The sequence below is a fragment of the Pseudolabrys taiwanensis genome (assembly GCF_003367395.1).
Lineage (GTDB): Bacteria > Pseudomonadota > Alphaproteobacteria > Rhizobiales > Xanthobacteraceae > Pseudolabrys > Pseudolabrys taiwanensis.
Genome location: NZ_CP031417.1, coordinates 3,225,481 through 3,455,479, shown reverse-complemented (window position 1 = coordinate 3,455,479; position 229,999 = coordinate 3,225,481). Strand labels below are relative to the sequence as shown.

Annotated in this window: 200 protein-coding genes and 2 pseudogenes (2 of these 202 running past the window's edge); 102 read left to right on the top strand and 100 right to left on the bottom strand. The window is 64.4% G+C overall.

Annotation, left to right across the window (positions count from 1 at the left end):
• From DW352_RS16445 to DW352_RS16390, 13 genes and pseudogenes are all read left to right on the top strand, one after another.
• Nucleotides 1-205: the end of a benzoate-CoA ligase family protein gene (locus DW352_RS16445; protein WP_115692354.1), read on the top strand. It extends 1,445 nt beyond the left edge of the window; only the last 205 of its 1,650 coding nucleotides appear in the window; its start codon lies off the left edge, out of view; its stop codon occupies nt 203-205.
• Between the two features lie 6 nt (nt 206-211).
• The gene (locus tag DW352_RS16440; protein ID WP_115692353.1) at nt 212-619 is read left to right on the top strand and encodes a RidA family protein; all 408 of its coding nucleotides are present in this window, start codon (nt 212-214) and stop codon (nt 617-619) included.
• A gap of 298 nt (nt 620-917) precedes the next feature.
• Entirely contained in the window at nt 918-1,469 is a 552-nt protein-coding gene (locus DW352_RS16435; protein WP_115692352.1) for a chemotaxis protein CheW, read from the top strand.
• A gap of 88 nt (nt 1,470-1,557) precedes the next feature.
• The gene (locus tag DW352_RS16430) at nt 1,558-3,372 is read left to right on the top strand and encodes a methyl-accepting chemotaxis protein (protein WP_162827006.1); all 1,815 of its coding nucleotides are present in this window, start codon (nt 1,558-1,560) and stop codon (nt 3,370-3,372) included.
• Nucleotides 3,373-3,681: 309 nt separating this feature from the next.
• A complete protein-coding gene (locus DW352_RS16425; protein ID WP_115692350.1) occupies nt 3,682-4,242 on the top strand; it encodes a chemotaxis protein CheW in 561 nt (186 codons plus the stop codon).
• Nucleotides 4,243-4,297: 55 nt separating this feature from the next.
• Nucleotides 4,298-5,182, top strand: a complete 885-nt coding sequence (locus DW352_RS16420) for a CheR family methyltransferase (protein WP_115692349.1) — start codon at nt 4,298-4,300, stop codon at nt 5,180-5,182.
• Nucleotides 5,179-5,826: a chemoreceptor glutamine deamidase CheD gene (locus DW352_RS16415; protein WP_245434147.1), complete on the top strand. Its 648-nt coding sequence runs from the start codon at nt 5,179-5,181 to the stop codon at nt 5,824-5,826. Before DW352_RS16420 ends, DW352_RS16415 begins: the two co-directional genes overlap by 4 nt.
• On the top strand, nt 5,823-6,899 hold the full coding sequence (locus tag DW352_RS16410; protein WP_115692348.1) for a protein-glutamate methylesterase/protein-glutamine glutaminase: 1,077 nt from the start codon (nt 5,823-5,825) through the stop codon (nt 6,897-6,899). Before DW352_RS16415 ends, DW352_RS16410 begins: the two co-directional genes overlap by 4 nt.
• 20 nt (nt 6,900-6,919) lie before the next feature.
• A pseudogene (locus tag DW352_RS27585) lies at nt 6,920-7,111 on the top strand (STAS domain-containing protein); the annotation flags it as partial.
• A 189-nt stretch (nt 7,112-7,300) separates the two neighbouring features.
• Entirely contained in the window at nt 7,301-7,666 is a 366-nt protein-coding gene (locus tag DW352_RS16405; RefSeq protein WP_115694447.1) for a response regulator, read from the top strand.
• A gap of 29 nt (nt 7,667-7,695) precedes the next feature.
• Nucleotides 7,696-9,861 (top strand): chemotaxis protein CheA, encoded by a 2,166-nt coding sequence (locus DW352_RS16400; protein WP_115692347.1) that lies wholly within the window; start codon nt 7,696-7,698, stop codon nt 9,859-9,861.
• A 46-nt stretch (nt 9,862-9,907) separates the two neighbouring features.
• Nucleotides 9,908-10,297, top strand: coding sequence for a response regulator (locus DW352_RS16395; protein ID WP_115692346.1), 390 nt, complete (start codon nt 9,908-9,910; stop codon nt 10,295-10,297).
• Nucleotides 10,294-10,734: a hypothetical protein gene (locus DW352_RS16390; RefSeq protein ID WP_115692345.1), complete on the top strand. Its 441-nt coding sequence runs from the start codon at nt 10,294-10,296 to the stop codon at nt 10,732-10,734. The genes DW352_RS16395 and DW352_RS16390 overlap by 4 nt, the downstream gene beginning before the upstream one ends.
• A gap of 15 nt (nt 10,735-10,749) precedes the next feature.
• Here the strand turns inward: DW352_RS16390 and DW352_RS16385 are convergent, their stop codons facing one another.
• Together DW352_RS16385 and DW352_RS16380 are read right to left on the bottom strand one after the other, a co-directional pair.
• Nucleotides 10,750-11,247, bottom strand: coding sequence for a hypothetical protein (locus DW352_RS16385; RefSeq protein WP_115692344.1), 498 nt, complete (start codon nt 11,245-11,247; stop codon nt 10,750-10,752).
• Nucleotides 11,248-11,262: 15 nt separating this feature from the next.
• Nucleotides 11,263-11,850 carry a response regulator gene (locus DW352_RS16380; protein WP_115692343.1) on the bottom strand — a complete coding sequence of 196 codons (588 nt, stop codon included), beginning with the start codon at nt 11,848-11,850 and terminating at the stop codon, nt 11,263-11,265.
• Between the two features lie 868 nt (nt 11,851-12,718).
• Here DW352_RS16380 and DW352_RS16375 point away from each other — a divergent pair.
• The 3 genes from DW352_RS16375 to DW352_RS16365 all read left to right on the top strand — a co-directional run bounded on the left by DW352_RS16375 (nt 12,719) and on the right by DW352_RS16365 (nt 15,050).
• Nucleotides 12,719-13,483, top strand: a complete 765-nt coding sequence (locus DW352_RS16375; protein WP_115692342.1) for a Crp/Fnr family transcriptional regulator — start codon at nt 12,719-12,721, stop codon at nt 13,481-13,483.
• Nucleotides 13,484-13,915: 432 nt separating this feature from the next.
• The gene (locus DW352_RS16370; protein WP_162827005.1) at nt 13,916-14,254 is read left to right on the top strand and encodes an SDR family oxidoreductase; all 339 of its coding nucleotides are present in this window, start codon (nt 13,916-13,918) and stop codon (nt 14,252-14,254) included.
• 1 nt (nt 14,255) lies between these two features.
• Nucleotides 14,256-15,050, top strand: coding sequence for an IclR family transcriptional regulator (locus DW352_RS16365; RefSeq protein WP_162827004.1), 795 nt, complete (start codon nt 14,256-14,258; stop codon nt 15,048-15,050).
• Nucleotides 15,051-15,143: 93 nt separating this feature from the next.
• On the opposite strand, the gene DW352_RS16360 is transcribed toward DW352_RS16365, so the two are convergent.
• The 3 genes from DW352_RS16360 to DW352_RS16350 form a co-directional block, all read right to left on the bottom strand.
• Nucleotides 15,144-16,661 carry a S10 family peptidase gene (locus tag DW352_RS16360; RefSeq protein WP_115692339.1) on the bottom strand — a complete coding sequence of 506 codons (1,518 nt, stop codon included), beginning with the start codon at nt 16,659-16,661 and terminating at the stop codon, nt 15,144-15,146.
• 76 nt (nt 16,662-16,737) lie between these two features.
• Nucleotides 16,738-17,016: a translation initiation factor IF-1 gene (gene infA / locus DW352_RS16355; RefSeq protein WP_115692338.1), complete on the bottom strand. Its 279-nt coding sequence runs from the start codon at nt 17,014-17,016 to the stop codon at nt 16,738-16,740.
• 58 nt (nt 17,017-17,074) lie between these two features.
• On the bottom strand, nt 17,075-18,514 hold the full coding sequence (locus DW352_RS16350) for a DEAD/DEAH box helicase (protein ID WP_115692337.1): 1,440 nt from the start codon (nt 18,512-18,514) through the stop codon (nt 17,075-17,077).
• Nucleotides 18,515-18,930: 416 nt separating this feature from the next.
• On the opposite strand from DW352_RS16350, the gene DW352_RS16345 reads away from it, so the two are divergent.
• From DW352_RS16345 to DW352_RS16335, 3 genes are all read left to right on the top strand, one after another.
• A complete protein-coding gene (locus DW352_RS16345) occupies nt 18,931-20,124 on the top strand; it encodes a CaiB/BaiF CoA transferase family protein (RefSeq protein ID WP_115692336.1) in 1,194 nt (397 codons plus the stop codon).
• A gap of 143 nt (nt 20,125-20,267) precedes the next feature.
• A complete protein-coding gene (locus DW352_RS16340; RefSeq protein ID WP_115692335.1) occupies nt 20,268-21,059 on the top strand; it encodes an enoyl-CoA hydratase in 792 nt (263 codons plus the stop codon).
• 73 nt (nt 21,060-21,132) lie between these two features.
• A complete protein-coding gene (locus DW352_RS16335) occupies nt 21,133-22,560 on the top strand; it encodes an NAD-dependent succinate-semialdehyde dehydrogenase (RefSeq protein ID WP_115692334.1) in 1,428 nt (475 codons plus the stop codon).
• A gap of 346 nt (nt 22,561-22,906) precedes the next feature.
• Here the strand turns inward: DW352_RS16335 and DW352_RS16330 are convergent, their stop codons facing one another.
• On the bottom strand, nt 22,907-25,252 hold the full coding sequence (locus DW352_RS16330; protein ID WP_115692333.1) for a xanthine dehydrogenase family protein molybdopterin-binding subunit: 2,346 nt from the start codon (nt 25,250-25,252) through the stop codon (nt 22,907-22,909).
• A gap of 180 nt (nt 25,253-25,432) precedes the next feature.
• Here DW352_RS16330 and DW352_RS16325 point away from each other — a divergent pair, with 180 nt between their 5' ends.
• Both DW352_RS16325 and DW352_RS16320 read left to right on the top strand, forming a co-directional pair.
• On the top strand, nt 25,433-25,618 hold the full coding sequence (locus DW352_RS16325) for a hypothetical protein (RefSeq protein WP_115692332.1): 186 nt from the start codon (nt 25,433-25,435) through the stop codon (nt 25,616-25,618).
• Nucleotides 25,618-26,688, top strand: a complete 1,071-nt coding sequence (locus DW352_RS16320; RefSeq protein WP_115692331.1) for an Ldh family oxidoreductase — start codon at nt 25,618-25,620, stop codon at nt 26,686-26,688. Before DW352_RS16325 ends, DW352_RS16320 begins: the two co-directional genes overlap by 1 nt.
• A gap of 155 nt (nt 26,689-26,843) precedes the next feature.
• On the opposite strand, the gene DW352_RS16315 is transcribed toward DW352_RS16320, so the two are convergent.
• The 5 genes from DW352_RS16315 to DW352_RS16295 all read right to left on the bottom strand — a co-directional run bounded on the left by DW352_RS16315 (nt 26,844) and on the right by DW352_RS16295 (nt 32,137).
• The gene (locus DW352_RS16315) at nt 26,844-27,833 is read right to left on the bottom strand and encodes a Bug family tripartite tricarboxylate transporter substrate binding protein (RefSeq protein WP_115692330.1); all 990 of its coding nucleotides are present in this window, start codon (nt 27,831-27,833) and stop codon (nt 26,844-26,846) included.
• A gap of 101 nt (nt 27,834-27,934) precedes the next feature.
• On the bottom strand, nt 27,935-29,050 hold the full coding sequence (locus DW352_RS16310; protein ID WP_115692329.1) for a Gfo/Idh/MocA family protein: 1,116 nt from the start codon (nt 29,048-29,050) through the stop codon (nt 27,935-27,937).
• A 219-nt stretch (nt 29,051-29,269) separates the two neighbouring features.
• Entirely contained in the window at nt 29,270-30,361 is a 1,092-nt protein-coding gene (locus DW352_RS16305; RefSeq protein WP_115692328.1) for a Gfo/Idh/MocA family protein, read from the bottom strand.
• 79 nt (nt 30,362-30,440) lie between these two features.
• Nucleotides 30,441-31,193 (bottom strand): CoA-transferase, encoded by a 753-nt coding sequence (locus DW352_RS16300; protein WP_245434145.1) that lies wholly within the window; start codon nt 31,191-31,193, stop codon nt 30,441-30,443.
• A gap of 131 nt (nt 31,194-31,324) precedes the next feature.
• Nucleotides 31,325-32,137, bottom strand: a complete 813-nt coding sequence (locus tag DW352_RS16295) for a CoA transferase subunit A (RefSeq protein ID WP_115692327.1) — start codon at nt 32,135-32,137, stop codon at nt 31,325-31,327.
• 108 nt (nt 32,138-32,245) lie between these two features.
• Here DW352_RS16295 and DW352_RS16290 point away from each other — a divergent pair, with 108 nt between their 5' ends.
• On the top strand, nt 32,246-33,148 hold the full coding sequence (locus tag DW352_RS16290; RefSeq protein WP_115692326.1) for a methylenetetrahydrofolate reductase: 903 nt from the start codon (nt 32,246-32,248) through the stop codon (nt 33,146-33,148).
• 115 nt (nt 33,149-33,263) lie between these two features.
• Here the strand turns inward: DW352_RS16290 and DW352_RS16285 are convergent, their stop codons facing one another.
• The 8 genes from DW352_RS16285 to DW352_RS16250 form a co-directional block, all read right to left on the bottom strand.
• Nucleotides 33,264-35,552: a xanthine dehydrogenase family protein molybdopterin-binding subunit gene (locus tag DW352_RS16285; RefSeq protein WP_115692325.1), complete on the bottom strand. Its 2,289-nt coding sequence runs from the start codon at nt 35,550-35,552 to the stop codon at nt 33,264-33,266.
• An 11-nt stretch (nt 35,553-35,563) separates the two neighbouring features.
• Nucleotides 35,564-36,028 (bottom strand): (2Fe-2S)-binding protein, encoded by a 465-nt coding sequence (locus DW352_RS16280; RefSeq protein ID WP_115692324.1) that lies wholly within the window; start codon nt 36,026-36,028, stop codon nt 35,564-35,566.
• A 113-nt stretch (nt 36,029-36,141) separates the two neighbouring features.
• Nucleotides 36,142-37,149: a CobW family GTP-binding protein gene (locus DW352_RS16275; RefSeq protein WP_115692323.1), complete on the bottom strand. Its 1,008-nt coding sequence runs from the start codon at nt 37,147-37,149 to the stop codon at nt 36,142-36,144.
• Between the two features lie 126 nt (nt 37,150-37,275).
• Nucleotides 37,276-38,514, bottom strand: a complete 1,239-nt coding sequence (locus tag DW352_RS16270; protein WP_115692322.1) for an LVIVD repeat-containing protein — start codon at nt 38,512-38,514, stop codon at nt 37,276-37,278.
• Nucleotides 38,515-38,740: 226 nt separating this feature from the next.
• Nucleotides 38,741-39,730 (bottom strand): ABC transporter substrate-binding protein, encoded by a 990-nt coding sequence (locus DW352_RS16265; RefSeq protein WP_115692321.1) that lies wholly within the window; start codon nt 39,728-39,730, stop codon nt 38,741-38,743.
• 27 nt (nt 39,731-39,757) lie between these two features.
• Nucleotides 39,758-40,516: an ABC transporter ATP-binding protein gene (locus tag DW352_RS16260; protein ID WP_115692320.1), complete on the bottom strand. Its 759-nt coding sequence runs from the start codon at nt 40,514-40,516 to the stop codon at nt 39,758-39,760.
• A gap of 102 nt (nt 40,517-40,618) precedes the next feature.
• On the bottom strand, nt 40,619-41,410 hold the full coding sequence (locus DW352_RS16255) for an ABC transporter permease (protein ID WP_115692319.1): 792 nt from the start codon (nt 41,408-41,410) through the stop codon (nt 40,619-40,621).
• On the bottom strand, nt 41,407-42,243 hold the full coding sequence (locus tag DW352_RS16250; protein WP_115692318.1) for an ABC transporter permease: 837 nt from the start codon (nt 42,241-42,243) through the stop codon (nt 41,407-41,409). Before DW352_RS16250 ends, DW352_RS16255 begins: the two co-directional genes overlap by 4 nt.
• Before the next feature lie 258 nt (nt 42,244-42,501).
• On the opposite strand from DW352_RS16250, the gene DW352_RS16245 reads away from it, so the two are divergent.
• Nucleotides 42,502-43,464 (top strand): NAD(P)-dependent oxidoreductase, encoded by a 963-nt coding sequence (locus tag DW352_RS16245; protein WP_115692317.1) that lies wholly within the window; start codon nt 42,502-42,504, stop codon nt 43,462-43,464.
• 181 nt (nt 43,465-43,645) lie between these two features.
• Here DW352_RS16245 and modC read toward each other — a convergent pair whose 3' ends face one another.
• The 3 genes from modC to modA form a co-directional block, all read right to left on the bottom strand.
• Nucleotides 43,646-44,305: a molybdenum ABC transporter ATP-binding protein gene (gene modC, locus DW352_RS16240; protein WP_115692316.1), complete on the bottom strand. Its 660-nt coding sequence runs from the start codon at nt 44,303-44,305 to the stop codon at nt 43,646-43,648.
• 153 nt (nt 44,306-44,458) lie between these two features.
• Nucleotides 44,459-45,154 (bottom strand): molybdate ABC transporter permease subunit, encoded by a 696-nt coding sequence (gene modB / locus DW352_RS16235; protein ID WP_115692315.1) that lies wholly within the window; start codon nt 45,152-45,154, stop codon nt 44,459-44,461.
• A gap of 155 nt (nt 45,155-45,309) precedes the next feature.
• Nucleotides 45,310-46,095: a molybdate ABC transporter substrate-binding protein gene (modA, locus tag DW352_RS16230; protein WP_115692314.1), complete on the bottom strand. Its 786-nt coding sequence runs from the start codon at nt 46,093-46,095 to the stop codon at nt 45,310-45,312.
• Nucleotides 46,096-46,349: 254 nt separating this feature from the next.
• On the opposite strand from modA, the gene DW352_RS16225 reads away from it, so the two are divergent.
• Nucleotides 46,350-47,975, top strand: a complete 1,626-nt coding sequence (locus DW352_RS16225; RefSeq protein WP_115692313.1) for a GMC family oxidoreductase — start codon at nt 46,350-46,352, stop codon at nt 47,973-47,975.
• Between the two features lie 181 nt (nt 47,976-48,156).
• Here DW352_RS16225 and DW352_RS16220 read toward each other — a convergent pair whose 3' ends face one another.
• Nucleotides 48,157-50,547: a transketolase gene (locus DW352_RS16220; RefSeq protein ID WP_115692312.1), complete on the bottom strand. Its 2,391-nt coding sequence runs from the start codon at nt 50,545-50,547 to the stop codon at nt 48,157-48,159.
• A gap of 234 nt (nt 50,548-50,781) precedes the next feature.
• Between DW352_RS16220 and DW352_RS16215 the strand changes: the two genes are divergently transcribed.
• Nucleotides 50,782-51,246, top strand: coding sequence for an Lrp/AsnC family transcriptional regulator (locus DW352_RS16215; RefSeq protein ID WP_210210005.1), 465 nt, complete (start codon nt 50,782-50,784; stop codon nt 51,244-51,246).
• A 140-nt stretch (nt 51,247-51,386) separates the two neighbouring features.
• On the opposite strand, the gene DW352_RS16210 is transcribed toward DW352_RS16215, so the two are convergent.
• Nucleotides 51,387-52,202 (bottom strand): fumarylacetoacetate hydrolase family protein, encoded by an 816-nt coding sequence (locus DW352_RS16210; protein WP_245434143.1) that lies wholly within the window; start codon nt 52,200-52,202, stop codon nt 51,387-51,389.
• A 35-nt stretch (nt 52,203-52,237) separates the two neighbouring features.
• Entirely contained in the window at nt 52,238-53,314 is a 1,077-nt protein-coding gene (gene mepA, locus DW352_RS16205) for a penicillin-insensitive murein endopeptidase (protein WP_210209846.1), read from the bottom strand.
• Between the two features lie 378 nt (nt 53,315-53,692).
• Here mepA and DW352_RS16200 point away from each other — a divergent pair, with 378 nt between their 5' ends.
• Together DW352_RS16200 and DW352_RS16195 are read left to right on the top strand one after the other, a co-directional pair.
• The gene (locus tag DW352_RS16200) at nt 53,693-54,436 is read left to right on the top strand and encodes a L,D-transpeptidase (RefSeq protein WP_245434141.1); all 744 of its coding nucleotides are present in this window, start codon (nt 53,693-53,695) and stop codon (nt 54,434-54,436) included.
• 93 nt (nt 54,437-54,529) lie between these two features.
• Nucleotides 54,530-55,090 (top strand): L,D-transpeptidase, encoded by a 561-nt coding sequence (locus DW352_RS16195; RefSeq protein ID WP_115692309.1) that lies wholly within the window; start codon nt 54,530-54,532, stop codon nt 55,088-55,090.
• Nucleotides 55,091-55,260: 170 nt separating this feature from the next.
• Here the strand turns inward: DW352_RS16195 and DW352_RS16190 are convergent, their stop codons facing one another.
• The 3 genes from DW352_RS16190 to DW352_RS16180 all read right to left on the bottom strand — a co-directional run bounded on the left by DW352_RS16190 (nt 55,261) and on the right by DW352_RS16180 (nt 58,310).
• On the bottom strand, nt 55,261-56,265 hold the full coding sequence (locus DW352_RS16190) for a Bug family tripartite tricarboxylate transporter substrate binding protein (protein WP_162827003.1): 1,005 nt from the start codon (nt 56,263-56,265) through the stop codon (nt 55,261-55,263).
• Between the two features lie 38 nt (nt 56,266-56,303).
• Nucleotides 56,304-57,593: an MmgE/PrpD family protein gene (locus tag DW352_RS16185; protein ID WP_162827002.1), complete on the bottom strand. Its 1,290-nt coding sequence runs from the start codon at nt 57,591-57,593 to the stop codon at nt 56,304-56,306.
• 234 nt (nt 57,594-57,827) lie between these two features.
• Nucleotides 57,828-58,310, bottom strand: coding sequence for a GNAT family N-acetyltransferase (locus DW352_RS16180; protein ID WP_245434139.1), 483 nt, complete (start codon nt 58,308-58,310; stop codon nt 57,828-57,830).
• 288 nt (nt 58,311-58,598) lie between these two features.
• Here DW352_RS16180 and trpS point away from each other — a divergent pair, with 288 nt between their 5' ends.
• Together trpS and DW352_RS16170 are read left to right on the top strand one after the other, a co-directional pair.
• Nucleotides 58,599-59,621 carry a tryptophan--tRNA ligase gene (gene trpS, locus DW352_RS16175; RefSeq protein WP_115692306.1) on the top strand — a complete coding sequence of 341 codons (1,023 nt, stop codon included), beginning with the start codon at nt 58,599-58,601 and terminating at the stop codon, nt 59,619-59,621.
• A 271-nt stretch (nt 59,622-59,892) separates the two neighbouring features.
• The gene (locus DW352_RS16170; RefSeq protein WP_115692305.1) at nt 59,893-60,546 is read left to right on the top strand and encodes a hypothetical protein; all 654 of its coding nucleotides are present in this window, start codon (nt 59,893-59,895) and stop codon (nt 60,544-60,546) included.
• A gap of 60 nt (nt 60,547-60,606) precedes the next feature.
• Here DW352_RS16170 and DW352_RS16165 read toward each other — a convergent pair whose 3' ends face one another.
• Genes DW352_RS16165 through lepA form a run of 3 tightly spaced genes read right to left on the bottom strand, consistent with a single transcriptional unit; the run spans nt 60,607 to nt 63,074 of the window.
• Entirely contained in the window at nt 60,607-60,936 is a 330-nt protein-coding gene (locus DW352_RS16165) for a type II toxin-antitoxin system PemK/MazF family toxin (RefSeq protein WP_115692304.1), read from the bottom strand.
• Nucleotides 60,933-61,211: an antitoxin MazE family protein gene (locus tag DW352_RS16160; RefSeq protein ID WP_115692303.1), complete on the bottom strand. Its 279-nt coding sequence runs from the start codon at nt 61,209-61,211 to the stop codon at nt 60,933-60,935. Before DW352_RS16160 ends, DW352_RS16165 begins: the two co-directional genes overlap by 4 nt.
• A gap of 51 nt (nt 61,212-61,262) precedes the next feature.
• Entirely contained in the window at nt 61,263-63,074 is a 1,812-nt protein-coding gene (gene lepA, locus DW352_RS16155) for a translation elongation factor 4 (protein WP_115692302.1), read from the bottom strand.
• Between the two features lie 224 nt (nt 63,075-63,298).
• Here lepA and DW352_RS16150 point away from each other — a divergent pair, with 224 nt between their 5' ends.
• The gene (locus tag DW352_RS16150) at nt 63,299-64,834 is read left to right on the top strand and encodes a glycosyltransferase family 39 protein (RefSeq protein ID WP_115692301.1); all 1,536 of its coding nucleotides are present in this window, start codon (nt 63,299-63,301) and stop codon (nt 64,832-64,834) included.
• Here DW352_RS16150 and DW352_RS16145 read toward each other — a convergent pair.
• Entirely contained in the window at nt 64,828-65,037 is a 210-nt protein-coding gene (locus DW352_RS16145) for a hypothetical protein (protein ID WP_115692300.1), read from the bottom strand. The genes DW352_RS16150 and DW352_RS16145 overlap by 7 nt on opposite strands.
• Nucleotides 65,038-65,160: 123 nt before the next feature.
• On the opposite strand from DW352_RS16145, the gene DW352_RS16140 reads away from it, so the two are divergent.
• Nucleotides 65,161-66,885, top strand: a complete 1,725-nt coding sequence (locus DW352_RS16140; protein ID WP_115692299.1) for a bifunctional metallophosphatase/5'-nucleotidase — start codon at nt 65,161-65,163, stop codon at nt 66,883-66,885.
• Nucleotides 66,886-67,164: 279 nt separating this feature from the next.
• Here DW352_RS16140 and ahcY read toward each other — a convergent pair whose 3' ends face one another.
• Nucleotides 67,165-68,577, bottom strand: coding sequence for an adenosylhomocysteinase (ahcY, locus tag DW352_RS16135; protein WP_115692298.1), 1,413 nt, complete (start codon nt 68,575-68,577; stop codon nt 67,165-67,167).
• A gap of 315 nt (nt 68,578-68,892) precedes the next feature.
• On the opposite strand from ahcY, the gene DW352_RS16130 reads away from it, so the two are divergent.
• Nucleotides 68,893-69,372, top strand: coding sequence for a glutathione peroxidase (locus DW352_RS16130; RefSeq protein WP_115692297.1), 480 nt, complete (start codon nt 68,893-68,895; stop codon nt 69,370-69,372).
• A gap of 40 nt (nt 69,373-69,412) precedes the next feature.
• Here the strand turns inward: DW352_RS16130 and DW352_RS16125 are convergent, their stop codons facing one another.
• The 7 genes from DW352_RS16125 to DW352_RS16095 all read right to left on the bottom strand — a co-directional run bounded on the left by DW352_RS16125 (nt 69,413) and on the right by DW352_RS16095 (nt 75,767).
• Nucleotides 69,413-69,976, bottom strand: coding sequence for a c-type cytochrome (locus tag DW352_RS16125; RefSeq protein WP_115692296.1), 564 nt, complete (start codon nt 69,974-69,976; stop codon nt 69,413-69,415).
• Nucleotides 69,963-71,237 carry a sulfite dehydrogenase gene (soxC, locus tag DW352_RS16120; RefSeq protein ID WP_115694442.1) on the bottom strand — a complete coding sequence of 425 codons (1,275 nt, stop codon included), beginning with the start codon at nt 71,235-71,237 and terminating at the stop codon, nt 69,963-69,965. Before soxC ends, DW352_RS16125 begins: the two co-directional genes overlap by 14 nt.
• A gap of 301 nt (nt 71,238-71,538) precedes the next feature.
• Complete coding sequence (locus tag DW352_RS16115; protein ID WP_115692295.1) at nt 71,539-71,841, bottom strand: HPr family phosphocarrier protein; 303 nt, start codon at nt 71,839-71,841, stop codon at nt 71,539-71,541.
• On the bottom strand, nt 71,838-72,239 hold the full coding sequence (locus tag DW352_RS16110; protein ID WP_115692294.1) for a PTS sugar transporter subunit IIA: 402 nt from the start codon (nt 72,237-72,239) through the stop codon (nt 71,838-71,840). The genes DW352_RS16115 and DW352_RS16110 overlap by 4 nt, the downstream gene beginning before the upstream one ends.
• Nucleotides 72,240-72,480: 241 nt before the next feature.
• A complete protein-coding gene (locus tag DW352_RS16105; protein ID WP_115692293.1) occupies nt 72,481-72,936 on the bottom strand; it encodes an HPr kinase/phosphorylase in 456 nt (151 codons plus the stop codon).
• Between the two features lie 155 nt (nt 72,937-73,091).
• Nucleotides 73,092-74,792 carry a sensor histidine kinase gene (locus DW352_RS16100; RefSeq protein WP_115694441.1) on the bottom strand — a complete coding sequence of 567 codons (1,701 nt, stop codon included), beginning with the start codon at nt 74,790-74,792 and terminating at the stop codon, nt 73,092-73,094.
• Between the two features lie 273 nt (nt 74,793-75,065).
• Nucleotides 75,066-75,767 carry a response regulator transcription factor gene (locus DW352_RS16095; protein WP_115692292.1) on the bottom strand — a complete coding sequence of 234 codons (702 nt, stop codon included), beginning with the start codon at nt 75,765-75,767 and terminating at the stop codon, nt 75,066-75,068.
• Between the two features lie 248 nt (nt 75,768-76,015).
• Here DW352_RS16095 and DW352_RS16090 point away from each other — a divergent pair, with 248 nt between their 5' ends.
• Nucleotides 76,016-76,780: a HugZ family pyridoxamine 5'-phosphate oxidase gene (locus tag DW352_RS16090; protein WP_115694440.1), complete on the top strand. Its 765-nt coding sequence runs from the start codon at nt 76,016-76,018 to the stop codon at nt 76,778-76,780.
• A 15-nt stretch (nt 76,781-76,795) separates the two neighbouring features.
• Here the strand turns inward: DW352_RS16090 and DW352_RS16085 are convergent, their stop codons facing one another.
• Nucleotides 76,796-77,692 (bottom strand): LysR family transcriptional regulator, encoded by an 897-nt coding sequence (locus DW352_RS16085; RefSeq protein WP_115692291.1) that lies wholly within the window; start codon nt 77,690-77,692, stop codon nt 76,796-76,798.
• Nucleotides 77,693-77,786: 94 nt separating this feature from the next.
• Between DW352_RS16085 and DW352_RS16080 the strand changes: the two genes are divergently transcribed.
• The 4 genes from DW352_RS16080 to DW352_RS16065 all read left to right on the top strand — a co-directional run bounded on the left by DW352_RS16080 (nt 77,787) and on the right by DW352_RS16065 (nt 82,966).
• Nucleotides 77,787-78,881 carry a 4-oxalomesaconate tautomerase gene (locus DW352_RS16080; protein WP_115692290.1) on the top strand — a complete coding sequence of 365 codons (1,095 nt, stop codon included), beginning with the start codon at nt 77,787-77,789 and terminating at the stop codon, nt 78,879-78,881.
• A 31-nt stretch (nt 78,882-78,912) separates the two neighbouring features.
• Entirely contained in the window at nt 78,913-79,890 is a 978-nt protein-coding gene (locus tag DW352_RS16075; protein ID WP_115692289.1) for a Bug family tripartite tricarboxylate transporter substrate binding protein, read from the top strand.
• Nucleotides 79,891-79,956: 66 nt separating this feature from the next.
• The gene (locus DW352_RS16070; protein ID WP_115692288.1) at nt 79,957-80,979 is read left to right on the top strand and encodes an alpha/beta hydrolase; all 1,023 of its coding nucleotides are present in this window, start codon (nt 79,957-79,959) and stop codon (nt 80,977-80,979) included.
• A 364-nt stretch (nt 80,980-81,343) separates the two neighbouring features.
• Nucleotides 81,344-82,966, top strand: a complete 1,623-nt coding sequence (locus DW352_RS16065; RefSeq protein ID WP_115692287.1) for a phosphoenolpyruvate carboxykinase — start codon at nt 81,344-81,346, stop codon at nt 82,964-82,966.
• Nucleotides 82,967-83,069: 103 nt separating this feature from the next.
• Here DW352_RS16065 and DW352_RS16060 read toward each other — a convergent pair whose 3' ends face one another.
• Entirely contained in the window at nt 83,070-84,428 is a 1,359-nt protein-coding gene (locus DW352_RS16060; RefSeq protein WP_162827001.1) for a Spy/CpxP family protein refolding chaperone, read from the bottom strand.
• A gap of 414 nt (nt 84,429-84,842) precedes the next feature.
• Between DW352_RS16060 and DW352_RS16055 the strand changes: the two genes are divergently transcribed.
• The gene (locus tag DW352_RS16055) at nt 84,843-85,841 is read left to right on the top strand and encodes an aldo/keto reductase (RefSeq protein WP_115692285.1); all 999 of its coding nucleotides are present in this window, start codon (nt 84,843-84,845) and stop codon (nt 85,839-85,841) included.
• A gap of 85 nt (nt 85,842-85,926) precedes the next feature.
• Here DW352_RS16055 and DW352_RS16050 read toward each other — a convergent pair whose 3' ends face one another.
• The gene (locus DW352_RS16050; protein WP_245434135.1) at nt 85,927-87,117 is read right to left on the bottom strand and encodes a lytic murein transglycosylase; all 1,191 of its coding nucleotides are present in this window, start codon (nt 87,115-87,117) and stop codon (nt 85,927-85,929) included.
• A gap of 237 nt (nt 87,118-87,354) precedes the next feature.
• Here DW352_RS16050 and DW352_RS16045 point away from each other — a divergent pair, with 237 nt between their 5' ends.
• On the top strand, nt 87,355-87,843 hold the full coding sequence (locus DW352_RS16045; RefSeq protein ID WP_245434133.1) for a hypothetical protein: 489 nt from the start codon (nt 87,355-87,357) through the stop codon (nt 87,841-87,843).
• 4 nt (nt 87,844-87,847) lie between these two features.
• Here DW352_RS16045 and DW352_RS16040 read toward each other — a convergent pair whose 3' ends face one another.
• Nucleotides 87,848-88,597 (bottom strand): DUF2865 domain-containing protein, encoded by a 750-nt coding sequence (locus DW352_RS16040; protein WP_115692283.1) that lies wholly within the window; start codon nt 88,595-88,597, stop codon nt 87,848-87,850.
• 178 nt (nt 88,598-88,775) lie between these two features.
• Entirely contained in the window at nt 88,776-90,194 is a 1,419-nt protein-coding gene (locus tag DW352_RS16035) for a sodium:proton antiporter (RefSeq protein WP_115692282.1), read from the bottom strand.
• Nucleotides 90,195-90,411: 217 nt separating this feature from the next.
• Here DW352_RS16035 and nhaA point away from each other — a divergent pair, with 217 nt between their 5' ends.
• The 4 genes from nhaA to DW352_RS16015 all read left to right on the top strand — a co-directional run bounded on the left by nhaA (nt 90,412) and on the right by DW352_RS16015 (nt 95,719).
• The gene (gene nhaA, locus DW352_RS16030; protein ID WP_115692281.1) at nt 90,412-91,605 is read left to right on the top strand and encodes a Na+/H+ antiporter NhaA; all 1,194 of its coding nucleotides are present in this window, start codon (nt 90,412-90,414) and stop codon (nt 91,603-91,605) included.
• A 69-nt stretch (nt 91,606-91,674) separates the two neighbouring features.
• Entirely contained in the window at nt 91,675-92,163 is a 489-nt protein-coding gene (locus tag DW352_RS16025) for a RidA family protein (protein WP_115692280.1), read from the top strand.
• 125 nt (nt 92,164-92,288) lie between these two features.
• Nucleotides 92,289-93,713, top strand: a complete 1,425-nt coding sequence (locus DW352_RS16020) for a patatin-like phospholipase family protein (protein WP_115692279.1) — start codon at nt 92,289-92,291, stop codon at nt 93,711-93,713.
• 200 nt (nt 93,714-93,913) lie between these two features.
• Nucleotides 93,914-95,719, top strand: a complete 1,806-nt coding sequence (locus tag DW352_RS16015; protein WP_115692278.1) for a cobaltochelatase CobT-related protein — start codon at nt 93,914-93,916, stop codon at nt 95,717-95,719.
• A 91-nt stretch (nt 95,720-95,810) separates the two neighbouring features.
• On the opposite strand, the pseudogene DW352_RS16010 reads toward DW352_RS16015, so the two are convergent.
• Nucleotides 95,811-96,011, bottom strand: a pseudogene (locus DW352_RS16010) (DNA polymerase); the annotation flags it as partial.
• 153 nt (nt 96,012-96,164) lie between these two features.
• On the opposite strand from DW352_RS16010, the gene DW352_RS16005 reads away from it, so the two are divergent.
• Entirely contained in the window at nt 96,165-96,644 is a 480-nt protein-coding gene (locus tag DW352_RS16005) for a hypothetical protein (protein ID WP_162826999.1), read from the top strand.
• A gap of 68 nt (nt 96,645-96,712) precedes the next feature.
• On the opposite strand, the gene polA is transcribed toward DW352_RS16005, so the two are convergent.
• Together polA and DW352_RS15995 are read right to left on the bottom strand one after the other, a co-directional pair.
• A complete protein-coding gene (gene polA, locus DW352_RS16000; RefSeq protein WP_115692275.1) occupies nt 96,713-99,733 on the bottom strand; it encodes a DNA polymerase I in 3,021 nt (1,006 codons plus the stop codon).
• 57 nt (nt 99,734-99,790) lie between these two features.
• Complete coding sequence (locus DW352_RS15995) at nt 99,791-100,846, bottom strand: acyltransferase family protein (protein ID WP_115692274.1); 1,056 nt, start codon at nt 100,844-100,846, stop codon at nt 99,791-99,793.
• Between the two features lie 157 nt (nt 100,847-101,003).
• Between DW352_RS15995 and DW352_RS15990 the strand changes: the two genes are divergently transcribed.
• From DW352_RS15990 to DW352_RS15975, 4 genes are all read left to right on the top strand, one after another.
• Complete coding sequence (locus DW352_RS15990; protein WP_115692273.1) at nt 101,004-102,317, top strand: UDP-glucose dehydrogenase family protein; 1,314 nt, start codon at nt 101,004-101,006, stop codon at nt 102,315-102,317.
• 133 nt (nt 102,318-102,450) lie between these two features.
• The gene (gene hrpB / locus DW352_RS15985; RefSeq protein ID WP_115692272.1) at nt 102,451-104,916 is read left to right on the top strand and encodes an ATP-dependent helicase HrpB; all 2,466 of its coding nucleotides are present in this window, start codon (nt 102,451-102,453) and stop codon (nt 104,914-104,916) included.
• A gap of 181 nt (nt 104,917-105,097) precedes the next feature.
• Entirely contained in the window at nt 105,098-105,616 is a 519-nt protein-coding gene (locus DW352_RS15980; protein WP_115692271.1) for a TIGR02281 family clan AA aspartic protease, read from the top strand.
• 105 nt (nt 105,617-105,721) lie between these two features.
• Nucleotides 105,722-107,221: a phosphomannomutase/phosphoglucomutase gene (locus tag DW352_RS15975; RefSeq protein ID WP_115692270.1), complete on the top strand. Its 1,500-nt coding sequence runs from the start codon at nt 105,722-105,724 to the stop codon at nt 107,219-107,221.
• A 159-nt stretch (nt 107,222-107,380) separates the two neighbouring features.
• On the opposite strand, the gene DW352_RS15970 is transcribed toward DW352_RS15975, so the two are convergent.
• The 3 genes from DW352_RS15970 to DW352_RS15960 form a co-directional block, all read right to left on the bottom strand.
• Complete coding sequence (locus tag DW352_RS15970) at nt 107,381-107,839, bottom strand: CopD family protein (RefSeq protein ID WP_115692269.1); 459 nt, start codon at nt 107,837-107,839, stop codon at nt 107,381-107,383.
• Between the two features lie 90 nt (nt 107,840-107,929).
• Nucleotides 107,930-108,781: a prephenate dehydratase gene (locus DW352_RS15965; protein ID WP_115692268.1), complete on the bottom strand. Its 852-nt coding sequence runs from the start codon at nt 108,779-108,781 to the stop codon at nt 107,930-107,932.
• Nucleotides 108,782-108,840: 59 nt separating this feature from the next.
• Nucleotides 108,841-109,575, bottom strand: coding sequence for a 3-deoxy-manno-octulosonate cytidylyltransferase (locus tag DW352_RS15960; RefSeq protein ID WP_115692267.1), 735 nt, complete (start codon nt 109,573-109,575; stop codon nt 108,841-108,843).
• A 154-nt stretch (nt 109,576-109,729) separates the two neighbouring features.
• Between DW352_RS15960 and DW352_RS15955 the strand changes: the two genes are divergently transcribed.
• From DW352_RS15955 to DW352_RS15920, 8 genes are all read left to right on the top strand, one after another.
• Nucleotides 109,730-110,302 carry a c-type cytochrome gene (locus DW352_RS15955; RefSeq protein ID WP_115692266.1) on the top strand — a complete coding sequence of 191 codons (573 nt, stop codon included), beginning with the start codon at nt 109,730-109,732 and terminating at the stop codon, nt 110,300-110,302.
• A gap of 206 nt (nt 110,303-110,508) precedes the next feature.
• The gene (locus DW352_RS15950) at nt 110,509-112,398 is read left to right on the top strand and encodes an extracellular solute-binding protein (RefSeq protein WP_115692265.1); all 1,890 of its coding nucleotides are present in this window, start codon (nt 110,509-110,511) and stop codon (nt 112,396-112,398) included.
• Between the two features lie 205 nt (nt 112,399-112,603).
• Complete coding sequence (locus tag DW352_RS15945; RefSeq protein WP_245434132.1) at nt 112,604-114,418, top strand: extracellular solute-binding protein; 1,815 nt, start codon at nt 112,604-112,606, stop codon at nt 114,416-114,418.
• Between the two features lie 4 nt (nt 114,419-114,422).
• Nucleotides 114,423-115,535: a microcin C ABC transporter permease YejB gene (locus DW352_RS15940; protein ID WP_115692263.1), complete on the top strand. Its 1,113-nt coding sequence runs from the start codon at nt 114,423-114,425 to the stop codon at nt 115,533-115,535.
• Between the two features lie 66 nt (nt 115,536-115,601).
• Nucleotides 115,602-116,732: an ABC transporter permease gene (locus DW352_RS15935; protein WP_245434481.1), complete on the top strand. Its 1,131-nt coding sequence runs from the start codon at nt 115,602-115,604 to the stop codon at nt 116,730-116,732.
• On the top strand, nt 116,729-118,357 hold the full coding sequence (locus DW352_RS15930) for an ABC transporter ATP-binding protein (RefSeq protein ID WP_115692261.1): 1,629 nt from the start codon (nt 116,729-116,731) through the stop codon (nt 118,355-118,357). Before DW352_RS15935 ends, DW352_RS15930 begins: the two co-directional genes overlap by 4 nt.
• Nucleotides 118,358-118,364: 7 nt before the next feature.
• Complete coding sequence (locus tag DW352_RS15925; RefSeq protein WP_115692260.1) at nt 118,365-118,985, top strand: NUDIX domain-containing protein; 621 nt, start codon at nt 118,365-118,367, stop codon at nt 118,983-118,985.
• Nucleotides 118,986-119,065: 80 nt separating this feature from the next.
• The gene (locus DW352_RS15920) at nt 119,066-119,752 is read left to right on the top strand and encodes a DsbA family protein (RefSeq protein ID WP_115692259.1); all 687 of its coding nucleotides are present in this window, start codon (nt 119,066-119,068) and stop codon (nt 119,750-119,752) included.
• A gap of 132 nt (nt 119,753-119,884) precedes the next feature.
• Here DW352_RS15920 and DW352_RS15915 read toward each other — a convergent pair whose 3' ends face one another.
• From DW352_RS15915 to DW352_RS15905, 3 genes are all read right to left on the bottom strand, one after another.
• Nucleotides 119,885-120,715, bottom strand: a complete 831-nt coding sequence (locus tag DW352_RS15915; RefSeq protein ID WP_115692258.1) for a 3-oxoadipate:acetyl-CoA acetyltransferase — start codon at nt 120,713-120,715, stop codon at nt 119,885-119,887.
• 27 nt (nt 120,716-120,742) lie between these two features.
• Nucleotides 120,743-121,579, bottom strand: coding sequence for a C40 family peptidase (locus DW352_RS15910; RefSeq protein ID WP_115692257.1), 837 nt, complete (start codon nt 121,577-121,579; stop codon nt 120,743-120,745).
• A 104-nt stretch (nt 121,580-121,683) separates the two neighbouring features.
• Nucleotides 121,684-123,060 carry a leucyl aminopeptidase family protein gene (locus DW352_RS15905; protein WP_115692256.1) on the bottom strand — a complete coding sequence of 459 codons (1,377 nt, stop codon included), beginning with the start codon at nt 123,058-123,060 and terminating at the stop codon, nt 121,684-121,686.
• 138 nt (nt 123,061-123,198) lie between these two features.
• On the opposite strand from DW352_RS15905, the gene DW352_RS15900 reads away from it, so the two are divergent.
• Entirely contained in the window at nt 123,199-124,047 is an 849-nt protein-coding gene (locus DW352_RS15900; protein WP_115692255.1) for a tetratricopeptide repeat protein, read from the top strand.
• Nucleotides 124,048-124,053: 6 nt separating this feature from the next.
• Here the strand turns inward: DW352_RS15900 and DW352_RS15895 are convergent, their stop codons facing one another.
• A complete protein-coding gene (locus DW352_RS15895; RefSeq protein ID WP_115692254.1) occupies nt 124,054-125,403 on the bottom strand; it encodes a mechanosensitive ion channel family protein in 1,350 nt (449 codons plus the stop codon).
• Here DW352_RS15895 and DW352_RS26855 point away from each other — a divergent pair.
• Nucleotides 125,300-126,463, top strand: coding sequence for an AraC family transcriptional regulator (locus DW352_RS26855; protein WP_342634875.1), 1,164 nt, complete (start codon nt 125,300-125,302; stop codon nt 126,461-126,463). The genes DW352_RS15895 and DW352_RS26855 overlap by 104 nt on opposite strands.
• 123 nt (nt 126,464-126,586) lie before the next feature.
• Complete coding sequence (locus DW352_RS15880) at nt 126,587-127,807, top strand: acyl-CoA dehydrogenase family protein (protein ID WP_115692252.1); 1,221 nt, start codon at nt 126,587-126,589, stop codon at nt 127,805-127,807.
• Between the two features lie 116 nt (nt 127,808-127,923).
• Here the strand turns inward: DW352_RS15880 and DW352_RS15875 are convergent, their stop codons facing one another.
• Nucleotides 127,924-128,811: a DMT family transporter gene (locus DW352_RS15875; protein ID WP_115692251.1), complete on the bottom strand. Its 888-nt coding sequence runs from the start codon at nt 128,809-128,811 to the stop codon at nt 127,924-127,926.
• Nucleotides 128,812-128,986: 175 nt separating this feature from the next.
• Here DW352_RS15875 and kce point away from each other — a divergent pair, with 175 nt between their 5' ends.
• The 3 genes from kce to DW352_RS15860 all read left to right on the top strand — a co-directional run bounded on the left by kce (nt 128,987) and on the right by DW352_RS15860 (nt 133,570).
• Nucleotides 128,987-129,922, top strand: coding sequence for a 3,5-dioxohexanoate:acetyl-CoA acetone transferase (gene kce, locus DW352_RS15870; protein WP_115692250.1), 936 nt, complete (start codon nt 128,987-128,989; stop codon nt 129,920-129,922).
• An 82-nt stretch (nt 129,923-130,004) separates the two neighbouring features.
• The gene (ybaL, locus tag DW352_RS15865; protein WP_115692249.1) at nt 130,005-131,738 is read left to right on the top strand and encodes a YbaL family putative K(+) efflux transporter; all 1,734 of its coding nucleotides are present in this window, start codon (nt 130,005-130,007) and stop codon (nt 131,736-131,738) included.
• 53 nt (nt 131,739-131,791) lie between these two features.
• Nucleotides 131,792-133,570, top strand: a complete 1,779-nt coding sequence (locus DW352_RS15860; protein WP_115692248.1) for a potassium/proton antiporter — start codon at nt 131,792-131,794, stop codon at nt 133,568-133,570.
• Here DW352_RS15860 and DW352_RS15855 read toward each other — a convergent pair.
• The 3 genes from DW352_RS15855 to DW352_RS15845 form a co-directional block, all read right to left on the bottom strand.
• Nucleotides 133,567-134,109 carry a DUF6580 family putative transport protein gene (locus DW352_RS15855; RefSeq protein WP_115692247.1) on the bottom strand — a complete coding sequence of 181 codons (543 nt, stop codon included), beginning with the start codon at nt 134,107-134,109 and terminating at the stop codon, nt 133,567-133,569. The two genes, DW352_RS15860 and DW352_RS15855, sit on opposite strands and share 4 nt — an antisense overlap.
• 73 nt (nt 134,110-134,182) lie before the next feature.
• Entirely contained in the window at nt 134,183-134,989 is an 807-nt protein-coding gene (locus tag DW352_RS15850; protein WP_115692246.1) for an ABC transporter substrate-binding protein, read from the bottom strand.
• Nucleotides 134,990-135,031: 42 nt separating this feature from the next.
• Complete coding sequence (locus DW352_RS15845) at nt 135,032-135,370, bottom strand: COG4315 family predicted lipoprotein (protein ID WP_245434479.1); 339 nt, start codon at nt 135,368-135,370, stop codon at nt 135,032-135,034.
• Nucleotides 135,371-135,754: 384 nt separating this feature from the next.
• Here DW352_RS15845 and DW352_RS15840 point away from each other — a divergent pair, with 384 nt between their 5' ends.
• Together DW352_RS15840 and DW352_RS15835 are read left to right on the top strand one after the other, a co-directional pair.
• A complete protein-coding gene (locus tag DW352_RS15840; protein WP_115692245.1) occupies nt 135,755-136,519 on the top strand; it encodes a glutathione S-transferase family protein in 765 nt (254 codons plus the stop codon).
• 235 nt (nt 136,520-136,754) lie between these two features.
• Complete coding sequence (locus DW352_RS15835) at nt 136,755-138,422, top strand: methyl-accepting chemotaxis protein (protein ID WP_162826996.1); 1,668 nt, start codon at nt 136,755-136,757, stop codon at nt 138,420-138,422.
• 92 nt (nt 138,423-138,514) lie between these two features.
• Here the strand turns inward: DW352_RS15835 and DW352_RS15830 are convergent, their stop codons facing one another.
• From DW352_RS15830 to DW352_RS15820, 3 genes are all read right to left on the bottom strand, one after another.
• Complete coding sequence (locus DW352_RS15830; protein WP_115692243.1) at nt 138,515-138,982, bottom strand: DUF983 domain-containing protein; 468 nt, start codon at nt 138,980-138,982, stop codon at nt 138,515-138,517.
• A 185-nt stretch (nt 138,983-139,167) separates the two neighbouring features.
• Nucleotides 139,168-140,469 (bottom strand): M24 family metallopeptidase, encoded by a 1,302-nt coding sequence (locus DW352_RS15825; RefSeq protein WP_115692242.1) that lies wholly within the window; start codon nt 140,467-140,469, stop codon nt 139,168-139,170.
• A gap of 108 nt (nt 140,470-140,577) precedes the next feature.
• Nucleotides 140,578-141,018 carry a MarR family winged helix-turn-helix transcriptional regulator gene (locus DW352_RS15820; RefSeq protein ID WP_245434131.1) on the bottom strand — a complete coding sequence of 147 codons (441 nt, stop codon included), beginning with the start codon at nt 141,016-141,018 and terminating at the stop codon, nt 140,578-140,580.
• 101 nt (nt 141,019-141,119) lie between these two features.
• Between DW352_RS15820 and DW352_RS15815 the strand changes: the two genes are divergently transcribed.
• From DW352_RS15815 to DW352_RS15800, 4 genes are all read left to right on the top strand, one after another.
• Nucleotides 141,120-142,493: an MATE family efflux transporter gene (locus DW352_RS15815; RefSeq protein ID WP_115692240.1), complete on the top strand. Its 1,374-nt coding sequence runs from the start codon at nt 141,120-141,122 to the stop codon at nt 142,491-142,493.
• A gap of 11 nt (nt 142,494-142,504) precedes the next feature.
• The gene (locus DW352_RS15810) at nt 142,505-142,963 is read left to right on the top strand and encodes a MaoC family dehydratase (protein ID WP_115694437.1); all 459 of its coding nucleotides are present in this window, start codon (nt 142,505-142,507) and stop codon (nt 142,961-142,963) included.
• Between the two features lie 116 nt (nt 142,964-143,079).
• Nucleotides 143,080-143,823: a sulfite exporter TauE/SafE family protein gene (locus DW352_RS15805; protein WP_245434130.1), complete on the top strand. Its 744-nt coding sequence runs from the start codon at nt 143,080-143,082 to the stop codon at nt 143,821-143,823.
• 53 nt (nt 143,824-143,876) lie between these two features.
• Complete coding sequence (locus DW352_RS15800) at nt 143,877-144,728, top strand: cyclase family protein (RefSeq protein ID WP_162826995.1); 852 nt, start codon at nt 143,877-143,879, stop codon at nt 144,726-144,728.
• 84 nt (nt 144,729-144,812) lie between these two features.
• Here the strand turns inward: DW352_RS15800 and DW352_RS15795 are convergent, their stop codons facing one another.
• The 4 genes from DW352_RS15795 to DW352_RS15780 form a co-directional block, all read right to left on the bottom strand.
• Nucleotides 144,813-145,607 carry an ABC transporter ATP-binding protein gene (locus DW352_RS15795; RefSeq protein WP_245434129.1) on the bottom strand — a complete coding sequence of 265 codons (795 nt, stop codon included), beginning with the start codon at nt 145,605-145,607 and terminating at the stop codon, nt 144,813-144,815.
• Nucleotides 145,604-146,377, bottom strand: coding sequence for an ABC transporter permease (locus DW352_RS15790; RefSeq protein WP_115692237.1), 774 nt, complete (start codon nt 146,375-146,377; stop codon nt 145,604-145,606). Before DW352_RS15790 ends, DW352_RS15795 begins: the two co-directional genes overlap by 4 nt.
• Nucleotides 146,378-146,394: 17 nt before the next feature.
• A complete protein-coding gene (locus tag DW352_RS15785; RefSeq protein WP_115692236.1) occupies nt 146,395-147,381 on the bottom strand; it encodes an ABC transporter substrate-binding protein in 987 nt (328 codons plus the stop codon).
• 275 nt (nt 147,382-147,656) lie between these two features.
• Nucleotides 147,657-148,643: an ABC transporter substrate-binding protein gene (locus DW352_RS15780; protein WP_162826994.1), complete on the bottom strand. Its 987-nt coding sequence runs from the start codon at nt 148,641-148,643 to the stop codon at nt 147,657-147,659.
• Between the two features lie 220 nt (nt 148,644-148,863).
• Here DW352_RS15780 and DW352_RS15775 point away from each other — a divergent pair, with 220 nt between their 5' ends.
• The 7 genes from DW352_RS15775 to DW352_RS15745 all read left to right on the top strand — a co-directional run bounded on the left by DW352_RS15775 (nt 148,864) and on the right by DW352_RS15745 (nt 156,156).
• Complete coding sequence (locus DW352_RS15775; protein WP_115692234.1) at nt 148,864-149,733, top strand: alpha/beta fold hydrolase; 870 nt, start codon at nt 148,864-148,866, stop codon at nt 149,731-149,733.
• A 24-nt stretch (nt 149,734-149,757) separates the two neighbouring features.
• Nucleotides 149,758-150,576, top strand: a complete 819-nt coding sequence (locus tag DW352_RS15770; protein ID WP_115692233.1) for an SDR family NAD(P)-dependent oxidoreductase — start codon at nt 149,758-149,760, stop codon at nt 150,574-150,576.
• A gap of 275 nt (nt 150,577-150,851) precedes the next feature.
• Nucleotides 150,852-152,060, top strand: coding sequence for an ABC transporter substrate-binding protein (locus DW352_RS15765; protein ID WP_115692232.1), 1,209 nt, complete (start codon nt 150,852-150,854; stop codon nt 152,058-152,060).
• A gap of 144 nt (nt 152,061-152,204) precedes the next feature.
• Nucleotides 152,205-154,088 carry an ABC transporter permease gene (locus DW352_RS15760; protein ID WP_115692231.1) on the top strand — a complete coding sequence of 628 codons (1,884 nt, stop codon included), beginning with the start codon at nt 152,205-152,207 and terminating at the stop codon, nt 154,086-154,088.
• On the top strand, nt 154,085-154,849 hold the full coding sequence (locus DW352_RS15755) for an ABC transporter ATP-binding protein (protein WP_115692230.1): 765 nt from the start codon (nt 154,085-154,087) through the stop codon (nt 154,847-154,849). The genes DW352_RS15760 and DW352_RS15755 overlap by 4 nt, the downstream gene beginning before the upstream one ends.
• 5 nt (nt 154,850-154,854) lie before the next feature.
• Nucleotides 154,855-155,568, top strand: coding sequence for an ABC transporter ATP-binding protein (locus tag DW352_RS15750; RefSeq protein ID WP_210210003.1), 714 nt, complete (start codon nt 154,855-154,857; stop codon nt 155,566-155,568).
• 123 nt (nt 155,569-155,691) lie between these two features.
• Nucleotides 155,692-156,156 carry a MarR family winged helix-turn-helix transcriptional regulator gene (locus DW352_RS15745; protein WP_115692228.1) on the top strand — a complete coding sequence of 155 codons (465 nt, stop codon included), beginning with the start codon at nt 155,692-155,694 and terminating at the stop codon, nt 156,154-156,156.
• A 39-nt stretch (nt 156,157-156,195) separates the two neighbouring features.
• Here the strand turns inward: DW352_RS15745 and DW352_RS15740 are convergent, their stop codons facing one another.
• The 9 genes from DW352_RS15740 to DW352_RS15700 all read right to left on the bottom strand — a co-directional run bounded on the left by DW352_RS15740 (nt 156,196) and on the right by DW352_RS15700 (nt 166,780).
• The gene (locus tag DW352_RS15740; protein ID WP_115692227.1) at nt 156,196-158,457 is read right to left on the bottom strand and encodes a xanthine dehydrogenase family protein molybdopterin-binding subunit; all 2,262 of its coding nucleotides are present in this window, start codon (nt 158,455-158,457) and stop codon (nt 156,196-156,198) included.
• 131 nt (nt 158,458-158,588) lie between these two features.
• Nucleotides 158,589-159,065, bottom strand: coding sequence for a (2Fe-2S)-binding protein (locus DW352_RS15735; protein ID WP_115692226.1), 477 nt, complete (start codon nt 159,063-159,065; stop codon nt 158,589-158,591).
• 142 nt (nt 159,066-159,207) lie between these two features.
• A complete protein-coding gene (locus DW352_RS15730) occupies nt 159,208-161,550 on the bottom strand; it encodes a xanthine dehydrogenase family protein molybdopterin-binding subunit (protein ID WP_115692225.1) in 2,343 nt (780 codons plus the stop codon).
• Entirely contained in the window at nt 161,547-162,404 is an 858-nt protein-coding gene (locus tag DW352_RS15725) for an FAD binding domain-containing protein (RefSeq protein WP_115692224.1), read from the bottom strand. The genes DW352_RS15730 and DW352_RS15725 overlap by 4 nt, the downstream gene beginning before the upstream one ends.
• Nucleotides 162,405-162,609: 205 nt before the next feature.
• On the bottom strand, nt 162,610-163,443 hold the full coding sequence (gene nadC / locus DW352_RS15720; RefSeq protein WP_115692223.1) for a carboxylating nicotinate-nucleotide diphosphorylase: 834 nt from the start codon (nt 163,441-163,443) through the stop codon (nt 162,610-162,612).
• Nucleotides 163,444-163,466: 23 nt separating this feature from the next.
• Nucleotides 163,467-164,195: an ABC transporter permease gene (locus DW352_RS15715; protein WP_115692222.1), complete on the bottom strand. Its 729-nt coding sequence runs from the start codon at nt 164,193-164,195 to the stop codon at nt 163,467-163,469.
• Nucleotides 164,196-164,200: 5 nt separating this feature from the next.
• Nucleotides 164,201-164,950 (bottom strand): ABC transporter permease, encoded by a 750-nt coding sequence (locus DW352_RS15710; protein WP_115692221.1) that lies wholly within the window; start codon nt 164,948-164,950, stop codon nt 164,201-164,203.
• Complete coding sequence (locus tag DW352_RS15705) at nt 164,947-165,747, bottom strand: ABC transporter ATP-binding protein (protein WP_245434128.1); 801 nt, start codon at nt 165,745-165,747, stop codon at nt 164,947-164,949. Before DW352_RS15705 ends, DW352_RS15710 begins: the two co-directional genes overlap by 4 nt.
• Nucleotides 165,748-165,790: 43 nt before the next feature.
• Nucleotides 165,791-166,780, bottom strand: a complete 990-nt coding sequence (locus DW352_RS15700) for an ABC transporter substrate-binding protein (RefSeq protein ID WP_210209844.1) — start codon at nt 166,778-166,780, stop codon at nt 165,791-165,793.
• Nucleotides 166,781-167,281: 501 nt separating this feature from the next.
• On the opposite strand from DW352_RS15700, the gene DW352_RS15695 reads away from it, so the two are divergent.
• The 4 genes from DW352_RS15695 (at nt 167,282) to DW352_RS26850 (ending at nt 171,069) form a co-directional block, all read left to right on the top strand.
• On the top strand, nt 167,282-168,517 hold the full coding sequence (locus tag DW352_RS15695; protein ID WP_115692218.1) for a flavin monoamine oxidase family protein: 1,236 nt from the start codon (nt 167,282-167,284) through the stop codon (nt 168,515-168,517).
• A gap of 101 nt (nt 168,518-168,618) precedes the next feature.
• Nucleotides 168,619-169,566 carry a PIG-L family deacetylase gene (locus DW352_RS15690; RefSeq protein WP_162826993.1) on the top strand — a complete coding sequence of 316 codons (948 nt, stop codon included), beginning with the start codon at nt 168,619-168,621 and terminating at the stop codon, nt 169,564-169,566.
• 145 nt (nt 169,567-169,711) lie between these two features.
• Complete coding sequence (locus DW352_RS15685; protein ID WP_115692216.1) at nt 169,712-170,863, top strand: acyltransferase family protein; 1,152 nt, start codon at nt 169,712-169,714, stop codon at nt 170,861-170,863.
• A gap of 32 nt (nt 170,864-170,895) precedes the next feature.
• The gene (locus DW352_RS26850; protein WP_162826992.1) at nt 170,896-171,069 is read left to right on the top strand and encodes a hypothetical protein; all 174 of its coding nucleotides are present in this window, start codon (nt 170,896-170,898) and stop codon (nt 171,067-171,069) included.
• A gap of 15 nt (nt 171,070-171,084) precedes the next feature.
• On the opposite strand, the gene DW352_RS15680 is transcribed toward DW352_RS26850, so the two are convergent.
• The 5 genes from DW352_RS15680 to DW352_RS15660 all read right to left on the bottom strand — a co-directional run bounded on the left by DW352_RS15680 (nt 171,085) and on the right by DW352_RS15660 (nt 176,260).
• Nucleotides 171,085-171,903, bottom strand: coding sequence for an aspartate dehydrogenase (locus DW352_RS15680; protein WP_115692215.1), 819 nt, complete (start codon nt 171,901-171,903; stop codon nt 171,085-171,087).
• Nucleotides 171,900-172,700: a 2-(1,2-epoxy-1,2-dihydrophenyl)acetyl-CoA isomerase PaaG gene (paaG, locus tag DW352_RS15675; RefSeq protein ID WP_115692214.1), complete on the bottom strand. Its 801-nt coding sequence runs from the start codon at nt 172,698-172,700 to the stop codon at nt 171,900-171,902. Before paaG ends, DW352_RS15680 begins: the two co-directional genes overlap by 4 nt.
• A 30-nt stretch (nt 172,701-172,730) precedes the next feature.
• Nucleotides 172,731-173,570, bottom strand: a complete 840-nt coding sequence (locus DW352_RS15670) for an NAD(P)-dependent oxidoreductase (protein WP_115692213.1) — start codon at nt 173,568-173,570, stop codon at nt 172,731-172,733.
• Nucleotides 173,571-173,717: 147 nt separating this feature from the next.
• A complete protein-coding gene (locus DW352_RS15665) occupies nt 173,718-174,497 on the bottom strand; it encodes an SDR family NAD(P)-dependent oxidoreductase (protein ID WP_115692212.1) in 780 nt (259 codons plus the stop codon).
• Nucleotides 174,498-174,628: 131 nt separating this feature from the next.
• The gene (locus DW352_RS15660) at nt 174,629-176,260 is read right to left on the bottom strand and encodes a phytoene desaturase family protein (protein WP_115692211.1); all 1,632 of its coding nucleotides are present in this window, start codon (nt 176,258-176,260) and stop codon (nt 174,629-174,631) included.
• Between the two features lie 250 nt (nt 176,261-176,510).
• Here DW352_RS15660 and DW352_RS15655 point away from each other — a divergent pair, with 250 nt between their 5' ends.
• The 8 genes from DW352_RS15655 (at nt 176,511) to DW352_RS15620 (ending at nt 184,581) form a co-directional block, all read left to right on the top strand.
• Complete coding sequence (locus DW352_RS15655) at nt 176,511-177,680, top strand: ABC transporter substrate-binding protein (protein WP_115692210.1); 1,170 nt, start codon at nt 176,511-176,513, stop codon at nt 177,678-177,680.
• A gap of 221 nt (nt 177,681-177,901) precedes the next feature.
• Entirely contained in the window at nt 177,902-178,624 is a 723-nt protein-coding gene (locus DW352_RS15650; RefSeq protein WP_115692209.1) for a TetR/AcrR family transcriptional regulator, read from the top strand.
• A gap of 29 nt (nt 178,625-178,653) precedes the next feature.
• Nucleotides 178,654-179,826, top strand: coding sequence for a cobalamin-independent methionine synthase II family protein (locus tag DW352_RS15645; protein WP_115694435.1), 1,173 nt, complete (start codon nt 178,654-178,656; stop codon nt 179,824-179,826).
• A gap of 83 nt (nt 179,827-179,909) precedes the next feature.
• Nucleotides 179,910-181,079, top strand: coding sequence for an ABC transporter substrate-binding protein (locus DW352_RS15640; RefSeq protein WP_115692208.1), 1,170 nt, complete (start codon nt 179,910-179,912; stop codon nt 181,077-181,079).
• Between the two features lie 119 nt (nt 181,080-181,198).
• Entirely contained in the window at nt 181,199-182,119 is a 921-nt protein-coding gene (locus DW352_RS15635; RefSeq protein ID WP_115692207.1) for a branched-chain amino acid ABC transporter permease, read from the top strand.
• A complete protein-coding gene (locus tag DW352_RS15630; protein ID WP_425374613.1) occupies nt 182,116-183,120 on the top strand; it encodes a branched-chain amino acid ABC transporter permease in 1,005 nt (334 codons plus the stop codon). Before DW352_RS15635 ends, DW352_RS15630 begins: the two co-directional genes overlap by 4 nt.
• On the top strand, nt 183,117-183,881 hold the full coding sequence (locus tag DW352_RS15625; RefSeq protein ID WP_115692205.1) for an ABC transporter ATP-binding protein: 765 nt from the start codon (nt 183,117-183,119) through the stop codon (nt 183,879-183,881). Before DW352_RS15630 ends, DW352_RS15625 begins: the two co-directional genes overlap by 4 nt.
• A complete protein-coding gene (locus DW352_RS15620) occupies nt 183,874-184,581 on the top strand; it encodes an ABC transporter ATP-binding protein (RefSeq protein WP_115692204.1) in 708 nt (235 codons plus the stop codon). Before DW352_RS15625 ends, DW352_RS15620 begins: the two co-directional genes overlap by 8 nt.
• A gap of 32 nt (nt 184,582-184,613) precedes the next feature.
• Here DW352_RS15620 and DW352_RS15615 read toward each other — a convergent pair whose 3' ends face one another.
• Nucleotides 184,614-185,525: a LysR family transcriptional regulator gene (locus tag DW352_RS15615; RefSeq protein WP_115692203.1), complete on the bottom strand. Its 912-nt coding sequence runs from the start codon at nt 185,523-185,525 to the stop codon at nt 184,614-184,616.
• A gap of 126 nt (nt 185,526-185,651) precedes the next feature.
• On the opposite strand from DW352_RS15615, the gene DW352_RS15610 reads away from it, so the two are divergent.
• The 4 genes from DW352_RS15610 to DW352_RS15595 all read left to right on the top strand — a co-directional run bounded on the left by DW352_RS15610 (nt 185,652) and on the right by DW352_RS15595 (nt 189,291).
• Nucleotides 185,652-186,449, top strand: coding sequence for a type 1 glutamine amidotransferase domain-containing protein (locus DW352_RS15610; RefSeq protein WP_115692202.1), 798 nt, complete (start codon nt 185,652-185,654; stop codon nt 186,447-186,449).
• 71 nt (nt 186,450-186,520) lie between these two features.
• Entirely contained in the window at nt 186,521-186,817 is a 297-nt protein-coding gene (locus DW352_RS15605; RefSeq protein WP_115692201.1) for a putative quinol monooxygenase, read from the top strand.
• Nucleotides 186,818-186,829: 12 nt separating this feature from the next.
• Nucleotides 186,830-187,843 carry an aldo/keto reductase gene (locus DW352_RS15600; RefSeq protein ID WP_115692200.1) on the top strand — a complete coding sequence of 338 codons (1,014 nt, stop codon included), beginning with the start codon at nt 186,830-186,832 and terminating at the stop codon, nt 187,841-187,843.
• Between the two features lie 167 nt (nt 187,844-188,010).
• Entirely contained in the window at nt 188,011-189,291 is a 1,281-nt protein-coding gene (locus DW352_RS15595; protein ID WP_115694434.1) for an MFS transporter, read from the top strand.
• A 14-nt stretch (nt 189,292-189,305) separates the two neighbouring features.
• Here DW352_RS15595 and DW352_RS15590 read toward each other — a convergent pair whose 3' ends face one another.
• The 8 genes from DW352_RS15590 to DW352_RS15555 form a co-directional block, all read right to left on the bottom strand.
• On the bottom strand, nt 189,306-192,434 hold the full coding sequence (locus DW352_RS15590) for an efflux RND transporter permease subunit (protein WP_115692199.1): 3,129 nt from the start codon (nt 192,432-192,434) through the stop codon (nt 189,306-189,308).
• Between the two features lie 53 nt (nt 192,435-192,487).
• The gene (locus tag DW352_RS15585; protein ID WP_115692198.1) at nt 192,488-195,676 is read right to left on the bottom strand and encodes an efflux RND transporter permease subunit; all 3,189 of its coding nucleotides are present in this window, start codon (nt 195,674-195,676) and stop codon (nt 192,488-192,490) included.
• On the bottom strand, nt 195,673-196,989 hold the full coding sequence (locus tag DW352_RS15580) for an efflux RND transporter periplasmic adaptor subunit (RefSeq protein ID WP_115692197.1): 1,317 nt from the start codon (nt 196,987-196,989) through the stop codon (nt 195,673-195,675). The genes DW352_RS15585 and DW352_RS15580 overlap by 4 nt, the downstream gene beginning before the upstream one ends.
• On the bottom strand, nt 196,979-198,415 hold the full coding sequence (locus tag DW352_RS15575; RefSeq protein WP_342634872.1) for an efflux transporter outer membrane subunit: 1,437 nt from the start codon (nt 198,413-198,415) through the stop codon (nt 196,979-196,981). The genes DW352_RS15580 and DW352_RS15575 overlap by 11 nt, the downstream gene beginning before the upstream one ends.
• A 114-nt stretch (nt 198,416-198,529) precedes the next feature.
• The gene (locus tag DW352_RS15570; RefSeq protein WP_115692195.1) at nt 198,530-199,009 is read right to left on the bottom strand and encodes a periplasmic heavy metal sensor; all 480 of its coding nucleotides are present in this window, start codon (nt 199,007-199,009) and stop codon (nt 198,530-198,532) included.
• A complete protein-coding gene (locus DW352_RS15565; RefSeq protein ID WP_115692194.1) occupies nt 199,006-199,467 on the bottom strand; it encodes a hypothetical protein in 462 nt (153 codons plus the stop codon). The genes DW352_RS15570 and DW352_RS15565 overlap by 4 nt, the downstream gene beginning before the upstream one ends.
• Before the next feature lie 14 nt (nt 199,468-199,481).
• Nucleotides 199,482-200,003 (bottom strand): sigma-70 family RNA polymerase sigma factor, encoded by a 522-nt coding sequence (locus tag DW352_RS15560; RefSeq protein WP_245434127.1) that lies wholly within the window; start codon nt 200,001-200,003, stop codon nt 199,482-199,484.
• Between the two features lie 171 nt (nt 200,004-200,174).
• Nucleotides 200,175-201,335 carry a ketopantoate reductase family protein gene (locus DW352_RS15555; RefSeq protein ID WP_115692192.1) on the bottom strand — a complete coding sequence of 387 codons (1,161 nt, stop codon included), beginning with the start codon at nt 201,333-201,335 and terminating at the stop codon, nt 200,175-200,177.
• A 223-nt stretch (nt 201,336-201,558) separates the two neighbouring features.
• Here DW352_RS15555 and DW352_RS15550 point away from each other — a divergent pair, with 223 nt between their 5' ends.
• The 5 genes from DW352_RS15550 (at nt 201,559) to DW352_RS15530 (ending at nt 207,832) form a co-directional block, all read left to right on the top strand.
• Entirely contained in the window at nt 201,559-202,542 is a 984-nt protein-coding gene (locus DW352_RS15550; RefSeq protein ID WP_245434126.1) for an HlyD family secretion protein, read from the top strand.
• On the top strand, nt 202,539-204,137 hold the full coding sequence (locus DW352_RS15545; protein ID WP_115692190.1) for a DHA2 family efflux MFS transporter permease subunit: 1,599 nt from the start codon (nt 202,539-202,541) through the stop codon (nt 204,135-204,137). Before DW352_RS15550 ends, DW352_RS15545 begins: the two co-directional genes overlap by 4 nt.
• Before the next feature lie 105 nt (nt 204,138-204,242).
• On the top strand, nt 204,243-205,325 hold the full coding sequence (locus DW352_RS15540) for a L,D-transpeptidase (RefSeq protein ID WP_115692189.1): 1,083 nt from the start codon (nt 204,243-204,245) through the stop codon (nt 205,323-205,325).
• A 135-nt stretch (nt 205,326-205,460) separates the two neighbouring features.
• Nucleotides 205,461-206,255 carry an IclR family transcriptional regulator gene (locus DW352_RS15535; RefSeq protein WP_210209843.1) on the top strand — a complete coding sequence of 265 codons (795 nt, stop codon included), beginning with the start codon at nt 205,461-205,463 and terminating at the stop codon, nt 206,253-206,255.
• On the top strand, nt 206,252-207,832 hold the full coding sequence (locus tag DW352_RS15530) for a bifunctional 3-(3-hydroxy-phenyl)propionate/3-hydroxycinnamic acid hydroxylase (RefSeq protein ID WP_115692187.1): 1,581 nt from the start codon (nt 206,252-206,254) through the stop codon (nt 207,830-207,832). The genes DW352_RS15535 and DW352_RS15530 overlap by 4 nt, the downstream gene beginning before the upstream one ends.
• Nucleotides 207,833-208,051: 219 nt before the next feature.
• On the opposite strand, the gene DW352_RS15525 is transcribed toward DW352_RS15530, so the two are convergent.
• Both DW352_RS15525 and DW352_RS15520 read right to left on the bottom strand, forming a co-directional pair.
• Nucleotides 208,052-209,164, bottom strand: coding sequence for an LLM class flavin-dependent oxidoreductase (locus DW352_RS15525; protein WP_115692186.1), 1,113 nt, complete (start codon nt 209,162-209,164; stop codon nt 208,052-208,054).
• 172 nt (nt 209,165-209,336) lie between these two features.
• Nucleotides 209,337-210,788: a PAS-domain containing protein gene (locus tag DW352_RS15520; RefSeq protein WP_115692185.1), complete on the bottom strand. Its 1,452-nt coding sequence runs from the start codon at nt 210,786-210,788 to the stop codon at nt 209,337-209,339.
• Nucleotides 210,789-210,897: 109 nt separating this feature from the next.
• Between DW352_RS15520 and DW352_RS15515 the strand changes: the two genes are divergently transcribed.
• The 4 genes from DW352_RS15515 to DW352_RS15500 all read left to right on the top strand — a co-directional run bounded on the left by DW352_RS15515 (nt 210,898) and on the right by DW352_RS15500 (nt 216,359).
• A complete protein-coding gene (locus DW352_RS15515; protein WP_115692184.1) occupies nt 210,898-211,422 on the top strand; it encodes a GlcG/HbpS family heme-binding protein in 525 nt (174 codons plus the stop codon).
• 21 nt (nt 211,423-211,443) lie between these two features.
• Complete coding sequence (locus tag DW352_RS15510; RefSeq protein WP_115692183.1) at nt 211,444-213,780, top strand: xanthine dehydrogenase family protein molybdopterin-binding subunit; 2,337 nt, start codon at nt 211,444-211,446, stop codon at nt 213,778-213,780.
• A gap of 287 nt (nt 213,781-214,067) precedes the next feature.
• A complete protein-coding gene (locus DW352_RS15505; protein WP_115692182.1) occupies nt 214,068-214,592 on the top strand; it encodes a CAP domain-containing protein in 525 nt (174 codons plus the stop codon).
• A gap of 150 nt (nt 214,593-214,742) precedes the next feature.
• On the top strand, nt 214,743-216,359 hold the full coding sequence (locus DW352_RS15500) for an acyl-CoA synthetase (RefSeq protein ID WP_115692181.1): 1,617 nt from the start codon (nt 214,743-214,745) through the stop codon (nt 216,357-216,359).
• A 25-nt stretch (nt 216,360-216,384) separates the two neighbouring features.
• Here the strand turns inward: DW352_RS15500 and DW352_RS15495 are convergent, their stop codons facing one another.
• The 9 genes from DW352_RS15495 to DW352_RS15455 form a co-directional block, all read right to left on the bottom strand.
• On the bottom strand, nt 216,385-217,818 hold the full coding sequence (locus tag DW352_RS15495) for a lipopolysaccharide biosynthesis protein (protein WP_115692180.1): 1,434 nt from the start codon (nt 217,816-217,818) through the stop codon (nt 216,385-216,387).
• Nucleotides 217,819-217,909: 91 nt separating this feature from the next.
• Entirely contained in the window at nt 217,910-218,782 is an 873-nt protein-coding gene (locus DW352_RS15490) for a dihydrodipicolinate synthase family protein (protein WP_115692179.1), read from the bottom strand.
• Nucleotides 218,783-218,949: 167 nt separating this feature from the next.
• Nucleotides 218,950-220,005: an ABC transporter ATP-binding protein gene (locus DW352_RS15485; RefSeq protein WP_115694433.1), complete on the bottom strand. Its 1,056-nt coding sequence runs from the start codon at nt 220,003-220,005 to the stop codon at nt 218,950-218,952.
• On the bottom strand, nt 219,998-221,668 hold the full coding sequence (locus tag DW352_RS15480; RefSeq protein ID WP_210209842.1) for an ABC transporter permease: 1,671 nt from the start codon (nt 221,666-221,668) through the stop codon (nt 219,998-220,000). Before DW352_RS15480 ends, DW352_RS15485 begins: the two co-directional genes overlap by 8 nt.
• 210 nt (nt 221,669-221,878) lie before the next feature.
• Complete coding sequence (locus DW352_RS15475; protein ID WP_115692177.1) at nt 221,879-222,973, bottom strand: ABC transporter substrate-binding protein; 1,095 nt, start codon at nt 222,971-222,973, stop codon at nt 221,879-221,881.
• Between the two features lie 125 nt (nt 222,974-223,098).
• Nucleotides 223,099-223,647, bottom strand: a complete 549-nt coding sequence (locus DW352_RS15470) for a DUF924 family protein (protein WP_115692176.1) — start codon at nt 223,645-223,647, stop codon at nt 223,099-223,101.
• Complete coding sequence (locus tag DW352_RS15465) at nt 223,644-225,329, bottom strand: long-chain-fatty-acid--CoA ligase (protein ID WP_115692175.1); 1,686 nt, start codon at nt 225,327-225,329, stop codon at nt 223,644-223,646. Before DW352_RS15465 ends, DW352_RS15470 begins: the two co-directional genes overlap by 4 nt.
• Before the next feature lie 92 nt (nt 225,330-225,421).
• On the bottom strand, nt 225,422-226,588 hold the full coding sequence (locus DW352_RS15460) for a CobW family GTP-binding protein (protein WP_115692174.1): 1,167 nt from the start codon (nt 226,586-226,588) through the stop codon (nt 225,422-225,424).
• Nucleotides 226,585-227,877 carry a D-alanyl-D-alanine carboxypeptidase family protein gene (locus DW352_RS15455; RefSeq protein ID WP_425374612.1) on the bottom strand — a complete coding sequence of 431 codons (1,293 nt, stop codon included), beginning with the start codon at nt 227,875-227,877 and terminating at the stop codon, nt 226,585-226,587. The genes DW352_RS15460 and DW352_RS15455 overlap by 4 nt, the downstream gene beginning before the upstream one ends.
• A 189-nt stretch (nt 227,878-228,066) precedes the next feature.
• Between DW352_RS15455 and DW352_RS15450 the strand changes: the two genes are divergently transcribed.
• Nucleotides 228,067-229,233 carry an acetyl-CoA acetyltransferase gene (locus tag DW352_RS15450; protein ID WP_115692172.1) on the top strand — a complete coding sequence of 389 codons (1,167 nt, stop codon included), beginning with the start codon at nt 228,067-228,069 and terminating at the stop codon, nt 229,231-229,233.
• A 190-nt stretch (nt 229,234-229,423) separates the two neighbouring features.
• Nucleotides 229,424-229,999, top strand: partial view of a LysR substrate-binding domain-containing protein gene (locus tag DW352_RS15445; protein WP_115692171.1) — the 5' portion only. The gene runs 339 nt beyond the window's last position; the window shows 576 of its 915 coding nt (coding positions 1-576); its start codon is at nt 229,424-229,426; its stop codon lies off the right edge, out of view.

The window sequence follows — 229,999 nt, the reverse complement described above, 5'->3', positions numbered from 1 at the left end:
GGATGGCGAGCGCGGCCAGATCGTCGAGGCCTTCATCGTGCTCAAGGCGGGTGTGGTCGGCGACGAACTCTGCCGCAAGACGTTGCAGGACCACGTCAAGGCGACGATCGCACCGTACAAATATCCCCGTGCCGTGAACTTCGTGGAGGCTTTGCCGAAGACGGAAAGCGGCAAGATCCAGCGTTTCCGCTTGCGACATCAATAGGTAATCATGACCGAATCGAAGCTCGAGTTTCTCAATCCGAAGTCCTGGGCCGCGCCGAAGGGCTATTCCAACGGCGTTGCCGCCAAAGGCCGGCAGATCTACGTCGCCGGCCAGATCGGCTGGACCAAGGAAGCCAAGCTCGTCGGCGACGACTTCGTCGCGCAGATCGAGCAGGCCTTGTCCAACATCGTCGCGGTGCTGGCCGAGGCGGGCGCGAAGCCCGAGCATCTCGTGCGGGTCAATTGGTACATCACCGACAAGGCTGCCTATGTGAGCCGGCAGGCGGAGATCGGCGCGGCCTATCGTCGCGTCATCGGCCGGCATTTCCCGGCCATGACGCTGCTGGTGGTGGCCGGCCTTCTCGAGGAAGGCGCCAAGGTCGAGATCGAAGCGACCGCTGTCATTCCAGACTGAGCGTCCTCGTTCGGCGGAAGGCCGGCACTCCTTTTAGCCCTATTAGCTTTTTGGCTTTCGGCGGCCTCGCGCGACCCTCGCGCGGGGCCGGGTCGTCTTGCGCGTCCGATGCGTGGCGCCAGACGATGATTTTCTCTTAATGCGTTTTATACAATTACCTTGTTTCTCTCCGAAAACATTAAATCACAATCAGAAATGTCGCGGTATTTAACCAAACAGAAATTGCATTGTGCTCTTGTGCAATTGCTACGCACGCAAGTCGTGCCCAAGAACGAAAAAGCACAGGTGAGTACTGCCAATGAACGACGTGGCCATTGCTCCTCCGCAGCCCAGCGCCGCTCAGAATGATTGGGCCACAGATGGTGCGCGGACGACGGCTTTCCCGACGCAGTTGATCAGCTTCGCCATCGGGGACGACCAGTACGGCGTCGACATCATGGCGGTGCGCGAGATCAAGGGCTGGACCGACATTACGCCCTTGCCCGGTCAGGCCGAATACGTGCGTGGGGTGCTCAACCTGCGCGGCGTGATCGTGCCGATCGTCGATCTGCGCTGCCGCTTCGGCCAGGGCCTGACCAAGGCGACGCCGCTGCACATCGTCATCATCGTGCAGATCGCCAGCAAGCCGATCGGCCTGCTCGCCGACCGCGTGCTCGACATTGTCTCGCTCGACGACAGCCAGATCAAACCGGTTCCGCGGGCCGCGCAGACGCAGCGCGCCAATTTCCTCTCCGGCCTCGTGACGAACGAGACCGGCATGATTGCCCTTATCGATCTTCCGAACCTGCTTTCGATCAAGCTCGGCGATGGTGCCGAGACCGCCGGACAGCCCCAGGCGACCGCGGCGTGATCTGCTACGCCGCGAGCGCCCGGTCAGGCCTTCCGGCCCGCCGCCAACGCTGACGTCTTGAACCGCACTGACATCAGGAATGACGACGATGATTCGCCTCTCGAACATTCGCATCGGCACCAAGCTCATGGTCATGTCCGGCCTCGGCATATTGCTGGTGGTCGGCATGATCCTCAGCCTCGCCTTCGGCAATGTGTCCGTGCGTTCGGCCCAGTCGCAGGCCTCCATTTACCAGGACATCGAGTTGCAGCTGGTCAACGCAAAGTCGTCCCTGCGCGGCTTGCAGGTGGCCGGCCGTGACGTCCGCCTCGCGATGACCTCGGCGGAGCTCGAGCGCTCCACCAAGGCGCTGGACGAGCGGCGCAAAGAGGTCGAGGACTATCTCGGACCGCTGATGACCAAGCTGCCGGCCGGTGAAAGCCGGGAGCGGGTCGAGAAGGTCAAGGCCATTGCCGACCAGTACATGGCGGCGAGCCAGGAGATCGTGAAGGCGCGCAAGGAACTGGTGACGATCGAGGAACGTCAGCTCGACGCCATTTCGCGCACCGCCGAACTCAATCAGCTGATCACGCGCATCGGCCGCGAACGGCTCGTGCCGATGGCCGTCGAGATGGACGATCTGATCACCGCCTCGGTGAAGTCGGCCGACGCGCTTGCCGGACAAGAGGTCGCCACGGCGGCTCAGGCCATGACCTCGGCTGAGACGCTCAATTACGCCATGGGTGCCATCGCGGTCCTGGTGCTGATCGGCGCGGCCATCTTCGGCTCGATCTCGATCGCGCGGCCGCTGATCGCCCTGGTGTCGCCCATCAACGAACTCGCCGCCGGCAACTTCAACGTCAGGGTCGACGGCGTCGGCCGCAAGGACGAGGTCGGCCAGATCGCCACGGCGGTGAACGCCATGGCCGTGCGCGTGCGCGACACCATTGCCGAGATCAAGATGTCGGCCATGGAGGTCAACAGCGCCTCGGGCGAGATCTCGCACAGCACCACCGATCTGTCGCAGCGCACGGAAGAGCAGGCCGCCTCGCTCGAGGAAACCACGGCCGCGATGGAGGAAATCTCCGCCACCGTGCGCAAGAGCGCCGAGAACGCCGAAGAGGCGAATCGCTCGGCGAGCGAAGCGCGCAACGTCGCCGACCGCGGCGGCAAGGTCGTGGCCAAGGCCGTCGATGCCATGGCCAAGATCGAAGAGTCCTCGCGCCGCATCTCCGAGATCATCGGCGTCATCGACGAAATCGCGCGCCAGACCAACCTGCTTGCGCTCAACGCGGCCGTCGAAGCCGCTCGCGCCGGCGAGGCCGGCCGTGGCTTCGCCGTCGTCGCCTCCGAGGTGCGCAGCCTTGCCCAGCGGTCGTCGCAGGCGGCCAAGGACATCAAGGAGCTCATCACCAACTCGAACGGCCAAGTCCAGGAAGGCGTCGACCTGGTCAACCATGCCGGCACGGCGCTCAGCGAGATCTTGGCTTCGGTCAAGACCGTGGCCGACCTCGTCGCCGACATCGCCGTCGCCAGCAACGAGCAGGCCTCGGGTCTCGACCAGATCAACAAGGCGCTGATGCAGATGGACGAGGCGACGCAGCAGAACGCAGCTCTCGTCGAGGAAAACGCCGCCACCGCCAAGGCGCTGGAAACGCAAGCGCAGTCGATGGACGAGCGCGTCGCGTTCTTCAAGATCGACAGCGCCGCCGTCGCCGCTCCCAAACGGGCCAAGGCGTCCGTCGAGATGTCCATGCCGGTGGTGACCAAGCCGGAAGCGCCGAAGGCTGCGCCGGCGCGCAAGCCGGCGGCTGCCGCTCCGGCAAAGCGCGCGGCATCGGCCGGCCGCGGCGGCCCCGTAGGCCGCATGCAGACGGCGCTGGCGACGGCGCTCGATGCCGAGCCGGAGTGGAAAGACTTCTGATCCAGCCGCGCAGCGGCTCTGATTTGACGGCCGTACTCGCCATGCCGGGCGGGTGCGGCCGTCGCTTTTTTACGGCGCCTTGAAGTAGTTCGACGGCGTCGCCGACGCCAACAGGCGGACAACGTCAGGCAGCTTGTTATCGCAGTTTATCGACAACCGCTTTTTTCGAAAAAGAACATGACATTCAACCCTTTCGGTAGGGGGCATTAACCAATCCGCAAGCGCGCCCCATCAATCTGCGCAGTTGGAAGTTCCTGTCGGCCACCCGCGTTTTTCTTCGAAATCCGCAAGAGCGAGTCAGCAGCTATCATGAGCGAGTCACCGGTCGCTTCGTCCTCCGCCGCGAGCCAGGCGGGCGCGAATGAATGGGCCGCCGCCGACGCAGCGCGCGTGGCGGCGCTTCCGACGCAACTCATCAGCTTCGCCATCGGCGACGACCAGTACGGCGTCGACATCATGGCGGTGCGCGAAATCAAGGGCTGGACCGATATCACGCCGCTGCCGCGGCAATCGGAATACGTGCGCGGCGTGCTCAACCTGCGCGGCGTCATCGTGCCGATCGTCGATCTGCGCTGCCGCTTCGGTCAGGGCCTGACCAAGGCGACGCCGCTGCACATCGTCATCATCGTGCAAATCGCCAGCAAGCCGATCGGCCTACTCGCCGACCGCGTGCTCGACATCGTCTCGTTGGACGAGACCCAGATCAAGCCGGTGCCGCGCGTCGCCCAGTCCTCGCGCGTCAGCTTCCTCTCGGGTCTCGTGACGACGGAAGCGGGCATGATCGCGCTGATCGACCTGCCTAATCTTCTCGCGATGCAGTTGGGCGACGAACCGGAAGCTTCGACCGGCTTCAGGGCCGCGGCGGCCTGACGATATCGGAGGCTGGCGAAGCTCTCGGCGCAGACGATTAAGTGGAAGACGCTTGATGTCGAAAAACACTCACGGGGCGACCTCAGCGCTCATTCAGAATGCGCCGGCGGCCGCCTCTCTTCGCGAATTCTCGTTCTCGGACGAGGATTTCAAGGGGCTGGCCAAGCTCGCTTACGAGCATGCGGGCATCTCGTTGTCCGATGCCAAGCGCAATCTGGTCTACAGCCGGCTGTCGCGCCGGCTCCGCGTCCTCCAGCTCCAGACTTTCCGCGAATACCGCGAACTGGTGGCGAACGACGCGCGCGAGATCGAGAACTTCATCAATTCTATCTCGACCAACCACACGAAGCTCTTCCGCGAAGACCACCACTTCGATCATCTGCGTTCGCATGTGGCCGCGCCCTACGCACAGGCCGGCGCCCGTGCTGGTTCGATGCGCATTTGGTCCGCGGGCTGCTCGAGCGGCGAGGAGCCCTACACCATCGCCGTCGTACTCAAGCGGGAGCTGCGCAGCTTCCATAACCGCGACGTCAAGATCCTGGCGACCGACATCGACACCGAGATTCTGACCAAGGCCGCACGCGGCGAGTTCGCGCCCAATGCGACGACCGACGTGCCCCACGGCTATCAATCGTTCTTCAAGAACATCGTCGTCGACGGGCAGGAGAAGGTCACGGTCGAAGACGACGTCCGCTCGCTCATCACTTTCCGCCGCCTCAATCTCATGGAGCGGTGGCCGTTTCGCGGGCTGTTCGACGCCATCTTCTGCCGTAACGTCATGATCTATTTTGACGGGCCGACGAAGGCCAATCTGATCGAGCGCTTTGCCAATCAGATCAAGCCGGGTGGCTGGCTCTATATCGGCCACTCCGAATCGCTCACCGGCAACCATCCGCAGCTGAAACCCGTCGGCCGCACCATCTATCGGAAAGTCGGGTGAGCGCGGTCATGCAGCAGCGGGCGAGCGTCCAGAGCGATCCTTGCGTGCAAGCCGTCAGCGGACGGCGGATCTTCGACGCGCAGGCGCAGGCCTGGATGGTCAAGGTCTTCCCCGGCGAATACTACGTGACCAAGAAGCCGGACGAGCTGCTCGTCACCGTGCTCGGCTCCTGCGTGGCGGCCTGCATCCGCGATCCCATCGCCCACATCGGCGGCATGAACCATTTCATGCTGCCACATCACAATTCGGGCAACTGGGGACAGGACTCCCGTTCGGCGCGCTTCGGCAATTTCGCCATGGAGAAGCTCATCAACGAGCTGATCAAGGCGGGGGCCGACCGCAACCGCATGGAAGTCAAGGTCTTCGGCGGCGGCAACGTCACGGACACGAGCAACGCCATCGGCTCAGAGAATGCGGAGTTCGTGCTGCGCTATCTCGAGGCCGAGGGCTTCCGCTGCGCGGCGCAGGACCTTGGCGGCTCGCTGCCGCGGCGCATCCATTACTACCCGTCGACCGGCCGCGTCGTGCGCAAGTTGCTCGGCACCAGCGACACCTTCACCGTCAATCGCGAGGAGCGCGATTACGGCAAGCGACTCCTGTCCCAGAAGACTACGGGCGATATCCAGCTCTTTGGTGAAACATGAACAAAGCAAGTGCGCCGGTCCGGGTTCTGATCGTCGACGACTCCGCGGTTATGCGGCAGTTGCTGACAACATTGCTTTCGTCCGATCCGGAGATCGAAGTCGTGGGCAGCGCGCCGGACCCGATCGTGGCGCGCGATCGCATCAAGGCGCTCAATCCCGATGTCGTCACGCTCGACGTCGAGATGCCGCGCATGGACGGCCTGTCCTTCCTGCGCAAGATCATGACGCTGCGTCCGACGCCGGTCGTGATGGTGTCGACGCTCACGCAAGCCGGCGCCGAAGCGACGCTGGAAGCGCTGGAAATCGGCGCCGTCGACTTCATCGCCAAGCCGTCCGGCGACATCAACGAGGTTTTCGCCGGCGAGCTCCAGACGAAGGTGAAGAGCGCGGCCCGCACCAAGGTCGGCATGCGCCACGCCGGCGCGCCCAAGACTCAGTCGCCGCGTCCAGCGCGCGCGCGGGGATCGAATGACAAGATCGTTGTCATCGGCGCCTCCACGGGCGGTGTCGAAGCGCTCAAGGTCGTGCTGATGGGGCTGCCGTCCGATTGCCCGCCCGTCCTGATCACTCAGCATATGCCGCCGCGGTTTACGGCGGCCTTCGCCGAGCGGCTCAACCGCGAATGCCCGATGGCCGTGTCCGAAGCGGTGCATGACGAGGTGATCGAGCCCGGCCACGTCTACATCGCGCCCGGCTCGCATCACCTGCAGCTCGGCCGCCGCAATGGTCGCAACGTTTGCGTGCTCTCCGACGGCCCGCCGGTATCGGGGCATCGTCCCTCCGTCGACGTGCTGTTCCGTTCGGCGGCGCAAGCCGCAACGGCGATTGCGGTCGGCGTCATTCTGACCGGCATGGGCAAAGACGGCGCCGAAGGCATGCTCGAACTGCGCAAGGCCGGCGTGCATACGCTTGGCCAGGACGAACAGTCGTCGCTGATCTACGGCATGCCGCGCGCCGCCTTCGAGCGTGGCGCCGTCATGAAGCAGTTCTCGTTGGTGCGCATGTCGGACGCGATTTTGGACGTGTGCGAGGGGAGCGGCACGACGCGCTCGCATTCGATGGGCGCGGCATAGGACATACGGACGGCAGGAACATGGGTCCCCAGGACGATATCGCCTTTTACAAGCTTCCCTCGGTGCTCGATCTCGGCGCTGCCGAGGCGTTTCTCGGCACCGTTCGTCAGACGCTCAAGGCGGCGCCGAAGCTCCGCCTCGATGCCGCCGATGTCGATGCCGTGACGTTGCCTTGCGCTCAGATCATCATGGCGGCGGTCGCCAGCGCCGAGGTCAAGATCCAGCGCCCGTCACCGGCATTTCTCGACGCCTTCGCTGACCTGGGGTTGGACATAACCGCGCATTGCACCGCGGATGTCATCGAAGTCGAGACGACGCCCGAAGCGATTGCCGACGAGATCAGCATCGCCCCCGAAACGGACCAGGCCGAGCCTGAACCCCAGCCCGTGGAGCCCGCAGCCATGGCCAAGCGCATCCTGACGATCGACGATTCGAAGACCATCCGCGACATGCTCCGTTTGACGCTGTTGGACGCCGGCTTCGAGGTGCATCAGGCCGTGGACGGTCAGGAAGGCGCCGGCATCCTCGACAAGGAAACATTCGACGTCGTCATCACCGACATCAACATGCCGAAGATGGACGGCTACGGCGTCATCCGCCACATGCGCAGTTTGCCGGTGCATGACAGGACGCCGATCCTCGTTCTGACGACGGAAAGCGAAGGCTCGAAGCGCAACATCGCGCGCGACGCCGGTGCGACCGGGTGGCTGGTGAAGCCTTTCGATCCGGAACAACTGGTTGCGACCATTCACAAAGTATCCCCTTGAGGCTCGCGGTTGAGCGAAGGACTTAAGTTATGACCACTCTGGACCAGCTGAAGAACACGTTCTTCGACGAATGCAGCGAAGCGCTGCAGCAGATCGAAGGCGGTCTGACCGATATTCGTCAGGGCAACGGCTCTGACGATACGATCAACGCGGTTTTCCGCTCGGTCCATTCGGTGAAGGGGGGGGCCGGGATTTTCGGCTTCGACAGCCTCGTCGGCTTTGCGCACGTGTTCGAGACGGTGCTCGACGCCATGCGCGACGGCACCTTGGCGCCGTCGCCCGACATCGTCGACGTCCTGTTGCCGGCCAACGACGTCCTGACCGACCTCATCTCGATGTCCCGTGCGGGCGAGGCGATCCCCGCCGATTACGGCCACGAATCACGCGCCGCGCTCGAGCGCCTGCTCGGCAAGACCGAGGGCGACGATCACGACGGCGGCGACCCGGCCCCGGCCGACTTCGAGGGCCTCGATTTCATGCCGGTGATGGCGGACCAGATGGACGACGTGGCCGGCGGTCCGGCCGACGGCAAGCAGACCTATCGTATCGCTTTCCAGCCGCAGCCCGAGATGCTGCGCCGTGGCAGCGAGCCGCTGAGCATCATCCGCGAGTTGCAGAAGCTCGGCACGCTGACGCTGACGGCCGAGACGGGCAAGATCCCGCCGCTGAACGAGATCGAACACGACCGGCCCTACGTGACTTGGACCGGCACGTTGGTCACCGAAGCCTCGCGCGAGCAGATCGAGGAGATCTTCGAGTTTGTCGCCGAATGCGAAGTCGAGATTGCGCTAGACCAGCCGGTCGCGCCCGAGCCGGCGCCGATGCCGGTTGCATTCACTGCTCCGCCGGCTGCCGAGCCCCCGGTCGCGAGCCTGCCCGTTCATCAGGCGCCGAGCGTTGCGCCCGTGGCACCGACACCCTCGATAGAGCCGGCGGAAGCGACTGCGCGGCCCGCGGCACAGAAGGCCGCGGCCACAACGATGCGCGTCGAGGTCGAGAAGATCGATCGCGTCGTCAATATGGTCGGCGAACTCGTGATTGCGCAGGCAATGCTTGGCCAGATCGTGCACAATCTGCCGGAGGACACCAGCAGCCGCCTGACGCAGATCCTCGACGAAGTCATCCACCACACGCGCGAGCTCAAAGACAGCGTCATGTCGATGCGCGCGCAGGCCATCGGCGCGGTTTTCCAGCGCATGCCGCGCCTGGTGCGCGAGCTTGCCACCAAGACGGGCAAGAAGGTCCAGCTCGAGATGCACGGTGAGAACACCGAGGTCGATCGCTCGATCATCGAGCGCCTCGGCGATCCGCTCACCCACATCATCCGCAACTCCATCGACCACGGCATCGAATCGCCGGCTGCCCGCGCCGCTGCCGGCAAGAACGAGGAAGGCACGATCTGCCTGAGCGCCGAGCATCGCGGCGGCCGCATCGTGGTCGAGGTTCGCGACGACGGCGGCGGCATCGATCCCGACCGCGTGCTCAAGAAGGCGCGCGAAAAGGGGCTGGTCAGCCCGGACGCGGTGCTCACCGAGGACGAGATCAACAATCTCATCTTCATGCCCGGCTTCTCGACCGCCGAGACGATCTCGGACATCTCGGGTCGCGGCGTGGGCATGGACGTCGTTCGCCGCAACATTCAGGACGTCGGCGGCCGCATCACCATCAAATCCGAGCGCGGTCGCGGCATGACCCTGCAGTTGGCGCTGCCGCTCACCCTCGCCGTCATGGACGGCATGGTGATCAAGGTCAGCCACGAGACCTACGTGCTGCCGATGTCGGCGATCGTCGAGTGTCTGCGGCCGTCGCGCAGTGACATCCACAATCTGGTCGGCGGGCGCGGCCTGCTGCAGCTTCGCGGCAACCTCGTGCCGGTCGTGCATCTCAGCGATCTGCTGGACATGGGCGTGGACAACAGCGAGTCCGACGAGCGCGTCGTGATCATCGCCGACGCCGGCGACGGCACCCGTCTCGGCATCATCGTCGACGAACTGCTGGGTCATCAGCAGGTGGTGGTCAAGAGCATGGAAGAGAGCTACGGCGCCGTTCCGGGTGTCGCGGGTGCGACCATTCTCGGCAACGGCCGCGTCGCGCTCATTCTCGATGTCGAGAAACTGTCGGAACTCGCCGTCACCCAATCGTATTCATTCACCGGCGGCCGTTCGCGCGCCAGCGAACCGGCGCTTGTAAGTTGAGCGTCTTCTGCCGCTTCGGCGGCAGGCTTCATGAGGAGTAGTTTCAATGCCGATCGCAGCCGCACTTAAGGTCCTCGTCGTCGACGACCAGAACAGCGTGCGACAAATGACGCGCATCACCCTCGAGCAGATCGGGGTGCGCCACATCCACGAGGCGGAAAATGGCGTGCAGGCCATGGATACCGCGTCGACCCAGCCGCTGGACCTGATCATCTCCGACTACAATATGCCGGAAATGGACGGGATGGAGCTTCTGCGCTCGGTACGTGGCCACCCCGCCGCGCGCCGCATTCCCTTCATCCTCGTCACCGGCCGCGGCGATCGCGAACTGGTGGTGAAGGCGGCGCAGGCCGGCGCGAACAACTATGTCGTCAAGCCGTTCACAGCCGACATCCTGAAGACCAAGATCGAGCAGGTGGTGGGGCGTCTCTCGTGAACGCAGTACCGGCAAGCAGCGACGCCGAGTCCATCGGCGTCGCGCCGGAGAATGGCGGACCGTCCGAGGACCTCAAGACCTTCCTCGCGGCGATCGCTGTCGTTCTTCGCGAGACAGTGGCTGGCTTTGAGGAAACCGTTGCGCGTGTCACCGACATCACGATTCACCGGCAGCCGCAGGCCGACCGCGAGCTGGTAGTCGCGCTTCAGGATTTCGACCGGCTGCAGCAGGAGTTCGCCACTTTGAGTGAAGTGCTGAGCAAGTTGTCGGCGATTACGGGCGCCGCGCCGACGGCGCATGACACCGTGCACGATACCGACCACGAGGTTCTCGCGGTGATCTCGGTCGCCGATCTCAAGGATCGCCTGGCGCGCCATTTGCGCAGCCTGATGCTGGACCTGTCGGCCTCGAAGGTGTCGGAAGAAACCGTCTTTTGAGAACCGGCCGCCGCTTCAGTTCGGTGTCGTGCTGACGACCTCGACCACCCGCCGCAAGCCCTTGGTGAGCTCCGGCACGTCGGCCGGCTTCATGCCGTGATATCGCCGCTGCCGCGCGAGGAACATCGCATCGAGATGGCAGGTGATGGATTCCATATTGCATTCCGCGCCGGCCTCGATCGCGTCCAGTACCTCGCAGAATGAGCTGGCGATAAACGTCAGCAGTTCCGAGCCCATGGTGGTGCCGGCGTCGCGGATCTGGCGGCTGTGCAGATTCGCCGCCTCGATCCAATCCGGCTGAGCGCTGCCCGCCTGCACCGTCTTGATCAGGGTGGAGAGGGATTCGAGCTCGGTGCCGACCCAATCGTCGAACGTGGGCTTGATCTCTTCGATCTTTGCCGTGGCGTTCTCGATCGCCTTCTCGCGCGAAATCCCGCCCGGCTGCCGGGCGAGCTTTTGAAAGCGCGTCTCGACCGTGAAAACGCGCGGTTCGCTTTCGTTACCGTCCGTCATCAGGATCTTTCGCTATCAGTCTTTTCCGAACCGCGCGGCACTGAAGAGATTGTCGATGTCGTCCTGCGCGAGCGACGGCCCTTCTTCCTTGGCCACGTCGACGATGTGGTCGCCCTTGCGGCGGCCAACGCCGCCCGGATAGCCCTCGATCTTGAAGCGGCGGTCCGGACCGAAATAGGTGGGGGCGTCGACGAATTGCCGCGGCGTCAAGGCAATCCACGCCAGGCGATCGTACAGACTCGCCGGCGACATCGGCTTGGCGATCACCATGTTGGCGCCGGCGTCGCGCGCCTGCCGGATGGTGGTCTCGCGTGTGTCGTTGCTCATCACCAGGATGGGGATCATGCGGTTTTCGTTGTCCACCTTGCGGCGGATGGCTTTGGTCAACGAAAGCCCGCCATGAGGGGGCAGACGCGCGTCGCACAGGAGGATGTCGATCTTCTGTGCGCTCAGCGTCTGAACGACGCCCATCGAATTGCGAACTTCCAGCACCTTGTTGGTGCCGAAACCGCGTAGAATGCTGTGCGCGATCATCGACAGATAAGGACTTGGATCTGCGATGAGGACCACCAGGTCGCGGAGATTGATGGTGGGGCGGCTCATACTTGTCCCTGGTCAGGCCTCGGTAGCACGTACTGGAGCACTGGGCCTTGGCGCCGGGGCCTCAAAAGCCGGACTCAACAGAAACGAACCGCTTCGAACCCCACGCCCGACACAACGCCGACGATTCCCAGCTCTCTTATGACATGTGAAAACCGGGCGGCGGGCCGGACGCAACGCCAAAGAACTCGGCATTACAGCCTATCGCAACGAACAGCTTCATATGATTCGCCGGCGAATGCCTAGGGGGAAAGTATTCGGGCGGCTTAGGTCCGGGTCTTGTTCGTGGGCCTCATCTCAGCCGGCCGAAGCGCGATCGCTTAGCCGGCGCACGGCGGCCAAGCGGCCACAACCATCGATTGCCTTCCGTTGCCCGCGGTGCGCGGATAGCCGGTACCATAATCGACGTTTCTTGGCGCAGCGCTGCGCGAATCAAATCGAGGGGCGCGTGGGAACTTGAGTCAAAATATCAGACATATGAAAGACTCAAGATATTTCGCAAGCGATGGTTGTGGGCATCAAAGCGCGTGCAAACGCCACTGGCACAGCGCTTTTGCGCATTCCTTTGTCGGCGGAAAGCCGCGTTGGAGGAAGCCGACGCTCGCTTTGCGGTTCATGGAACAATTGTTCGGCGAGTGACATACTCGCTACGAATCGCAGGCCACACTAAAGCCACGTCTTTTAATGTTGCGCGCGTGATTCCCGGACGACGAATTACCAAATACCGGTTGTAAAAATATAGCAATTGCCTATGAGAGGGGGCCCGGCGCGTCCGATGCCGATGGTGGGTAGGCAAGCTACCTCATAGTGCGGTCCGAGTTTGTAGCGTCATCTGTGTACGGGAAGGCTACAAGGTCGAAAGCCGACATTCATGAATGCTCAGATTGGAATCGAAGATTTCGAGAAGAAGGCGAGTCCCGCCCAGCTTTCCTGTTCGGCCTGTCCCGCTTTCGATCTCAATATCTGCCAAGCTGTCGCCGAGGCAGCGTGGGCTTTCTCCCGTCCGAAGCCCTATGAAATCGCTCAGAGCGATCTGACCGTTCCGGCGCGGCGAATCATCTGCCGCGAACAGGATCTGCATGACGCGGTCCCGATCATCTGCACGGGATGGGCCGCTTCGGCCATCATGCTCTCGGACGGCAGCCGTCAGATCCTGTCCTTCCTTCTTCCGGGCGACATCGTTTCGACCGCGCTCTTGTTCGAGCCGCGACCGCACTGCTTCGTGGAGGCAGTGACCGAGGTGCGCTATCGCTCATTCAAGCGCTCGGAGCTCAAGGAAATCCTGTTCAAGCACGCCGATCTCATGGAGAAGCTCTCCAAGGCTTGGATCGAGGAGAAGTCGCGCGCCGACCAGCTCATCGTCGATCTCGGGCGGCGTACCGCCGACGAACGCATCGCGCGGCTGATCCTCAATCTGGTCGATCGCCTGGTGAAGCGGAACATGGTGCATGGCGATCCGCTGGAGTTGGAGTTTCCGCTGCGTCAGCACCACATTGCCGACGCGACCGGCCTGACCCCCGTGCACGTCAGCAAGGTGCTGTCGGAATTCCGCCGCAACGGTCTCATCAAGATCAGCGAGCGCTCCCTGACCATTCTCGATCCGGTCGGCTTCCGTCGCGTCGCCAACAAGCGCTGAGCTGCGAGCCGCGACGCTCGCGCAAAAAACTTACAATCGTGAAGGCCTGACCGGCGGCTTCAGGCGGCATCCGCTTATTCCCGCGAAAGCGGGGATCCAGCGCGCGCCTGAGATGCTTGTGCCCGCGCCCCCTGGGTCCCCGCGCTCGCGGGGACGAATGGCGTGTGGTTCGATTCCGCTAAACGGAACAGACTCTAGATCACCTTCTTGCGCCTTAGCGCGTCGATCTCCCCTGCTGCATAGCCGAGTTCGCTCAGCACCTCGTCGTTGTGCTCGCCATATTCCGGCGCCGGCGTTGCGCAGCGCGGCTGCGGACCTGAAGGTATTTGGCTTCATCGACCTGACCCGTATTATTTTCCAGCGTATGTCCGCCCGCAGTCATGGTAACATCGTCAATGTAAATGGCATGGCCGGCGAACGGCCGGACTGGAAGTGCATCGCCGGCTGCACGGCAATGCCGCGCTCAACTCGTTCACGCTGGCGCTTCGCGGCGAGAGCGTGCGGTATGGCGTGCGGGTGACTTGTGTCAATCCGGGGTCGATCATGTCGGATCGCTTCAAGGAAGGTATCCTTCGGCGGGCGCGGCAGACGTTCAACGACGAAGCGCGCGGGCCTGAGCTGTTGCAGGATTTGCCGATCACGCGCGCGGGCACGCCACAAGAGGTCGCCGATGCCGTGGCGCCCCTCGCGTTGGCGGCGTGCGCGACCTATGTCAGCGGTGCGGCACTGCGCGTTGATGCGGGCCTGCGCCATCGCGGTCAGGCGTCATGACATGCTGATGAAGACCAAAGGCGAACGGGGTGCGAGCGCCGTCATCGGGCGGCGCAGCAAGGAGGTCGTCAAATCGGCCGGACGTTCGATCGAAGTGCTCGAGCTGTTCCGCGACGTGAAGCGGCCGCTACGGCTCACCGACATCGCCGATGCGCTGTCGCTGCCGCAGTCCAGCGCGTCGATGTTGCTCCGCTCGCTGATTCGCATGGGCTACCTGATCCGGCAGGATCGGACCTACGCTCCGTCGATGCGCATCACACTGTTGGGCAACTGGCTGAACGATGCGATGTTCAAGTCTGGAAACCTGATGAACCTGATCGACGAGATCAACCGCATCACCGGGGATACGGTCATCCTCGCGACCCGCAACGGGCTCTACGTCGAAGTCCTCGCCGTCGTGCAAGGTGCTCTCGATACGGTTCATCATACCCGACCCGGGGAAGCGCGTCCGCTCACCCGCGCGTTGATGGGCCATATGATTCTGAGCACGCTGGACCGGCCGGAACTGGAGTCGCTTGTGACGCGCATCAATGCGGAGCAGAAGCGTCCGGAACGCCGCGTTACCTTCAAGTCGCTTGTCCCCATCCTCGACCGTATCCGCCGAGATGGTTACGGCTATTCGGCGGACACGATTCCGAATGCTGCGAACCTCGCGGTATTGCTGCCGGTCGGCCCGTTCGGCGACCAGATGGTGGTCGGCAATGCCGGCATGACGTCGCGTATCGCCTCGCGCCGTGACGACATTCTGGCTGCTTTCCATAGCGTGATCGGAAAATATGTGCGCGACGCGCATTGATCACGCGCGGAGCGTCGAAAGAGGGGCCGGCTCGAGATAAGCCGCAAATGTGAGCTTGTCCTTCGCGAGGACGCCCGTCGCGACCTCGGGCGCTTATTCGCCGCGATAGAATGCCGCCGCGTCGGTGCTGAAGGCCTGCCGCGACCGCGGGTCGAGATACAGCATGTGACCGCCGCGATAGAGCTTGAGCTGGGCGCGTCCGGGCGGACTGTCCGGCGGCAGATGATCGAGCACGTAGCGCGACATGGGATAGGGCGTGACCATGTCGCTGTAGCCGTGCGCAATCAGCAGGCGGAACGACGGCGAGAACGACAGCAGCACCCGGATGTCCGAGTCGGCGCTCGCCTGGCCGCGGCCGCCTTGCCAATCCCAGTGACGCGTCACGTCATTGGCGAGCAGCGCGTAGGTCATCTCCGTCTTGAAACCGAGTTCGTTGCGGGCGTAAGCCGCGAAGGCTCCGCCATAGGCGCGCGACACGCCGTCTAGCACCGGATCGGGGGTGCGCGGATTGTTTTGTTCGGGGAAGGGATCGTCGACGGCGAATGTCGCGTCGTAGCGGCTGACGATCTTGCCCGCGCGCAAGCGCCTGAGGTAGGCGTCGGTAATGAAGCCGCGCGCCTCGGTGACGGTGTCGAGCGGCAACCCGCTCACTTCCGCGACGCGCGCGTAGAATGCTTTCGCCGCATCGCCTTGGGGCGGCCGGCCGGCGAGCGTCGTCAGATAGTCCGTCATCGCGAACTTCTCGGCGGCGGCCAGCGTCTGTGCATTCAGCGTATTCTTGCGCTCGAGTTCGGCGGCCGCGAGCGACGGCAGCGTCAGCGCCGCCCGCAAGGCCGAGTTGTCGTCGCCGAAGGTCATCCAACCTTCGAGGAAGGGCGACAGCATGACGATGCCGTTGATTGGGATGCCTTGCTCGCGCACCAGCGCGCGCGCGGTCTTGGCGGCGCGGAAGCCGCCATAGCTTTCGCCCAGCAGGTATTTGGGCGAGCCGGAACGATCGTTCTTGCCGACATACAGCGCGATGACCTTGGCCATCGCGTTGGCGTCGCTGTCGATGCTCCAGAAATTCTTGGCGTCGTCCTGCTTGGCGGCACGGCTCCAGCCGGTGCCGACCGGATCGATCAGCACCAGGTCGGTGAAGGCGAGCCAGGTATTGGGGTTGTCGACCAGCTTGGCCTGCGCGGCATCGCGCGCGTCCGGTCCAAGATCGAGGACGCGCGGGCCGACCAGCCCGAGATGCAAAAAGGCCGAGGCCGCGCCGGGTCCGCCATTGAAGACGAAGGTCACCGGACGGCCCGGCGCCGCGTCCTTGGCGACGTAGGCCGTGTAGAAGATGGCGGCGCTTTGCTCGCCCGACTGATCGTAGAGGGCGAGCGTGCCGGCGGTCGCCGTATAGGCGAGCTTGCCTTTCGGCAGGTCGATGCTGTGCTCGGTAACGCTGTCGCCGGGCAGAAGGCGCAATACGCCTTTGCCTGGCGCCTGCTGTTGCTGCTGCTCCGCGCGCGGCCGTTCGCCGCCACGGCCGTTCGGGCGCTCTTGCGCCTGAACCGACAGCGAAACGCTGGCGAGAAGGATCGCCAGCGTGAAACGTAAAGCCGTTTGAAGCTTCATGGCAGGCGGCACTCCGATTGAGGAAATGCGTGCCCCGAACGCGTAGCCCCGGCCAGCCCGACCGGACAGTTAAGCCTTAGCGACGGCCGCCGCGGAAGTTCGGCCGGCGCTGCTGCGGAGCAGACGTCGGCGCCTCGCCCTTGTGGCGGAAGCTGATGCGTCCGCGCGCAAGATCGTACGGCGACATTTCAACGATCACGCGATCGCCCACGCCGGTGCGGATGCGGAATTTCCGCATCTTGCCCGCCGTGTAAGCCAGCACCTCGTGTTCGTTGTCCAGCTTCACACGGAAATTGCCGTCGGGCAGCACTTCCGTCACCGTACCGTCGAACTCCAGCAGCTCTTCCTTCGCCATCCAGTTCTCTCCAGTCGCCTCAACTTGCTTTGCGCTTGATTGTTGCCGGTATCAAGCGCTAGCGCGGCCCGCGATGGTGGCCGGCGTTCCGGCGCGACGCCTGCGGGCGCTGCATGAATGTAACATTTTCAATGCCGCTTGGCTCCCCTTGCGCGACGACCGCCGCTTCGGGGCGCCGTCCCTGGGGACGGCCGCCATGCTGGCCATTGTGCTGGGGACGGCCGTGCTGGCCATTCCCGTTCTTCGGGCCCTGACCGCCACCATGACCGCGATGCTCGTTGCCGCCGCGGCGGTGCGGCCGGCCGTTCTGCCGGTTGCCGGGATGATGATGCGGCGCGGCACCCTGCGCGGCCTCAGCCTGCGGCTTGCCGGTGCGCCGGTCGGTCGCCGGAATCTGCATGCGGATCAAACGTTCGATGTCGCGCAGATAGCCGCGCTCCTCGTGATCGCAGAACGAGATGGCGACACCCTCGGCGCCGGCGCGCGCGGTGCGGCCGATGCGGTGGACGTAGCTCTCCGGAATGTTCGGCAGATCGAAGTTGACGACATGGCTGACGCCGTCGACGTCGATGCCGCGGGCGGCGATGTCGGTGGCGATCAGCGTGCGCAACTCACCGGAGCGGAACGCCGCGAGCACGCGCTCGCGCTGGTTCTGCGACTTGTTGCCGTGGATCGCTTCCGCGGCGTGGCCGGCCTTCTGCAGCGTGCGCACGACCTTGTCGGCGCCGTGCTTGGTGCGGGTGAAGACCAGCACGCGGTCGATCTTCTCGGTGCTCAGCACTTCCGCCAGCAGCGCGGCCTTGGCCGGCTTGTCGACATGGATGATACGCTGGGCGATGCGCTCGGCGGTGGTCGACTGCGGCGTCACCGACACCTTGGCCGGGTCGCGCAGCATCGAGCCGGCGAGCTGCACGATCTGCTGCGGCATGGTGGCCGAGAAGAACAAGGTCTTCCGTTCTTTCGGCAGCATCGCGACGATGCGCTTGATGTCGTGAATGAAGCCCATGTCGAGCATGCGGTCGGCTTCGTCCAGCACCAGCACTTCGATCTTGTCGAGCGTCAGCGCGCGGCTGTTGACGAGATCGAGAAGGCGGCCGGGCGTTGCCACCAGCACTTCGACGCCGCGCGCGACGGCGCGGATCTGGCGGTTGATCGGCACGCCGCCGATCGCCAGCTCGACCGCGAGCGGACGGATATGACGGCCGTAGGCGCGGAAGCTGTCGGCGATCTGGCCGGAGAGTTCGCGCGTCGGCGAGAGGACCAGCACGCGGCAGGCCTTCTGCGCCGGACGCACGCGGTTGTTGACGAGGTGGTTCAGGATCGGCAGCGCGAAGGACGCGGTCTTGCCGGTGCCGGTCTGGGCAATGCCGATCACGTCGCGGCCTTCAAGGGCGAGCGGGATGGTCTGGGCCTGGATCGGGGTGGGGGTAACGTACTTCTCTTCGGCGAGGGCACGAAGAATCGGCTCAGCGAGGCCGAAGTCGTTGAATGAAGTCAAAACAGCTCTTTTCTGTACGGCGAAGCGGCCGTCCCACGGGCGTGGGCGGCGGAATCGCGGGGTCTTAAGACATCCCGCGTGACCAGGGTTGTCGTGAGGTCAAGGAAAACGGAGGAAGCGGGGCGAAAATCGGTGATGAAATTCGTGCACGCAGCCCGCGAAACCCGAATCCGGGTCTTTCATCCGCACGGTTGATATGACAGGCGCGCGTGGTCTTTTCAAGGCATCGGGCCCCCAAAAGCCGCGAAATGATAAACAAAGTGGTTCCGGATCGGTGCAACGGCGAGCGCCGGCGCACGGTATGCGCGAGGCCGAAATGACGGTACGGCAATAGACAAGCCGGGGCGGATCGGGGATTGTTCGACCCTCCCCAATCCCCGCGATAAGCGCCAGTCATATCGTCGGAGTCGTCGAAAATGTCGTTTCCCAGGGCTTCTCAGGCCCTTTCTCGCTTCACCGTCCTCGATCTCACCCGCGTCAGATCCGGCCCGACCTGCGTCCGCCAACTGGCGGATTGGGGTGCCAACGTCATCAAGATCGAAACGCCGCCGCACCTGGAAAAAGGCGAAGGGCCCGGCGGGCCGCGCGATAATGCCGACTTCCAGAACCTGCACCGCAACAAGCGCAGCATCAATCTCGACCTGAAATCGCCGCAGGGCCTCGCCGCCTTCAAGCGGCTGGTCGAGAAGGCCGACGTGGTGGTTGAAAACTACCGCCCGGATGTGAAGGACCGTCTCGGCATCGATTACGAGAGCCTGAAGAAGATCAACAAAGGCATCGTCCTCGGCAGCATCTCGGGCTTCGGTCAGGACGGCCCTTATCGCGACCGGCCGGGCTTCGACCAGATCGCGCAAGGCATGGGCGGGCTGATGTCGATCACCGGCCTACCCGGTCAGGGGCCGGTGCGCGTCGGTATACCGGTCGCCGATCTCTGCGCCGGTTTGTTCTGTGCGATCGGCATTCTGACCGCGCTCTTGGAGCGGGACGTGTCGGGCGAGGGGCAATGGGTGCAGACCTCGCTGCTACAAGCGCAGATCTTCATGCTCGACTTCCAGGCCGCGCGCTGGCTGCAAATGGGCGAGGTGGCCCAGCAGGCGGGCAACAATCACCCGACCAGCATTCCGACCGGCGTGTTCAAGACCAAGGACGGCCATATCAACATCGCCTCCACCGGGCAGGTGATGTGGGAGCGGCTTTGCAACGCCATCGGCGCGTCCGAACTGATCAACGATCCCTTGTACAGCAGCAGCGCATTGCGCTCGAAGAATCGCGACGCCTGCAATGCCGCGATCGAGGCAAAGACGGCGGCTAAGACCAGCGCGGAATGGATCGACATCTTCAACAAGGTCGGCGTGCCCTGCGGCCCGATCTATTCCATCGATCAGATGTTCGCCGACGAGCAGGTGAAGCACCTCGGCATCGCGCAACCGGCCAAGCGTCCGGACGGGAGCGAACAGGTCTTTGTCGGTCAACCCTTCGCGCTGTCGCGCACGCCGAGCCACATCGTTGCGACGCCGCCCGCCCAGGGGCAGCACACCGACGAGGTGCTCAAGGAGTTCGGGTTTGCGGACGCCGAGATCGCCGCCCTGCATCAAGCGAAGGTGGTGTGATTCGTCATTCCGGGGCACGCGCGTGAGCGCGTGAACCCGGAATCCAGACAAAAGCCCTGACGGTCGTTCTGGATTCCGGGTTCGCGCGTTCAGCGCGCCCCGGAATGACGCATCTAGTGAATGTTCAGAGAAGGATTTGAATAATGGCCCTGACCGACAAGATGCTGTCCCGCAAAGAGGGACACGTCGGCTATCTCACCTTCAACAATCCCGAGCGGCACAACGCCGTGTCGCTGGAGATGTGGGAGGCGGCGGAGAGCTATCTCGCCGAATTCAAGGACGACAAGAACATCCGCGTGGTCGTCGTCACCGGCGCCGGTGGCAAGGCCTTCGTTTCGGGCGCCGACATCTCCAAGTTCGAGAGCGAGCGCGCCTCCAAGGAAGCGTCCGATCGTTATAACGAGGCCGTCGATCGCGCTTACGCTGCGCTTTACGATTTCCCGAAGCCGACGATCGCCATGATCCGCGGTTATTGCATCGGCGGCGGCGTCGGCCTCGCGCTGTGCTGCGACATGCGCATCGCGACCGAGGGGTCGAAGTTCGCCGTGCCGGCCGCCAAGCTCTCGATCGGCTATCGCTTCGCGCCGCTCAAAAAGCTGGTCGATCTCGTCGGGCCGTCTTACGCCAAGGAGATCTTTTTCACCGCGCGGCAATTCACCGCCGCCGAGGCGCAGCAGATGGGTCTCGTCAATCGCGTTCTGTCCGATAGCGAGCTTGAGGCCTATGTGAAGAACTATGCCGACACGATCGCTGAGAACGCGCCGCTCACGGTCGATTCCGTGAAGTTCATGGTCGCGCAAGCTTTCGTCGATGAAGACAAACGCGATCTCGCCAAATGCGAGGCGATGGTGCAGGCCTGTTTCGCCTCCAACGATTTCATCGAGGGCCGCCGGGCTTTCATGGAGAAGCGAAAGCCGGTCTTCACGGGCACTTAGCCCCGTGACGACAACTGACAAAAAGTGCTAATCCAGCCGCCATAATATTGGGACGGAAATCGCGAGGTTGAGCATGTACACCGATCTGCAGCTTTTCATTGATGGAAAATGGCTGGGCGGCGAAGGCCGCAAGGGCGAGGACGTGGTGAACCCCGCGACCGGCAAAGTGCTCGCGCATTTGCCGCATGCTTCGGCAGCCGATCTCGATGCGGCGCTGGCCGCGGCGGAGAAAGGTTTCAAGCTCTGGAAGGCGACCACCGCGTATGACCGCTCAAAGATCATGCGCAAGGCCGCGGACCTCCTGCGCGAGCGTGCCGATCACGTCTCCAAGGTGTTGGTGCAGGAGCAGGGCAAGGTCTATCCGGAGGCGCGCGGTGAGGTGCTCACCTCCGCCGACATCATCGACTGGTGTGCCGAGGAAGGGCGTCGCTCGTATGGCCGTCTCGTGCCGGGCCGTCAGAACGGTGTGCGTCAGCTTGTCACGCAGGAGCCGGTTGGTGTCGTCGCGGCTTTCACGCCTTGGAACTTCCCGACGCTGACGCCGGTGCGCAAGATCGCGGGTGCGCTCGGTGCCGGCTGCTCGATCATCATCAAGGCTTCGGAAGAAACGCCCGGCGCTTGCGTCGAACTGGTGAAGTGCTTCGCCGACGCCGGGTTGCCGGCGGGTGTGCTCAACTTGGTGTTCGGTGTGCCGTCGACCGTGTCGGAGCATCTGATCACCGCCGATGCCGTCAAGAAGATCTCGTTCACCGGCTCGATTCCCGTGGGCAAATTGCTCGCCGGTCTCGCCGCCAAGGGCATGAAGAAAGCGACGATGGAGCTCGGCGGTCATTCTCCCGTCGTCGTCTTCGCCGACGCCGATCCGGAGAAGGCGGCCGACACCATCGCGGCGTTCAAGTATCGCAACGCCGGGCAGGTCTGCATCTCGCCGACGCGCTTCTACGTGCAGGAGCAGAACTACAACAAGTTCGTCGCCCGCTTCACCGAATATGCCAAGGGCATCAAGCTCGGTGACGGTCTCGAGAAGGGCATCACCATGGGGCCGCTCGCCAATGCGCGCCGGCTCGATGCCATGGAATCCTTCGTCAACGACTCCAAGGATCGCGGCGGCAAGATCCTGGCCGGCGGTTCGCGTCACGGCAACCAGGGTTTCTTTTTCCAGCCGACGGTGATCACCGACGTGCCGGACGATTCCAAGATCATGACGCAGGAGCCGTTCGGCCCGCTGGCGCCGATCGTGCCGTTCAAGACGTTCGACGAAGTCGTCGAGCGCGCGAACTCGCTCGAATACGGTCTCGCCGCATATGCCTTCACCTCGTCGGGTGCGACCGCAACCGCAATCGGCGATGCCATTCAGTCCGGCATGGTCGGCATCAACAGCGTGGCGATCTCGACGCCGGAAACGCCGTTCGGCGGCATCAAGGAGTCGGGCTACGGCTCCGAGGGCGGTATCGAAGGCCTGCAGGCGTATATGAATACGAAGTTCATCTCGCAGGCGTGAGGCTGTTTCCGGTCATTCCCGCGCAAGCGGGAATCCAGTACCCGATGCGTTACGACGTGCGGATGCGCCTGCGATGACTGGATGCCCCGCTTTTGCGGGCATGACAGCGGAGATCCCGAACACAGAAGGCTGGGCATTGCCTGGCCATTTGCTCGCGTTGCAGACTTCGTTGCTGTCATTGCCGGGCTTGACCCGGCAATCCATGACGCGGTTCCGCAAAGAGGACCGTACTTAAGTCCCCATTCGCGGAGAGTCATCATGGATGCCCGGGTCGAGCCCGGGCATGACGCCGAGCGTGTGGTCCACCCGCGCGCGCCTCAGGATGACGGCACGGATGTCGTGACCGCTACTTTGCCTGCGCCGCCTTCTGGCACGCTTCCCAGATCTTCGACGGCGTTGCCGGCATTTCCATGTAATTGGCCGCGCCGTTCGGGATCGCGTCGGCGACCGCGTTCATCACCGCCGCGATCGCCGCGGTGGTGCCGGCTTCGCCCGAGCCTTTGACGCCCAGCGGGTTGGTCGTCGCCGGCACCGCATAGATCGCGTCGCGAAACTCGATCGGCATGATCTCGGCGTGCGGCATGCCGTAATCCATGAAGGAGCCGGTGATGAGCTGCCCGCTGTCGGCGTCGTAGACAGCGTTCTCGATCAGCGCCTGGCCAAGCCCCTGCGCCAGCGAGCCCTGCACCTGGCCTTCGACGACAATTTCGTCGAGCACGTTGCCGGGGTCGTCCACCGCCGTATAGGTGACGATGTCCATGTGCCCGGTGTCGGGGTCGATCTCCACCTCGGCGATGTGGCAGCCATTGGGGTAAGTGAGCGGCGTTTCCGCCTTGTCCTTGGTGTCGAGCGTCGCCGGGATGTCGCCCTTGCCGCCGATCTCCTTGGCGCGGCGCGCCACATCGAACAGCGAGATCTTGCGGTCGGTGCCAACCACAGTGAACATGCCGTCGCCGAATTGAATGTCGCTTTCAGACGCTTCCAGCAGAGCGGAGGCGACTTTCTTGCCTTTGGCGATCACCACATCGGCGACATGCACGATGGCATTGCCGGCGCACATGGCCGAGCGCGAGCCGACCGAGGCGAAGCCGGTCAGGCCGAGCGCGGTATCGCCGTGCTTGTGCCGAATGTGCTTGGGATCGATGCCGAGCTTGCCGGCGAGCAGGCGGCCGAACACGGTGGCGTGGCTCTGGCCGGTCGATTGCACATTGCAGCCAAGAACGATGGTGTCGCCGTCGGTGAACGTCGCCGAAGCTTCTTCCAGCGGCAGCGAGCCAGCGTGCTCGAGCATGCATGAAATGCCGATGCCGCGATACTTCTTACGCTTCGCGCTCTCACGCTTGCGCTTGGCGAAATTGGCATAGTCGGCGACGGTCAGTGCCTTCTCGAACAGGCCGGGAAAATCGCCGCTGTCGTAGACGGTGCCGACCGCCGTCTTGTACGGCATCTTGGACTTGGGAATGAAGTTCTTCTTGCGCAGCTTGATCTTGTCGATGCCGGTGATGCGCGCGGCTTCCTCGACCACCTTCTCGAGCGCGTAGTTGGCCTCCGGCCGCCCCGCGCCGCGATAAGGCCCGATCGGCAGCGTGTTGGAGAAGTAGCAGGCCGCCGAAGCGTCGATCTTCGGGATCAGATACATGGCGGGGAGGCAGCAGGCGAAGTTATTGGTGTTGAGGCGGACGCCGGCGTTGCTCACATAGGCGCCCTGGTTGCACAGATGACGCATGCGCAGCGCGAGGAATTTTCCGGATTCGTCGAGAGCAAGTTCGGCTTCGGTGATGGTGTCGCGGGCCTGCGTGTCGGTGACGAAGGATTCCGAGCGCGTCGCCTGCCAGTGCACGGGGCGGCCGAGCTGTCGCGCCGCCACCAAGAGCGCCGGGTATTCCGGATACACCGGTGTCTTCATGCCGAAGGCGCCGCCGACGTCCTCGGTGATCACCCGCATTTTGTCGTTCGGCACGCCCATGGCCGGCGCGACCTGGGCGCGCAGTGCATCGGCGCTCTGAGAGCAGGCGTGGAGTGTGTAGCTGTCGGTCGCCTTGTCGTAGACGCCGGTCGCACCGCGCGTCTCCATCGCGGCCACCACCATGCGCTGATTCGTCACGCGCACTTTGGCGACGTGCGGTGCCTTGGCGATGATGTCCGCGACTTCGTTCTGCTGCCCGGCTTCGCCCAGCGTGCCGGGCCAGTCGACCACCAGATTGCCAGGAACGTCGGCGTGGATCTGCGTCTCGCCCTTCATCGCGGTGGCAAGATCGACCACCGCGGGCAGTTCCTCGTATTCGACCACGACGAGATCGACCGCGTCCTGTGCCGCCGCCGCCGTCTCCGCCACCACCAGCGCCACCGGCTCGCCGACATGCAGCACCTTGTCGCCGGCGAGCGAGGGCCGGAACGGCAGCGCCATCGTGGCGCCGCCACGGCCCGGCACCGGCGGGTGGCGCGATACGCTCGCGACCCCGGCGGCCTTCATGTCGGCGGCGGTGAGCACGGCCAAAACCTTCTTGGCCTTGCGCGCGGCCTCGGTGTCGACCTTGAGAATGCGTGCATGCGCATGCGGCGAGCGCACAAACGCGCCATAAACCTGATTGGGCAGCCTGGGGTCGTCCGTAAAGCGGCCCGCCCCGCGCACGAGCGCGTCGTCCTCCACGCGTGGTTCATTCTTACTGCGGCGGGAGGTGGTCGCTGTCATGGAGATTCCGATAGGTTGGGGTCGTTAGGGTGCGGGAGACTAGCGCACGGGCCCGGGCCGGGGAAACCGGCTTTCGGCGCGGCCGGCCGCGGCACGGTGGAGCGTCTTGCGCCGTCTTCGGCGCTGAGGCACTCAAGGCCGCACGCGATCGCGCGCTCATAGCCGATTTCAGGGGATGAAATGCGTATCATTGAGGCTCAAACGCATGTGCCGGCGCCGTCCTGCATGGTCGCTGGCGGCGAGTTCGACCGCCATCTCGAGTCCAATTTTTTTCTCGCGCGTGGGCGCGGTTTGACGGTCGCGCGGGCCGGCAAAACCATGATCCTCAATACCAGCGCGGAAGCGCTGTTGCAGGGGAGGGCGTGATGAACGCGCCCATGGCCGTCTCGCGCATTCCCGTTGCCGCCGTTACGGGGCTGATCGCCGATGCGATGATCAAGGCGGGGTTGCCGGCAGCGGACGCCGCGAAGGTCGCCGAACTGATGCTCGAAGCCGATCTCATCGGCGCCGATGCACATGGTGTGTTCCGCCTGTCGCAGTATGTCGAGCGGTTGAAGATCGGCGCGATCAATCCGCGTCCGGACATCAAAGTGGAGCGCACGGCGCCCGCGACCGCGCTGATCGACGGCGACAACGGTATGGGCCACGTCGTGATCGCGCGCGCCGCCGAGACGGCGGTCGAACTCGCGCGCGAATGCGGCGTCGCCTGGGTCGGCTGCCGCATGTCGAACCACGCCGGTGCCGCGGGCGTCTATGCCGCGCTGCCGCTCAAGGCCGATATGATCGGACTCTATTCGGCGGTGGCGAGTGCCAACCATATGCCGCTGGCCGGCGGCGCCGAGCCGCTGCTCGGTACCAATCCCTTGGCCATCGCCGTTCCGGCCGGTGACGAGCCGCCGGTGGTGCTCGATATCGCGACCTCGATCGTTTCCTACGGCACCATCAAGAACCATCGCCTGCAGAACAAGCCGCTGGCGCATGACTGGATGGTCGATCCCGCAACCGGAGCGGCGGTGACCGATCCGCACCAGAGCGCGCATGCGCTGTTGCTGCCGATGGGCGGCTACAAGGGTGCCGGACTCGCGCTGATGCTGGGCTTGCTCGGCGGCACGCTCAACGGCGCCTTATTCGGCCGTGATGTCGTCGACTTCAACAATCGGCCGGACGCCGTCACCAATACCGGGCAGTTCGTGGTGGCGCTCGATCCGGCGCGGTTCCAGAAGCTCGATGTGTTCAAGGCGGAGGTCGACCGTCACGTCCGGTCGTTACGCGCGTCGCAATCGTTGCCCGGCCACAGCGTGCGTCTGCCGGGCGACGAGCGCGCCAGGCGCCGTGCCGACCGGCTGCAGAACGGCCTCGCATTGCCGCCGGAACTGCTGAAGCAGCTCGACACGATGGCGGGCGAGCTCGGCGTCAAGCGGTTGGCTGAGCGCTAGTGTTTTCTGTCGTCCCCGCGCAGGCGGGGACCCCATAAGCCGTGACTTCTCGATAGGCTGCGGCGTATGGGTCCCGGGCCTCGCTTTGCTCGCCCGGGACGACAAAGGTTTACGCCACTGCCTTCACATCCGCGCGGCTGAGCGACGCGCATCGGCTACTGCGGTTTGACGCCGAGCTCGGTGACGACCTTGCTCCACTTCGTCGATTCGGCCGCGAGGTAGTTCTTGAAGTCGTCGGGCGACCGGCTCGGGGTCGGTAGCATGCCTGCCGTTTCCATGTGAGCGCGCACCGCCGGATCGGCAAGCGCCTGCGCGACGGCGGCATACAGCTTCGCAACGATCATCTGCGGCGTGCCGGCGACGGTGAACAGACCTTGCCACGAGGAACTGACGCTGTTCGGGTATCCGAGTTCGACTACCGTCGGCACGTCAGGCAATGTGCTCAGGCGCTCCCGCGTCGTCACCGCCAGGCCTTTCAACTTGCCAGACTTCACATGGGGCAGGGCCGACGAATAGGTCACGCACATCACGTCGACATGGCCGCCCATGAGATCGTTGACGGCGGGCCCGGCGCCGCCCTTGTACGGCACCTGCATCATCTTCAAGCCGGCGGCGTGCTCGAACTGCTGCATCTCCAATGTATTCAGCGTGCTGATGCCGGCGGCGGCATAGTTCACCTTGCCCGGCCGCGTCTTCACATAGGCCGCCATGTCCTTCAACGATGCGGCCGGAAAATCCGGCCGCGCGATGAAGATGCCCGGCGTTTCCGACACGAGCGAGATCGGAGCGAAGTCTTTGTCGGGTTTGATCTTCAGGTCGGCATAGAAGTGCGGATTGATGGCCATGGTGCCGACATTGCCGAAAAACAACGTGTAGCCGTCAGGTTCCGCGCGGGCCGCGAGTTCCATGCCGATATTGCCGGCCGCGCCGGATCGGTTGTCGATGACAAGCGGTTGGCCGAGCGCTTGCTCGAGCCCGGGCTGAAGCAGGCGGAGTGCGAGATCGGACGCGCCGCCTGGCGCGAAGGGCACGATGATATGAATCGGGCGGCTTGGATAAGCGTCTTGGGCGCGCGCGTCGCGGGCTATTGCGATCAGAGACAGGAAAGCCAACGAAAGGCGCAGGCATGCGGCCATGGTCTGCATGGCATTTTCCTCCCGGCACCGACATGGTTCTTATCTATTGGCGCCAAGCGTCATGGCGCCGCGTCCGTCGCGGCAAGCGCGGGCCGTGTCGCGTACCGCAGCTATGCAACCTCCTTCATATCCTCCTCGCTGAGCGGCAATTGCAGCGGCTTCCTGCGCTTGGCCGAGAGATCGAGCGCCTTGGTCAGCATCAGATTGCGGTGCGCTTCTTCCACCGTCGCCGCGGCCGTCGGCAGGCCGAGCGCGATGCGGTTGAGCCAACTCACGGTTTCCTCGGCCATCGGCCCGCGCAACTCGCCGAGTGCCATGTCGCCCGGCGGATAGCTGCCCATGAAGTCCACGAGACGCGTTGAGTCGGGGTTGTAGCCTTCCGACTGCGGTTTCGACACGGCGAGCACGATATCGCGGTGCGTGTCGTCGATGGTGAGCACGCCTGTCGTGCCGGAAATGCCGACCTCGAGCGAATAGACCGCCGCCGGCCATGTCACCGGCATCGCCCACGACATGCTGAGATGATAGACGGTCCCGTCGTCGAAGGTGATCATGCCGGCCGTCGCGTCGATGCCCTTGTAGAGCGGGCCCATCACCTTGTCGATCGAGCGGGCATAGACCTCGACCGGCGTCTTGCCTTCCAGGCACCACATGCAGATGTCGAGCGCATGCGTGCCGGAGATGACCATCGGCGAAATCGTGCTCGGATCGTCGGTGCGTTTGTAGTTGTCGATCGCCACCAGCCGGTTCATGAAGGCGCGCGAGGTGACGAGGGTCACATCGCCAAGCGCGCCAGTGCGGCATTTTTCCTTGGCTGCGAGCCAGCGGCGACGGAAGCGTTGTGTGTAGCCGACCACGGCGTCGAGCTTGGCCTCTTTGATGAGCTTGAGCACGCGCGCGGATTCGTCGAGACGCGTGGCCAACGGCTTTTCGATCAGCATCGGAATGCCGCGTTCGATGCAGGCCATGATCGGATCGACGTGCAGATGCTCATCGGTCGCGATGATGGCGCAGTTGACCTCCGGGCGTTTGATCAGCTCGACATGACTTTGCGTGACGAAATCCGCGTCGATCTTTGGTCCGACGTCGCCGGCGCGATTGGGGTTCTTCTCGGCGAGGCCAATCCATTCGACGGCCGGATGCCGTGCCGCCACCTCGCCGCGGAATAGGCCGACGCGGCCGCCGCCGATGATCGCAAGGCCGAGGCGCTTGGCGTTTCTTTTCATCCGCAGTGCCTATCCATTGCAGCGATAGTCGTTGCGCCCTCTCCCCTTGCGGGAGAGGGCGTCCGCAGCAGCGCAATCGCAAAGGATGGGTGAGGGGTTCTACTTTCGGATGAGCGCCGACCCCTCACCCAGCCAAATTTGCGGAACCACCATCGCTGCCCTCTCCCGCAAGGGGAGAGGGCACGTGCGGCGAGCGCTGCGCGCGCGGATGCGGGAGAGCTACACATTCAAACCTGCTCGAATCTTCTGTTTGAAATCGGCGATGGCCGAGATCGTCTCGTTGCTGAGCGGCAAATTGACCGGCTCGCCGCGGTCGGCGGAGAGATCGGCGGCGCTGTAGGTCTCCATCACGCAGCGCGCGCTCTCGGGCGTCACCATCACCGGGCGGTTCTTGATGCAGGATTCCAGGAAGTAGATTGTCTCCGGACCGATGCCGCCGGCGAAGACATGGTCGACCATTTCGCCCGGCATCGTCGACATCGGGAATTCCTGGCCGCGCCGCGCGGTGTTGAGCCAGTTGTCGCGCTGCGTGTCGTCGAGGAACAGCGAGCCGTCGGTGCCGGTGATCTCGATCCAGGTCGAGCAGTAGTTCGGATAGCTCGGCGGCAGGTTCCAGCCGCCGCCGATCATCACCACCACGCCGTTGTCCATGGTGACGGTGGTGAACATGACGTCGTGCGAGCCGTTCACCGGTTGCATGTAGCCATAGGCGCCTTGCGAGTAGACGCGCACGGGCTTGGCCGGTTCGAGAAGCCAGTAGACGAAGTCGAGATCGTGGGTCGACTCCATCACCACCGGGGAAAGCCGGACGCGGCCGGCGATCTTCTTGCCGAGCTCGCGCGAGAGATGGCGGCTGACCAGCACCGAGACGACATTGCCAAGCGTGCCGTCGACGATCTTCTTCTTGGCGTAGGCGATCTTGGTGTTGAACCGCTGCGAATAGCCGATGGTGAATTTGAGGTTGTTCGTCTTGGACAGGTGGATGAGCTCGTCCGCTTCCCACAGCTCCAGGGCGATCGGCTTCTCTAGCATCACGTGCTTGCCGCCTTTGAGGCAGTCGCGCGCGATCGGATAGTGGTTCGCCTCCGGCGTGGTCGAGACGTACACGACAGAGATGTTCGGATTGTTGATGATGTCGTTATAGTCGAGCGTGGTGCTGGCCGGATTGTACAGCGCCTTCACCTCGGCGAGCCGGTCGGGCTTGATGTCGCAAAGGTGCAGTTTGTCGCACAGCGCGGTGCGCGAGAGCGTTTCCGCGCGCAGGCCGCCGATCCAGCCGACGCCGATCACCGCCGCTTCCACTGTCTTCACCGGTCGTTTCTCCCAACGTTGTCTTGTCGTTGGGTGGGAGAGTAACGGTTCTATCGCAGCGGTCAAAAGCGAAGCGTTTTCACTTCGCGAAAGCGTCTGCCGCGACGCCGAACACCTGCCGCGCGAAGTGCGGATAGACGCCGGCCAATTCGCGCGCGACGTCGCCGCGCATGAGCGCAAGCGTTTCAGCGGAAGGCGCGGCCGTCGTCGGCACGTCTTTCGGCCTGTCGAAATCGAAACCGGTGTGCTCGATCACTTCCTCGACGGTGTGACCGGGATGCACGCTGTCGAGCGTGAACCGCCCGTCCTTGAACGAGAACAGGCAGCGGTTGGTGACGAGCGCGATCGGTCCGCCCGTGCGGAAGACATTGGGGTCGCTCGCCCCGGGGGCGCTGATGAAGTCGACCTGCGGCACCAAAGTGCGGCGGGAATGTTCGGTGCGGAAGAGGATGACTTTCGGCACCACGAAATAAAGGTATGCCGAGCCGAACGAGCCGGGAAAGCGCACCTTGGGATGGTCGTGCGGGCCGATCTCGACCAGGTTGATGTTGCCGTGGCCGTCGATCTGTCCGCCGGAGAGAAAGAACACGTCGATGCGGCCCTGGCCGGCGCAATCGAACAATTCGCGGCCGCCATCGGTCCAGAACGTGTGCTTGGCGCTGCCGAGCAGGGAGACATAGGGCCGGCCCACGCCTTGTAACCTGCCGCGGGCGCGCGCGAGCAACGCGGCGGTCGCCGGAATGGGCGAGGCATTGCCGACGGCGACATGGCGCACGTCGCCGATCAGCCGCGTGATGACATCGGCGAGCAGTTCTTCGTCGCGGATGTTCACTTTCGCCTGCTCCTCGGTGTTGTTGTCATCTGTCGTCCCCGCGCAGGCGGGGACCCATACGCCGTGTCGTCTCGATAGGCTGCGGCGTATGGGTCCCGGGCCTCGCGAACGCTCGCCGGGACGACAGAAAGCTAAGCCGCGCGCTTCTCATGCACATACCTGTCGAGATAGTCCGTGAAGCCTTCCGCCGTCGCCGCCATTTTGGCGTAGAGCGCGAGGTGCTCCGCGTCCGCCGCGTAATGGTCGGGCAGCGGCAAAGGCCAGGCGCCGCGCTCGGCGACGGCGACCGTCTCCACGTAAAAGCCCGGCAGCGTGCCGGCCGCCGTCAGCGGGTCGGCGAGCAGATCGTTGTCGACGATCTTCTCGACCGTCGCGATCGTCCGCGTTGCCGCGTGCGCCATGGTGACGAGTTCGCGCTGGCGGCCGATCCACACATTGCCGAAACGGTCGGCCATCGGCGCATGCAGCAGCGCGACGTCGGGCTTCAGCGCCGGCAACAGCACGATGGGATCGTCGTTGCCGAACGGACTGTCGATTACCTTCCAGTCGTCGCGATACTTCAGCACGTCGGATCCGATCAGTCCGCGCAGGGGCATGAAGGGCACGCCTTTCTCCGCCGCCTGCAAGGCGGCGTGCAGCGCCGGGCAGGTGGCATCCTTCATGACGATCGTGCCGCCGGTGATCGCGGCGTTGAAGCGCGGCGCGGGACCGAGCTCGCCGAGGCTGACCGCGCTCGTCTCCAACGTCGCCACGCAGCCGGCGCCGATCAGAATGTCGGCCTGCAGGCTCGACGTGGGCAGCGCGATGAGATGCAGGTTCTTCACGCCGCGCCGGATGAGCGCGCGTGTCGCCGCCATGGGCACGCCCGCGACTTCGCGCGGCACCACCAGCATGCAGCCGTCGGCGATGGGCGCGAGCGCTTCCTCGAGCGTTGTCTCGATCATAACGGGCCTCGTGCTCTTCGGCGCTTTGGGCCGCCGCCCACTGTGGCGACGCGCATTTTTCTCATTCTTGCGCTTGCCAGGTAAAGACAATTCTGCGACGTGCAGAGCATGACACGTTTGCAGGACAAGCTCGCCAAAGGCCGTTTTGTTCTCACGGCCGAAGTCACGCCGCCGGTTTCATTCGATCGCGGCGAACTCGTCGCTAAGGCGTCGCCGCTCAAAGGTCTCGCCGACGCGGTGAACGTCACCGACGGCGCGGGCGCAAGGCCGCATCTCGGCGCGCTCACCGCCGCCGCGACGCTGTTGGAGCAAGGCATCGAGCCGATCCTGCAACTCACCTGCCGCGACCGTAACCGCATCGCGTTGCAAAGCGATCTCATCAGCGCGGCCGCCTGGGGCATCGAGAACCTCTTGATGCTGCGCGGTGACGATCCGAGCGCGGGCGATCAGCCGGACGCCAAAGCGGTGTTCGATCTCGACACGCGCCAGCTCACCGAACTGGCCCGTCGCCTGCGTGATACAAGCGAGTTGCCGACCGGCCGCAAGGTCACGGGCAAGGCATCGTTCTTTCTCGGCGCGGCCGACAGTCCGATCGATCCACCGCCCGGCTGGGAGCCCAAGGGGCTCATCGCCAAGCAGACGGCCGGCGCGCAGTTCGTGCAGACGCAGTTCTGCATGGATGCCGGCATCGTGCGCCGCTACATGGCCCGGCTCGCCGAGCACGGCCTTGCCGGCAAGCTGTCGTTCCTCATCGGCGTATGTCCGTTGCGTTCGGCGAAGTCGGCGCGCTGGATGAAGGAGAAGCTATTCGGCACCATCATCCCCGACGCCTATGTGGAGCGCATGGAGGCGGCGAGCGATCCGGTCGCCGAGGGCAAGCGCATCTGCGTCGAAGTGATTTCCGAACTCGCTGCGATCCCCGACGTCGCCGGCTGCCATATCATGGCGCCGAACAACGATGCCGCGGTGGCCGATGTCATCGTCGAGGCACGGACGCTGATCAAGCGGTGACCACCGCCGTCATGCCCGCGCCCGCGGGCATCCCGGCGAGAGCCTTTCTCCGCCTCGCATCGTTTCCGTCATAGCGGGCCACGACGCTGCGCGCCGGCCCGGCGATGACAACGGCCTACGAACTCAACGCCTCCTTCACCCGTTCCGGCGAGAACGGTACGCGCCGGATTCGCACGCCGGTCGCGTCGAAGATGGCGTTGCCGATGGCGGCAGCCACCGGCCGGATCGACGGCTCGCCGGCGCCGGAGGGCGCGATCTCCGGGTGATTGATCAGCACCACATTCACCTCGGCCGGGGTCTCGGTGATGTCGAGGATCGGATAACTGATCCAATCGATGCTGGTGACGGTGTTGCGGTCGAAGGTGACTTCCTCCCACAACGTGCGGCTGACGCCTTGCACGATGTTGCCCTCGACGCATTTCACCAGCCCATCCGGGTTGATGATCTGTCCGCAGTCGTGCGCGACCGTGAATTTCCGCGCCCAGATCTTGCCGCTGCTGCGGTCGACATCGACCTCGGCGATCACCGCGACGCGGGTGCCGCTGCGCTGCGCGTAGGCTATGCCGCGTCCCGATAGTTTGCTGCCGCTTTGGTCGCGGCGGGGCGACGACCGCGTCTGCCAGTTCGCCTTCTCCGCCGCGGCCTTGATGACCGCGATATCGCGTGGGTCGGTGGCATGGCGGAGGCGGAACGCGACCGGGTCGACATTCACTGCTGCCGCGACTTCGTCGATGAAGCTTTCGCTGGCGAAATGGATCTGCGGCCCAACGGGATCGCGCAGATGCGAGGTGCGCAACGGCGAGGCGCGGTCGAGCAACGGCGGAATGGTCTCCCAGGAGAGTCGCTTGTTGTCGATCGCGTAGGATTCGGCCGGCGTACCGAAGCCGTCGCCGGATTTCAGGGCCACGCCTAGCGTTTGGCCTGCCAAGGTGTCGTAAGGCTTGCTGCCATTGGTATCGACGTCGACGCGCGAGAAAGCCTTGCTCACGAATTCATAGCCGATCAGCTTGCCCGAGGCGTCGAGTGCGGCGCGCGCCTTGTGGATTGAGGCGGGCCCTTTCGGGTCCCAGCCGGTGCCCTGGTCGCGCATATATTGCACGCGCACGGGGCGGCCGACCGCCTTGGCCAACACGGCGGCGTCCATCGCCGCATCGTCTGCGTCGTTACGGCCGTAGGAGCCCGGGCCGGGGGTCCAGATGACGCGGACGCTCTCGGCCGGCACGTTCAAGGTCGCGGCCAGGCCCTGTTGCACGAAGTGCGACTTCTGCGTTCCGCTCCAGCAGGTGATTTGGCCGTCCTTGATCTCCACCAGCGCGCAGGCCGGCCCCATGCTCGCGTGCGATTGGAACGGCCATTCATACTCGGCCTCGATCACCTTCGCGGCGTTCTTGAAGGCCTCGTCGACATTGCCGTTCTGCTGCTCCACTGCGCGCTTGCGCACCGGTGCGTTACGGATGTGCTCGAACAGCTTCGCTTGGTCGGGGAAGGGCGCCTGCGTTTGCGACCACGCCACCTTCAATTGCTGTGCCGCTTTGATGGCGTCCCATTCCTTGTCGGCGACGACGCCGAGGAAGCCCTTGTCCCAGACGACCTTGGCGCCCGGGATGTCCTTGATGCTGCTCTCGTCGACCTTCACCGGCGTCGCGCCCGCCACCGCCGGGCGGATCATGCGCCCATGCATCATGCCAGGCACTTTGATGTCGGTGACGAAGTCCTGTTGGGCGAAGACCTTCGGCGCCACGTCCTCGCGTTTGATCGGTTGGCCGACGACGGTGTGCTCGCTCGGTTTTTTCGGCTGCGCTTTACCGGGCGCGTAGAGCGGGTTGCCGTACTGTTTGTTCCAAGCGAGCTGAACGTTGAAATAACGGCCGCCGACCAATTCGGCATAGGTGACGCGCTTTGCGGTGTCGCCTTTGGCGCTCACCACGCCGTCTTTGACCAGAAGCTGGTCGGCGGGCATCGCCAGATGGCGCGCCGCCATGTCGACGAGGACGCGCCGCGCTTCCGCGGCGGCCACGCGCATCTGCTTGCCGCCGAACTGCACGCCGGTCGAGCCCGAAGCGCCGCCCTGGTTCACGGAGTTGGCCGTATCGCCCATGATCACTTTGACGGCCTTGAACGGCGCATCGAGTTCTTCCGCGACGATCTGGCCGATGGCGACATGCAGGCCGTGGCCCATGTCCATCTTGCCGAAATAGGCGGAGATCGTGCCGTCCGCATTCACCGCAAGGTAAGAGGACAACTGGTCCGGCGTCAGCGGCGGTTTGGCGCCTTGCGCATGCGCCTGTCCGATCTCGAGAACCCGATCGAGCGTCATCGGCGCGCCGATGGATACGACCAGGGCGCCGCCGCCGAGCAGCGCGGCACGGCGGGTAAAAGAAATCTTGCTCTCGTGTTTCGTCATGGCGACCTCCCTCAGCCCATCATCTCGGCGGCACGCTTCACCGCCTTCAGGATGCTGATGTGGGTGCCGCAGCGGCACTTGAGGCCGGTGAGCGCTTCCTTGATCTCGGCTTCGGTCGGCTTCTTCTTGTCGCGCAGAAATGCGGCGGCGGTCATGAGCCAGCCATTGATGCAGTAGCCGCACTGAGGAACCTGCTCCTCCACGTAAGCGGCCTGAATCGGGTGCGGTTTCTCGGGTGTGCCGAGACCGGCGAGCGTGGTGATCTTGGCGTTGCCGACCGCCGATAACGGCGTGATGCAGGAGCGCGTCGGTTGGCCATCGAGCCACACGGTGCATGCACCGCATTGCGCCAAGCCGCAGCCGAAGTGCGGGTTGTTCAAACCAAGATCGTCGCGCAGCGCGTAAAGCAACGGCATGTCGGGATCGGCTTCGATCGCGTGCGTCGTGCCGTTCACCGTCAGATCCATCTTTGGCATTGTCGATCTCCCGATAGCCGTTGTCCGCCGGCCTTGTGAGTCGCAGGCTAGACCCGCGTCGACGTTCTGGAAATCGGGGTCGCTAAAATGTGATCGTGCGGAGCGATGTCGGCTTAAAGAAGCGACCGCACCGCAGCGAACAGGTCCCGTACCTGCTTCTCACCAAGCCCGCGCGTGATGAATACGACGCGGCTCGACCGGTTGCCGTCGGGCCACGCATCGAGTTCCACCGGCGGAGGCGCGAGATGCTGCACGAACTGCACCACCACGGGTCCCTTGCAGCCTTCGACGTTGAGGAACCCCTTCACGCGCAAGAGATCCGGTCCGCGTAGCGCGATGAGCGTATCCATGGTCTTGGCGAAGGCGGGCCACGGTAAGGACGCTTCTTCGGTCAGGACGAAGCTGCCGATGCCGTCGCTATGCTCGGCTTCCGCCACGAAGGCGTTGCGCTGAAGGGCGGCCGGTTCGGTGAAGCAGCGCGGATCGAGCGCGCCGTTGGCGGACCTGACGATATCGGCGTTCGGATTGAGCGTATTGAGATGCGCAATAAGCGCCTCGGGGGCGCCGGCAATGTCGGTCTTGGTGATGGCCAGCCGGTCGGCGAGGATCGTCTGCTTGCGGGCTTCGGCCGACCAGCCCAGCGTGTCGGGACCGGTCGCGGCGTCGACCACCGTCAGCACCACATCGACATGAAACATGTCGCCGAGCGCGCGGTCGGTGGCGAAGGTCTGCAGGATGGGCGAGGGATCGGCGAGGCCCGAGGTTTCGATGACGATGCGCTTGAAGTCGGGAATCTCGCCGCGCTCGCGCTCGATCACCAGGCGTCGCAGCGCTTCCTGAAGGTCGCTGCGCGCGATACAGCACAGGCACCCGTTGCCGAGCAGCACGGTCTCGTCGGCGCTTTCGCGGATCAGCGCATCGTCGATGCCGACGGCGCCGAACTCGTTCACCACCACGGCGGTGCCTTGCCCTTCCGGCGTCGCCAGGAAGCGGTTGATCAGCGTTGTCTTGCCGGCGCCGAGGAAGCCGGTGACGATCGTGACCGGCACTTTGGCGCCGCGTTCGCGCTTGAGACGCCGGCCGAAGGGGCCGGCAGAGGGGGAAGGGAAGGGGGAGTTCATCTCATACCGTCATCGCCCGCGAAAGCGGGCGATCCAGTAAACACTGAGCGGGCCATTGCGCCAAGAGCAGCATCTTCCGCTCATTCCCGTTTTCGCGGGAATGAGCGGGTTCGATGACGCTTCGTGCTAGAACTCCATCTCCAGCACATAAAGCCCGCCGCTGAAGCGGTCGACCGTGTAGACGATGCCGCGCTCGTCGACGAACACATCGTTGAGCTGGATCGCCCCGACCGACGAACCTTTCGGTGCCGGCGGCACGAACGCGGCGATCTCCTTGGGCTGGTACGGATTGGCGATGTCGTAGGCGCGCAGGCCGCCGTTGAAGAAGGTGCCGATCACGATCTGGTCGTTCTGCCACGATTGCGGCAGCGGCACGTTCTCGTGGATGTTGTGCGCGCCGAAGCGGCCGCCGCGATCCTTGTAGGCATCGACCGGCGGCAGCGGACAGGTGGCGATCGATACGGGATGCGTCTCGTCGCGCATGTCCAGCACCCAGATCAGCTTCGGCCAGTCTTTGGCGCCGTCTTCGGTCGACTCGTCCGTCACCAGCATCAGGTTGCGGTCGAACAGCGGCACCGCGGTGTGCATGAAGCCGGTGTAAGGCGGCGAGTTGGTCCAGTGCGAGATGACCTTCGGACTGGCCTTGTCCTTGATGTCCATCACGAACATGCCGCCGTCGATGTAGCAGAGGTAGAGCCGGTCGGGCCGCTGCGGATAGCAATTGGTGTTGTGCGCGCGATAGCCCTTGTCGAGCGGATGGCGCGGCGGCGGCGGCACGTTGTCGGTCGCCGAGGTGCCGGGCATCCACCAGCGGCCGACTTCGACCGGCTTCGACGGATTGCGTACGTCGATGCAGCGGTAGAACTGGTCGTCGTTTGGGTGGCTCGGTTTGAAGTCCGGCGCGCCGGACGCCATGTGCACGTACTCGCCGTCGCAGAACCAGAGCTGGTGCACGCCGCGTGACGTCGGCCCGGAGCAGTCGAAGAAGCCGACCGATCGCGGGTTTTCCGGTACCGAGATGTCGAAAATCTCCATGCCGGCGGGCTGCAGGCCGACTTTCTGGGTTTGATACGCGACCACCATGATGTCGCCGACGGTCTCCAGCGAATTGGAGCGCATGTGTTTTTGCGGCAGGTCGGTCTGCACCACGACCTTGGGATTGCGCGGATCGGAGACGTCGACGCCGGTGAAGTTCTTCGGCGCGCTCTCATGCGCCAGCCAAAGGATGCGCCGGCCGTCCTTGGCCAGTTGCAGCGACACGCCTTCGCCCATGCCGCCGAAGCCGCCGAGATCGTTTTGGGCGAGCAGCTTGAAATTCCAGGCGACCGGCTCTCCGCTTTTGTTCAGCGGGTTCGTGGCGGGCATTGGCGTCTCCGTTTTCCTATTTCCGTCCTCCGCGGAGCGGAGGGACGCATTTCGTATTGCGAAAGCGGTTGAAGGTCGGCGGGTGTTATCGTGCGTCAGGCCCGGCTTGACGCCGGGCATCCGCGCGTTCGGTGAGAATAGCGCGGATCGCTATTAAGCAAGACGTTCATGGCCGGGACAAGCCCGGCCATGACGAGTCAGTCGTTCAGCGCATAGCGGCTTTCTCTTACGCCATCGCCTTCTTCAGGAAGTCCATACGGAAGGCCTTGTCCCAATCCGGGATGGCCTTGATCTTCTTGGTATCGAGCAGGATCTGCGCGTGGTGGGTCATGTACGGCTTGAGGTCGTCGGGCCAGCCGGGCTGCACCTCAACGCGGGCCAGCGCCTTGGCGAAGGTGTCTTTCGACAACTGATAGCCCTTGGACGTGTAGAACTCGTAGATCGCGTCAGCCACCTTCTTAGGTTCGTTCTTGAAATCCTTGGCGACGTCGAGCCAGGCTTTCAGGTAGGCGACCGCCGTATCCGGGCTCTTGGCGATGAAGTCGGGCGTCGCCGCCATGAAGACCGGCATCTTGTCGAACTCGTAGAACTCGGAAATCGACACGCCGGTGCCATCGGCTTCCGCGATCGCATTGTAGGGCTCGACATTGACCATGGCGTCCACGGTCTTGGCGGCCATCGCCGCCACCATGTCGTTCACGTTCATACGGACTTCCTGAAAGTCGCCCTTCTTCAGGCCGGCTTTTGGCGCGATCTGGTCGACGAAGATATTGGCGACGGAGGAGCCGGTCTGGTTGGCGACCTTGAGGCCCTTGAGTTGCTCGACTTTGGTGATGCCGAGATCCTTGCGCGCGATCACGCGCGCCGTCTTGCCGACATACTCGATCATGGCAATGGCGATCAGGCCGCCTTTATCGTGACCGAGGGCGAACGACGGGCCGGCATAGGTGCCGAGGTCCACCTGGCGGGCGACCATCTGTTGCATGGTGAGGTTGCCGGACGGCACGCCGAATTCCTCGAACTTGATGCCGTGCTTCTCCAGGTAGCCCGACCGCATGAGATAATAGGTCGGCATGCCCCACATGTTCGTCTGATAGCCTTGGCGTATCGTATCCGCCGCGAAAGCGGGCCGCAGGCCGACGCCGGCCGCTAAGACACCGGCGCCGCCCGCCGCGATAACATGCCGGCGGGTGATCCCTCGGTTCAGGGTACGCATTCGTCGTCCTCCCGGTTGTTTATTGTATTAGTGCGCGACTTCCTGCCCGAGCTGTCGGAGCAGGTCCTTCTGGCACTCGAGAAATTCCACGCTCAGCGGATCGCGCGGCCGCGGCAGGTCGATCTTGATCTCGGTCTTCACCGTGCCGGGATGCGGCGTCATCACGATCACGCGGTCGGCGAGATAGACCGCTTCCGCGACGTTGTGCGTGACGTAGATCACGGTCTTGCGCGTCTCGCGCCAGACGTCGGCGAGCAGCCGCTGCATGTCGTCGCGGGTCAGCGCATCGAGCGCGGCGAAGGGCTCGTCCATCAATAAGACGGCGGGGTTGTAAGCGAGCGCGCGGGCGATAGCGACCCGTTGCTGCATGCCGCCGGAGAGATGGTGCGGGAACGAGCCGGTGAATTTCTCGAGCTTCACCAGCCGCAACTGCTCGCGCGCGATCTTCTCGCGCTCCTCCTTCGGCACGCCGCGCATCTCGAGGCCGAAGGCGACATTGCCGAGCGCGGTGCGCCATGGGAAGAGCTGCGCGAAATCCTGGAAAACGACGCCGCGGTCCGTGCCATGGCCCGACACCGGTTTGCCGCCGATGCGAATCTCGCCGGCCGCCGGCGCGAGGAACCCGGCGACGATGTTGAGCAAGGTCGACTTGCCGCAGCCCGACGGGCCGACGATGCAGATGAACTCGGAGGCGTCGATCTGGACGTTGACGTCCTTGATGCCCGGCACTTTGCCGCCGGGGGTGTTGTACATCAGGCTTACGTCGCGAATGTCGATAGGCATCATGTTTCTTGTTCCCGACCTTGTCCCATCATCTTGAGGTGCAAGCCTGCGGCGGCAGCCTCAGGGTGACGGAGGAGAGCTGAATGTGCTGCCGGACATTGCGTCCTATCCCTTCGCTGCGCGCATCATGCCCCAACGCAGCACCGTCGCCTTCTCGATGCTGCCGAACACGAGGCGTTCGAATACGTAGCCGATCGCGCCGATCACGATCAGCGAGGCCAGCATGACATCGGCGTTGAGGAACTCCTTGGCGTCGAAGATGACCCAGCCGAGACCCCAATCGGAGGCGGCGATCATCTCGGCGCCGACCACCGCGATCCAGGCGCGCAAGAAAGACTGCCGCATGCCGGTGATGATGAAGGGCGAAGCGCCGGGGATGATGACCTTCCAGAACAGCCGGCCTTCGTCCGCACCCATGCTGCCGGCGGCGCGCAGCCACAACGGATTGACCGCGCGCACGCCCGACCAGGTGTTGAACAACAGCGGGAAGGTGGCCGCATAGAAGACGATCAGCACGGTGGTGAGATCGCCGATGCCGAACCACAGCATGAACAGCGGCACCAGCGCGAAGGACGGAATCGGCATCAGCGCGGAAACGAGCGGCAGGCAGAAGTTCTCGACCGGCTTGAACCTGGCCATCAGGATGCCGAGCGGGATGCTGACGATGACGGCGAGGACAAAGCCCGCGAGCACGCGGCCGAGCGTGAAGGCGGCATGCTCGATCAGCGAACCGTCGGCAATGCCGGCGAACAACGTCTTGGCGATGGCGGGTAATGTCGGCATCAGCGCCGCGGCGAAGTAGCCGCTGCGGGCCGCGGCTTCGTAGAGGGCCGCCACCACGATCAGCGTCAGCGCTGAACGGATATAGGAGCGGGTGGTCGTGGTTGTCTCGCTCATGACGCTGTCACCATGCCCCACCGCACGACGGTGTAGTCCTCGATCTTCTGGAACACGAGCTTCTCGAGCGCGATGCCGATCAGCGCGATGACGGCGATGCCGGCAAGCATGACGTCGGTGTTGAGGAACTCGCGCGCGCCGAAGATCAGCCAGCCCAGCCCCCAGGGTACGGCCGCGAGCATTTCAACCGCGACCAGGATGCGCCATGCTTGGGCGAGGCCGAGCCGCAAGCCGGTAAGGATGTAAGGCAGCGCCCCAGGCAGGATCACATGCGTGAACAGCCGCCGATCGTCCGCGCCCAAGGCCACCGCCGAGCGCAGCCAGATTTCCTTTACCGCTTTGACACCGGTCCAGCTGTTGAAGATTACCGGAAATGCCGACACGAAGCCGACCAAGAGCACGGCCGACACATTGCCGAGGCCGAACCACAACAGGAACAGTGGCGCGTAAGCGAGCCCCGGTATCGGCGCGCAGATGCTCACCAGTGGCAGCATAATGTCTTCGGCGCGCCGCGAACGGCCCATCAGGATGCCGATGACCGTGCCCGCGATGGCGGCGAGCGCAAAGCCCGACAGCAGGCGGATGACCGTCTCGATGGCGTGGTGCGGCAGAATGCCTGACACGGTGAGCCGCACAAACGAGGCGGCGACTTCTTCCAAAGTGGGAAAGAGACGGGGCGGGAACACGCCGAGGCGCGCAACGATCTCCCACAGCAGTCCCACCACGAGGAAAGGAAACATATTCCGCAAGATCGCGCGCAGGTGATCGGCGGCGCGCCGCGTCGACCGGCTATCCGTGCCGGTAACGGCGATGGTGTTGACGGCATCCTGCATCGGTGCCTGCGTCCTCCCACCCTATGTTGTCGGCCTCTTGTCCGGCTTATGCTGCCGTTTATCGACGCGTATCTGTTCGGGCCATTTGCCGGTCTTGTGACCGGACTTGCGACAAGGATAGACCTTTGACCGCGAACCACAAGCGAAGATGGTTCTGCACCTGCGAAGGCGGACCACACTGGCAGAATTCGTACAGAACGGCTAAAGCGCTGCGCCGGCGACACGTCGTGCCAAGTTCAATTTGGGGAGAGTTTCGGGATGTCGAATAACAAGCAAAAGATCGGTTGGATCGGCGTCGGCCGCATGGGTTACCAGATGGCGGAGCGCCTCGCGAAGGCGGGCTACGACATCTCGATCTGGAACCGCACCAAGGCGAAGGCCGAACCGCTCACCAAGCTTGGCGCCAAGGTGGTCGACAAGCCGGTCGATCTCGCCGGTGTCGATATGCTGTTCGCCATCGTGTCGGAAGGGAAAGACCTCGAAGAGGTTTACTTCGGCCCGAACGGCATCGTGACCAACGCCAAGGGCGCGCTGCCGAAGACCTTCGTCGACTGTTCGTCGATCTCGGTCGACGACTCGGCGCGCATCCGCGAGCGTCTGAAGGAGCGCAGCATCGAGTTCGTCTGCGCGCCGGTGTCGGGCAACGGTCTCGTCATCAAGGCCGGCAAGCTGTCGTCGGTGGTGTCTGGCCCGGAAGCGGCGGCGAAGGCCGCGATGCCGGTGATCGAAGTGTTCGCGCCGCGCGGCGTGTCTTATGTCGGCGATGGCGAGCTCGCGCGCATCTGCAAGATCGCGCACAACGTCATGCTCGGCGTCGTCATCGAAAACCTGATCGAGATCACGTTGCTCGCCAACAAGATGGGCGTGCCGCGCCATGCGTTCCTCGCCTTCATGAACAACGGCGTCATGGGCTCGATGTTCACGGCGTACAAGACGCCGGCGCTGGTCAATCTCGACTGGACCACGACCTTCACGCCGGAGCTGCTGCGCAAGGACCTCGATCTCGGCCTTGAGCTCGGCCGCGAATGGGACGTGCCGATGCCGGTGACGGCGGCAACGCGCGAAGTCATCCAGCAACATATCGGCAAGGCACTGTCGCAGCCGAACGCCAAAGAGATCCTGGCCGAGGACTTCGCCAAGATGGCGGAGACCATGGCGGAACTCGCCGGCATGAAGCTCGACTCGGAAAACAAGAACGTGAAGACGGGGCTGGAGGTCTGAGCCTCCAGCATCGAGTTGAATGAATCGCCGCAAGCAAGGCGGGACTCCCTCTCCCCACTGGGGAGAGGGTTGGGGTGAGGGGGCTCCTGACTCTCGGACTTTGTAACCCCTCACCCGGCGCACTGCGTGCGCCGACCTCTCCCTATGGGAGAGGTGAAGAGAGCAAGTTGCGAGCTGAACGCTACACCAACTCCACGCCGCCTTCGGCCACGACCTTGCCTGCGTCCAGGCGCACCACGCGTGTTGCGATACGCTTCACCTCCGCCGGATCGTGGCTGACATAGATCATCGGCACACGCGCGTCGTCGCGCAGGCGTTCGAGATAGGGCAGGATCTCCTGCTTGCGCGTGGCGTCGAGCGAAGCCAACGGCTCGTCGAGCAGCAACAGGCGCGGTCGCATCAGCAGCGCGCGGCCGAAGGCGACGCGCTGGCGCTCGCCGCCGGACAGTTTGCCCGGTCGTCGCGCCAGCAAAGGGCCGATGTCGAGCAGCTCCACAACGTGTGCGAATGCCGTGGGATCGGCCTTCAGTCCGCGCATCCAGCGGCCGTAGTCGAGATTGTGCTTCACGGTGAAGTGCGGGAACAGCCGGCTTTCCTGAAACACGATGCCGATGCCGCGCCGCCAGGCCGGAACGTCGATCCGCGCCGTGCCGTCGAACAGCACCGTGTCGTCGAGCGCGATGCGGCCGCGGTCCGGCGCGATCAGGCCGGCGATCATGTTGATGACGCTGGTCTTGCCGGTGCCGGACGGACCGAACAGGGCGGTGACGCCGCCCTCGCTGGTGAAGGAGACGCTCAGCGCCAGTTGGCCGAGCTGCTTTTCGACTTTGACTGTCAGCATTTGACAGCATTCCAATTAGAGCGGTGCACCTCATGCCCGCTCATTCCCGCGCAAGCGGGAATCCAGCCGGCCCTATCGAGCTTGCACCGTCGCGCTGGGCTCCCACCTTCGCGGGGACGAGCGGAAGAGGGGCCGGACCTGCTTACGAGCATGTCACTCTCCCCGCAGCCGGATGGCCGCGCGCCGCGCGAACCATTCCGACACCATGAGAGCGGCGAGCGAGATGATGACGGCGATGACGACCAGCTTGAGCGCAGCGGCATCGCCGCCCGGCACTTGCGTCAACGTGTAGATCGCCGCCGAGATGGTCTGTGTTTCGCCGGGAATATTCGACACGAAGGTGATGGTCGCGCCGAACTCACCCAAGGCCCTGGCGAAAGCCAGCACCATGCCGGCGATGATGCCGGGCAGCGTGAGCGGCAGCGTGACGCTGAAGAAGACGAGCAAGGGCCGCGCGCCCAAAGTGGCGGCGGCCTGTTCGAGTTTGCCGTCGACGGCTTCGATCGACAGGCGGATGGCGCGCACCAGAAGCGGAAAAGCCATCACGCCGCAGGCCAGCACCGCGCCGGTCCAGCGAAACGAGAACACGATGCCGAAGTGATCGGCGAGAAAGGCACCGACCGGCGCGCGGCGTCCGAGCGTGATCAGCAGCAGATAGCCGGTGACGACCGGCGGCAGCACCAACGGCAGATGCACGATCGCATCGAGCAGCGACTTGCCCCAGAAGTCTGTGCGCGCGAGCAGGAAAGCGACGGCGATGCCAAACGGCAGCGACACGATCGTCGCCACCACCGCGATGCGCAAGGATAGCGCGACCGCGATCCATTCTTCGGGAGAGAGGTTAAACATAGACTATCTCCGTCATCCTGAGGTGCGAGGCGCGGAGCGCGCCGAGCCTCGCAGGATGGACGGCCCCGGCCGCCGCCCTTCGAGGGCCGCGCTAGGCGCGGCCACCTCAGGATGAGGGGTCGAGTGCAATGCTCGCGGCGCGAAAACCACCTTCGTCACGACACCGGCTTGATCAAGAAGCTGAAGCCGTACTTCTCGAAGATCGCTTTCGCCGCGCTGCTGCGCAGGAAGTTGAGATAAGCCGCCGCTTCCGGCTTCGCCGTTGTCGTCAGGCCGACGGGATAGACGATCGGCGGATAGGATTCTTGCGGAAACGCGCCGACGATCTTCACCTTCGGTTCGACCTTGGCGTCGGTCTCGTAGACGATGCCGAGCACCGCCTCGCCGCGGGCAACGAAGGCGAGAGCGGCGCGCACGCTTTCCGCCATGGCAAATTTGGGCGCGGCGGCCTGCCAGGCGCCGAGCTTCTCCAGCGCGGCCTTGGCATACTTGCCGACCGGCACCGCCTGCACGTCGCCGGTGGTGATGCGGCCGTCGCCGGCGAGCTTGGCGAGGTCGAAGCCCTGGCCGATCGTGACGTTGGTGAGCTTGGAGTCCGTGGGCGCGATCAGCACCAGGCGATTGCCGAGCAGATTGACGCGCGTGTCCTCCTTGATGACCTTCTTCTGCACGCCGTAATCCATCCAGTCGAGATCGGCCGAGGCGAAGACGTCCGCCGGCGCGCCCTGCTCGAGCTGCTTGGCGAGCGCGGAGCTGGCCGCGTAGCTCGAGACCACCTTCACGCCGGTTGCCTTGGTGTAAGCGGCATTGATGTCGTCGACGGCGTTTTTCATCGACGCGGCGGCGAAGATGGTGATGGTCTTGTCCTGCGCGGCGCTCGGGTGCGGCGCGGCGGCAAGGGCGAGCAGAAGGCTGAAAAAGGCTAGAAGCCGAGTGGCCATGGCGGTTCTCCTCGGGCGCGTCGATGGCGCCCTGATTTCCGGTCAGAGAGGGAAGACATTGTCGGAACCGCCGTTCCGGCCGCACGCTGCACGCCCAGTGCGGCGCGGGTCTGGGAACTATGTAGCAAGCGGAGGTATCTCTGTCACCTGCGCAGGGGTTGCTTGCTTTACCCTCCCCCTCCAGGGGGGAGTGTAGGCGGCGAGTGTTGGCTGACTCTGCTAGAAAGTCGCAGGGAAGAAACGAGACCGAGACAATGACCGGCACCACAGCGATCGAAGGCGAATTCGACTACATCATCGTGGGCGCGGGCTCCGCCGGCTGCGTGCTGGCGAACCGCCTCTCGGCCGATCCGACGAAGCGCGTGCTCATTCTCGAGGCGGGCGGGCGCGACAACTGGGTCTGGTTTCACATTCCCGTGGGCTATCTCTTCGCCATCGGCAATCCGCGCGCCGACTGGCTGTTCAAGACCGAGCCGGAGCCCGGCCTCAACGGCCGCGCGCTCAATTATCCGCGCGGCAAGGTGATCGGCGGCTGCTCGGCCATCAACGGCATGATCTACATGCTCGGCCAATCGGCGGATTACGACAACTGGCGCCAGCTCGGCCTGCCGGGCTGGTCGTGGGACGACGTGCGGCCCTTCTTCCGCAAGCATGTCGATCACTTCCTGAAGAGCGAGCACCACGCGGCGGGCGGTGAATGGCGGGTCGAAGCGCAGCGCCTGTCGTGGCAGATCCTGGAAGCGTTCCGGGAGGCGGCCGTGCAATACGGCATTCCATCGGTCGCCGACTTCAACACCGGCGACAACGAAGGCATCTGCTATTTCCACGTCAACCAGAAGCGGGGCCGCCGCTGGTCCGCCGCGCGCGGCTTTCTCAAGCCGGTGCTGAACCGGCCCAATTTGCGGCTGGAGACCGGCTGCCTGGCCGAAGGCCTGGACTTCAGCGGCAAGCGCGTCACCGGCGTGCGGTGGCGGCAGAACGGTGAAACGCGCAGCGCCAAATGCCGCGGCGAAGTGATCCTGGCCGCGGGCGCGATCGGCTCGCCGCAACTGCTGATGCTGTCGGGCGTTGGCCCCGCCGCGCATCTTTCCGAGCACGGGATCGAAGTGCGGCTCGACAAGCCGGGCGTCGGCGCCAATCTGCAGGATCATCTGCAACTGCGCACGATCTATAAAGTGTCGGGCGTGAAGACGCTGAACGCGATGTATGGCTCGCTGTTCGGCCGCGCGCAGATGGGCCTCGATTACATGCTGCGCCGGCGCGGGCCGCTCACCATGGCGCCGTCGCAGTTGGGCGTCTTCACGAAGTCCGATCCGACGCAGGATCGCGCCAACATTCAGTACCACGTGCAGCCTTTGTCGCTCGAGAAGTTCGGCGAGCCGCTGCATGCGTTTCCGGCCTTCACGGCGAGCGTGGCCAACCTGCGGCCGACCAGCCGCGGCACGATCACGCTCAAGTCGCGCGATCCTGCGGCGGCACCGTCGATCCGGCCGAATTATCTGTCGACGCCGGAAGACCGCCGCGTCGCCGCCGACTCGATCCGCGTGACGCGCGCGATCGTGTCGCAGCCGGCGCTGCGGCCTTACGCGCCGCTCGAATACCTGCCGGGCGCGCAGGCACGCGACGACGACGAGGCGGCGTTGGAAAAGGCCGCCGGCGATATCGGCACGACGATTTTCCATCCCGTCGGCACCGCGCGCATGGGCCGCGACGACGATGCCCGCGCCGTGGTCGACGCGCGGCTGCGCGTGATCGGGCTCGAGGGCCTGCGCGTCATCGACGCCTCGGTGATGCCGTCGATCACCTCGGGCAACACCAATTCGCCGACCATGATGATCGCCGAAAAGGGCGCCGTGATGATTCTTGAAGACCGGCGCTGACCACGCGGACAACCTTTGTTCCGTCACCCTGAGGTGCGCGGCCGAAGGCCGAGCCTCGAAGGGGGACGGCCGAGGTCTCACCTCAAATACACTTGGGGACGCGTCTTGCCCGCCATCCTTCGAGGCTCGCTGCGCTCGCACCTCAGGATGACGGCTCGAGGTTGGGTCGCAAGGCGAGGCTCTACAGCACTTTCAAATGCCTGATCGGCCGGCCCGGTGCGATGCCCTGCGCGGCGGCGACGATGGCGTTGGCGTCGATGCCGTAGTGCCTATAGAGATCGGCCAGCGCGCCGGTCTGGCCGAAGTGTTCGACGCCCAAGGCGCGCGTGCGATGGCCGTTCACCGCGCCCAGCCAGGCGAGCGTTGCCGGATGGCCGTCGAGCACCGTGACGATGCCGCAATGTGTCGGCACGTCTTCCAGCAGGCGCTCGATGTGCGAGCGCGCATGCACGAGGCCGCGCTCGCGGGCGCGCTGCGCGGCGGTCCAGCCGGCGTTGAGGCGGTCGGCCGACGTGATCGCCAAGAGGCCGACATCGCGGCGGTCTTCCGCCATCAGTCCCACGGCTTCGATGGCTTCCGGCGCGATGGCGCCGGTGTAAGCGACGACCACCTGCGCGTTCGGGCCGGGCTTCCTCAGCCAATAGGCGCCGTCGACGATGTCCTGTTCCAAATCGGGCGTCATCGCGCGCTGGATCTGCTCCACCGGCCGTGTCGACAGCCGCAAGTAAACCGAGCCGCCGGTCTCGTCGCGAAGCCAGTTCCGTTCCGACATTTCCCCGCCGCTCTTCTGCATGTAGTCGAACGCCCAGCGCATGACGACGGCAAGCTCGTCGACAAAAGCCGGCTCGAACATCGCCAGCCCGTCCTGCGCCATGCCGATCATCGGCTCGGCGATCGACTGATGCGCGCCGCCTTCGCCGGCGAGCGTGATACCGGAGGGCGTCGCGACCACCATGAAGCGGGCATCCTGGTAGCAGGCGTAATTCAACTGATCGAGGCCGCGGGCGATGAACGGATCGTACAGCGTGCCGACCGGCAGGAGCCGCACGCCGTTGATCGTGTGCGAGAGGCCGAGCGCGGAGAGCGTGATGAAGAGATTGGCTTCGGCGATGCCGAGCTCGATATGCTGCCCTTGCGGCGAGAACTCCCAATTGAACGTCGAGGGGATGCGCTCGTTGCGGAAGGTGTCCGGCGTCGCTTCGTGGGCGAACAGGCCGCGCCGGTTCACCCATGGGCCGAGATTGGTCGACACGGTGACGTCGGGCGAGGTGGTGACGATGCGCTTGGCAAAGTCGCCGTCGCCGCGGCCGACTTCGTTCAGGATGTTGCCGAAGCCGGCTTGCGTCGACATCGTCGGCTGAATGGTAATGCCGAGCTTGTCCGGCACGGCGATGCTTGGCGCTTCGAGCCGGCGGTTGCCGCCCTGCGCGAAAGGCACCCGATCGAGGAACGCCTGCAGCTTGTCGCCCGCAACCGGCAGCCCTTCGAACTTGTCCCATTCGTGGCCTTCGCGCACGTTCTGTGCCGTGCGATAGGCGTCCATCTGCGCCGGCGTCATGAGGCCGGCGTGGTTGTCCTTGTGCCCGGCCATCGGCAGGCCGAAGCCCTTCACCGTGTAGCAGATGAAGCAGGTCGGCTTGTCGCTCTTGGCGTTGTTGAACGCGTCCAGCAGCGCCGGCAGATCGTGGCCGCCGAGATTGTTCATCAGCGCCGCGAGCTCGGCATCCGAACGCTTCTCGATCAGCCGTGAGACGTCGCCCTGATCGCCGATCTCGTCATTGAGCCGCTTGCGCCAGGCCGCGCCGCCCGCGAACACCAGCGCCGAGTAGAGCGGGTTGGGGCAGTTGTCGATCCAGGCCTTGAGCTTGTCGCCGCCCGGCTCCTTGAAGGCCGCCTGCTGCAGCGAGCCGTATTTGACGATGACGACGTTCCAGCCGAAGTTCTTGAACAGCTGTTCGTAGCGCTCCCACAGGCCTTCGCGCACGACGGCGTCCAGACTCTGGCGGTTGTAGTCGATGATCCACCAGCAATTGCGCAAGCCGTGCTTCCAGCCTTCGAGCAGGGCTTCGAAGATGTTGCCTTCGTCGAGCTCGGCATCGCCGACCAGCGCGACCATGCGGCCCTCGGGACGGTCCGTGCCCCAGCCGTGTGCCCGCACATAGTCCTGCACCAGCGACGAAAACAGCGTCTGCGCGACGCCGAGGCCGACCGACCCGGTCGAGAAATCGACGTCGTCGGCATCCTTGGTGCGCGAGGGGTAGCTCTGCGCGCCCTTGTAGCCGCGGAAGTTCTCCAGACGCTCGCGCGTCTGCTTACCGAGCAGATATTGAATGGCATGGAATATCGGCGAGGCATGCGGCTTCACCGCGATGCGATCCTGCGGCTTGAGCACGTCGAAATAGAGCGCTGTCATGATTGTCGCCAGCGACGCCGACGAGGCCTGATGCCCGCCGACCTTCAGGCCGTCGGTGTTCTCGCGCAGGTGGTTGGCATTGTGGATCATCCAGCTCGCGAGCCAGAGCACCTTGCGCTCGATCGCGGAGAGGAGTTGCAGGTTGTCGCGTGTCGTCATGGCGTAGGCCTTGCTTCTGCGTCGTCCCCGCGAAGGCGGGACCCATACGCCGTGCACTATCGAGAGACTGAGGCGTATGGGTCCCGGGCCTCGCTTCGCTCGCCCGGGACGACAACTTCTCGTCGGATTCTGCGCCCGAGGCGATAGTGATGCTTGCCAATTCGCGCTATATTAGGCGGCCATATTGGCCTATTCTGCCAATTCGATGCCAAGAAAGAGCCGATTATGCCAGAAATGGTCAAGCTCGATGCCGTCGATCTGAAGATCCTGCGCCACCTGCAGGACGACGGCCGCATGAGCCTTGCAGACTTGGCGCAGAAGGTCGGGCTGTCGCCGTCGCCGTGCCTGCGCCGCGTGCGCATCCTGGAGAAGGCCGGCGTGATCGCGCGTTATGTCGCGGTGCTCGACCAGCGCGCGGTCGGACTGCCGGTCAGCGTGTTCATCTCGATCAAGCTGGAAAAGCAGCGCGAGGAATTGCTCGATCGCTTTGCCAAGACCATCGCGCGCTGGCCGGAAGTGCTCGAGTGCTATCTGATGACCGGGCCGCGCGATTATCTCTTGCGCGTCGTGGTGCCGGATCTGCCGGCTTACGAACGCTTCCTCAAGCAGAAGCTGACGCGGCTCGAAGGCATCGCCTCGATCGAATCCAGCTTCGCGCTGGAGCAGGTGAAATATACCAACGTGCTGCCGGTGGCGTAACTTCTTATCCCTCCCCCGCTTGCGGGGGAGGGTGGCGAGCGGAGCGAGCCGGGTGGGGACCTGGGAAGAATGAAAATTGACCCCATCCCCGATCGCGCTCGATCGGCCCTCCCCTTTCAGGGGAGGGATGGACGCCTGTCTTATCCCACCTTCACCTGGATCGATCCCAGATGCGTGATCGACGCGTCGATGGTGTCGCCCGGCTTGATCGGGCCGACGCCTTCCGGCGTGCCGGTGAACAGCACGTCACCCGGATAGAGCGTGTAGAACGACGTCGCGAACTCGATCAGCTCGGCGACGCCGATGATGAGATCGCGCGTGTTGGCGATCTGACGCGGTTCGCCATTGACCGTGAGCTTGAGGTCGAGGTTGGTCGGATCGCTCAGTTCGTCGGCCGTGACCAGATACGGTCCGAGCACCGAGTAGCCGTCGATCGACTTGCGCAGCGAGCGTTCTTCAGGACCGCGCACGGTGATGTCGAGGCCGATGCAATAGCCGGCGACATATTTGAGCGCGTCTTCGCGCTTCACGCGGTTGGCCTTGGCGCCGATGATGGCGACGAGCTCGATCTCGTGGTCGGTGCGGCGGTCCGGATGGCGGATCGGGATCACGTCGCTCGCGCCGGCGAGCGAGCTGTTCGCCTTCAGGAACAGGCCGACGCGCTGGATCTCCGCCACCTGGTTCTGATGGTGGATCTGGGGGTCGGTCCGCGCTTCATCCAGATGCTTCTTGTAGTTCACCGGTGCGGCGACGAGCTTGCCCGGATTGGCGACCGGGCTGAGCAGCTTCACGTCGCTCAGCGCAAAGCTCTTGGCGCCCTTCGCGGCGGCCGAAGCGGCCTTCTGGACTTCCGGAAGATGGGTGATCAGGAGATCGGTGGTCGGAAGCGGATAGCGCGCGGCCGGCAACACATCGAGCGCCGCCGTCACATCCTTGATTTCATTTCCTTCAACCAAGCCCAGGCGATTATCGTTGAATCGGCAGAGTTTCATTATCTTTCTGTCGTCTTGCTGGCGTCACGCGCGGGTGCGCTGACTACGGTTTTGCAAGCCGGCGGAAGGTCCGACAGCATCAGCGGACGCGGTGGCGGGCCCGGCGGCTTGGGCTTCGGATGCAATACCTTATCCGAGAACCAATAGTCGAGAGCCGAGGCGCTGCATCCATCGTCGCCGGGTACTGGCGGTTGTTTGCGACAGTTCGGCGAGTCGGCGGGACATTTCATCCGCACATGAATGTGGTCGTGGTGGCCGTACCACGGACGCACTTTATCGAGCCAGGATGAGTGCTTGCCATTGTCGACGCGGCACAGCTCTTTCTTGATGGCCGCATTGACGAGTACGCGCTCGACCCCCGGCTGTTCGGCGGCCGTGCGGATGAAGGCGATATGCTGCGGCGTCCAGGTCTTTGGATTGATGTGCTTCCAATCGTCGGAGACGAGATTGATCGCCGACGTCTTTTCACGCTCATCGTTCGACAGCGTGTGGGCAGGCATGGGCATGAACCAGATATCGACGTCGAGTCCGATCTGATGGCTCAGATGACCGAAGGGCAATGGCCCACCGCGCGGCTGCGCCATGTCGCCGACGAGGATGCCTTTCCAGCCTGTCGCTTTGGCCGCGAGTGGCGCGAAGCGTTCGAGGAAGTGCACGAGTTCGGGATGCCCCCAATTGCGGTTGCGCGAGAGGCGCATCACTTGCCAGGTCGGTCCGTTCACCGGCAGTTCGACGCCGCCTGAGAGACAGCCACGCGGGTAATAACCGATCGCCAGCGCCTTGCCGAGCGACGGCAGCTTCACGCGCGAGAACAGCGTCTTCGCCGGCGTAGCATCGAGGCCGTCGCTGACCGTCGGCCGGGCCGTTGGCAGCGGCGCGGATGCCGCGGGCGCCGGGGTGTCGGCCGGTGGCGTGGGCGTGGCGGTTGTGACCGGCTCGGCGGGTGGCGCGGTCGCGGCGGGTGCCGGTGTGATTGGCGCGGGAGCGGACGCGGTGTCCGGCGCAGGGGCCGGCGGCGCAGCCGGTAAGGCCGGTGCGGGCGGCGTCACTGCCGGTGCCGGCGTTTGCTGTTGCATTTGGGCAGGCGTCTCGGCGCTGCTGTTCTTGCTCGTGCTCGGCTCGGGTATCGGTTGAGCCGAGGAGTCGGGCGTGGGCGCTTGCGCAACCGTTATCCGTTGCCCAAGCGCGAGAGTGCCAGCGACAAATACCGCCGACACAACCAGGAAAGCTGTGATGCGCGTCAGCATGGTGCTGACGGTCTACCGCGTCCCTGTCGCGCTGTCAGTTTAATTGCGAACGATGGTTTAGAGCGGGAGCATATAACCACCGTTCCGCGATGGTTCGAAAAACGCAAGTATTTCAATAGTTTTTATGGTTAACAAATGCTTTACAAGTTCCATCCGGCGGGTGAAACTCCTTAACCTGTCAGGGTCGCTGCATTTGGGGCTGGTGCCATGCGTAACCTCGCTATGACGGCCATGTTCGGTGTGCTGATGATGACGCTGCCCGCGCGCGCGGAGCTTGTCGTCAGCATCAGCAAATCGCAGCAGCGCATCTCGGTGGCGGTGGACGGCGAAGAGGCCTACCGCTGGCCGGTGTCCACGGGACGCAAAGGCTACTCGACGCCATCCGGCACGTATCGGCCGACCCGGCTCGAGCGGCAGTGGTATTCGCGCAAATACGATTGGGCGCCGATGCCGTGGTCTGTGTTCTTCCACCGCGGCTATGCCATGCACGGCACGACCGAGACGCGGAACATCGGCCGCCCGGCCTCGCATGGCTGCGTGCGCTTGCGGCCGGACAATGCGTCGGTCTTGTTTTCCATGGTGCAACGGTACGGCGCGAAGCAGACCAAAGTCGTCGTGCTGGACGGCCCATTGCCGCGCGCGCCGGGCGGTCAGCCGATGGCGGAAGGACCCGCCGCGACGAAGCCTGCAACAGTCGCCACGAAGGATGTGAGCGATGAAAAGCCCGCCGGCGGCAGCGAGCATCTGAGCGCCAAGACGAGCAACAAGGCTTATGCCGCGCAGGCGCGCGCCACCGATGGGGATGAGCAACCGGTCGTGCGGCGTGCCGCCCGCACTCAGGTCGCCACGGTCGAGCGGTTGAGCGTCTCGGTCGGCAGCGAAGGGCATGTGATGCGCGAGCGCGACGCCTGGCTGCGTGCGCTCGACCGCAAGTACGGCATTACGCGTTAACCTCAACGCCATGCCTCTCGCGTTGAGCGGTTTGATTTAGGTTAAAGAAGGAGCGACATGACGGTGCCAGGTTGCGCCGTCGGAGAGTGTGCGATGTCGCGTATCCTGAGTGCTTTGGCCGCCTGTGCCTTTATGGTGTGCGCGATCGCGCGTGCCGATGCGGGCGTCGTCGTCACCGTCAATAAATCCACGCAGCGCCTCACCGTCGAAATCGACGGCGTCACCCGATATCAGTGGCCTGTGTCGACCGCCCGCTGGGGCTATCGCACGCCCAACGGCACCTACCGGCCGGAGCGGCTCGAGCGCAAATGGTACTCGCGCAAATATGACTGGTCGCCGATGCCGTACTCGATCTTCTTCAATGGCGGCTACGCCATCCACGGCAGCTACGAAATCTCCCGGCTCGGGCGGCCTGCCTCGCACGGCTGCATCCGTCTGCATCCGAACAATGCCGCCATCCTGTTCGCGCTCGTGCAGGAGCATCGCCGCGATACGGTGATCGTCGTCACGGGCGATCGGCCGGCGCCGGCGCCCGAGGTCAGCCGGCCGGTGCGGCGGACGCACGGCCGGGATTTCCAGCAGTTGTTCGATCCGGACGGTGACGACGGCTACTACTACGCACCGCCGCCGCGCTGGCGCGGCGGGCCGTATTGAGTGCCCTGTCGCCAGTTTGAGATTGGATTGCGTCGAGCCAGTCTCCGCTCATTCCCGCGAAAGCGGGACTCCAGCAGGCCCTACCAAATTTGCGCTACCGCGCTGGGTCCCCACTTTCGCGGGGACGGGCGGAGTGTCGCGCGATTCAGTCGACCAGGCGCGTGCTTGCTCTAATCCAAGCTGACGCCCGTCACCTTCACGGCGTCGCTCCAGAGCTTGCGCTCCTTGGCGAGAAACTCGTCCGAGGTCTCCGGCGGCACCACCATGATCTCGATCGACTGCTTCTCCAGCGCCTTGGCATAGTCTTCGCTGGTGATGACGGTGTTGAAGTCCTTGCGCAGCTTGGCGAGGATCGGCGCCGGTGTCTTGCTGCGCGCCACCACGCCGAACCATGTCGGCGCATCGAGCGTGGGGAAGCCGCTTTCGACCAAGGTCGGCAATTCCGGGCTGAAACGGCTGCGCTTGCCGGTGGTCACCGCAAGGGCACGCAATTGGCCTGACCGCACCAGCGGCATGGCGGCCGACGCGGCGGTGAAGGTCATGCCGATGCGCCCGGCCAGCAGATCGGTCGTGAGCGGCGCCGCGCCCTGATAGGGCACATGCAAGAGTTCGATGCCGGCCTGATGTGCCATGATCGCGGTGGTCAGATGCGTGAGCGAGCCCGGGCCGTTCGAGCCGTACGAAATTTCGCCGGGCTTCTTCTTGGCAAGGTCGATCAGCTCCGCGACCGAGTTCACCGGTACGGTCTTCGGATTGACCAGCAGCACATTGGCGATGACGCCGAGCATGCCGATGAAGGTGAAGTCGGTGGCCGGATCGTAGGAGATCTTCTTGTACAGCGCCTTGTTGATCGCGAGGATCGCCTGTCCGGCGACCAGCAAGGTGTAGCCGTCGGCATCGGTGCGCGCGACGAGTTCACCGGCGATGTTGCCGCCGGCGCCGGCGCGGTTCTCGACCACGGCCTGCTGGCCTAGGAGCGGGCTCACGCGCTCGGCGGCGATGCGCGTCAGCGTATCGGTCGGACCGCCGGCCGCGAACGGCACGATGAGGCGCGGATTGCGCGTCGGATACTCCTGCGCGCGCGCCTTGAGAACGAATGGCGCGGAGAGTGCCGCGCCGAGCACGGTGCGCCGCGACAATTCCAATCCGAGTGCCGGCAAGTTCGGCCGTTTCATGATCCACCTCACTTTGATCGATGTAATGCGAAAACAGTCTATGGGCGTCCCAACGAAAAGCATTGGCGCGCCGGTGTTGTCGCGCTGGCTTCAAGCGCGAAAGCGACGAGCGCTTCGGCATGTGGCCGGCCGACGATCGAATCCGTGTAGCGGTGGAATTTGGCGACGGCCTCGGCTTGCGTCATCGGCATCGACGGATCGCCCGCGACGGCATCGACCGTATCCGACAGCGCGGCGCCGTCGATGGTGAGCGTGAGCGTGGCGCCGCGGTGCGTGCGCGCCGGATCGACGTCGACGGCGATGCGGCGTTCGAGATCCGTGATCGCCGGGTCATCGAGCTTGGTGTAGGCCTCCGGCCCGAGGTCGCCGAGCACGAGCGCGGCCGCGACCGCGTAGGACAGACTGAACTGCGCCTGGATGGCGGTTTGTGGCGCGCGATTGCCGCAGTAGCGCATCGCCTCGTCATAGACCTGCAGCCGGATCGCGCCGAGTTTGGCCAGCGAGAAAGCGGGATGCTGACGCAAGCGCAACGCGGCGGCGACGCCGTAATGCGTATGGCGCACGGCGGCGAAGGGCTTCAGATAGCCGTCCAGAATTGTCCAATGACCGGCCGGCGTTGGATTGGCGTCGTTCTCGGCGCGCAGTACACGGCGGCGGCCTTCTTCGAGCGCACCATCGGGCATCGTGAAGTTCGCGTCCGCCGCGGCGGCGGCCATGACGCCGAGCAGCACGGCATGCGCCGCATAGGTGTTGCGCAACACCGAGCCGACGGTGATCGGCAAATACAGGCTGGCTGGAATCTGACAGGCGGCGGCTTCGATTGCCGCTTGCACACGCTGCGGTCCCGAGGTCAACCGCGCGACCGCCGCGGCAACGCCGAGCGAATGCGAGCTGCCGTCGACATGCCAGCCCGGCGGAATGCGCCAAGATTCGCCGGCGCGGGTGCCGATCTCATAGCCGGTCGCCAGCGCCAGCAGCAGTTCGCCGAGCGTCGCATTGCGAGTCGCGGCGAGCGCCAGCAGCGCGGGAACAACGGGCAGGCCCGGCCGACCATGCGCCGAAGCATTGCCTTCGCAGGCTTCATCCCAGCACGCCGCCGCCGCACCGAGCGCGCCGCTGGCGGCCGGCGCGAGCTGGATGTCCGAGGCGGGCCAGGCGACGTCGCCGGGAAAGGCGACGCGCAGCGCGCGACCGAATGCCTTAACGTCGGGATGGTTCAAGCCGGCGAGCAGACAGCCAAGCGTATCGAGCAACAGAAGGCGGGCCTTCGCTTCGACATCGGCCGGCAACGCATCGCACCGCACGAGCCACGCCGTTGCGTCGGCCAAGCTCGCGCTTCGATCGGCATGTGCGCCCGCAGTCAATTATCACCCCGTGTGGCTATCATGAGCGGCGCGATGATATCGCGCCACGGTCCATGCGCAACGATGAACGGTCGCTTTGGCCGCTTGTACGTCGCCAAAAAAGCCTTTGAATGCTGCAAAGATCGTTCTTTGTCGCTGCTTGCGGTAGGCCCTGCGGCTATGTCGCGCTCAGGGGGCGAGTGCGGCGCGCGGCTTGAATCAAGCCGGCGGCAAGGTCGCGCGCATGAGGCGCGCATCCGCGCCGTAGCTTGCGATCTTCGCGGCAAGACTTCTGTCGTTCACGGCCTCGAAGCCGTGCTTGCGCCAGAAGCGTGCGGAATTGTTCACGGCGACGAGCGTGATCGTGGCGAAGTGGTTCTGCCGCGCATGAGCCATCAGCGTTTTGACGATCGTGTTCGCGACACCGCTGCCGCGCGCGTCCGGCATCAGCGCGATGTCATGGATGTAGTAGGTCGATGGCGTGGCCGGCAGTTTGCCCAACAGCGTATTGAGCGCGGGTGGCGCCGCGTCCTGCCAAGGGTGACTGATGACGTAGCTGTCGACGGCACCGCCGTGTTCGTGGACCAGACAACCAGTCGGATACAGCGCGAGACGTTCGGCAAAGACAGCCGCGTCTTCCGGCAAGGACGGGTGCACCGCGGCGGCGATGTGCAGCACCCGCGGCAGATCGGCGTCGGTCATCGCGCGCCACAAGGCTCGGCTCCATCGATCGGAACAGCGGCACTTCATAGTCGCTGGCCCGCGCGCGGTCGAGTCGCGCGCCTGCTTGCCGCGCAACTGAAATTGTGGCATGCGGGACGCATGATCGACGTTGCGATATCCGCCCGAGCCTATTGGTGGCGCTCCTTGTAAGGAGCGGCACGTCGTCTTTCATTTGAAGCCATCAGACGTGGCCGCCGGGTTTCGGCAGGCGACGTATGTTCAGAACAAGCTTTCCGACACGCGGCGGCTCCCAACCGGAGAACCGCCATGCATGCCCCTTCAACGACCAAGCCCGTCATCCTTACCGGCGACCGCACCACCGGTCCCCTGCATCTCGGCCACTATGTCGGCTCGCTCAAAAATCGCGTGACGATGCAGGACACGCATCGCCAATTCCTGCTGCTCGCCGACAATCAGGCGCTGGCCGACAACGCGCACGATCCGGAGAAAGTGCGCCGCAACGTCATCGAGGTGGCGCTCGATTATCTCGCCGTCGGCATCGATCCTGAAAAGACCAGCATCTGCGTGCAGTCCGGCCTGCCGGCGCTTTGCGAGCTGACGATGCTCTATATGAACTTCGTCTCGGTCGCCCGGCTCGAGCGCAATCCGACCATCAAGGACGAGATCCGCGCGCGTGGCTTCGGCCGCGACATTCCGGCCGGGTTCCTGTGCTATCCGGTCGCGCAAGCGGCCGATATCACCGGCTTCAAGGCAAGCGTCGTGCCCGTCGGCGAAGACCAGGCGCCGCTGATCGAGCAGACCAACGAGATCGCGCGGCGCATCAACAACCAGATCGGCCGCGCGGTGCTCATCGAAGCAGAGGCCGTCATTCCGAAGGTCGGGCGGCTGCCGGGCATCGACGGCAAGGCGAAGATGAGCAAGTCGCAGGGCAACGCGCTGCCGCTGTCGGCTGCGCCCGACGAGATCAAGCGCGCGGTGCACCAGATGTACACCGACCCGAACCATGTGCGCGTCAGCGACCCCGGCTCGGTCGAAGGCAATGTGGTCTTCACTTATCTCGATGCGTTCGACCCGGATGAGGACGGCGTCGCTGACCTCAAGGCGCGTTACCGCCGCGGCGGCCTCGGCGACATGGCGGTGAAAGCGCGGCTCGAGGTCTTGTTGCAGGATTTGCTGGCGCCGATCCGCCAGCGCCGCGCGGCGTTAGCGCGCGATCCGGATTTTGTGTTCGACGTTCTGCGCGACGGGACTCGGACGGCGCGGGCGATCACGCAAGCGACGCTGGAGGAGGTGCGGGAGGGGTTGGGGTTGTTTGAACTAGGTTTCTAGCCAGACAGTCTTCGATCGACGGCAGTCATGAATGGTGTAGTTCGGTGATGACACGTGCCTCGGGCGGCCGCATACTAGCTTGCCTTCCGAACGGAGAGGCAGGTCGAACGCAAGACCGCGCGCCTACATGGCCGAGCGGTTACGATTGGGACCCCATCGCGCTGCACGACGACATGAAAGACGCTGGCGAATTACAGCCGATGGAGAGCGCTGCGGAGTAGGCTGTTGGGCGGGTTGGCCGAATGCGTAACGCAACACGTCTCGCGCCAGAATGGCGGACACGCTGCGCTATCTGCCTTTCGGGGCTGACGATTCAATGCCGGTGGGCGTATATCGGATGCGAACGTCGAGCAAGGAGACCTCTCATTACCAGGCGCAAATGACCATCGCTATAACGATAGATTGCAATGCCTGGAATGATTTTTTCAATAGCGGCATGGACCTCGTGGCCGAGCTCCCGCCGGGCGATTTTAGCCTTTTTATGCCGCGCGAGATTGAGATTGAAATTCAAGCTATCCCAGACGTGAGTAAGGATGGGTGCTCTAATCGAGCGCTTAAGGATTACATTTACGATACGATCGCGCGGCATTCAGTTACAACAGTTGGCTACTTTGGGTTTGCTGAGGCCGACTGTTATTTAGGATTCAATCAAGGTACTTTTATGTCTGATAATGAGCGCAATTGGTATGCGACTGAAATACCAAAGCGTGTTCTAGGTAAGAAGAGGACCGGCTCAGATTTGCCCAAAAATATGGCCGACACCGCCGTTGCTGCTAGCTCATTTTACACAGTGATTCTGACGGCGGATAGCAAGCCGGGGCCAATTAAGGACGCCTACAAGGCTGGAGGGAAGGTTATTTACCTAAAGGACTTCCATGCACAGACACTATCCTTGCGAGATTTCATCAAAGCCCAGCTTCCCTGATGTCGCTCTCGGAGCGCCTGAACGCCTCCTGTGGGATGTTGGCCTCGCAGTACTTATGCATCACCGATCCAGCCCGAGGACAACGAACAGCGCGCGGTCGAGCCGCTCCATGGTCGAGGCATCGACGGCGCCTAGCACGCGCCGAACGCGATCGGCCCGCGTCGCGGCAAGCTTGTCGGTCATGATTTGAGAGCGCAAGCGCAAGCCGTTCGCAGCGTCTGGTTCGACAATGGGACGGATCGTTCCCGGCTCGTGGATTTCGGATGTCATCGGACAAATGATGACACTGGTGGCCGACGCGGTAACGCTGTCCGACTGGACGATCACGGCCGGGCGCGGCTTGCCGACGTCGCCCTGCATGAGAACAAGAACGACATCGCCGCGCTTCATTTCAAGTCTTTATCGTCGTAGACCCAGTCGCTGTCGTCGTAGATTTTTTCGATCCAGTTATCGATCTCAGCGTTGGCAGGGTGCTTTGCCAATTCAGCCATTTCGCGGCGCAAATCGGCTCGCACCTTTGGATCGCGCAAATCGGGCACCCAATGCTGCACCGGCCGCAGGCCTTGCGAACGTAGCCGGTCGCGTCGCGCTTGCATGCGCTCGCGTGCCGTCTTTGGCTTGGCTTTCGAACGGGTCTTTGATCCCGACTTGCGAGGTGCGGTCATCGCTGACTCCTGAAGCCTAGCGTAACATGTTACGCAGCCTGCCTCAAGCCGCTACACATCCACCTTCAGCGCGGCGATGAACGCTTCCTGCGGAATGTCCACCTTGCCGTATTGGCGCATCTTCTTCTTGCCCTTCTTCTGCTTGTCCAGAAGCTTGCGCTTACGGGTGGCGTCGCCGCCATAGCACTTGGCGGTCACGTCCTTGCGCAGGGCGCGCACGGTCTCGCGGGCGATGATCTTGCCGCCGATGGCGGCCTGGATCGGCACTTGGAACATGTGCGGCGGGATCAGTTCCTTGAGCTTCTCGACCATGCCGCGGCCGCGCGTCTCGGCGCGCGTTCTGTGCACCAGCATCGACAGCGCGTCGACCGGCTCGTCGTTGACGAGGATCGACATCTTGACGAGATCGGCTTCGCGATAGTCGGTGAGGTGATAGTCGAACGAGGCATAGCCCTTCGACACCGACTTCAGCCGGTCGTAGAAATCGAACACCACTTCGTTGAGCGGCAGTTCGTATTTCACCATGGCGCGGTTGCCGACGTAGGTCAGTTCCTTCTGCGTGCCGCGGCGGTCCTGGCACAGCTTGAGCACGGCGCCGAGATATTCGTCGGGCGTCAGGATCGTCGCCTCGATCCAGGGCTCTTCGATCGACAGGATCTGCATCACGTCCGGCATGTCGACCGGATTGTGAATCTCGATCTGGCTGCCGTCGCGCAGGTTCATCTTGTAGATGACCGACGGCGCGGTCGCGATCAGGTCGAGGTTGAACTCGCGTTCAAGCCGCTCCTGGATGATTTCCAGATGCAGCAGGCCGAGGAAGCCGCAGCGGAAGCCGAAGCCGAGCGCGGCGGACGTTTCCATTTCGAACGAGAAGCTCGCGTCGTTGAGCCGCAGCTTGCCCATGGCGGCGCGCAAGTCTTCGAAAGCCGCGGCGTCGATCGGAAACAGGCCGCAGAACACGACCGGAATCGCCGGCTGGAAGCCGGGCAGCGGTTGGATATCGAGATTGCGCTGGTCGGCGATGGTGTCGCCGACGCGCGCGTCCGCGACTTCCTTGATCGACGCGGTGATCATGCCGATCTCGCCGGGGCCCAGTTCGTCGACGATGGTCAGCTTCGGCGTGAACACGCCGCAGCGGTCGACGTCGTAAGACGCGCCGGCACCGATCATGCGGATGCCCTGGCCCTTCTTGAGCACGCCGTCGACCACGCGCACGAGCACGACGACGCCGAGATAGGCGTCGTACCAAGAGTCGACCAGCAGCGCCTTCAGCGGCGCGCTGCGGTCGCCCTTCGGCGGTGGCAGCCGCGTCACGATAGCCTCCAGCACGTCCGGTACGCCGAGCCCGGTCTTGGCCGAGATCATGACGGAGTTGGAGGCGTCGAGGCCGATGACGTCCTCGATCTGCTGCTTGATGCGCTCGGGTTCGGCGGCCGGCAGGTCGACCTTGTTCAGCACCGGCACGATTTCGTGGCCGGCATCGAGCGCGTGATAGACGTTGGCGAGGGTCTGCGCCTCGACGCCCTGGGAGGCGTCGACGACCAAGAGCGAGCCCTCGCAGGCAGCCAGCGACCGGTTCACCTCATAGGCGAAGTCGACGTGGCCGGGGGTGTCGATCAGGTTGAGAATGTAATCTTTGCCGTCCTTGGCGCGGTAGATCAGGCGCACAGTCTGCGCCTTGATGGTGATGCCGCGCTCCTTCTCGATCTCCATGTTATCGAGAATCTGTTCCTTGCCCGCCATTTCGCGCGCGTCGAGGCCGCCGGTGAGCTGGATCAGCCGGTCGGCAAGCGTCGATTTGCCATGGTCGATATGCGCGACGATGGAGAAATTGCGGATGTTTTCGATCGGAACAGACGTCATGGCGGCGAGATAACACCCCGACAGAGCGTCTACAAGCGGGCCCCGACAAGCTTGCCCGGCGGGCCAACACCCTCGGCCATCGTCCTCCACGAAAGCGGAGGACCCAGTACGCCGTGCCGCCTCGATCGTGCGCGGCGCACCGGATTCCGGGGCTCGCGCTTCGCGCTCGCCCAAAATGACTGCGGAGGTGACGGGTGCCGCTGACGTATGCGATAGCTCCGGCCATGCCCCTGTCCGCCCCGTTCTCCGCCATTCGCCGCCTTCCGGCCCTGTTTCGCGCCTCGCTGATCGACCCGGTGCGGGCGGACAGCACGGTGCTGCTGTCCTTGGCGTTCTACGTCGCCGTCTGGACGGCCTACGGCACCATCGCCAAGGCGCCGCTGGGGCTGCACCCCGACATGGTCGAGATCGTCGCCTGGTCGCGCGATCTGTCGCTCGGCTACCTCAAGCACCCGCCGCTGGCGGCTTGGCTGGTGGCGGCGTGGTTTGCCGTGTTCCCGGTGACCGAGTGGGCCTACTACCTGCTCGCCATGCTGATGCCGGCGGTGGCGCTGTGGCTCGCCTGGAAGCTGTCGGCCGACTACCTCGATGCCGAAAAGCGCGTGGTCGGGCTCCTGCTGCTCATGCTGGTGCCGTTCTTCAATTTCCATGCGCTGAAGTACAACGTGAACACGGTGATGATGCCGCTGTGGGCGGCGACCACGCTGGCGTTCCTGCGCTCGTACCGGACTTCGAGCCTGAAATGGGCGGCCCTGGCCGGCGTGTGTGCCGCCGGCGCGATGCTCACCAAATACTGGTCGGTGTTTCTGCTGGCCGGGCTCGTGGTCGCCGCGCTGATCGACCGGCGGCGCATGGCTTACTTCAAATCCCTGGCGCCGTGGGTCACCGTCGTTGCCGGCGCGGTCGTCCTGGCGCCGCACATCGTCTGGCTGGTCGACCATCACTTCGCGCCATTCACGTATGCGATGGTCGTGCACGGCGAGAAGTCGTTAGCGACGACGGCGGTGAGCGCCGTCGGCTATATCGGCGGCTCGATTGCCTACGTCGCAATTCCGCTGGTCATCGTGGCGGTGATGGCGGCCTTCAACCCGGCGACCTTCGCCGACATGGCCTGGCCGCAGGAGCGCGAGCGGCGGCTCGCCGCCTTGGCCTTCTGGCTGCCGTTTCTGCTGCCCGCGCTCGGCGCCATCGTCGGCCGCAGCGAAATCACCTCGTTGTGGTCGATGCCGGCTTTCACCTTGCTCGGCGTGCTGCTGTTGTCGCCGCCGGGCGTCATCGTGCGCGCGGTCGATACGCAGCGCTTGCTTGTCGCCGCGATCGTTGTGCCGCTGGCGATGCTCGCAGCCTCGCCCGGCATTGCCATCATGGGACAGCGCAAGGGGCCGCCGGCCGCATCGGCGCAGGCGGCGCTGTTGGCGCATCAAGTCGAGCAGGCGTGGCGGCAGATGACGCCGGCGCCGCTGCGCTTCGTCGGCGGCGAGGCCGACCTCGCTTACGGCGTCGTCACCTACGCCGCCGACCGCCCGCGCGCGCTGACCGACATGCCGCCTCCCGACGCGGCCGAACTCGCGCGCGACGGCGCCGCCTATGTCTGCATGGCCGACGATCAGAACTGCCGGCTGAAGGCGGCGGAGCTTGCCGTGAAGGTGCCGGGCAGCCGCACGGTGGAAAGCTCGATCGTGCGCGCTTTCCTGCGCACGCCCGGCCAGCCGCAGCGGTACACACTCATTCTGGTACCGCCGCAGTTCTCACGTCAGTAAACCGAAAACGTCGCCAGCAGATAGACCAGCGCGAGGCCCCAAAGGCCCGTCGTCCACCAGACGACGGAATTGCGCTGTTCGGACATAGCGGCTTCGGCGATGGCACGAGACGCGCGCTTGTGCATGACGTCCTCCTGCTCGAATGACGCGGCATCATCGCCGGCGCGCCCGGCGGCGAGTTGATTCGTGTCAACGGCCGCCATCCGCAGTAATACTTACCATCCGGCACGGGCCGCGCCGCGGGGGCGGTATGAAGCGGCGGCGATGCTTGAAAAAGTGACAGCCAGCTGATTGATGCGGATGGTCTGCAGGGGGAGAGGGGCGGGATGCGCAGGAGTCTTTGGCGGGCCGACGAAGCCGCGACGTCATCGATTTTCGTCAAAGTCGGTTGGATGTTGGGCCTTGTCTTCCTCGTCACGCCCCATCTGATCGGCGCAGCCGCCGCGGAGCCGGCCGAGCGCCGCGTGACCTTCCTCACCGTGAACGACATCTATCGCATCGACGGCGTCGCCGAAGGCAAGAGCGGCGGCCTCGCGCGCCTGCGCACGTTGCGGACCTGGATCGAGCGCGATGCGCCGGACGCAATCCTGCTGCACGCCGGCGATTTCCTGTCGCCGTCGCTGGTCGGCAAGGTGTTCAAGGGCGAGCAGATGATCGACGCCATGAACAATCTGCACGGTTATCCGAAGACCTTCGATGCCCGGATGTTCGTCGCCTTCGGCAATCATGAGTTCGACGATTCAAAGTGCAACAATCCGGCGTCCCCGCTCGACAAACGTATTGCGGAGTCGCAGTTCACCTGGCTCGTCAGCAACCTCGACTTTTCCGGCTGCGCGAGCATGAGCGGTGTGCCGCAGCGGCGCAACGTCAAGGACGGCGCCATCGTTGACGTCGGCAACGTCAAGATCGGCCTGTTCGGCATTGGCCTCACGCCCGACAAGAAAAGCGCGCCGGACTATCCGCGCTTCGAGGAGGCGCTGCCGGCTGCGCGGCGTAGCGTGGCGGCCTTGCGCGACCGCGGCGCCGAACTGGTCGTCGCGCTCACGCATTTGCCGCGCGAGGACGACGAGACGCTCTTGCGCGAGCTCGCCCCGGCGGGGCTCGATCTGCTCGTCGGCGGCCACGACCATAACAACATGGTACTCATGGACAGCGCGGGCCGCCCGCGCGGTTTCAAGGCGGACTCGGACGGCCGTTCGGCATGGCGGATCGACGTGCTGTTGACATCGGGACAGCGGCCGCGCGTCGAGGCGCAGCTCATTGCCCTTAACGAGGCGATCCCGCCCGACGAGCCGATGACGAAGCTGGCCGCTTGGTGGGCGGCGCGCGCCGACGAGGAGCTGTGCCGCAGGCGCAAGGATGCGGAGGGCAAGCCAGCCTCGCCCCTCTGTCTCGAAGAGCAGATTGGCCGCACGCAAAGCGTCATTGAACTGGAGGAAACCGCGAACCGCAGCCAGGAGACGGGCTTCGGCGACTGGCTGGCGGACGCGGTGAAGAAGGACACCGGAGCGGATGTGGCGATCGTCAATTCGGGCATCCTCGGTTTGAATGAGGATCTGGCGGCGGGGACCAAGCTTCGGCTGCGGCACGTCGCCGACGCTATCCGCTTTGACGATGTCATCGCGGTGCGCGTGCTTCCGGCCAAGCAGGTCTGCGCCGCGATCGCGCACGGTCTGCTGCACCCGGGAACGGGCGCTTGGCCGCATCTCGCCGGCGTCAAAGCCGAGGTGACGCGCGCCGACAACACATATACGGCGGCGGCCGTGACGCGCTTCGTCGGCAAGAAGGGCGTCACCTGCAAGAGCAACACGCCGATCAAGGTCGCGGCGCCGCCTTTCCTGTTGTGCGGCGGTGACGGCTATCCGCTGTTGGCACCGGGCGAGACCTGCATCGCCGATTTGCAGAAGGCGCCGCTGCCCCCCGGTACCAAGCATAAGCCGCGCAGGCTGAGCGAGATCGCCGAAGCGGCCATTCGCGCCGCCGGTCAGGCCGGCATCAAGCCGGAGAAGGACGGCCGCGTGCGGTTTACGGAAGTCGGCGGAGCCAACTAGGGCATCGTGCGAGGCGGCAGAGCATGGGTGCTCGAGATTGAAGCAAGCGTAGCCGCGGACTCGCTTAACCTCTCCCATGGGGAGAGGTCGCCGCGCGGAGCGCGGCGGGTGAGGGGTTATAGCGAGGGATCGTATCCCCCTCACCCCAGCCCTCTCCCCAAAGGGGAGAGGGAGCACGCCCTGCCTGTGGCAGATGCTGCGGCTTCAGCTAATTACGTGCTAAACAAAAATGGCCGGGCGATTGCCCGGCCATCTCGTTCGCGTCGGAATGTCGAACGCTTAGTAGCGGTAGTGATCGCTCTTGAACGGGCCTTCGACCTTCACGCCGATATAGTCGGCCTGGTCCTTCTTCAGCTCGGTGAGCTTGACGCCGATCTTGGCCAGATGCAGGCGCGCGACCTTTTCGTCGAGCGACTTCGGCAGCACATAGACTTCCTTCTTGTACTTGCCGTCCTTGTTGTTGGCGAAGAGCTCGATCTGCGCCAGCGTCTGGTTGGTGAAGGACGCCGACATCACGAAGCTCGGGTGACCCATGGCGTTGCCGAGGTTCACCAGGCGGCCTTCCGACAGCATGATGATGCGGTGACCATCGGGGAACTCGATCTCGTCCACCTGCGGCTTGATGTTGTTCCACTTCAGGTTTTTCAACGAGGCGATCTGAATCTCGTTGTCGAAGTGGCCGATGTTGCAGACGATGGCGCGATCCTTCATCGCCCGCATGTGGTCGATGGTGATGATGTCCTTGTTGCCGGTCGCGGTGACGAAGATGTCGGCGATCGGCGCGGCGTCTTCCATCGTGACGACCTGATAGCCTTCCATCGCCGCCTGCAGCGCGCAGATCGGATCGATTTCCGACACCATCACGCGGCAGCCGGCCTGGCGCAGCGACGCGGCCGAGCCCTTGCCGACGTCGCCGAAGCCGGCAACCATCGCCACCTTGCCCGACATCATGACGTCGGTGCCGCGGCGGATGCCGTCGACCAGCGATTCACGGCAGCCGTAAAGGTTGTCGAACTTCGACTTGGTCACCGAGTCGTTGACGTTGATGGCCGGCCACAGCAGCGTGCCGGCCTTCTGCATGTCGTAGAGACGGTGCACGCCGGTGGTGGTCTCTTCCGAGACGCCCTTGATCGAGTCGGCGATGGCCTGGAAGTAGCCCTTCGGCTTTTCCTTGAGCTGCTTCTTGAGCAGGGCGAAGAACACTTCCTCTTCTTCCGAACCCGGCTTGTCGAGGAACGCCGTGTCGCCCTTCTCGGCGCGCAGGCCGAGGTGGACGTACATCGTGGCGTCGCCGCCGTCGTCGAGGATCATGTTCGGATAGCCGCCGCCGTGCCAGTCGAACAGCTTGGCGGTGTAGTCCCAGTAGTCCTTCAGCGTCTCGCCCTTGACGGCGAACACCGGCACGCCGGCGGCGGCGATGGCGGCGGCGGCGTGATCCTGCGTCGAGTAGATATTGCACGATACCCAGCGCACGTCGGCGCCGAGCGCGGTGAGCGTCTCGATCAGCACGCCGGTCTGGATCGTCATGTGCAGCGAGCCGGCGATGCGGGCGCCCTTGAGCGGCTGCTTCGGGCCGTATTCCTCGCGGGTCGCCATCAGGCCCGGCATTTCGGTCTCGGCGAGCGAGAGTTCCTTGCGGCCGAAATCGGCGAGGCCGATGTCCTTGACGATGTATTCCTTGGCGACGGGCATGAGGGTCCTTCCACAAACGGAATTGGGGGATGAAATGTGCCGGCCGTGCCTATAACAGTCCCAGGCCGGGGTCGCAATGCATATATAAAGATTTCTTTATGTAGTCTGTTCGGCCTCGATGCTGGTCGAATAGGTATTTCAGCACCACAAATTCCGACCGAATGCCGGTCATCCGGCATTGTCGGCCCAGATGGGTTCCGGCGGGAGCAGGGCGGCGGCCGCCGGGACTGGCGCGGGAGAGACCGCTGGGGGATGGTGGTTTCGGTTCGGCGGCGGGAAGCGCAGCTCGGTAGCGCTCCAAGACATGGGCAAGCGATGACGACATTGTACGACTTCAGCGCACAGGACCTCGCGGGCACGGCGGTGCCGCTCGCGCGCTTCCGCGGCCAGGTGCTGCTCATCGTCAACACCGCCAGCCAGTGCGGCTTCACCAAGCAGTATGCCGGCCTCGAGCGGCTCTACGAGGAGCTGAACGGGCGGGGCTTTGCCGTGCTCGGCTTTCCCTGCAATCAGTTCGGCGGCCAGGAGCCGGGCGACGCCGAGGAGATCGCCAGCTTCTGCAAGCTGCAATACGACGTGCGCTTTCCGATGTTCGCCAAGATCGAGGTGAACGGCGCGGGCGCTCATCCGCTCTATCGCTGGCTCAAGGGCGAGGCCAAGGGCCTGCTCGGCAGCGAAGCGATCAAGTGGAATTTCACCAAATTCCTGATCGACCGCGACGGCCACGTGGTCGAGCGCTACGCGCCGACGACCGAGCCGGCGGCGATTAAGCCGGACATCGAACGTCTGTTGTGAAAAAACGGGCGCCCGCCTGGGCGGGCGCCCAACTGGTGGGCTAGCGGTAAAGGCCGAGCTCCGGCCGCGGGTCGGGTTCGAAACCGTCCCGGTTCGGCATCGCCACTTTCGGCAGCGATTTCGCGTCCATCGTTTCGTTGGCCTTGATGATCTTGGCTTCCGAAAGGATGTAGGCAACGAGGCTGTACACCTCGTCGTCGCTGAGTGTGCCCGGCGATGTGAACGGCATTGCCCGTTTGATGTAGTCGAAAAGCGTCGTGGCATAAGGCCAATAGCTTTCGACTGTTTTGACGGGAGCGTCGGTTGCCAGCGTGCCGCGTCCGCCGATCAGTTTGTCGCCGCCGAGTCCGGCGGTCGGATTCCCTTGCAGCTTATCGCCATGACAGGCGGCACAATTGTCGGCGAAAAGCTTGGCGCCGTTCGCCGCTGTGCCGCTACCAGGGGGCAGGCCTCGGCCGTCAGCAGGAATGGAGAAGTACTTCGCCAGATCCTGCGGAGTTGCCGGTGTGCCGAAACCATAATGTGACTGGACCTGCGCCGCGGCGACCAGCGGTACAGCCGCGACGAGCGCCGTTGCGATGATGCGGAGCTTACGCATGGACATTGGTTATGCTCCCATCGGCGGCAACGCCCCAGCTCTGGATCGCGTTGAGGTGATAGACCGATCCGGTCGGTCCGTTGTCGCCGCGAATCGCGGTGAGCTGTTGCAACGTGGGCTGGATGTAGCCCGTCTCGTCGGTGCAGCGGCTCTGTAACACGGCGGGTTTGCCGTCCCACATCCATGGGAAGCTGAACCGCACCGTGCACATGGGCTCGGGCAGCGAGTCGATGCGCGCCGGGTACCAGGTTTTTCCGCCATCGATCGACACGTCGACGGACTGTATCCGGCCGCGCCCCGACCAAGCCAGGCCGGTGACGTTGTAGAAACCGGGTCCAGGCAGCTTCATGTCGCCGGACGGGAACGTGATCACCGATTTGGCGTCCATATCGAGCGTGAACTGACGCGCTTTTCCGTTCGCCATGAGGTCCGTGTACTTCGATGTCTCTTCACGCGTCATGAATGGCTTGTCGCTGACTTCCAGGCGGCGGAGCCATTTGATGTGCGTGTTACCCTCGTAGCCGGGCAACAAGAGACGCACGGGATAGCCTTGTTCGGGACGAATTGCCTCGCCATTCTGACCATAGGCCAGCAGGGCGTCGCTCAGCATCTTCTCCATCGGGATGCTGCGCGTCATCACTGCGGAATCAGACCCCTCAGCCAAGACCCAGGTGCCGCCGTCCTTCAGGCCGACTTCGCGCGCGATCGTGGCGAACGGAACGCCGGTCCACTCCGATGTGCTCAGCAGACCATGCGTGCCTTGCACGGTCTTCAAGGTCGGCTTTTTCCATTCAGTGAGGCCGTTGCCTGAGCATTCGATGAAATGCCGGCGCGTGACTGACGGGAAGCGCTTCAGATCGGCCATCGTGAATTTCAACGGCTTGTCGACCATGCCATGCACGACAATGAGGTGCCTGGAAGGATCGATTGTCGGGATGCCGTTGTGATGACGTTCGAAGTGGAGTCCCGACGCTGTAAGGTTGCCGACCATCTTGTCGAGCGGCGTCAGACTCCAAGACGTGTTTTCGTTCGGCGTTGGATAGCGAACTCGCACTTCGCTTTCGAACTGCGAGCGCGAACCATAACCGCCGTCACCAGCGACGGGACGTCCCGGTACTTTTGTCGGATCGTCCGGCACGTCGAAGTATTCCGCGCCCGGCGGGGCTTTTTGAGCTGTAGCCGGATTGGAGAGGAGTGCGGCGGCAGCGCCGGCCGTGCTGCCTGCTGCGAACAGGAAATTCCGTCGGCTTGCGCGTGCCGGGAACATTCCCTCCTTGCAGTCGCAGTCTTCAGACTCGGCCGCACGATCGGCCATGGCGCGCTGTTCGGCGGCGATCATGCCGTCGACCATGCGTTGAGTCTTTTCGTCGAGATCAATATCAGGCGGCGCCTTCATCAAGGCTTCCTCCTTTTTAAGTTGCCCCCCCCGGATCACCCTATGTAGAAAACTACCGTTGTGCCAGCTATGCGCACGGGTAGGCGCCGCGCCAGGCTCCGGAATGCGAGGCAAGTTTTCAGAAATTTGCGATGATTGTGTCTCACGCGAGATGCAGTGAGACGGTGCGTGCTTATTCTTCTTCGCCGAAGCGATTGGCGACAAGCGCGGTGAGTGCATCCATCGCCGCTTGGGCGTCCGGGCCGGAGCAGGCAATGGTGATGGTCGTGCCCGGTGCGGCGGCGAGCATCATCAGCCCCATGATCGAGGTGCCGCCGACGGTCTCGCCGTGGCGCGTGACCTTGATGTCGGCGTGAAACTGTTCGGCGGTCTGGACGAATTTGGCCGAGGCGCGGGCGTGCAGGCCCTTCTTGTTGACGATCATCACCTCGCGCACGAGCGCGGACGTGCCGTCGGCTGCCGCGGGCTCGCTCATTTACCGCTGAGGACCCGGCTCGCGATGGTGCAGTACTTGCGGCCGGCTTCCTGAGCGGCCGCGACGGCCGTCTCGAGCGGTGCGGTTTCGCGCACCTTGGCCAGCTTGATCAGCATCGGAAGGTTAATGCCGGCCAGCACTTCCACCTTGGGCTGGCTCATCACCGAGATGGCGAGGTTGGAAGGCGTGCCGCCGAACATGTCGGTGAGGATGGCGACGCCTTCGCCGCTGTCCACCCGTTTGACCGCGTCGAGAATGTTCTTGCGACATTGCTCGACGTCGTCATCGGGCCCGATGGTAATGGCTTCTATCTGACGCTGGGGACCCACGACATGCTCCAAGGCCGAGCGAAACTCGGTGGCGAGCCGCCCGTGGGTCACTAATACGAGGCCGATCATTCCGAACTCCTCGCGGGCGCGTTTTTGCGCCGCACGAAAGGGCCGACATTCAGGCCCATCTGAAGCCCCATTGCAAGGGGCCTGCCCGCTATATAAGCGCTCTGTTGCACTGCGAAAAGGTTGAGCCAAAGAGGGGTGCTCGGGGGCGTCGGTTTTCGGCCTGTCGAAGCCTAGGCCGGTTATCGTTAATTATTCCAACCGTGTCGAAGGGCGCCGCAGTAGCGCACCTCGCGCCCCACCGTCAATCACCCGCAGAAAGGGTGGCTAGGCGCCCTAAAACCAAGGGTAGAGAAGCCTGTTCGCGCGCGACCGGTAGGCGTGGCAACAGGACACCGGCGAGCGCGGTCTCAAACGCCTCCGGCTCCGGCAGGCGGGCGGCGTCGGCGGCGGCGAGGTCGACCAGGAGGCCGATGGCCGCCACGGGCTCATAAGGCAGGCGGCGGATGCCGAGGCCGCGGATTTCCAGAAGGCCCGCCAGCACTTGCGCCGGCCGCACCAGCAGCCGGCCGGCGTGTGCATCGATATGGACGCGGTCGTCGCCGACCAGCCGCGCGAAGGGCAGGGCGCCTTGCGTGGCCGCCGCGATCAGCTCCCACGCCAGCCGCGATTTGCCGGCGCCGGCGGGCCCGCGGATCAGCACGGCCGTGGCACCGACAAGCACGGCCGAGGCGTGGATGGTGGTGCCTGTTGAGCCCATGCGCAGAATTAGTCCCCTCATCCTGAGGTGCGAGCGAAGCGAGCCTCGAAGGATAAGCGGCCCGGGATTCAGTGCCTGTCCTCCTGCGAGGGCCGCTACGCGGCCACCTCAGGATGACGGATCAAGGCGAGGTGCGCCACCAGGTTCGGGCGGCTTCACATCGCCGGCAGGCGCACGATGAAGCGCGCGCCCGTGACGCGCGGCTCTTCGTCGCCCGCCGCCGGCGGCGCGGTGCGGTTCTCGGCGCGGATGCTGCCGCCATGCGCTTCGACGATCTGCTTCGAAATGGAGAGTCCGAGACCGGAGTTCTGGCCGAAGCCCTGCTCCTCGGGCCGGTCGGTGTAGAAGCGCTCGAAGATCTTCTCCAGCGCATCGGGCCGGATGCCGGGGCCGTCATCGTCGACGACGATCTCGATGTCGCTTTTGAGCCGGCGGCAGGTCACGCGCACCTGGCCGCCTTCGCGCGAGAACGAACGCGCGTTGTCGATCAGGTTGCTGACGACTTGTCCAAGACGCGAGTCATGGCCGGGCACGCGGAAGCCGCCCGAGCCCTCGAAGTTGAGCGTCACGCGCACGTCGCCGCGCACTTCGTTCGCCGCCGTCACCAAGGCATCGAGCAACTTGGCCACGTCGACCGGCGCGGCTTCCTGGCGCTGCAATTCGGCATCGAGACGGCTGGCGTCGGAGATGTCGGAGATCAGACGATCGAGCCGTTTCACGTCGTGCTCGATGACGTCCAATAGCCGCTTGCGGTTGGCGTCGGTCTTGGCCATCGGCAGCGTCTCCACCGCCGAGCGCAACGAGGTGAGCGGATTCTTCAATTCGTGCGATACGTCGGCGGCGAAGCTTTCGATCGCTTCGATGCGGCTGTAGAGCGCGTTGGTCATGTCGCGCAGCGCGCCGGACAAATGGCCGATCTCGTCGTTGCGGCGGGTGAAGTCGGGGATTTCGACGCGGCTGCGGATCCGGCGGCGCACGCGCTCCGCGCCGTCGGCGAGCCGACGCACCGGGCCGGCGATCGTGCCGGCCAGCAGCATCGACAGCACCACCATCACGCCGGCGGCGATCAGGAACACTTTGAAGATGGCGAGCCGCTCGGCTTCGACCATGTCGTCGATGTCGGCGCCTTGCGTCGAGAGCATGAGCGCGCCGCGCACGGCGCGGAAGCGCTGCACCGGCACCGCCACCGAGACGATCACTTCGCCGCGGTCGTTCACGCGCACCATGCTGGCGTGCAGGCCGTTGAGCGCTTGCGTGACTTCCGGATAGCCCTTGCCGTTCTCGGGTCCGAGCTCCTTGTAGATCGGCAGATCGCCGCGGCCGAACCAGCGCCGGATCGCGATGAAGGCGCGTTCCATCAGGCCGGGCTCCGCCGTATCGGGCGGCGGCAGGTCGAAGCGCAAAACGTCGCCGCGGCCGTAGAGATTGCGGCTGTCGAGGATCAGCACGCCGTCGCGATCGTAAATGCGCGCCCGCGTCTTGGTCGGCGAGACGAGGCGGCGCAGCACCGGCGCGACGCGTTCAGGATTGATGGGAAACTCGATGCCGGACACCGCGTCGTCGGCGGGACCGTAGCTCTCGCCGGCCTGCAATTCGAGCAGCCGTTCGGGATCGATGGTGAGCGCATCCGTTTCGACCGTGGCCGATGCGGCGATGGCGCCGGCGATGATCTCGCTCTGCACCAACAGGCTCTGCACGCGCGCATCGATGAGGCCGGCGCGGAATTGCGAGAGGTACATCACGCCGACGACCAGCGCGCAAAGACCGGCCAGGTTCAGGAAGACGATGCGGCGGGTGAGGCTGGAAAAGCTTTGCGAGACGAAGAAGGCCCAGGCCGACTTCAACGGCCGGCGCATGGCGGCAAACCGCGACGACGGCGTGCGCGGCGTCTCGCCGCTCTTGGCACGCTGGGCCGCTTGAGCTTGGGTTTCCGCAGTACGATCGAGCACGTCGTTTCAATCCATAGGTCTGGATTTACCCGCCGAGTCTACCGCAATTGCGGTCCTTCAGTCAGGCTTTAGCTCGTCGCCCCAATCTCCGTTCATTCCCGCGCAAGCGGGAATCCAGAACTACACCGCACCAGATGCCGCGCTGGGTCCCCGCTTTCGCGGGGACGAACGGTCACCGGCTCAGGCTTCCTTGAAGCGGTAGCCGACGCCGTAAAGCGTCTCGATCATTTCGAAGTCGTCGTCCACGACCTTGAACTTCTTGCGCAGCCGCTTGATGTGGCTGTCGATGGTGCGATCGTCGACATAGACCTGATCGTCGTACGCGGCGTCCATCAGGGCGTTGCGGCTTTTCACCACGCCCGGGCGCGTGGCGAGCGCCTGCAGGATCAGGAATTCGGTGACGGTGAGCGTCACCGGTTCATTCTTCCAGGTGCAGGTGTGGCGCTCGGGATCCATGCGGAGCAGACCGCGTTCGAGCACCTTGGCGGAATCGACTTCCTTGACCGGCTGGCCGTCTTTCGGCGTCGTGCGGCGAAGGACCGCCTTCACGCGCTCGACGAGGAGCCGCTGCGAGAACGGTTTGCGGATGAAGTCGTCGGCGCCCATCTTGAGGCCGAACAGCTCATCAATCTCCTCGTCCTTGGAGGTGAGGAAGATCACTGGGATGTCGGTCTTCTGGCGCAGACGGCGGAGGGTCTCCATGCCATCCATGCGCGGCATCTTGATGTCGAGGATGGCAAGGTCCGGCGGCGAGGTCTTGAAGCCATCGAGCGCGCTGGCGCCATCGGTGTACGTCATGATGCGATAGCCTTCGGACTCGAGAGCCATCGACACCGAAGTCAGGATGTTGCGGTCATCGTCGACGAGAGCGATTGTCGGCATGAGCCCCTCTGAAAAAGCCTCTAGAAGTGCCTATCGGCGTGACGTCCCAGCCGCGTTTGAGCCCACAAACGGGGGCTGAAATGTGACCTCTTTGCAACAACTATGTGATTCCTGAGCCGATGCAAGGCCGGCCGGGCAAAAGATTGCTCGTCCTGACAAAGTGTTAACCTTCGTTAATGTCCACCGAAGGCCCCAGGAAGCCGCTCATGACGCCCGACGACGACGCCCCCCAGCCGCTGCCCGGCACGATGCCGGGGCGCACGCCGGAGGGCGCGCCGCAGCCCGCCGACTTCAAGCCGCGCGACGTGGCCAAGACCCTGCTGCGCACCGTCCGCACCGCGACCTTGGCAACCCTCGACCGCAACGGCGGCTATCCCTTCGCCTCGCTGACCAATGTCGCGACCGACATCGACGGCGCGCCGCTGATCCTGGTGTCACGTCTCGCCACCCACACCGCCAATCTCGAGCGGGACGGTCGCGCCTCGCTGCTGCTCGCCGACACCGGCAAGGGCGACGCGCTGGCGCATCCGCGGCTGACGGTATTGGGAACCTTCGCGCCGGTCCCGCGCGATCACGCCGACGAGCCGCGTCTGCGACGGCGGTTCCTGGCGCGCCACCCGAAGGCGGAGCTTTACGCCGGCTTCGCCGACTTCTCGTTCTGGCGCATGCGGGCGATGTCGGCGCATCTCAACGGCGGCTTCGCACGCGCGGCCGATCTCACAGCCGCTGACATCTTGACCGACATCGGCGATGCCCAGCCGCTGATCGAGGCGGAAGCCGATGCCGTCGCGCACATGAACGCCGATCATGCCGAAGCGTTGGCGCTCTATGCCACACGGCTCCTCGGCGCGCCGGACGGCGCGTGGCGTTGCGTCGGGATCGATCCCGACGGCATCGATCTGCACTTCGGTCAGACCACGCTTCGCTTGGCGTTTCCACAGCGTGTGACGGCGCCCGGCGCCTTGCGCGGCGTGCTCAAGCAACTGGCGGAAGCCGCCCGCGCGGCGCGCTAAAGGCGCGCCGCTGTTTCACATACGCCAGCTTTCAAGCAGCATGGTGCGGAAGCGCTGTGCGGCAGGCGACAGCCGCGTGCCGCGCCGCTCGACAATGCCGATGGTGCGCTTCACTTCCGGATGGGTGATCGCCTTGGTGACGATGGTGGCGTGATTGTTCGGCGGCGTCGCCAATTTGGGCAGAACCGACAGGCCAAGGCCGCGCTCGACCATGCCGAGCGACGTCGTCAGATGGTTGACCTCATAGAAGAAGTTGAGGCGCACCTTGGTGCCGGCGAGCGCGGCGTCGAGGATCGTACGGTTGCCGCTGTTGCGGCTGACCCCGATCAGCAGATGGCCTTCGAGATCCTTCCAGGTCAGGCGCCGGCGCTTGGCAAGCGGATGATCGCGCCGGCAAGCGAGCACGAACGGGTCGTCGGCAAGGCGCGTGAAGTTCAAATCCGGATGGGAGTTGCCCATGAAGTTGATGCCGAACTCGACCTCGCCGCGCGCGACGCTTTCCAGCGCTTCGTTGGCCGATAAATCGAAGATGCGAAAACGGATGCGCGGGAACTGCGCGTTGAAACGCTCGATCGCGCGCGGCAGGAAATAGAAGGCCGCCGTCGGCACGCAGGCCAAGGTGATCTGGCCCGATTGTCGATCGCCCACGCCGGTCAAGGCGAGCAATGACTCCTCGAATTCGTCGAGCAGGCGCCGCGCCAGCGGTTCGAGCGAACGGCCGACCGTGGTCGCGGCGACATGGCGTGTGGTGCGTTCGAGAACGGGAGCGCCGATCGCCTGTTCGAACGATTGGATGCGGCGCGACAGCGCCGGTTGCGACAGATTCAGCGCCTCCGCGGCTTTGTGAAAACCGCCGGTATCGAGCACGGTGAGGAAGGCTCGCAGATCGAGCAGATCGAAATTGATGCGCATTGGCTATCAATAGCGCAAATCTTTGCATTTCACCAATCCGTGCCGGTGCCGGTATCCCAGCCTGCAACGAAGTCGTCCGGGGCCGCGCGCGCTTATGCGTCAGCAAATCAAGATTCCATGCACGCTGATGCGCGGCGGCACCTCGCGAGGGCCGTTTTTCCGCGCGTCCGACCTGCCGCAGGATCGTGACGAGCGCGACGCGATCCTGCTGTCCGCGATGGGATCGGGCCATGAGTTGCAGATCGATGGCATCGGCGGCGGCCATCCGTTGACCAGCAAGGTCGCGATTGTCGGGCCTCCGACCAAAGCGGGCGCCGACGTCGATTATCTCTTCGCGCAGGTCAACGTGCGTGACCGAGTCGTCGATACATCGCCGAACTGCGGCAACATGCTCGCGGCGGTGGGGCCCTTCGCCATCGACACAGGGCTGGTGCGTGCGGCGTCGGACGTGACGCAGGTGCGCATTCACAACGTCAATACCGGCAAGCTCATCGAAGCGTGTGTCGAAACGCCGGGCGGTGAGGTGATCTACGATGGCGATGCCAGGATCGACGGCGTGCCCGGTCGGGCGGCGCCTATTCGCCTGCGTTTCCTGAATGCCGCCGGCGCCAAGACCGGCAAGCTTTTTCCGACGGGCGCGGTCGTCGATATGATCGACGGCATCGAGGTGACCTGCATCGATGCGGCCATGCCGCTGATGATCGTGCGGGCGCGGGATCTCGGCAAAACCGGCTGGGAGCAGCCATCGGCGCTCAACGAGGATCGCGCCTTTCTGCAGCGTCTGGAGACGCTCCGTCTCGAAGCCGGACGGCGCATGGGTTTTCCCAACGTTGCCGAACTTGTCATTCCCAAGCCGGTGCTCCTCGCGCCGGCGCAGAACGGCGGCGCTTTCTCGGCGCGCTATTTCATGCCGCACAGCTGCCACACCGCGCTGGCGATCACCGGCGCGGTCGGACTGGCCACCGCCTGCACGCAGAGCGGCACGGTAGCGCGCGCTTTCGCCGGTGAGGTGAGATCTCCGGCGTCGCTCTCGATCGAACACCCGCTCGGCAGTCTCGAGGTTCGCCTGGAGGCGGCGGGCGAGCAAAACGAACCGGTGGTGTCCGTTCTTAGAACCGCACGCCGTCTATTCGAAGGAGCTGTGTACGTCCGTGATCCGCGGGCCGATGTCCGCTCGCAAATCAGCTAACGAAGATCAAAAAGCTAAGAAGGGAAACGCCATGTCGTCTATCGATCGCCGTCATTTCTGTGCCGCGCTGGCCACCGCGCTTGTATTGCCGCGCACCGCATGGGCGCAAACGTATCCAACGCGGGCGATCCGGCTTGTCGTGCCGTATGCGGCCGGCGGCGGCACGGACGCCATCGCGCGTATCGTGGCGCAGAAGGTCGGGGAACGGCTTGGCCAGACGATCGTCGTCGAGAATATCGGCACGGCCGGCGGCAATGTCGCGACCATGACCGTGGCGTCGGCGACACCCGACGGCTACACGATGCTGATGGCCAATCAGGGGCCGATGGCGGTCAATCCGCATCTCTTCAAGTCGCTGAAGGTCGATACGCTGAAGGCTTTCGACCCGATCACTTTGGTCGCCTCGGCGCCGCTTGTCGTCGTGGTGCCGGAAGCGTCGCCTTGCAAGACGTTGAAGGATCTTGTCGCGGAAGCGAAGAAGGCGCCCGGCAAGTTGAACTACGGCTCGGCCGGTAACGGTTCGGCCAGTCATCTGGCGACGGTGCTGCTCAACCTGACCGCCAAAATCGATACGGTGCACCTTGCCTATCGCGGCGCGGGGCCGGCGATCGTCGATCTGCTCGGCAACCGGACGCAGTTCATGGTGACGACGATTCCCTCGGTCACCGGCCTGCTGACGTCGCACAAGCTGCGGCCGCTCGCCGTTACCGGCAAGACGCGCACGCCGCTGATGAAGGACGTGCCGACCGTGGCGGAGAGCGGTTATCCGGATTACGACGCCAGCGCCTGGTACGGCTTCGTCGTGCCGCACGAGACGCCGGCCGATGTCGTCAACATCCTGCACAAAGCGACCGTCGAAGCGCTGAGCGACGAAACCGTGCGCGAACGGCTGGCGACCGACGGCGCGGTTCCCGTGGGCAACAGCGCGCAGGAGTTCGGCGCCTTCATCAAGGCCGAGTCCGCACGTTGGAAGAAGGTTATCGCCGCCGCCAACATCAGCGTCGATTGATTCTGCAACGATCTCTGCAAGTCGGCCGCGGTGCGCGGCCTCAACAAGAAACCTGGGAGTGAAACTATGCGCAGATTCCTGCTGGCCGCCGTGCTGGCTGCCGCCGCCACGCCGGCCTTTGCCGACGAGCCGATCGTCCTGAGAGGAATGGGATCGTTCCACGTCGGCGGGCGCGTGGTGGAAGTTTCCGGCAAGCCGGTCAAGGAGGTCGTCTTCAGCCCCGGTGGCGTGCCGGCCAAGCTCGACCCGAACGGGCTTTATCAGGTCGAAGGGATGTACGCGCAGTATTTCCTGCCGCAGAACCGCAAGGGCAAATACCCGCTGCTGATGTGGCACGGCGGCGGACTGACCGGCGTGACCTACGAGACCACGCCGGACGGCCGTGAAGGCTGGCTCAATATGTTCGTCCGCAAGGGCTGGGACGTCTATGTGTCGGACGCGGTCGAGCGCGGCCGCTCCGGCTTCGCCTCGCCGGACATATGGCAGGGTCAGCCGAACTTCCTGACCAAGGCGGGTCCCTTCGAGCGGTTCCGCATCGGCGACGGACCGGGCTCATGGAACGCGGATCCGGCGAAGATGAAGGTGTTGCCGGGGAACCAGTTCCCGGTCGAGGCCTACGATAACTTCATGAAGCAGAATGTGCCGCGCTGGACCACCACCGACACGGCGATCATCGCCGCCTATACCGCCCTGGTCGACAAGGTCTGTCCTTGCGTGCTGCTCGTTCACAGCCAGGCCGGTGGTTTCGGCTTCAAGGTCGCGCAAGCGCGGCCCGACAAGATCAAGGGCATCGTCGCGGTCGAACCCGCGGTGGCGGGCGACAAGGCGCAGGCCGCCAATCTCAAGAATATCCCGACGCTGGTGGTTTACGGCGACTACATCGCGACCGACAGCCGCTGGCCGAAGATGCGGCAAATTGGCCTCGACTACGCCGATGCCGTGCGTGCGGCGGGCGGTAAGGTTGATGTGGTGAACTTGCCCGACGTCGGCATCAAGGGAAATTCCCACATGCTGATGATGGACAAGAACAACAAGGCGGTCGCCGATCTGATCGGCGACTGGCTCGCCCGTCAGGGGTTGACGGAGTGACCATGGCCCCGCCGCATGTTCGGCAGTGAACATGGTGTGGGCACGCTGACGCGCGTTTTATCGCAACGCACAATGGATTGGGCGCCGGCTATCGGCGTCCAATCCTCACTTCGTTAACGCCGCTGATATCTAAGACATCAAACGCAGCCTTCCGTACCGCCCGCACCGCCGATCCATTGATGCAGCGCAAAGCTCGCTAGCGCGGATGCATGGCTTTTGCCTTGGCTTCCAGGGCTTTCGTGACTATGGTCGCGCCCTTCGGAACAGACGGCTATGCTTTTTTCTTATCTATAGCCGGATTCTAGCGTGAGCAGTCGGTGAGGGGTATGCCGCCTTGCGGCCCGGCTGAGTTTGGGAGGATAGCGTGCAAGAGACTGGTGTACGGAACGCGGCGTACGGTGCCGATAAATTCGGCTTCAAAAAACTGGCCGGTGTGAACTGGAATCTGACCGAGGCGCCGCTGTACGAGCACGCCATCCGCAACGGCGAGGCGTCGATTGTCGCCGGCGGCGCGCTGTGCGCCGAGACCGGCCATCACACGGGCCGCTCGCCGAAGGATAAGCACACGGTCGAAGACGATCTCACGCGCGACGTTCTATGGTGGGACGGCAACCGCAAGATGTCGAAGGAGAACTTCGACACTATGCTCGCCGACTTCATCAAGCATGTCGAAGGCAAGACGCTGTTCGCGCAGGATCTCTATGGCGGCGCCGATCATACGCACCGCATCAAGGTCCGCGTCTTCACCGAATACGCTTGGCACTCGCTGTTCATCCGTCAGCTCCTCATCCGCCCGGAGCTCAAGGAACTCGGCGGCTTCGTGCCCGAGATGACCATTATCGATCTGCCGTCGTTCAAGCCGGACGCGAAGCGCCATGGCGGCCGCGAAGGCTCCGACACGATGGTGGCGATCGACTTCACCCGCAAGATCGTTTTGATCTGCGGCTCGTCCTACGCGGGCGAAATGAAGAAGTCGGTGTTCACCACGCTCAACTTCTATCTGCCGGCCAAGAACGTTGTGCCGATGCACTGCTCCGCCAACGTCAGCAAGGACGGCAGCGAGAGCGCGTTGTTCTTCGGCCTTTCCGGCACCGGCAAGACGACCTTGTCGGCCGACCCGAACCGTATCCTCATCGGCGACGATGAAACCGGCTGGGGCCCGGACGGCATCTTCAACTTCGAAGGCGGCTGCTACGCCAAGACCATCAAGCTCAGCCAGGAAGCCGAGCCGATGATCTGGGATGCGACCAACCGCTTCGGCTGCGTACTCGAGAACGTCGTGTTCGATCCGACGACGCGCGTGCCCGACTATGACGACGGCTCGAAGACCGAGAACACCCGATCGGCCTATCCGCTCGACTTTATTCCGAACGCGTCGCGCACCGGTCGCGCCAGCCATCCGAAGAACATCATCTTCCTGACGGCGGACGCTTACGGCGTCATGCCGCCGGTCGCCAAGCTCACGCCCGAGCAGGCGATGTACCACTTCCTGTCCGGCTACACCGCGAAGGTCGCGGGCACCGAGAAGGGCCTTGTCGGCGTGCAGCCGGAGTTCTCGACCTGCTTCGGCGCGCCGTTTCTGCCGCGGCATCCGTCGGTCTATGCCGACCTGCTGAAGGACTACATCAACAAGCACAACGTCGACGTCTGGCTGGTGAACTCGGGCTGGACCGGCGGCAAGTACGGCGAAGGCCGCCGTATGCCGATCAAGGCGACGCGCACGTTGGTCACCGCCGCTCTCAACGGCTCGCTCAAGAATGCCGATTTCCGCACCGATCCGTATTTCGGCTTCGCCGTGCCGACGTCGGTGCCGGGCGTCGAGCCGCATCTCTTGAATCCGATCAAGACCTGGAAGGACAAGTCGGAGTTCGACAAGACCGCGCGTGCGCTGGTCGAGATGTTCCAGAAGAACTTCGCCAAGTTCGAGAGCCACGTCACCGCCGACATCAAGGCGGCGGCGCCGGAAGTGCGTATCGCGGCGGAGTGAGAAAGAGCTGTCATCGCCCGCGAAAGCGGTTCGATGGCGGCGGCGAGTAAAGAAAAGGCGGCCTTTGCGGGCCGCCTTTTTTATCGGTGCTAGGCCGCGTCGTTCACTTGCTCTGCGCCAAGATGCGGCCGATGCGGTTGAAGCGCGCCTTCTGCTCGTTCGTTAGCGAGCCGTAGAACGAGGCGAGCGCCGGCTTCACGGTGTTGGCGGCATCGATCATCGCGGTGAGACGCTTCTCCATCATCTCCAACCGTCCCGGCGGCGTCAGGGGGATTTCGTCGGGACATGCCGCCTGCAGGATGGCGACAGCCCTGGTCGTCGCGTCCTGCAGGCTGTTGAGGCCGGCCATCTGCGCATCGGTCGGCTTCACGGCGTCTTCGATTTTTTCGATCGGCAGGTTGGAGAGGCCTTCCTTGGGCTGCTTGCAGCTTTGCGCGTCCTGCGCCTGCTTGGCCTCGTCATTGACCGGCTTGCGCGCGTCCTTGGGGCCGAGCTCGTTGAAGCGCTCCTTCTGCTCGTCGCTGAGGGCGTCGTAGAAGGTCGCCAATGGCGGCCGCACCGTCTGCACCGCCTGCAACGTCGCCTGCAAGCGCAACGTCATCGCCTCCACCCGCCCAACCGGCGTCAGCGGGAATGCATCGTTCGGAGGACACGACGCTTTGAATGCCGCGCTGGCATCTTGTCCCGCCTTCTTCACCGCCGCGAGCAAGTGTATCTGGTCGTTGTTCAGACCGACCTTCTTTTCGATATCGGCGAACGGCCAGGCGGTGATGCCGGTGCCGGGATCCCTGCAGAGCTCCTGCACAGTAGCGTAGCGCGGAGCCGTTGGTGCCGGGCGTTCGACGCCGGGCGCGTAAGCATATTCCTCCGGCGGGCCTTCCTCGCCCCAGAACACGCCATCGAGGAAGTCATCATAGGCATAAGCCCAATAGCCGTGGTCATAGCCGTCCGGCCAGAAGGTGTAGTCGAAGATGTCGGAGTAGGCGTAAGGCCAGAACACCGGCCCGTACCACGGTACGAAAGCTGCGCGCAGACCGCGGTGCCAAGCGCGGCGTGGCGCCACATAGGCCGCCCGCACCGGTCGGATATTGCCACCGCCCATGAACGGCGCGGCGAAGCGGCCCTGCCGCGCAGCCTGCGCCGCGATGCGCGGCTGGCCGTTCCGGCGTGGCGCTGATGTGACGTTCGGTCGAATGGCGGCCTGACCTTGGATGGGCGTTCCTTGCGGACGGAGCCGCTGTTGCGCGCGTTGCTCACGCGCGCGTTGAAACTCCTGGCGTCGCACGGCGCGCTGCGCGGCCGGCAGCCGGCGCAATGCGCGGTTCTCCTGCTGCCTGCGGGCGCGCTCCTGCCGTTGCACCTGACGCGTCGTGGTCGCGCTTGGCCGCGCCATCTGCCGGGCCGGCTGCTGCCGGCGCACGGTGCGGTTGATGTGTGGCGCCTGCGGGGAGCGCGCCATCATCGCCGGACGCTGGAAGCGCGGCTGTGGCGCGCGAACGACCGGGGCCGGTCGGGGGGCGACGCTCCGGACGGCCGGCGGCGGCGCGTGCACCGCAGGCGGCCGCATGGCAGGCGGTGCCGCCGGCCGTGGCGCGGCGTGGGCAGGCGCCCCCCTCGGCGGCCCTTTCGCTCGTTGAACGCCCGGCGCTTGCGCGGCGGCGTCAAAGGGCAGGGCCGCCACCAAGACAAGTGCCGCCAGCAGTGCAGGCCATTGCATTCGTGCGGTCATAGCCGCCTCCCTCCGATACCGGCGTCGGATCGCTGCTTTGCTGAATCAACGATCGAGGGGCGGGCGACCGGCGGCGCAGTCATATGCTTGTGATCAAATGTCGGTTTTTTGTCAGTCCAGAGTCGGCAAGCGCCTTGAGATTCCGCAATGCACACCGTTGCCTTCGGCCAGAATGGCGAGAAACTTCCTGCCGCTGGACTGGGCTGCATGGGCATGTCCGGTGGCTACGGTCCCGCCAACGATGCCGAAAGCATCGCCACCATCCATGCCGCGCTCGACGCCGGTCTGCGGTTGATCGACACCGGCGATTTCTACGGCATGGGCCACAATGAAATGCTGGTCGGCGAAGCCCTGCGCGGGGGCCGTCGGCACCGGGCTTTCCTGTCGGTGAAGTTCGGCGCGCTGTGGGGGCCGGATGGCGTGCCGGTCGGCTACGATCTGCGGCCGGCCGCAGTGAAGAACTTCCTCACTTACAGCCTGCGCCGGCTGCGCACCGATTATGTCGATCTCTACCAACCGGCGCGCTACGACCGCTCGGTGCCGATCGAGGATACGCTCGGCGCCATCTTCGATCTCAAGACCGCCGGCTATGTGCGCCACATCGGTCTGTCGGAAGTGTCCGGCCGGACGCTGCGCCGCGTTTCGCAGATCTATCCGATCTCCGCGTTGCAGATCGAATACTCGCTGCTCAGCCGCGGCATCGAAGCCGAAGTGCTGCCGGCGGTGCGCGAACTCGATATCCCGGTGGTCGCCTATGGCGTGCTGTCGCGCGGTCTCATCAGTCACGCGACGCTCACCAACGATGTCATCATGGGCGAGGAGCGGGCGCGCATGCCGCGCTTCTCACCGCGCAATTTCCTGCGCAACCGGTCGCTGATCGAAGCGCTGGGCGCTATCGCGCGCGAGCGCGGCATCAGCATTCCGCAGCTCGCCTTCGCCTGGCTGCGCTCACGCGGCGACGACATCGTGCCGCTCATCGGCGCGCGCCGCCGCGAGCAGCTCGCGGAGGCTCTCAAAGGCCTCGAGACCGTGCTGACGGCGGAAGAGCTTGGTGCCATCGAGCAGGCCGTGCCGCACGACGCCGTTGCCGGCCAGCGCTACAGCGCGCAGGCGATGCGGCACCTCGACAGCGAAGTGCACGGCTAGCGTACGTTTCGTTTAGATGGAACGAGCCTATCTCCGTTCGCGGGAGTGAACGGAGGAGGAGCCCGTCAACTTAAGTCCATCCGCACTAACGGCTGGCCGACGCGCGCAGCTTTTGCAGCAGTTCGGTCGTGGGATAGGAGTCGGCGGGCAGACCGACCTTCAACTGCGCGCGTTTGATCGCGGCACGGGTCTTGGCGCCGACTTTGCCGTCCGGCTCGCCGATGTCCTCGCCCATGCGCAGCAGGATGCGCTGCAGTTCCGAAACGTCGTTCGGCTGCATCACCTCGATGTCCGGATCGCCGCGATGGACCGGCGGCGCACCGGCAAGGCGCGTCGCGAAGTAGGCGACCGTGGTCACGTAGACCATCGAGTTGTTCCAGCCTTGCAGCACCTGGAAGTTCTCGTAGGCGAGGAAGGCCGGGCCCTTGCGGCCCATCGGCAGCAGCAGCGACGCCTTCATCGCATCGGCCGGCAGCGCGCCGTAGGCCGGCTTCACGCCCCAAGCCTTCCACTGCGAGACCGGCAGCTGGATCGTCAGGTCGGCCTGATCCCAAGGCAGGTCCTTGGTCAGACGCACTTCCTGCAGCCACGGCTCGCCCCGCTTCCAGCCGAGGTTCTTCAGGAAGTTGGCGGCGGAGGCGACGGTGTCCGGCGTGCTCTTGACCAGGTTGCGCTTGCCGTCGCCGTCGTAGTCGAGCGCGTTCTTGTAATAGTCGGAAGCGGTGAACTGCATGGCGCCGAGCTCGCCGGCCCAATCGCCGCCCATCATCTCGTCGACCGTCAGATCGCCGCGCTGAACGATGCGCAGCGCGTCCATGAGCTGCGGCCGGAAGTAGTCCGGCCGGCGGCAGTCATAGGCGAGCGTGGCCAATGCGCCGAAGACGTTGCTGTTGCCGGTGTTGGTGCCGAAGTCGCTCTCCAGCCCCCAGAATGCGGTCAGGATCGGCGCCGGCACGCCGAACTCTTTCTCCACTTTGGCGAACAATGCCGCATGCGAACTGATTTGCGCCTGGCCGCGTTGCAGGCGCGACGCGGGGATCAGACGGTCCGAGAATTTGAGGAAGGACTGATTGAAGACACCCTGGGCGCGATCGCGGTGGACGATGCGCTGCTCGAACTTCATGTAGGGCGAGGCGGCGGCGAGCACTTGGGGCTTGATGCCGTTCGCCAGGGCTTCTTTCTTGAAGTCCTCAAGCCAGCGATCGAAGCTCACATCGCTCTGACAGGTGACCGCCAGCGCCTGGGCCGACAGCATCATACCGAGGGAAAGGCTCACGAGTCTCAGTGCCGTCCGGGCCGTCCTGCGCATCGATTGAGGTCCGCTTTTCAAGGATTCAGGGGCGAATGTGCCCGATGGCCGGGCAGGGTCAAGGTTGATCGCAGATAAGCGTTAAAAGCCATTCCTGGCCGCAATTCTTGGGCAAAAAATGTCCGTGACGGCATGTCGCATGTGCTAGTCGATCTGCCGACACGCACTGGAATGTCCCGTGTTGCCGCTGTTTTCCCGTCGAGCATGACCCGCATCTCTTCGTCCTTCGATACCGACACGGCCGACAATCGCGCCCGGTTCTGGCTGCTCCTGGCGGTGCAGACCGTTTCGGTGCTTCTGCTGCTGTGGTCGGCGACGCCGATCTACCGGACCATCCTCGCGGCGCCCGGCCAGAAATTGTCGGGCATACCCGGGTCGCCCACGGTCATCATCCTGTCGCTGGTGGCCTTTCACGGCGCCTATTGGTACCGGCTGACGCGCGTGCCGATGGTGATCGGACGGCACGGCATGCTGCTGAGCCATCTCGTGGCATTTTCAGGCCGGTTGAGCTTTATCTTCGGCGGGGCGCTGTTCGCGCTCGTCATCTACCGGCATCTGCCGGACCTGGATCAGGCCGTCGACCCCCTCCAGTTCATCGGCCGCCTGCTCGCGATGCTCGCGATCCAATTTTCGCTGTTCTGTTATACGCTAGAGCTCGAGCGCGTCGGCGCCGCGATGCGGCCGGCGGGGTGAACGATCACCGTCCCAGTTGCGCGCTGCGGCTATTGCTCGCCGACGGGATCGACGACACGACATCCGGCGGCGCGCCGGGGTTGGGCTGCATCAGTTTCAGGCTGGAGAGCATCTCGCGATAGCTCTTGGAGAAGCCGCTATAGGACTGCACAGGCGTGAAGTCGGCGGACTTGTTCTTGCCGCCGGTGTAGGCCACGAGGCCGGTGCGATTCACCACAACGTCGCCGGGCTTCAGCGTCGGATCTTCGGCGGCCTTGATATGCGCGAGTCCGTAAGCGTCGCGGCCATTGCAGGTGCAACCCTGCACCATCTTCTGGCGATAGAGGAACGCGTTGTCGAGATCGGCGTAGCGGCTGCCGTCGCGCGCCGTAGCGTAATCGATGTTGCTGCCCGAATAGATCTTGGTTTCGGCGGCAGGACAGAAGGCGTGGCACATCTCGGCCGCGCTGACATTGCCGGCCGCCTGCACCGGGAAATAACGTCCGTCGCAGGTGCGCACGCAGAAGCCGCGCGATGGCCCGCTCGCCTCGCGCTGCGCTGGCGGCGAGTCGGCCGCGCGCGCATAGCTGTTGTAGGGATCGCTGTAGCTCGAACGCGACATCGCCGGTCGCTCTATGGCGCGGCGCAGGCCGCCGAAGAGAGTCTCGAAAAGGCCCTGGGCCGCAGCCGTGTCGGGGACTGCGAATGCCGTTATCGTCGTGGCGAGCACGCCAGCCGACAGGCCGAACAACGCTTTCCGCAACCGCGCACGCATCGCAAGCCCCGCTTCGCTCCCGGCCACGCACCCCACTGCGAGCCGCCCGGATCAACGTCCGGATGGGCGGAAAGTTGCGACGCTCGACGCAAGGCGAAGCCACACTCTCCCACGGAAGCGGCTCTACTTAAACGCGAAAAGGTAAAGGTCGGGTTAGCATGGCCTTTTGGCCAGGCGACTAGACGAAGAACAGCCAGCCGCAGAGCAGGAAAGTGGGGATCAGCACGCAGCCGGACCACGCCATGTAGCCGAAGAACGACGGCATGCGCACGCCCATCTGCCGCGCGATGGCGTAGACCATGAAGTTGGGCGCGTTGCCGATGTAGGTATTGGCGCCCATGAACACGGCGCCAGCCGATATGGCCGCGAGCGTGCTGGCCATCGTCGTCATCAGCACATGCGGATCGCCGCCGGCCAGTTCGAAGAACACCAGATAGGTCGGCGCGTTGTCGAGGAAGGACGAGAGCGCGCCGGTCAGCCAGAAGTAGGCGATGTTGTTCGGCGAGCCGTCGGCATGGCTGATCATGGTGAGCAGCGGCGCGAAGGCGCCGTTCGATCCGGCGTGCAGCATCGCGATGACCGGGACGAGGCAGATGAAGATGCAGACGAAAAGGATCGCGACTTCGCGGATCGGGCCCCAGCCGAATTCGTTGCTCTCGCGGCAATATTTGCTCGTCAGCGTGAGCGAGAGGAACACAACGCCGACGAAAATCGCGTCGCGAATGAGGTTCTGAAGTTCGAACTCGATGCCGAATACGTGGAAGACGACGCCCGGCTTCCAATAGGCGCTCATGAGGATGGCGGCGATGACGACGCCGATCAGCGCCAGGTTGACGGTGCCATGCAGCTTGAGCGGCGAGTCGGGCGTCGGATCGAACGGATGGCTTTGGTGCTTCTCCTTGCGGTGCAGATAGATATCGAGCGCGAAGAAGAGCGCGAGCACGATGATCGCCACGAACAGCATCTCGCCGTACAAATGTTGGGCGGTCCAGAAGAAGTCGACGCCTTTGAGGAAGCCGACGAACAGCGGCGGGTCGCCGAGCGGCGTCAATATGCCGCCGATGTTCGAGACCAGAAAGATGAAGAAGACGACGGTGTGAACGCGGTAGACGCGGTCGTCATTGGCGCGGATCAGCGGCCGGATCATGATCATCGATGCGCCGGTGGTGCCGACGAAGCTCGCCATCAAAGCGCCGACGGCCAGCAGCAGCGTGTTCGCCGCCGGCGTGCCGCGCAGGTTGCCCTGAAGATAAATGCCGCCGGCCGCGACGAAGAGCGCAAGCAGCAAGAGGATGAACGGCAGGTATTCGAGCAGCAGCGTGTGCAGCAAAGCCTGCGCCGCCGGCGCGAAGCCGGCGACCACGAGAAGCGGAACGATCACGCAGGCGGACCAGAAGGCCGCGAACTTGCCGACATGGTGTTCCCACAGGTGCGGAAACAACAGCGGCCCGGTGGCGATCGACAATAGAATGCCCACGAACGGCAGTGCCCAGACGAAGCTCATGCTGCTTCCGTCGATGTCCGCGGCGAACGCGGTTTCGGGCACCATCGCCAAGCCGGCCAGTATCGCTGCCTTGGCAAGCCGCTGTCGGATCATCGTGTCGCCCCCACCGTTTTGTCTCGGCTTGCGCCGCAGAGCAGCGTTCGCACCCGCATGCGTCAAGTTGTCATCGTAAAGTCTCGCTAACAAGAACGGAGGCGCGCATCAACCGCGACAATTCGCGCTGCGGCGCAGCGGCTGCGCTTTCCGATAGGTCGCATTCCCGAGCGGATCGGGCTAAGAGTGCACTGACGGCAAGACGAGAACAGACGATATGGCCAAGGACGGATCCGAAGATCAGGCGGCGCGCTCGCCGTTGAGCGCGTTCACCAGCTTCTTCGCGCACGAAGCGGCAGGCGGCATCGTGCTGGCGGTTGCGACACTGGCGGCGCTGGCGATCAGCAATTCGCCTTGGCGGGACCTCTACATCGCCTTCACGCAGATCCGGGGCGTCCTGGATGTCGGCGGCCTGGTCGTCATCTCCAAGCCGTTGCTGCTATGGGTCAACGACCTCTGGATGGCGGTGTTCTTCTTCCTCGTCGGCCTGGAGATCAAGCGCGAGTTCGTCGAGGGTGAACTGGCGACGCGCAGCCAGGCCGTGTTGCCGGCGGTCGCGGCGCTCGGCGGCATGGTCGTGCCCGCCGCGATCTACTGGTTCATCAATGCCGGCGATCCCGAAGCGCTGCGGGGCTGGGCTATACCCTCGGCGACGGACATCGCCTTCGCCCTGGGCATCGTCATGCTGCTCGGGTCGCGCGTGCCCGCGTCGCTGAAGGTGTTCCTGACCGCCGTCGCGATCATCGACGACCTCGGCGCCATCGTGATCATCGCCGTGTTCTACACCGAGAACCTGTCGCTGACGGCGCTGCTGCTCGGCGTCGCCGGCGTGGTCGTGCTCATCGCGCTCAATCGAGCCAATGTCCGCCGCGCCGACATCTATATCGCGGTCGGTCTGGTGATCTGGGTCTGCGTCTTGAAGTCGGGCGTGCATGCGACGCTGGCCGGTGTGGCGACGGCGCTGGCGATGCCGATGCGCGACAAGAAAGACCGGCCGCTCGCCGGCGCGCTTGAGCATGGGTTGCATCCTTGGGTCGCCTTCGCCGTGCTGCCGATGTTCGCCTTCGCCAATGCCGGCGTTTCATTGCGCGGTATTGCCCCGTCCGATCTGTTGAGCGCGGTGCCGCTCGGCATCGCCGCCGGCCTGTTCGTCGGCAAGGCGATCGGCGTCTATGGCAGCGTCTGGCTGATGGTCCGCAGCGGCCTCGCCACGGCCCCTGCGGGAGCAACGCAGCGGCAGATCCTCGGCGTCTGCGTGTTGTGCGGCATCGGTTTCACCATGAGCCTGTTCATCGGGTCGCTGGCCTTCGAGGGGCTCGATCCGGGCTATATCAGCCAGCTCAAGATCGGCGTGCTGCTTGGGTCGCTTGTCTCCGGTGTGGTCGGCACGATCGTGCTTTGGCGCCGATAGCGCCGCGCCTTGCGTCCTCGCGCGGCGGTGTCAGGATCGGCCGCTCAGACGCAAGGGAGGACATGACCGATGACCGCGCCGCGCTTTCTCAATCCCAAGACGCTCGCGCCGCCGCCGGGCTACAGCTACGTCGTGGAAACGACCGGGCCCGCGCGCACGATCTATCTCGCGGGCCAGCTCGGCCTCGACCTCGATAACAAGCTGGTCGGCGAGCCGGGCGATTTCCGGGCACAATGCGTGAAGGCCTTCGAGAACCTCGAACTGGCGCTGAAGGCCGTCGGCGCCGGCTTTGCCGATGTCGTGAAGATCAACAATTATCTCGTCGACATGACGCACATCGGTGTCTTCCGCGAGGTGCGTGACGGTTTCTTGAATACCAAGACACCGCCGGCGTCGACCACTGTCGCCATCTCCCAACTGGCGCGGCCGGGTGCGCTGTTCGAGATCGAGGCGATTGCCGTGGTGGCGGGCGCGAAGGCCAAAGCCGCGCGCAAGCCCTCGGCCGCCAAGCGCAGCAAAAGCAAGCGCAAGAACACGAGCAAGACGCGACGCCGGTAAACGGCCTGAACATTTTTGGTCGTATAGCGCCTGACTGGTGACCGGCGCCGTGCCGGCTTATAGCATGGGACTGGCTGCCGGATATTTGCTCCTCGTCGCTGGAGGGCCGGCAGACGGGGTCAGGCATGCGGGCTAGGACATTGCAGGCTAGGACATTGCTGGCGCTTGCCATGGCGCTCGGCCTGGCGGGCTGCGGTACCGTGCACAATCTGCCGCTCAACGAGCCGTCGGCAAATCCGCTCTCCGGTATTCTCACCCGCGCTGCCGCGGCCGCCGAGCGTCCGACAGGACCGCGCCAGGCGCTGAGCGAAGGCAACGTCATCGCCTTGTCGTTTTCCGGTGGCGGCACGCGCGCCGCGGCATTCTCGTTCGGCGTATTGGAGCAAATGGTGCGCACGCCGTCGCCCGGCGGCGGTCGCGACATGCTCGATCATATCGGCATGGTGTCGGGCGTCTCGGGCGGCGCGATCAGCGCCTCCTATTTCGGTTTGAAGGGCCGCGCTGCGCTCGCCGACTTCCGTGAGCAGTTCCTGACACAGGATCTCATGGCGCAGCTGCGCACCGACGTCAGCCTGGTCAATATCGGCCGCGCGCTCGGCGGCGGCGCCAACACCGACGAAGCATTGCGGCAATGGCTCGACGCCCACCTCTATCACGGTGCGACCTTCGGCGATCTGATCGCGCGCGGGCGGCCGATCACCTTGATCAACGCCACCGACATCTACAGCCGCACGCCCTTCCTGTTCGTGCCGCAGTCGTTCCTGGCGCTGTGCAGCGATCTCAACCGATATCCCATCGCCGCCGGCGTTGCCGCGTCGGCGGCGGTGCCGGGCGCCTTCGCGCCGGTCGTGGTCGAGGCATTTCCCGACCAGTGCCAGACGCCATTGCCGCCGGAGATCGAGCAGGCGGCGAACAACCCGACCGCCTCGCCGCTCGTGCATTCCTATGCCCAGTCGCTCGTGCGCGTCCGTACCGGTGGCGTCAAATACGTCAAGCTGCTCGACGGCGGGCTCGTCGATAATTACGGCCTGAGCGGCCTCACGATCGCCTTGGCGCTGTCGGGCATGCCGTACGGCCCGCTGCAGCCGCGCGAAGCGGTCAACATGCGGCGACTGCTTGTGCTCGTGGTCGACTCCGGCCGCGGCCCGTCCGGCGACTGGGCCCATACCGTGGAAGGCCCGACCGGCAAGGAGCTCATCTCCGCCGTGGTCGACGCCACCATCGATGCCAATACACGTTCGAGCTATGCCGCCTTCGAGGCGAGCATGAAGAACTGGCGCGAGGAACTGGTGCGCTGGCGTTGCAGCCTGAAGCCGGCGCAGGTCGCACAATTGCGTGGCCGCGGCGGTCCATGGAACTGCCGCGACATCAAGTTCATGATCGGCCGCGTGTCGTTCGACCAGTTCGATGCCGCACGAGCCAGGCGCCTCAATGCCGTGGCGACCTCGTTCACGCTTCCGGTCGACACGGTCGACGAGCTGCGTCAGGCCGGCGGCGAGGCCCTGAAAGCCAATCCGACATTTCAGGCATTCCTGAAAGACACGCGGTGAGGGTGGCAGGTCGCGCGGCCGCGCGATAAAGGAGACGGGGGCTCTCAACCGCGCCGGATCCTGCCATGCGCTTTACCGGTACTGCCGACATCGCCAGCGCCCGGATCGACGTCGACCGCGCGCCGACGCCCAGCTGATACAGGCCGCTACGGCCTGCCGCGTGCGGGGCGCGTGACGAAACGGAAACTTCAAGGACGACGATGCGCGGCCAAGCCAAGAAGCGGCACCTCTCGGTCAATCCGGAAGACATGTTGAAGAGCTTGGCCGGATTGACCGGACCAAAGAGAAACACGCCTGTCGGAACCCTGCCCACGATCCCCTGGGACCCCCGCGCCGACCATGCGCTCAAGGGCTTTTACGATCTGCGCGCTCTGGCCTTGCGCTTTCTCGATACCGAGTTCGTGACGGCGATCAGGCCCGTGCATGCCGAGCAGGCGCAGATGTTTGACGCAGGGCTCGATGCCATGGGCTATGTCGCCTTCGCCACGAGCGAATACGCGACGTATGCCGGCATCCAGAATAACCTCGAGGCGCTGCACGGCTATCTTCTCAAGACGCCGAACCTCGAGATCATGCAGTACGACCTGGCCGTCTTTCTCATTGTCCTGCGCGCCGCCCGCGAGACAGTGCCGGCGCTGGCCGCCAGAACGCAGGATCTGGAGCCGCTGCTCACCGAAGAACGGATCTTTCAGCTAGCCGGTAAGAGACCTTCCGAATTCTCCAGGATGCTGCGCGGTCTCCTCAACAAGCGGCGGCAGTTTGCCAAGTTCTTCCATCCGTTGAGCGCGCTGAACGACGCGGCGGCGGCTTTCGTCGGGCTGCTGCAGCATGACCCGGACGAAACCGCTCTCGACTACCGCGCGCTGATGGACAGAATTCGCGCGGTGTCCAACAACGCCGGCGCCGGCACGAAGAAAGATCCCTCGGCGTCGTCCAAGCAGCGGGGAAGCGGGCGCAAGCGCGCCGCGCCGCGCAAGAAGCGCCACGCCGATGGCGAAGTGCCCAATCTCGATTATTACCTGCCGGTAGCCGACGCCGTCACCGATCGCGTGACGCGGCCCGATCAGTTCGCCAGCTGGCCCATCGTGCCCGCGTCGATCAAGGATCTCTATCTTCAGCACGCGCGCGAACTGAGCCGGGCCCAGAAGGCATGGGACCAGTACGCCAGGGAAACGTGGCCCGCCAAGTCGTCGATGCTGTGGCAGATCGTGGGCGAAGGCGGAAGCCGTCCGCTTCACCTCACACAGGCCGTCATCGATCCCTTCGGTCAGCCGCTCGAGGTCAAGCTGATCGAACAGGCGCAGCAGGAGCGCCAGACCGAAGCGATCTTTCTGTTCAACCTGTCCGTTTCGATGCAGGAGGGCGCGCGCTATCTCCTGAGCTTCATGATCGCCGACCGTTTCAGCGAGCTTCTCTCGCGCGGCGGCATCCCGACCGAGATTATCGGCCACACGACGACCGGAGAGGCGATTCCCCGGGTGACGGGGCGCAACCGCTCGATGCTCTACCTTTTGTTCAAGACGCGCGAGGAGCCGCACAATCTGCAGACGATCCAGCGCCTGTGCAGCGTCCTCGATACGCGCATGCACTATCTGAGCTATGACGGCGAAGCGATGATGTGGACTTACGAGCGGCTGAAGAAAAACCTCGCCAAGCATCGCCTGCTGTTCGTGGTGACCGACGGGGACATCAGCGGCACTTATATCGGCAAGAGAAACAAAGAGCTCAGCAACGCCACCACGAATTACTTTCGCGATGTCGTCGCGCTGATGGAGGCCGAGAAATTCGTCGATGTTATCGGCGTATCGATCAACGCCGATGTGGACGGCATTTTCAGCCGCGCGGTCCGCATCGATTCGATCGAGGACATTTACAAGAAACTGAGCCCGTACGTTCTCAAACTGCTGCGCGAGTTCAACAGCGACGAGGGTGAGGCCGCCAAGGCCCGTCGGTCGCGCATGGTGGCGCACCGCAAAGCCCGCGTGGCGGGGCAGGGGCGGGCGTAGCGCGCGAACGTGGAGGTCTTCGCCGTCATGGCCGGGCTTCTCCTGGCCATGAACGGAGGCGGAGCCCGATCGGCGCTCAGTGCGCCTCGTCCTAATTGTCGGCGGCCCGGGCGTCGACCTGCAAAGGCACGTTGAGAGCGACGGCCGGGTGGGGCGCCCCCTCCATGACATCCTTCACGATGGCGATGGTGTCCTTCACTTCCTGCTCGGGCACCTCGAAGATCAGTTCGTCGTGAACCTGCAGCAGCATGATCGCGTTCAACTTAGCGTCCGCGAGCTCGCCTTCCACGCGGCTGGGGCGGTGTGGTTATGCCGACTTTATTTGATATCCCGTCCTCCGGCGTCCAATGTCCGGCGACATCTTTCGGTCGCACGTTGTCGCCAGATTGGCGAGGGGCGCGGCCAGATGATGACCGATTGACGGTCTGTCCCAAGGAGGCAAACGATGTTCAAATCCCATAGTCAGATAGCGATCGCTTCCCTTGCTGCTTTGCTGGGTCTCGCGCTGTTGCCGGCGACGCCGGCCGCTGCGCTGACGATGAAGGAATGCAGCGCCAAATACGCAGCGGCCAAGAAGGACGGCACGCTCAACGGCCTGAAGTGGAACGACTTCCGCAAGAAGGAGTGCGCGGACAACGCCGCGGCCGCTGCGCCTGCGGCTCCCGCTGCGGCCGCTCCTGCTGCTCCGGCCGCGGCGGCGAAGCCGGCGGCCGCCCCCGCAGTGCAGCCCGCGGCGACGAACGCCGTCTTCCCGAAGGCCGTCGATCCTAAATACGCGAAGGAGAAAGCCGGCGTCGCTCGCGAAAAGACCTGCGTCGATCAATACAATGCCAACAAGGCGAACAACGCCAACGGCGGCATGAAGTGGATCCAGAAGGGCGGCGGCTATTGGAGCGCCTGCAACAAGGTCCTCAAGGGCGCCTGAACCTCGTCGCTCTGAGCTGATGAGCTGATCTGAAGCCGCCGGGACCGGGTCCCGGCGGTTTTTTGCGCCTAATGCGCCTCGTCCCAGTTGTCGGCCGCCCGGGCGTCGACCTGCAAAGGCACGTTGAGAGCGACGGCCGGGTGGGGCGCCCCCTCCATGACATCCTTCACGATGGCGATGGTGTCCTTCACTTCCTGCTCGGGCACCTCGAAGATCAGTTCGTCGTGAACCTGCAGCAGCATGATCGCGTTCAACTTGGCGTCCGCGAGTTCGCCTTCCACGCGGATCATGGCGCGGCGGATGATATCGGCGGCCGAGCCCTGCAGACGGGCGTTGATCGCGGCACGCTCGTTGAAGGCGCGGATCGACGGGTTCGACGCCTTGATGTCGGGATAGTGGCACTTGCGCCCGAACAAGGTGAGCACATAGCCGTGCTCGCGGCAGTAGTCGCGCGTCTCGTCCATGTAGTCGCGAATGCCCGGGAAGCGCTCGAAGTACTTCTTGATGTACTCGCCCGCTTCGTTGCGTTCGATGCCGAGCTGATTGGCCAGGCCGAAAGCCGAGATGCCGTAGATGATGCCGAAGTTGATCGCCTTGGCCCGGCGGCGCACGTCCGGCGACATGTCCTTGATCGGCACACCGAACATTTCCGAAGCCGTCATCGCGTGAATGTCGATGCCGTCCTGGAAGGCCTTGCGCAGGGTCGGCACATTGGCGACCTCGGCCAGTAGACGCAATTCGATCTGCGAGTAGTCGGCCGAAACCAGCTTCTTGCCCGGGGGCGCGACGAAAGCCTTGCGGATCTTGCGGCCGTCCTCGGTGCGGATCGGAATGTTCTGCAGGTTCGGCTCGGATGAAGAGAGGCGTCCGGTCGAGGTCGCGGCGAGCGCGTAGCTCGTATGGACCCGCTTGGTGTCCGGATGAACGTAGGTCGGCAGCGCGTCGGTGTAGGTGGAGCGGAGCTTGGACACCTGCCGCCAGTCGAGGATCTTGCGCGGCAACTCGTGACCTTGCTCGGCAAGTTCCTCCAATTCGCGCGCGGTGGTCGACCACTGGCCGGTCTTGGTCTTGCTGCCGCCGGGCAGGCCCATCTTGCCGAACAGGATGTCGCCGAGCTGCTTGGGTGAGCCGACATTCACCGGCGCGCCGGCGATGGTGTTGATCTCCTGCTCCAGCGCGACCTGCTTCTTGCCGAAGTCGTTCGACAGGCGCGCCAGCACGGCTTGATCGATGGCGATGCCACGCTGCTCCATGCGCGCCAGGACACGCGGCATCGGCCGCTCCAAGGTCTCATAGACGCTGACGACCTTCTCCGCAGCCATGCGCGGCTTGAGCGCGTACCAGAGACGGAGCGAGGCGTCGGCGTCCTCGGTGGTGTAGGCGGCGGCGCGCGCGATCGGCGTTGCCTCCGGCGTGAACCACGCCTTGTCCTTGTTCTTGACGTCGTTGAAGCGCGATGGCGCACGGCCGAAATACCGGGTCGCGACCGCGTCCATGTCGTGCGCGCCCTTGCCGGCGTCGAGCACGTAGGACATCAGCATGGTGTCGTCGAGCACGCCGATGTTGATGCCGCGGCAGGCCAGCACCAGCCAGTCGCGCTTCACATCGTGGCCGATCTTGCTGACGGCGGAATCTTCCAGGATCGCCTTCAACGCGTCCAGCGCCGCGCGCTCGGGAATCTGCCCGTCGCAAAGCTTGGCCGCGAACAGGCCGGAGGCTTCGTTGTCGCTGGCCTCGCGATGGCCGAGCGGCAGATAGGCCGCCTCGTTCGGCGCAACGGCAATGGCGAGGCCGCACAGCGCCGCCTGCATCGGATCGAGCGTATTGGTCTCGGTCTTGAGCGCCAGCACGCCGGTGTCGTAGGCGCGGGCGATCCACTTGTTCAGCGTGTCGAGCGTATCGATGACCTGATACTTCGAGGCGTCGAACTGCGCGCTCCGCAGCACCTCGACGCGCTTCGTCGCCAGCGAGATCGGCGTCAGCGTTTCCGACGGGCCGGGCGCGCCGATCTTCGTCGTGCGCGGCGCCGGCGCATCGAGCGCCAACTGACCCTGACCGCCGCTGCGGCCGGACGGTGCGGGCGCCGCCGTCTTGTCGGCTTCGACCTGAGCGGCGTCGACGCCGCTCTTCTCGGCGACGCGCTGCGTGAGCGTCTTGAAGCCCATCGACTTCAGGAAGGCGATGAGGTTCTTGTAGTCCGGCTCATGTACGCCGATCTCTTCGATCGGCACGGTGAGCGGCACATTCTGATCGAGGGTGACGAGCTTCTTGGAGATGCGCGCGGCCTCGGCATTGTCGATGAGGCTCTGGCGGCGCTTCTCCTGCTTGATCTCGGAGACGCGCGCGAGGACGGTTTCGAGATTGCCATAGGTGTTGATCAACTCGGCCGCGGTCTTCGGGCCGATTCCCGGCACGCCGGGGACGTTGTCGGTCGAGTCGCCGATCAGCGACTGAACCTCGATCACTTTGTCGGGGCCGACGCCGAACTTCTCGATCACCTGGGGGACGCCGATTCTCACGTCCTTCATGGTGTCGTACATGACCACGCAGTCGTTCACGAGCTGCATGAGATCCTTGTCCGACGAGACGATCGTCGCCGTGGCCCCGGCTTCGCAGGCGATGCGGGCATAGGTCGCGATCAAGTCGTCGGCCTCGTAGCCGGCGAGCTCGATGCACGGGATTTCGAACGCGCGCACGGCGTCGCGGATCAGCGGAAATTGCGGGACCAGGTCTTCCGGCGGCGGCGGCCGGTGTGCCTTGTATTCCTTGTACATCTCCGTGCGGAACGTCTTTTCCGACTTGTCGAAGATGACGGCGAGATGAGTCGGCTTCTCCTCCGGCTTCATCTCCTTGAGCAGCTTCCAGAGCATCGCGCAGAAGCCGTAGACCGCATTGACGTGGACGCCCTCGGGCGTGCGCGGCTCGAAGCGGATGGCGTGGTAAGCGCGGAAGATGTAGCCCGAACCGTCGACGAGAAAGACGTGATCGCCTTTTTTCACGGGTCGGATTGCGGAATCGGCGGGCGCCGGCGCGGTTTCCGCAGGCGTCGTGACGGTCTTGGCTTTGGTCTTGGATTTGGCTGTCGGCATGGCCCGAATGTGGGCCGTTACGGCGTCCGAATCAATGCGCGCGCGGTGCCTGTGAACTCATTCCGCCGCTTGTAGCGCCGGCTTCGCCTTGGGCTCGGCGAGGTGGAACCGCAGGGGCCGCTCGAACAGGAATTTTGCCGGTGTATTGCGGACCGCCCAGAACAGGAGCAGCGAGCCGATCACGCCCGAGGCGGTGATCAACACCGACATGGTGCCGACATCGAACAGATCGAGGCGCAACAGCAGCGTGCGCGATATCGCCATCGGCAGGAAGAAGGCGAGATAGATGACGATCGAATTGCGCCCGCAATAGCGCAGCGGTTTGAACACGTCGCTCTTGGCCATGAGCGCGGCGATGGAGACGACCGCGGCCGCGCCGATGAGGCCGAGCACGAGCGAGATGAAGGGCAGGGCCGCGACACCGGCGGCGACCGCCGCGCCGTTGACCAGCGCCCAGCCGAGAAGCCCCAGCGCGGCGAGGCCGGGCTGCGCCTGGACACGGGCCGTCAGCGCGAAGATGGACGAGGCGAAGATGTAACCAGTGTAGAAGAAGACGAAGCGGTTGGCGAACTCGTCGATCACCATCCAGCCGGTCTCGATATGCGCGATCTCGAGCGCCGCGCCGATCGCCCAGATCAGCGGCACCGGCACCCGGCGCGCCAGCTTCACCACGACGAAGAAGATCGGCAGCAGATAGATGAACCAGAGCGTGCCGAACGGATCGATGAACGACAGGAAATAGAGGCGGACGACTTCGGCCGTGCCCATGCTGGCAGCCATTCCCGGCGCCTTGAAGGCGAACTGGATCGTCATCCACAGGACATAGAAATAGGCGAAATGCACGACCTTGCGATCGAGATATTGCCGCCACGGGCGATCGATCACCTGCGCCAGGAACAGGCCGGAGATCATGAAGAAGTCCGGCATGCGGAACGGACGTGCGAATTCGACCAATACGTGCATCCAGCCGCTTTTGCCGGCCGCTTCTTCGACGCCGAGCGTCGAATGCATCATCACGACGAAAACGATGCAGAATCCCTTCGCGTAGTCGACCCAGTCGACGCGCGCGCGGCCGGGTCCGGCCGCTCCAGCGGGATCGGTGTGCAGTGCCATGGAACGAATGTGCCCGGAAGCGGTTTCAATCGTCTTTACGCGACTGCGGAATCTTGACGGTTTCGCGCTACCTCTCGCCTGTCCGGGCCGGCTCTGCTAAGCACCCCCAAGGGTCTTCGGTCCCGAATGATTAACCATCCCAGCAACGGACTTCCCCATGCGCGTCGCCATGATCGGCACCGGCTATGTCGGCCTCGTTTCCGGGGCCTGTTTCGCCGACTTCGGCCACGAAGTTATCTGTGTCGATAAGGACAAGGCCAAGATCGCGGCGCTCGAGCGCGGCGAAATCCCGATCTTCGAGCCCGGGCTTGATACTTTGGTCGCGACCAACGCGCGCGACGGGCGGCTCAAGTTCACCACGGAGCTCAAGCCGGCGGTTGCCGCCGCCGACGCGGTGTTCATCGCCGTCGGCACGCCGTCCCGGCGCGGCGACGGCCACGCCGACCTGTCCTACGTGTTCGACGCCGCGCGCGAGATCGCGGCCGCGCTCGAAGGCTTCACCGTGGTGATCACCAAGTCGACAGTGCCGGTCGGCACCGGCGACGAAGTCGAACGCATCATTGCCGAAACCCGGCCCGACGCCGATTGCGCGGTGGTCTCGAACCCGGAATTCCTGCGCGAAGGCGCCGCCATCCAGGACTTCAAGCATCCCGATCGCATCGTCGTCGGCACCGGCAATGTGCGCGCGCGCGAGGTGACGAACGACCTGTACCGCCCGCTTTATCTCAACCGCTCGCCGATCCTGTTCACCGAACGGCGCACGGCGGAGTTGATCAAATACGCCGCCAACGCCTTCCTCGCGACCAAGATCACCTTCATCAACGAGATCGCCGATCTCGCCGAGAAGGTCGGCGCCGACGTGCAGGAGATCGCGCGCGGCATCGGTCTCGACAACCGCATCGGCTCCAAATTCCTGCATGCCGGTCCGGGCTATGGCGGCTCGTGCTTTCCCAAGGATACGCTGGCGCTACTGAAGACCGGCCAGGACAACGAGGCGCCGCTGCGCATCATCGAGGCGGTGGTGTCGGTCAACGACGCGCGCAAGCGGGCGATGGCCCGCAAGGTCTCGGTCGCGCTCAACGGCGAGGTGCGCGGCAAGACGGTGGCCGTGCTCGGTCTCACCTTCAAGCCGAACACCGACGACATGCGCGAAGCGCCGTCGATTCCGATCATCACGGCGTTGCAGGACATGGGCGCCAAGGTGCGGGCCTACGATCCCGAGGGCATGGAGCAGGCGAAGGCCTATGTCTCCAACGTCGCTTTCTGCAAGGACGCCTATGACTGCGCGGCGGACGCCTCGGCGCTGGTGATCGTCACCGAATGGGAGCAATTCCGCGCGCTCGATTTCGTCCGCCTCAAGACCGTTATGGAGCGCCCGGTTCTCGTCGACCTGCGCAACGTCTACCGTCCGGAAGAAGCGGCGCGCCACGGCTTCGCCTATGAGGGCGTCGGCCGGGCGAGGAAGGCTTAGATTAGGAAGGCCTGGGCTTCTGTCGTCCCGGGCGAGCGCGCTCTTGCGCGCGAGGCCCGGGACCCATACTCCGCAGCAAATCTGCTAAGCCGAGGAGTATGGGTCCCCGCCTTCGCGGGGACGACAAGGCCAGATGCGCACCTTCTCTTCACCCCTTCCCATCGACGCCGCGCTGCCGGGGCTGGTCAGCGCCCTCGGTACGAGCAACGCCGCCGTGCTGGTGGCGCCGCCCGGCGCCGGCAAGACGACGCGCGTGCCGCTGGTGCTGATCGACGAAGCATGGGCGACGGACAAGAAGGTGCTGGTGTTGGAGCCGCGGCGGCTCGCGGCGCGGGCGGCGGCGTCGCGCATGGCGGCGACACTCGGTGAACAGGTCGGCGACACGGTCGGTCTGCGGGTGCGTTTCGGCTCGAAGGTGTCCAAACGCACGCGGATCGAAGTGGTCACCGAAGGCATCTTCACCCGGCTGGTGCTGGACGACCCTTCCCTCGACGGCATCGCCGCCGTGCTCTTCGACGAATTCCATGAGCGTTCGCTCGACGCCGATCTCGGTCTCGCTTTGGCGCGCGACGCGCAACAGGGGCTGCGCGAGGACCTCAGGCTGCTGGTCATGTCAGCGACGCTCGACGGTGCGCGTGTCGCCTCGCTCCTCGGCAATGCGCCGGTGGTGGAGAGCGAGGGTCGCGCCTTTCCGGTCGAGACGCGTTATCTCGGCCGCGATCCGCGGGCGCGCATCGAGAACCAGGTGGCGGACGCGGTCGAACGTGCGCTGCGCGCTGAGCCCGGCTCTTTGCTCGTCTTCCTGCCGGGCGCCGGCGAAATCCGCCGCGCCGAAACGCTTCTGAAAGAACGCGTGCGCGATCCATCGGTCGACGTCGTCGCGTTGTTTGGCGCGCTCGACATGCGCGATCAGGACCGCGCCATCGCGCCGGCGCCGGCCGGTCGCCGCAAGGTGGTGCTGGCAACCTCGATCGCCGAAACGTCTCTGACCATCGAAGGCGTGCGCGTGGTGATCGACAGCGGCCTGTCGCGCGTGCCGCGCTACGAGCCCGATGTCGGCATCACGCGACTCGAGACGGTGCGCGTGTCGCGCGCGGCCGCCGACCAGCGCCGCGGCCGCGCCGGCCGCACCGAGCCGGGTGTGTGCTACCGTTTGTGGGACGAGCCGCAGACCGGTTCGCTCGAAGCCTATACGCGGCCGGTGATTCTGTCCGCCGACCTGTCGAGCTTCGTGCTCGATCTCGCGCAATGGGGCGCGACGGATCCCAGCACGCTCGCCTTCCTCGATCAGCCGCCGTCGGCGGCGCTCAGTGAAGCCAAGACGTTGCTCACGGAACTCAACGCGATCGATGCGCAAGGCCGCATCACCGAGGAAGGGCGCAAGCTGCGCCAATTGCCGTTGCCGCCGCGGCTGGCGCGCATGGTGGTCGACGCGGCGGCCGAAGGCGCCGGCGACATGGCGGCGACCGTCGCCGCGATCGTCACCGAGCGCGGGCTCGGCGGCGATGACGTCAATCTCGAGCACCGCCTCGACCAATTCCGGCGTGATCGCTCCAAGCGCGCCGAGGACGCGCGCGCGATGGTGAAGCGGTGGGCCGACACGGCCGGCGGCCGCGGTGCCGGCGAAATATCGGCAGGGGAGATCCTTGCCCTCGGCTATCCCGATCGCATCGCCAAAAGCCGTGGCGGCGGCACGGGCGCTTTCCTGCTGGCCAATGGCCGCGGCGGCAACGTCGATCCGGCGTCATCGCTCGCGCGCGAGGCATTCCTGGCCGTCGCCGAACTCACCGGCGCGGCGGTGCAGAGCCGCATCCTCCTGGCGGCGCCGATCACGCTGCCCGAGATCGAAGCACGCTTCGGCGGCAAGATCGAAGATCGCGACGCCGTCACTTTCGACAATGGCTCGGCATCGCTGCGCGCCCGCCGCACACGCCGGCTGGGCGCGCTGGTGTTGGCCGAGCAGATCAAGCAAGTGTCGCCCGACGCCGACACGGCGCGCACTTTGGCGCAAGGCATCGTCTCGCTGGGCCTCGACAAATTGCCGTGGAGCAAAGCGGCGCTGCAATTCCGCAAGCGCGTTGGCTTCCTGCGCAAAGCGGAAGGAGACGAATGGCCGGACCTTTCCAACGAGGGTCTTGCGCTCAACACCGCCGACTGGCTCGAGCCGATCTTGATCGATAAGACGTCGCGCAGCCAGATCGGCGCGGATGAATTGTCCGACGCGGTGATGGGGCCGGTGCCATGGAATTTGCGCCGCCGTCTCGACGAGGAAGCGCCGACGCATTTCACCGCGCCGACCGGCACGGCAGTGCCGATCGACTACGAGGCGGAGCAGGGGCCGACGATTTCGATCCGCGTGCAGGAGTTGTTCGGGCTGTCGAAGCATCCGTCGATCGCCGACGGCCGTGTGCCGCTGGTGATCGAACTCCTCTCGCCGGGGCACAAGCCGGTGCAGATCACGCGCGACCTGCCGGGCTTCTGGCACGGCAGCTATGCCGATGTCCGCGTCGAGATGCGTGGCCGCTATCCGCGTCATCCCTGGCCAGCCGATCCAGCCAATGCGCCGCCCACCCGCCGCGCCAAGCCGCGCGGGCAATAACGAGCGCTGTCATTCCGAGGGCCAAGCGAAGCGAGGCGGCCCGGCATGACAGAGCGGGTTCATTAAAATTGTCGACATCCGCTTAAGCGATTGGTCAGCATGCCAGGGCGCCCGGTGCTGGCGTTAAGCCCGCGTTGGCAGGGCCCATGGCAGGACACCGCCGCCACCAACGGGCCTTGTCATGCGCCAGATACTGATCCTCGCCGTCGCCGTGCTGCTCATCGGCGGTTATGTCGCCCGCTACGCCGACAAGGCGGTTACCGCCGGCGAACCTGCGCAGGCCGCGACGCGCCAGGCTGTTAACGAGCCGCGTCAGCCGGTAACATCCGGCCGCAGCATGATGCTGAACGCCGACCGTATGGGTCACTTCAAGGTCGAGGCGCGGATCGATGGACGCTTCGTCGATTTCATGGTCGACACCGGCGCTTCGACCGTGGCGCTGCGTGAGAGCGATGCCGCGCGGATCGGCATCCGTCCACGGCCGGTCGACTACGTGGCCGTCGTCTCCACTGCCAACGGCAAGGTCAAGGCCGCGCCGATGAAGCTCGAGCGGATCGAGGTCGGCGGTATCACCGTCTACGACGTACAAGCGCTGGTGCTGCCCGACAGGGCGCTCGATACGAACCTGCTCGGCGTCTCATTCCTGTCGCGTCTCAAGCGTTATGAATATGCTGGCGGACGCATGGTGCTGGAGCAATAGCTTCCCGGCCATCTTCCGACCTAAGTCGCACGGCACTTTGCCGTCGGTTCCGCGTTGAGGTATGGAACTCCCCGCCCGCTTTACTTTTCCATTTCGAGGACCTTGATGTTTCCGACGCCGAAATCCGCGCTCACGCCAAATACTTACGACTACGAATCCTCGCCGCTCGTGAAACCGACCGGCTTTCGCGAATACGACGCACGCTGGCTCCTTGAAAAAGAACTCAACCTCATGGGCGCGCAGGCGCTGGGGATGGGTCTTGGCACGATGATCCGCGAGATGGGCATCAAGGCGGAGATCGTGACGGGCCACGATTTTCGCAGCTACTCCGCGTCGGTGAAGATGGCGCTGATCTCCGGCCTGATGGCGGCCGGCTGCAAGGTTTACGACATCGGTCTTGCGATCACGCCGATGGCCTATTTCGCGCAGTTCGAACTGGACGTGCCGTGCGTTGCGATGGTGACCGCCTCGCACAACGACAATGGCTGGACCGGCGTGAAGATGGGCGCCAACCGGCCGCTTACCTTCGGCCCCACGGAAATGACGCGGCTGAAGGAAATCGTGCTTGGCGCACAGTTCAATCTCAGCGGCGGCGGCTCCTACGAGTTCGTCGAGAATTTCCCCGAACGCTATATCGCCGATCTCACCAAGCGTCCGAAGATCAAGCGCAAGCTCAAGGTCGTGGCGGCCTGCGGCAACGGCACGGCGGGCGCGTTCGCGCCGCGCATTCTCGAAGCGGTTGGTTGCGAAGTGGTGCCGCTCGATTGCAATCTCGATCACACCTTTCCGCGCTACAATCCCAACACCGAAGACATGCAGATGCTGCATGCGATGCGTGACGCCGTGCTCATGCACAAGGCGGACGTCGCGCTCGGCTTCGACGGCGACGGCGATCGCTGCGGCGTGGTCGACAACGAAGGCGAGGAGATCTTCGCCGACAAGGTCGGCGTGATGCTGGCGCGCGACATGTCGGCGCTGCACAAGAATTCGACCTTCGTCGTCGACGTGAAGTCGACCGGCCTGTTCCTCACCGATCCGGTGCTGAAGGTGAACGGTGTCAAGGTCGATTACTGGAAGACCGGCCATTCCTACATCAAGCGCCGCGTCAACGAACTCGGCGCGGTCGCGGGCTTCGAGAAGTCAGGCCACTTCTTCTTCAACAAGCCGTTCGGCCGTGGCTATGACGACGGCATGATCTTCGGTCTTGCGGTCTGCGACATGCTCGACCGCAACCCCGACAAGTCCATGGCGGACCTGCGCAAGGCGCTGCCGAAGACCTGGGGCTCGCCGACCATGTCGCCGCATTGCGACGACGAGAAGAAGTACGGCGTTGTCGATGCGGTGGTGAAGCACTTCCAGGATGCGAAGGCGAAGGGCGATCAGGTCGCCGGTCAGCCGATCCGCGAGCTCGTCACCGTCAATGGCGTGCGCGTCACGGTCGAGGACGGCACTTGGGGCCTGGTGCGCGCCTCGTCGAACAAGCCGGAGCTGGTGGTCGTGGTCGAAAGCCCGGCGTCGGAGCAGCGCATGCGCGACATGTTCAAGGCGATCGACGGCGTGCTGCGCACGCATCCGGAAGTCGGCGAATACAATCAGACGATTTAAAGCTCGGGCGTTTGTTCGCGCTGTCATTGCCGGGCTTGACCCGGCAATCCATGATTCAGACTCCACAAGCGAGCCAGTAATGACGTGCTTGCGGGGCGTCATCATGGATGCCCGGGTCAAGCCCGGGCATGACGCTGTGCGTGCGGCGCGCGTTTGGGTCTATCCCCAATACCGTCCCGTGCCGCCGATCACGGCCACGATCAGCCCTAGCGGCAGGTTGACCATGATGATCTGGCGGATGCGGTTGAGCTGCGGTCCGGCCGTGCGCCAGTCCTGCGCGTCGACGGCACGCTTGAACTTCAGCCACGGGCCGTGGAACAGCCACAGGAACAGTACCGCCATCAGGATCGCGACGGTCTGCATCAGGTTGATGTACAGCGGCGCGTGGGCAAAGCCGCCGAAGCTTGTCACCAGCATCCAATAGCCGCTGGCGAACAGCAGTACGAGCGAGACCCACACCCAGGGGAAAAACTTGGCGAAGAAGCGCCGCCACAGCGCCAGCCGTTGCGGCGGCTCCAGCGCGCCGGTGGCCGGACGCAGGCACATATAGGCGGCGAACATTCCGCCGACCCAGACGACGGCGCTGAGCATGTGCAAGGAAAGAAGAAGGACGAGCATGGTGGCCTCTCGATGGCCTCTTAATGGCCTCTTGGAACCGAAGGCGCGCAGCATAAGCGGGAAGGGCGGCGCTTGTCGCGCCGCCGTTGTTCAGTCGAGCGTCTTGCGGAACGCGTGCGCCGGATAAACGCCGAGGATGCGCAAGGTATCCTTGCGGCAGAAGAACTCGAGCTCGGCCAAAGCGCGCGCCAACGCCGGTTGCTTCGGATGGCCTTCGACGTCGGCATAGAACTGCGTCGCCGAGAAGTTGCCGCCGACCATATAGCTCTCGAGCTTGGTCATGTTGATGCCGTTGGTGGCGAAGCCGCCGAGCGCCTTGTAGAGCGCGGCCGGGATGTTGCGCACCTGGAAAACAAAAGTGGTCACCGTGCGCTTGGTGTCGGGGCTCGCCCAGGCCTGATTGCGCGAGAGCACGACGAAGCGCGTTGTGTTGTGCGACTCGTCTTCGATGTCGCGCTCCAGCGTCTTCAGGCCGTAGATCTTCGCCGCGAGGCTGGTGGCGATCGAGGCGCGGGTGATGTCGCCGGCTTCCGCGACTTCGCGCGCGGAGCCCGCGGTGTCCGCGGCGACGACCGCTTGCAGCTTGAGCTTGCGGATGATCTTGCGGCATTGGCCGAGCGCATGCACGTGGCTCTCGACGGTCTTGATGGTGTCGAGGTTGGCCCCCTTCGGCGCCAGGAGCTGGTGATGCACCGGCATGAAGTACTCGCCGATGATGTGCAGGCCGGCGTCGGGCAGAAGGTGATGGATGTCCGCGACGCGGCCGGCGATCGAATTCTCGATCGGGATCATGCCGAGATCGACAGTGCCCTTGGACAACGCGGCAAAGCAATCCTCGAAGGTGCGCGCCGGCACCGGCTCGTAGGTCGGATAAGCCTTGCGTGCGGCGAGATCGGAGTTCGCCCCGAGCTCGCCTTGGAAAACGATTTTCTTCTTTGCCATGTCCAGCCTTTAAATCTCAGCCCGGCAGGTGCCTAGCACGCGCGCCGGCTCCGCAAAACTCATTGCTTGGCACCGAGCATCGCGCGCGCCTTCTCCAGATCCTCCGGTGCGTCGACGCCGAGCGGCACGCTGTTCACGATGGCGATGTCGATGCGCATGCCGGCGTCGAGCGCACGCAACTGCTCCAAGCTCTCGCGTTGCTCGTTGGGTGACGGCGGCAGCGACACGAAGCGCTCCAAGGCGGCGCGCCGGTAGGCGTAGAGCCCGATGTGGTGGTAGTGCGGCCCCGGGCCGGTGGCGTCGGCGCGCGTGAAGGTGGTGGCGTGCAGCCGGTTGGGCGCTACGACCGTGCCGTGTGCCTTCACGACGTTGCGGTTGGTCAGTTCGGCCGGATCGGTGATCGGCGCGGCCAGCGTGGCGATGTCCACGGCCGGATCGGCGAGCGGCATCAGCGCGGCGCGGATGTCCTCGGGGTCGATGGTCGGCAGGTCGCCCTGCACGTTCACGACCACGTGGATGCGGTGTTCGGGGTCGAGCGCCTCCAGCGCCTCGAAGATGCGGTCGGACCCGGAGGTGTGGTCGGTCCGGGTCATCACGGCGCGGCCGCCGGCCTTCTCGACCGCCGTGGCTACCGCTTCCGAATCGGTCGCGACCACCGCCTGGCCGATTTCCGCCTCCCAGGCGCGGCGCAGCACGTGCACGATCATCGGCGCGCCATGGATATCGGCGAGCGGTTTGCCGGGCAAACGGGTCGAGGCGAGGCGCGCCGGGATGAGGATAATGGCGTCGGGCATGGGTACCGCAGAATGACCGGCGGATAGCCGAAAAGCCGGTACACAGCGGCGCTTATACGGGTTGCCAGAGGGGAGGCAAACCGGTATCTGTCCCGCGCCGTCGACTATGGCGGCATCCCGCACGTCTCGCGCCCCTTTCGGGAGCCGTATTTCGATGAATTCCTTCGAGCTTAACAAAATCCTCGGTGCCGTCCTCGGGACCTGTCTCGTGTTGCTTGCGCTGAGCATCGGCGCCGGCGCGCTGTTCGCCCCTGAGAAGCCGGCCAAGCCGGGCTTCGCTATCGCCGTCCAAGAAAAGCATGAGGGTGGCGCCCCGGCCGCCGCGCCGGCACCGTCCGAGCCGATCGAGAAGCTGCTCGCCACCGCGTCGGTCGAGCGCGGCCAGGCCACGGCCAAGCAGTGCGCCGCCTGCCACACCTTCGAGAAGGGTGGCCCGAACCGGGTCGGTCCGAACCTCTACAACATCGTCGGCGATGAGCGCGGCAAGGATCGTGGCGGCTTCAACTTCTCCGCCGCGATGAAGGCCAAGGGCGGCGAGTGGACCTACGACGAGCTCAACAAATTCCTCACCAGCCCGCGCGGCTACATTCCGGGCACGAACATGAGCTTCGCCGGCCTGTCGCGCGACCAGCAGCGCGCCGACGTGATCGCCTATCTGCGCACCCTGTCGGACAGCCCCAAGCCGCTGCCGACCGCCGAGGGTGGGGCTCCGGCCGAAAAGAAGTAGGGCCCTAGGTGGACGAATTTTAATGCGGCCGGGCCCCAAGCCCGGCCGTTTTCGTTTGTAAGCCGATGTGGGCCGATTGCGTCGTTTGGCCACGGGAATGTGAGCTACCTTGTGGCGCCCTCGGGAACCGCTCACTGGCCCGGGACCGAAAAACGGACATAATCGGCCCTGATTGCGTTATCGCCCTGAAACCGGAGCAGTCCCGCATGAAATTCAGCCGTCGATCCGTCCTCCATGGCACCGCCGCAGCTTTTGCGAGTCCGCTGTTGGGAGGCATTGGGACCGGCGTGCTGTCGGAGCGTGCCGCGGCGCAAGGCACGGACTGGAAGCACGGCCTTTCGCTGTTCGGCGACGTGAAATATCCGGCGGGCTTCAAGAACTTCGAATACGTCAACCCCGCCGCTCCCCAGGGCGGCGTCGTGCGCCTGTCCGGGTTCGGCACCTTCGACAATTTCAATGAGGTCGTGGCGTTGGTGAAGGGCAACCTCGCCATGGGCACGGGCCTGATCACCGAGACGTTAATGACCCCGTCCTTCGACGAGGTCTCGACGGAGTACGGTTTGTTGGCCGACGGCGTGCGCCACGCCGAAGACCATTCCTGGGTGATTTATCGCGTCAGCGACAAAGCCAAATGGCATGACGGCAAACCGGTCACCGCCGAGGACGTCATTTTCTCCTTCAATGTGCTGAAGGAGAACCGGCCCGATCTCGCCGCCTATTACCGCCACGTCACCAAGGCCGAGAAGACCGGCGAGCGTGAAGTGACCTTCACCTTCGACGGTCCGGGCAACCGCGAGCTGCCGCACATCGTCGGTCAGCTCACGATCTTCCCAAAGCATTGGTGGGAAGGCACGGACAAGTCCGGCAACAAGCGCGACATCACCGCGACGACGCTCGAACCGCCGCTTAGCTCCGGACCTTACCGCATCAAGGAATTCACGCCGGGCCGCTCGATCGTCTACGAAAAGGTCGCCGACTATTGGGGCAAGGACCTCAACGTGAATATCGGCACCAACAATTTCGAGCGGATTCGTTATGAGTATTTTCGCGATTCCACGGTCGCGCTCGAAGCCTTCAAGGGCGATCAGATCGACTGGCGCACGGAGACCAGCGCCAAGGATTGGGCGACGTCGTACGATTTCCCCGCCGTTCGCGAAAAGAAGGTGGTGCGCGAGGAGTTTCCGCAGAACAGTTCCGGCGTGATGCAGGCGTTTGCCTTCAACATCCGCCGCGACAAGTTCAAGGACGCCCGGCTGCGTCAGGCATTCAATTATGCCTTCGATTTCGAGGAAATGAATCGCCAGCTGTTCTATGGCCAGTACAAGCGGATCAACAGCTACTTCTTCGGCACCGAACTCGCCTCGAGCGGCGTGCCGCAAGGCATGGAGCTAGAGATTCTCGAAACGGTTCGCGCCGATGTGCCGCCCGATCTGTTCACCAAGCCCTATGCCAATCCGGTGAACGGCGACCCGACCGCCGTGCGTAACAATCTGCGGCAGGCGCTCACGCTCCTCCGCGAGGCCGGCTACGAAATCAAGGACACCAAGCTCGTCAACGCCAAGACCGGCGCGCCTTTTTCCGTGGAGGTCCTGTTGGTGCAGCCGGCGTTCGAACGCATCGCGCTGTTCTACAAGCCTGCGCTGCAGCGGCTCGGCATCGACGTTCAGGTGCGCACCGTCGACACCTCGCAGTACGAGAACCGCTTGCGCCAGTGGGACTACGACATCATCGTCGCCTCATGGGGCGAGTCGCTGTCGCCGGGCAACGAGCAGCGCGAGTTTTGGGGATCGCAGGCGGCTGACCGCCCCGGCTCGCGTAATTACATCGGCATCAAGAATCCGGCCGTCGATAAAATGATCGAGCGGGTGATCTTCGCCAAATCGCGCGAGGAATTGGTGGCAGCGACGCACGCGCTGGACCGAGTGCTGCTCTGGAACTCTTATGTGGTGCCGAACTGGGCTTATCCGTTCGCGCGCACCGCGCGATGGGACCGCTTCGGCCATCCCGATAATATGCCGAAATACATATCGCCGGCCTTCCCCACCATCTGGTGGTGGGACAAGGACAAGGCGGCCAAGGTGCCGCAGCGGTCGTGATGGCAGTTTCGCCGGGACTTTCTTTCTTCACCTTTCCCCTGTGGGGAGAGGTCGGCCGGCGCAGCCGGTCGGGTGAGGGGGCGAGGAAATTTCAATGACGCGACGTCGGTCCCCCTCCAATCCACCTCTCTCCGCAACGGTGAGAGGGAGCGCCCCAAGCCGGCGGGACGTTTTGGTATTATCGACAGCCGCTGCGGCGGCAGCGATGGTTCTGCCATCCCGCTCCGCCTTTGCGCAGGAGCTTGCCAACGACCGTCACGGCATGTCGGCCTTCGGCGATCTCAATTATCCGGCCGATTTTCCGCATTTCGCCTATGTGAACCCGAACGCGCCGAAGGGCGGAGTCTTCTCCGAATGGGTCACGAGCCGCACGTACAACGGCTCCTTTCTGACCTTCAATTCGCTCAACGCTTTCATTCTGAAAGGCGAGGGCGCTTTGGGCATGGACTACACCTTTGCCTCGCTGATGGCGCGCTCCGGCGACGAGCCCGACGCGATGTACGGCTTTGCCGCCCGCAGCGTGAGTATCGCCGATAACGGCCTGACCTATCGTTTCACGCTGCGCGACGGAACGAAATTCCACGACGGCACGCCGCTGACGGCGCACGATGTCGCTTGGTCGATGAATACGCTAAAGGAAAAGGGCCACCCGATCATCTCGCAGCAGCTGCGCGATTTCGTGGGCGCCGAAGCGGCGGACGATCGCACGGTGGTGGCGCGCTTTGCCGAGAAGCGCGCGCGCGATGTGCCGCTGTTCGTCGCCGGCCTGCCGATCTTCTCGCGCGCTTACTATGCCAAGCAGCCGTTCGATCAATCGACGCTCGATACGCCGCTCGGGAGCGGCGCCTACAAGGTCGGGCGCTTCGAGCCTGGACGCTTTATCGAATTCGATCGTGTAAAGGATTGGTGGGGTGCCGATCTGCCCGTCGCGCGCGGCACCAATAATTTCGATACGATCCGCTACGAGTACTACCGCGATCGTGACGTCGCCTTCGAAGGCTTCACCGGCAAAAGCTATCTTTTCCGCGAGGAGTTCACGTCGCGGATCTGGGCAACGCGCTACGACTTTCCGGCGATGAGGGACGGCCGCGTCAAGCGCGATACCATCCCGGACGATACTCCCTCGGGCGCGCAGGGCTGGTTCATGAACACCCGGCGCGAGAAGTTCAAGGATCGCCGCCTGCGCGAGGCGATGATCGATGCCTTCGATTTCGAATGGACGAACAAGAACGTCATGTACGGCGCCTATGACCGTACCCATTCGGTGTTTCAGAACTCGCCGATGATGGCGAAGGGAAAGCCGGACGCGGCGGAGCTTGCGCTGCTCGAGCCGTTTCGCGGCAAGGTGCCGGACGAGGTGTTCGGCGAGCCCTATCTGCCGCCGGTGACCGATGCCACCGGGCAGGACCGCCGCTGGCTGCGACGGGCCAATCAATTGCTGATCGAGGCCGGGTTCGAGCTCAAGAACGGCAAGCGCGTGACGCCGAACGGCGAGCCCATCGTCATCGAGTTCCTGCTCGACGAGCCGGGACTACAGCCGCATCATTTTCCCTATTTCAAGAACCTGGCGACGATCGGCATCGATGCGACGCTGCGTGTCGTCGATCCGGTGCAGTACCGCAAGCGGGTCGACGATTTCGACTTCGACATCACCATGCAGCGGTTCAGCTTTTCGTCGACGCCGGGCGATTCATTGCGCACCTATTTTTCGTCGCAGGCGGCGGCGATAAAAGGATCGCAGAATATTGCCGGTATCGCCGATCCGGCGATCGATGCGATGATCGAACATGTGGTCAACGCCAAGACCCGCAACGAACTGACCTCGGCTTGCCGCGTGCTCGACCGTGTCTTCCGCGCGGGGCGTTACTGGGTACCGCAGTGGTCCAAGGCGTCGCACTGGATCGCTTATTGGGACATATTCGGCCGCCCGGACCGGCAGCCGCGCTACTTCCGGGGCATTCCCGACACCTGGTGGGCCGAGCCGCAGAAGGCCAAGGCGATCGAGCAGAAGAGCCAATAGCAGCATGACCGCTTATATCCTCCGCCGCCTCCTGTTCATCATACCGACGATGTTCGGCATCATGCTGGTGTCGTTCGTCGTGGTGCAGTTCGCGCCCGGCGGCCCGGTCGAGCAGGTGATCGCCAAGCTGACGGGCTCTGATACGGGCGCGACCTCGCGTATTTCGGGCGGCGGCGGCGACTTCGGCGCGCGCGGCGCGGCGCAAGGCGGCGCGCAGTTCGACGCGGTGTCGTCGAAATATCGCGGCGCGCAGGGGCTGGATCCGGAGTTCATCAAGAAACTGGAGAAGCAGTTCGGCTTCGACAAGCCGGCTTACGAACGCTTCTTCATCATGCTGTGGAACTACGCCCGGTTCGACTTCGGAAACAGCTATTTCAGGGACGTCAGCGTCATTCAGCTCATCAAGGAGAAGCTGCCGGTCTCGATGTCGCTCGGCGTCTGGATGACGCTGCTGACGTATCTGATCTCCATTCCGCTCGGTATCAAGAAGGCGGTGGACGACGGCTCGCAGTTCGACATGTGGACGTCGACCGTCATCATCATCGGTTACGCCATTCCGGGCTTCCTCTTCGCCATTCTCCTGATCATCCTGTTCGCCGGCGGCTCGTTCTTCGACTGGTTTCCCTTGCGCGGCCTGGTGTCGGAGAACTTCTGGTCGCTGCCCTGGTACAAGCAGATTCTCGATTACTTCTGGCACTTGACGTTGCCGATCGTCTCGATGGCGCTGTCGGCCTTCGCCACGATGACCTTGCTGACCAAGAACTCGTTCCTCGACGAAATCCGCAAGCAATACGTGCTGACCGCGCGCGCCAAGGGCTGCAGCCGCAATCAGGTGCTTTACGGCCACGTCTTCCGCAATGCGATGCTGATCGTGATCGCCGGTTTCCCCGGCGCTTTCGTGCACGCCTTCTTCACGGGTTCGCTGCTGATCGAAACCATTTTCTCGCTCGACGGCCTCGGCCTGCTCGGCTTCGAGAGCGTGCTCAACCGCGACTATCCGGTAGTCTTCGCGACGCTGTACATTTTCTCGCTGGTCGGGGTGGTGGTGAATCTCCTGTCCGATCTCACCTACACCTGGATCGATCCGCGCATCGATTTCGAGACGCGGGAGGTGTGAGCCGTGGACGCACGCACCGCCATCAAGTCGCCGGACACGACCGCGGTCGGCGTTTCTGGTCTCGACGTGCCGCCCGAGCGGCGCTGGATCCGCATCTCGCCGCTGAACAAGCGGCGCTGGGACAACTTCAAGGCCAACCGGCGCGGCTACTGGTCGCTGTGGATTTTCCTCGCGCTGTTCATCGTCTCGCTGTTCGCGGAGTTCATCGCCAACGACAAGCCGATCTTCATTCACGTCAATGGCAGGACCTTCTTCCCGGCGGTGATGACCTATCCCGACACGGCCTTCGCCAAGGATCAGGATCCGAACCTGTTCGGCACGGCGGCCGATTATCGCGACGACTACCTGATGGGGCTCATTCAGAAGGAAGGCGGCACAGTCGTCTGGCCGCCGATCCGCTTCGCCTACAACACGCAGGTGTCGAAGCCGCCGTCGCCGTTCCCGTCCAAGCCGACCTGGATGCTGACGCAGAAGGACTGCGACTTCGCCGCCAAGAACGGTTTCGCCAAATGCGGCAACCTCGAATACAACTGGCTCGGCACCGACGATGGCGGCCGCGACGTGCTGGCGCGCCTGATCTATGGCTTCCGCATCTCGGTGCTGTTCGGCCTGTGCCTCACCATCGTCTCCTCGGTGATCGGTGTCGCGGCCGGCGCTGTGCAGGGTTATTTCGGCGGCTGGACCGACCTGCTGTTCCAGCGCTTCATCGAGATATGGACCGCGATTCCATCGCTCTATCTGTTGCTGATCATTTCCTCGGTGTTGGTGCCGGGCTTCTTCGTCCTGCTCGGCATTCTGCTGCTGTTCTCCTGGGTGTCGCTCGTAGGCCTGGTGCGCGCCGAATTCCTGCGCGGGCGCAATTTCGAGTACATCCAGGCGGCGCGCGCGCTCGGCGTGTCGAACGGCACGATCATCTTCCGCCATCTGCTGCCGAACGCCATGGTGGCGACCATGACGTTCCTGCCGTTCATCCTGTCGTCGTCGGTGATGACGCTGACGGCGCTCGACTTCCTTGGCTTCGGCCTGCCGCCCGGATCGCCCTCGCTCGGTGAGTTGCTCAGCCAGGGCAAGGCGAATGTGCAGGCGCCGTGGCTCGGCCTCACCGGCTTCTTCTCCATCGCCATCATGCTGTCGCTGCTGATCTTCATCGGCGAGGCCGTGCGCGACGCCTTCGATCCGCGAAAGACTTTTAGATGACCGACCCGCTTCTTTCCATCCGCGACCTCTCCGTCGCCTTCGGCGCCGGCAAGCGCGAAGTGCTGGCGGTCGACCGCGTTTCGTTCGACATCGCCAAAGGCGAGACCATGGCACTGGTCGGCGAATCGGGGTCCGGCAAATCGGTCACCGCGTTGTCGGTGATGAAGCTGCTGCCGTATCCGGCCGCCCATCATCCCTCGGGCACAATTCATTTCCAGGGGCAAGAGCTCCTGGCTATGCCGGAGAACGAGATCCGCAAGATTCGCGGCGACGACATCAGCATCATCTTCCAGGAGCCGATGACCTCGCTCAATCCGCTGCACACCATCGAGAAGCAGATCGGTGAGGTGCTGCTGTTGCACCGTGGCATGAGCGGGCAGGCGGCGCGCAAACGCATCGTGGAATTGCTCACCCAAGTCGGTATTCCCGATCCGCAAGGCCGGCTTGGCAGCTATCCGCATCAGCTTTCTGGCGGCCAGCGCCAACGCGTGATGATCGCGATGGCCTTGGCGAACGAGCCGGAGCTGCTGATCGCCGACGAGCCGACCACGGCGCTCGACGTCACCGTGCAGGCGCAGATCCTCAAGCTTCTCAAGGACACGCAGCAGCGGCTCGGCATGTCGATGCTGTTCATCACCCACGACCTCGGCATTGTGCGCAAAATCGCCGATAGGGTCTGCGTCATGCAGCGCGGCAAGATCGTCGAGCAGGGGCCGATCGAGCGCGTCTTCACCGCGCCGGAGCACCCCTATACGAAAGCGCTGCTCGCCGCCGAACCGAAGCCCGATCCGGCGCCGCCGCGCCCCGACGCGCCGGTGGTGGTGAAGACCGACGATCTGAAGGTCTGGTTCCCGGTCAAGCGCGGCTTCCTGCGCAAGGTGGTCGGCCACATCAAGGCGGTCGACGGCATCTCGGTCGAACTGCGCAAAGGCGAGACACTGGGCGTCGTCGGCGAATCCGGCTCCGGGAAGACGACGCTCGGGCTCGCCATCCTGCGGCTGATCTCGTCGAACGGTCCGATCGTCTACATGGGCAAGCCGCTGCAAGGCCTGACGTTCAAGGAAATGCGGCCGTTCCGGCGCGACATGCAGATCGTGTTTCAGGATCCTTACGGCTCGCTTTCGCCGCGCATGTCGGTCTCCGACATTATCGAGGAAGGGCTGTGGGTGCATCATCCCAAGCTCGGCGCCGACGAGCGCGAGCGGCGCGTCGTTGCCGCGCTCAACGACGTGGGTCTCGATCCAGAGACGCGTCATCGTTATCCGCACGAGTTCTCCGGCGGCCAGCGCCAGCGTATCGCGCTCGCGCGTGCCTTGGTGCTCGAGCCGACCTTCATCATGCTGGACGAGCCGACCAGCGCGCTCGACATGCTGATCCAGGCGCAGATGGTCGATCTCCTGCGCGACCTGCAGAAAAAGCGCGATCTTACCTATCTGTTCATTTCGCACGACCTACGCGTGGTCGCGGCGTTGGCCAGCCGCGTGCTGGTTCTGCGCAATGGCAAGATGGTGGAAGAGGGCGCGGCGGCCGAATTATTCAAGCATCCGAAGAGCGATTACACGCGCGCCTTGTTCGCCGCCGCCTTCAAGATGGAGACCGCGCCCGAGGGCGTCGTGTCGCAATAGGCGGGTCATGGCGGACAAGCGCGATTTGGTCGACCGACCCGCCGGGGACGTGGCGGTGTCGGCGCCGGAACTGCTCGCGAAAGGCTATCGGACCTATCTGCGCTACACGCTGTCGCTGCCTCGCGGCGGCGAGCGCGTAAAGCAGCAGCGCGACGTCTTGCGCGCCGGCAAGGTCGTCGCTGTGCTGCCGGTCGATCTCGCCCGTGAGGAAGTGGTGCTCATTCGCCAGTTCCGCCTGCCGGCGCATCTCGCAAACGGCCAAGGCGACCTGATCGAGGTGGTGGCGGGCGGCATTGAGGCGGGTGAGCAGCCGATCGACGCGGCCCGCCGCGAATGCACCGAGGAAATCGGCGTCTTCCCCAACAGGCTGGTCGAGCTGTTCCGCTACTTCACGACGCCGGGCATCACGGACGAAGAAGTCGTCGTCTTCCTCGCCGCGATCGATGCAGGACAGACGCCGCTGCGTACTGCCACCGACGACGAGCACATCGACGTCCTGCGTGTGTCGTTCGACGACGCCATCGCGGCTCTCGGCGAGAACAAGATGTATAACGGCCCGCTGCTCCTGACATTGCATTGGTTGGCGCTCAATCGCGCGCGGTTGCCGTTGCTGCTCGGTAACGCCTGAGCGGCCTCACGTATTCGTGATTCGCTATATAATTACATGCCGGTCATGTGGAGGCCGTCCTCCACTGCGATCCATTGGCCATGACCTCTCTTTCGCGCCTGCTGTTCGCCGCCTTGTTGATCGTCGCGCCGCTCGGTGCCCAGGCCGACGAGGGCGAGCTTCCGATCAAGGCCGATGACGGCACCATCATCGCCAATCACCGCATCTCGCCCGATCTGGAAAGCCAGGTCGAGAAGTTGCCCGGCGCGGTCGTGGTCGCCAATCCGAACGGCAAGGTAACGCTCGCCGAGTTCTACGACCTCAATTGCCCCTATTGCCGTCGCGCTTCCGCCGATGTCGATGCGCTGGTCGCGAGCAACAAGGAAGTGCGGCTGGTCCTGGTGCCTTATCCGGTGCTCGGCATCCCGTCGATCCTCGGCGGACGCGTCGAATTCGCCGTGGCCAAACTGGCGCCGGAAAAGTTTTACGCCTTTCATCGCAAGGTCTACGAAGGCCGTGGTGTGATCGACGGCCAGCGTGCGCTGGCGGCGGCGCAGGATGTCGGCCTCGAAGGCACCGAAGTCGCGGCCGTCGCGAACGACGAAGGCCTCACGCAGAAGATGCTCAAGCACGTGCGCCTCGGCGACGCCTTGAAGATCGCCGCGACGCCCGGCTTCGTCATCAAAGGCGTCGCTATCGTCGGCTATCCGGGGCCGAAGACGCTGGCGCAGGTTGTCGCTTCTGTCGAGAAGTGCGGCCAGGTGATTTGCGCTACGAAATCACGCTGATCGGCACCGAGGTGCTTTGGCCCGCTCGCCCTCGCGAAAGCGGGCGACCCGGGAATCACAATAGTCGCTGCGGTGTACCGGATGCCCCGCTTGCGCGGGGCATGACGACTGAGGTTGTGGCGTAATCCTCGACTACGCCGCCAGCTTCAAGAGTTGCCGCGCTTCGGCCGGTGTCGCCGGGCGCCGGCCATATTCGGCGCACATCTCCGCCACGCGTTTGACGAGCGCGGCATTGGACGGTGCGAGCTTGCCGCTGGCATCCCAGCGGATGTTGTCCTCGAGGCCGGTGCGGCAGTGGCCCCCGGCCTCCAGGCTCCAGCGGTTGAGTTCGAGCTGACCTTTGCCGATGCCGGCGCCGGTCCAGGTCGCGTCCGGCGCGAGGCGCTTCAAGGTCGCGACGTAGAAGTCGAAGGTCGCTTTGTCGACGGGCATCGCGTTCTTCACGCCCATCACGAACTGCACGTGCAGCGGGCCCTTGATCTTGCCCTCGTTCTGCATCTTTACCGCCTGGAAGATCATCGACAGATCGAAAGCCTCGATCTCCGGCTTGACGTTGTATTTGATCATCTCCGACGCGAGCCAGTCGACCAGCTCCGGCGAGTTCTCGTAAACCCGCGTCGGGAAATTGCATGAGCCGGTGGACAACGAGGCCATGTCGGGCGCAAGCGGCAGCATGCCGCCGCGTTCGCGGCCGGTGCCGGAGCGCCCGCCCGTGGAGAGCTGGATGATCATGCCGGGACAGTGCTTCTTCAGCCCCTCGACGAGACGGCCGAAACGTTCCGGATCCGATGTCGTTGTGCCGTCATCGTTGCGCACATGGCAATGCGCGAGGCTCGCGCCTGCTTCGAACGAAGCCTGTGTCGACTCGACCTGCTCCTCGACGGTGATCGGTACGGCCGGATTGTCTTTCTTCGTCGGCACCGAGCCGGTGATTGCTACCGTGATGATGCAAGGGGTCGTCATAGGCTTCTCCGAACGATCGGGCTTGAATTACAGGCGTCGCACGCCGGTCACGTCGGATCCGGCGGCTTTGATGCGGGTGAGCGCGTGCTCGAGCGGCTCGCTCGTCACCATCATGTGATGCGCGTTGGCGTGCAGCAAGGTGTCGGCATCGCGCACGATGGCGACGTGGCCTTTCCAGAACACGAGGTCGCCGCGCCGCACGCCGGTGAGTGTCGCTGGCGTGCCGAGCGCGAGCTCCTGCATGTCGCTGTCGCGCGGGCAGGGCAGGCCCGCGGCCTGCAGCGCCACCTGCACGAGGCCCGAGCAATCGAGGCCGAGGGCGGTCTTGCCGCCCCACAGATACGGCGTGCCGAGGAACATCTCGGCCACCGCGACGAAGTCGTTTTCCTTGGCCTTGATCGGCGCCAGATGCACCGTCGGCAGATGCCAGCCATTGCCGGTGACGGCGAAGCGCTCGTCCTGTCGCACGATGGTGAGCGCGGCGCCGAGCGGCAGCGCGTTGACCGGTGGCAATTTGATGTTCGGACCCGGAAAGCAGAGCGTGCGCGGTACTGCGACCTTGTGCGTCGCCGCCGGTCCCGGCGTGCCGAGCGCCTGTTCCGGCAGCCAGCCGACATAACCGTCGCTCTCGAGCTGGCCCCAAGCCCACCCTTCGTCGGTCATCTCGTAGACCATGACGTGATCGCCGAGCAACGCCTGCGTATCGAGCGGCGCGTCATGCGTCGGCTGGCGCCGCACGTCCGCGGTCGGTTCGATCACAGCATAGCGCACGCCTTCGACGAAGGACTTGGCCTGCACCTGTCCCCGAAGATGCGCGGCCGCGAGTTCGGGCCGGAAGGGATGGATGCGCGGGTCGAGCTGCACTCTGTCTCTCCATTGATCATGCCCGCGCTTGTCACGGGCATCCACGTCTTCGTCACGAGAGTAAGACGTGGATGGCCGGTACACGCCCGGCCATGACGCAAATATCAGCCGTAACGTTTTGCCAACAGCGCATAGAGCGCGCGGGCGGTCATGCACTCGGCGCCTTCCGGACGGCCAGGCTTGGCCGACGTATTCCAGGCGAAGATGTCGAGATGTAGCCAGGATTTGGCCTCGACGAACTTGCGCAGGAACAGCGCGGCGGTGATGGCGCCGCCCTGGCCGCCGGAGCCGACATTGTTGGTGTCGGCCACTTTCGAATCGAGCATCGCGTCGTAAGGACGCCACAGCGGCAGCCGCCAGACCGGGTCGTGCTCGGCCGCGCCCGCGCGCATCAGTTCGTCGGACAGCACATCGTCGTCGGTGAAAAAGGGCGGCACGTCGGGTCCGAGCGCGACGCGCGCGGCGCCGGTGAGCGTCGCGAAATCGACGATCAGCGCCGGCTTGTCTTCATCGGCCAGTGCCAGCGCATCGGCGAGGATCAGCCGGCCTTCGGCATCGGTGTTGCCGATCTCGACCGTGATGCCTTTGCGGGAGCGGAAGACGTCGCGCGGCCGGAAGCTCGTGCCCGAGACAGAGTTCTCGACCGCGGGGATGAGCACGCGCAGCCGCACCTTTAGGCCGCGCGCCATGATCATATGGGCGAGCGCGAGGGCCGTCGCGGCACCGCCCATGTCCTTTTTCATGTTGAGCATGGCGCTGTCGGGCTTGATGTCGAGGCCGCCGGTGTCGAAGCACACGCCCTTGCCGACCAGCGTGATCTTCGGATCGCTGTCCTTGCCCCAGGTGAAGTCGATCAGCCGCGGCGCGCGCGGGGAACCCATGCCGACGGCGTGAATGAGCGGGAAGTTCTTCTCGAGGTCGCCGCTGCTCGTGACCGCGAACTTGGCGCCGTGGCGGCCGGCCAAAGTGCGCGCGGCGTCTTCAAGCTCCTGCGGGCCCAGGTCGTTCGACGGCGTGTTGATCAGGTCGCGCGCGAGGCTCACGCCCTCGACAATGCGCGAGAGGTCTTCGCCATCGACGCCGTCCGGCACCACCAAGCGCACGTTGCGCGTGTCGGCCTTGCGATAGCGCGTGAACTGGTAGGCGCCGAGCGCGATGGCAAGCGCGGCCAGCCGCGCGTCATGAGGCGCATTGCCGAACTGATAAAGCCCCGCCGGCAGTAGCGTCGCGAGGAGACCCGGGCGGAACAAGTCCTTATTGGCGGCATCCGCCGCCTCGATCCCGAACAGGACCGCCGCGAGCTGCCCTTCCGGCCCGGGCACCAGCAGGTGCTTGCCGGATTTCGCCTCGAAGCCGGCCGCCCGCACGAAGGCGCGTGCCCGCTCGTCCAGGCTTCGTGTTGCTTCGTCGAAGCCGGCGGTGTTGACGAACAGGATCGGAACCGCCGGCTTCTCGCCGGCCTTGGCAAAAATGGGCTGCATATCGACTCCGCGTCGGACGGCTGGCTTTGGCAGAGAACCGCTCGTGTTTGAAGGGCTTATACGGGAAATGCAGGGCAGCGTCATGCCGGTGAGGGCGGCATTAACCAGCCGTTAGGGTTAACCTTTTATTGCAGGAGCATGCCGTTTTGCCGTCCGCTGCGTCCCTCCCGCTCCGCCCGCCTTCTTGCCTCGGCCGCCCTGGCCGGTGTGCTGGCGCTGACCGCGGCCGGCTGCAGCATGACCTCCAAGCGCGGCGGCGACGATGTTACCGGCTCTATCGGCAGTAGCAGCGGCGCGCCGGTGGCGCCGCGCAGCGAGGCCGAATGGCGCCGCTCGCTCGAGGTCTGGGGTGACCGCTACAAGCGCAACCCCGGCGACGTCGAGTCGGCCATCAATTACGCCCGTGCGCTGCGGGCCACCGGACAGCGCGCCCAGGCCGTGGCCGTGCTCGAGCAGACCTCGATGCGCAGCCCTAACAGCATGGCGCTGTCGGGCGCTTACGGCCGCGCGCTCGCCGATGCGGGCCAATACGCGCAGGCGCTCGAGGCGCTCGGCAAGGCGCACACCCCGGACAATCCGGACTGGCGCATCCTGAATGCGCAGGGCGCGGTGCTCGACCAGATGGGCCGGCACGCCGAAGCCCAGAAGCACTACACCGCCGCGCTCAAGATCATGCCGGACGAGCCGTCGGTTCTGTCCAATCTGGCGATGTCCTACGTGCTGATGAAGGACCTCAAGAGCGCGGAAGACACCTTGCGGCGCGCCGTGTCCCAGCCGTCCGCCTCGCCGAAGGTGCGGCAGAATCTCGCCCTCGTTGTCGGCCTGCAGGGCCGTTTCGACGAGGCCGAAAAGATCGCCGCCGCCGAACTGCCACCGAGCGAAGCCGAGGCGAATGTCACCTATCTGCGGCAGATGCTGGCGCAGCAGGGCGACTGGAAGAAGAAGGGCGGCAAGCCCATGGTGCAGCGGCCCGATACGGGTACCTAAAGCCTCTCATCGCGGGAACGGCGAGCGCGGCGATCCGTCGTCCTGATCCTTGGGCGCATCGGGTTCGTCCTCGTGCGCCAGTTCGTAGATCACCCGCGCCGGACCCGGCTTCGGGATATTGACGCCGGCGTGCGACAGCGAATCCCACAGCGCCAGCAAGACGTCGCTCTTCACATTGGCGACACCGGCGGCCGGATCCTTGATCCAGAACCAGAGCTCGTATTCGATCGACGAAGACCCGAAAGCCGAGAGCAAACACTGCGGCGCCGGTTTCTTCAGCACGCGATCGATGGACACAGCGGTCTCGACCGCCGCTGCGATCGCCTTGTGCGGATCGCTGTCGTAAGTCGTGTTGAACTTCACGAACAGCCGCACCAGGTCGCTCGAATAGGTCCAGTTGGCGACGCGTTGGGTGATGAAGTCTTCGTTCGGGATCAGATATTCGCGGCCATCGCGCGTATCGACGGACGTGTAACGCGCGCCCATATTGCCGACGCGGCCGAAATGCTCGCCAACCGAGATCACGTCGCCCGGCTTGATCGACTTGTCGGCGAGCAGGATGATGCCGCTGACGAGATTCGAGACGATCTTCTGCAAGCCGAGACCGACGCCGACGCCGACCGCGCCAGTGAAGAAAGCGAGCGCCGAGAGGTCGATGCCGACGGTGGACAGGACCGCCACGATGGCGAAGCCGACGAGGAGCAGGCGCACGACCTTGCTCATCAGCACTTGGATCGACGGCGTGAGATCGGTCGTCGCCTTCAAGCGCCGGTCGATGAAGTCACCGATAGCGTTCGTCACCCACAAGGTGAACATCAAGAGCACGGTGGTCTTGATGATGAGGAGCGGCGTTACGCGCAGCGTTCCGAACACGACACCGACCGACCCGAGCGCATCGACGACCGGATCGAGCAGGTCGAGGATGCTCAGCGCCGCGATCAGCCACGCCGAGACCGCCACCAGCCGATAGACGAACTGATTGCGGATAAGACCGGTCACCAGCGCGATGACCACCCAGGCGGTGGCGAGCTTGCCGGCGACCCCGACCAAATAAGATGCGCTCGGCCAGGTGATCGCCAGCATGACCGCGCGGATGACGTCGACGATCAGCGCGAAAAAAAGAGTGGCGAGATTGGCCAGCACGAGTTCGACGAACTTGTGCAGGAAGCCGGGCAGGCGCGCCGTGAGGGCGGGCCAGTCGACGCGCCGTCTCACCAACACCGCTGCGGCGGTACCAAGCACGCCGGAGGCGATGATCAAACCGAATTGCAGGAGCAGCCGGGCGGAGGTGAATTCCTGGCCAAGCGTATGCAGCACATTGGTGACCGTGCCGCTGATCTGCTGGACGTTGTCCATGCCTTGTCTCTCTCTGTCGGTCGCGAATCGGGCGATCCACCGCCGACGCCGAGAGGCTTATCACAAGGCGTATGGCAATCCAGTCGGCAAAACGCGGGTTCCGGGGGCGGCCCGCGTACCGTCCCGCCGAGCGTTGGGCGGTGTCTTTCGCCGACGGAAAGCCGCCAACGCCACGCTTGCTCGCCGTGTGATCCTGAAAGATCATCGCCCGCTAGTTGCGGGGAGTGAGGCCGATACGGCTTCTGACGTCCCGGTTTGTATCGCGGAGCAAGAGGACATGCAGACGTCCGATATCTCTTCGTTGTCGCCGGTTTTGCGGCATTACGGACCCGGTCACGTCACGCCCGGCCACGTTCATGCATGGCCGCAACTTCTCTACGCGTCACATGGCGTCATGGCGGTGGAGACCGAGAAAGGAACGTGGGTCGTCCCGCCGCAGCGCGCGGTGTGGTTGCCGCCCAACTGTCGACACACGACGCGCATGCTGACCGATGTGGTGCTGGCCTCGCTCTACCTGCAACCTATCGAGGGCTGGGCATTCGACTGCGAGGTGATCGAGATCAGCCCCCTGCTGCGCGAGCTTATCGTCTCGACGTTAAGCAGCGATTCCGGCCCGCCGCGGTCGCATCGCGAACGTCTCGTATCGGCGTTGATCGTCGAGGAATTGCGCGCCGCACCGCGCAGCGGCTCGCCGATCCCGATGCCGGTGGAGCCGCGATTGATGAGTCTGTGCCGCCAGATCATCAACGATCCATCGGTGCATGTCTCGTTGAACGACTATGCGCGTGCGGCGGGGCTGACATCGAAGACGGCGTTGCGTCTGTTCCATCGCGAACTGGGCATGAACTTCCGCCAATGGCGGCAACTGGTGCAGACCGCGCATGCCGTGGCGCGGCTGGCTCAGGGCACGCCGGTCAAGGTCGTCGCCTCGCAGCTGGGTTATTCAACCAGCGCCTTCTCGGTGATGCTGCGGCGTAACATCGGACAGGCGCCCCAGGCGCTGCGGCGGCCGCCGGCTCGGGCCGGCTCTCGCGATCTGCCGCCCGCGCGCCCGTCCTGAGGCCGCGGCCAGCCCGGACATTCGATTTCGAGATTCGGACAGAGTTGGGTTTCGCCGCCGCCGGCCCTGCGGACTTGCGTTAGGCTCGAACGCTCATGAAGCCAATACGCCGGGGAAACGACCATGCTCTCTGAAGAACAAATGCTGATGCGGCAAAGCTGTCGGCAATTCGTCGACGACATCGTCTTGCCATTCGTCCGCGAGAACTGGCAGCACGAATGGTCGATGAAGCCCGAGGGCCGGCTGCCGGCGCGCATTCTGGACGAAGCCGAGAAGATCGGCGTCCGCACGCTCGGCGTGCCGGAGCAGTTCGGCGGCATCGAACTCGATCGCGCTTCGGAGGTCTCGACCTTCGCGCTCATCGCCGAGGAAATCGCGCGCGGCGATTCAGGCCTTGCCGACAAGCTGGTGCAGAACTGGAAGGTGTCGGTGCTGCTGCGCCAGTTCGCGCCGCGCCACCTGCAGGAAAAATGGTTCAAGCGCCTGGTCGACGATCCGCAATTCCTGCTGGCGCATTGTCTGACCGAGCCGCGCGGCGCATCCGACCGATGGCTGCCCTACAATGTGCCGGAAGCGGCGATGCAGACCAAGGCGGTCAAGACGACGGGCGGCTGGATCATCAACGGGCGTAAGCAATTCATCTCCAATGGCTATGATGCAGGCCTCTACGTCGTCTATGCCAACACCAATCCAAAGGTCGGTATGCTGCAAGGCACGTCGTCCTTCCTGGTGCCGCGCGACACCAAGGGCTTCACGGTCACGCGTTGCAACGAGACGCTCGGCTGCCGCTACATGAACAACGGCGAGATGGTATTCGAGGACATGTTCGTCCCGGACGAGCACCTGCTCGTCGAGAACGATGCGCTCGGCTCCGCCGGCATCTACTTCCGTCCCGGCAAGATCATCCAGGCGGCGAAGAATCTGGGTGTCGGCGTGCGTGCCTTCGAAGCGACCGCCGAATACGTACAGAACTACGTGCAGGGCGGCCGTATTCTGATCAAGCATCAAGCGGTGGCGCTGCGGTTGGCTGACATGGCGACGCGCATCGAGGCGGTGCGCGCGCTCACGACGCGGGCGGCGCAGGCGGTCGACGACAAGTCGCCGGAGGCCGAGACCTTGTGCAACATGGCCAAGCTGTTCGCGTCGGAGGAGATCATGAAGGTGGTGCAGCACGCGGTCGAACTGCATGGCGGCAACGGCATCATGCTCGACTTCGGCATTGAGAAGATCCTGCGCGATGCGGTGATCTTCCTGCACATGGACGCGACGGTCGACATCTCCAAGATGAAGATCGTGAAGAACATGTTCCCGCAGACCGCGGGCAAATATGCGGGGCCTGAATAATGAGCGTCATCGCCCGCGAAAGCGGGCGATCCAGTACGCCGCAGTGGTCGCGAATTAATGCCGGCGTTCGTGATTACTGGATTTCCCGCTTTCGCGGGGAATGACAGCTCCGCAGTTCACTTCAATGTCAGCCTGAAGCCGATCACCACGATCACCAGACCGGCGAGCTGTGGCCATGTCGGCACGGTGCCGAGCGCCAGGAAGCCGACGATGAGCGAGAACACCGGCACCAACGCCGGAAAGCTGGACGCCCGGCCCGCGCCCAGGAGCGTGACCGAATGCGCGAACAGGTAGATCGGCAGCGCGCCGGCAATGATGCCCTGCACGACGATCTGCAGCAGGTTCTCCGGGAGCCCCAGGCGGAACATGGTGTCGAAGCCATGGAAGATCGCGAACAGCGGCGTGAAGATGAGCAAGGTCAGCGTGCCGATGACGGTCGTCGCCCGCGTGCCGGCGATGCGCCACTGGCGCAGCACCGTGCCGAAGGCCGCCCATAGCAGTCCCGCTGTCGCGAACAACAGGTCGCCGCCGACGCCGTGTGTGCCGATGGTGGTGAGCGACTCGGCCCCGAACGCGATGAGGCCGACGATGATGGTGGCCGCGCCGATGATGCGCGGCAGTGTCAGCTTTTCCGACAGCACCACGGCGGCGGCGAGGAGGCCGAACAGCGCCGCGGTGGCCGGTTGGATGACGGCGCCATGGCCGAGCGGCACAAGCGTGAAACCGGTGTAAGCGAGCATGGCCTGCGTGGGGCCGGCAAGCACCGCGATGATGAGCCCGCGTCCCCAGCCGATGCCGCCGAGCTTGATGATGCCGGCGCGGAAGGCGAGCGGCGCCAGCAGAATGCCGCTCCATACATAACGGTGAAAGGCGAGATCGGCCGGGGTGAAGCCAATCTCGATGCCGTGCTTGGCGGCGACGAAGCCCGTTGCCCAGCCGAGGGCGGCGATCACGCCGCACAACGCGCCGACGATCAGGTCCGAACGCGGCTTCGCAGGGGTCATAACCGTCAAAGGGCTATTCCGTTTGCCAGCCGCGAACGGGGCGGCGACCGCAATTCGGTACAAGGCGGGCGCATATGCGTTCCCGGAGGTGACTTTCGTGGGCCTGATACTCTAGGATCGGCGCCCAAGTCCAATTCACAATGCAAAACACTATTATCAACGGGACGCAACGTTCATGGCGAAGCCGCGTAAAGTCATCATCACCTGTGCCATCACCGGTTCCATCCATACGCCCTCGATGTCGCCGCACCTGCCGATCACCGCGCAGGAGATCGCCGATGCAGCCATCGGCGCCGCGGAAGCCGGCGCCGCCGTCGTGCATCTGCATGCGCGCAATCCGCAGGACGGGCGGCCGGACCAGTCGCCGGAGGCCTTCGCGCCTTTCCTGAAGGTGATCAAGCAGCGCTCGAACGTGGTGGTGAACATCACCACCGGCGGCGCGCCGACAATGATGGTGGAAGAGCGCGTGCGGCCGGCCGCGACCTTCAAGCCGGAAGTCGCCTCGCTCAACATGGGCACGATGAACTTCGGCCTCTACCCGATGATCCCGCGCTACAAGGGCAAGTTCAAGTACGACTGGGAGGAGCCGTATCTCGAAGGGTCGCGCAAGGGCATGTTCAAGAACACCTTGGCGGACATCGAGTACATTCTCACGACCTGCGCCGAGAACGGCACCCGCTTCGAAGTCGAGTGCTACGACATCGGCCATCTCTACACGCTGCGTCACTTTCTCGATCGCGGTCTGATCAAGGCGCCGGTCTTCGTGCAGTCGGTGTTCGGCATCCTGGGCGGCATCGGCGGTCATCCCGAAGATGTGATCATGATGAAGCGCACGGCCGACCGGCTGCTGGGCGACAATTATCACTGGTCGGTCCTCGGTGCCGGCGCCAACCAGATGAAGGTCGCCGCCATGGCGGCCGCCATGGGCGGCAATGTGCGCGTCGGCCTGGAGGATTCGCTGTGGCTCGGCGCCGGCCAGCTCGCCGAGTCCAACGCCCAGCAGGTGACCAAAGTGCGCAAGATCATTGAGGGCCTGGGCCTCGACGTCGCCTCGCCGGACGAGGCGCGTGAGATCCTCGAGCTCAAGGGCGGCGATAAGGTCAACTTCTAGGCAATGTTGCCTCGTACGATCGCTTGACTCTCGGTCCCCTGACCGGGATTTGTGAGTTCAAGCCCCGCACGAGGACCTCTGTATGCCGCACTACACGCCACTGATATCGACGGTCGTCATTGGCTTGGTGCTGGCCTTTGTGTTGGGCGCGGTCGCCCAGCGGCTGCGCATCTCGCCGCTGGTCGGCTACCTGCTGGCGGGTGTGGCAATCGGTCCCGCAACCCCGGGCTTCGTTGGCGATCTTCAGATCGCCAACGAACTCGCCGAAATTGGCGTTATCCTGCTGATGTTCGGCGTCGGCCTGCATTTTTCGATGAAAGATCTGCTGTCGGTCCGGGCCATCGCCGTGCCTGGCGCGGTGGCGCAAATTGCCGTCGCCACGGCGCTCGGCTGCGGTCTGGCGCTCGCGCTGGGCTGGACGATCGGCGCGGGTCTCGTCTTCGGTCTCGCGCTCTCGGTCGCCTCAACGGTCGTGCTGCTGCGCGCGCTGCAGGAGCGCCGCCTGATCGAGACCGAGCGCGGCCGCATCGCCGTCGGCTGGCTCGTGGTGGAAGATCTTGCCACCGTGCTCGCACTCGTGCTGCTGCCCGCTTTGGCGCCAGTGCTCAAAGGCGGCACTTCGGGCATCGATCCGTTGGCAATTCTGACGCCGGTGGCGCTGACCATCGGCAAGGTCGCCGCTTTCATCGCATTGATGGTCGTCATCGGCCGCCGCGTCATCCCGTGGGTGCTACATTACGTCGCACACACCGGCTCGCGTGAACTGTTTCGCCTTGCCGTGCTCTCCATCGCGCTCGGCTGTGCCTTCGCGGCGGCGACCTTGTTCGACGTGTCGTTCGCGCTGGGCGCCTTCTTCGCCGGCATGATGATGGCCGAGTCCGAGCTCAGCCAGCGCGCCGCCTCCGAGACGCTGCCGTTGCGCGACGCCTTCGCGGTGCTGTTCTTCGTCTCGGTCGGCATGTTGTTCGATCCGATGATCCTGCTGCGTGAGCCGCTCCCGATCTTCGCCACGCTGCTTATCATCATGATCGGCAAGTCGGTCGCCGCATACGTGATCGTGCGCATGTTCAAATATTCGCGACCGACGGCACTGACCATTTCGGCGAGCCTGGCGCAGATCGGCGAGTTCTCCTTCATTCTCGTCGGCCTCGGCGTCAGCCTGGCATTGCTGCCGGAGCGCGGGCGCGATCTCATTCTTGCCGGCGCGATCCTGTCGATCCTGCTCAACCCGCTTTGCTTCGTGGCCCTCGACCGCTGGCTCGCGCGTCACCCGGCCAAGCCGGCCGCCGCGCCCGCGCCGGAAGCCGAGGCACCGGCGCCCGAGCCTGCCGAACCGACGCGCGAACCGGTGCCGCAGACGACGTTGTCGGACCATGTCGTGCTGGTCGGCTTCGGCCGCGTCGGCCGCTCGCTGACGGCCTCCGCGGGTGCGACGTGCGGACCGCTGCTGATTGTGGAAGAGGACAGCGAGCTGGCCGCCAAGGCCCGCGCCGACGGGCGCGAGGTCATTCAGGGCAATGGCGTCGATCCTGAAGTGCTCGCCGCGTGTAATCTGCCGGTTGCGCGCTTCCTTCTGGTCGCGGTGCCAGACGCCTTCGAGGGCGGACAGATCGTCCAGCAGGCGCGCACGCTCAATCCCGGGCTGCCGATCGTCGCCCGCGCCCATTCGGACGAAGAGGTCGAGCACCTTAAAAAGCACGGTGCGACATATGTTGTGATGGGCGAATACGAGATCGCCAAAGCCATGCTGGCGCTCATCGCGCATAATGTTTCGCCCGCCGCGCCGTCGGACAAGGATTTTGTTACTCCCGCCTGAGCATGTTGGCGGGTGACTTTCGCGCGTCGTTATAGACAAGGGATAGTGCCCTGATGGGCGCCTTGGATTCAGTCAGTATTGCCATTCTGCTTGGCAGCCTGCTCGTTCTGGTCGGCATTCTGTCGAGCCTGATCGCATTGCGTTTCGGCGCGCCGTTGCTGCTGGTGTTCTTGCTGCTCGGCATGCTGGCTGGCGAAGGCGGCCCCGGCGGCCTGACCTTCAACGATGTCGGCGTGGCCTACACTGTCGGCTCGATTGCGCTGGCGCTGATCCTGTTCGACGGCGGCCTTCGTACGCGATTCACGACCTTTAAGAACGTGCTGGCGCCCTCGGTGATGCTGGCCACGGCCGGCGTGCTGATCACCACTTTGGTCGTCGCCCCGGTCGCTAAGCTGGTGTTGGGCATCGGCTGGCTGCAAGCGCTTCTCATGGGGGCGGTGGTGGCTTCCACCGACGCCGCTGCCGTGTTCTTCCTCATCAATGCGCGAGGCTTGCGGTTGCGGCCGCGCGTGCGCGCCGTGCTGGAAGTCGAATCCGGCACCAACGACCCGTTCGCGATCTTCTTGGCGCTGCTTCTGGTCGAGATGCTGATGGTCGGCGGCCAAAGCTGGTCGACGGCCGCGATCACCCTGATCCGCGACGCGGTGCTTGGCTGTATCATCGGTTTCGCCGGCGGCCAGGTCATCACCTGGGTGCTGAACCGAATCAACCTGCCGCAGGGCCTGCACGCGCCGTTCGTGGCGGTGTCGGCGCTGGTCGTTTTCGCCTTCGCCAATGCGTTGCACGCCTCCGGCTACTTGGCGGTGTATCTCGCGGGCCTGGTGGTCGGAAACCAGCGCACACGCGCGCACAGTTCGGTCGTCGTCTTTCTCGACGCCATCACATGGCTCGCTCAGATCGTGATGTTCGTGCTGCTCGGCCTGCTGGCTTGGCCGCACCGGCTGCTCGACTCCTTTATTGGCGCCATCGTCGTGGCCTTGGCGCTGATGCTGGTCGCGCGGCCGATCGCGGTGTTTCTTTGCCTTGCCCCGTTCCGCTTCCAATGGCGCGAGAAGCTATTCATCTCCTGGGTCGGCCTGCGCGGCGCGGTCGCGATCTTCCTGGCCTCCATTCCGCTGCTGGTCAGCATGCCGGCCGCTTATCTGTTCTTCGATGTGGCCTTCGTCGTGGTGCTGCTGTCGCTGTTGGTTCAGGGTTGGACGGTGTCGTTCGCCGCGCGCAAACTCGATATCTCGTTCAAGCGCGCGGAGGTGGTGGCCAAGCGGGTCGAACTGGATTTGCCGGGGCAGCTGGCGCGCGAGATCGTCGGCTATGCGGTGCCCCCTAACAGCCCCTATCTGCGGCGCGGCCTGATCCCGACCTGGGCGCGGCCGACGCTGGTCGTACGCAACGAGGAGATCCTGACACCGATCGAAGCCGGTAGCGTTCAGGCAGGGGATTACGTGTACTTGCTGGCGCCCCCGGAAAAAGCCGCCGCGCTCGACCACTTCTTCGTCGACATGCCCGCTCCGGCCAAGCCTGATCCGGCCCTGCTGGGCGACTTCTTCGTGCCCGGCACGGCGACGCTCGGCGCTCTGGCGGAGATCTACGGTCTACAGGTCGCCGGCGATCACACCGAGGTGACGCTGGCGACGTATTTCGGCGAACAACTGGGCCGCACCGCGAAAGTGGATGATGTCGTGGCGCTCGGGCCTATCGCGCTGCTTGCCGTCAAGACGGAAGGCGGTCAGGTCACCACTGTCGGCCTGCGACTGGCCGAAACGGATGCGCCCGCCACGTGGGGCGGGCGTATCAGAGTCGTGTGGGATAAACTGGCGAAGACGTTCGGTTAGTGCGCCCGCTTTAGCGCCGGGGTGTGCTGCACCAGCCAAGCGCCGCCGAACAGCACGCCGGTCCAGATCAAGTCGCCGAGGATGGTCTTGTCGAGGAAGGGCAGGGCGGCGACAAAGCACTCGGTCAGTCCGGCCATGGTCAGCGGATACATACCGCTGAAGGCCCAGACCGCGGCGTTTGACAGCGCAAAAAACGCCAGTGAGCCGGCCAGCATGGTGGCGACGATCGGCAGCGCACCCTGGAAGCGGCGCGAGGCGATGCCGAGCAGGGCCGGCGCGGCGATCGCGGCGTAGGTGATCAGCGAAACACGCCAATCGTCGGCGCCGAGGGCCCAGCCCGTGAGCGCCATGGCGGCGACCGGGACAATGACGGCCAGCAGCGGCAGCCGCAGCATGCGCGCCGCGAACAGGCCCGAGGCGGCGACCGGGGTGAAGCCCCAGGCATGCGGCAGGAGCCGGGCGGCGACGTCGAGCGCGATCAGGAAGGCGATCAGCGCCAGATCAAGGCGCAGGTCGTGGCGGGCGGTGTTCGGCTGCATCGCGTTAAGTCCCTTATGTCTGAACCGCCAGGATAGCACGGGCGAGCGTGGGATTCACCTGCCGGACGCCGCCTTATTGGCCTTCGGGGCCCGTCTTTTCAACCCATTCGGCGACGATCGCGCGCATCGCGTCGAGCCCATCGGTCAGCGCCGCCGGTCCCGGTTGCAGGATCACGGTCGATTTGATCTCCCGCAGCCAGCCGGTGGTGACCGCCGGTACGGCCGCGAAGCCGGGGCGGGCGGCGACCTTCGCCGGAACGAATTTCTTGCCGCACCAAGACCCGATGACGATGTCGGGTCTGGCTGCGATCACGGCGTCGGCCGTGACGATCCTGTCCTTGGCGCTCTTGTGCCGGCTCAGCGCGGAGAATACGTCAATGCCGCCAGCGGCCTCGGCGAGTTCCGACACCCAGCCGATGCCGGAGATCATCGGTTCGTCCCACTCCTCGAAATAGACGCGGGGCCGGCGCGGCAGTGCGGCGGCGTATGTTCGAGCCTCCTCGACGCGCGCCGCCAATTGCGCCGCCAACGCATCCGCTTTCGCGGCGCAGCCGGCCAACGCGCCGATCGTGCGGATCATGCCGAAGATGCCGGCGAGATCGCGCTGGTTGAACGCATGCACAGCGACATTGGCGCGGATCAGTCCGGCCGCGATATCGGCCTGCAAGTCGGAGAAGGTGAGAACGAGATCGGGCTCGAGCGCGAGGATCTTCGGCACGTCCGCCGAGATGAAAGCGGCGACGCGCGGCTTTTCCTGCCGCACACGCGGCGGACGCACCGCATAGCCGGAAACGCCGACAATGCGATGGTCCTCGCCGAGCAGATAAAGCGTTTCGACGGTCTCTTCCGTCAGGCACACGATGCGCGAAGGTGGATACATGCGTTCAATGTATACACGCCTCGCGCACCGCGCTTCTTCGTCTCAAGGCTGCGCGATGTGCCAGGCGCCGTTCAGGAAGCCGTCGCCGGTGATATCGCCAGGCTTCTTGTCATTCTTCCAGGTGTAGAGCGGCTTGCCTTTATAGGCCCACTGCTTGCCACCGTCATCGCGCGTGACGACGGTGTAGCTCGCCGCGGGCTTCGCATCGGCGGAGGCCATCAGTGGCGGCCAATTGGTGGCGCACGGGCCGTTGCAGGCCGACTTGCCGCCGGCATCCTTGTCGAACGTGTAGAGCGTCATGCCCTGTGCGTCGGTGAGCACCTTGCCCTTGGCGCTGTCACCGGTCTTGGTCGGCGCCATCTGCGCGAGCGCGACGCCCATGAGGGCAAATGTTGTTACCGTTGAAATAAGAATAACCTTACGCATCCGATCCTCCATCGATGTGGTTGCCTGCAGATAAATGCCGGTGGTCCGGCCAATATTCCGCTCGCGCGGACGAGAAATTTCTTCAGGCGGTGGGAATAACCGCGAACGCAGGCCGACAGTGGACAAAAAAAGGGCCCCTTTCGGGGCCCGTGTGCAAAGGTGGAGGATTCACGCCGCCGTTCATGCCTTGGAGACGGCGCAACGGCGGCTGCGCACGACGCAATGAAGCGCTCCGCACGCCGGCATCTCAAGTAAATTGGCTGTAAATTTGGGCCTGGATTTCGAAGCCGGAACCACGCAGTATTTCGCATTAAATAATGAAAAATGGGAGGAAGCCGCATGGCTTTCACGCTTTACAACGCGCCGCAGTCGACATGCAGTCAACGTGTGCGCTTCGTTCTCAATGCCAAAGGCCTGCCCTTCGACGAGGTGAAGCTCAATCTCCTGGAAGGCGATCAACTCAAGCCCGACTACCTCAATATCAACCCGAACGGCGTGGTTCCTACGCTCGATCATGACGGCGCCATCGTCATCGACTCCACGGTGATCACCGAGTATCTCGACGAGGTTTCACCTGACCAAAGCTTTACGCCGGAAGACCCGGTGGCCCGCGCCCGCATGCGCGCGCTCATGCATTTCATCGACGAGATGCCGGCGGCCGCGGTGCGTGTGCCGACCTTCAATCTGGCATTCCTGCCCAGCTATCAGAAGATGAGCCGCGACGACTTCGTCGCCCATGCGGAATCCAAGCCGATCCGCCGCGAGTTTCTGCTGAGCATGGGCCAGACCGGCTTTCCCCAGGCGGAGATGGAGAACGCGCTCGGCCGTCTGCGCCGCGCTTACATGCGCATGGACACGGAAATCGAGAAGAGCGGCGGCCCCTGGCTGCTCGGCGAGAATATCAGCTTGGCCGACGTGGCGGTCATGCCGGCTTTGGTGCGCATGCATGATCTCGGCATGCCGGACTGGCAGGATCTGCCGCGCATCGTCACGTGGTTCGACAACATCCGGGCGCAGCCCGCCTTCAAGCCGACTTACTATCACGGCTCGCTTTTGTCGGAGCGCTTTCCGCACCTTCAGGAAGTGATTGCCAAGCGCGCGTGAGAGTCGCGCAAGGAGGTGAGTGAGGCCGGGCTGAGCCGATGCCCGGCCACGCGCAACTACGGCGTGCGTGCCATCGGTTTGCTCTAATTCGATAGATATTTGTGACGGAACTTTTAACGCTGCGTGACGGCTCCCTTAAGTAAATACCAAGAAGTTGAGCTTAGTTGTGCGGTGCACACAAGCTATTCACATCCCCACGGCGTGCATGTCCTCGCTCCCGCGCTTTCGGTTCAAAATGGCCGCGAAGGCCATGCTGCTTATTGCGGCGCTCGGCATCTTGTCGGGACTCGCCAATTGGTTCTGTCTTCGCAGTCTGCATGAGATCGACCGTATCAACGCGGTGGTGACGCAGAATATCGAGCCGGCGCGTCTTGTTCTGACCGAAGCCAAGATCGCTGTCGCTCAGATCGGTCTCGCGACCTACAAAATGGCCGGCACGAGCGATGTCGACACGGTGCGTGAAGCCGACGACGAGCGCACCGGCCAGTATGACGCCGCTAAAGCCTGGCTCAACAGCGTGACGGCCTATTTGCCCGAGCACGCCGAAGACGTTCGCCGGATGTTCGACCGCCTCGAACTTGTGCGGTCTATTGCCGATGACGCTCATAAACTCGTGGCCGCCGGCGACCGCGAAGGCGCGCGCACGTTGCTTGAGTTCAAGTTCGACCCGGCGCTGGTCGACGCTGCGACCAACATGAATCGGCTGATCAATATTCTCGGCGGCGAGACGCGCGCGGCGACGGCCGAGGCCGCGCAGAGCAAGACTTGGACGTATCAACTCATCTTTGGCGTGCTGATTGGCGGCACGCTGCTCACCGTGCTCTTGGCCATGGCGCTGGCGCATCGCACCGTGGCGCGGCCCTTGCAAAAACTCGCCGCCGCCATGCGCGAGATCGCCGAGGGCCGGTTTGAGACGCCGATCGAAGGCCTCAAGCGCAGCGACGAGGTCGGTACCATGGCGCGCGCGGTGCTGGTGTTTCGCGACAACGGTATCGCGCTCCTCGAGGCAAAGGTGGCGCGCGACAACGCGCGCGAGGCCGCCGCCGCCGAGAAGCGCTCCGCGCTCGAACAGTTCGCGCGGAGCTTCGAGAGCAAGATTCTGAGCGTTGCCGAAGCGTTGGTGCAGTCCGCCGCCGCGCTCGATCACTCGGCGCGCTCGATGAGCGAGGTGGCGGAGAAGTCAGGCCAGCACGTACGCACGGCTGCGGTCGTCGCCGAAGAGTCGACGACGGTCGCCAGTACCGTCGCCCAGGCGATCGATGAATTGTCGATGGCGATGCACGATATCGACGTGCAATTGCGCAATGCCGCGGGCGTGGTGCAGGAAGCGACGCGCCGCGCCGATGTCGCTGTGACCCATGCGGACGGACTGACGCCGGCGGTTACCGACATCGAGAAGGTCGCGGCGATGATCAACGCCATCGCCGCGCAGACCAATCTGCTCGCGCTGAACGCGACCATCGAAGCGGCGCGCGCGGGCGAGGCCGGCCGCGGCTTCGCGGTGGTGGCGCAGGAGGTCAAGACGCTCGCGGCGCGGACCACGCACGCGCTCGCCAGTATTCAGGATCGCACCGGCTCCATGGGTCAGATCATCGACGGCGTGCTCGGCGCCACGCAATCGATGTCGAGCGTTATCGCACAAGTGGAGGCGGTGGCGCGGTCGATCACCGGCTCGGTGCGGCTGCAGAGCGAGGCCACGCAGAAGATCGCGGAAAGCGTCGAGGGCGCCGCCACCCGCAGCCGCCAGGTGTCCTTGACCATCGCCGGCGTCAACGATTTCGCGAGCCGCACGCACAACGGCGCGCAACAGATCCTGGAAGCGGTGGCGGACCTTACTCGGCAGGCCGCTGCGTTGCAGGAAGAGGCGCAAGACTTCGTGGCGCGCGTACGCGCGGCCGCTTAGCGCCGATCTCGTTTAAGTCGGATCGTCGTGCGCCCCGTGCCCCACCCTCGGGGGGGACGAGTAGCGGATAAAGCGACGCCGCGAAATACCGTCTAGTGCAACGGCACCGGCTCGATGGCGGGCCGGGGCAAGCGGCGGCCTTTCGAGGTCTCGAAGCCGTGCATGCCCGCGAACCACTGGATCGCGACCACGGCGCCCTTCGTCGGCTGTAATAGCGCGAGGGTTGAGATGAGGGCGATAGCCGGCCACAGCGTCATGCTGAGCCAGATCGGCGGCGCCAGGTCGGTTTCCACCGCGAGCACGATCGGCACCAGGATGTGACCGACGATCACGATCACCAAATAGGCCGGAAAATCGTCGGCGCGGTGATGATAGAGTTCCTCGCCGCAGTTCGGGCAGTTGTCCGCCACCTTCAGGTACTTGCGAAACATCTTGCCTTCGCCGCAAGCGGGACACTTGCCGAGGAAGCCGCGCCACATGGCTTCGCCGGCGCCTTTCGGCGGGCGGATGGCCGCGGGCTTAGCGGCGGATTTCGCGGGGGTGAAGGGCAGCTCGTTCATGTACGGGTTCTCCGGCAGGCCTCCCAGAGATAACCCTTACTCCGGCCATTATCCAGGTCGGCATCGCAGGACAGCCCTGCGGCGAATTGAGCCTCCCGCAAGAATAGAGCGGCCCTATCGCTCGATAGGCCTTGCCCCGCGCGGCTTCCCGTACTGAAGCCGCGCGAAGCAGGCCCGCGAACGCGTCAGTATCGGTTGGCGATCGGCAGTTCTTCCGCCGGGAACAGAGAGATGAGGCGGCAGCCTTTGTCGGTGACCACGACCTCTTCCTCGATACGCGCGGCAGAGACGCCGTCGGTCGCCGGGCAATAGGTCTCGATCGCGAACACCATGCCTTCCTTGATCTCAGTCGGGTGATCCATCGAGATCACGCGCGAGATGATCGGCCGCTCGTGCAGTGCGAGGCCGAGACCATGCGCGAACTGCAAACCGAAGGCCGAGATCTCGTCCGGGAAGCCGAATTCGCCAGCTTTCGGGAACACCTCGCAGATGTGAGCGGTCGTTGCGCCCGGCTTGATGCGCTCGATCGCGAGGTCGATCCATTCGCGCGCCTGCTTATAGGCATCGTGCTGCGCCGGCGTGGCGCGGCCGACATTGAAGGTGCGGTAGTAGCAGGTGCGATAGCCCATGAACGACTGCAGGATGTCGAAGAAGGCCTGGTCGCCGGGCCGGATCATGCGGTCGGTGAAGTTGTGCGGATGCGGATTGCAGCGTTCGCCCGAGATGGCGTTGACCGCTTCGACGTCATCCGAACCGTGGCGATAGAGGAACTCGTTGACCATGGCGACGATGTCGTTCTCGCGCACGCCAGGCCGCAGCTTCTCGTTGATCAAGTCATAGGCGCCGTCGACCATCGCCGCCGCGCGATTCAAGAGCGCGATCTCGTCCGCGGATTTGATCTCGCGCGCCTCCAGCATGATCTGCTGGCCGTCGACGATCTTGAGGCCGGCTTTCTGCAGTTCGAACATCATCGCCGGTTCGACGATGTCGATGCCGACCGGCATTTTCTCGACCCCGGCTTCCTTGAGCAGCGAGAAGATTTCCTTGGCGTGCTTCTCCATTAAGCCGAAGGACGGCGCGATGGTGCCGCGCAGGCCGAGCACGCCGGCCTTGCAGTTTTCCGGCTTGAGCCACGGAGAATAGAGCTTGTGATGCACGGCGGCCGAGCCGAAGTCCCAGAGGATCGGGTCGCCGCTGCGCGTCAGCAGCGCCCAGCGCGAAATCTTGTCGCGCTCCCATTCGCCGATCTTGGTGGAGGTGATGTAGCGGATGTTGTTGACGTCAAAGACCAGCATCGCGCCGCACTCGGATGCCTCCAGGGCCTGCTTGATGCGGCCGAGGCGGTAGCGGTGCAGGCGGCGGTAATCGACGCGCTCCTCGAAGTCGACGCCCATGGTGCCGAGCGCGGGCAAAGCGCGTCCCCAATTGTAGCGCGGGTTTATGTCCTCAGCGCGGATCTGCAGCGGGTCGCGGGTTCTTTCGTCCATGGGTCACTCCTCCGGCCGGCTTGATCCGGCACCTTCGCTATTGACGCCCCTTGGGGCGTGGTTGAGGAGCTTATACACCGCGCCGTTGCCGCCGTCATGCGACCCGCGTCACCGCAGCGCGGTCACGACCTGCCTGAGCGAACCGCGCAATTTGGCGGCATCGCTCGCGCCGTATGCGGTCTCGAACTCTTTCTGCGCATTTTTCCAATGTCGGAAAGCTGCTTTGAGCCGCGTCTCGCCGGCCGGTGTCAGGCGGATGACCCGCGCGCGTCCATCGTCGTCGTCCGTGGTCACCGCAACCAGCCTGGCCCGTTGCAATGGCTTGAGCGCACGGCCGAGCGTGGTGCGGTCCATCGCCATACTGGCGGCGAGCGCATTCACCGATTGCGGTCCGAGCCGGCCGAGTTTTGACAGGATCGAATATTGGGTCGAGCGGAGGCCCTCGGCCGCAAGATGGCGGTCGTAGACCTGCGTCGCCTGCCGGGCGGCCTGCCGCAGCGCCAGGCAATGACAGGGGCTCTCGTCGGGTTCCATTGGCGTCGTCCGCATGGCTTGCATTCCTAAATATGTGCATATGCACCTTGTCAGGCGGATGCAACAACCTTAGTCAAGTTAAGTGCGTATGCACTTATTGCAAGCGAGTGAGTTCCATGGATCCCCGCACCCGCCGCCTGCTCGAGGGCCCGATCGTTCCGACGCTCCTGCGCCTGGCGGCGCCCAACGTCGTCGTGATGGTGATGCAGGCATCGATCGGCCTGATCGAGACCTATTTCCTCGCGCGCCTCGGCCTCGATGCGCTCGCCGGAGTCGCGCTGGTGTTTCCCGTGTTGATGCTGTTCCAGATGATCTCTGCCGGCGCCATGGGCGGTGGCATTCTGTCGGCGATCGCGCGCGCGCTCGGCCGCGGCGACAAGGATGCGGCGAACGTGCTCGTATGGCACGCGGTAGCGCTGGCCGTCGGCCTCGGGGTCGCCACCATGGCGGTCACCCTGCTGTTCGGACCGGCGTTGTACGCCGCGATGGGCGGTCGCGACGGCTCGCTCGCCGCCGCGACGCTCTACTCGCATCTGATCTTCTCCGGAGCGGTGCTGATCTGGCTGTTCAATTCGTTCGCCGCGGTGATCCGTGGCACGGGCAACATGGCGGTGCCGGCCTGGGTGACCGCCATCGGCGCGATTGTTCTCATCCCGCTTTCGCCGGTTTTGATCTTCGGCCTCGGTCCTTTTCCAAAGCTGGGCATCGCCGGCGGCGCCACCGCTGTGCTGCTTTATTACTTCGTCGGCAGCGCCGTCTTTATCGTCTACATCTGGTCGGGCCGCGGTGTGCTCAAGCCGTCGTTCCGGCCGGCGCGTCTGCAATGGACACCTCTGCGCGAAATCTTGCGCGTCGGTGCCGTTTCATCGGTGGTGAGCGTGTCGACGAATGTGAGCATCGGCGTGACGACAGGGCTTGCCGGTCTTCTGGGCCCGGCTGCCGTCGCCGGCTACGGCACCGGCGCGCGGCTCGAATATCTGCTGGTGCCTTTGGTGTTCGGCCTGGGTGCGCCGGTGGGCGCGATGGTCGGCACCGCGATCGGCGCCGGCCAAGTCGAGCGCGCGTTGCGGGCGGCGTGGACTGGCGCGCTTATCGCCGGGATCATCACCGAAGCGATCGGTCTCGCCGCCGCGCTCTTCCCGCACGCATGGCTCGCTCTGTTCGGCGCCGATGCGACCATGCTGACGGTCGGCACGCAATATCTGCAGATCGTCGGGCCGTTTTACGGCTTCTTCGGCGCGGGCCTCGCCCTCTATTTCGCCTCGCAAGGCGCCGGCCGGCTCGGCTGGCCGGCGACGGCGGCAATCTTGCGTATCGTCATCGCTGCTGGCGGCGGCTTCCTCGCGATCCGCATGGGCCTCGGCATCGTTGGGCTATTCGCCGCTGTTGGTATCGCGCTCGCGATCTTTGGCGTTATCAATGCGGCCGCTATCGTGCTCGGCGCTTGGTTCAAGCGCGAACGCGTTGCGGCCGTGCCGCAGCCATCCTGATGGGACTTGTCATGACGATCCTTTATCTCGACGACCTGGCGCCGGGTCAAACCTTCGAAGGCAAGAGCGAAACGCCGGCGCTGACGCCGGAAGCCATCAAGACATACGCGCGGCAATACGATCCGCAGCCGTTTCATCTCGACGAAGCGGCGGCGGCAAAGTCGTTGTTCGGTGGCCTCGCGGCGAGCGGCTGGCACACCGCGTCGCTCACCATGAGCCTCATTGCGGCGGACGTGCCTTTGGCCGGCGGCATCATCGGCGCCGGCGTCGAGGAGATGCGCTGGCCGCGGCCGGTCAGGCCCGGCGACCGGCTGCGCATCGTCAGCGAAGTGTTGGAGGTTCGCGCGTCGAAGTCGAAGCCGGAGCAGGGGCTGACGAAGCTTCGTACCACGACCTTGAACCATAAGAACGAGCCGGTTCAGATTATGACCGCCAATCTGGTGGTGCCGCGACGGCCCGCGTCCGTCTGATCGTCGCGACGTTCAAACGTTCACCGAACGCGAAGCCAGGCTTGTCGACATCGGCATTGCGGCTCTCCGCGGCATCGCGCATGGTCTGCCTCCCGTCGAGGAGGACGAACAGACTCGTGGAATCGTGGTCGATGCTGGCCGCCGTCGCGGCCGCTTTTTTTCTCGCAGGCACAATCAAAGGCGTAATCGGCCTGGGGCTGCCGACGGTTGCGGTCGGTCTCCTGGGCCTCCTGATGCCGCCCGCGCAGGCCGCGGCGATCTTGATCGTGCCCTCGCTCGTCACGAATATCTGGCAGGCTCTTGTCGGCGGCAGCGCGCTCGAACTGATCCGACGCATGTGGTCGATGCTCGTCGGCATCTGCATCGGCACGGTCTTCGGCGCAGTTTGGCTCGCGCATACCGACGGCCGCGGCGCGGCGATGTGGCTGGGCGTCGCGCTTGTCGTCTATGCCTTGCTCGGCCTCTTCAACGTGCACTTCTCGGTGCCGCGCCGGTCCGAGGGCTGGCTTGGCTTCATCATCGGCCTGACGACCGGCACCGTGACTGTGGCGACCGGCGTCTTCGCGCTGCCCGGCGTGCCTTATCTCCATGCGCTCAATCTGGATCGCGACCGTCTGGTGCAGGCGCTCGGTCTGTCTTTCACGGTGTCGACCGTCACGCTGGCAGCCGCTCTCTTCTATGCCGGCGAAATGCACACGTCGCTTGCCGCCCCGGTCGTGGTCGCGCTGATCGCGGCGCCGCTCGGCATGGTGCTCGGCCAACTCGTGCGTCAACGCGTGCGGCCCGAGACCTTCCGGAAGTTCTTCTTTTTCAGCCTCCTCGCGCTTGGCTTGCATCTGGCGTTGCGCGGCCTGTTATGATGGACTGCGCGCCGCCGGAACGAGGCACTGCGAGAAGAACTGGGAAAAGCACTATGAAGATCGTCGATCTGTCGCATGTGATGAACGTCCACACGCCCGGCTGGGTCGGGTATGCGGGCAACAAGATGTACTACGCGCAGAATCTGCAGACGGTGCGGATCGTGGCGCAGCGGATCGACACCGCTTTGCATGTCGGCACGCATTTCGACGGCGCCATGCACGCGACCGACAATCCGACCGGCGACATGGCGCATCTGCCGATGGACTACCTCGTCAACCGCGGCGTCGTCGTCGACATATCCAAGCATATGCACGATTGGGCGGTGATCACGCCCGAGATCATCGAGTCGTCGGGCGCGGACATCCGAGAGGGCGACATCCTCATTCTGCACACCGGCTGGCACAAACATTACGAAGGTCAGCCGCAGCAGGATCTGGTGCGCTACTTCTGCTACCACCCCGGCCCGAACCTCGACACGCTCGCCTGGATGATGAAGAAGAAGATCAAGTGGTGGGGCATGGACACTGGCTCCTGCGACCACGCCATGAACACCTCGATCCGCTTCATGCGGCCCGATCTCGCCGAGGAGTTCACCAAGAAGCACGGCAAGACGCCGGGCGAGTTCTTCGGCACGTTCGAGTTCAAGCACAAGCGCTCGGGACGCACCGTTCGCGACAATGTATTTCCGTTCCACACCTGGGCCTTCCAGGAAGGCCTGCTGCACGCGGAGAACATCGGCGGCGACATCGAGCTGATGCTCAACAAGCGCTGTCTGATCGGCGCGTTCCCGTGGCGTTACGAGGGCCTGGAGAGCTGCCCGTGCCGCATCCTGTGCTTCGAAGATGCCGGCGATTCGGTCGAGGCCATCGGCGACGCCGCGCGCGCCATCCTGCCGCCGCGGTAATATCGCCACGTGGCGGTATGTGTCCCGTCATCCTGAGGTGCCCGCGCGTAAGCGCGGGCCTCGAAGGGTGACGGCGCTCGCGGGTCAACCTCCGTTCAATCTCGGATCGGCGGATTGGCTCTGCAGCGTTGCCTGGATCGCTTCGCGTAACTCGCCATAGCGCTCCTTCGGCCATTGCTCGACATGAATATCGGCGAGCAGCTTCGCCGACTTGCCGAATACGGCGATGCGGTCGCCGACGGCGATGGCTTCCTCGAGCTGGTGCGTGATCAGGATGGCGGTGGCGCCGCTTTCGCGCGCGAGCTTCAGGAATGTGTCGCGCAGTTCGGCCGCTGTCACCTCATCGAGATGGCCGAAGGCTTCGTCGGCAAGCAATATCTCCGGCTGCACCGCGAAGGCGCGCGCGATCGCCACGCGCTGACGCATGCCGCCCGACAGCTCATGCGGATAGGCGTTGACGAAGTTGGACAGGCCCAGCTTGTTCAGCCAGGTCAATGCGCGTTCGCGCTGCTCCTCTTCGGGTTTGCCCATCAGTTCGAGCGGCAGCTTTGCGTTGTCGAGCGCGGTGCGCCACGGCAGCAGCCGGTCCTGCTGAAACACCGTCGCCATCTTGCCGCGGAAAAAGTCGAAGTCGCCGTAAGGGCTCTTGTCGCCGATGTGGATGTAGCCTTCCGTCGGCGGCTCCAGCCCGATCATCATGTCGAAAAAAGTCGACTTGCCGCAACCGGTCTGGCCGACGATGGCGATGACTTCCTTCGGCTGGATGGTGAGATCGAGCCGGTCGATGGCGATGACCTGCTGGCCGGAGGTGGCCTGCCGGAACACCTTGCGCAAGCCGCGCACTTCGATGGTCGGCGGTCCGCTCATTGTCGTGTTCATGTCCGCCACCTGAGCAGTCGGTGCTCGATGCGCGCGACCAGCGCCTCGAGCACGAAGAGAAGAGCGACCAGGACGATGGTCCAGGCGAACACGTCGGAGACCGAGAACAATTCCTGCGCCACCGACAGCTGATGGCCGATGCCGGTCACCGCGCCGACCAGTTCGGCGATGGTGACGACGCGAATGGCGAGGCTGATGTTCACCTTCCAGCTCGTGAAGATGGTCGGCACGATGGCTGGCAGCATCAGCTTCAGGAAGAACTGTAAGGTCGTCGGCCGGAACGAGCGCATCATGTGCCGCAATTCGCGCGGCACGTTGCGCATGGCGTCGAGCGTATCGACCAGGAACACCGGGCCGCACACCACGACCAGCACGAAGCCGATGCGGAATTCGACGCCGGGGAACCACAGCACCGCGAACAGGATCCAGGAGACGACCGGCACCGCCATCAGAATGCGGACCATCGGATGAACGTATTTATCGAGCGTCTCCGACCGGTACATGGCCATCGCCAATGCGAGGCCCAGCACGAAGGAGACGATCAACGCGCCGACGACGCGGGCCAAGGTCACCACCACGTCAATGGGCGTGATGGTGGCGATGCTCTTGGCGATCTTCAGCCAACTCGGGATGGCGAAGGGCGGAATGCCAAGACTGGGGGCGAAATACGACATCGCCTCCCAGACGATGGCGAAGATGAGCAGGGAAACGAGAGTCTGCCGCGGAAAACTCAAGACGGGGACAGACTCGCGATGCTCCTCGAGGGCCATAACTCGGCGTTCCGTTGTCAGGGTGTGTAGATGATGCTCGGGTCGGGCGTCTTTTCAAGGAAGCCGGCCTTCACCGCGCGCTCCATCATGTCGAGCAGCGATTTGCGCACCGCGGCGTCTGAAGCCGGCTTGACCTCGGCCTGCAGGCGCTTGCTGTCGACCGCGGCCGTGAGGATGCCCGGCGGCAGTTTCAACGTTTCCGCGGCAATCTGGTCGGCGGCGGCCGTTTCTTTGTGGATCACCTCGGCGGCATCGGCGAGCGCGGCGAGCAGCATCTTCGGGGCATTCGGCACGCGCTGGATCGCGTCGGCGCGCATCGCGGGCACCAACTCCCAGCCGTCGCTGCCGGTCACTTCCTTCCAGCCTGCCGCGCCGTTGAAGATGATCTTCGAGTCCGGGTTCTGCTTGAGGATGATGCTGGCGAGCGGCTCGATCACCATGGCCGCATCGACGCGGCCGGCCTCCAACTGCGCGCGCGCCACGGCGAAGTTGGCGTTGACGACGGCGACATCCTTGCCGAGGTCGATGCCCTTGGCGTTGGCGTAGATTTTGACCACCTGGAATTGGCCGCTGCCCATGTCGGCGGCGATCTGCTTGCCCTTCAGGTCGGCGAGCGACTTGATCGCCGGGTCTTTGGCGAACACGACGAGGTCGGCGAGGGTGATCGCCGAGCCGATGATGCGCACCGGCACGCCTTCCTGCGCGAGCTTCTGGAATACGGTCGGGCCGCCGACCAGCGCATCGGTCTCGCCCGTGGCGAAGGCGGCGTAATAGGCCGAGATCGACGGATAGGGCCGTATCTCCAGCTCAAAGCCATGTTTCGCGTCGAGGCCGCGCGCCTTGATGACGTTCCAGAGCAGCGGCGCGAACACCGGCAAGGTCAGGCTCGACACCTTGATGACGGGCTTTTGCTGCGCGTGGACCGGCGTGACGAGGATCGACGTCGCGGCCAAGGCCAGGCCCGCGGCTAAGGCGCCGATGGAGCGCCGGGTGAATGCGATCATGAGCTAATTCCTTTCGTGCAGTGCCTCAGTGCGGACGCGTAAGGCTGGCTCTTCAACGACATGCAAAGAGCGCTCCACGCGGCCGCGGTGCACGCAGCGGCTCGATCTCGGCAAAGAGGGCGAGCAGTTGATCCGGCACGAAAAGTGTAAACGCCATTCGTTTGTGTGCAAATAATTAAAAGTGGTGGGCATGGCTGCATCTCGCCGCAGGCGAGCGTGGCGGCATCCGCCGCCTGCGTCGCCCGGTGAGGCAGACGCAGGCGGGGATTGGCGGCTTACGGCGCGTAGATGATGCTCGGGTCGGGCATCTTCTCGTAGAAGCCGGCTTTCACGGCGCGTTCCATCATGTCGGTGATGGACTTTTTCGTCGCCGGCTCCCATGCCGGTTTGACGATCATCTGCAGGCGTTTGCTCTCAACCGCCGCCGTGAGGATGCCCGGCGGCAGCTTCAAGGTTTCATTGGCGATCTTGTCGGCCGCCGCCGTTTCCTTTTCGAAGACCGCAGCCACGTCCTGCAGCGCGGCCAGCAGCATTTGCGGCGCTCTCGGATTCTTGGCGATGGCGTCGGCGCGCATGGCCGGCACGATCTCCCAGCCGGCTTCGCCGGTGATTTCCTTCCAGCCTTCGGCGCCGTTGAAGATCACCTTCCAGTCCGGATTTTGCTTGAGAATGATGCTGGCAAGCGGCTCGATCACCAGCGCAGCGTCGACCCGGCCGGCCTCGAGCTGCGCGCGCGCCACGGCGAAGTTGGCGTTGACGACCGTGATGTCCTTGCCGAGATCGATGCCCTTGGCATTGGCGTAGATTTTGACGACCTGGAATTGCGAGCCGCCCATGTCGGCGGCGAGTTGTTTGCCTTTGAGGTCGGCGAGCGACTTGATCGCCGGGTCCTTGGCGAAGATCACCAGATCGGCGAGGGTAAAACCGGTGCCGATGATGCGCACGGGCACGCCTTCCTGCGCCAGCTTCTGGAAGATCGTCGGTCCACCGATCAACACGTCGGTCTCGCCGGTGGCGAAGGCGGCGTAGAAAGCGGAGATGGATGGGTAAGGCCGCGCGTCGAGTTCGAATCCATGCTTGGCGTCGATGCCACGCGCTTTCATGACATTCCAGACCAACGGATTGAACACCGGCAAGGTCAGGCTGGATACTTTGATTACTGGCTTTTGCTGGGCCTTGGCCGGCACCGCGATGCCTATCGCGGCGGCGATCGCCAAGGCTGAAGTGAGCGCGGCGAGGCCGCGCCGTGTTACGGACAACATCGATAGTCCCTCCCGAATTTTATGTGAGCTGCGGTCGTGATGGCGCCGCAGCTTCTCCGGCATTGGGCCTGCTCTTGCACCAAAGCGCAATCGCCGTTTGAGTCCGTAAGCCGAGGCCTTGCACGTTGCGCGAGAATTTACGGATGCGTCGGATGTGACAGGCTTTACTCCCGTTCATTTGTGTGCAAACAATTATTGGCCGGAAAAACAGGGGACCTGAATGCCGCATATCAGCGCGCGCGACGGCACACGCCTCTATTACGAAGAGGCCGGGCAGGGGACGCCGATCGTTTTCGTTCACGAGTACGCCGGCGACTGGCGCACTTGGGAGCCGCAGATGCGGTACTTCTCGCGGGCGCATCGCTGCGTCACTTTCTCGCAGCGCGGTTATCCACCTTCGGACGTGCCCACTGACGGCGCAAAGTATGGGCAGGACATCGCCCGTGACGACGTCATCGCGTTGATGGACGCGCTGAACATCGACAAGGCCCACATCGTCGGTCACTCCATGGGCGCCTCGACGGCGCTGCATGTCGGCATCCATCACCCGCAACGCTGTCTCTCGGTCACCGCGGCAAGCTGCGGCTACGGCTCGAGCCCGGATATGAATTTCGTCGAACAAGGCCGCGCCGCATCGCGCGAGACGGCCAAGATGTTCGAGACCGTCGATTTCCCCACGGCCGCCGCGCGTTATGCCGATGGTGCGACGCGGCAGACGCACAAATACAAGGATCCGCGCGGTTTCGCTGAATTCGCCAAGATGCTGGCGGAGCATTCGCCCGTCGGTCACGCGCTCACGATGCGTGAATTGCAGGCCAAGCGTCCGTCGTTGTGGGAGATGGAAGCCCAGCTCAAGGCGTTCGCGCCGCCACTCCTGATCATCGTCGGAGACGAGGACGACTGGTGCCTCGATCCCAGCATCTTCCTCAAGCGCACGGTCCCGACCGCTGGTCTTCTCGTCATTCCGCGCTCTGGCCACACCATCACCAGCGAGGAGCCAGCCGCGTTCAATGCCGCGCTGGCCGACCTTATCTCGGCGTCCGAAGCCGGCCGTTGGATGTCGCACCGCGCGCCGGTCAAACAGAATTAGTCAGCTCAAACGGAGAGTGTTGTCATGGATCTTATGCTGAAGGGTAAGACTGCAGTCGTCACCGGCGGCAGCGAAGGCATCGGTAAGGGCATCGCGCGTCTGCTCGCCAAGGAAGGCGTCGACGTCGCGATCTGCGCGCGCCGCAAAGAGCCGCTGGAGGCGGCGGCCGCCGAACTCGCCAAGGAGACCGGCCGCAAGATCATTCCGATCACGGCCGACCTGCGCAGCGACAAGGACGCCAAGGCGTTCATCGAGGCGGCGCACAAGGCGCTCGGCCGCATCGACATCATGGTCAACAATGCCGGTTCGGCTGCCGGCGGCGTGATCGAGCATCTCACGGAAGACGATTGGGAAAAGGGCCTGCAGCTCAAGTTCATGGGCTACGTGCGCTGCCTGCGTTACGTGCTGCCGATCATGCGCGCCCAGGGCGGCGGCCGCGTCGTCAACCTCATCGGCAACGACGGCGTGAAGCCCTCGTATTGGGAAATCTGCCCCGGTGCCGCCAACGCCGCCGGCCAGAACCTGACGATGTCGCTCGCCGGCCAGTACGGCAAGGACAAGATCACCTTCGTCGCGGTCAACCCGGGCCCGGTGCGCACCGAGCGTTGGGCCGGCCTCGTCGACGCCATGGCGCGCGATATGAAGATCTCCCGCGAGCAGGCTGATCAACTCGCGCCGGCCTCGATCCCCGTCGGCCGCATCGCCGAAGTCGACGAAGTCGCTTCGCTGGTCGTCATGCTGGCGTCGCCGCTGATGGAGATGGTCAACGGCACCATGATCGAGATCGACGGCGGCCAGGACAAGCCGCTGATGGATCGCTTCCGCGACAAGCCGCTCGGCTAGTCGCGGCCGGCACGCCATTGGCCCCGCTCGTCCCCGCGAAAGCGGGGGCGAGGCGTTGGACTCCCGCTTGCGCGGGAATGTCCGGAGCGAGCGGCGTCTTAATCGCGTAAAAATGCGGCATCGGTTGCCGCGATGCTTTGCTTGACAGTTACGAGGTGCAGTCGGACTATTTGCGTACAAACAAGTTCGCCAGCCGGAGGCGACAGAACATCCTAGACTGATCAACTCGCAGGCCCGTATCACAGTGCGCGGACCGCCACGCAGGGGAGTTTGTCATGAAGCCTCATCTGTTCTTGCTCGCAATGGCCGGCCTTGCCGCCGCCGGCCTTGCCGCGCCCGCTTCGGCGCAAGACACCATCAAGATCGGCGAGCTCAACAGCTACAAATCACAGCCGGCCTTTCTCGATCCCTATAAAAAAGGGCTCGAACTTGCCGTGGAAGAGGTGAACGCCAGCGGTGGCGTCCTCGGCAAAAAACTCGAAGTCGTCATGCGTGACGACGGCGCCAATCCGGGCGAAGCCGTGCGCGTTGCGGAAGAGCTGGTAACGCGCGAAGGCGTCGTCGCCATCGCCGGCACGTTCCTGTCGCATATCGGTCTCGCGGTCACCAACTTCGCCGGCCAGAAGAAGGTGTTCTTCCTCGCCGCCGAGCCGCTGACCGACAAGATCACCTGGCAGAACGGCAACAAGTACACCTATCGCCTGCGTGCCACGACCTACATGCAGACGGCGATGCTGATGCCGGCCGCCATCGCGGCGAAGAAAAAGAAATGGGCGCTGGTCTATCCGAACTTCGAGTATGGCCAGTCGGCAGCCGAGAACTTCAAGGCGCTGCTGAAGAAGGCGCAGCCCGATGTCGAGTTCGTCACCGAGCAGGCGCCGCCGCTCGGCAAGGTCGATGCCGGCGCCGTGGCGCAGGCGATCGACGACGCCAAGCCGGACGCCATCTTCAACGTCCTGTTCGGGCCCGACCTGACCAAATTCGTGCGTGAGGGCAACACCCGCGGCGTGTTCAAGGACCGCGTCGTGGTGAGCCTGCTCTCCGGCGAGCCCGAATATCTCGATCCGCTCAAGGACGAGGCGCCGGTCGGCTGGATCGTCACGGGTTATCCGTGGGACAAGATCACCACGCCCGAGCACAAGGCATTCCTCGCCGCGTATCAGAAAAAGTACAACGACTATCCGCGCCTCGGCTCGATCGTTGGCTACTCCACCATCAAGTCGATGGCGGCCGGCATCAACAAGGCGAAGTCGACCGACACCGACAAGCTGGTCGAAGCCTTCAAGGGCCTGAAGGTCGACAGCCCGTTCGGGCCGTTCGAATACCGCGCCAGCGACCATCAGGCCACCATGGGCGCCTTCGTCGGCAAGATTGCGCTCGAAGGCGGCAAGGGCACCATGACGGACTTTAAGTATGTCGACGGCGCATCCGTTCTGCCCAGCGACGAAGAAGTGAAGAAGCTGCGTCCGGCCGACGCGAATTAGTTTTCTGATCCCTCCCCTGAAAGGGGAGGGTGGCTGCGAGCAAAGCGAGCAGCCGGGTGGGGCATCCTCTTAACTTGAAAATCCCCACCCGGTCGGCGTCGCCGACCACCCTCCCCGAAGAGGGGGAGGGATAAGAACCGAACAATGACCCTCAACGCTCTCCTCTTCCAGGCGCTCAACGGCCTCTCCAGCGCGTCCGGCCTGTTTTTTGTCGCGGTCGGCTTGTCGCTGATCTTCGGCGTCACCCGCATCATCAATATCGCGCACGGGTCCCTGTATATGCTCGGGACCTATGTCGCCTATTCGCTGGTGACCAAGATCGGTGGTGCCGTCGGCTTCTGGGGCGGCATCGTTCTCACCGCCGTCATCATCGCGGTGCTGGGGGCGCTGATCGAGATCCTGCTGCTGCGGCGGATCTATCGCGCGCCCGAACTGTTTCAGCTCCTCGCCACGTTCGCGCTGGTGCTCGTCTTCAACGACGCGGCGCTCTATATCTGGGGTCCGGAAGACCTGCTTGGTCCGCGCGCGCCGGGCTTGCGCAACGCGATCGAGATATTCGGCCGGCGGCTGCCGAGCTACGACCTCTTTTTGATCTTCGTCGGGCCGGCGGTGCTGATCATCCTGCACTTCGCGCTGGCGAAGACGCGCTTCGGCCGTTTGATCCGGGCGGCGACGCAGGACCGCGAGATGGTCGGCGCGCTCGGCGTCAATCAGGCGATCCTGTTCACCTCCGTGTTCGCGCTCGGCGCGGCGCTCGCTGGGCTCGGCGGCGCGCTGCAGGTCGCGCGCGAGCCTGCCAATCTCGCGACCGACTTGGTCGCCATCGGCGACGCCTTCGTCGTGGTCGTGGTCGGCGGCATGGGTTCGATCACGGGTGCGTATCTCGCCGCCGTCATCATCGCCGAGGTGAAGGCGCTGTGTATCGGCCTCGGTGTCGTCGATTTCGGTTTCGTCACCGTGAACTTCTCCAAGTTCACGCTCGTTGCCGAATTCCTCGTGATGGCGATCGTGCTGATCGTGCGGCCTTACGGGCTGCTCGGCAGGCCACAAGGGCCGGTGCGCTCCATCGCCGAGCCGGAGGATCCGATCCGGCCGGCGACGCCGATGCTCAAGGTGCTCGGGGCCGTGATTCTGGTGCTGCTGTTGTGTCTGCCGTTCCTGGCGCAGGGCTCGCCTTATATCGTCGTGTTGGCCATCGACGTGCTGATCGCCATTATTTTCGCAACGTCGCTCCACTTCATCATGGGGCCGGGCGGCATGCATTCGTTCGGCCACGCCGCCTATTTCGGCTTGGGCGCCTACGGCGCGGCGCTGCTGGTGAAATGGTTCGCGGCACCGATGGGCGTCGCGTTGGTCGCCGCCCCTGTCGTTGCCCTCGTCGGCGCGTTGCTGTTCGGCTGGTTCGCGGTGCGCCTCTCGGGCGTCTACCTCGCCATGCTGACGCTCGCCTTCGCCCAGATCGTCTGGGCCGCCGTCTTCCAATGGGAAGCCCTCACCGGTGGCTCCAACGGTGTCATCGGCGTCTGGCCGAAACCGCCCTTCGATCAGGCGTGGGTCTTCTTCCTGCTCACGCTGGCGTTGGCGGTGATCGCGATTCTGCTGTTGCGGCGCTTCCTGTTCGCGCCCTTCGGCTATGCGATGCGCGCGGGCCGCGACTCGCCGCTCCGCGCCGAAGCCATCGGCATCGACGTGAAGCGCGTCCATTGGCTCGGCTTTGCCGTTGCGGGCTGCATCTGCGGCATCGCCGGTGGCCTGTTTGCCTTCGCCAAAGGCTCGATCTCACCCGAAACCATCCATGTTGGCCGCTCCATCGACGGCTTGGTGATGGTGCTGCTCGGCGGCATCCAGACCCTGACCGGACCGATCGTCGGCGCCTCGGTTTTTGCGATGTTGCAGGACACCGTAATGCGCCAGACCGAGTATTGGCGCGCGTTGCTCGGCGGCATCATCCTGGTGCTCGTGCTCGCCTTTCCGCAAGGCATCGTCGGCGCCATCAATGCCCTTGTCAGCAAGAGGCGTTCATCATGAGCGTTCTTGCCATTCGCTCGCTCAGCAAGACCTTCGGCGGCGTGCATGCTGTCAACGAGGTGTCGTTCGAGATCGGCAAGGGGGAGTTCCTGGCGCTGATCGGCCCGAACGGCGCAGGCAAGTCGACCTGCTTCAACATGATCAACGGTCAGCTCAAGCCAAATTCGGGCGAGATCCTGTTCGAGGGCAAGAACATCGCCGGCCTCGAACCGCGCGAGATCTGGCGGCTCGGCGTCGGCCGTACGTTCCAGGTGGCGGCGACGTTCGGTTCGATGACGGTGGTCGAGAACGTGCAGATGGCGCTGATCTCGCACGCGCAGCAGACTTATCGTTTGTGGCGCCCGGCGGCGTCGCTGCACCGGGAACGCGCGATCGAGCTTTTGGCGCAGGTCGGTATGCAAGACGCGGCCGATCGGCCGAGCCGCGAGCTTGCTTATGGCGACGTCAAGCGTATCGAGCTCGCCATAGCGCTCGTCAACGATCCGCGCCTGCTGTTGATGGATGAGCCGACGGCCGGCATGGCGCCGCGCGAGCGCAACGATCTGATCGCGCTGGTCAAGCGCCTAGTGTTGGAACGGGGTATCTCGGTGTTGTTCACCGAGCACTCGATGGATGTCGTGTTCTCTTACGCGGATCGCATCATCGTGTTGGCGCGCGGCCGTCTGATCGCCGACGGCACCGCAGCGACCATTCGCGAGGATGCCAAGGTGAAGGAAGTCTATTTCGGCACGGGCAAGACTTTTCAGGTGCACGCGCCATGACCGCCATGCTCACCATCGAGAACCTGAGCGCCTGGTACGGCGCCGCGCGCATTCTGTTCGATCTGTCGTTCGAGGTCGGCCGCGGCGAGGTGGTGGCACTGATGGGCCGCAACGGCGCCGGCAAGACCACGACCATGAAAGCGATCATGGGTCTCGTCGATCGTCAGGGTGCCGTGCACTTCAATGGCGACGACATTTCGCGCAAGCGTCCGTTCGAGATCGCGCGGCGCGGTCTGGGCTTCACCCCGGAAGACCGTCGCATTTTCGCGGATCTGACGGTGATGGAGAATCTCGACATCGGCCGCCAGGCGCCGCGCGCATTTCCCGACGGCACGCCGGCCCCGGTCTGGACGCCGGAACGGCTGTTCACGCTCTTTCCTAATCTCGGCGAGATGCCGAACCGGCCGGGCGGCCGTATGAGCGGTGGCGAGCAACAGATGCTCACGGTCGCACGCACCCTCATGGGGAACCCGCTCCTGGTGCTGCTTGACGAGCCGTCGGAGGGCGTCGCGCCGCTGATCGTGGAGCAGATGGCTAACACCATCGTCGAACTGAAGAAGGAGGGCCTGTCGATCCTGCTATCCGAGCAGAATATTCATTTCGCGCAGCTGGTGTCCGACCGCGTGTATGTGCTCGAGAAGGGACAGATCCACTGGCAGGGATCGATGGAGGCGCTGGCCGCCGATCAGGACGTGCAAAAAGCTTATCTGACGGTCTAAAGGCGATGGGCGGCGGTTTCACGTTTTCCCCGCGCGGGACAAAAAAGGACTTTCGCGGCGCGGGGATTCCCGTCATGATTTGCCGAGGCGTGGAAATACACGCTTAAAGGGAAATTTCTGAAAATGCCGCGTGACAAGCTCAAGGTCTTGGGGACCCCGCAGGAGGCGACCGAGGCCGTCCGCTATGTGCTCGACGAGCAGATCGGCTTCTTGTTGCGCATCGCCGTGCAGCGTCATACTGCGATCTTCACCAGCCGCATGGTGGAAGGTCTGACCCAGACGCAGTTCGCGGCGCTGGCTAAGCTGCACGAGGTCGGACCGTGCTCGCAGAACCATCTCGGCCGCCTCATCTACCTTGATGCCGCGACCATCAAAGGCGTCGTCGATCGGTTGGGCGTTCGCGGTTTCGTCAGCGCCTTGGCCGATCCTAAGGACCGCCGCCGGCGCGCCGTTGCGCTGACGGATCGCGGTCGCGCCGTCACCGAAGAGGCGATGAAATCGGCCGGCGACATCAGTGCCGTGACGCTCGCGCCGCTGACGGCAGAAGAGCAGCGCATGGTGGCGCGGCTGCTGAAAAAGCTGGGCTAGTTCGCTGCTGTTATGCCGTCCGCTTTCGCGGACGATGCGTTATCGATTGATGATCGCCTTCAGCCGCATGGGCGTGATCGGCAACTGCGTCACGGCGCCGGGGCGGCCGAGCGCGTCGTCGATCGCGGACGCGATCACCGCGCCGACGGGATTGGTGCCGCCTTCGCCGGCGCCCTTGAGGCCGAGCGGATTGAGCGGGCTCGGCGCGTCCTCCGACAACAGCACGGTGGATTGCGGCACTTCGTGCGCGGTCGGCATCAGATAGTCCGCGAAGGTGACGGAGAGCGGCTCGCCGGCCTCGTCGTAGAGGAATTCCTCGTACAGCGCGCCGCCGAGGCCTTGCGCCAGGCCGCCGACGATCTGCCCTTCGACCAGCCTCGGATTGACGGCTTTGCCGACGTCGTACGCCATCAGATAGCGCTCGATCGTAACGCCGCCGGTTTCGGCGTCGACCTTCACCGCCGCGACATGGACGCCGTAAGGATAGACCATGTGCGTGGACTCGAAGGTGTCTTCGACGCTCAGGCCGTCCGGCAGTTGTTGCGCCAGCGCGGCCAAGGTCATTGATGGACCCGTGCCGTCCGTGCGCACGATCTCGCCGTTGACGATGTCGAGCTTGGCCGGCTCGGTCTGCATCAAGGGCGCGGCGGCTTCGAGCGCCTGCTCACGAAGTTTGCTGGCGGCAAGGCGCGTGGCCTCGCCGCACATCACCGTGACGCGCGAGGCGAACGCGCCCATGCCGCGCGCGATGCGGTCGGTTTGGCCGTGGATGACGTCGACGGTCGCGTAATCGACGCCCAAGGTTTCCGCGCAGATCTGCGCGATCACCGTCTCGACGCCCTGGCCGACGGAGGCGACGCCGGTGACGACCTCGATGCCGTTCGGCTTCACCGTGACGCGCACCGTGTCGAAGGGGCCGAGCCCGCTCTTCTCGACGAACATGGCGACGCCGAGGCCCACCCTCTCACCCTTGGCGCGGCGCGCCTTGGCGTCGGCCTGTAGCGCATCCCAGCCAGCGGCCTTCAGCGCCTTGTCGAGGAGCAGGGCGTAGTCGCCGGAGTCGTAGACGATGTGCGTGCCGAGCGTGTCGAGGCCGAGCGTGTAGGGCATGGCGCTCTTGGCGATGAGATTGCGGCGGCGGATTTCGACCTTGTCGACGCCGATCCTCTCGGCGATCGCATCCATCAGCCGCTCGCGCACGAAGGTCGATTCGTAGCGGCCGGGCGCGCGATAGGTGCCGCAGGGCGTCTTGTTGGTGAGCCGGATATGGCCGACGGCGCGATAGGCGGGCACGCGATACGGCCCCGGCAGCATGGCGGCGGCGAGATCGGGCACCGTCGCCGCGTGCGTGCGCATATAAGCGCCGTTGTCGTGGAAGAACTCGTTGTCGATGCCGAGGAGGCGGCCGTCCTTGTCGATGGCGGCGCGGATGCGGTGCGTCTGCTGGCGCGAGTGGTTGGCCGAGATCAGGTGTTCGCGCCGGTCCTCGATCCATTTGATCGGCGTCTTGAAGTGCAGTGCGGCGGCGCAGACCAGCACGTCCTCGGGGTAGAGCTCGCCGCGGATGCCGAAGCCGCCGCCGACGTGCCCCTCGTAGAGCTGCACCGAATCCAACGGCCGGCCCAGCATGGTGGCGAGGTTGGCGCGGTTCCAGTGCGGCACCTTGGCCGCGCCGTGCATCTCCAGTACGTCGCGCGCTTCGTCGTAGCGGCCGATGGCGCCGCGCGTCTCCATCATCACGCCGCTATGGCGGCCGATCGACAGATCGAGCGCGACGACGGCATGCGCGTTGCGGAAGGCGGCGTCGATATCGCCGTAGGACTTACGCAAGACGTCCGGTTCGGTGAGCCGCTCGCCCTCGAACACGCCCGGCGGCACCGTCGCGCTCATGATCGGATCGAGCTGCTCGATATCGAGCTCGACCGCGTCGGCAGCGTCTTCCGCCGCATATTGATCGGCGGCGAAGACGACCGCGACCGGTTCGCCGACATAGCGCACGACATCCTTCGCCAACGCGTATTGGCGGTAAGGCTCGAGCGACTTCAGGCCGGTGAGACGAAAGCCGATAGGCGGAATATGCGCGATATCGGGATAGGTCCACACTGCGTGCACGCCGGGCATCGCCAGCGCAGCCGCCGCGTCGATGGCCCTGATGCGGCCGTGTGCGACCGGCGAGCGCACCACGCGCATGGTCCACTGCCCTGGAAACGACACGTCGGCGGCGAACCGCCCTTTGCCGGTGAGCAGCGGCCGGTCTTCGCGGCGGGCAACCGAGCGGCCGATGAATTTATTCGAGCCCATCACAGAGTCTCTCCGTCATCCTGAGGTGGCTTCGCGAAGCGAAGCCCTCGAAGGATGAACGGCCCCGGCCGTCGCCCTTCGAGGCCCGCCTTCGGCGAGCACCTCAGGGTGACGGGACAAGGGCCAAACCATCACTTACGCATCTCTTGGGCCGCGGCGCGCACGGCCTTGATGATGTTCTGGTAGCCGGTGCAGCGACACAGGTTCGACGACAGCACGTCAAGCAAATCCTCGTCGCTGATGTCGGGTTCGCGCTCGAGCACGCCGACCGCGAGCATCAGGAAGCCGGGCGTGCAGAAGCCGCATTGCAGGCCGTGGTGGTCCATGAAGGCCTGCTGCATCGGATGAAGCTCCTCGCCTTTGGCGAGCCCTTCCACCGTGCGGATCTTCTTGCCTTCAGCCTGGCCGGCGAACATCAGGCACGAGCGCACCGGCGCGCCGTCGACGATGACGGTGCAGGCGCCGCAGACGCCGTGCTCGCAGCCGATATGCGTGCCGGTCTGGCCGCAGTCCTCGCGGATGGCATCGGCCAAGGTGCGCCGCGGCTCGACCTTGATCGCGTGATCGCGGCCGTTGATGTTGAGGGTGATGTCGATTTTGTCGGTCATTGGAGTAAGCCTGTCGCAAAACCCACGGCTGTCATGCTCGCGCAAGCGGGCATCCAGCAAACGTCGGCGTTTGTCGTGACGTGAGGTCGGTGGGTACTGGGTCCCCGCCTTCGCGGGGACGACGTCTCAAATCGGGACGCGCTCATGCTTTCGCTCCCATCTGCCGCAATGCCGCGCGGACGCGCTGCGGCGTTGCGGGCATTTCATCGATGACGACATCGAAGGGGCTGAGCGCGTCGTTGATGGCGTTGATCACCGCCGCCGGCGCGCCGATCAGGCCGCCTTCGCCGAGCCCCTTGGCCTTGGTGATCGACTCCGTCGATTCCGTTTCGATGTGGTGCAGTTCGATCGGCGGGATCTCGTGCGCCGTCGGCGGCAGGAAGTCGGCGAGCGTCGCGGTCAGCGGCGCGCCCTGATCGTCGTAGATGATCTCTTCCAGCAGCGCGTTGCCGATGCCTTGCGCCACGCCGCCGTGCACCTGACCGTCAGCGATCATCGGATTGATGATCTTGCCGGCATCCTCGGCGACGACGAACTTCTCGACCGTGGTGCGGCCGGTCTCGATATCGACGTCGACAATGGCGACATGGCAGGCATTGGAGAAGGTCCCTGGCGGATCGTAGGTGCCGGTCTCGGTCAGGCCGGGCTCGATGTCGCCGAACCGATGCGTCTGCGTGTAGGCCTCGCGCGCGATCTTGCCGATGGCGATCGAGCGATCGGTGCCGGCGACTTTGGCGTGACCTTGCTCGAGGACGATGTCGTCGGGCGCGGCTTCGAGCAGATGACTGGCGAGCTTGATAAGCTTGGCGCGCACTTTGCGCGCCGCGATCAAGGTGGCACCACCCGAGATGACCAGCGAGCGGCTGGCGAAGCTGCCAAAGCCGTAGGGCGCGCGGTCGGTGTCGCCGTGGATGACCTTGATCACGGAGGGGTCGACGCCGAGTTCGTCGGCGATGATCTGCGCCAAGGTCGTGCGCAGGCCCTGGCCGTGCGGTGATGCGCCGATGCGCGCTTCGATGAAGCCGGAGGGGTCGACGGTGATGTGCGTGATCTCCCAGCCGGGCGTGATGCCCATGCCGCGCGCGGCGAAGGCCGGGCTACCGTAGCCGGTGCGCTCGGAGAAGGTGGCCAAGCCGATGCCGAGATAGCGGCCCTGCTTGCGTGCCTCCGCCTGCCGCTTGCGGAACGCCGGCAGGTCGATCGCCCGCGTCGCCATCTGCAAAGTCTGTTTGTAGGTGCCCTCGTCGAACTTGAGGCCGGCCGCCGAGGTGTAGGGAAAGTTATCGATCAGGTTTCGAAGCCGAATATCGACCGCGTCGAGGCCGAAGCGGCGGGCCGCTTTGTCCATCAGCCGTTCGAGAGCGAAGGTGATGGTCGGACGCGAGACGCCGCGATAGGGCGCCATGGTGCAGGTGTTGGTGATAATGCCGCGGGCGCGGCTGTCGTATTGCCGGAAGTCGTATGGCCCTGGCATTTCCGCGAGCGCCATCAGCGGCTCGACGCCCGAGGTGGTCGGGAAGCACGAATAGGCGCCGATGTTCGACACGATGTCGAATCGCAGCGCGAGGAGCTTTGCGTCCTTGTCGAAGGCGCCTTCGAGCGCGAGGTACTGATCCCGCGAATGAAAGGACGCGATCAGGTTTTCGCGCCGGTCCTCGGTCCAGGCGACCGAGCTCTTGAGCTTCTTCGCCAGCCACACCAGCACGACGAATTCTGCCGAGAGCGACATCTTCTGGCCGAAGCCACCGCCGACATCGGGCGCGATCACACGCAGGTCCGATTCCGGCATGCCGAGCACGTCGGCGATCGCGGTACGCATCAGATGCGGCATCTGCGTCGTGCAGGTGAGCGTCACGCGGCCGGTCGCGGCATCGTAAGCCGCATGCGCGGCGCGCGGCTCCATCGGCGTCGCGTTCTGCCGGCGCGAGCGGGCATCAACCTTGACGATCGTGTGCGCGGTCTTCCAGACGTCGTCGAACTCCGGCGTCTTGATCTTGCCTTCGAGGATGACGTTGCCGGGCGCTTCCTTGTGGATCTGCGGTGCGCCGTCCTTCAGCGCGTCCAGCGCATCGATCAGCGGCGTTGCGTCGCCGATGGTGAGCTCGACTTCGTCGGCGATGTCCTCGGCCTCCTCTTCGCTCGCCGCCACTACGGCCGCGACCGGCTCGCCGACGAAACGCACCTCGCCGTCCGCCAGGACCGGCTGGCCGATCGGCTTGTACGCGAATTTGTGCAGCATCGGGGTGATCGGCTTCACGCCCTTCAGGTCGCCTGCCGTGATCACCAGCGTGCCGTCCGGCGCTTTGATGCTTTCGATCTTGCCGGCGGCATTCGGGCTGCGCACGAAACGCACCCAGTGCGCCGCGGGCAGGTCGGCGGTGAACCGTCCCTGGCCGGTCACCAGCGCCGGGTCTTCCACGCGCCGCATCGCTCGGCCGACCCAGGTCAGGCCGGAGCCTTTGGTGTGTGCATCGCGCGCGCTCATGCTTGCGAGTGCTCCAGCGCGCGGCGCACCACGGCGCGCACGAGGTCGCGGCGATACTCGGCCGTGGTCTGATGATCTTCCATCGCATCGACGGCGTTGGCGGCTGCTTCGGCCGCCGCGCGGAAAACGGTGTCACTCGGCGCCTTGCCGGTGAGCTCGGCTTCAGCCTCGGGGATGCGGCGGGGGTGAGGCTCGGCGCCGCCGACGCCAACATGAACATCGGTCATGAAGCCGCCGTCGAGCCGGTAGGTGACGAGCGATGAACTCATGGCAAAGTCGCCGGCGCGGCGGCTGAATTCGTAGAAGCCGAACTTGGCGTCGGGCGCGAGCAGGGGCAGGCGTACTTCGGCGAGGAGTTCGTCCTCCTTCAGTGCCGTCGTCATGATGCTATCGAAGAATTCGCTGGCGGGGATGAGCCGCTCGCCACGCACGCTTTTGGCCACCATCGTGCCGTCGAGCGTCGTGGCCGTGAGGCACCACTCCGACGACGGGTCGGCATGCGAGCAGCTGCCGCAATAGGTGCCGCGCATGCGGATCGGATAATGCGCGATGTGGCGTGCGACGTACGCGAGCAGGGCGCCGAGCGGATTGTCGACGACCGGCTTGTGAAACGCGCCGTGACGCACGCGCGCGCGGATCGTCAGCGTCTTGCCGTCGCTCGATATCTTGTCCAGGCCCTCGACTTCATTGATGTCGACGAGATGCGCCGGCTTGGCCAGTCGGAAGGCCATGATCGGCACCAGGCTCTGGCCGCCGGCCAGGATGCGCCCGTCCTCGGGCGCGACCTCGGCGAGGATCTTCACCGCTTCGTCGAGCGTCTTCGGTACGTGGCGGATGAATGGAGCAGGTTTCATGGCTTATGCCTGTATTGTTTTCAGAGAGTGCCACGAACGCAGGAGCGCCCCGTCTCCCCTTGGGGGAGAGGATTGGGGAGAGGGGTTTAAGGCCTCGCAATTTGGCTCCCCCTCTCCCGAGGCGCTCCGCGCGTCGACCCCTCCCCCGAGCGGAGAGGTGAAGCCGAGCGAGCGGCGCGGGCGTTCTGCAACACAAATCATCACATCACGCCTCATCCAAACCAATATCGACCGCCGGCGAGCCCTGGATCATCTTGCTCGACGAGATGAAGTCCACGCCCGTTTCGGCAATCGCCCGTACCGTGTCGAACTTCACGCCGCCCGACGCTTCCAGCGGAATGCGGCCGTCGACCAGCTTCACCGCCGTGCGCATGTCCTCGAGCGACATGTTGTCGAGCATGATGACGTCGGCCTTGGCCGCTAGCGCTTCCTTCACCTGTTCGACGCGGTCGCACTCCACCTCGATCTTCACCAGTGACGGTGCGCCGGCGCGGGCGCGCTCGACCGCCTTGGCGATGCTGCCGCAAACGGCGATGTGGTTGTCCTTGATCATGACGCCGCTATCGAGGCCGAGCCGGTGGTTGGCGCCGCCGCCGCAGACGACGGCGTGCTTCTGCAGCGCGCGCAGGCCGGGGGTCGTCTTGCGCGTGTCGATCAGCTTGGCCTTGGTGCCTTTGATCGCGTCCATCCAGCGCGCGGTCTCGGTCGCGATGCCGGAAAGATGCTGCACGAGGTTGAGCGCCGTGCGTTCGACCGTGAGCAGGCTGCGGGCCTTACCCTTCACCTTCAAGAGGGTGGTCTTATCGGGCACGCGGTCGCCATCCTTGACCACGACCTCGATCGTGAGGCTGGGATCGTAGCGGCGGAAGCACGCGGCGGCGACCTCGATACCGGCGACCGCGATCGGCTGGCGCGCATTCATGTTGAAGGCACCGGTCGCGTCAGCATCGATCATGGTCAGGGAGGTGATGTCGCCGTGGCCGATATCCTCGGCGAGCCAGAGGTCGATCAGGCGATTGGTGAGATACAGGTCAAGCATAGGGCCGTCCTTGTCGTTTATTCTTAGCGCGGGATCGCGCGGTCGATGACGAGCAGCAGTGCATTGGCGGCAACGGCGAAAACCGACAGGAATACCGCCACGGCCATGATCGTGGCGATGTCGCCCAGGCCCATAGCGCTGTTGATCATGAAACCCAAGCCGCGTTTCGAGGCGAACATCTCGCCGATGAGCACGCCGAGGAGGCTGAGCGAAAAGCCGAGCCGCGCGCCCGCCATGACCTCCGGCAGCACAGCGGGCAAGGCAATGGTCGCGGCCACTTGGCCGGGCGACAGGCGCAGCGCCCGCGCGGTACGCAGATAGACCGGCTTGATGTGCATGATCGCTTTCATGGTGAAAAGCGCGACCGGGATCAAGCCGTGCATGGCGCCGAAGGCAACCTTGGCCGACATGCCAAGGCCGAAGCAGAGCAGCACCAGCGGATACAGCGTCACCTTCGGCAGCGAATAGAGCGAGATCAGGATCGGCTCGGAAACCGTGCCCGACGTGCGGTTGAGGCCGAGCAGGGTGCCGATGCCGACGCCGCCGATAATCGAGATCACGAGGGCAAGGGCGAAGGCTTGACCCGTTTCGGCGACGTTGGCCCAGAACTGTCCGGTGCGCATGAGCGCGCCGAGTTTTGCGAAGGTGTCGGCCGGCGAGGTCAGCGTGGTGTCGCCGGCGATCATGTGAAGCACCTGCCAGACGGCAAGCAGCGCCACGATCAGGATGAGGAAATCTCCGGCCTTGCGCATGACGTTCAGCGCCGCAGCCGCGCTTGCAGCCGCCGGTCGACGGCGTCGAGCGCCGTGTTGGCGGCGACGGCGACGATGATGACGAGCAGCATCAGGCCGTACATGCGCGGATTGTTGAAGTTGTTGTAGGCATAGGCGATGGCGTAGCCGATGCCGGCGCCCGAGAGGATGAATTCGGAGGCGATGACGCCGATCAGCGAATAGGCGAAGGTCAGCTTCACGCCGGTGAATAGGTAAGGCGCCGCCGCCGGCAGGTCGACCATGACGGCGCGCTTCGCCGGGCTCATGCGGAACACGCGTGCGGTCTTGCGCAGCACCGGGGGGATGCGGTCGAGCCCGGTGAGCGTCGCGGTGATCATGGCGACGATCGACAGCAGCACGGCGATGGCGATGATGGCCTGCGTGCCGACGCCGAACACGACGATGAAGATCGGATAGAACATGAAGGTCGGGATGGCGTAATAGCTCGCCAGCAGCGGCTCGACCGCATGGCGCACGCGCGGCAGCGCATGAATGACGGCGCCGAGGGCGAAGCCGAGGACGCTGGCGATCGCCGCCGACAACAGCACATTGCGCAAGGTCGACAGAATGTCGTCGTTGAGTTCGCCCACCTGGAGGATGTGCCAGAGGCTCACGACCATCTCGGACGGCGCCAGCAGCACGGTGCGGTGAATGAGTCCGGTGCGGCACAGCGCTTCGAGCGCCGCGATGGCGGCGGCGACGATCAGGAGCCGTATCCAGCCCTCCCGCGTCATGGCGCCGACCCGAGACTTTTGAGCGATTCCGCCCGCAGTTTTTCCCAGAGGCGTGCCGTGATGGCGCCGAAATGGGCATCCGAGACGATGCGGCTGTCGCGCTCGCGCGGCCAGCCGGTGGCGACAAAGTCGATGAAGACGCCGGGGCGGGCCGACATCACGCCGACGCGGTCGGACAGCATCGCCGCCTCGTCGAGCGCGTGGGTGATCAGCAGCACCGTCGCGCCGGTTTCGCGCCAGAGGCGGAGCAATTCGTCGCCCATGAGGAGCCGGGTCTGCTGGTCGAGCGCGCCGAACGGCTCGTCGAGCAGGATCAGCCGCGGCTGTAGCACCAGGGTGCGGGCGATGCAGACGCGCTGGCGCATGCCGCCGGACAGCTGCGAGGGGTAGGCATTGGCGAAATCGCGCAGCCCCATGAAGCCGATGGCGTAGTCGACACGCCGGGCAATCTCGGCGGCGTCAACGCCGGCGCGGCGCAAACCGAACGCGACGTTATCGCGCACGGTGAGCCAGGCGAAGGAGGCGTCTTCCTGGAAGACGACGCCAACGCCGTCGGGCACGCCGCGGATCGCCTTGCCCTCGAACTCAACCGTGCCGTCCGTTGGGACGGCAAGGCCAGCGAGTACATCGAGCAAGGTCGACTTGCCGCAGCCGGATGGGCCGACCACGGAGAAGAACTCGCCCCGTTCGAGCGTGAGATCGACCGGACCGAGCGCATGCAGCTTGGTGCCGGACGTGCCGGCACCGTAAATGCGCGTGACGCCCGTCAGCCGCGCGTGAACTTCCGGAGCTGGCATCGCTGACGGATACTTTGGGGCGACGGCGGCCCTGGACATGCGGTTAGAGCTTACGCTGCAGATCGGCCGGCAGGAAAGACTGGTCGATCAGCTTGCTCCAGTCGATCTCGCCTTTGACCTCGCCGATGAGCCGCAGGCCATCCACCGTACGCTCGAGCTCGGCACGATCGAAATCGCCGAGGCTCCACATCTTCGGACCGATCATGTTGTCCACCGCGACCTTGGCCACGGCCGGATCGAAGTTCCACATCTTCTGCAGGACGGCAGCCGCCTCACCCGGGTTGGCGTAGATCGCTTCCACCGCGGCGCGGCGCCCGGCGATGATTGCCTTCAGCTTGTCGGGATGCGCCTTAGCGAACTCGCGCGTGGTGATCCCGACCGAGGTCGTCATCGGCGGCAGCACATCCTTGGCGGCGAGCACGGTGCGATAGCGGTCCTTGCGGATGATCGACAAAGGCTCGATCAGGCCGGCCGCCGACACCGCGCCCTGTTCCAGCATCGTCAGAGCGGGCGGATAACCGCCGGCCGCGACGCGGGTGATCTTGGCGGGATCGATGCCCTTCGCCTTCAATTCCATCAGAAAGATCATTTCCGACGACGATTTCGGCGAGGTGATCGCGACTTTCTTGCCGACGAGGTCGTCGATCGTCTTGATGTCGGAATTCGGCATCGTCACCAGCGAAGACTCGGCGACGGTGTGCGTGCCCACATTGACGATAATGAGATCGAGTCCGCCCTGAGCCGCTGCGGCGAGCGCGGCGGGGAGTGCTACCTCGCCATAGGGCGTGGCGCTCGCCAGGATGTTGCGGACGGTCGTACCGCCACCGGCCGAGCCGATGATGCCGGTGATGTCGATCCCGGCCTTTTTGAAGAGACCTTTGTCCATGCCCACAGCGAAGGGCGCGCCATAGAGGCTCTGCCCCCACTGGGTCACCGAGATTTCTTCAGCGAATGAAGGGCTTTGCGCAAGACTGCCGGCGACAAGGGCAATCAGGCCGAACTGGCGGAGCATCGGGAGCGGAAGGAGGGGCATCGATTTCACCTCTGTGAACTGGACATGGCGGAGTATGCGCCATGCGCCTCGACATTGCCTCGCCTTTCCCGGTCGGCGATCGTTTGTACTCAAATGAAAACGCTGGCGTGACCGACTGTCAAGGGTTCTAGCGGAGGCACACCGCTGAATATCGCGCCACATCCATGGGCAGCGGCCGGAAGCCTGCCGCAGCGCGTCATGACAGTTCTGTCGAACCTGCTACCATCACAAAAAAAGAAGGTCGTGGGAGAAACGCCGCTAAGGAGGGTGGGAATGACCGTTCTCTTGATTGCACTGGCGTCGATTGGGGTGGTCTGGGCGTGTGTGCTGCTGATGGCGCCCATGCTCGGGTCTGATCACTAACAAGAACAAAAGCACTTCGCGCTGGGAAGGCGAGGCTGTGCTTCATCCGCATGGCCGGATGAGGCGTGTCCTGCCCTCGCATATCCGCGCGCGAGGGCTTATGTGCTTCGGATCGAGTCCGGAGTTGCATTCACCGATATGTCTAAAGACGATGTTGAAGTCGCCGTCATTGGCGGCGGGGCCGCCGGCATTGCCGCCGCGAAGCGACTGCACGAGGCGGGCGTTGATTGTCTTCTGATCGAGGCGCGGGATCGCCTCGGGGGACGCGGCTTCAGTTGGCAACTGCCGGACGGCACAAGGATCGATCTCGGCTGCGGCTGGTTGCACTCCGCCGATGAAAACCCGTGGAGCGAACTCGCTGCGCGCCAAGGCCGCACCATCGACAAATCGCCGCCGCCTTGGACCAAGCCCTCGCTCGAGATCGGATTTCCGCGCCAGCAACAGCAAGACTTCACCGAAGCGCTGCACGCCTTTTATCAGCGTCTCGAAGCTCTGGCGCGTCAGGGCAAGGATGTGCCGGCGTCGGCCGCGCTTGAGCCCGGCAACCGATGGAATGCGCTGATCGGCGCGGTCGGCACCTTCATCAGCGGTGGCGAATTGCACCGCGTATCCGCGCGCGATTTCGATAATTACGCCGACACCGACGTGAACTGGCGCGTGGTCGAAGGCTACGGCACGTTGATCGCCGCGCATGCCAATGACGTGCCGGCGGCGCTCGATTGTGCCGTGCGACGCATCGATCATTCCGGCAAGCGGCTCCGCGTCGACACCGCCCGCGGCACGATCACTGCCGACAAGATCATCGTGACGCTGCCGACCAGCGTCATGGCGGCCATGGATGATCTCTTCTGGCCGGTGCTGCCGGAGAAGATCGAGGCGGCACGTAACCTGCCGCTCGGGCTGGACGACAAGCTCTTCATCGCACTCGAGGGTGCCGAGGAGTTCGAGCCCGACAGCCGGCTGTTTGCCCACACGGATCGCGCAACTGCCGCTTATCATCTGCGTCCATTCGGGCGGCCGATGATCGAGGCTTACTTCGGCGGGGAATTGGCGGCAGAGCTTGAGGTTGGCGGGGCGGCCGCGTTCTACGATTTCGCGGTCGCGGAGCTGACGGCGGCGCTCGGCGGTGCTTTCGCCGCACGGCTCAAGCCGATCATCGTTCATCCGTGGGGCACGGATCCTTATGCGCGCGGCGCCTATTCGTTTGCCCTTGTCGGCAAGGCGCATTGCCGGCAAGTGCTTGCTGCGCCGGTCGATGACAGATTGTTCTTCGCCGGTGAGGCGTGCTCCGAACACGACTTTTCCACGGCGCATGGTGCATATCGAACTGGCGTCGCCGCTGCGGAGCAGGTGCTGGTCGCGCGTCAACGGTAACGGGTTAAGCCGCTGCCTTACCTCGGCCAACATCCTGTTCGACGTAGCAGCCTCGACACAATCGTTCGATGACTCACCATTGCTTATTCGGGGGCGGGGGAATGATCGTTACGCGCTCGTTTGCGGCAGCTTGTCTTTCAGTGGCGGTGTTGAGTACTGCGCCGGTATTTGCCGACGAGGTTCACCGGCCGGACAAGGTCGCCTTCTATTTTGCCGCGCATGAAGACGACTGGCAGCTGTTCATGAACCCGTCCGCCTTTCAGGACGTGATGGGCGGCGCGGCGAAGACCGTGTTCGTCTACATGACGGCGGGTGACGACGGAGCGGGCCTCGGTAGCCGAGGGCGCAAGCATCCGTACTATCTTGCGCGAGAGAACGGGGCCGAGCAGGCTGTGCGCTTCATGGTCGACACGAGCGGGCAGCCGGTCGACAAGGAGGTTTCGCATACGCCGTTCAACGGCCATCCGATTTATCGCATCGCTTACCGCAACACCGTGAGCTACTTCCTGCGGGTGCCTGACGGACATTGGTCCGGTGAGGGCTACTATGAGACCGGCTTCCAGTCGCTGCAGCGGCTGAATACCGGCGCCAGCGGCACCCTGCGGGCGATAGACGGTTCGGCCACTTACAGCGGTTGGAGCGATCTCACCAAGACATTGCGCGCACTCATCGATTTCGAACGGGGCCAAGCGGCTCAGGTGCAGCTCAATGTTGCCGAGACCGACGTGCGCATCAATCCGCAGGACCATTCCGATCACATCATGACGGCCAAGGCCGCCCTCGATGCGGTCGAGGATCTTGCCTGCGTGCAGCGCGCCTATTACGTCGATTATGCAAGTTCGAAGCTGCCGGAGAATTTGACGGCGCTGCAGCGGGATATGGAGAGCTCGGTGTTCGCGGTGACGCTCGCGGGCATCCTGGCTTACGATCATCCGGCCAACTGGCACCACTACGACACCTCGTTTGTCGGCCGGAACTATTTCCGGATCAGCGCCGGCAATGGAAGCTGCGCGCCGCGTACGCACACCGCCGCTGCCGGCGGTAAGTAGTTCCGATCACGCGCTCTGACTGTGGTTTCGCACCGCTGCACTTGACTCAGGTCAAGTACACGGCCGATGCCGCGCCTAAGTTTGGCAACCATTTCGCCGTTGACCCGTTCTCTAGCGAACCCCTGGCGCAAAATGGCGGCCGTCCATGCGCTACGTCGAACTGCCTCTCGATGTGCAGACTCGCCGCGTTGCTTCACTCGACGCGCTGCGTGGGTTTAATTTTATTTGGATTCTCGGCGGCGAAGGCGCGATTTTGGCGCTAGCGCAGATGTGCCAGGGCAAATCAGGCCCACTCGATGCCTTCGGCAATTTTCTGCATACGCAAATCAGTCACGCGGAGTGGGAAGGCTTCACCTTCTACGATTTTGTCTTTCCGCTGTTCATCTTCATCACCGGTGTCGCTATCACGCTTTCGCTGCCGCGGCTCGTCGAGCGCGAGGGCCTTCGCGGCGCCTATATGCGCATCGTGCAGCGGTCGATCGTGCTCTACGCGCTCGGCGTCATCTACTATGGCGGCATCGGCAATCATTGGGCGGACGTTCGCCTCTTGGGAGTCTTGCAGCGCATTGCGATCTGCTACCTCGCCGCATCGCTGCTCTTCTTGCATCTGAATTGGCGTGGACTGCTCGCAACGGTCGTCGTGTTGCTCGGCGGCTATTGGGCGCTCATGACCTTCGTGCCGGTGCCTGGCATCGGCGCTGGCTCCTTTGCGCCCGACGCCAATCTCGCCAACTGGATCGATCGCAACTATCTGCCCGGCCGGCTGTGGGACGGCACGCGCGATCCGGAAGGGCTGCTGAGCACCTTGCCAGCGGTCGGCTCTTGCCTCATCGGCGTGCTGTGCGGGCTTGTCCTCAAGGACGAGCGGCTGACGGCACAAGGCAAGTCGTTCGTTCTCATCGGCGCGGGTGTCGTTATGCTCGCCGCCGGCTATCTCTGGTCGCTTCAGTTCCCGCTCATCAAGGCGCTGTGGACGTCGTCGTTCGTGCTGGTTGCTGCCGGCTGGAGCGCGATCTTGCTCGGCATTACGCATCAGATCGTCGACGTGTGGGGCTACAAGACCTGGGCGACGGTGCTCACCTGGATCGGCGCCAACGCCATTCTGCTCTATTTCATCAACGGCATCGTCGGCTTCGAGCCGCTCGCCCGCCGGTTCGTCGGCGGCGATCTGGCGGCCTCAATCGATGTGCTGCTGACACCAGGCGCCGGGCGTCTGCTGTCGCACATGGTGGCGCTCGTCTTCGTCGTGGCGCTGGCCGGCTATCTCTATCGGCGCAAAATATTCCTGCGGGTTTGATCTGAAGACGAGGTTTGTAGCGGAGGTGTTGTATGGATTCGGATGTCCTCGAAGCATTGAAAGACGCAGCGGACGCGATTGATTTTTCCCGGCCGTCCAATGCGGAGCATGCCGCCGAGCGTGCGCGCGAAGACACGGCGACGCGGCGCCGCGAATTCGCGACGCTGATGCGCTCGATCAAATCGATGGTGCGGGAGAGCGCGTGAAGCCTACGCGCTTCGTCAGCTACCGACCTTGAGTTCCGAGACGAGTCCACGCAGCGCCGCGATCACCGATGGCGCGACGCTCTTGCCCGTGCGCGGATTTTCCGACGGTATGCTCTCGATAGTCATCGAGAGGCGCATAGCGTCGGAGTCGACCGTGATGGTGTGCGTGTTACGCGTCACGGTCGGATCGGCCCAGATTTCGAGCTGGGTACGGTCAGGACCGACGCCGGCAAGACTCAAGGCGGCCGCGACATTGACATTGGCGGGGAAGCCGATGGCGCCTTCACGCGCGGTGCCGTCGAAGATCTTGCGCGGCTCCTTCAGCCCTTCGAGCGAGACGCTGCGCTCGACGAGATAGGGCGCACCCTCCAGGCCCTTTGGCGGCTTGCGGGTGACCATCTTCACTGAGTGGATGGTTCCCTCGGCGGCCGCGCGCACGGCGTCGAGGCCGAGCAGTGCGCCGGTCGGCACCAGGATGCGCGCACCCTTTTCCTTGGCCCGGGTGATGAGGTCCGGGTTCTTCAGAAGCTGCGCCACCGACAGCGGCATGAAAAGCCGCCCTTTGTCGATGGTGGCGACCGCCACCTCGCGGAACAGCGCCGGCGGCAGGCATTCCACGACGACGTCGCAATCGTCGGCGAGAGCGGACATCGAGCGGAAGGCGATCAGGTCACCAAGCTGTGGTAGGGCGCGGCGGGCCTTATCGGCGTCGCGCACGGCAACGGCGGTGAGTGTCACGCCTTCGATGACGCCATCGATCAGGCGCCGCGCCACATCGAGGCCGACGGCGCCGAGGCCGGCAATGCCGACGCGCAGGGGAGTCTTGCTGGTCATTCGCTCTTTTTCCGTCCAATGAAGTTCGGTTTCCGCTTCTCCATAAAGGCGCGGACGCCTTCCGCATAGTCCGGATTAAATCCAGCCTGGCGCTGCAGGTCCCGCTCCAAATCGAGCTGCGCGTCGAGGGTATTGGTGGGCGAAGCGGCGAAGGCCTGTTTGATCAGTGCGAGGCCGGCCGTTGGCGCCTTGGCAAACTGCGCACAAAGCTTCTCGGCCTCCGGCAGCAAGGCGGCGTCGTCCACGCATTTGTAGATGAGGCCCCAGTTCTCGGCCTTTTCGGCTGAGATCGGTTCTGCCGTCAGCGCCAGGGCGCGGGCGCGAGCCTCGCCAATGAGGCGCGGCAGCAACCAGGTGCCCCCGGAATCGGGCACGAGCCCGATACGCGCGAAGGACTGAACGAAGGTCGCGGCCCGGGCCGCGAGCACAATGTCGCAGGCGAGCGCGACGTTGCAGCCGGCGCCGGCGGCGACGCCGTTGACGGCGGCGATTACGGGGAAGGGCAGGGCGCGCAGCTTGCGGACCAGCGGGTTGTAGTACTGCTCGAGCGTGACACCGAGCACGATCTTCTCGCCGGGCTTGGCCACCCGGTCGGCAAGGTCCTGACCGGCGCAGAAGCCGCGGCCGGCGCCGGTGATGAGAAGCGCGCGGCAGGTTTCGTCGGCTTCGGCGGCATCGACGGCTTCACGCAGCGCCGCATGCATCGCGTCATTGAACGCGTTGAGCTTGTCGGGCCGGTTCAGCGTGATGACACGGTAACCATCGCGCTGCTCGGTGAGGATCGGTGAATCGGACATCGAGAAATCCCGGGGCGGTATCGGCTCTTGTCACCGCCCGATAAACTTGTCCAGCGCCGCCGTCTCGCTGTTTTCGCCGTCGACGTCCTTGGCCATCTCTTCGTAGAAGCGCGCGGCGGCGGCAAACATCGCATGCTCGGGATGATCTTGGCCGACGAAGCCGGCGATCTCGTCGAGTTCGGCCACCCAGCGATAGGCTTTCGGATACATGCCCGGCACCTGGCGCGACAGCCAGTTGAAGAGCGCTCCCTGGCTTTCTTCCAACTCCGCTTTGAGCGCCGCGGCCGAGCCACCCCGCGTTGCCGCGAGCATCATCGCGGCCCCGAGCGCGGTGAAGCCCTTGGTGATGCCGGCATACGACATCTTCATCGCAGAGGCGGCGGTAAGCGGCCCGTCGAGCACACGTACGATCAGGCCGCGCTCGTTGAGCCGCGCGAAATCGTAGGCGGCCGGACCGGACACGTAGAACTTGGTGTTGGCGCTGCCGGGCTGGGGTGGCGGGCCGATGATGCCCGCGTCGACGAACATGCAGCCGGTGGTGGCGATCACGTCGGCGATCTCCTGCGCCGTCGGCGGGCTCACCGCATTGCAGTCGACATAAACCGTCTTTCGGTTGGATGCGCGCAGGACCGGCGCCAGTCGTCGCGCCAGCGCCACGGCTTCGCCCGGCGGCACGATCGACAACAGGAAGTCGGCCTCCGCGAGCTGCGCGTCGCCGACACCGACCATGCCGGCCTTTTGCGCACGCGCGGCGCTCGCTTCGCTGCGGCCGGCGAGCGAGGTCAGCACCGTCACCTTGTTTTCGGCGAGACGCTGGCCGACGCCGGCGCCCATGGCGCCGGGAGCGACGATGGCGATGGTGAGACTCATGAGCGAGGTTCCTGCCACTTGTTTAGCCGTAGTCATCCGCGAAAGCGGATGACCGAGTACGCCGAAGCGCTGCGATCATAGGAGGGCGCGGAGCACGCTGGATACCCCGCTTTCGCGGGGTATGACAGGCGTGTGTTTTTTGCGGCGCTAGCCGGTCACGCCGCCGTCGAGATTGATCGTCTGACCCGTCACGAAGGCCGATGCCTCGGAGGCGAGGAACAACGCGGCGCCGACCAGATCCTCGGGCGTTTCGGGACGTGGGATGCACTGCATTGCGACAATGCGCTGCTTCTGTTCGGGCGTGACGGTCTTGCGCTCGATCTCGGTGAAGGTGGCACCCGGCAGGATGGCATTGACGGTGATGCCGTCGGCTCCGACCTCGCGCGCCATCGACAGGCTCATGCCGCCGAGCGCCGCCTTGCTGGCGATGTAATGCAGGTAATTCGGGCGGCCCAGACGCACGGCGCCGGAGGCGATGTTGATGATGCGGCCCCACTTCGCGCGCCGCATTGCCGGCAGCACGGCGCGGGCACACAGGAAAGGGCCGGTGAGGTTGACGCGCAGGACGCGCTCCCATTCTTCCAGCGGAATTTGATCAAACGGACGCATTTCGAGCGTCGAGAAGATACCAGCATTATTGATCAGCACGTCGATCCGGCTGTACTCGTCCTCGACGACCTCGATCATTTCCTTGACCGACGCCTCGTCGCCGACATCCGTGGTCACGGCAAAGGCCTCGCCGCCGGCTTTCATGATCTCTTCGGACACCGCCGCGGCCTTGTTCTCGTTCAATTCGGCAATGACGACGCGCGCGCCCGCTGTCGCAAACGCTTTCGCGAAAGTGCGGCCGATGCCCTGGCCGGCGCCGGTGATGATCACCACGCGCTCCTTGAGCGAGGGAAAGACGATGTTGTTGAAATCGGTCATGCGATCACTTTCATGGTCTGTCGAGTGCCAGGCGCGTCGAAGCGCGGCGCCGGAAGTTTAGGCTTCGCAGCGCCGCCCGTCATGGGTTTCCGAGTTGTTTGCTAAAGCCCTTCCCGGATTTAACTTAGCATTTATGCAGCATTCTTTCGGACATGGTCCTCCAGCGCGCGGCGCGCGTTCCAGGGCGTCCACCACGGCTTCAATCCCAGATCCTCGGCTATGATTGCGGCGCTGATATAACCGGCGCCGCCTGAGATGGCGCCTCCCGGATGCCCCGCCGAGCCCGCCATGTACAGGTTCGAGATCGGCGAGCGGTACCCGAAGTGATTGTACATCACCTGGTCCGCATTGAAGGCGCCCATGAAGATGTCGCCTTCGCGCATATTGATCAGCTCCTGGGTGTATTCGCGGCCCGTGTAGACGTAGCGCCCAAGCACGTTCTTCGACGTCATGTTCGGGCAGACCTTTGCCCAGGTCTCGAGAATTCTGTCGGCGAATTCTTCCTTGAAGTCCTCGTAGCTCTGGTCGCCGATATCCGGGTCGATCGGCAGCACGTGCCAGGCATAGGTCGTGTGTTTGCCGGGAGGCGCCTGCGTCGGATCGAGCAGGCTCAAGGGGCCGGCGCCGAACTGGATCACCTTCGGCACGCGGCCGGCCTTGGTGTCCTCATGCGCGGAGAAGAGATCGTCCATCGTCTCGGCGCCGATGCTCCACTTCTGCACGCGGTTGATGTTCGGATCGAACTTCTCGGCGGCGAAGCGCGGGCTCTCGTTGAGCGCGAGATGCAGGCCGTAAAGGCTCCATTTCGTGTACTGGAATTTGTCGACCTTGGCGCGATAGTCCGCGGGGAGCTGTTCGCGGCCGACCAGCTTCTCGAAGGTTTGATGTACGTCGATGGTCGAGGCGACGAATTGCTTCGCCCGCACGGTGCGTCCGTCGGCGAGCTCGATGCCTGTCGCCTTGTTGTTCTCGATCACGATGCGGGAGATATTGACCTGCGGCTGATAGGTGCCGCCCGCGGCGATGAAGCTCTCCATCAGCCCGCGCGCGAGATTGAACGAACCACCCTGACAGAGCTGGTAGCCGCTCTCGAGGTCGAAGGCGCGGATGACCGATCCCATCGGCGAGGTCTTCGACGTCGTATCGACAAGCCACGTGCCGAACAGCGAGACCTTGAACAGGAACAGCAATCGGATGTGTTCGTTCTCGAACAATTCGCGGACCACTTCGAGTGGTTCGCGCGCCGCGACCTCGAGGAATTTCCTGCCGAGCGCCGTCTTCGATAGCAGCGCCTCGCGCTCCGCTTGCGGCAGCGGCGCGGAGTAACGCTCGGGCAGGAAAATCTCCGCCGTGATCTTCTCGGCGATCTCGTTCCATTCGCGGAAGGTCTCGGCGTCCTTCTTGGAGAAGCGCGCGATGCTCGCTACGGATTCTTCGAGATTGCGGCCGAGCACCAGCGCGGAGCCGTCCGCATGCGCCTGGCCGAGTTCATAGCGCGGCGTGATGTAGGTCACGCGCTCGTCCAGACCGAGGTCCTTGAACCAAGGCGTCTCGCTGATGTGGAAATGATTGATCGAGTGCAGGTTGTGGTAAAAGCCGGGCAGGGTCACCTCTTCGGTGCAGAGGCCGCCACCGTAAGTGAGCCGCCGCTCGGCGAGCAAAATTTTCAGGCCAGCGCGGGCGAGGTAGGTGCCGAGAATGAGGCCGTGATGGCCGGCACCGATGATGATGCCGTCGTAAGTTCTTTCGAGCGCCTTGCTCACGAGGTTCCTCCGATTTTCTTATTTGTCAGTATGCATACTTTCTAGCCCGCGGCCCTGGCCGTCGCAATCGCCACATCGTCACGGTTGCGTTGCGCGGATGGGAGGCCGGTCCGGTCTTTCGGCGGGGCGCCAGAAATATAGTTCGGCGGGTTACCGTGTCGCGGATGCCGGGTGGACGTTTGCGCGCCAATGCCGCTAAACTTGAACCAGTCTAGGTGGGGGGCCAACGATGCCCCCGGGAGGGAGAAATATGCGCAAAACTTTATTGGCGGCCGGTGCCGCCATGCTGATGGCTGTCGTTCCGGCGGCCGCTCAGCAGAAATCCGTCAAAATCGGCTTTGTTTCCACGTTCAGCGGTCCGACAGCCGTCATCGGCAACGACATGCGCAACGCCTTTGAGCTCGCGCTCGACCATATGGGCCGCAAGATGGGCGGTCTGCCGGTCGAGGTGATCTACGAGGACGACCAGCAGAAGCCGGAGGTCGGCAAGCAGAAGACCGAGAAGCTGATCGAATCGGACAAGGTCGACTTCATCGTCGGCTACATCTGGTCGAACGTGCTGCTCGCCTCGGTCAAGCCGATCGTCGATTCCAAGACCTTCCTCGTCGTTGCCAATGCCGGCGCGACCCAGGTCGCCGGCGAGCTCTGCTCGCCTTACATCTTCTCGACGTCGTGGACGAACGACCAGACCCCGCAGGCGGTCGCCGCCTACATGGAGAAGAAGGGCATCAAGACCGTCTACCTGATCGGCCCGAACTACGCGGCCGGTAAGGAAAACCTCGGCGGCATGAAGACGTTCTTCAAGGGCAAGGTCGTCGGCGAGGAATACACGAAGTGGCCGGACCAGCTCGACTTCTCGGCTGAATTGTCGAAGGCGCGTGCCGCCAACCCCGACGCGATCTACACCTTCTATCCGGGTGCGGCGGGCGTGCAGTTCCTCAATCAATATGCGCAGGCCGGTATGCAGGGCAAAATCCCGCTGTACTCGACCTTCGTCGTCGACTCGCTCAGCCTGCCGCGGCAGAAGGACGCGGCCGTCGGCGCCATGACCGCCTATCAGTGGGGTGCGGACCTGCCGAACGAGGCCAACAAGAAGTTCGTCGCGGACTTCATGGCCAAGTTCAAGTCGGAGCCGTCATTCTACGGTGCGCAAGCCTATGATGCGGCCAACCTGGTTGCTTCGGCTGTTGCCGGTGTGAAGGGCGATTTGAGCAAGAAGGATGCGGTGCAGGCCGCGCTGAAGAAGGCCGACTTCAAGTCGGTGCGCGGCGCCTTCAAGTTCAACAACAACAACTACCCGATCCAGAACTTCTACATGCAGGAAGTGGTGAAGGACGGAGACGCCTACAAGCTCAAGACCGTGGCAACCGCGATGGAGAACGCGCAGGATCCCCATCACGGCAAGTGTCCGATGAAGTAACACCGACTCGCTCGCTTCGGTCGAAGCGAAGGCCCGCGCGTCAAGCGCGGGCCTTTTGCGTTGTGGGCAGAAGCACGCAGTGGGCAGGCGCGCTGCTCTGTGTCCGCGCATTAACAAACAGAGCAGCCGGTATGTAACTTGACTCTCCGGCGCGACGCGGACAAACTTTTCGTCAACGATAACGGCGGTCCCGAAGACAGCCGCGTCAGGGAGAAAACGACATGCGAGGCGCCTCACGCGTCCGCGAGCGGCTGCGCCGCGACCTCAAGATCGGCGCCATCAAGCCGGTGCGCGCCGCGACGACAGTCAAACGTCCGCGCCGTACGCAGGCGAGCCGCACCTCCGAGGCCCGCGAGAAGCTCTTAAAGGCCACGCTCGAGGTCCTCGTCGACCGTGGTTACAACGGTCTCACCACCAAAGAAGTGGCAACCCGTGCCGGCCTATCCAACGGCGCCCTGGTGCATCACTACGGCACCAAAGCCGACCTCATCATGGCGGCTACGGCGTTCATCTACGATCGCGCCATCGAGAAAGGCCGCGCGATCGCGGCCAGCCAGAAAGCGCAGCGCGATCCGCTCGATGCTTTCATCAATGATTGTTTGAGCGTCTACTTCGATTGGCCGTTCATCGCCGCCACCGAGGTGCTTGTCGTGGCGCGGACCGATCCGACTTTGATGAATCAGATCGAACGCCTGATGCGGCACTTCCGCCAGACGATGAACGACATCTGGCTGCCCGTCTTCGAGCAGTCCGGCCTCGGGCGGCAGCAGGCGTCGTTCATCCTGCTCACCACGCTCAACATGATCCGCGGCATGGCGATCAACAGCCTCTGGCAGGGCAACATGGCCCATTACAAGGAGCTGATGCGTGAGTGGGTCTTACTGGTCAAACGCGGCGCCCTGAACGACGGCCGCATCAACATCACGCTGCGGCGTGGCTCCTAAGTCATCATCAAACGCGAGTGTCGATCGTCATGAAAATCAGCCAAGACCGTATCCTGACCACGCATGTTGGAAGTCTGCCGCGTCCCGGCGACCTGGTCGAGCTTCTGAAGCACAAGCAGAACGGCGACAAGCTCGACGAGGCCGCATTCGAAACGCGCGTCAAGCAGGCCGTCAAGGACAGTGTGCGTGAGCAGGCCGACGCCGGCATCGACGTGATCTCCGATGGGGAGATGGGCAAGGTCGGGTTCATTCCTTACGTCAACGAACGGCTCGAGGGCTTCGAGTGGCGCGGTTACGGCGCCAACCAGAGCTATTGGGGGCAGTCGCGAGAGGCGAAGGCGTTCCCCGATTACTACGAGTGGGCGGCGAAACAATCCGGTACGGCCGGCGGAACCGGCACCATGCGCTGGAGCTGTATCGGGCCCGTGAAGTATCGCGGCCATGCTGCGCTCAAGAAAGACGTCGATAATCTGAAGGCCGCGATGCAGGGCGCGAAGGTGGAGGAAGCCTTCATCCCGTCGATCTCCGTCGGCAACATCGTCGATTGGAACAAGAATGAATATTACAAGACGACCGAGGAATATCTCGAGGCGGTCGCCAACGCGATGCGCGAGGAATACAAGGCGATCGTCGACGCCGGCTTTATCGTGCAGGTCGACGACCCCAATCTCGCGACCTACTACGTCCTGCATCCCGAGATGGATATCCAAGAAGTCCGCCGTTGGGCGAATGTCTGCGTCGAGGCGCTGAATCACGCCCTCCGCGATATTCCCCGCGATCGCGTCCGCTATCACACCTGCTACAGCATCAACATGGGTCCGCGTCTCCACGACATGGAAGGCAAGGACATTCTCGATATCGTCTTGAAGGTAAAGGCTGGCGCCTATTCCTTCGAAGCCGCGAATCCGCGCCACGAGCACGAATGGAAATTGTGGGGCGATAAGCTCAAGCTGCCCGAGGGCGCCGTGATCATCCCCGGAGTCATCAGTCACAGCACCAACCTGATCGAGCATGAAGAACTGGTGGCGGAGCGTCTCGTTCGCTTTGCCAAGGTGGTCGGACGCGAAAATGTCATGGCCGGTGCGGACTGCGGCTTCGCCAGCTTCGCGACTTCGCTCGAAGTTCACAACAGCATCGTCTGGGCCAAGTTCAAAAACCTGGTCGAAGGTGCGCGGATCGCAAGCCGTGAGCTTTGGCGATGATCTGAACGTCCGCATGAACGGGTGAATGATACACCCGAATTGCACCCTCCGGCCGGGGCCGGAGGCAACAGGGAGGAAAGACCATGCGACTGGGAATCGCCTGTCTCGCGCTCGCCTCGTGTTTGGCGACGACCTCGGCGTCAGCCGAGGAGAGCATCAAGATCGGCTTTGTCGCGACGTTCTCCGGTCCGCTTGCGGCGGCGGGCCAGGACATGCGCGACGCCTTCGAGCTTGGGCTCGATCATCTCGGCCGCAAGATGGCCGGTCGTCCGGTCGAAATGTTCTACGAGGACGACCAGCTCAAGCCCGAAGTTGGTAAGCAGAAGACGGAGAAGCTGCTCGAAGCCTCCCATGTCGACATCCTCACGGGATACATAGCGTCCAACGTGCTGCTCGCATCGTTGCCGTCGGCCGTGAACGCGAAGACCTTTCTGGTCGGCGCCAATGCAGGGCCGTCGCAGATCGCCGGCAGCCTTTGCTCGCCTTGGTTCTTTTCGACCTCGTGGCAAGGCGACCAGGTGCCGCAGGCGATCGGTGAATATCTCAACCAGAAGGGCATCAAGAGCGCGTTTCTTATGGCCCCGAATTATGCCGCGGGAAAGGACGTCATCGCCGGCTTGAAGGCTGACTTCAAAGGTCAGATCGTCGGCGAGGAGTACACGAAGTGGCCGGATCAGCTCGACTTCTCCGCCGAACTGTCGAAAGCGAGGGCAGCCAAGGCCGAGGCGGTGTTCGCGTTCTATCCGGGGGCGGCTGGGCTGCAGTTTTTAGGGCAATACGCCCAGCTGGGCCTGCAAGGCCGCATCCCGCTGTATACGGCGTTCATCATCGATGCGCTGTCGCTGCCGCGTGCGAAGGATCTCGCGCTGGGCGTTGCGATGGCGCAGCATTGGGGCGTCGACCTGCCAAACGAGGCTAACAAGCGGTTCGTTGCCGACTTCCGCGCCCGTTACAAGCGCGAGCCGTCCTTCTATGCGGCGCAGGCCTATGATGCGGTTGGCCTGATCGACAGCGCGGTCGTTGCTGTCGGCGGCGATCTTGCGAAAAAGGACGCCATGCGCGCGGCGATGGAGAAGGCGAACTATAGTTCCGTGCGCGGGCACTACCGGTACGGGAACAATCACTTTCCAATCCAGAATTTCTACCTGCAGGAAGCGGTCAAGGACGCGGGCGGCAACTACACGATCAAGACAACGGCCACGATCCTCAAGGACCACCAGGACCGCTACCACGACCAATGTCCCATGAAGTAGGCGTGGCCCGGCCCTTGCAAGGCTAGCGCCCGCTACGCGGCAAAACGCATCACGGCGGGGGCATATTTGCGCGCCTGCCGTTTTGCTTTATGAAAGGCGCCGGGTGAGGGGCTCGAGGAATGACGCTATTTATTGAACAGTGTCTGAACGGCTTGCAGTTCGGTTTGCTGCTCTTTCTGCTGGCGGCCGGCCTGACGCTCGTTTTCGGCATCATGGATCTCGTCAATCTGGCGCACGGCTCGCTCTATATGATGGGCGCCTATTTCGCCGCCACTTTCACGGCCCTGACCGGTAGCTATCTCGGCGGCATTGCCATCGCGATCCTGGCGACACTCTTGCTCGGCATGGCGCTGGAGGTGATCGCCATGCGCAGGCTTTACGGCCGCGATCATCTCGATCACGTGCTCGGCACGTTCGGTCTCATCCTGTTCTTCAATGAGCTGGTGCGCGTGGTCTGGGGGCCGGGCGGCATGAATCTGACGCTGCCGTCGTGGTTGAATGCGTCGATCGAGCTTCTGCCCGGCATGCAGTATTCGATGTACCGGCTGTCGATCATCATCGTTGCGCTGGCTGTTGCCTTCGGACTCTATCTGGTGGTCATGCGTACGCGTGTCGGCATGTTGATCCGCGCCGGCGCGTCCAACCGCGAGATGATCGGCGCCCTCGGCATCAACATCAAACTGCTCTACACGTTCGTGTTCGGCGTCGGCGCGGCGCTTGCCGGTCTCGCCGGCATGGTGCAGGCGGCGATTCTCACGGCGCAGATCGGTATGGGCGAGAACATCCTGATCCTCGCTTTCGTCGTCATCATCATCGGCGGCATCGGTTCGATCCGCGGCGCCTTCATCGCCTCGATCTTCGCGGGCCTCATCGACACGGTCGGTCGCGCTGTGATCCCGGATTTGCTCAAGCTCGTGTTGTCGCCGTCCGCGGCCTCGACGGCCGGGCCGGCTTTGTCTTCGATGCTGATCTATCTCCTGATGGCCATTGTCCTCGTGGTGCGCCCCGCGGGTCTCTTTCCAGCGCCGGGGCAACGATGATGAGGCTTCTGACGCTGCGTAACGCCCTCGCCGCGATCGTGGTGCTGGGGCTGCTCCTGGTGCCGGTCTACGCCGCCGTGATCGGCAACAACTTCATCCTGTCGATGGCGACGCGCATCGTGATCCTCGCGATCGCCGCGACGAGCCTCAATCTCATCATGGGTTACGGCGGCATGGTGAGCTTTGGCCATGCCGCCTATCTCGGCATTGGCGGCTATGTCGTCGGCATACTCGCCTTCGAAGGCATTCCGTCGGGCTTCATCCAGTGGCCGCTGGCCCTGGTCGTCTCCGCGCTGTTCGCGCTGGTGATCGGCGCACTGTCGCTGCGCACGCGCGGCGTCTATTTCATCATGATCACGCTCGCCTTCGCGCAAATGATCTATTACGTCGGCGTGAGCCTCAGCCGCTACGGCGCCGATGACGGCCTGACCATCCAGCGACGCAGCCAGTTCGCCGATCTCGTCAATCTCAACAACAAGGCCACGTTTTATTACATCTGCCTCGTGTGTCTCCTGGCATCGGTCTTTGTCGTCTGGCGGCTGGTCAATTCGCGCTTCGGCATGGCGATACAGGGCGCGCGCTCCAACGACGTCCGCATGCGCGCCATCGGCTTTCCAACCTACCGCTACAAGCTCGTCTGCTTCGTCATCGCCGGCACGATGTGCGGCCTCGCCGGCGTCCTGCTTGCCAACCACACCGATTTCATCAGCCCCGCCGTGATGCACTGGACCCGGTCCGGCGACCTGATCGTCATGGTCGTGCTCGGCGGCATGGGCGCGTTGTTCGGACCCGTCATCGGCACGGTGGCATTCCTCGCGCTGGAAGAGGCGCTGCCCTTCGTGATGGCGAAGACGATCGATCCCTACTTCATCGCTTCGGGCATTCGTCCGTCGGAATATTGGCAGATCATCCTCGGTCCGGTGCTGCTGCTGGTCGTGCTGTTCGCCCGCGGCGGTATTGATGGCCTGCTCGCGCGCATCGACCGGAAGGAGCAAGTATGACCGCCCTTCTGCAGGTCGAGAATCTCGCCAAGCGTTTCGGCGGCATCGTCGCGACGGACGATGTCGTCATCACCATTCCCGAGGGCGAACTGCACGCGGTGATCGGCCCGAACGGTGCCGGTAAGACGACTTTGATCGCCCAGCTTACCGGCCAACTGATGCCGGACGCCGGCCGCGTTCGCTTCGGCGACACGGACATCACTTATCTGCCGATGTATCAGCGCAGCATGCTCGGCCTGGCGCGCTCGTTCCAGATCACGTCGCTGTTCCTGGACCTGAGCGTGCTCGACAATGTTGCGCTCGCGGTGCAGGCGCATGCCGGCCACTCGTTCCACTTCTGGCGCGATGCCCGCAAGCAGGACGACTTGCGCGGCCCCGCGCGCGCCGCGCTGGAGCGCGTGGGCTTGGCCGATCGTGCCAATCGGAGGGCCGCCGCGCTCAGCCATGGCGAGCATCGCCAGCTCGAACTCGCGATGGCGCTTGCCGGCAAGCCGCGCATGATGTTGCTCGACGAACCGATGGCAGGTCTGGGGCCCGAAGAATCCGCACGCATGGTGACCATGCTGCGTGAGCTCAAGAAGCAGTACACGATCCTTCTGGTGGAGCACGACATGGAGGCCGTGTTCGCGCTGGCCGACCGCATTTCCGTGCTGGTCTATGGCCGCGTCGTCGCCACAGGCACGCCCGACGAGATTCGCAATAACCCGCAGGTGCGCGAGGCCTATCTCGGCGATCACGAGGAGGGCGTGGTCCATGACTGAACCGGTCCTCACGCTCGACGGTGTCGAGACCTGCTACGGCCTCAGCCAGGTGCTGTTCGGCATTTCGCTGTCGATCGGCGAAGGCGAGATGGTTACGCTGATGGGCCGCAACGGCATGGGCAAGACCACGACCGTGCGCTCGATCATGGGCCTGACGCCGGCCCGCGCCGGCACGATCCGCTTCGGTGGCCGACAGATCCGGGGCATGCCGGCCTATCGCGTGGCGCAATACGGCATCGGCTTGGTGCCGGAAGGGCGGCAGATCTTCCCCAATCTCAGCGTACGCGAGAATCTCGTCGCGACGGCGGCTGCGCGCCACGGCGGCGAGTGGACGTTGCAGCGCATCTACGAGCTGTTTCCGCGGCTCGCCGAGCGCGAAGGCAATATGGGCGGGCAGCTTTCGGGCGGCGAGCAGCAGATGCTGGCGGTCGGCCGGGCGCTGATGACCAATCCGCGCTTGCTGATTCTCGATGAGGCGACAGAAGGTCTCGCGCCGATCATCCGTCAGGAGATCTGGCGCTGCCTTGCCAAGCTCAAGGGCACGGGCCTCTCGGTGCTGGTGATCGACAAGAATGTCGGCGCGTTGATGCGCGTCGCCGATCGGCATTTCATGATCGAGCGCGGCCGCGTGGTGTGGACGGGCTCGTCGGCCGAACTGTCGGCGGCCACGGATATTCAACACCGCTATTTGGGCGTGTGATCGATACCGGCGCCGCTTGTCCGTTTCGAAGGTCAGGCAGCGGTGGAGGACAAGTCCGCGACGACCTCCGCGATCGTCGACCGCAGCCATCGGTGGGCCGGGTCGTGGCGATAGCGGACGTGCCACGCCATCTCGACCGGGAATGTCCCGAGATCGACCGGCGCCGTCAGCACCTTGAGCCGTGGGTCGTGCGCCAGCCGCCGGCAGATCAGCTTCGGCAGTGTCGCGCAGTAATCGGTGACCGCGACCATCTCGCCGACGGCGAAGAAGTTGGTGACCGAGAGCGCGACGTCTCGCTTCAGCTCCTGCCTGGCCAATGCCTGAAACAGGCCTGCACGCAGTCGGCCTGGCGGCATGACGTTGACGTGCTTCAGCGCTTCGAACTGCTCGCGTGAGATGACGTCGCCGACATCGGGGTGGTCTGCGCGCACGATGCAGGCGAGCCCTTCGTCCATCAGGTGCTGTACGACGAGATTGTCCGGCGGATCAATGATGCGGCCGAGAACCAAGGCGGTCGTGCCGGAGGTGACGCCGGTTTCCGCAAGGTCGGTGCCGTAGGGCGTGAGCCGCAGCTTGACGCCTGGAGCGACAGCCTGCAGGTGCGCGACGATCGCCGGTGTCAGGACGTACTCGACGTAGCCGTTGGACGCGATCGTCAGGAGACGCTCCGCCTTAGCCGGGTCGAAGTCCTGCTGGCCCAGCACGGCGTCGTCGAGTTTTGCCAACGCCTCGGCGATGCCGGGGGCAAGTGCCAGCGCAAGCGGCGTCGGCCGCAGGCCGTAGCGCTCGCGGACAAACAGTTGGTCTTTCAGCATCTCCCGCAGCCGCGACAAGGCTTTGGACAGCGCGGGCTGGGTGATGCCCATGCGCTCTGCAGCACGCGTCACGCTCCGCTCCTCGATCAAGGCGATGAAGATAGGGAGCAGGTTGAGGTCGTAGCGCATGTCTTATGTTGTTGTCATGGTTATATCTAAAATCAATATAATTCCTTTCTAGAATATCTTCGCGGGGAGCACATTCCGCGTGTCCACGAGGACATGAGACGGACCTGCCGCACGGAGAAATCGCAAATGTCGAAAGGAAAAGTGCTCTTTATCGGCTCCAATGCCACCCGGATCGAAGTTCAGGGCGGCTGGGGCGCGACCGGCCAGTATCTGAACGAGACCGTTGTTCCGGCGATGGCGGTGATCGCCGCCGGATATGAAGTTGTGCTCGCCACCCCTGACGGGACCAAGCCCCACATCGACCCGGTGTCGGACGCCGTCCAGCATTTCGAGGGCGACGCGGCGGCCTATGACCGCGCAAAGGCGTTCTGGGCGAACGATCCCGCGATGAACCAGGTGCGCACGCTGCGTTCGGTCATCGATGAAGGTCTCGACCAGTACCTTGGGGTGTTTTTCCCCGGTGGTCAGGCGCCAGTCGCGGACCTGATGCAAAACGAAGACGTCGGAGAAATTCTCCGCCACTTCCACGATCGGGCGAAGCCGACAGCCTTGCTCTGCCACGGCCCGATCGCCATCGCGGCGGCGATGCCTCGAGCCCGCGCGTTTCGGGCGGCGCTGATCGCCGGCGATCACGGCAAGGCGGCCGACCTGGCGAAGGATTGGCCTTATGCCGGCTACCGGATGACGGTCTTCTCAAAGACCGAGGAGAAGGTCGTCGAAGACCACATCCTGCACGCCAAGATGTACTTCGATATGCCGACCGCGCTGCACGCAGCGGGCGGCCGGGTTGAAACAACCGCCACCGACTTCGAGCCGAACGTGGTGGTCGATCGCGAATTGATCACCGGCCAGAACCCACGCTCCGACCATCCCATCGCTGCGCGGTTCGTCGAGGCACTCGATCGTCGGCTCGCGACAGCATGAGAACGAGGATGACCGGCGGGGCGCTCAGGTGGCGTTCCGCCGGACCGTCGAATTTGGAAGGAGAAAGCACAATGTCTGCACAAGTGAAGGTCATGGCCATTTTGAACGCGCGACAAGGCAAGGTCGACGCGCTCAGGACACTACTGGAGGGGCTCGTGACGGCAAGCCGTGCCGAGCCCGGCAACCTTCGTTATGACCTCTGGGCCGACCCGAGCGATGAAGGCCGGTTCGTGCTCGACGAACTCTACATCGACAGTGTGGCGAACACGTCCCATCGGGTGACGCCGCACTTCCAGCACTATCTGTCGACGATCAACGATCTTGCCGAACGCACCGCTGTGGTGCTGGCGCCCGTCGACGTTCGCTAAAAGGAGATGACCATGACACTCAAGAATATCCTCCCCGGCAAGCTCGGTTTCGGCGCGGCACCGCTCGGCAACATGTTCCGCGACATTCCGGAGGCGGAAGCACGCGCGACCGTCGAAGCGGCGTGGAACGATGGCATTCGCTACTTCGACAATGCGCCGTTCTACGGCGCAGGTCTCGCGGAGATTCGTCTCGGTGAGGTTCTCGCCGACAAGCCTCGCAATGAATACGTGATCAGCACGAAAGTCGGTCGTCTGATCCTCGATGAGGTCGAGGACGTGACCGCGCGCGATCTCGGCGAGAAAGGCGACGTCTTTCGCTACGGCCGTCCCAACAGGATCGTGAACGACTATTCCGCGGACGCGACGCTGCGATCGATCGAAGACAGCTTGAAGCGTCTGAAGACCGACCGCATCGAGATCGCCTGGGTCCACGATGTCGCCCAGGATTTTTATGGCGACGAGTGGCTGAGCGTATTCGAGACCGCGCGCAAGGGTGCGTTCAAGGCGCTCGACCGCCTGCGGGACGAAGGCGTCATCAAGGCCTGGGGCTTGGGCGTCAACCGCGTTGAGCCGATCGAGCTTCTGCTCGACCTCAAGACGCCGCAGCCCGATGGCTTCCTGCTCGCCGGCCGCTACACGCTTCTCGACCACAGCCGCGCTTTGCAAAGGATCATGCCTGCCGTGGCCGAGCGGGGTTTGGGAATCGTCGTGGGCGGCCCCTACAGCTCGGGCGCTCTCGTCGGCGGTCCCAACTTCGAATATGCGCCGGCCACTCCAGTGATCCTGGCCAAAGTCGCAGCCATCAAGACGATCGCCGATCGATACGGCGTGAACATGAAGGCGGCTGGGCTGCAGTTCTCGCTGGCCAATCCTGCTGTTGCCGCCGTCATTCCCGGCGCCAGCCGGCCGAGCCGGATCGCGGAGGATCGCGCCGCGCTCGACGAGAATGTCCCGGCCGAGTTCTGGCACGCCTTGCGCAAGTCGGGGCTGGTCGACTCTGACGCGCCGCTTCCCGGCGGCGCCTGACCACCACCACTCACGTCATCCTGCCGCCTGGGCCATTGGCTCAAGAGACAACGCGTCCAGGCGGCTTCATCCCATCCAAGCTCCGCGGATCGACCGTCGGGGCATCGGTTTCGCGCGTGGCGAGCGCCCTCGGGAGCTTGCTGAACGCACTGACACTGGAGCTCATCATGCCGCAAACATATCCGGAATCAACAAACGTTGAGGATGCCCTCCGCGCCATCAATCCACTCGAGAAAGCCTATGCCGCACAGTGTGAGGCTGTTGCGGTTCACTGCACTGACGAAAGGACGCGCCAAAATCGCAGCCTGACTTTGTTCGCCCTCGCGCTCGGCAGTTTTTGCATCGGTACATCCGAGTTTGCGAGCATGGGTATCATCCAGCTGTTCTCGGCGGATTTGGGCATCGGCATCGCGCAGGCGACGGACGCGGTGACGGCCTATGCCTTCGGTGTCGTCGTTGGAGCGCCGCTGGTGACGTTGGCCGCTGCCAGGCTGAACCGCCGTACCTTGTTGCTTGGCCTGATGGCGCTCTTCGTCGTCGGAAATCTCTTGTCGGCAATATCCAGCAGCCTCGGATGGTTGATGGCGGCCCGCTTTATTGGCGGTCTGCCGCAAGGGGCGTATTTCGGCGCGGGCGCTGTCGTCGCGTCATACATCGTCGGCCCCGGTCATGCCGGCAAGGCTTTCGCGATCGTCATGACGGGGCTCACCGTCGCAACCATCTTCGGTTCGCCGCTAGCCACTTTCCTGGGCCAATCGCTCGGCTGGCGCAGCACGTACCTCGCCGTCGCGGTTGCCGGCATGCTGGCGCTCGCGGCGCTGCTGATCTGGGTGCCGCGTACGCGCGAGCTTGCCGGCAATTCGGTCCTGCAGGAATTGAGTGCGTTCCGCAAACCGCGGGTGTGGGGCATGATGCTGGTGGCGGCGGTCGGCGTCGGCAGCATCTTTGCCGTCTACTCCTTCATCGCCCCGATGGTGACCGATGTCGCCAAGCTTCGGCCCGAGATGATCCCGGTGGCTCTCGCTCTTTTCGGCTGCGGCATGACCGCGGGCAATCTGTTCGGCGGACGCTTGGCGGATGCCAATGCGGCGCGGCGTATCTTCGTCGGCTTCGGCGCCGCCCTCCTTGTGTTGGCGATCCTGGCCTCCGCTGGCGTGCGAGCCTGGGTCATGTTGCCGGCGATGTTCGGGGTCGGTCTCACGATGATGATTGCCATTCCGACCATCCAAGTCCGGCTGACGCGCTTTGCGCCCGAGGCGCCGTCGCTGATGGGCGCGATGAACCTCGCGTCCCTCAATGTGGCGAACGCCATTGGCGCGTGGAGTGGCGGCCTGACCATCGGCGCTGGACTTGGCCTTCTGTCAGCCGTGTGGGCCGGCTTTGGCCTGACCTTCGCCGGGTTGCTGATCTTCGCTGGGACCTTGCTCGACCGAAATAGCCGAATCTGACTTGCCGCGGTCTATTACTCCGCCGGCTGTGAACTCGGCGGGCGGCGGCGCACGAAGCTCGGCAGGCCGCCGCCGAGTCTGCGGTGCAACTTGTCGAGCATCAGATAGATCACCGGCGTCGTGTAGAGCGTCAGGATCTGCGACACCAGAAGTCCGCCGATGATGGTGATGCCGAGCGGCCGGCGCAGTTCCGAGCCAGGGCCGGCGGCGATCACCAGCGGCACGGCGCCCAGAAGCGCGGCCAGGGTCGTCATCAAGATCGGCCTGAAGCGTTCGAGGCAGGCTTCGTGGATGGCGCGCTCGGGTGACAGGCCGCGCCGCCGTTCACCTTCGAGCGCGAAGTCGACCATCATGATGCCGTTCTTCTTCACGATGCCGATCAAGAGGATGACGCCGATGAAGGCGATCACCGTGAGCTCGGTGCCGGAGACCTGCAGCGCCAGCAAAGCACCAAGGCCCGCCGACGGCAGCGTGGAGATGATGGTGAGGGGATGCGCGAGGCTCTCGTATAAGACGCCGAGAACGATGTAGACCGCGATCAAGGCCGCGGCCACGAGCAGCAACAGCGACTGCGCGAATTGCTTGAACTGCTGAACATCGCCGGCGAAGTCGGTGCGGATCGTGTCGGGCATGTGCATCTCGGCCACCGCTTGCGAAATGGCGGCGGTCGCCGCTTCCAGCGTCATGCCGGGCGCGAGATTGTACGTGATGGTGGTGGACGGGAACTGGCCCTGATGGTTCACGACCAAGGGCGCGATGCCGCGCGTGACCTTCGCCACGGTCGACAGCGGCACCTGCGCGCCGCCGCTGCCCGGCACATAGATCTGGCTGAGATCGTTCGGATCGCGCGAGAACGGCCGGTCGACCTCCAGGATCACACGATATTGGTTGCGGGTACGGTAGATGGTCGAGACCTGCCGCTGCGAGAAGGCGTTGTTGAGCGCGTTGTCGATGTCCTGGATGCGGACACCGAGCCGCGCCGCCGCCTGCCGATCGATCGTGACGTTCGCCTGCAAGCCGCCCTGTTCGCGGTCGGTGTTGAAATCGACGAGCCCGGGTATCTGCTTCACGCGCTCGACGACGCGCGGCACCCAGGTCTGCAACGCATCGATGTCCGCGCTCCACAAGGTGAACTGATATTGCGAGTCGCTCTGGCGTCCGCCGGCACGCAGATCCTGGGCGGGAAACATGAAGACCCGAATGCCGGGGATGCGTCCCAGCTTGGCACGCAGACGGTTCACGACTTGCTGTGAACTGACGTTGCCCCGCTCTTCGAGCGGCTTCAGGCCGATGAAAAGGCGTCCGCGATTGATCGACGAACCGCCGGGGCCGCCGCCGCTGCCAACCGAGGAGCCGAGGCCGGAGACCGCTGGATCGGCGAGGACGATGTCCATCGCCTGCTCCTGCAACTTCAGCATCGCTTCGTAGGAAATGTCGGTCGAGGCCTGCGTGCCGCCGAAGATCAGGCCGGTGTCGTCCTGCGGGAAGAAGCCCTTGGGCACCTTGATGAAGAGCCCGGCCGTCAGCACGATGGTGGCGATGAAGACGATGATCGTCAGCGCGCGCTGCTGGACTACGAAGCCGAGCGTCCGGTCGTAGAAACCGATCATGCGCGACAGCACGGCTTCGACGCGCCGGTCGAGCCACGTTGCGGTCTTGCTCGGAGGCTGGCGCACGAAATAGGCGCAGATCATCGGCGTCACTGTCAACGAAACGAACGTCGAGACGGCGATGGCGAAGGCGAGAGTAACCGAGAACTCGCGGAACAGGCGCCCCAGGATGCCGCCCATGAACAACAGCGGAATGAAAGCCGCGATGAGCGAGATGCTGATCGAGACGACCGTGAAGCCGATCTGCTTGGCGCCGGTCATGGCCGCGCGCAGTGGCGAGACGCCGCGCTCGAGATAGCGGAACGCATTCTCGATCATCACGATGGCGTCGTCCACGACGAAGCCCACGGAGACCGCGAGCGCCATCAGCGACAGATTGTTGATGGAAAAGCCCGCCGCCCACATGGCCGCGCAAGTGCCGGCAAGCGACAGCGGCACGGTCACACCGGCGGCAATGGTCGGCGCGGTCCGGCGCAAGAACAGAAACACGACCATCATTACCAGGATGGCCGTGGCGCCCAAAGTGAGTTGCATATCGAGCACGCTGGCGCGGATGGTCTGCGTGCGATCGGTCAATACGGAAATGTCGAGCCCGGCCGGCACCCATTGCTTGAGTTCGGGCAGCAGGGCGTAGATGCCGTCGACCGTATCAATGACGTTGGCATCGGCCTGCTTGGTGATGATCAGCAGCACGGAGGGATCGCGATTGAACCACCCGGCGGAGCGGCTGTTGCGCACGCTTGGCCTGATGCTGGCGATGTCGGAGAGGCGGATCACCGTGCCGTCGACCGTCTTCACCACAAGCGGCCCGTAATCGGCTGGCGCGGTGAGCTGGTCGTTGATGCCGATCGTGGTGGCACGGCTTGTGCCTTCGAACGATCCGAGCGGCCCGGCGGCATTGGCATTGGTAATTGCCGTCCGCACGTCCTCCATCGACACGCCCATCGCGGCAAGTCGGGTGGGATCGACACGCACACGAACAGCCGGCTGCTCGGAGCCGGCCACGGTCACATCCGCGACGCCTTCGACTTGCGAGAGCCGCTGCGCGATGACGCTGTCGGCGGCGTCGTAAATGTCGCTGGCCAACAGATTCTTGGACGTCAGCGCGAGGATGAGGATCGGTGCCGCCGACGGGTTCATCTTGCGGAAGGTCGGTAACGTCGGCATGTCGCCGGGCAGGTCGCTGAGCGCCGCGTTCAGCGCGGCCTGCACATCGCGCGCGGCGCCCTCGATGCTGCGCGACAGGTCGAATTGCACGGTGATGCTGGTCGCGCCGAGCGAGGACGTCGACGTCAGCTCGGTGACGCCGGCGATCTCGCCAAGCCGCCGTTCGAGCGGCGCCGCGACCGTCGCGGCCATGATGTTCGGATCGGCGCCGGGCCGGCTGGCGCTGACATGAATGGTCGGCAGTTCCACGCTCGGCAGGCTGGCGACCGGTAGGAACGCATAAGCCACAGCGCCGATGAGGAACAAGCCGATGGCAATCAGCGTCGTGCCGATGGGGCGGCGGATGAACGGGCCGGAGAAGTTCATGACTCTGCTCCGTTCGCGGGAATGAGCGGAGTATGTAGCGGGCGTCGCATCGACTACTCCGCCGGCTGCGGCCGCGAGGCGGTGCCGCCCGACAGAAGCAGCCGCAGCCGCTCCATGTAGAGATAGATGACCGGCGTGGTGTAGAGCGTGAGCAATTGTGACAGCAGCAGACCGCCGATGATGGTGATGCCGAGCGGATTGCGCAGCTCCGAGCCGGTGCCGCCTTCGAGCGCCAGCGGCAGCGCGCCGAACAGCGCGGCCAGCGTCGTCATCATGATCGGCCGGAAGCGCAGCAGCGCTGCCTGCACGATCGACTCCTCGGGGCTCATGCCTTCCTTACGCTCGGCTTCGATAGCGAAGTCGATCATCAGAATGGCGTTCTTCTTCACGATGCCCATCAGCAGCACGATGCCGATGAGCGCGATCACCGAGAGGTCGTAGCCGAACAGCATCAGCGCCAGCAGCGCGCCGACGCCGGCGGAGGGCAGGGTGGAGAGGATCGTGAGCGGATGAATGAAGCTCTCGTAGAGCACGCCAAGCACGATGTAGATCGTGATGACGGCGGCGAGGATGAGCCAAGGTTCGCCGGCCAGCGATTTGGCGAATTCGGCGGCGTCGCCAGAATAGGTGCCCATCACCGAGCCGGGCATGCCGATGGCCCGTTCCGCTGTGGTGATCGCCGCCACCGCGTCGGAGAGCGCGTAGCCGTCAGCGAGATCGAAGCTGATCGTCACGCTCGGGAACTGCTCCTGATGCGCGATGGCGAGCGGCGCCGACGTCGGTACGAAGCGCGCAAAGGCCGACAGCGGCACCTGTGTCGAGCCGGTCGTCGTGTTGGGCGTCGCTGTCGTGTTGGTGTTGGTCGTGCCCGTCGCCGTGGTCGAGACGGTTGCTGCGGTGCCAGTCGAGGTCCGCGCGCCCGTCACATAGATCTGTGACAGTGAGTTCGGATCCTGCTGATAGCGCGGCTGTGCCTCCAGAATGACGCGATATTGGTTCGACTGGCCGTAAATCGTCGACACCTGCCGCTGGCCGAAGGCGTCGTACAGCGTATCGGTCACGCTCTGCATCGACACGCCCAGGCGCCCCGCCTGCTCGCGGTCGACGTCGACCTGCACGCGCGGGCCGCCTTCCTGCGCTTCGGACGCGACCTCGCGCAGCACCTGCGAACCGCGTAGCGCCTGCACCAGCTTGTCAGACCATTCGACCACTTCCGGGCGGTCCGTGCCGGTCAATGTGTACTGGTATTGCGCACGGCTGACGCGGGTCGAAATCTGGATGTCCTGCGTCGCCTGGAAGAACACGTTCACGCCGGGAAGCGGCGCCACGGCCTGCTTGAGTCGGGCCACGATCGCTTCGACGCGGTCTTTGCGTTCGTCTCGCTGGCGCAGGATGATCTGGAGGCGACCGGCATTGGGTGTGGCGTTCAACGTACTGACGCCGATCACGGACACAACGCCGGCGACGTCGGGATCGCGACGGATCACGGCCTCGACCTCGCCTTGCCGCCGCTGCATCTCGCCGAAGGAGACGTCGGTGCCGGCCTCGGTGATCGCCGTTATCATGCCTGTGTCCTGCAGCGGCAGGAACCCCTTCGGCATGCCGGCATAAAGCGCGATCGTGGCGGCGAGCGTGAGGAACGTTACCAGCAGCGTCGCCGGCTGATGTCGCAAAACCCACAGCAGGCTGCGGTGATAGGCTTCGACCGTGCGGTCGACCAGCATCGTGAAGCGACGCGTCAGCGCGTTGCCGCTGCCGCCGTGCTCGCGGCGCAGGATGCGGGCGCACATCATTGGCGTCAGGGTCAGCGACACGACCGCCGAGGCTACCACCGCGATGGTGAGCGTGAGCGCGAATTCGCGGAACATGCGGCCGACGAGGCCGGTCATGAACAGCAGCGGGATGAACACCGCGATCAGCGACAATGTCAGCGAGATGACGGTGAAGCCAATCTCCTTTGCGCCGCGCAACGCCGCGTCGAGCGGTGACTCGCCATCTTCCATGTGACGGACGATGTTCTCGATCATCACGATGGCGTCGTCGACCACGAAGCCTGTACCGATGGTCAGCGCCATCAGCGACAGGTTGTCGAGCGAGAAGCCGCAGAACCACATGACGCCGAAGGTCGCGATCAGCGACAAGGGCAACGCCACGCCGGCGATGATGGTGGCGCGGATGGTGCGCAGGAAGACAAGCACCACCAGCACCACCAAAGCGATGGACAGCACCAGCGTGAATTGCACGTCGTAGATCGAGGCGCGGATGGTGGTGGTGCGGTCATTGACGATGGTGAGGTCGGCGCCTGCCGGCATCGCCCGGCGCAGCCGCGGCAGTTCCGCCTTGATGCGTTCGACCGTCTCGATGACGTTGGCGCCGGGCTGGCGCTGCACGTCGATGACGACCGCCGGCTGGCCCTTATACCAAGCGCCGACGCGCGAATTCTCGAGGCCCTCAACCACGTCGGCGACGTCGGAGAGAAGCACCGGCGCATCGTTGCGATACGCGACCGTGATCGCCTTGTAGGCGGCGGCGCTGGCGAGCTGGTCGTTGGCGGCGATGCTGTAAGCCTGGTGCGAGCCGTCGAGCGAGCCTTTGGCGCCGGCGACATTGGCGCCGACGATGGCCGTACGCAGGTCTTCGAGCGCGATGCCGTAAGCGGCCAGCCGCGACAGATCGGCTTGGATGCGGATCGCCGGCCGCAAGCCGCCCTGCACCGAAACGCGGCCGACGCCGGTTACCTCGGACAGCCGTGGCTGCATGATAGTATCGGCGAGATCGCTCAGCGTGCGCAGGTCAGTGTTCTTCGAGGTGAGGGCCAGCGTGATGACCGGCGCGTCGGCCGGGTTCACCTTCGAATAAAGCGGCGGGTAGGGCAGGTTCTTCGGCAGTGTCGACGCGGCCGCGTTGATGGCCGATTGGACGTCCTGCGCGGCGGCATCGATGTCGCGCGACAGGTCGAACTGCAACGTGATCTGGCTGATGCCGAAGGACGAGGACGACGTCATCGTCTGCAAGGACGGCGTCTGTCCGAACTGACGCTCGAGCGGTGCCGTCACCAGCGAAGCGATGGTGTCAGGGCTCGCGCCGGGCAGTTGCGTGGTGACCTGGATGGTCGGAAAGTCGACCTGCGGCAGGGCTGAGACCGGCAGCCACCAATAGCCGAGCAGACCGCCCAGCATCACCGCGACGCCGAGCAAGGAGGTGGCGATCGGCCGATGAATGAATGGGGATGAGACGCTCATTGTGGCGCGTTCGTTCTTGAACCCCCGCCGCCCCGCTGTCGTCTTTCGCCGTTTTGAGTCCCCGCCGGCCGTTGCCCGTCACGCGTCCCGACGCCTTGCAGCGCACCGCCTGTCGCCGGCGCCGCGCCGGCCGCCGCGTTGCCGCTGCTGACAGCGACCTTGGCGCCGTCGGTCAGACGGGCAAAGCCCGTCGTGACCACGCGTTCGCCCGGCGTCACGCCGTTGGCAATCACGGTCTGGTTCTCGTCCTGCATACGCACCTGTACGGGACGCATTTGCGCGCTGTTGTCATCCTTGACGACATAGACGAACGTGCCGTTCGGCCCACGCTGCACGGCACCGGTCGGGATCACGGTCACCTGCTTGAGCGTATCGATCAGCAGCCGCACATTGACGAATTGTCCCGGCCACAGTTGCAGATCGGCGTTGGGAAATTCCGACTTGAGTTTCACGGTGCCGGTCGAGGAATCGACCTGGTTGTCGACCACCGTCAGCGTGCCGCGGTCGAGCACCTGGTTGGTGTCGGAGCGCAGCGCATCGGAGGCCAGCGGGCCCTTGGCGAAAGCGGCGTTCACCTGGGGCAGATCCTGCTGCGGCAGATTGTAGGTCACGGCAATCGGCCGGATTTGCGTGATGACGACAATGCCGGTGGAGTCGGACGCGTGGACGATATTGCCCTGGTCCACCAGACGGATGCCGGTGCGGCCGTCGATCGGCGCGGTGATCGTGGTGTAGCCGAGCGTCGCCTGCGCGCTTTCGATCGCGGCGGCGTCGGATTGCACCTGCGCCGTATACTGCGCGACAAGCGCGCGCTGGGTATCGGCCTGCTGTTTGTTGATCGCGTTCGTGGCGGCAAGCTTCTCGTAGCGGTCGAGATCGTTCTTGGCGTTGGCGAGCAGCGCTTCGTCTTGCGCTTTCTTGGCGATCGCCTGGTCGAGCGTGGCTTGATAGGTCACGGGATCAATGCGCGCCAGGATGTCGCCTTTCTTGACGTCCTGGCCTTCCTTGAAATTGACCTCGAGCAGCTTGCCGTCGACTTGCGCTTTCACGGTGACGGTGTTGAGCGCCCGTGTCGTGCCGACCGCATTCAAATAGACCGGCATATCGGAGGCCACGACCTGGGCCGCAAGAACAGGGACAGGCCCTTCCATGCCGGCAAATCGCCCGGGGCCACGCCGCTGCTGCGTGCCGCTGCCACCGTAGACGTAATAAAGAGCGCCGCCGATCGCGAGCAGCACGAGCGCGGAGACGACATAGCGACGTGCGCGGCTGCCCTTCTTGGCGACAATGATTTTCGGAAGTTCACCGTGCATTCGACGCTTCCACGGGTTTCGGGTGCCACCCCCCACCGAGTGCTTGATAAAGACTGACGATCGCCTGCATGCGCGCGAGCCGCGCTTGCACCAGGGCGTCCTGGGCCGTGAACAAGGTCTGCTGCGTCTGCAGCACGGTCACGAGATCGATCGTGCCCTCGCGCAGACGTTGTTCGGAAATATCGAAGGCGCGCTGCGAGGCCGTGACCACGTCGCGCTGCAGCTGCTCCGTCTGCGTCGTATTGCGAATGGCGCTCAGCGCTGTCTCGACGTCAGAGAAGGCCGAGATCACCGCCTTGCGGTAATTCTGCAGCAGCTCATCCTGCCGGCCCTTCTGGAAGTCGACGTTGCCGAGCAGGCGGCCGCCCTCGAATACCGGCTGCGTGAGACCGGCGGCGGCATTGAAGATGACCGACTCCGGCCGCATCAGCAGTTTGAATACCGAGCTCTGGTAGCCGCCTTCGCCGGTCAGCGAGACGCTCGGCAGAAGCTGCGCGCGCGCGTTATAGACATTGGCATCGGCGGCGGCGAGTTGGGCCTCCGCTTCGCGGATGTCGGGGCGTTGCGCCAACAGTTCCGAAGGCAGGCCCGGCGTCACGCGCGGCGCGGCGATGGAATTGAGCGAGCCGCCGCGGATGCTGACGCGCTCGGGCGAGCGTGCCATCAGCACAGCGAGCGCGTTGCGGAATTGCGCGACGGTCTGCTCGAGCGGCGGAATCGACGCGCGTTGCGTCGCGACCAAGCTCTCCTGCTGCGAGGTCTCGAGCGCGGACGCGGTACCCGCGTTCACGCGCTGCTGGATGAGGGCGAGCACGCGTTGCGCGGCGGCGAGGTTGTTGCGCGCGACGCGCAGACGGTCCTGTGCCGCCAGCACCTGGAAGTAGGAGTTCGCCGCGGTAGCAACGGTCGACAGCGTCACAACGTCGCGATCGAAGCGGCTGGCGGCGGCGCTCTCCTCAAACGACCGCAATGCGGCGCGGTTTTTTCCCCAGAAATCGATCTCGTAGCTGGCCGTTAGCGTCGCCGATACGGTGTTCGAAACCCTGAAGCCGCTGTTGTCGACGAACGGCTGGCCGTTGCCGAGACCTGTCGTCTTGGAGGCCTGGTTGCGCGCGGCATCGCCGTTGAAGTCGATGGCCGGCAGCAGAGCGGCGCCGGCAATCCGCGAATTGGCATCAGCCTGGACGATACGCGCCACGGCGGCGGCGATATCGAGGTTGGCATCGCGCGCCTCTTCGACGATTTCCGTCAGTTCGCGCGACCGAAAGCCGCGCCACCAATCGAGCGATGGGAGCGACGCCTCGGCCACCTTCACGTTCTTCGGGCCGGCGCTATAGGCCTGCGGAATATCGAGCCCCGGCGCGGGCTTGTCGTTCGAGAGCAAGCAGCCGCCGAGCGGTATGACGAGGCATGTAGCGCCTAACATGGTCATAAATGGCCGTGCCGTTCGTTTTGTTCTCGTTCGAGTCGAAATCTGGTCGCAACGCATATGTAAGCTTTCAAATACCACGCCGACGGAAATGAACTTTAGCTGGAACGATTACGGCTTGCTTGTGGAATTCCGGCCCGGTGGCCACGCTGCAAGTGCTTGACGTCCGGATGGTGACATTTTTGCCGCGGCATCGGCGAAGGCGCCCTGTAAAATCTGATCGAAGTTCTGTCGCGCCGTGCGCGTTCGGGTCATGGCGGCCCGCATCTTTTCAACAGAGAAGGGCTCTTGCCGCACCGCTTCGCGGATACTGTCTTGCGAGCCGCGGTATTCCGTCTGGGCGGCTTCCAGCGCCGGTCGGATATTGTCGATGCTGCCACGGAGTACGTCGCCGTCAGCCGGTGGAAGAGTGGCCGCAATACGCTCCACGCGCACGAAGACATTGCGGTCCCAGGTCGGCGGCGGCGCCGGACCGCGGATCAGCATGGCGATGGCGACGCCGACGAAAAACAGATTGAGGGCGAGCGAACCAAGCAGCAACCAACGCGTGGAGCGTCGTTCGGCCATCGGCAAAGTCTGAGCCATGGTCATGGGCGAGCTCCGGTCAGCGCCTCAGGTTCGAAAATCGAAGCGATATCGGTTTGCGTCGTAACCGTCTGCAACGATTCGTAACGCTCCAACGTGCGGTCGAGCCCGGCAATGCCGACCCCGAAGCCAACAGCCGCGCAGCACGCGAGCGCCGCCATGCGCGGCCACGCCGGCGCGAATTGCCAATCGAGCAACACCAGCGGCCAATGCCAGAACGGTCTCTTCTGCGCCGGCAGATCTGACAGGCGGGCAAGGACGCGCGCAGCGGCGGCCTCGTCTGCGCCCGCGCGCGACGCCGTGCGCGTCAGCAGCGCGTCAAACCGTCGCGCTCCTTCAAACAGCGCGCGCGCTTCCGCGCTGCTGGCGATAAATTTTTCCACAGCGGCGCGCTGCGACTCCGGCCAGACAGACGGATCGGTGCCGTGGCTATCGAGAAAAATTTGGAGCTCTTCGTTATTCATCTTTATGCGCCCTCTCAGCCTTCCTCGTCGATAAGTCCGCCCAGCGCGCGGCGCAGGTTCTGCTTGCCGCGAATGAGCAACGTTTCGACCGCCGATACGGATGTGTCGAGGATATCCGCAACCTGCGCATTGCTCATGCCTTCACTGTAGGTAAGCACGATCGCGGCGCGCTGCCGGTCGGGAAGCTTCTCGATTGCGCTCTGTAATTGACGTTCGCGCTCGTTCGTTTCCATCCGCTCGACGGCGTCCGGCGTGCGGTCGACGAGATCGCCGGCCTCCTCCAGGTCCACCCAGGCTGCGCGTCTTTTCCGGTCGAGGCAGAGATTGACCACGATGCGCGTGAGCCAGGTCTTGAAGGCCGCCACGGGCTGCCAGCGCGGCGCATGGGTCCAGACGCGCAGCATGGCTTCCTGTGCGACATCCTCGGCGTCGGCGGTATTGCCGAGGACGCGGCGGGCCAGTCCGACCATTGCCGGCAGATGACGGCGCGCGAGGGCGCGAAACGCCGGCTGGTCGCCGCGCGCGACGCGAGCCATGAGCGCTTCGTCACTATCGTCCATCGAAATCTGGCGGCCGTCATTCTCGATTCCGGTCCATATTAGTCCGTCGCCTAAGGGATTAACGGACGGCAGGCCGGAATCCTGTGCTGTCAGGATAACGGGGACAGCGGGGATAAGATACCCGCTGTCCCCGGCTAACTCCTTGTTTTACCTGGCGACCGGGACGCGTCTTGCGCTGGCGGCCTCTAGCCCCTTGGCGAGCCGGTAAACCGTCCGGCACGCCGGCACCGGCACGCCCAACCTGTCGCCCTCGCGGACGATGAACCCCGTCAGTTCGTCGATCTCTGTCGGCGCGCCGCGGGCGATGTCGAGCGCCATCGAGCCCGCATGCTTGGAGAGGGGAATTTCGCCGGCGCGCACCTTCTCGACGAATTCCATGGGCGGAAAGGCAAAGGAACCGCCGAGCCCCTGGACGACGGCCATGCACTCTGCGGCCATGTCGTCGATGAGCGTCCGCATCTCGGCCACATCGTAGCGGGCCGCATTGTCGCCCATCATCAAAGCGCCGACAGGGTTCATCACGCAGTTGAAGATGAATTTCGACCACACCGCGCCCATCGGGTCGGCCAATACATCCGTTGGATAGCCCGCGGCGGTGAGCAAGGCGGCGAGCGGCTTCACATCCTCGACGGTGCCGCGCACGGGACCGAGCCAGCTCTTGCCTTCGATCAGGTTCTCGATCTCGCCTGGGCCGATGTAGCGGCCGGCGTTCATGGTCACGCCGCGCACCACGGTCGCCGCCGGCGACGACAGCAAAACCTCTGTGTTGTCCATGCCGTTTTGCAAGGTCACCAGCATCGGCTTGCCGCCGAGGCGCGGCTGGAGTTGCGCCAGCGCCTGCGCGGTGAATTTCGATTTGATCAGGAAGATGACCGCGTCGAATGCGACGCCCTGCAAGGCAGCAGCGTCGCTCACCGCCGCGATGCGTGCAAGGCGCGGGGTCTTGCCGGTGATACGCAGGCCGTCGCGTTCGATCGCTGCGACGTGGTCGGCATTGGCGTCGTACGCCGTGACCTTCGTAATTTCAGAAAGTGCCGCCGCGAAAAGACCGCCAATGGCGCCGCAACCGACAATGAGGATGTGAGAGGACATGGCAACTCCACGCGCGGCGCGAATGGACGCAATCCGCTCCAGTCTGTCAACATCGGCCGCAAAAGGAACTGTGGGTCGTCTTACAAAGAAGCGCTGTTGAATGGGCTTCTGGCGGCGTAAACAGCTCCGTCCCATCGAACAGGTGCTGAGGCTCCCACAGACGGCTTTCCAGGTCGTCGTTGCTCGTCGCGTCCTGAAGAAGGCCGCTGGAACCATCGCTTTGCCCGGTCATTGATGTCGCGGGCGCTGCCGGTAGGGGTGTCGGCGCATGGCGCTGAGAGAGCACGAACAGCAAGTGTCCGAACGCGTAGAGCGGCAATTTCCTGATGCTGAGCGGCCGCAGGCACCCGAGCGCCGCGGTTCGTCGCGAGAGGACGATCGCAAGGCATCGCCGTCCTTCGGTCAAAGAATCAGAGAGCACCCTTACATTACGGCCGGCGTGGCGGTAGTAATCGTCGTCGTGCTGGCAGGCGTCATCGCCTGGTGGCTGAACGCACGGCATTTCGAATCCACCGACGACGCCTTCATCGACGTGCATAGCGTGCAAGTAAGCGCGCAGGTGGCGGGTGCCATCGTCGACGTGCCGGTGATCGACAACCAACTCGTCACGGCGGGAACGCCGTTGCTGCGCATCGATCAGCGCGACTATCGCGCGTCGCTGGCGCAAGCGCAGGCGCAACGCGAGCAGGCGCAAGCCAATGTCGGCAATCTCGATGCTCAGATCGATGCGCAAAACGCGAAGATTGCGCAGGCGAAGACCGACGTCACGCAAGCGCAGGCGGCGCTGACTTTCAGCCAGGAGGAGTTCAATCGGTATCAGTCGCTGCTCAAGACCGGCGCGGGCACGGAACAGCGGGCGCAGCAGGCCAACAGCGATCTAACCCAGAAGCGGGCGGCTCTGACATCGGCGGAAGCCAATCAGACCGCGGCGGAAAAGCAGCTCGCTGTGCTGCAGGCGCAACGTACCAGCGCGGTCGCGCAGGTCGATGCCGCCAATGCCCAGGTCGAACAGGCGCAGGTCGCGCTCGAACGCACGGTGGTGACCGCCTCTGTCGACGGCCATGTCACCAATCTGAGCGCCATCAAAGGCGCCTATGCGCAGCCGGGCCAGATATTCATGGCCATTGTGCCGCGTAACGTCTGGGTCACCGCCAATTACAAGGAGACCCAACTCGGCGACATGCGCGTCGGCCAACCGGTCGACGTCACCGTGGATGCCTATCCTGGCCGCACCTTCAAGGCGCATGTCGACAGCATTCAGGCCGGCAGCGGCACCGCGTTCAGTCTGCTGCCGCCGCAGAACGCCACCGGCAATTATGTGAAGGTGGTGCAGCGTGTGCCGGTGAAGATCGTGTTCGACGAAGCCCCGGACGTGCATCTCGGCCCCGGCATGTCCGTAGTGCCGCGGGTGCGCGTGCGATGAGCCAAGGGCAGTGGGATCGCAGCCGCTCGGCCGCTGGCGATCGCAATCCCTGGCTCATTGCCACGGTCGTATCGATCGCCACCTTCATGCTGGTGCTCGACACCTCTATCGCCAACGTCGCGTTACGCGATATCGCGGGCAGTCTCGGTTCAGGTCTCGACGAGGCCACCTGGGTGATCACCACTTATCTGGTTGCCAACGTGGTGATCATCCCGATCAGCGGTTGGCTTGCCGGCATCGTCGGGCGCAAGCGTTACTACATGCTGTGCGTCGCGACGTTCACTGTCGCGTCGTTTCTCTGCGGCCTGGCTTGGAATCTGCAGTCGTTGCTCCTGTTCCGCATTCTGCAGGGATTGAGCGGCGGCGGCATGGCGCCGAGTGAGCAGGCGATCCTCGCCGACAGTTTTCCGCCCGAGAAGCGTTCGCAGGCTTTCGCGCTTTACGGCGTTGCCGTCATCATCGCGCCGACGGTCGGGCCGACGCTCGGCGGCTTCATCACCGACAACTTTTCCTGGCATTGGATATTCTTCATCAACGGGCCCTTCGGCATCATCTCTCTCTCGCTGACACAGTGGCTTCTGGTCGAGCCGGACGCGTTGAAGAAAGAACGGCGCGAGAAGCTGCGCGGCGGTCTGCGTGTCGATTGGATCGGCATGGTGCTCGTCGTGCTCTGGCTCGGCTGTCAGGAGATCGTGCTTGACCGCGGGCAGCAGGACGACTGGTTCTCGTCGGGCGTGATCCTCGGTTTCACGGCGGTAGCGGTTCTGGCTTTTGCCTTGTTCCTGCCCTGGGAATTGTCGCGGCGCGATCCGATCGTCGACGTGCGGCTCGTCTTCAGCCGTCAGTTCGGGATGTCGTTCGTGATCATGATGTCGGTCGGCGCGGTTCTCTTCGGTTCGACGCAGATCCTGCCGCAGTTGCTGCAGACGTCCTTCGACTACACGGCCTATCTCTCGGGTCTGTCGATGATGCCGGGAGGGCTCGGCATGCTCATCATGATGCCGCTCGCCGGCGCGGTGGCCGGCTGGATTCAGCCGAAATATCTGATCGCGACGGGTATGGCCGTGATCGCCGTCGCCATGTGGCACATGACCAATCTGGCGCCGGACGCGACGTTCGGCTTCTTCGCCTGGGCGCGGGTGTTCCAAATGATCGGGTTGCCGTTCCTGTTTATCCCGATCAATGCCGTCGCCTACGCCGGCCTGCGGCCGGAGGATACGAACCAGGCGTCCGCCCTGATAAATATGGCGCGAAATCTTGGCGGCAGCTTCGGCATATCGCTGGCGAATACGGTCATCGCGCAGCGCTCGCAATTCCATCAGAGCCGGCTGGTCGAGAACGTCTATCCGGCGTCCCAGGCCTACCAGCACGTCAGCCGGCAGGTGACCGACTACTTTCTCGCCCAAGGCATGCCGCGTCCCCAGGCTCAGGCGCTGGCGACGGGGTGGATCGGGCAGGCTGTGGGCAGTCAGGCGACGCTGCTCGCCTACATCGACGTTTTCTGGGTTTCGGCCCTGTTTGCCGCCACCATGGTGCCGCTGGTTTTGCTGCTGCTGCGGCCGACGCCTGTCGGGCGTGTGGCTTCCGCGCACTAGTCGGCCGCCAGGCCGAGTTTATCGCAATAATGTCTTGAATGTGCCTTCATCCCGGGGCATCCAGGATGCGCGCAGCGGTGGGGGCTGCTCGCGCCGAGGTGATGAATGATCCGACGTTGCGGTGTTTTTCTGCTGACGCTGCCGGCCGCGGCGGCGTTTTTTGTCATTCCGGCCGAGGCGCAGACCTCGCGGGGCGCCGCGCCGTCGCGGGGCGTTTCGTCGGCCTATGAAGCACAACTCCCGCCAGGCTACTGGCTGGACGAAGAAGAGGACGATGTGCCTGTACGGCGTGGCTATCGCCGCCAGTACAGCCAGAACCCGGCTCCGGTCGGTGTGCCACAGCGCATCCTGTCTTCGGACGAGCAGGCCGATGCCGCGCCGCTGCCGCCACCCGGCTTGGCGCCGCAGGACGTGCCTCCGCAGGCCTATGGCCACCAATTCGATCAGCGCGCACAAGATGCCGTGACACGGCCACCGGCGTCGGTCGGGGCTGCGCCCGCGGGCGCTCCCGGTGTCGCCGCCCAGCCGGGCGCCAACAATGCCAGCGTGATGACGCTGCCGCCGGAGGATCAGCCGGAGACCGGCCAGCCGAAGGCGCTGCCGGAAAATCTGCAAAAGCAATTGGTCGACTACCAGACGAAGGAGCCGGCCGGCACGCTGATCGTCGATACGCCGAATACCTACCTCTATCTCGTCCTCGGCAACGGCAAGGCGCTGCGCTACGGCATCGGCGTCGGCCGCGAAGGTTTCACCTGGTCCGGCACCGAGCGTATTTCGCGCATGAAGGAATGGCCGGATTGGTTCCCGCCGTCCGAGATGATCGAGCGCCAGCCTTATCTGCCGCGCATGATGGCCGGCGGCCCGGGCAACCCGCTCGGTGCGCGAGCGCTTTATCTCGGCAACACGCTGTACCGCATCCACGGCACCAACCAGCCCTCGACCATCGGCCAGACTGTGTCGTCGGGCTGCATCCGCCTGCTGAACGAGGACATCGAGGATCTCTACAGCCGTGTGCAGACCGGCACGCGTGTGGTGGTGCTCCCCGGCCGTCCCCCCCAGACCATGGCGAATACGGCTCAGGCGCCAGCCGGCACCATGCCGACCGCAGCGGCTATGCCGCCGGCGCAAGGCGGACCGGCCAGCATGAGCGGCGGGATTACCTCGGCGCCGTTGCCGGCGGTGCGATAAACGCCTCAAACGAACGATGAAAAAGGCGGGCCTGGTGCCCGCCTTTTTTTGTGCGTCTGCACAAACTTCGCGTATTTTGAGAAATTCGGCAGGAACTTTTGACGCCGGCCGCGGCCCTGTGGCATGCGTCCGAGGATGAACGAGCGCGGCGACAAACGGCGGACAAGCGCCGAGAAAGTGCTGGGCTTGCTCGCGCTGTACACCGCCGAACGCACGGTGTGGTCGCCCGAGCGCGCCGCCAAGCGGCTGAACGTGTCGCTGGCGACAAGCTATCGCTATTTCAACACCCTGGTCGCGGCCGGCCTGCTCGAAAAGCTGCAGCGCAACCGCTATGTGCTTGGCCCCGCCATCGTCGAGCTCGATCGCCAGATCCGCGAGGCCGATCCCGTGCTGCGCCAGGCGCGCCCGGTCATGGAGCGGCTGCTCAAGCGCGTGCGCGAACCGGCTGCGGTGCTATTGTGCCGCTATTACCGCGGCATGGTGATGTGCATTCACCAGGAAACGAACAAGAGCGGCGAGCCGGTCTCTTCTTACGAGCGCGGCGCCCGCCGGCCGATGTTTCGCGGCTCCACGTCGAAAGTCATCCTGGCGTATCTGCCGCCGCGCATCATCTCCAACCTCTGGCAGGAGCATAAGCGCGAGATCGGCGCCGCCGGCCTTGGCGACAGCTTTGAGGAGTTCAAGGCGAGCCTGCGCGCGCTGCGGCGCGAGCCGACTTATGTCGCGATGGGCGAGGTCGACCCCGGACGCCTCGGCATCGCCGCGCCGATTTTCGACGCCAGCCGGCGCATCGCGGGCAGCCTCAGCCTCGTTCTTTTGTCGCCGCGTGTCGGCGAGCGCGCCGTCGCTCGCCTGCGCACCAACGTATCCGCCGCAGCGCGGGAGATCGAACGTCTCCGCGGCCGCGGCGCATTGGGAACGGAAGCATGATTCAAGGTTTGCACTATCCCGTCGCCATCGTCGGCGCGGGACCGACGGGTTTGACGTTGGCCAATCTGCTCGGCGTCTACGGCGTTGCCTGCGTTATCCTCGAGCGCAATGCCGCTACCGTGCATGAACCGCGCGCGGTGTCGATCGACGACGAGAGTCTGCGCACGATGCAGGCGGCCGGTCTCGTCGAGACGGTGATGTCGGAGACCGTGCACGGCTACGGCTCGCATTACTATTCGGCACGGGGACGGTGCTTCGCCAAGGTGCAGCCGACCGAACAGCCCTACGGCTTTCCGCGCCGCAACGCCTTCCGTCAGCCCGTCCTTGAGCAGCAACTGAACGAGGGGCTCAAGCGTTTCCCGCACGTCACCGCGCTGTTCGAACATGCGCTCGTTTCGTTCACCCAGGACGACAAGCAGGTCACGTTGCGTGTCAAACACGGTGACACCGAAACCGATATCACCGCCGACTATCTCATCGCCTGCGACGGCGCGTCGAGCGGCGTGCGCCGGACACTCGGCATTGCCTTGGGCGGTTCGACCTTCCGCGAGCGCTGGCTGATCGTCGACCTGGAGAATTCGCCGGTCACCTCGCCGCACACCAAGGTGTTCTCCAATCCGGCGCGGCCTTGCATCGCCCTGCCGGGGCCGCATCTCACGCGCCGCTACGAGTTCCTGCTGCACGAGAACGAGCGCGACGAAGACATGCTGGCGCCCGATATGATCAAGCATCTGATGGAGACGCACGAAGCAGCGCCGGAAAGCCGTCTCGTGCGCAAGGTCGTCTACACCTTCCATGCACGGTTGGCCGAGCGCTGGAGCGAGGGCCGCGTTTTCCTCGCCGGCGACGCGGCGCATTTGACGCCGCCTTTCGCCGGGCAAGGCATGAACTCCGGCGTCCGCGATGCCTTCAATATCGCCTGGAAGCTGGCGGCCATCGTCCAGGGGCGCCTCGGCCCCGGCTTGCTCGACAGCTACGAGCCGGAACGGCGCGATCACGTCTGGGCGATGATCGAATTCGCGTTCAATATCGGCCGCGTGTTGTCGCCCGCCAACAAGCTTACGGCCTTCGCGATCGAATGGGGCTTCCGCGCGATGGCGCTGTTTCCGAAGGCGCGCGACTACATCGCGCAGATGAAATTCAAACCGCCGCCGCGCTTTTCTCAGGGCTTCCTCGTGGCCGATAGTGGCGGGGCGCGCGAGACATTAGTCGGCCGGATGATTCCGCAGCCGCACATACGGATGAGCGACGGCAAGGATGTGCGACTTGACGACCTGTTGGGGCAGGGCTTTGCGCTGTTGGTGACGTCGCCGCGTGCGGGGGAGGTGGTGCCACGGTTGCAAGGCGAGCCGTGGAGCGATCTCGACGCACGTATCGTTGTGCTGGGCGACGCCGCGCTTCCGGGAACCGTGGCTATTCCGCCGTCGTCGTTCGGGGGGCGTCTCGATGCCTATAACGACCACGTGCTGGTGCTGCGGCCGGATCGTTATGTCGCGGCCTGCATCAAGGTGGATGAGTTGGCCAAACGCTCGACTGCAATTCAGAAGCTGATTGCGGGAACGTTTCAGGCCCGATGAAGGCCCGTCATTTTGTCGGCCCTGCAGGCATCGGGTTGTCCGATGTCTGCCGCTATTCGACACAAGTCAGGCGCCCATACACGGCAGCCTCTCCCGGACCACACGCTGAGGGCCGCCCCATCCTTCGAGAGGCCGCGCCACGGCGCGGCTCCTCAGGATGAGGCGGGCTGGACTGCGGCGTATGAGTCCCGGGTCTCGCTCGCCCGGGACGACAGGCGCCTATTCCGCTGCGTCGGACTTGGCGATCGCCGCGTTGACGCGGGGCATGACTTCCTCGGCCATCAACTGCATCGAGCGGCGGCCGAGCTTTTCATCCACCCAGTCCATACCGGCGTAGACGAGTTCGCCGAAATCGCCGATCTCCTCGCGCATTTTGAGGATCTGGTCGACGACCTTGTTGACGGTGCCGTGGATCACGCAGTGGTCCATGACGAAGTCATGCGTGATCTCTTCGTCCGGCTGCTCCTTGTGGCTCTTGAACACGTAGAGTCGGCCGCCACGCTTCATCTTGCCGCGCATCTGCGAGAAGTAGAACCGGTAGGGGCTGTTGGCATCTTCGCGGCCGTAAGCCAACGCCGTCTTGTCGTCGTCGGCGACGAAAATCGTGCGCGCCACGCGCCAATCCTCGACCTTCGCCTTCTCGCCGACCTCGGCCTTGCCCTTGGCGTAGTTCTGCCAGTGCGACTTCATGTGCTTGGCAAGCAGGAAGTTCGCCGATAGGGGGTGGAAGTCGCGCTTGCCCATGAGCACCACGCCCGGCGAGAACGGCGCCACGACGGTGCCGACGATCTCCGGCCGCGGCTTCTGGAACGGCTTCGGCATGATGCCGACGCCGAGATCGAAGGCTTGCGTGCGCTCGGTCGACACTTTGAAGCGGTTGTTCGGCAGGTCGATCTTGTAGGGCGCTTCGCGCTCCCAGATCGCCAGGATCACGTCGATCGCCTCGGCGAACATCTTGTTACGGTCTTCGTCGAGGATGCCCAGCGCCTCGGCGTCGGAGGTCAGCGCGCCCGCCGACACGCCCATGATGAAGCGCCCTTGCGCCAGATGGTCGAACATCGCGCAGTTGGCGGCGATGACCACCGGGTGAATCTGCGACAGATTGCAGGTGCCCGAGGCGAGCTTGATCTGCTTGGTGTCGTTGATCAGCGTTGCGTGGAACAAGAGACTGTTGGTGACATTCTCGCAGGCGTCGGTCAGATGCTCGCCGATGAACGCATCGTAGAAGCCGAGTTTGTCCGCAAGGATGATGGCCTCGCGATCCTCATGCAGCGTCTCCACCCAGGGACGCTGCATCGGATGCACCGGCATCGTGAAATAGCCCAGCCTCATCGATTTCTCCGCATTCGACTTTCGTTGCTGATGCAAACTATCCGAGGCCGCACCGGGATGCAGCAAATCTTCGGTTGCATCAGGATGTTTTCAGCGCACCGAAGCCGCGAGGTTTCTTTGAACGGGCGAAAATGCTTTGCGAAACCGTGTTTAGGCGCATGCGGGCAGGAAGTTAGGCCGCTACGCGGACGAGAAAATTCTCGATTTCCCGTCGCAGATCGGCAGCCGCCGCTTCGACGGCCTGCGAAGCGGAAAGCACGCTTTCGGCGGACGCGCGCGTTTCGCTCGCCGCGCCGGCGACGTCGTCGAGGACATTGACCACGACCCTGGCGCCCTCGGCGGCGTTGGTGACGCTTTGTGAGATCTCGGCCGTCGCCACGCTCTGTTCCTCAACCGAGGAGGAGACGGCGGTGGCGTAGGAATCGATCTCGTGCATGCGCTGCGCGATGCGGCCGATCGCCGCTACGGCACCACCGGTCGCATTCTGCACGGACGTGACCAGAGCCGAGATGTCTTCCGTCGCTTGCGCGGTCTGCACCGCGAGCGATTTGACCTCCTGGGCGACGACGGCGAAGCCCTTGCCGGCTTCACCCGCGCGCGCCGCTTCGATGGTGGCGTTGAGCGCCAGGAGATTGGTCTGCGCGGCGATGGCGCGGATCAGCTTGATGACGTCGCCGATCTTTTTGGCGGCGTCGGACAATGCGGTGATCTGTGCATTCGTACCCTGCGCTTCGCTAACCGCGGCGCGGACCACGTCGGTAGCTTTGGCAAGCTGCCGCCCGATTTCGCCGATCGACTTGGCGAGCTCGTCGGCCGCGGTCGCGGCCGTGTCGACGTTGACCGAGGCTTCATTTGAGGCACCGACGGCGCTCTCGGCGCCCTTGGCGGTCTGGGCCGAATTGGTGAGCAATGTGGCCGCGGTCCCGCGCATCACTACAGCGCTGTCGCTGACGCTATGCAGATGCGCCTCGACCTGCTGGCGGAACCCCGCGATCGCCTGTTCGACCGTCGCGCGCCGCTCGGCTTGCTCCTGTAACACCGCGCGTTCGCGTGCGGCGTCGCGCCGTTCGGTGACATCTTCGTGGGTGGCGACCCAGCCGCCATCCGGCATCGGCCGGTTGACGATGACGACGCGGCGTCCGTTGCTCACCACCTCGGTCGTGGTGGTCTTGCCTTCCGCATTTGCGGTGCTGACGCGGCGCTGATACGCGTCGATATCGAGCGTGAACGTGCCCTGTGCAGCGCGATACCGCAGAAGCTCTGTGCGGGTGATACCCGGCTTCGCTACGCTCGCCGGCAGTTGATACATGTCGCGATAGCGCTGGTTGCAGATGACAAGCCGCTCGTGCCGGTCGAACATGCACAAGCCCTGCGACATATTATTCAGGGCGACGCCAATGCGCAGATTGTGCCGCCGCAGACGCCGCGTCAGGATAAGCCCGGCGAGCACCATGGCCACTAGGGCGAGCGCGAGCGCATACAGCAGTTTGTCGGTCAGCGAGGGGGCGAAATTGGGTGCGGCCACGGAGAGAATGGCGAGACAGACCGCAAAGCAGGCGCCGCCCGGCGCCAGGACCAGTCGCAAATCATGCGTCGCGGCGGGTGGCGGCGAATCCTGATCCATTATCCTGTCCCGGGCTGGCGCACACTATTCCCGGACCGGTTGTTTTGCGGTTAACTGCGAGTCGTAAGAAATTAAGCAAAGCTTAATGCTCCGGGGAGGACGCACGGTAATGACCAAACTGCGGGCGCGGGAATGCCGCGCGTTCATCGATGCCGTGGTCGAAAAAGCGGATGCAATGCGCGTCCCGGTGTCGATCGCGGTAGTCGGGCCGGAGGGACACATCGTCGCGGTCGAGCGCATGGACGACGCTGGTTTCATCACGCCGGAAACGGCGATCGCCAAGGCCTATACGGTTGCCGCCTTCCGCTCCATGAGTCCACGCTTTCCCGACGGTCTCGTCATCCAGCAATGGTTCAAGGAGCGCAATCCGCAGCTCCTGGTCAGCCTCGCCGCTATGACCAATGGACGCATCGCCGCGTCGGGTGGGGCCGCGCCCATCTTCAGGGGCGATGAGATGGTTGGCGCCTACGGCATTTCGGGCGGCACCTCGCAACAGGATGAAGAGATGGCCATCTACGCCCGCGCCAAGGCCGGCTGGGCACATGTGCCCGAACACGATACGACGGATCCCGAGGTCAAGGCGCATATCAATGCGCTTTATGCCAAGGCCGGTATCGCCGATCGTCAGCTCTGACATTTCGCTCTGGAGAATTGCATGTCCGCATCCTCAGCCGCCCTCTCGACCCCTCATGCCGACTGGCACGGCCGCGTCGAAGATAATGCCCTGCTGCGCGGCGCCGGCCGCTTCGGCGACGATCTCAAGCCGGAAGGTGCGCTCGCGGCGTTCTTCGTGCGCTCGCCGCATGCGCACGCCAAGATCGCGCGCGTCGACGTCGCGGCAGCGAAAGCGGCGCCCGGCGTTGTAGCGGTCATCACCGGCGCCGATCTCGAGGCGGAGCATTTCCACTCCATCTCACATGCGCATCCCATTCCCGGGCGCGGTGGCAAGACGCCGTACTCGCCGGATCGCCCCTCGCTTGCCCAAGACCGCGTGATGCATGTCGGCGAACCGGTGGCGATGGTCATCGCCAAGACCGCGGCACAGGCGCAGGACGCCGCTGAGAAGGTCGAGGTCGAGTACGAGATGCTGCGGCCCGTGACCGATGTGCGCGAGGCGGTGAAGCCCGGCGCCCCTCAGCTCTGGCCGGAAGCGCCCGGCAATGTCGGATTCGACTGGACCGCACCGCAGGATCCCGATGGCAAGAAGAACGCGGCGCTGGAGAAGGCCTTCGCGGAAGCGGCGCATGTGGTGAAGGTCGAGCTGGTCAATCAGCGCCTGGTGGTGGCGTCGCTCGAGCCGCGCGCCGCGACGGCGAGCTACGACCTCGACAACAATCGCTACGAGCTGCGCTGCGGCAACCAAGGTTTTGCCGGCTTGCGTGCCCAGATTTGCGAGGCGATGAGCATCAAGCCGGACGAACTGCACGTCGTCGCGGAGGATGTCGGCGGCGCTTTTGGCATGAAGGGCTGGCTCTATCCCGAATACGTGCCGATGCTCTACGCCTCGCGCAAGCTCAAGAAGCCGGTGCACTGGGTGTCCACCCGCTCCGAGGCGTTCCTTACCGACAACCAGGGCCGCGATTCGGTCTATACTGTCGAACTGGCGTTGTCGAAGCGCGGCAAGTTCCTGGGATTACGCGTCGACGTCGCCGGCAATATGGGCGCCTATTTCACCGGCGTCGCCCATTTCGTGGTGACCTTGCATATCTCCGGTTGCCTGCCGACGGTCTATGACATTCCGCATGCGCAATTGAACGCGCGCTGCGTCTTCACCAACACGCTGCCGACGGGGCCGTATCGCGGCGCTGGCCGTCCCGAAGCCAGCTATCTTTTGGAACGCGTCATTGAGGCCGCCGCGGTGCAGACGGGTATCGACCCGGCCGAGCTGCGCCGGCGCAACCTGATCCAGCCCGCGCAGATGCCGTATACGACTGCCTTCGGGAGCACCTACGACAGCGGTGACTTTCCGGCGGTCTTGGAGCGTGCGCTCGCGCGGGCCGACTATGCCGGTTTTGCCGCGCGCAAGAAGGCCGCGAAGAAGCAGGGCAAGCTGCGGGGCATCGGTCTCGGCTGCTATCTCGAAATCGCCGGCGCGTGGCCCGAGGAGAGCGCACGCATCAGCTTCGGCGACGGCGGTCGTGTCGATGTGTCGATCGGATCTGGCGCGAGCGGGCAGGGGCATCGCACCGTATTCGGCAACGTCGTCGCGCGGCGACTCGGCGTGCCTTTCGACAATATCCGGCTGCTGTCCGGCGACTCGGCGCGCGATGTGCCGGGCTTCGGCGCGGTGGCATCGCGCTCAGCGATGATGTGCGGCGGCGCCATCGCGCGCACGACCGATCTTGTGCTGGAGAAGGGCAAGCGTGTCGCGGCGATGCTGCTGCAGGCCGAGGAGAACGAAGTTGCTTACAAGGACGGCAAGTTCGCGGTGAAGAACCGTGAGGTGAGCCTGTTCGAGGTGGCGGAGCGCGCGTCGGAATTGGCGCGTCAGGGCGTCATCCCCGAGAGCCTCGACACGACCGGCAGCATCAAGGTGCCGCCGTCGTTCCCCAACGGCTGCCACGTTGCCGAGGTCGAGATCGATACCGAGACCGGCGCGCTCGCGATCGTCAACTATGTCGCGGTCGGCGACTGCGGCAACGTGCTCGACGAAACCATCGTCGAAGGCCAGGTGCATGGTGGCGTCGCGCAAGGGCTCGGCCAGGCGCTCACCGAGAACACGGTCTATGACGACAGCGGCCAGCTCGTCTCGGCGTCGTTCATGGATTACGGCATGCCGCGCGCCGACACCATGCCGGCAGTCGCGGTCGAACACTTTGCCATCGCCTGCAAGACCAATCCGCTCGGCACCAAGGGCACGGGCGAAGCCGGCACTACCGCGGCGCCGCCGGCGCTGATGAATGCCATCCTAAACGCTCTGCCGGAGGGGGCGAACCTCGACATGCCGGCGACGTCGGATCGCGTGTGGAAGGCGCTGCAGGCGACGAAGTAGGGGCTTGCTCTCTTACCCCGGCGCGCTCCGTCTGCTGAATACTTGCCGGGAGCGGCGCGCGTGGCGCCGGGGAGTTATGCCGCGGGGGGCGTCCTGCATCGGCGCCTCCTCGGTCGACAACGCATCGTTCTTATTTGTCAGCCGGTGTCAGAAGAGGGGAACGGCGTGCGTCGGCGGTGAGCCGTCCAAAGGCCGGGTCGTGCGGCGCAAATAGCGGTTTCTTCACCACCGTTCGGCCATGGTCGTGCGCCTTTGTACCGCCCTCGACCCTGGGGAGTTTTCAGCCGATGAAGCTTGCTCGTTTGTTCCTGGCCTTTGCGGTGCTGGGCGGTCTTGCCGCCTGCGCCGGCAATGACAATTACGCGCCGAAGGCCGAGCCGAGCTTCTATCGGAACCTGGCGCAGCCAGGCGCGCAGCTCGACGACGCGGCCGCTGCCTCGATGATCTCTGGCTACCGCGCCAACAATAGTCTTCCGGCCGTGACGCTCGATCCCGAACTCACCCGCCTGGCGCAGGCCCAGGCCGAGGTCATGGCCAAGCGTGACAAGCTCGACCATGCCGCCGGCAAGCCGTTCAATGTGCGGCTCAAGGCATCGGGATACGACGCCAAGACCGCGGCGGAGAACATCAGCGCCGGTTATCATACCTTGGCGGAAGCGTTCTCCGGCTGGCGCGATTCACCGCCGCACCGCGCCAACATGCTGCTCAAGGGCGCGACCCGCATGGGCATCGCCGCGGTCTACACGCCGGGATCGAAATACAAGGTCTATTGGGCGCTGATCCTGGCCGAGCCGGACGATAAGAAGAACTGACGGCGGGCCAGCGCCCCGCGAAAGCAGGGCCTGATGCACCGCAGCCTATCGATAGGTCACGGCGTACTGGACCCCGGCTCGCTTTCGCTCGCTGGGTCGGGATGACAGCTGTGTCTTGCAGCCGAGCGTGCCCCTCTCTAGCCTCTTCCCATGCTGGGATCTGCCGAAGACTTCGACACGCTCACGCGTGAGTTCCGCTGGAAAATCCCCGGGCGCTACAACATCGGCGTCGATGTCTGCGATCGCTGGGCGGCGGCCGATCCCGGGCGTCTCGCCATTCTTCATGTGAAGGCCGACGGCAGCGTCGAAGAGGTCAGCTTTGGCCGGCTGCGCGATACGGCGAACCGTTTGGCCAATGTGTTGCGCGCGCACGGTATCGCACGCGGCGACCGCGTAGCTATTATGCTGCCGCAGGCGCCCGAAGTCGCTGCCGCCCATGTCGCGATCTACAAGCTGGGTGCGATCGCCCTGCCGATCGCCATCCTGTTCGGTCCCGACGCGTTGAGCTATCGCCTGCAGAACGCCGGCGCCAAGGCGCTCATCACCAATGCGCAAGGGCTCGCGAAGCTCGCCGACGTGCGCCACGAAGTGCCGGGCGTGACCTGCGTGCTGTCGGTCGACGGCGCCGGGGATGGCGCGTTCGACGTCCGCGCTTTGGCGGCGAAGGCTTCGTCCGATTTCACCGCTGTCGACACGTCGGCCGACGACCCGGCGCTGATGATCTACACCTCCGGCACGACGGGTCAGCCGAAAGGCGCGCTGCACGCACACCGGGTCTTGCTCGGCCATCTGCCCGGCGCCGAGCTGCCTTATTATCCGTTTCCGCAAACCGGCGATCGCTTCTGGACGCCGGCGGACTGGGCCTGGGCCGGCGGTCTGCTCGATGTGTTGCTGCCGTGTCTGCATCACGGCGTGCCGGTCGTCGCGCGCGCCGGGGAAAAGTTCGATCCCGAACAGGCCTTCGCGCTGATGGCGGGGTTGGAGGTGCGTACGGCCTTCATCCCGCCGACGGCGCTGCGCATGATGCGCGCGGCGGCGAACCCGCGCGGCCGCTTCGATCTCAAGCTGCGCGCCGTAGGCTCGGGCGGCGAGTCGCTCGGCATCGAGGCGCTGGAATGGGGACGCGAGGCTTTCGGCGTCACCATCAACGAGTTCTATGGTCAGACCGAATGCAATCTCGTGATCGGCAGCTGTGCGCAACTCGGCGCCCTCAAGGTCGGCACGATGGGCAAGGCGGTGCCGGGTCATAGCGTGGCGGTCATCGATCGCGACGGCCACGAGGTCAAGCGCGGCGAGATCGGCCAGATCGCGGTGAAGTGGCCGGACCCGGTGATGTTCCTGCAATACTGGGGACGGCCGGAGGCGACGCGCGACAAGTTCATCGGCGACTGGATGACCACGGGCGATCAGGGTGTGATGGATGAGGAGGCCTACATCAACTTCGTCGGCCGCGACGACGATGTGATCACGTCATCCGGCTTCCGCATCGGTCCCGGCGAAATCGAGGATTGTCTCATCCGTCATCCCGCGGTGGCGCTCGCCGCAGCAGTCGGCAAGCCCGATCTGGTGCGCACCGAGATCGTGAAGGCTTTCGTCGTGCTTAAACCTGGTCACGCGCCGTCCGCCGCGCTCGCGGCCGAAATCCAGAGCTTCGTGCGCACGCGCCTGTCGGCGCACGAATATCCGCGCGAGGTGGCCTTCATCGAGCAGATGCCAATGACGACCACGGGCAAGGTGATCAGAAGGATGTTGCGGGATAAGGCTTAGCGCTCAGTCTCCTCGCTCCGGATGGTCAGGGGGACCGCTTGGAGGAGCCCACAATAAAGACGTGGAAGCCGAGGCGCCGTTTGGCCGTGACGTAAAGCATGATCGACTCGACGACTAGCGCGGTCGAAGTCGAAATCGCGGCGCCTTCGATACCGAGGCGTGGGATCAGCACGAGGCACAGCGCCAGATTGATCGCGAAGGCGAGGGCGTAGATCGAGGCGCATTGCTTGCGGTCGCCGAGCATGTTGAGCAGCCGCTCGGCCGGGCCGACGGCGGCGCGCGCCAGCATGCCGACGGCGAGAATGAACATCACGACATAGCCTTCGCCGAAATTCGGGCCGAACAGACCGAGCAGCGGATAGCCGAAGGCGAGGATCACCGCGCAGATGGCGAGCGAGGGCCAGAAGGTCCAGCGCGTCGTCTCCTTGAAGAAGGTCGCGAGGCGCTCTTTGTCGCCGGCGACGTAGTATTGAGTGAACTTGTGCGTGGTGGCGCCGGCGATAGCGAAATAGACGAAAGCGACAATGGCGAGCAGCCGCGCGCCGGCATAGTACACGGCGACATCCTGGGGCGAGCGCATCTGCTCGAGCATCAGGATGTCGACGTAGGTCAGCAGCAGGTAGAAGCCTTCGACGACGAAGATCGGCAGCGAGGTGGCCAGCCAGGTCTTCGGTTCGTAGGTCTTTGGTCCCGGCTCGACTTTGCGCTTGAGGCGGCGCTCGAGCATCACCAGTTGCCCGAGGGTGACGAGCCACGTGGTGGCGACGGCGACGATCATCGCCGTCACCGCGTCCGTCGGCGCGCCGAACAACCAGGCCGCGCCCATCGCGACGGTGATGGCGAGTTGGCGCCAGATGTAGAACGGCATCAGCGCCAGGTTCGGCCAGTCGTAGGACTGCGCAATGCCGGCTTGCGTCTGCACCAGGCCGTAGATCGGGATGGTGAGGCACGCGAGGTAGAGCGGGATGACGGTGTAGTGGTTGATGACGTCCTGCAGCAGCCAAACGCCGACCGCGCCGACCGCGCCGATTGCGCTGGCGATGCCGAACGCCAGCCAGCGCGAGCCGGCGATGAAGCCGCGCAGGTGATCGAACGCCTTCAATTCGGTGTATTCGGGAATGAAGCGCCGCGCGGCGGACGACAGGCCCATGTCCGAGAGCGCGCCGATCATCAGCACCCAGGTCCAGACATAGATGTAGATGCCGAACTCGTACGCGCCCATGAAGCGCGCAAGCAGGACCTGCGACACGAGCGCCAGCAGCGCGCTCGCAACGCGCACGAGGAACACCTTGCCGGCGACGAGTTGCGCCAGCCGGCTTTCGCTCTTGTCGGCGAGGATGGCCCTCACGCGCGCGATCAGTCGCGCCGCGGACGAAACGGGCGAGGGGCTGTCGGTGTCGCCGCGCGCAGGTTCATCCGGCGCGGGCGGCAGCCGGGATGCGTAGGACGGCGGGGCCATGGAGCTCAATTAGCAAGGAACCGTTAAGAATCGGTTGGGCGGCTGTCTCGTTTTGGGATGCTTTTCCCTCTCCTCGCAATGCGGGGAGAGGTTAAGGAAGCGATGCGAGGATTCCCTTCACCACCTTCCGCTGCTCGACGGTGAGCGGCGTCTGCGGCGGCACCGGGTCGCCGACGGGGTAGCCCTGGATTGCTAAGCCCGCTTTGATGCAGGCAGCAAGATTGAATCGGGCAAAGGCCTCGTTGATGCGCCACAATGCGTGCTGCAGCGCCATGGCCTCCGACCATTTCTGGGCGCGACAGAGTTCGTAAAGCGTCACACTCTGGCGCGGTACGATGCAGGCCGGCCCCGCCATCCAGCCGACACCGCCGATCAGCATCACGGCGGCTGGAATGTGTGCCGAAGCTGAAAACACCTTCATGCTTGGCGCGCGGTTCAAGATCGACAGCAGGCGGCCGGTATTGGTCGAGGCATCCTTGATGTAGCGGATACGCGGGTGCTCTGAGAGCCGGGCGATCACATCGAGTGTCAAATCGCTGCGCTGGAAGTTCGGGTTAGTATAGAGCACCACCGGAATATCGACCGCATCGGCGATGGCGCGGAAATAAGCCTCGACCTGCGCGTCCTTGAGCGGGAAGTAGGCCTCGCAGATGGCGAGAATGCCGTCTGCGCCCAATGCCTGATAGCGCTTCGCTTGCGCCACCGCGTCGGCCGTCGAGGTGGAGGCAACGCCTGCCACCACGGGCACCCGCTTGTTCACCGCTTCGATGGTTGCTTCCACCACCGCTGCGCGCTGTTCCGCGTTGAGATAAGCGAACTCGCCGGTCGAGCCGAGCGGCGTCAGGCCGTGCACGCCCGCCTTGATCAGATCGTCGGATAGCTTGCCGAGCACATCGGTGAGTATCCGCCCCTCGCCGTCGATCGGCGACACGAGATAGGGAAAGACGCCGTGGAAGTCGGGCATAAGACGGTACTCCAACCTCTCTCCGTCACCCTGAGGTGCGAGCGACCGCGGGTTGCGAGCCTCGAAGGGCGACGGCCGAGGCGCTGCTGCGGGTATGGGCACCCGGGCCGTTCATCCCTCGAGCCTCGCGTGCTTCGCACGCTCGCACCTCAGGATGACGGGTCAAATCAAAACACCCACAACGCCTCGGGCGGAAACTCCACGTAATGCTCGCCGGGCTCGAGTGGCGCGGTGGCATAGGCGCGTACGGTCAGATCGTCGCGCGAAAACACCAGCTCCCAGCGCTCGCCGAGATACATCGGCGCTTTCAGATCCATCTTCAGCCGGTTCGGGCCGGGCCCGCTGGCGCAACGCACGCGCTCCAGGCGAATGATGCCGGTGGCCTTGGCGCCGCTCGCTGCTTTCGTCCGCGCCATGCCGGTGATGCGTTCGCCGAACACGTCCATGGTTGCCCGATCGCCGGATACTTCGAGCAACGTACCTGCGAGCTTGTTGTTGCTACCCATGAACTCGGCCGCGAACAATGTCGCCGGCTCGTTGTAGAGCGCCGTCGGCGGTCCCTCTTGTGCGATCACGCCGGCCTCCAGCAGCACGATGCGGTCGGCGATCGCCATGGCCTCAACCTGATCATGCGTTACATGGATGGCCGAAAGGCCGAGCGTTACGATCAGGGTGCGCAGCCAAGCGCGAGCCTCCTCGCGCAGTTTGGCGTCGAGGTTCGACAGAGGTTCATCGAGCAGGATCAATGGCGGCTGATAGACCAGCGCGCGCGCGATGGCGACGCGCTGCTGCTGGCCGCCGGAGAGTTGGTGCGGATAGCGCGCGCCGAGATGGCCAAGGCCAATCTGCGACAAGGTGGTGTCGACGCGGCTTTTGATCTCGGCCGCGGCCGTGCCCCGCAGCTTGAGCCCGTAGGCGACGTTGTCGAACACCGTGCGGTGCGGCCACAATGCGTAGGACTGGAACACGAGGCCGAGTCCACGCTGTTCTGCGGGCAGATCGATCTTGCGCGCGGCATCGAAGAAGGCGCGTTCGCCGATGCCGATCGAGCCGGCATGCGGCACTTCGAGGCCCGCGATGGCCCGGAGCAGCGTTGTCTTACCGGAGCCGGACGGTCCGAGCAGCGCCACCACCTGGCCGGCCGGCACTTTAAGCGACACGCCTTTGAGGATCTCGTTGTCGCCGAGCCTGAGGCGCAGGTCGTTGACGATAAGCTCAGCCATGCAGGCGTACTCCAAGCCGGACGGCGACGGCGAGGCCGACACCGATCATCAGGACGTTTACCACGGAAAGCGCGGAGACGAGATCGACGGCGCCGGTGCCCCACAGCGACACCAACAGCGAGCCGATCACCTCGGTGCCGGGGCCAAGCAGGTAGATGCCGGTCGAATATTCGCGCACGAAGATGAGGAAGATCAGCAGCCAGCTCGCGAGGATGCCGTAGCGGACGAGCGGCACGGTGACGTCGCGCTTGGCGCGGAGGTCGGAGGCGCCGGAAACGCGCGCGGCTTCTTCGAGCTCGGGGCCGACCTGCAGCAGCGTCCCGGAGACGAGCCGCATGCCATAGGCCAGCCAGACGATCGAATAAGCGAGCCAGATCGACACCATCGTCGACTTCAACGGCGACAGGAACGGCACGAACAGGAACACCCAGAGCAGCGCGAGACCGGCGACGAGGCCCGGCATCGCGCGGGGCACCATCACCAGATAGTCGACGACGCGCGTCCAGCCGGAGGTCCAGCGATGTACGGCGAGCGCGATCAGCGTGTAGCAGGCCACGGCTGCCGCGCCGCCGATGATGCCGATGCCGAGCGTATTGAGAATGCCGCGGATGACGTTCGGGTAGTCGCTGAGCTCGCGGTAGTGGTCGAGCGTGAGCACGTCGAGCAGTTTGACGCCTTCGCCCCAGGTGGTGACGAAGGAGCGCAAGGTGATGCCGAACAGCGGCACCGCGACCGTGACGAACAGCCAGAGCAGGATCGCGCCGAAGGCGACCCAGCGCCAGCCATGCAGGCGCAAGGGCTGGGTCTTGAGGCCCTTGCCACGCACCGAGACGTAACGTTGCGCCTGACGCAGCAAGAGCCGCTGCATGAACACGAGCGGCGCGGTCACGGCGATGATCACCACCACGACCACCGCCATGAGTTGATACGATGGGATGCCGAGCTTGTTGGTCAGCTTGTACAGATACGTCGACAGGACGAGCACGTCCTGTGGATCGCCGAGCACCAACGGCAGGCCGAACAGTTCAAAGCCGAGGAAGAACACGAGCACGCCGGCGAACAGGATCGCCGGCATGATCATCGGCAGGCTGACATTGACAGCGACCCGGAACGGATTGGCGCCGGCAATACGGGCGGCCTCCTCGAGATCGCTGCCGAGCCCGCGTAGCGCCGCGGCGCTGTAGAGATAGACGTGCGGCACGTGGGTCAGGCCGGCGATCACGATCAGCGCTGGAATCGAATAGAGATTCCACGGCACGAAGCCGAGGACGTCTTTCGCCAGAGTCGAGAAGATGCCGACCGGGCCGATGGCGACGACGTAGCCGAAAGCGATCACCACGGCGGAGACGAAGATCGGCACGAGAATCAACGGCTCGAGCCAGTTACGCCCAGGGACGTCGGTCCGCACCATCAGGAAGGCGAGCAGGGCCCCTAATGGCACGGCGATGATGGCCATGCCGGCGGCGACGATGATCGTGGTCCAGAACGCTTGGGAAAAATCGGGGTCTTCGAAGACGAAGGAGTACGCGAGCAGACCGAACTTTGCCGAGGGATCGAAGAACGGCGCTGTCAAAAAGCTCTGGTAGATGACGAGCGACAGCGGCGCCACCACGCAAATGGCGGTGACGCCAAGGACGATGAGGCGGTAGAGGGAAGTACCCATGAAGTCGTCTAGCCCCGGCTTCTCTCCGTCATCCTGAGGTGCGAGCGATGCGAGCCTCGAAGGATGCGCGGCCACCGCAAGTCGGCCCTGGCCGACATGCGTCGGTTGAACGGCCGATGTCGGATAAATCCGGCATCGGTTGGCCGTCGCCCTTCGAGGGCCGCGCTACGCGCGACCACCTCAGGGTGACGGGTCTGATGTCGGGAAAACTCACTGCCCCTTCTTCGCCTGCTGCCACTTCGAGAGAAAGGCCAGGCGCTTGGTCTGGTCGAGGTTGTCGAGCAAGGTTTGGTCGATCGGCACCGGGCGTGCCTTGTCGCCGATGCGCTGCGTCACGCCCTTGAGCGTCGCCTCGCCGTCGACGTCGGCGCGCAGCGAGTAGAGATCGGCCTGGTTGGCGATGATCTCCTGGCCGCGCTTCGACAGCACGTAGTCGAGGAACAGCTTCGCCGCGTTCGGATGCCGCGCCTGCTTGGAGATGAAGGCGACGCGCGAGGTCACCATCGTGTAGTCCTTCGGCAGCACGATGCCGATGTTCGGGTCCTTCTTCGAGCGCGACAGCGCATAAGAGCCGAAGATGCCATAAGCGATCAGGTGTTCGCCCGAGGCAACGCGCTCCATCATGGCGCCGGCCGAGGTGTAGAGCTTGGCCTGCGCCTTGCCCATGGCCTTGAACAGATCCCACGCAGTGGGGAAGAACTTGATATCCTCGTTGCAGAAGAGATAGCCGACGCCAGAACGTTCTGGATCGTAGGCCGTGATCTTGCCTTTATAGAAGTCGGGCTTGGCGGTGAGCAGCTTCAAGAGCTCGGTGTGGTCCTTCGGCACGTCGGCCTCGGGCACCAGGCGCTTGTTGTATACGAAGGCGATCGGCTCATAGGTCGTACCGTAGGCCTGATCCTTCCACGACGCCCATTTCGGCAGCGCGGCGAGCTCCGGCGAGGCATAGGTCAGCGCGTGGCCGTCATTGACCAGCTTGACCTGGAGGTCCATGGCCGACGACCAGATCACATCGCCGGTGCCGTTGTTGGCCGCGGCCTCGGCGATGTAGCGGTTGTAAAGCTCGGTCGAGTTGAGGTCCGAATACTCGACCTTTACGCCCGGGTAGAGCTGCTCGAAATCCTTTACCAAGGCATTGGCGGAGGCGGCGTCGGTCGTCGAATAGACGATGACCTTGCCCTCCTTTTTTGCCGCGTCGACTGTCTTGGCGTAGTCTGCCGGATAGCCTTGCGGTGTTTGTGCGTGGGCGATGCCTGCAAAGGCAAACGCGGCGCTGACAAGTGCAGCGGATAGGATGTTTCGCATAGTCCTCCCCAAGTGTTACCGGCGCGGCCGTTTTCTCTGGGCCTGCCCGAGCGGCCATTGAGCCCGATGCTACCCCAGCCGTTCGGGCCGCGCCTAGGCGTCAGTTCATATTCGTTAGTTGGGGGTCAGCCGGCGAAGCCGCCGCTCTCGAGGAAGGCCTGCTCCTCGGGCGTGCTGGCGCGGCCAAGAAGCACGTTGCGGTGCGGAAAGCGTCCAAAGCGGCGAATGATGTCGGCGTGCAGCTCGGCCCATTTGAGGTTGTCGGCATCGCCGGCAGCTTTGTAAAGCGCGATACAGCGCTCCTGATCGGCCAGGTCCTCGGAGTGCTCGAAGGGCAGGTAGAAGAACGTCCGCATGTCGGCCGGTACGTGCGAGTCGAACCCGCGTACCAGCGCACCGGCGGCGATGGTACGGGCCAGCGGATCGGTGGCGAACGCGCGCGAGCTGTCTCTGAACATGTTGCGGGGAAACTGATCGAGCAGGATCAGCAAGGCCAGTGCACCTTCCGCGGTCGTTTCCCATGCCGTCACTTGACCAGCCGCGGCGGCTTCGTGCGCCGTCAGGAAGCGCTGCCTTATTTCCGCGTCGAAGTCGGCGTTCTTGTTGAACCAGCGGTCCCGGCCGGCCTCGCGCCAGAAGGTGACGATATCCGCCGCTGAGAATTCTGCCGTCATGCCGCACCACGGGTTTCGTCACGCAGGGCGCGACGCAGGATCTTGCCGACATTCGTCTTCGGCAGTTCGGTACGGAATTCGATTTGACGCGGCACCTTGTAACTCGCAAGTCGCGCTTTGAGGAAATCGTGCAATTGCTCGCTAGTGAGCGATGAGTCTTTCTTCACGGCGTAAAGCTTCGGCGTTTCGCCGGAATGTTCATCGGGAACGCCGATCACGGCGCATTCGATCAATCCACCCTGACTCATGGCCACATCTTCGACCTCGTTCGGGAAGACCTTGAAGCCCGATACTGAGATCATATCCTTCTTGCGGTCGACGATGCGTACGCGGCCCATCTCGTCCATGACGCCAATGTCGCCGGTGTGAAAGAATCCATCGGGCGTCATCGCCAGCGCGGTCTCGTCCGGCCGGCGCCAGTAACCGGCCATCACTTGCGGACCTCGGGCGCAGATCTCGCCTTGCTCGCCGATCGGGAGGGTCCGGCCATGGTCGTCGCGGATAACGATCTCGGTCGATGGAAAAGGAAATCCGATGGTGCCGGTCCATTCGGGGATGTCACCGCGATTGCAGGTTAGCACCGGCGAAGTCTCCGAGAGGCCGTATCCTTCGATGATCGGCTTGCCGGTCGCCTTGAACCATGCATCGGCGACGGTCTTTTGCACCGCCATGCCGCCACCGACGGCGCATTTCAGCATGCTCCAATCGATTTTGCCGAAGTTGGGATGGTGCAACAACGCGTTGTAGAGCGTGTTCACCGCCGGGAAGCAGTTCACTTTGTACTTCGAAAGCTCCTTGATCAGCCCGGGAATGTCGCGGGGATTGGGGATGAGCAGGCACGTGCCACCGGTGCTCACGCTCCAGAGGAAGCACGCTGTGAGTGCGAAGATGTGATAGAGCGGCAAGGCCGCGACGATGAACAGCCGATCGACGGGCGGCGGCATCTCCAGGAGCGGTTGCTGCCACGCTTGGACCTGCACCACGTTGGCGGCCAGATTGCGATGCAACAGCATCGCGCCTTTGGGTACGCCGGTGGTGCCGCCGGTGTATTGCAGGAAGGCAATGTCGTCCGGTCCAATCGTCGGTCGCATCAGGGTCATCGCACGGCCTGCGGCGATGACGTCGTTGAAGTGGACCGCGCCGGGAATATCGTAGGCTGGCACCATCTTCTTCACGTGGCGCACGATGGCGTTGACGATGAAGCCCTTGGTCGCGCCCAGCATGTCGCCCATGCTCGCGACGATCACGTGTTTGATGGCCGTTTTCGGCAGTGCTTCCTGCAACACCGACGCGAAGTTCTCCAGGACGACAATCGCTTCGGCGCCGCTGTCGCTGAGCTGCAGCTCGAGCTCGCGTGGTTTATAGAGCGGATTGACGTTCACCACGGTGTAGCCGGCGCGCAGGACAGCGATGATCGCCACCGGATACTGCAACACGTTCGGCATCATCAGCGCGATGCGGCTGCCGCGCGGTAGGCCGCGGCTCTGCAGCCAAGCGCCGAATGCCTGCGACGCCGCGTCGACCTCGGCATAGGTCACCGCTTTGCCCATGCAGATCAGGGCCGGCCGATCGCCATTGGCCCTGAAGCTCTCTTCGAACATCGCCACCAGGGAGGGATAGCGCGATGGGTCGATGTCCGCCGGCACGCCCGGCGGGTAGTGTCGCAGCCAGATCCGTTCCATGGCGTATCCCCTAGCCGCCGGCCATTAAAGTTGCGTGACCGGCGTTCGTTTTGCGCCAGCATCAGGCGAGTCAGCTTGTCGCGCAAGGCCGGTCAGCGGCCGCCGAACGGGACCAGCGGGTTGTCGGTGAGTGCGGCGCGGTCCGGGCGGTCGACGCCGGGAACGCCCATGAAGGCGTTGAACAGGTCGCGCACGGTGCGTTCGGGCAGGTCGCGGGTGATGAAGACCAGACGGGTCCGATGGTCGTCGTCCGGCCAGCGCTCGAGTCGGGCCGGCGGGTGGAAAACATGCTGGACCCCGTGCACGACGATGGGCGTGTCCGGCATTTCGGCGAGTTTGACGATGCCCTTCAGGCGCAGCAGCTGCGCGCCGTAATTGGCCCGCAGCAGCTCCAAAAACATCTCCAAGGTCCCGGCCGGGATCGCCTGATCGGTCGCGATGACAAAAGAGCCGATGTGGTCGTCGTGCCGGTTACGGTCGAGGTGGTCGTGATCGTGATGAGCGTGGTCGTGCTTGTGAGGGTGGCCGTGCGAATGCTGATGCGCGTGCGCATCGGCATAGGCTTCCTCGGCCAGCCAACGCTTTACGTCGGGAATCTTGCGCTCGGGATCGTAGAGCCCGCTGTTGAGAATCCGCTCGGCAGTCGTCTCGCCGATGGCGGCGTCAAGGATTGGCGCAGCGGGGTTGAGCCCATGCAGGCGGGCGCGGATACCCTCCTGCTGCGCCGAAGTCGCCATGTCAGTCTTGGTCAGTACGATGCGGTCGGCCATGGCCGCTTGCTTCACCGCCTCCTGATGGGCGTCGAGCGTCGCTTCGCCGTTCACGGCATCGACCACCGTGACGACGCCGTTGAGGCGGAAGCGCAGCATGAGATAGGGATGCGACATCGCCGTGTGCAACACCGGCGCTGGATCGGCGAGTCCGGTCGTTTCGAGCAACACGCGCTTGAAAGTCAGGCGGCGGTTGTCGAGATCGCGCAGCAGCTTTTCGAGCCCGTCCACCAGATCACCGCGCAGCGTGCAGCATAGACAACCGGATTGCAGCAGCACCATGTTGTCGCCGACATACTCGACCAGCAAGTGATCGAGCGAGACCTCGCCGAACTCGTTGATGATGACCGCTGTGTCGGCGAGGGCCGGATCTTTAAGCAGCTTGTTGAGGAGCGTAGTTTTTCCGGCGCCCAGGAAGCCGGTGAGCACGGTGAGCGGAATGGGCACCGGCGGCTTGCGCCGGTTCACGCTATCGTCAGCGGTGGTCATTGATTGGTCGAAGAAACTTTCGGCTTGGCGGGTTTGGCGCCTTGCGCGGGCTTCTTCGCACTCGGCTTCGCGGCGGGTTTGGACTTGTTGTCACCCGTCTGCGCCGGCCTGCTCTCGGGCTTCCCGTCGGTTTTGGCTGCCACCTTCTTTTTCTTCTTGCCCCCGCCGGTCGCAACCTGCGGCACCGCGTCCGGATGGTCGGCCGGCCCGGTGAAGACAGTGATCGGCGGCGTCGTCTCGACCGGCGGGCCGAGCACGAACTTGCCGGCCGCGGGCTTCAAAGCCGACAGCATGAAGGCCTGCCCGTTGCCGCTATCGCCGGTCGCGTTGGCGGCCGAAGCGGCTTCGTCCGGTCCCTCTTCCTCGTTCTCTTCAGAGGGCGGCTTACGGCGGTGGCCGCCGCACATCTCGTCGCGCAGATTGGGCGGCTGGGCATCGATCGGCGCCAGCGCATCGACGGTGCCGAGCGATGGCGTCAGCCAGGTGAGGCCGCCGCTATTGAAGCCACGCTCGAGCAACTGCGCCGCCTTCTGAGCGCGCACGGCGCCCGACCATGCCCCGAGAACGATCGCGATCAAGCGCCGTCCGTTGCGCGTGGCCGACGCGACCAGATTGTAGCCTGAGGCGCAGATGAAGCCGGTCTTCATGCCGTCGGCGCCGGGATAGCGGTCGATCAGCGAATTGTAGTTGCGTATCACCCGGTTGCCGTAGCGGATCGAGGAGATGTGCCAATAGAAATCGTATTGCGGGAATTCGAGGATCAGCGCACGCGCCAGAATGCCGAGATCGCGCGCGGAGGTGACATGGTTCTCCGCCGGTAGGCCGTTTGGATTGACGAAGTGCGACTGCGTCATACCGAGCCGCCGCGCATTGGCGTTCATCTTGTCGGCGAAACCCTCGAGCGAACCGCCGACGCCTTCGGCGATCGCCACCGCGATGTCGTTCGCCGATTTCACCAGCAGCATCTTGAGTGCGTTGTCGACCGTCACGGTGGTGCCGACCTTGAAGCCCATCTTCGTCGGCTGCTGCGCGGCGGCGTCGCGCGTGACGGTCAGCAGTGTATTGAATGTCAGGCGGCCTTCTTTGATCTCACGCAGCACCGTGTAGGTGGTCATGAGCTTGGTCACCGAGGCCGGGTACCAAGGATAGGTCGCATTCTCGGCGTGCAGCACCTTGCCGGTCGCGGCTTCGATCAGGAGCTGGGCTTCGGCGTGGGCCGGCGCGGCAGCGGCGGCGGAGAGGGCGCCGGCGGCGAGGGCCACGAATAGGGCGCGAAGGCGGGGGCTCAAACCAAAGCTCATCGTTCGCGATTCCGGTGGGCTCCCATGCCCGCGCGTGGGGGGAGTTCCAAAGACATTGCTGCTAGGTTATCTAAGCTTCAAAGAAGAGGCAAAGCTGGCCCCGTCACCCTGTGATTTTATGGTGACTGCCGCTCAATCGCCGACCAATACGACCAAAGTTCGGCAGAGGAGACTTCCATGACCGCCGCCATCGTGGGCTGGGCCCATTCCCCCTTCGGTAAACTTTCGGGCGAAAGCGTCGAAAGCCTGATCGTTAAGGTCACGGAACAGGCTCTCGCGGACGCCGGGATTGCCGCCCAGGACGTCGACGAGATCATCCTCGGCCATTTCAATGCAGGGTTCTCACCCCAGGATTTTACCGCCTCGCTGGTGCTACAGGCTTCGCCCGATTTGAGGTTCAAGCGTGCTTTGCGGGTGGAGAACGCCTGTGCCACCGGGTCGGCCGCCGTGCACCAGGGCATCAAGTCAATCGATGCGCGTGCCGCCCGTATCGTGCTGGCGGTCGGCGTCGAGCAGATGACGACGACGCCGGGGCCGGAAATCGGCCGCAACCTCTTGAAGGCGTCCTATGTGCGCGAAGAGGCCGAGGTCGAAGGTGGCTTCGCCGGCCTGTTCGGCAAGATCGCCGGTCTTTACTACCAGAAATACGGCGACCAGTCGGACGCGCTGGCGATGATCGCCGCGAAGAATCACAAGAACGGCGTCGGCAATCCTTACGCGCAGATGCGCAAGGACTTGGGTTACGAATTTTGCCGCACCGAGAGTGACAAGAACCCCTTCGTCGCGGGTCCGCTCAAGCGGACCGATTGCTCGCTTGTGTCCGACGGTGCCGCGGCGGTCGTGCTTGCCGACATCGAGACCGCCCTCCGCATGAAGAAGGCCGTCGCCATCCGCGCGGCCGAGCACGTGCAGGATTTCCTGCCGATGTCGAAGCGCGACATTCTGAAATTCGAAGGTTGCGCGCTCGCGTGGCAACGCGCGCTGGCGAAGTCCGGCCTTTCGCTCGACGATTTGTCGTTGGTCGAAACGCATGACTGCTTCACCATCGCAGAGCTCATCGAATACGAAGCGATGGGACTGACACCGGAGGGGCAGGGCGCAATCGCCGTCAAGGAAGGCTGGACGCAGAAAGATGGCAAGCTGCCGGTCAATCCATCGGGTGGCCTGAAGGCGAAAGGTCATCCGATCGGCGCGACAGGCGTGTCGATGCACGCCCTTGCTGCGATGCAGCTTATGCAAAGCGCCGGCGATCTACAGGTGAAGGATGCGCAACTGGCGGGCATCTTCAACATGGGTGGTGCCGCGGTGGCGAACTACGTCAGCATTCTCGAGCGGATAAAATAGTACCGCCCGATTACTACTTGGCTGATTTTGCTCGCGCGCTGCGTGCGTCATTGGCAATTAGTTGTAGCCCCAACCGTTTGTGGGATGTCAAATTGATCGTGCCGGAATACGTGTTACATTAAGTTACGTTGAAGGAAGTTTTCGTTTCGCGACTTGGCTCTGATTGGCTTGAAAGAAGGACGGGCATCGTATGACGAACATCCCGACCGACCTCCTGCGTACGCTCGTCGCTGTCGTGGATTTGCGCAGCTATACCAAGGCTGCGGCGTTTCTCGGCATCACCCAGCCGGCTGTTAGCGCGCAAATCAAACGGCTGCAGTTCCTGTTGGGCACGGACCTGTTCGATCGCCGTGTGCAGGGCGTCAGCCTGACGGCACACGGCCAATCGGTGGTTTCGCAGGCGCGCCGGCTTCTCTCCATCAACGATCAGATCTTGGCGCTTGGCGTCCGCGGCACGGAAAGCAAAGCCGAACTGCTGATCCGCATCGGTACGCCGAGCGATTTCATCGCCTCGTACTTGCCGGACACGCTCGCCCGCTTCCGGGCGCGCTGGCCCGACGTGCGCTTCAGCGTCCGTACACAGCCTTACGACCCGTTGGTACGCCAGCTTCATAACGGCGAGATCGACGTGATGGTCGCGCAGACGATGGCGCCACCACACGATGCTCGCCACCTGGTCGAGCAGGAGGTCGTGTGGGTGCGTAGCCCCAGCATGCGCTTCGATCCCTCCGATCCCGTGCCGCTTGTCTCAGGCGGCGACTCATCG

Bases quoted from the DNA above. Each gene is read 5' to 3' on its own strand.
- DW352_RS16440 (WP_115692353.1), top strand. From the start codon at position 212: ATGACCGAATCGAAGCTCGAGTTTCTCAATCCGAAGTCCTGGGCCGCG.
- DW352_RS16435 (WP_115692352.1), top strand. From the start codon at position 918: ATGAACGACGTGGCCATTGCTCCTCCGCAGCCCAGCGCCGCTCAGAAT.
- DW352_RS16430 (WP_162827006.1), top strand. From the start codon at position 1,558: ATGATTCGCCTCTCGAACATTCGCATCGGCACCAAGCTCATGGTCATG.
- DW352_RS16425 (WP_115692350.1), top strand. From the start codon at position 3,682: ATGAGCGAGTCACCGGTCGCTTCGTCCTCCGCCGCGAGCCAGGCGGGC.
- DW352_RS16420 (WP_115692349.1), top strand. From the start codon at position 4,298: ATGTCGAAAAACACTCACGGGGCGACCTCAGCGCTCATTCAGAATGCG.
- DW352_RS16410 (WP_115692348.1), top strand. From the start codon at position 5,823: ATGAACAAAGCAAGTGCGCCGGTCCGGGTTCTGATCGTCGACGACTCC.
- DW352_RS16405 (WP_115694447.1), top strand. From the start codon at position 7,301: ATGGCCAAGCGCATCCTGACGATCGACGATTCGAAGACCATCCGCGAC.
- DW352_RS16400 (WP_115692347.1), top strand. From the start codon at position 7,696: ATGACCACTCTGGACCAGCTGAAGAACACGTTCTTCGACGAATGCAGC.
- DW352_RS16395 (WP_115692346.1), top strand. From the start codon at position 9,908: ATGCCGATCGCAGCCGCACTTAAGGTCCTCGTCGTCGACGACCAGAAC.
- DW352_RS16385 (WP_115692344.1), bottom strand. From the start codon at position 11,247: ATGACGGACGGTAACGAAAGCGAACCGCGCGTTTTCACGGTCGAGACG.
- DW352_RS16380 (WP_115692343.1), bottom strand. From the start codon at position 11,850: ATGAGCCGCCCCACCATCAATCTCCGCGACCTGGTGGTCCTCATCGCA.
- DW352_RS16375 (WP_115692342.1), top strand. From the start codon at position 12,719: ATGAATGCTCAGATTGGAATCGAAGATTTCGAGAAGAAGGCGAGTCCC.
- DW352_RS16365 (WP_162827004.1), top strand. From the start codon at position 14,256: ATGCTGATGAAGACCAAAGGCGAACGGGGTGCGAGCGCCGTCATCGGG.
- DW352_RS16360 (WP_115692339.1), bottom strand. From the start codon at position 16,661: ATGAAGCTTCAAACGGCTTTACGTTTCACGCTGGCGATCCTTCTCGCC.
- infA (WP_115692338.1), bottom strand. From the start codon at position 17,016: ATGGCGAAGGAAGAGCTGCTGGAGTTCGACGGTACGGTGACGGAAGTG.
- DW352_RS16345 (WP_115692336.1), top strand. From the start codon at position 18,931: ATGTCGTTTCCCAGGGCTTCTCAGGCCCTTTCTCGCTTCACCGTCCTC.
- DW352_RS16340 (WP_115692335.1), top strand. From the start codon at position 20,268: ATGGCCCTGACCGACAAGATGCTGTCCCGCAAAGAGGGACACGTCGGC.
- DW352_RS16335 (WP_115692334.1), top strand. From the start codon at position 21,133: ATGTACACCGATCTGCAGCTTTTCATTGATGGAAAATGGCTGGGCGGC.
- DW352_RS16330 (WP_115692333.1), bottom strand. From the start codon at position 25,252: ATGACAGCGACCACCTCCCGCCGCAGTAAGAATGAACCACGCGTGGAG.
- DW352_RS16325 (WP_115692332.1), top strand. From the start codon at position 25,433: ATGCGTATCATTGAGGCTCAAACGCATGTGCCGGCGCCGTCCTGCATG.
- DW352_RS16320 (WP_115692331.1), top strand. From the start codon at position 25,618: ATGAACGCGCCCATGGCCGTCTCGCGCATTCCCGTTGCCGCCGTTACG.
- DW352_RS16315 (WP_115692330.1), bottom strand. From the start codon at position 27,833: ATGCAGACCATGGCCGCATGCCTGCGCCTTTCGTTGGCTTTCCTGTCT.
- DW352_RS16310 (WP_115692329.1), bottom strand. From the start codon at position 29,050: ATGAAAAGAAACGCCAAGCGCCTCGGCCTTGCGATCATCGGCGGCGGC.
- DW352_RS16295 (WP_115692327.1), bottom strand. From the start codon at position 32,137: ATGATCGAGACAACGCTCGAGGAAGCGCTCGCGCCCATCGCCGACGGC.
- DW352_RS16290 (WP_115692326.1), top strand. From the start codon at position 32,246: ATGACACGTTTGCAGGACAAGCTCGCCAAAGGCCGTTTTGTTCTCACG.
- DW352_RS16285 (WP_115692325.1), bottom strand. From the start codon at position 35,552: ATGACGAAACACGAGAGCAAGATTTCTTTTACCCGCCGTGCCGCGCTG.
- DW352_RS16280 (WP_115692324.1), bottom strand. From the start codon at position 36,028: ATGCCAAAGATGGATCTGACGGTGAACGGCACGACGCACGCGATCGAA.
- DW352_RS16275 (WP_115692323.1), bottom strand. From the start codon at position 37,149: ATGAACTCCCCCTTCCCTTCCCCCTCTGCCGGCCCCTTCGGCCGGCGT.
- DW352_RS16270 (WP_115692322.1), bottom strand. From the start codon at position 38,514: ATGCCCGCCACGAACCCGCTGAACAAAAGCGGAGAGCCGGTCGCCTGG.
- DW352_RS16265 (WP_115692321.1), bottom strand. From the start codon at position 39,730: ATGCGTACCCTGAACCGAGGGATCACCCGCCGGCATGTTATCGCGGCG.
- DW352_RS16260 (WP_115692320.1), bottom strand. From the start codon at position 40,516: ATGATGCCTATCGACATTCGCGACGTAAGCCTGATGTACAACACCCCC.
- DW352_RS16255 (WP_115692319.1), bottom strand. From the start codon at position 41,410: ATGAGCGAGACAACCACGACCACCCGCTCCTATATCCGTTCAGCGCTG.
- DW352_RS16250 (WP_115692318.1), bottom strand. From the start codon at position 42,243: ATGCAGGATGCCGTCAACACCATCGCCGTTACCGGCACGGATAGCCGG.
- DW352_RS16245 (WP_115692317.1), top strand. From the start codon at position 42,502: ATGTCGAATAACAAGCAAAAGATCGGTTGGATCGGCGTCGGCCGCATG.
- modC (WP_115692316.1), bottom strand. From the start codon at position 44,305: ATGCTGACAGTCAAAGTCGAAAAGCAGCTCGGCCAACTGGCGCTGAGC.
- modB (WP_115692315.1), bottom strand. From the start codon at position 45,154: ATGTTTAACCTCTCTCCCGAAGAATGGATCGCGGTCGCGCTATCCTTG.
- modA (WP_115692314.1), bottom strand. From the start codon at position 46,095: ATGGCCACTCGGCTTCTAGCCTTTTTCAGCCTTCTGCTCGCCCTTGCC.
- DW352_RS16225 (WP_115692313.1), top strand. From the start codon at position 46,350: ATGACCGGCACCACAGCGATCGAAGGCGAATTCGACTACATCATCGTG.
- DW352_RS16220 (WP_115692312.1), bottom strand. From the start codon at position 50,547: ATGACGACACGCGACAACCTGCAACTCCTCTCCGCGATCGAGCGCAAG.
- DW352_RS16215 (WP_210210005.1), top strand. From the start codon at position 50,782: ATGGTCAAGCTCGATGCCGTCGATCTGAAGATCCTGCGCCACCTGCAG.
- mepA (WP_210209846.1), bottom strand. From the start codon at position 53,314: ATGCAACAGCAAACGCCGGCACCGGCAGTGACGCCGCCCGCACCGGCC.
- DW352_RS16200 (WP_245434141.1), top strand. From the start codon at position 53,693: ATGCGTAACCTCGCTATGACGGCCATGTTCGGTGTGCTGATGATGACG.
- DW352_RS16195 (WP_115692309.1), top strand. From the start codon at position 54,530: ATGTCGCGTATCCTGAGTGCTTTGGCCGCCTGTGCCTTTATGGTGTGC.
- DW352_RS16190 (WP_162827003.1), bottom strand. From the start codon at position 56,265: ATGAAACGGCCGAACTTGCCGGCACTCGGATTGGAATTGTCGCGGCGC.
- DW352_RS16180 (WP_245434139.1), bottom strand. From the start codon at position 58,310: ATGACCGACGCCGATCTGCCGCGGGTGCTGCACATCGCCGCCGCGGTG.
- trpS (WP_115692306.1), top strand. From the start codon at position 58,599: ATGCATGCCCCTTCAACGACCAAGCCCGTCATCCTTACCGGCGACCGC.
- DW352_RS16170 (WP_115692305.1), top strand. From the start codon at position 59,893: ATGGCGGACACGCTGCGCTATCTGCCTTTCGGGGCTGACGATTCAATG.
- DW352_RS16165 (WP_115692304.1), bottom strand. From the start codon at position 60,936: ATGAAGCGCGGCGATGTCGTTCTTGTTCTCATGCAGGGCGACGTCGGC.
- DW352_RS16160 (WP_115692303.1), bottom strand. From the start codon at position 61,211: ATGACCGCACCTCGCAAGTCGGGATCAAAGACCCGTTCGAAAGCCAAG.
- lepA (WP_115692302.1), bottom strand. From the start codon at position 63,074: ATGACGTCTGTTCCGATCGAAAACATCCGCAATTTCTCCATCGTCGCG.
- DW352_RS16150 (WP_115692301.1), top strand. From the start codon at position 63,299: ATGCCCCTGTCCGCCCCGTTCTCCGCCATTCGCCGCCTTCCGGCCCTG.
- DW352_RS16145 (WP_115692300.1), bottom strand. From the start codon at position 65,037: ATGGCGGCCGTTGACACGAATCAACTCGCCGCCGGGCGCGCCGGCGAT.
- DW352_RS16140 (WP_115692299.1), top strand. From the start codon at position 65,161: ATGCGCAGGAGTCTTTGGCGGGCCGACGAAGCCGCGACGTCATCGATT.
- ahcY (WP_115692298.1), bottom strand. From the start codon at position 68,577: ATGCCCGTCGCCAAGGAATACATCGTCAAGGACATCGGCCTCGCCGAT.
- DW352_RS16130 (WP_115692297.1), top strand. From the start codon at position 68,893: ATGACGACATTGTACGACTTCAGCGCACAGGACCTCGCGGGCACGGCG.
- DW352_RS16125 (WP_115692296.1), bottom strand. From the start codon at position 69,976: ATGTCCATGCGTAAGCTCCGCATCATCGCAACGGCGCTCGTCGCGGCT.
- soxC (WP_115694442.1), bottom strand. From the start codon at position 71,237: ATGTTCCCGGCACGCGCAAGCCGACGGAATTTCCTGTTCGCAGCAGGC.
- DW352_RS16115 (WP_115692295.1), bottom strand. From the start codon at position 71,841: ATGAGCGAGCCCGCGGCAGCCGACGGCACGTCCGCGCTCGTGCGCGAG.
- DW352_RS16110 (WP_115692294.1), bottom strand. From the start codon at position 72,239: ATGATCGGCCTCGTATTAGTGACCCACGGGCGGCTCGCCACCGAGTTT.
- DW352_RS16105 (WP_115692293.1), bottom strand. From the start codon at position 72,936: ATGGGCTCAACAGGCACCACCATCCACGCCTCGGCCGTGCTTGTCGGT.
- DW352_RS16100 (WP_115694441.1), bottom strand. From the start codon at position 74,792: ATGCGCCGGCCGTTGAAGTCGGCCTGGGCCTTCTTCGTCTCGCAAAGC.
- DW352_RS16095 (WP_115692292.1), bottom strand. From the start codon at position 75,767: ATGCCGACAATCGCTCTCGTCGACGATGACCGCAACATCCTGACTTCG.
- DW352_RS16090 (WP_115694440.1), top strand. From the start codon at position 76,016: ATGCCGGGGCGCACGCCGGAGGGCGCGCCGCAGCCCGCCGACTTCAAG.
- DW352_RS16085 (WP_115692291.1), bottom strand. From the start codon at position 77,692: ATGCGCATCAATTTCGATCTGCTCGATCTGCGAGCCTTCCTCACCGTG.
- DW352_RS16080 (WP_115692290.1), top strand. From the start codon at position 77,787: ATGCGTCAGCAAATCAAGATTCCATGCACGCTGATGCGCGGCGGCACC.
- DW352_RS16075 (WP_115692289.1), top strand. From the start codon at position 78,913: ATGTCGTCTATCGATCGCCGTCATTTCTGTGCCGCGCTGGCCACCGCG.
- DW352_RS16070 (WP_115692288.1), top strand. From the start codon at position 79,957: ATGCGCAGATTCCTGCTGGCCGCCGTGCTGGCTGCCGCCGCCACGCCG.
- DW352_RS16060 (WP_162827001.1), bottom strand. From the start codon at position 84,428: ATGATGGCGCGCTCCCCGCAGGCGCCACACATCAACCGCACCGTGCGC.
- DW352_RS16055 (WP_115692285.1), top strand. From the start codon at position 84,843: ATGCACACCGTTGCCTTCGGCCAGAATGGCGAGAAACTTCCTGCCGCT.
- DW352_RS16045 (WP_245434133.1), top strand. From the start codon at position 87,355: ATGACCCGCATCTCTTCGTCCTTCGATACCGACACGGCCGACAATCGC.
- DW352_RS16040 (WP_115692283.1), bottom strand. From the start codon at position 88,597: ATGCGTGCGCGGTTGCGGAAAGCGTTGTTCGGCCTGTCGGCTGGCGTG.
- DW352_RS16035 (WP_115692282.1), bottom strand. From the start codon at position 90,194: ATGATCCGACAGCGGCTTGCCAAGGCAGCGATACTGGCCGGCTTGGCG.
- nhaA (WP_115692281.1), top strand. From the start codon at position 90,412: ATGGCCAAGGACGGATCCGAAGATCAGGCGGCGCGCTCGCCGTTGAGC.
- DW352_RS16025 (WP_115692280.1), top strand. From the start codon at position 91,675: ATGACCGCGCCGCGCTTTCTCAATCCCAAGACGCTCGCGCCGCCGCCG.
- DW352_RS16020 (WP_115692279.1), top strand. From the start codon at position 92,289: ATGCGGGCTAGGACATTGCAGGCTAGGACATTGCTGGCGCTTGCCATG.
- DW352_RS16015 (WP_115692278.1), top strand. From the start codon at position 93,914: ATGCGCGGCCAAGCCAAGAAGCGGCACCTCTCGGTCAATCCGGAAGAC.
- DW352_RS16005 (WP_162826999.1), top strand. From the start codon at position 96,165: ATGTTCAAATCCCATAGTCAGATAGCGATCGCTTCCCTTGCTGCTTTG.
- polA (WP_115692275.1), bottom strand. From the start codon at position 99,733: ATGCCGACAGCCAAATCCAAGACCAAAGCCAAGACCGTCACGACGCCT.
- DW352_RS15995 (WP_115692274.1), bottom strand. From the start codon at position 100,846: ATGGCACTGCACACCGATCCCGCTGGAGCGGCCGGACCCGGCCGCGCG.
- DW352_RS15990 (WP_115692273.1), top strand. From the start codon at position 101,004: ATGCGCGTCGCCATGATCGGCACCGGCTATGTCGGCCTCGTTTCCGGG.
- hrpB (WP_115692272.1), top strand. From the start codon at position 102,451: ATGCGCACCTTCTCTTCACCCCTTCCCATCGACGCCGCGCTGCCGGGG.
- DW352_RS15980 (WP_115692271.1), top strand. From the start codon at position 105,098: ATGCGCCAGATACTGATCCTCGCCGTCGCCGTGCTGCTCATCGGCGGT.
- DW352_RS15975 (WP_115692270.1), top strand. From the start codon at position 105,722: ATGTTTCCGACGCCGAAATCCGCGCTCACGCCAAATACTTACGACTAC.
- DW352_RS15970 (WP_115692269.1), bottom strand. From the start codon at position 107,839: ATGCTCGTCCTTCTTCTTTCCTTGCACATGCTCAGCGCCGTCGTCTGG.
- DW352_RS15965 (WP_115692268.1), bottom strand. From the start codon at position 108,781: ATGGCAAAGAAGAAAATCGTTTTCCAAGGCGAGCTCGGGGCGAACTCC.
- DW352_RS15960 (WP_115692267.1), bottom strand. From the start codon at position 109,575: ATGCCCGACGCCATTATCCTCATCCCGGCGCGCCTCGCCTCGACCCGT.
- DW352_RS15955 (WP_115692266.1), top strand. From the start codon at position 109,730: ATGAATTCCTTCGAGCTTAACAAAATCCTCGGTGCCGTCCTCGGGACC.
- DW352_RS15950 (WP_115692265.1), top strand. From the start codon at position 110,509: ATGAAATTCAGCCGTCGATCCGTCCTCCATGGCACCGCCGCAGCTTTT.
- DW352_RS15945 (WP_245434132.1), top strand. From the start codon at position 112,604: ATGGTTCTGCCATCCCGCTCCGCCTTTGCGCAGGAGCTTGCCAACGAC.
- DW352_RS15940 (WP_115692263.1), top strand. From the start codon at position 114,423: ATGACCGCTTATATCCTCCGCCGCCTCCTGTTCATCATACCGACGATG.
- DW352_RS15930 (WP_115692261.1), top strand. From the start codon at position 116,729: ATGACCGACCCGCTTCTTTCCATCCGCGACCTCTCCGTCGCCTTCGGC.
- DW352_RS15925 (WP_115692260.1), top strand. From the start codon at position 118,365: ATGGCGGACAAGCGCGATTTGGTCGACCGACCCGCCGGGGACGTGGCG.
- DW352_RS15920 (WP_115692259.1), top strand. From the start codon at position 119,066: ATGACCTCTCTTTCGCGCCTGCTGTTCGCCGCCTTGTTGATCGTCGCG.
- DW352_RS15915 (WP_115692258.1), bottom strand. From the start codon at position 120,715: ATGACGACCCCTTGCATCATCACGGTAGCAATCACCGGCTCGGTGCCG.
- DW352_RS15905 (WP_115692256.1), bottom strand. From the start codon at position 123,060: ATGCAGCCCATTTTTGCCAAGGCCGGCGAGAAGCCGGCGGTTCCGATC.
- DW352_RS15900 (WP_115692255.1), top strand. From the start codon at position 123,199: ATGCCGTTTTGCCGTCCGCTGCGTCCCTCCCGCTCCGCCCGCCTTCTT.
- DW352_RS26855 (WP_342634875.1), top strand. From the start codon at position 125,300: ATGATCAAACCGAATTGCAGGAGCAGCCGGGCGGAGGTGAATTCCTGG.
- DW352_RS15895 (WP_115692254.1), bottom strand. From the start codon at position 125,403: ATGGACAACGTCCAGCAGATCAGCGGCACGGTCACCAATGTGCTGCAT.
- DW352_RS15880 (WP_115692252.1), top strand. From the start codon at position 126,587: ATGCTCTCTGAAGAACAAATGCTGATGCGGCAAAGCTGTCGGCAATTC.
- DW352_RS15875 (WP_115692251.1), bottom strand. From the start codon at position 128,811: ATGACCCCTGCGAAGCCGCGTTCGGACCTGATCGTCGGCGCGTTGTGC.
- kce (WP_115692250.1), top strand. From the start codon at position 128,987: ATGGCGAAGCCGCGTAAAGTCATCATCACCTGTGCCATCACCGGTTCC.
- ybaL (WP_115692249.1), top strand. From the start codon at position 130,005: ATGCCGCACTACACGCCACTGATATCGACGGTCGTCATTGGCTTGGTG.
- DW352_RS15860 (WP_115692248.1), top strand. From the start codon at position 131,792: ATGGGCGCCTTGGATTCAGTCAGTATTGCCATTCTGCTTGGCAGCCTG.
- DW352_RS15855 (WP_115692247.1), bottom strand. From the start codon at position 134,109: ATGCAGCCGAACACCGCCCGCCACGACCTGCGCCTTGATCTGGCGCTG.
- DW352_RS15850 (WP_115692246.1), bottom strand. From the start codon at position 134,989: ATGTATCCACCTTCGCGCATCGTGTGCCTGACGGAAGAGACCGTCGAA.
- DW352_RS15845 (WP_245434479.1), bottom strand. From the start codon at position 135,370: ATGGGCGTCGCGCTCGCGCAGATGGCGCCGACCAAGACCGGTGACAGC.
- DW352_RS15840 (WP_115692245.1), top strand. From the start codon at position 135,755: ATGGCTTTCACGCTTTACAACGCGCCGCAGTCGACATGCAGTCAACGT.
- DW352_RS15835 (WP_162826996.1), top strand. From the start codon at position 136,755: ATGGCCGCGAAGGCCATGCTGCTTATTGCGGCGCTCGGCATCTTGTCG.
- DW352_RS15830 (WP_115692243.1), bottom strand. From the start codon at position 138,982: ATGAACGAGCTGCCCTTCACCCCCGCGAAATCCGCCGCTAAGCCCGCG.
- DW352_RS15825 (WP_115692242.1), bottom strand. From the start codon at position 140,469: ATGGACGAAAGAACCCGCGACCCGCTGCAGATCCGCGCTGAGGACATA.
- DW352_RS15820 (WP_245434131.1), bottom strand. From the start codon at position 141,018: ATGCGGACGACGCCAATGGAACCCGACGAGAGCCCCTGTCATTGCCTG.
- DW352_RS15815 (WP_115692240.1), top strand. From the start codon at position 141,120: ATGGATCCCCGCACCCGCCGCCTGCTCGAGGGCCCGATCGTTCCGACG.
- DW352_RS15810 (WP_115694437.1), top strand. From the start codon at position 142,505: ATGACGATCCTTTATCTCGACGACCTGGCGCCGGGTCAAACCTTCGAA.
- DW352_RS15800 (WP_162826995.1), top strand. From the start codon at position 143,877: ATGAAGATCGTCGATCTGTCGCATGTGATGAACGTCCACACGCCCGGC.
- DW352_RS15795 (WP_245434129.1), bottom strand. From the start codon at position 145,607: ATGAACACGACAATGAGCGGACCGCCGACCATCGAAGTGCGCGGCTTG.
- DW352_RS15790 (WP_115692237.1), bottom strand. From the start codon at position 146,377: ATGGCCCTCGAGGAGCATCGCGAGTCTGTCCCCGTCTTGAGTTTTCCG.
- DW352_RS15785 (WP_115692236.1), bottom strand. From the start codon at position 147,381: ATGATCGCATTCACCCGGCGCTCCATCGGCGCCTTAGCCGCGGGCCTG.
- DW352_RS15780 (WP_162826994.1), bottom strand. From the start codon at position 148,643: ATGTTGTCCGTAACACGGCGCGGCCTCGCCGCGCTCACTTCAGCCTTG.
- DW352_RS15775 (WP_115692234.1), top strand. From the start codon at position 148,864: ATGCCGCATATCAGCGCGCGCGACGGCACACGCCTCTATTACGAAGAG.
- DW352_RS15770 (WP_115692233.1), top strand. From the start codon at position 149,758: ATGGATCTTATGCTGAAGGGTAAGACTGCAGTCGTCACCGGCGGCAGC.
- DW352_RS15765 (WP_115692232.1), top strand. From the start codon at position 150,852: ATGAAGCCTCATCTGTTCTTGCTCGCAATGGCCGGCCTTGCCGCCGCC.
- DW352_RS15760 (WP_115692231.1), top strand. From the start codon at position 152,205: ATGACCCTCAACGCTCTCCTCTTCCAGGCGCTCAACGGCCTCTCCAGC.
- DW352_RS15755 (WP_115692230.1), top strand. From the start codon at position 154,085: ATGAGCGTTCTTGCCATTCGCTCGCTCAGCAAGACCTTCGGCGGCGTG.
- DW352_RS15750 (WP_210210003.1), top strand. From the start codon at position 154,855: ATGCTCACCATCGAGAACCTGAGCGCCTGGTACGGCGCCGCGCGCATT.
- DW352_RS15745 (WP_115692228.1), top strand. From the start codon at position 155,692: ATGCCGCGTGACAAGCTCAAGGTCTTGGGGACCCCGCAGGAGGCGACC.
- DW352_RS15740 (WP_115692227.1), bottom strand. From the start codon at position 158,457: ATGGGCTCGAATAAATTCATCGGCCGCTCGGTTGCCCGCCGCGAAGAC.
- DW352_RS15735 (WP_115692226.1), bottom strand. From the start codon at position 159,065: ATGACCGACAAAATCGACATCACCCTCAACATCAACGGCCGCGATCAC.
- DW352_RS15730 (WP_115692225.1), bottom strand. From the start codon at position 161,550: ATGAGCGCGCGCGATGCACACACCAAAGGCTCCGGCCTGACCTGGGTC.
- DW352_RS15725 (WP_115692224.1), bottom strand. From the start codon at position 162,404: ATGAAACCTGCTCCATTCATCCGCCACGTACCGAAGACGCTCGACGAA.
- nadC (WP_115692223.1), bottom strand. From the start codon at position 163,443: ATGCTTGACCTGTATCTCACCAATCGCCTGATCGACCTCTGGCTCGCC.
- DW352_RS15715 (WP_115692222.1), bottom strand. From the start codon at position 164,195: ATGCGCAAGGCCGGAGATTTCCTCATCCTGATCGTGGCGCTGCTTGCC.
- DW352_RS15710 (WP_115692221.1), bottom strand. From the start codon at position 164,950: ATGACGCGGGAGGGCTGGATACGGCTCCTGATCGTCGCCGCCGCCATC.
- DW352_RS15705 (WP_245434128.1), bottom strand. From the start codon at position 165,747: ATGCCAGCTCCGGAAGTTCACGCGCGGCTGACGGGCGTCACGCGCATT.
- DW352_RS15700 (WP_210209844.1), bottom strand. From the start codon at position 166,780: ATGCCCCTCCTTCCGCTCCCGATGCTCCGCCAGTTCGGCCTGATTGCC.
- DW352_RS15695 (WP_115692218.1), top strand. From the start codon at position 167,282: ATGTCTAAAGACGATGTTGAAGTCGCCGTCATTGGCGGCGGGGCCGCC.
- DW352_RS15690 (WP_162826993.1), top strand. From the start codon at position 168,619: ATGATCGTTACGCGCTCGTTTGCGGCAGCTTGTCTTTCAGTGGCGGTG.
- DW352_RS15685 (WP_115692216.1), top strand. From the start codon at position 169,712: ATGCGCTACGTCGAACTGCCTCTCGATGTGCAGACTCGCCGCGTTGCT.
- DW352_RS26850 (WP_162826992.1), top strand. From the start codon at position 170,896: ATGGATTCGGATGTCCTCGAAGCATTGAAAGACGCAGCGGACGCGATT.
- DW352_RS15680 (WP_115692215.1), bottom strand. From the start codon at position 171,903: ATGACCAGCAAGACTCCCCTGCGCGTCGGCATTGCCGGCCTCGGCGCC.
- paaG (WP_115692214.1), bottom strand. From the start codon at position 172,700: ATGTCCGATTCACCGATCCTCACCGAGCAGCGCGATGGTTACCGTGTC.
- DW352_RS15670 (WP_115692213.1), bottom strand. From the start codon at position 173,570: ATGAGTCTCACCATCGCCATCGTCGCTCCCGGCGCCATGGGCGCCGGC.
- DW352_RS15665 (WP_115692212.1), bottom strand. From the start codon at position 174,497: ATGACCGATTTCAACAACATCGTCTTTCCCTCGCTCAAGGAGCGCGTG.
- DW352_RS15655 (WP_115692210.1), top strand. From the start codon at position 176,511: ATGCGCAAAACTTTATTGGCGGCCGGTGCCGCCATGCTGATGGCTGTC.
- DW352_RS15650 (WP_115692209.1), top strand. From the start codon at position 177,902: ATGCGAGGCGCCTCACGCGTCCGCGAGCGGCTGCGCCGCGACCTCAAG.
- DW352_RS15645 (WP_115694435.1), top strand. From the start codon at position 178,654: ATGAAAATCAGCCAAGACCGTATCCTGACCACGCATGTTGGAAGTCTG.
- DW352_RS15640 (WP_115692208.1), top strand. From the start codon at position 179,910: ATGCGACTGGGAATCGCCTGTCTCGCGCTCGCCTCGTGTTTGGCGACG.
- DW352_RS15635 (WP_115692207.1), top strand. From the start codon at position 181,199: ATGACGCTATTTATTGAACAGTGTCTGAACGGCTTGCAGTTCGGTTTG.
- DW352_RS15630 (WP_425374613.1), top strand. From the start codon at position 182,116: ATGATGAGGCTTCTGACGCTGCGTAACGCCCTCGCCGCGATCGTGGTG.
- DW352_RS15625 (WP_115692205.1), top strand. From the start codon at position 183,117: ATGACCGCCCTTCTGCAGGTCGAGAATCTCGCCAAGCGTTTCGGCGGC.
- DW352_RS15620 (WP_115692204.1), top strand. From the start codon at position 183,874: ATGACTGAACCGGTCCTCACGCTCGACGGTGTCGAGACCTGCTACGGC.
- DW352_RS15615 (WP_115692203.1), bottom strand. From the start codon at position 185,525: ATGCGCTACGACCTCAACCTGCTCCCTATCTTCATCGCCTTGATCGAG.
- DW352_RS15610 (WP_115692202.1), top strand. From the start codon at position 185,652: ATGTCGAAAGGAAAAGTGCTCTTTATCGGCTCCAATGCCACCCGGATC.
- DW352_RS15605 (WP_115692201.1), top strand. From the start codon at position 186,521: ATGTCTGCACAAGTGAAGGTCATGGCCATTTTGAACGCGCGACAAGGC.
- DW352_RS15600 (WP_115692200.1), top strand. From the start codon at position 186,830: ATGACACTCAAGAATATCCTCCCCGGCAAGCTCGGTTTCGGCGCGGCA.
- DW352_RS15595 (WP_115694434.1), top strand. From the start codon at position 188,011: ATGCCGCAAACATATCCGGAATCAACAAACGTTGAGGATGCCCTCCGC.
- DW352_RS15590 (WP_115692199.1), bottom strand. From the start codon at position 192,434: ATGAACTTCTCCGGCCCGTTCATCCGCCGCCCCATCGGCACGACGCTG.
- DW352_RS15585 (WP_115692198.1), bottom strand. From the start codon at position 195,676: ATGAGCGTCTCATCCCCATTCATTCATCGGCCGATCGCCACCTCCTTG.
- DW352_RS15580 (WP_115692197.1), bottom strand. From the start codon at position 196,989: ATGCACGGTGAACTTCCGAAAATCATTGTCGCCAAGAAGGGCAGCCGC.
- DW352_RS15575 (WP_342634872.1), bottom strand. From the start codon at position 198,415: ATGTTAGGCGCTACATGCCTCGTCATACCGCTCGGCGGCTGCTTGCTC.
- DW352_RS15570 (WP_115692195.1), bottom strand. From the start codon at position 199,009: ATGACCATGGCTCAGACTTTGCCGATGGCCGAACGACGCTCCACGCGT.
- DW352_RS15565 (WP_115692194.1), bottom strand. From the start codon at position 199,467: ATGAATAACGAAGAGCTCCAAATTTTTCTCGATAGCCACGGCACCGAT.
- DW352_RS15560 (WP_245434127.1), bottom strand. From the start codon at position 200,003: ATGGCTCGCGTCGCGCGCGGCGACCAGCCGGCGTTTCGCGCCCTCGCG.
- DW352_RS15555 (WP_115692192.1), bottom strand. From the start codon at position 201,335: ATGGTTCCAGCGGCCTTCTTCAGGACGCGACGAGCAACGACGACCTGG.
- DW352_RS15545 (WP_115692190.1), top strand. From the start codon at position 202,539: ATGAGCCAAGGGCAGTGGGATCGCAGCCGCTCGGCCGCTGGCGATCGC.
- DW352_RS15540 (WP_115692189.1), top strand. From the start codon at position 204,243: ATGATCCGACGTTGCGGTGTTTTTCTGCTGACGCTGCCGGCCGCGGCG.
- DW352_RS15535 (WP_210209843.1), top strand. From the start codon at position 205,461: ATGAACGAGCGCGGCGACAAACGGCGGACAAGCGCCGAGAAAGTGCTG.
- DW352_RS15530 (WP_115692187.1), top strand. From the start codon at position 206,252: ATGATTCAAGGTTTGCACTATCCCGTCGCCATCGTCGGCGCGGGACCG.
- DW352_RS15525 (WP_115692186.1), bottom strand. From the start codon at position 209,164: ATGAGGCTGGGCTATTTCACGATGCCGGTGCATCCGATGCAGCGTCCC.
- DW352_RS15520 (WP_115692185.1), bottom strand. From the start codon at position 210,788: ATGGATCAGGATTCGCCGCCACCCGCCGCGACGCATGATTTGCGACTG.
- DW352_RS15515 (WP_115692184.1), top strand. From the start codon at position 210,898: ATGACCAAACTGCGGGCGCGGGAATGCCGCGCGTTCATCGATGCCGTG.
- DW352_RS15510 (WP_115692183.1), top strand. From the start codon at position 211,444: ATGTCCGCATCCTCAGCCGCCCTCTCGACCCCTCATGCCGACTGGCAC.
- DW352_RS15505 (WP_115692182.1), top strand. From the start codon at position 214,068: ATGAAGCTTGCTCGTTTGTTCCTGGCCTTTGCGGTGCTGGGCGGTCTT.
- DW352_RS15500 (WP_115692181.1), top strand. From the start codon at position 214,743: ATGCTGGGATCTGCCGAAGACTTCGACACGCTCACGCGTGAGTTCCGC.
- DW352_RS15495 (WP_115692180.1), bottom strand. From the start codon at position 217,818: ATGGCCCCGCCGTCCTACGCATCCCGGCTGCCGCCCGCGCCGGATGAA.
- DW352_RS15490 (WP_115692179.1), bottom strand. From the start codon at position 218,782: ATGCCCGACTTCCACGGCGTCTTTCCCTATCTCGTGTCGCCGATCGAC.
- DW352_RS15485 (WP_115694433.1), bottom strand. From the start codon at position 220,005: ATGGCTGAGCTTATCGTCAACGACCTGCGCCTCAGGCTCGGCGACAAC.
- DW352_RS15480 (WP_210209842.1), bottom strand. From the start codon at position 221,668: ATGGGTACTTCCCTCTACCGCCTCATCGTCCTTGGCGTCACCGCCATT.
- DW352_RS15475 (WP_115692177.1), bottom strand. From the start codon at position 222,973: ATGCGAAACATCCTATCCGCTGCACTTGTCAGCGCCGCGTTTGCCTTT.
- DW352_RS15470 (WP_115692176.1), bottom strand. From the start codon at position 223,647: ATGACGGCAGAATTCTCAGCGGCGGATATCGTCACCTTCTGGCGCGAG.
- DW352_RS15465 (WP_115692175.1), bottom strand. From the start codon at position 225,329: ATGGAACGGATCTGGCTGCGACACTACCCGCCGGGCGTGCCGGCGGAC.
- DW352_RS15460 (WP_115692174.1), bottom strand. From the start codon at position 226,588: ATGACCACCGCTGACGATAGCGTGAACCGGCGCAAGCCGCCGGTGCCC.
- DW352_RS15450 (WP_115692172.1), top strand. From the start codon at position 228,067: ATGACCGCCGCCATCGTGGGCTGGGCCCATTCCCCCTTCGGTAAACTT.